Raw genomic sequence first — 230,686 nt, 5'->3', positions numbered from 1 at the left:
GTCCGCAGCCGCAACTATCTGGTGCCCGGTGTCGTGGCTGTCGTCATGACGCTCATCGGATCGCTGCTGACTGCACTGTTGATGGCCCGCGAATGGGAACGCGGGACCATGGAAGCATTGATGGTCACGCCGGTTTCGATGTTGGAAGTGCTACTGGGAAAGATTCTGCCCTATTTCATCCTGGGTATGGGCGGGCTTGCGCTGTCGGTCGTGATGGGCGTGTGGTTGTTCGAAGTGCCTCTGCGCGGCTCGATCTGGGTGTTGCTGCTTGGTTCGTCGCTGTTTCTGTTGACGGCGCTGGGCATGGGTCTGTTTATCTCGACGGTAACACGTGTGCAGTTCGTCGCGGCCCAGGTAGCCATTATCACGACGTTCCTGCCAGCGTTCATCCTGTCCGGTTTCATCTTCGACATTGGCAGCATGCCCCGGCCGATCCAGTGGATCACCCACGTCATCCCGGCCCGATACTACGTCGCAATTCTGAAGACCACATTCCTGGCGGGCGACGTCTGGTCGGTAATCTTGCCCAACTGCGCCGCCTTGGCCGTGATGGCAACGATCTTCCTGGGCCTCACGCGGCGACTTTCACGCAAGCGGCTGGACTAGGAGATCGCCGGTGTCACGACTACTCGCACTGATTCACAAGGAATTTCTGGCCCTGCTGAAGGACCCGAAGAGCCGGTTTGTGATTATTGGCCCGCCGATCATTCAATTGCTGGTGTTCGGTTATGCGGCGACGTTCGACGTGACGGATGTTCCGCTGGCGGTATACAACGAGAGTCCCAGCGAGGCCTCGCGCGACCTGGTAGCACGGTTCGACGGTTCGCGCAACTTCCGCCGCGTCGCCACGATTACTCACGACGGCGAAATTGCGCCGTTGGTTTACAGTCGCAAGGCGCTGGTCGTGCTGCACATAGGCCCCACCTTCACTCGCGATTTGCATCGCGACGGGCGAACTGACGTGCAAGTCATTTTGGACGGCCGCGATTCCAACACGGCACTGATCACGCTCGGCTACGCCCGTCGCATCGTCAATGACTTTAACGCCGAGTGGTCGTCTGATCGCGGGCTCGCTGCGGCACCCGCGCGCTTGGAAGTCCGCTCGTGGTTCAACCCGAACCAACAGAGCCGCTGGTTCATTGTGCCCGGCATCGTCGGCATTTTGACGCTGGTCGTGACGATGCTGGTCACTGCGCTGTCGGTGGCTCGCGAACGGGAACAGGGCACCTTCGATCAGTTGCTGGTGACGCCGTATCGTCCCTGGGAGATCCTGGTTGGTAAGGCAACTCCAGGTTTCATCATCGGCGTTGCCGAAGCGACGGTCATCATTGCAGCCGCCGTCTTCTGGTTCCGCGTCCCGTTTGTCGGGTCCCTGCTCACGCTGTATTTCGGAGTTGTGTTGTTCGTGCTCGCCGCCATTGGCGTGGGACTGATGATCTCGTCGCTAGCCGTGACGCAGCAGCAAGCGTTGCTCGGCGCCTTTCTCTTTCTAGTGCCGGCGATCATTCTCTCCGGATTCTCGACCCCCATCGCCAATATGCCTCCCGCGGTCCAGGCCATTACGTACGGTGATCCGCTGCGATACTTTCTGGTCGTGCTGCGCGGCGTGTTCCTCGAAGGTGCATCATTCAGCTTGCTGCTCGACCAATTCTGGCCGATGGCGGTTATCGCCGCGGTCACGCTCAGCTCGGCCGCATGGCTGTTCCGTCGGCGGATGTACTGAGGGCTAACGCAACATCTCCAAACAGGCTAGGCCGCGTTGCAGCGCATTGCGGCTTTCGTGCGATACCGCGGTCAGCATTTGACCGACCGCCGCCAACCGCTCCGCTTGCCGCGCTCGCTTTTCGGATTCTTGCAATTTCAACTGGGTTTGTTTCAGTTCCGCTGTGCGACGCACCCATGCGCGAAGAGCATCCGGTTCGATCGGTTTAGTCAAATAATCTTCAGCGCCTAACCGTACGCCCACGATCACGCTGTCTATATCGGCATGGCCGGTGATGACGACCAGCGAGGCGTGGGGGGCGAGTTGCTTGAGTTGTGGAAGCAGGTCTTCTTCCGAACCGTCGGGCAAGCGGCGATCGACCAGGATGGCAAAGTAGTCTGACCAGTTATGGCGGTCGAGGGCTTCGGTCGCCGTATTGGCGATGTCGACTCGGTGGCCGTCACGCTTCAGGAATCGGCGCACGCTGGCGCAAAAATCCTCATCGTCGTCCACGATCAGCACGGCGGTCAGTTGTTCGGCTATGATTCGTCCGCCTTCAGTGTTCATTTCTTCGGTTCGCGCATGGCTTGCTGCAACATGGCCAGCATCTGGTCGCCATCGAACGGCTTGGTCAGATAGCCGTAGGCATTCATTTCCAGGCCTTGGCGCATGTCCTCTTCCAGCTCGGAGTAACCGGACATCTGCACGACCACCGCCGCGGCGTTGAGCTGCTTTAGCTCGTGGAGCACTTCCAGGCCGGCAGCCCCGTTCAGCTTCATGTCCAGCAACACCAAAGCCCGCGGCTGCTTCTGAAAGAATCCGATCGCCTGCGCCGGCGTGTTGGCTATCTGCACGTCGTATCCCTTGCCGGCGAGGACTCGCTCCAGTGACGAGCAGAAGTCCGTATCGTCGTCCACGACCAGGATGGGGCGAGTCGCCGCGGTCTCTTCGATCAGTTCGCAGATGCCTTCGACGTCGAGCGGCTTGGGAAGTACGTTAGCTCCTTCATCGCGGGCTTCTTCGGCCGCTTCGGAGTACGCCGTCATAAAGATGACGAACGTGTCGGGCGAGGCTTCGCGAATTTTCCTGAATGCTTCCACGCCGCCGATGCCGGGCATACGGATGTCCATGAGGACACCGTCCGGTTCGTTGTCGCGGACGTAATCCACGGCCTGTTCACCGCTCTCAGCCACGGCCACTTGATGACCCTGCACGCGCAAGATGCGCCACAAGCTCGATCGCATATCTGGCTCGTCATCGACGACCAACAGATTCAAACCACTCGTTTCGACCATCGGTTGTCTCCCTTCACTCGGGCTCCAGCGGAAGGAACAGCCGCACGCCAGTTCGCTTTCGACGTCTAACTGACCTCGGTTCATTTCTGCGTATCGTTTTGAAACCGCGAGTCCCAGGCCGATGCCCTTGGTCTTGCGGGTATAAAGCGGTTCGAAAACTCTCTCCAAATCCGCGGCCGCGATACCCTCACCCGAGTCCGTCACTTCGACGATCGCTTGGCCATCGTCGCTGGTGCAGCGAACAGACAGCGAACCGCCGTCCGGCATCCGCTCCTCGAGTTTCTCGCGGTCATAATCGCTGGTGGACTTTTCAAGCTCATGCTGGATCTGCGCGATCCGGGCCTGAATGTCGGCTTTCTTTCCTCCACCCTGGATGACCTTGGTGTTGTCTTTGTCGACAATCACCTGTTTCGCTTGTCCGAGATCGGTCAGCGGCAGCGATTCAAGCTTGATCCCTAGGCTCTCGAAGATCGCTGTGCCGCCAGTCAGAATCGCAAGGTCTTCCATCATCGCTTTGCGGCGATCTCCGTAGGCGGGAGCCTTGACCGCACAGCACTGGAACGTCCCGCGCAGACGGTTCACCACCAGCGTGGCCAGCGCCTCGCGTTCCACGTCCTCGGCGACGATCAACAGCGACCTGCCGGCCTGAACCACCTTCTCCAACAGCGGCACGATGTCCTTGATGCTGGTGATCTTCTTTTCGTGGACCAGAATGTACGGCTCTTCCAGCACGCACTCCATCTTGGACGCGTCGGTGACGAAGTACGGCGACAGGTAACCTTTGTCGAACTGCATTCCTTCGACAACTTCGATCTCGGTTCGCATCGTCTTTCCTTCGTCCAGTGTTACGACCCCGTCCTTGCCGACTCTGTCGAGCGCGTCGGCCACGTGTTGGCCGATGGTGGGATCGTTGTTGGCGGCGATGGAAGCGACTTTGGTCAGGTCGTCTTTACCCTTGACAGGCACGGAGTTCGCTTTGAGCTTCGCGACGATGTCGTCGACCGCCTGCTCGATGCCCTGTTTCATGTGAACGGGCCGAATCCCACCAATAACGGCCCGCAAGCCTTCGTTGAAGATAGCCTCGGCCAGCACGGTGGCGGTCGTAGTTCCGTCGCCCGCCACATCGTTCGTTTTTGAAGCCACTTCGCGGACTATGCGAGCACCGATGTTCTCGAAGGGATCTTCCAAGTCGATCTCTTTGGCCACGGTGACGCCGTCCTTGGTAACCACCGGAGGACCGAAGCTCTTTTGCAGCAGAACATTTCGACCGCGCGGACCGAGGGTTTTGGTGACCGCGCGCGACAGCGTGCCCACACCGCGTTTGATGGCCTCCAGGGCGTCTTGGTCATAAGCAATCATTTTCGACATCGCTGTTCTCCTGCGCGCAGGTTCAATTGCCAAGCGTCATTCGTTCAACAGCACGATGGCGTGGTCGTTATTGGATGAATTCAGCACAGCCAGGCACTTGTCCTGATCGACGTTTACACTGGTTTCCAAGACAGGCATTACAAACGTCGATCACGGACGCACCGCAATTGTCGCCGGTGGCGTAGAAGCACGAAATCGGCAAATCCAGGAATCTTCAATGGCGGAAATCACCAGTGGCAGCGAGGCCCCACAGCGGTGCGAAATGCCAGTTTTGGCCGAGACGACAGCGCGGTCTCAGGCATAGTGGATTCCGCCATTCGAGATTACGTTTCCACGCGATTTAAGACCCATCCCACTGGCCGTCATAATAACGGCCCTTTGCCTTTGCGAGTGCCTGCTCCTCGTAGCAAGGATGCTGGACACAGCGAATCCGTTGAAGTTGAAACCAACGACCTGCGTCGGACGGAAACACGATGATCGAAATCCTCGTCGAGCGACCTGCGGATACCAATGGCTCTGCCAAAATCCAACGCCGGGCGGGAACGTCGCGCCGGAAACAAACGAAATCGATTGAACGGAACGGCACGCCGCAAACAACGGCTTCCGTGGCCGCGGTTCAGCGGGAACATGAGCAAGTTATTGAAGCCCAGGCGAGTGCTGAGCTGCGCACGTCGTCGTATCACGCCGTCCGTAACGTTTCCTGTGAAGTGTGCGAATGCGTGCTTATCCTGCGGGGCCGCGTACCAAGCTTCTACATGAAACAAATCGCCCAAACCGTCGTGCGGCACCTGCTGGACGGCAACTTGGTCATCGATAACCAATTGGAAATGGAAGTTGACCGGGCGTAATCGCCCATCTCATGGAAGGAGAAAACCATGCTCGTTCTCAGTCGCAAAGCCAAACAACGAATCGTGATTGGCGAGAACATTGAACTGGTCGTGATTGCCGTAAACGGCGACCGCGTAAGACTCGGCTTCAACGCGCCCAGCGATGTGCCGATCTACCGCGAAGAAGTCCATCGACGCATCCAGACTGAACAAGGTGGTCTCTTTGTTGCCGATCGGTGCAACCGCCAAACGATGGTACTGCAATCCCAAACAACCGAACCCGTGTAGCCTGTTTCACAAACCTAAGATCAATTTTTCAAGGAGTCGCAATGTCGCCAGCTTTTCCCTTACCGGCGGATGCCCAAGCACGAAGGGTCATGCTTTCTAAACTTTCTGCCGGCCGATCGAGGTCGCCACGGCATGGGATCAACGATAACCGACGGCAACTGCCACTGACGGAGGCAAACGGGATCGCTGGGGGCGACGATTGTGGAACGGCCAGCGATGATTATCAGCGGGATGCTTTGCCCACAGCCGCAGCGCTCGCCGAAGCTGAATTGCTGCTGGCAGAAATCAGACAAACGAAGGAGGATGTCGCATGAGCGCAACGACACAAGAAGCTGCGCCAGCCGCCCGTGTACGTAGAACGAGACTCGCCGACGACCGACGTACATTGGATGACGCCATCGCAGACGCGGTTCGGCAAAAGCTTTCATTCTTGCTCTTTTTCATCTTCGAACAGCTCGGACTGCCCAGGCCACTGATTCAATCTCTCATTTTCTTGAAGCTGGATGTGGCAGGCCATTCGACTCTGTACGTGGCGAGGACCGGCGAAAGACATTTCTGGCAACAACCCTGGCCATCGGCGGCGCTGATGTGGGCCACGATCGCGACCATGATTGTTGGAACCTTGGTCGCGGTCTACGGCGTCTTCATGGAACCCATTGGTTGGAAGTACGCGGGCATCATTTGGGCTTACGCACTGGCCTGGTTCGTTTTCAATGATTTTCTCAAGGTCGCCGTCTATCGGATTATGAATCGATCGCATTGGTTGTTGGGAGGCGCTCAATCGCATGAGCAAACAACCACGTAAAGGTCTACGCGGGTTCGCCGTGGGAGTGATCGAAGAAACTCTATTGCGAGCCATTGGTTTCGCGCTGCGGAACGACGTGCTGCGAACAGGATTAACAAACCAGGATAGGCTTGGTAGGAGAAAGACAGAATGGGTGAAATGAGAGACAAGCTGAAGGAAGTTGCCGAACTTACACATCGGCTCAAGGAGAAGTACCCGACCGAAATCAATGCCTTTATGTCTTTTGTGAGTAAGGCAGAGGCCGGCCCGGCGCTCAGTAGTCGGGAGAAGGAGTTGATCAACATCGGGATATCGGTGGCCGGACAGTGTGAATGGTGTATTGCCGTGCACGTGAAGCATGCGATCAAGGCCGGGGCAAGTCGCGATGAAATTGTCGAAGCCGGCTTCATGGCCGTGGTGATGCACGGCGGGCCCGCGTTGATGTATCTCGTTCCGTTGATGAAAGCTTTAGACGAGTTCCTGCCGGAAGAGGACGCCTGACATGGATCGCGACACCCTGCGAGCATTTCTGCGCGATATGCTGCTGGCCCGTGCCTTCGAGGAGGCAGCCGCGGAACAGTACACGAAGGGCAACATCGCGGGCTTTCTGCATTTGTACCCCGGCGAGGAAGCGGTGGCCGTGGGAGTGATCCATGCGACGGAACCAGCTGACTATGTCGTTAGCACTTATCGCGAACACGTTCATGCCCTCGTTCGCGGCACGCCGCCCCGACAAGTGATGGCCGAATTGTTTGGCCGTCGTGACGGGATTAGTCGGGGAATGGGCGGATCGATGCATTTGTTCGATCGCGAGCGTCGGTTCATGGGCGGCTATGCGATTGTGGGTGAAACCTACCCTGTGGCCATCGGCGTCGGCTACGCGATCGCGATGCGCGACCTGCCCGAGGTGGCGATCTGCTTCTTCGGCGATGGCGCGGTGAATCAAGGTACCTTCCACGAGTCGCTGAACATGGCCGCACTGTGGCGATTGCCTGTGCTATTTGTCTGTGAGAATAATCATTACCAGATCGGTACGGAAATACATCGTCATTCGGCAGTGACTGAAGTCTTTAGGCGCGCCGCGGCGTATAACATCCCCGCTGAGCGCGTAGACGGCATGGATGTGTTTAAGGTGCACGAAGTAACGAGCAGGATGCTGCGAGAGATTCGTAGTGGTGGTGGGCCGCGCTTCGTTGAATGCGAAACTTACCGTTTGCGCGGCCACTCGATGGCCGACCCCGGAAGCTATCGTCCCCAAATCGAGGTGAGGGCCTACGCCTCGACTGATCCCGTCTCAGCGGCGATCAGCGAAGCCGTGCCAGCGTATCCCAGTCGCGAGCAGCTGGCAGGTGTTGGACGAGACGCGATTGACCACGTTACCGAACACGGATTGGGTGCCGGACACCTAGATCCCGCGGAGGTGGACGGCATCAAGAGCGAGGTCCAGCAGTTGGTACAGGAGGCGGTCGAATTCGCAAAGCAGAGTCCAGATCCGGAAATGGCTGAGGCTTGGCGATGTTTGCACGTTAATCGACGAAATGAGTCTCTGATATAGAGCGAGGGGAGCGCATGGCGACGGAAGACATCACCTACTGGCAGGCCCTCAATCGGGCTTTGGACGCCGAGTTGGCGGAGGATGACTCCGTGTTCATATTGGGAGAAGACGTCGGTCTCTACGGCGGATCTTACCGGGTGACCGAAGGGTTATACGCCAAGTATGGATCGTGGAGAGTGCGCGATACGCCAATCTCCGAAGCCAGCTTTACAGGACTGGGCGTTGGCGCCGCGATGACGGGCATGCGGCCTGTTGTGGAGATCATGACCATCAACTTCGCTTTGCTCGCGCTGGATCCGTTGGTCAACATGGCCGCCAAGATCCCTTTCATGTCGGGCGGCCAATTCCCCATGCCGCTAGTGGTCCGGATGCCTGGTGGCGTTGCCAAACAACTTGGCGCCCAGCATTCGCAGCGATTGGAGCATACGTTGATGAACGTACCGGGCCTGCGCATCGCAGTTCCCGCAACTCCGCAGGACGCCTACTGGCAACTCCGGCAGGCGATTGCCAGTGACGATCCGATCATCTTACTTGAACACGATCTGTTGTACTTCAGCAAGGGACTACTGGACGTTGAAGCCGTTCCTCTGCCAATGCATCGCGCCGCGGTTCGCCGAGCCGGCCGAGACGTCACGCTGGTCGGTTACTCGCGCAGCGTCGAACTATGCTTGCGCGCCGCGCGGCAATTGGCGGATGTGGGAATTGAGGCGGAAGTCATCGATCTGCGTAGCCTGAGCCCCATCGACTGGGAGACCTGCATAACGTCGGTCGAAAAGACGCACCGGTTCATCGTGGTTGAAGAGGACTGCCGATTCGCTGGAGCCGGCGCCGAAGTCGCGGCGACGTTAAGCGAACGCTGTTTCTTCAGTCTCGACGCTCCCGCAAAGCGAGTGGCCGCGCTCGATATCCCGACGCCGTTCAACGGTTCGCTTGAGTCGGCCAGCATACCTACAGTGGAAGACGTCATCAGCCAGGCACAACAGTTATGTTCAGTGGCGGATCCAGGAGTCAAGCCATGAAGCAAACCGTCCCCATGCCGGCATTGTCGGACACAATGGCCACCGGCCGTCTGGTTCGGTGGCTCAAGCAACCAGGCGACCCCGTCAAGCGTGGTGACGTGCTGGCCGAAGTCGAAACGGACAAAGCCGTGCTTGAAGTCGAGTCATTTGCCGACGGGTTCCTTGCCGGTCCGCTGGCGCCCATCGATACGGACATCCCGGTGCGACAAACGATTGCCTACCTGGTCGATTCAGCCGAGGAGGTGGTTGCGCCATCCGCTTCCGAAGAGGAAACCGAGCCAAAGGCACCAGCGGTTGAGCCTGCTGTCGAAAGGGCGCGGCCTGCGAAGCATCCGGCAACCCCTTCAACAACTGCTCCCCGTGCAGCCACTTCCCCGAGCAACACGCCAAGAACACTTACCGATCCGAACCGCCGGCCCGCATCTCCATATGCCCGCACGCTCGCCGCTGATCTTGGCATCGATCTGGCGGATGTGGTCCCGGGTGCTGGTGGAATGATCCATGCAGCTGAGGTGTTAGCGACTGCACTCCAACCTCGGTCACCGGATCTGCATTTTGGCCCGCCCTATCAGATCGAGCCGCTTTCCCCGATGCACCGCGCCGTTGCGGACAACATGACCGCGACACAGGGCACACCGACTTTCAGGGTAACCGCCCGCATTCCGCTGGACGCGCTACAGGCCACTTCCAAAGAAACGAACACCTCACTCACGCTTCTATTGGCACGGGCCTGTGCCCTGACCGTGAAGCAATTTCCGCGGTTTAATGCCTGCCATACTCCCAGTGGTTTGGCGATTCGCGACAGGGTCGACGTGGGTATCGCAGTTGACTTCGAAGCTGGACTGCTCACCCCGGTGTTGCGAGACGCGGCCGACCGGCCGTTGGAGGAACTCGCCGAAGATTGGAGAATTCTGCGTGGCAAAGTGAGAAGCCGCCGCGTCGTGCCAGAGGACTACCAGGGTGCAACCTTTTACGTCTCCAATCTGGGCACCTTTTCTATCGTCCACAGTTTCGAGGCAATTGTACCTTTGGGCGCCGCGGCGATCCTCGCCATCGGCGCGGACGATCGAACAGCAACCACATTCACTTTGAGTTGTGATCACCGTGTCGTTTTCGGAGCCGATGCCGCGCGTTTTCTTGAGGCATTAGCTGGGCGACTGAGAAATCCAGGTAGTTGGTTGGGTTGAAATCGAGACGCAATGCCGGCGCAACCCACCGGCTAGAATACAAATGACCTCAGATAATGAGCGACAAACTCCAAAAGCTGATTGAGCGAACAACGCAGTTTCCGCCGTTGACGATGGCGGTGGTGGATGTGGGCGAGCGGCATGTCATGGAGGGGGTGGCTCAAGCGCTGGAGCGGGGATTGATCGATCCGGTGTTCGTTGGCGTTCGGCAACGGATCGAACAGACCGCCGAGCAGGCGGGTGTACGGCTGGATGGGCATCGCATCGTCGAAGCGATCCATGAAGAAGATGCGGCGCGGCAGGGAGCGGAACTGGCCGCTGCAGGCGAGGTCACCGGTCTGATGAAGGGCTGGCTGCACACGGACGTGCTAATGCACCCGGTACTGGCTCGGCTCCGCACCGAGCGTCGGCTGAGCCACGTGTTTGTCGTTGAATTGGCGTCGTATCACAAGCTGTTGTTCGTAACCGACGCGGCCATCAACATCGCGCCCGATTTGATCCAAAAGTTGGCGATCGTACAAAATGCCGTGGACCTGGCCCGTGTTTTAGGGATCGAGACACCGAAGGTCGCTGCCTTGTCCGCGGTCGAAGTGGTCAAGCCGGAAATCGGCTCAACCATCGACGCGGCATGTCTCAGCAAAATGGCCCAGCGGCAGCAGATCCGTCATGCGCTGGTCGATGGCCCGCTGGCATTCGACAATGCGATTTCGCTGGAGGCCGCCCAGACCAAGGAGATCGACAGCGACGTGGCAGGCGACGTCGACATTCTGCTCGCGCCCGACCTGAACTCCGGCAACATTCTGGCCAAGGATCTGGAGTACTTGACCGGTGGCGTGATGGCCGGTGTCGTGATAGGAGCCAAAGTGCCGATCGTCTTGCCATCCCGATCCGATCCGCCCGCCGCAAGGTTGGCGTCGGTGGCGATTGCGTCGATCATGCACCAGTGTTGGACGGAGGTCGGCGATGAATGATCAAACGATCGCGGCGCAGCGAACCGTGCTTTGCGTCAACGCGGGTTCCTCGTCGTTGAAGCTGGCACAGTACGCACTGGGAGACGGAGAGGAACGATCGCTGATTGACGGCACGGTCGAAGAAATCTCCGCCGCCCAAGGGCGATTGCGGTTACACGCTGCGGACCGGCCGGAACAAGTCGAGTTGGGGCAATTCCCGAACCATGAACTGGCTCTCGATGTTCTGTTAAAACGATTTGCCGAACACAATATGCCGCAACCCGATGCCGCCGGCCATCGCGTGGTTCACGGTGGCTCCGACTATCAAGGCCCGGTGCTGATCACCCCCACGGTGTTGGAGCGGATTCGCAAGCTGACTCACTTGGCGCCCTTGCACCTGCCCGCCAACCTCGCGGGCATCAACGCCCTGTCGGCTCGTCTGCCAAACTTGCCGCAGGTCGCCTGTTTCGATACGGCCTTCCACAGCCGGATGCCTGATGTTGCCAAGCAATTGCCGCTGCCCGATACATTTTGGGACCAGGGGCTGCGTCGCTACGGCTTTCACGGACTTTCCTACGAATATGTGCTTGGCGAGTTAACCGACGGGGAGATCGGGCGGACAATCATTGCACACCTCGGCAATGGCGCCAGTTTGGCCGCAATCCGCGATGGCATGCCGCTCGATACCACGATGGGCTTTACGCCGACCGGCGGAGTGATGATGGGTTCGCGCAGCGGCGACCTCGATCCCGGCGTGCTGGTTTATCTGATGCGCGAGTACGGGTACGACGCCGACGCCATCGAACGCCTGGTCAATCACGAAGCCGGATTGCAGGGTGTTTCGGGCGTGACTTCGAACATGGAAATTCTCCTCGACTCGGCACAAGACTTGCGGTGTAGGGAGGCCGTTGAATTATTTGTTTACCAGATTCACAAGGCCATTGGAGGATTGGCGGCTGTCTTGAGCGGGCTCGACACACTGGTCTTTACCGGCGGCATCGGCGAGCATGCTGCGCCCGTGCGAGCCATGATCTGTGAAGGATTGAAACATCTTGGCGTGCGTTTCGACCCGGCATGCAATCGACGACACGAGCATTGTATTTCGGTAGCCAATGCCGAGTGCCGTGTATTGGTGGTCCCGACAAACGAGCATCTGATGATCGCCCGTCACACCAAGTCCGTGCTGGAACAAGCGGCGCAAGAAAATCGGACTCAACCGAAAGCGGAAAAGATATGAGCAGTACCATCAGCACGTTACTCGCCCGCGAGATTCTCGACTCGCGCGGCAATCCGACGGTAGAAGTGGAATGCCAGCTCGCTGGTGGCGCGTGGGCCAGGGCGGCCGTCCCGTCAGGCGCATCGACCGGCAGTCGAGAAGCGATCGAGCTACGCGACGCCGACTCGCAGCGGTATCGTGGGAAAGGCGTTTTGCGCGCGGTCGCCGGTGTTAACGATTCGATTGCACCGGCCGTCATTGGGATGAACGCCGCCGATCAGGCAGCGATCGACCAACGGATGATCGAGTTGGACGGGACCGAGAATAAGTCTCGATTGGGAGCGAATGCGATCCTCGGCGTTTCTCTGGTGGTGGCCCGCGCTGCCGCCGTGGCGAAAAACGAGCCGCTCTATCGGTCCCTGGGTGGCGATTCGACCATGCGCTTGCCAGTCCCCCATATGAACATTCTGAACGGCGGCGTGCATGCTCATTGGCAAGGCGCGGACTTTCAGGAATTCATGATCGCTCCCTACGGCGCCGCAAGTTTTCGGCAGGCGCTCGAGTGGGGAAGCGAGGTCTACCATTGCCTGCTCGACTTGTTGGAAGAAAAGGGCATGTCGGTGGGAGTCGGTGATGAAGGCGGATTCGCGCCACACGTAACATCCAACGAAGAACCGTTCGAGCTGATTGTCGAGGCGATCTCGCGAGCTGGCCTGCAACCGGGCAAGGATATGGGAATCGCTTGTGATCCGGCGTCCAGCGAGTTCTTCGAGAACGGCTGTTATCACTTGCGTCGCGAAGAGCGCCACCTGGAACCGGAAGAGATGGTGGCCTATTACGAAAAACTGACCACGGCGTATCCACTTGTGTTGCTCGAAGACGGCATGGGACAGGACGACTGGCCGGGTTGGAAACAACTCAATGCCGCCCTGGGCGAGCGTATCGAACTGGTCGGCGACGATGTCTTCTGCACCAACCCGAAGCTGATTGCGCGCGGCATTGAAGAGCAAATCGCCAATGCCGTGCTGATCAAGCTCAATCAGATCGGCACCGTCACCGAGACGATCTCCGCGGTGCGCTTGGCCCAGGATCACGGCTGGGGGACATTCGTATCTCATCGCAGTGGCGAAACGGTGGACAGCTTTATCGCCGACTTGACCGTGGCGATGAATGCCGGCCACCTGAAATCCGGCGCGCCGGCGCGCGGTGAACGGGTGGAAAAATATAACCAGTTGTTACGCATCGAAGAGCAACTGGGCGATGCCGCCCACTACGCGGGTTGCGAAGCTTATGTGCGTCGGCCGACGTTCGACCAATAACAAACTACGAGACGGATTTAAGGAGACGGAAAGATGAGCGACAGCCAACAATACATTCGTTTTTTCAAGGACTTGACGATCGATGATGTGCCGTTGGTGGGCGGTAAGAACGCGTCACTGGGTGAGATGTATCGCGAATTGACGCCGCAGGGCGTGAAAGTGCCCAACGGGTTCGCCATTACGGCCGAAGCCTATCGCTACGTGTTGACCGAGGCCGGTGCGTGGGATGCACTGCACGACGCGCTGGATGATCTCGATCCGGACGACGTTACGGACCTGGCCCGCCGCGGAGCCCGCGCGCGTTCGATCATCTACGCCGCACAGCTGCCGGACGATCTGCGGGACGAGATGCTCGCTGCCTACCGCACGCTTCGTGGCGAATACGGCGAGGACATGAGCCTGGCCATTCGCAGCTCGGCGACCGCGGAAGATTTGCCCACTGCCAGCTTTGCCGGCCAACAGGACACGTATCTAAACATCAAAGGCGAAGCCGAATACCTGGACGCCTGCAAGCGCTGTTTCGCCAGCTTGTTCACCGACCGCGCGATCCACTACCGCATCGATCAGGGCTTCGACCATTTCAAAGTGGCCCTCTCGGTCGGCGTGATGAAGATGATCCGGTCGGACCTGTCCGCCTCGGGCGTCATGTTCTCGTTGGACACAGAAACCGGCTTTCGCGACGTCGCATTCATTACGGGCGCCTACGGATTGGGAGAAAACGTCGTACAAGGTGCCGTCGATCCGGACGAATTCTACGTACACAAGCCGACGTTCGAACAAGGCCATCGCACTGTGCTGCGACGCACGCTCGGCCGCAAAAAGATCAAAATGATCTACGCCAAAGGTCGTACTCGCGAACCGACGCGCAACGTGCCGACGTCGGCCGAGGAACGAGCACGGTTCTGCATCAGCGACGACGAGGTGCTGAAGTTGGCCGAGTACGCAATCAAGGTCGAGCAGCATTACAGCCAACAGGCGGGTTACCACAAGCCCATGGACATGGAATGGGCCAGGGACGGTCTGGACGGCCAACTGTACATGGTGCAGGCTCGGCCCGAAACGGTCGCTTCGCAAAAGAAAGGCACCGTACTCCAGGAGTATGAATTGACCGGCAAGCCCGACAGCACGCTGGCCGAAGGCCGGGCCGTCCGCGCCAAGATCGCCACCGGCCAGGCACGCGTGATTGCCGGCGTCGCACATCTGGCGGATTTCCAGGAAGGCGAAGTGCTGGTTGCGGACACGACGACGCCTGACTGGGAACCGGTGATGAAAACCGCGGCAGCCATCGTTACGAATCGCGGCGGTCGAACTTGCCACGCGGCGATCATCTCGCGCGAGTTGGGCATTGCCGCCGTGGTCGGTGCCGGCGACGCAACAGTCCAGATACATACCGGTGATACGGTCACGGTGTCCTGTGCCGAGGGCGATGTCGGCCGTGTCTATGCTGGCGAGGTGTCCTTTGAGGTGATTGAAACCGAGCTGGCCGGCATGCAGCGCCCGGCGACCGAAATCATGATCAACCTGGGCAACCCGGAGCTCGCCTTCAAAACCAGGTTCCTGCCCAACGACGGTGTGGGTCTTGCCCGGATGGAGTTCATTATCAACGAATTCATCAAGGCCCATCCCATGGCGCTGCTGCACCCCGAGCGTATCGAAGAGGCGGGTGAGCGAGCGGAGATCGAACACCTGACTCGCTACTACGACAGTCCAGCTGAATTCTTCATTCAAAGACTTTCTGAAGGAGTCGGCACCATTGCCGCGGCTTTCTATCCCAAGCCGGTCGTGGTGCGGATGTCTGACTTCAAAACGAATGAATACGCCTCGTTGCTCGGCGGCCGCTGGTTTGAAGCCGAAGAGGACAATCCGATGTTGGGCTTTCGCGGCGCGTCGCGCTATGCACATCCGGCCTACGCCGAGGGTTTTGCCCTGGAATGCGCCGCCATGCAGCGCGTGCGTGACGAGATGGGCCTGACCAACGTGAAGCTTATGATCCCCTTCTGTCGTCGTGTAAACGAAGGCGAAAAAGTGCTGGCCACAATGGCGGCGCACGGCTTAGTGCGCGGTGAGAATGGCCTGGAAATCTACGTGATGTGCGAAATTCCCAACAACGTTATTCAGATCGATGCCTTTGCCCAACTGTTCGACGGGTTCTCCATTGGCTCCAACGATCTGACCCAATTGACGTTGGGGGTCGACCGCGATTCGGAAATCGTTGCTTTCGATTTCGACGAGCGAGACGCGGGCGTCAAAGAAATGATCCGCCTGGCGGTGGAAGGCTGCCGCCGCAATGAACGCCACAGCGGCCTGTGTGGCCAGGCACCGTCCGATTACCCCGAGATGGCCGAGTTCCTGGTCGAGCTTGGCGTCGACTCGATGAGTCTCAACCCGGACACGGTGCTGAAGACGACACAGTACGTCCTGGAAGTTGAACGGCGTCTCGGCCGTGGGCCGCGTTCCGATTGAGTCAGCAAGTAAAGAAAAGAACCAGATGAAACACTTTCGCGTGAAGCCCGGCGAGCGAATGCGGCTGGACGATATCGATCCGCACTACAAGGCTGCCAGGGACAAGGAGGCGGCGGCTGATGAGATAAGCCACTACGCTGAGCGTCTGCGTGAATTGCAGTATCTCTTGTACGCCGAACACCGCCGGTCATTGCTGATTTGCCTGCAGGCGCTGGATGCCGGTGGCAAAGATGGCACGATTCGCCATGTATTGGGTTACATGAATCCGCAGAGTTGCCGCGTTCAGGCTTTCAAGGCACCGACGCCTGAAGAGGCAGAACACGATTTCCTCTGGAGAATCTACAAGGTCGTTCCCAGGGTTGGCGAGGTTGTGATCTTCAACCGTTCGCACTACGAGGATGTGTTGATTGCTCGCGTTCAGGAACTGGTGCCGAAGAGCGTTTGGTCGGAGCGGTATGACGTCATCAACGCTTTCGAGAAACACTTGTCCGATAGTGGCACCCATATTCTCAAGTTCTTCCTGCATATCAGTCCCGAGGAACAACTACGCAGGTTCAAGAAGCGATTGGACGATCCGACACGACAATGGAAGATCAGCGAGGCGGATTACGCAGAACGTCCTTACTGGGACGACTATACAAAAGCATTCGAGGACGCGCTAAGCCGATGCAGCACCGATCACGCGCCGTGGTTCGTTGTGCCGGCCAATCACAAATGGTCACGCAACCTGATTGTGTCTCGGATCGTGGTCAAATACCTCGAGTCCTTGGACATGCAGTTTCCCAAGCCCACGGTTGATTTGACCGACATCGCCGCGAAATATCACGCGGCAGTCACCTCCTCAAAGGAGAAAGACAATGACTGATCCAACAGGACTCCTCGAATGGGGAATTCAATTTCATGGTCACAAATGTCCCGCCATGCCACTTGGTATTCGCGCTGGCTTGGAAGCCTGCGCAAATTTGAACGTGCCGCGATCGCGAAACAAGAAACTGCATGTGATCGCTGAGACCGGCAAAGGTCATGCCGCTGGATGCTGTCTCGACGGCGTGATGATTGCGACTGGTTGCACCTACGGGAAATCGAACATTGAGAAGCTCTACTACAACAAGATGGCCTTCACGCTGATCGATGTTGCGTCGGGACACCGTGTGAGACTCGCATTGAAGCCGGATTTCTTCGAGAACGCTTTGCAATCTCGGTTCGTCCAACAACGCAAGGCCGGCGTGCCGCCACAAGACATTCCCGCTGAAGTGGTCGACCTGCTGATCGAGCGAATCATGGGACTGGATGCCTCGGAATTTCTGGCGGTCGAATCACTTCCAGACGAAGTGCCGCCCGTGCGCAAGGGGCTGTTCGACACCGCGCGATGCGCGCGGTGTGGCGAAGTCGTTTTCGTGGACAAGCTCCGTGTCCTGGCAGACAAGCGACTGGCTTGTGTGCCTTGCTCAGGCTACGACTCGTAGCCTGCTGTAATCGCGCTTACGAAAAGGCTTGGCTATGTTCGCCGTCCTGGCAATCTTGTTCTTTGCAGTGGCCGTTGTGTTTTCGATGCTGGGTCAAGGCGGCGGTGTGCTCTACACGCCTGTGCAGGTCTGGTCCGGAATCGACTTCCATACGGCAGCGGCGAACAGCCTCTTTCTAATCATGACGATGTCTTTGTCGTCGTCGATTGTGTTCCGCAAAGCAAAACGGATCGACTGGCCGTTGGCCATTGTCTTGGAAATCGCGACAACGCTCGGAGGATTCATCGGGGGATTCTCTTCGTCTTACTTCTCGGGTTCGCTGTTGTCCGTGCTGTTCAGTGGATTTGTGGCAGTGGCCGGCTTTTTCATGGTCAAGTCGTTTCGAGCGCTTGGCCCGGCTCGCACCGAAGCGTTCGGCGTTTGGCAGCGAACGGTGGGAGACCAATCCTATGCTGTCAACATGCCGGTCGCGTTACCAGTATCTTTCGCTGCGGGACTGGTCAGCGGTATGGTTGGAGTCGGTGGCGGAATACTGAAAGTTCCCATGATGGTGTTGCTGTTCGGCGTGCCCATGGAAATTGCGGTTGGCTCGAGCGCGTTCATGGTCGGCATGACCGCCACCGGAGGATTTGCCGGACACATGATCAACGGGCACTGGAATTGGAAGTTATCGCTCTTCCTCGCAATTGCTGTGTTTATCGGGGGCCAGATTGGGAGTCGGATTTCCGTCAAAACCGACAAAGAGAAACTGAAACGATACTTTGGGTGGTTCTTGCTCGCGATCGCCGTACTCATGTTGGTGAAGGCTTTCCTCAAATAGGAGGGAATTTTTGGCGCTGCTTCACGACATCGAGTCCGTTCAGCGAAAACACTGAGCGATAGTGGGTAAACCACTGGACTCGGGACACCCGAACAACACACGGAGCGGAGGCAAACGATGAAGGTTGGAATTGTTGGTAGCGGACTGGTTGGATCGACGGCGGCGTACGCGATGGTGCGTTCCGGCACGATACGGCGGAAAGTCTGAGACCATGGCACATGATCACATCCATGCAACCCCGGCCGACCTTGGCCCCGCCTTTCGCTGGGCTGTCGGACTTAATACCGCCTATGTGCTGGTCGAGGCGACGGCGGGGTTCCTGACCGGCTCACTGGCGCTGATCGCCGATGCGGCGCATAACCTGACCGATGTCGCCGGCCTGCTGACCGCTTGGGGCGCGGCCGTGCTTGCCAAGCGCGCAGGCACCGTCGCTTATACCTTCGGCTATGGCCGCGCCACGATCCTGGCCGCGATGCTGAACGCCGTCGCCATTCTGATCGGCGTCGTCCTGGTGATCTGGGAGGCCGCGCACCGCTTTCAGGCCGTGGTCGAGGTGCCGGGGCTGACGATCCTGCTGGTGGCGATGGTCGGTATCGGGGTGAATACCGGATCTGCCTTGTTGTTCATCAAGTCGCAAAAGGAGGATCTGAACGCCAAGGGCGCCTATCTGCACATGGCCGCCGATGCGGCGGTGTCGGGGGCGGTGGTGCTGGCCGCGGCGGGGATCATGCTGACCGGCTGGCAATGGCTCGACCCGGCCGTCGCCATCGCGGTCAGCGTCCTCATCGCCTGGACGGCGTGGGGGCTGCTCCGTGACTCGCTGCGGCTGGAACTGGACGGGGTGCCCGAAGCAATCGACCGACAAGCCGTGGCCGACTGGCTGGGCGGGCAAGAGGGCGTGAGCAACGTGCACGACCTGCATATCTGGGCGCTTTCCACCACCCGCACCGCGATGGCCGTGCATCTGGTCTGGGACGGGGCCGATCCTGACGGTTTCCTCGATCATGTTGCTGATGAGCTGGAGCACGGCTTCGGAATCGCACACGCCACCGTGCAATTGGAGCAGGTTGCCTGCGAGCGGGCCGGCAGCTGCCTTGTAACATAACACGGGAAAGGACCGTTTCCATGACCACTGTAGCGTCGACTAATGAAAACCATTTCGTCTCGCGCGTCGGCTGGCTGAGAGCTGCGGTGCTCGGCGCCAATGACGGCATCGTCTCGACTGCCAGCCTGATCGTCGGCGTTGCGGCAGCGGCGACTTCGGGGTCCGAGGTTCTGGTCGCGGGAGTCGCCGGGCTGGTCGCAGGGGCCATGTCGATGGCTGCGGGCGAATATGTTTCGGTCAGTTCGCAGGCCGATACGGAAAACGCCGACCTCGAACGCGAGCGTGCCGAGCAGGTCGACCAGCCGGACTTCGAGCTGGACGAGCTTGCGAAAATCTACGTCAATCGCGGAGTCGAACCCGACCTTGCCCGGCGGGTTGCCGGCCAGATGATGGCCAAGGACGCGCTCGGCACCCATCTGCGCGACGAGTTGGGGATTTCCGAGGTTACGACGGCGCGCCCCATCCAGGCCGCGCTGACCTCGGCGGCCACCTTTTCGGTCGGGGCGGCGATGCCGCTGGCGATGGTACTGGTCTCGCCCGCCGATCTGTTGCCTTGGACGGTCTCCATCGCCTCGCTGCTGTTTCTCGCACTGCTGGGCGCGGTCGGGGCCTATGCCGGCGGAGCCCCCATCTGGCGTGCAACGCTGCGCGTGACATTCTGGGGCACACTCGCCATGGCGCTAACTGCCGGGATCGGAGCACTGGTCGGCACGGCTGTCTGAGAGGATGGCCGTTGCTTCATCGAACTGCCCGGAGACCTGCTGGCGAAGGATCTCCGGTGAATCCCAAATCGCCGCCAGGCAATTGAAGGAAAGCTGCAATGGAAAATGCAACCTAACTGCCCCGCTTGAACGAACCGGCTCCCGATTTCGAGACAAAGACCACCCACGGGATGCGCAAGTTGTCAGATTACAAAGGAAATAGCTGATCCTGATTTCACATCCGGCGGATTTCATGCCGGTCTGCACTACCGAGTTCATGGCCTTCGCCAAGCTGAGCGATAGTGGGTAAACCACTTTCCTGGGACCCTAGTCAGCGACCGCGCTCAGCTTGAATGCAATCTCGTTTGTCTCTGGGGTCGTGGTGGCTTCACATTCTCTTCTGTTTGCGGCCTCTTGAGCGTGCCGAACCACGGCAATCCGACTTCGAGTAGTCCGGTGGGCACAGTTCTGGGTGGCCTTGGCAGCAGTCCTCCGTCAAATACGCCAGCAATGACCGCATGCCTTTGAAGTCCAGTGTGTAGATGAGCGAGCGACCCTCTCGCCTTTGTTCAATCAGGCCGGCGCGTGTCAGTTCCTTCAGGTGAAAGGACATCGTAGCCGGGGGCACATCAAGTTGTTCAGCAATCTGACCGGCCGCCAAACCTTCTTCCCCGCAACGAACCAGCAGTCGGAACACCTCCAGACGGGATTCCTGCGCTAATGCGGACAGAGCTTGCACTGCTTCTTTTGATTTCATATTATTAAAAATATCGAAACGTTTTGTGCTGACAACCCCAAATTTCGAAGTCCAACACTTTCGAGCGAGAACGACAAAAACCACCTACTTTGATGGAAGCAGAGATGGAAAACGCAGGACTCAAAAGACTATCGTTCGTTGATCGCTTTCTCACGCTATGGATCTTTCTGGCAATGGCGGTTGGCGTCGCGGCAGGCTACCTCATTCCGGGCGTTGAATCGTTCATCAACCGGTTTCAGGTTGGCACGACGAACATTCCGATCGCCATCGGATTGATCCTGATGATGTACCCGCCGTTGGCAAAGGTGAAGTACGAAGAATTGGGTGATGTGTTTCGTAACACGAAGATCCTTGGAATATCGCTGGTTCAAAACTGGGTGATTGGCCCCGCGCTGATGTTTTTGTTGGCGATCGTGTTTCTGCGTGGATATCCGGATTACATGGTCGGACTGATCATGATTGGACTCGCTCGCTGCATTGCGATGGTCATTGTCTGGAACGAACTTGCCAAGGGAGACAGTGAGTACGCGGCAGGCCTGGTGGCGTTGAATTCCATTTTTCAAGTGCTGTTCTATTCGGTCTATGCGTGGTTCTTCATCACGTACCTGCCGCCATTGATCGGCCTGCAAGGTGCGATTGTTGAAGTCTCCATGTTGGAAATCGCCAAAAGCGTGCTCATCTACTTGGGCATACCGTTCTTCGGCGGAATGATAACGCGACTGGTTCTGTTGCGGGCAAAGGGTCGGGATTGGTACGAGCAGAAGTTCATTCCCCGGATCTCGCCACTGACGTTGATCGCTTTGCTCTTCACGATTGTCGTCATGTTCTCCCTGAAGGGCGAGTACATCGTGCAGTTGCCGATGGATGTCGTCCGAATCGCTATTCCTTTGTGCATCTATTTCGTGGTCATGTTTCTGGTGTCGTTTTGGATGGGCAAGGTCGCGGGGGCGGATTATCCCAAAACGACTACGATCGCTTTTACGGCGGCCAGCAACAACTTCGAACTCGCCATCGCTGTCGCGGTAGCAGTATTCGGCATCAATTCAGGTGCAGCGTTTGCCGCAGTCGTGGGGCCACTGGTTGAAGTCCCCGTACTAATTGCTCTGGTCAATGTGGCCTTACGGTTTCAGCGGAAGTACTTTGCAAATACTGACCTGGAACATGCAGACCGTGGTATCGACGTGGACCACGGCCCACGAGTCAATCCAGTGGGGAAAGCAACACAGAACCAGGGGCACGAGCGCGACTGATGTAGATCGAAGCCCAATATCCCGGTGACTGCACGTTTGCCTGACCGACAGAATTAACGGCGGTCGCCAAGAACGGCGAGACATGGTTCAAAGACAAGTTTCTGCATTTCCTCACGCCGGTCACAATTAGGCACTTTTGCGACGCTTGTTCTGTTGTTTTCGTTCAAGGGTGAGACTATTATCCAGAATCCACTCACGATTCTCTGGATCGCCATTCCTTTGTTTATTCAGACAGTGATGATCTTTGCTCTGGGCTATGGACTGGCCGAAGCCACGCATCTTTTCCAGAACTCGGTGGACCTCAGGCATGACGTCCTGGCCATCCACGCGAATGGGTCGGTTGGACCGGTTGCGCAGGGCCACGTGCAATGCGGCTCGCTGCTCCGTTGTATTGATTTTCTCGCCGGCGAACATCGCTCTGATGCTCTCGGCCAGGCCCGCTTGATGGGCGAGATCGACGAGTAGAGCAAGGGATTTTTCCGTGATGCGATTCTTGGAAAAATCGAAAAGGATATCGCCAAGACGCAACGAAAATCGATCGAAACGGTCCGCGTCTTGAGCAAATAGGTCCCGCATGTGCAAGTCGCCGATCTCGCCATGATGCTGAGACAGCGCTTGCCAGACCGGCGATTCAGTGAGTTTAGACAAGATTCTCGTCTCCGTTCGTACGTGATACCGTTAAACTGCCGTCAGCCTGAAGATCGGTTATCCCAATTATCCAACGCGTCGAACGCAGGTAACTTGTTTCCCTCAAGAAACCGAAGAAAGGAGCCACCGCCAGTGGAAACAAAACTGAAGTCAGCGGCGAGATCTAGCATGTGGATCAAAGCGCCCGTCTCACCGCCACCAACAATCGTTACCGCATCGCTCAGACTCGCTACGCTTTTCGCAATTGACTGGGAGCCGTTCGCAAACGCCCGATTCTCGAACACGCCCAACGGCCCGTTCCACATGACGGTCCTTGCCGGCTTGAGAACCTGCTCGAACCGTGTCAAAGATTTGGGCCCAACATCGAGAACCATTAAGTCGTCTGGAATGTTCCCTGTGTTACATGTGCCCGCCGCTGTTTGGCAGTCGGGGCTTTCTCCCAGCACAAAATCAACAGGCAAGTGCAGCGCGACACCTTTTGAGTCGGCCTTTTCAAGAATGCTCCTGGCATCTTCTGCGAGGTCTTTTTCCACCCGGGATTTCCCAACCGCGAAACCCTGCGCAAACAGAAAAGTGTTTGCCATTGCACCTCCGATAATCAACGCGTCAGCCTTGTCCAGCAGATGGTTCAAGACACCCAATTTCGTTGACACCTTGGCTCCGCCGGAGATAGCGACATACGGTCGTTCTGGATTCTCCAGGGCGTCACCCAGGTACTGTCGTTCCTTCTTTACCAGGAACCCGGCACAACAAACGTTGGCGTAACTCGTCACCCCGACAACGGATGCGTGGGTTCGGTGCGCGACGGCAAAGGCGTCATTTACATAAACGTCGGCCAGTTCGGCTAGATGTTGACTAAACGCGGGGTCGTTCTGCTCCTCTTCTGCGTGAAAGCGGAGGTTTTCAAGCATTAACAATTGGCCCGGCTGGATCGCAGCGGCTTGAGCGGCCACTTCCGGGCCAATGCAATCAGAAGCCATTCGCACCTGTGTCTGCAGAATCTCTGACAAGCTCTTCGCGGCCGGTGCCAGCGAAAGTTCCGCCACTCGCGTACCTTTGGGTCTCCCCAGGTGCGAGCAAATGATGACGGCTGCCTCGTGCGCAATCGCATAGTGCAACGTTGGAACGCTTGCCCGGATTCGGTTGTCATCCTGGATCACGCTATCTTTGAGCGGCACATTGTAGTCCACGCGAATCAGGAGCTTCTTTCCTTTGAGATCGATCTGATCCAAAAACTTCATGCTCGGCTCCAGCAATGAATCGACATGCCTGTACGGCGAAACCACAGCACCTGCTTACAGCGACAATCGCTCGACAATATCGAGCAAGCGGCGCGAGTAACCGTATTCGTTGTCATACCAAACCTGTACCTTGACCATGCTGCCCTGTACGACGATGGTGGAAAGACCATGGACGATGCCGGAGCGAGGATCACCGATGATATCGGCGGAAACCAATTCCTCCTCGGTGTAACCCAGGATGCCACGTAACGGCTCTTCCGTGGCAGCTTTGGCGAAGGAGGCGTTTACTTCTTTCTCGGTGACGGACTGCTTGAGGTCTACGCAAATATCGGTCAGCGCGCCGTCCGGAATGGGGACACGCACGGCCAATGCACGAATCCGGCCGTCGAGTTCCGGCAGAACCAGCGCAGTTGCCACGTCGGACCCGGTCGTGGTGGGGATGAGCGAGGTCGCGGCGGTTCGTCCACGAATTTTCTTCTTGGCCGCTCGGTCAACCAGAGCCTGGGTGGCGGTATAAGCATGGATGGTCGTGACAAGGGCCCGCTCAATTCCAAAGTTATCGATGAGCACCTTGAGTGGCGGCACGAGGGAGTTGGTGGTACAAGAGCCAGCGGAGATGACTTGTTGTTGTGCCGGATCGAAACCCTGATCGTTGACCCCAAGAATTAACGTAAAATCGGCATCTTTGGCAGGCGCGCTGATCAGCACGCGCCGCGCTCCGGCAGAAATGTGTTTAACGGCCAGGTCCCGTTTGGTGAACAAGCCAGTACTCTCAATCACTACGTCCACCCCCAGCTCCTTCCAGGGAAGCTGCGCCGGGTCCCGTTCAGCGGAAACTTTGATCAGGTGCTCTCCCAACCGCAGAGAATCCGGTGTGGATTCCACTGGGTAGGGTGCGCGCCCATGCACGGAATCGTACTTGATCAGGTAAGCCAGATTGTCGGAAGGCACAAGGTCATTAGCCGCGACGAATTCCACGTCTTTGGGTTGCACCTCCATGAAATGTCGCAACACCATTCGCCCAATACGTCCTAATCCGTTGATGGCTACTCTTTTCATAACTGTGCTCCTATGTGCCGGTGCTGGGATGTTTGCCCAGTACACAATATTGCTGCCACTCACCCTGCGGGATCCGCCGGACGAGATACGTCAACCTTTGTTCTCACGATAAATCGCCAGCGCTTGTTCGATACTTTTGTTCTCGACGGAAACGGCATAGATGGCGTTGCAGAAACGGACAGCCTCGTCCAGGGGAAGTTGGTGGATGTTGCGTCCGGTTGCATTTCCGATGGCGCCTCTGATGTGGATTTGGTCGTGCAGGCGCGCCAGAAACTTTTTGGCTTTGGTCCCCTTGCCGCCGGCACAGATTACTTTGGTCCGTCCCGCCGCCAGGACCGCTTCTTTGAAACGCTCTGCCGGTTTACCATCCTCCACGTGTGGGTAATTTACTTTGACAAAATCCGTGCCCAAACTGCCAGCCAACCCAGTAATGCCGGCGATCAAATGCGGGTCCAACTCATTCTTGACCGCTTTCCCGCGAGGGTACGCCCACAGGATCGTGACGAGTCCCATTTGATGCGCCTCGAAGATCAGCCGCGTCGCCTCGGTCAGCATTTCGTGCTCGAATTGGCTGCCGGGATAGATCGTGAAGCCGACTCCAACAATCTTGAGACCTGACTCATTTCGAATGCGAGCCAGTTGTTCCAATGTGTGCCATTGGCGGCTGGCAGGATCGCGTTGATCGGTTTTCATGAGATTGGTCTTGCCGTTCAGCTTGACCAGATAAGGGATGCTGGAATAGTCGGCACCGTAGCGTGCGATCAGCCCCAGGTGCGTTGCAAACGCGCCGATGCGAGCTTTGGCGGCGACCTGGAACAGATGCTCCGGGTCGGCGTCTTCGGGCGAGATGTCCGGCCCAACGAAGTCGTCGTTCAGATGCTCGACCTTTTGATCGCCTGCCATCAGCATCACGCGTCCGACGTCGCTGGTCAATGTGCGGTAGTTATCTACGTAGGTCTCTCGCGCCGAGGGCGCGACATCCAGCGGTATATTCACTTCTAGTTCGTTTTTCATCAAATCTTCCTTACGACTTGGCCCATGATTAGGTGGCTAAGAATTTAGCGGTGTCAATTCTACCTCGGGCTCCAGTCGCTCGACGTCATCCCGAGTGAACAGGCTCGTGCCCGGGTGTTTCGCCGTGCCGCTGCCGCAGGCGATGCCTAAACGTAGCGCGGCGGCGGTGTCGTGCCCCTGCGCGAATGCGGCCACCAGCCCGACGACCAGCGAATCCCCGGCTCCGACCGTCGAGCGAATTTGGACTTGCGGCGCAGTCGCATGATATGCATTTTCCGGGCCCACTAGGACGGCCCCTTCGCCGCCCAACGAAACGCAGACATATGTCACACCCTTGCGCTGCAATTTGCGAGCTTCCTCAACCACGGCTTCGAGCTTCGGCAGTGGGCGGCCACAATGTCGTTCCAACTCATGCCGATTCGGTTTGATCAGGTAAGGACCATGTTCGATCGCACTGGCAAGCATCGGCCCCTTCGTGTCCACAATCGCTTGAGTACCCTGTTGGCGCAGCCTTTCGACGAGATCGCCGTACACGGTTTCCGGCACTCCGGCCGGGAGCGATCCAGTCAGAACGCCAAACCCTGCCTGGTTGGCGGCCAAGAACCTGTCGGTTACTTCGTCAAGGACCTCTGCCGATACGGTCGGGCCGATGCCATCGACCTCGTATTGAGCACGCGGATTAGTTTCCAGAATCGTGCAGTTGATTCGAGTTTCACCAGGCATCCGCGCTGCAACGAGGTTGTCCAGTTGGTCTCCGACGAGCTGTGCGACCAGCTCGCCAATCTCGCCAGCCAGAATACAGCAGTTGGTTGCCGGCGCGCCCAGTTGCTTCAGTGCCCTGCCGACGTTAATCCCGTTGCCACCAGGATCGAACCGGGTGTGGTCGGCCCGCACCTTCTCATCACGCACCAAACCGGGAAACTCGTAACTCACGTCCAAACATGGATTAAGCGTGAGCGTGGCAATCGATGCAACTGGTGGGAACATGACTACCTTTCGAGCAAGGTTTGATTCGCGACGCCTTGCGCGGCCTTTCGGGCTGCTTCCGGGTCGCCCAGGTAGAATTTTTCAATTGGCGTCAATTGGCTATCCAGCCGGTACACCAAAGGGATTCCCGTGGGGATATTCTGCGCCACAATTTCCTCTTCAGACAGGTCATCCAAGTATTTAACCAGGGCGCGGAGGCTGTTGCCGTGTGCCACGATCAAGATTCGCTTACTTTGCAGAACTTGCGGTGCGATCGTTTCGCGCCAATATGGCAGAAACCGGTCGAGCACATCTTGCAGGCATTCGGTCTGTGGAATCTCCGCCGGCGAGAGATGGGCGTAGCGGCGATCGTGCGCGGGAAAGCGCGGGTCGTCTTCGGCCAACGCCGGCGGCCGCACTTTATAAGAACGCCGCCAGAGGTGGACCTGTTCCGCCCCTTCCTTTTTCGCCGTGTCCGCCTTATTCAATCCCTGCAGTGCACCGTAGTGCCGTTCGTTCAATCGCCAATGCCGGACGACCGGCAACCACATCTGGTCGGTTTGGTCTAGCACGATCCACAGCGTGCGAATCGCACGCTTCAGGACCGACGTGAATACAGCGTCAAATTCGTAGCCTCCTTCATTTAGCAAACGGCCTGCTTGGCGTGCCTCATCGGCGCCCTGCTCGCTCAGATCCACGTCGGTCCAGCCGGTAAATCGATTCTCCAGATTCCACTGACTCTGTCCGTGGCGTAGCAACACGAGTTGGTGCATGATCTTTATTACCAGCCTGTATTTTTTGTATACGCGGAAAATTGTCCGCCGATCAAGTCAGAGTTCCAATGAGAAACTCAGTCGCTTACATTTCGACCCTCCTCGTTTCTCTTCGGTCTTTTGTCAGCATGTTGGCGATAGTTTGGGCCAGAGGTAACAATGTCAATTCATCAAGAGTTGCAGGCAGTGCCAATGACCAATTGGGACGTTGATCCGCTGTACCGGGCAGGTTGGGGCGTTGTTCGACGCTCAGTGCATCTTCCAGCGTTGCCAACAACAGGGCCGATGGCGCTTGGCCAAGCAAGCGATAAGCAGCTTCGATCGCCTCATCAATCGAAGCGTCGTCGCGAAGGCCCGCTAAATCTGCAAACCGTACACGGACCTCACCCAATTCAGCCGCAGCGGCATCCATTCCCAGCGAACCAAGTTCACTGGCGTCTTCGCCGCTCCATAATCCGGCAACCGTTGGCAGGTCGTGTGTGGTCGCCGCGGCCACCGAGCGGGTGGGATATTGCGCGGGCGGATTGGGGTCGAACCACAATAGCCGATACGTAAGGGCAGACCGCAACGCGAGTTGCTCGCGCATTCCCGTTGGCACGGTTCCCAAGTCTTCGCCCAACACCCATGTGCCGGCACGATGGCTTTCCAACGCCAAAATGGACATCAGGTCATCGGCTGGAAAACGGACATAGGCTCCGTGGGCCGGGTCGCACTCGCCAGGGATCCAGTACTGGCGAAACAAGCCCATGACATGATCGATTCGCAATCCTGCGGCGTGTCGTAGCGCTGCCCGGACGGTCTCGATGAAAGGCTGGTAATTGGCGGCTTGCAGCTTGTGCGGCACCAACGGCGGCAAACCCCAGTCCTGGCCGTCGGGATTGAAGTCGTCCGGCGGCGCTCCGATTGAAACACCGTCGGCCAGCAGGTCTTGCCAAGTCCAGGCATCAAATCCTCCGGGGCCGAATCCGACCGGCAAGTCGTGAATCAGAGGTAGCTCGGACGCTGCCACCTCTAACTGGCAGTCAAGCAGCCACTGAAGCCACTTGTGAAATTGAACTCGCGGCCGATGTTTTTCCGCAAAACGATCGACTGCCGCGCTGTCGGAGCGTCGAAATTCCGCTGGCCAGGAACGCCAATCCCCATGGAACACTTCGGCCAGCGCGCAATAAGCGCCGAATTGTTCGAACGACGAAGATTGTTCGTCGCAGTAAGCCCTAAATCGCGACTGGTCGAACCCCCGGGACCAGACGCATTGGAGAGCTGCCATCTTGTCGCGAAACACCGCATTGCGATCGATCCGCTGCTCGTTGTTTCTCAGCGTAGCTTTGGCAGCCAGTCGTTTCAGTGTGTCGCTAATCTCGGCCGCGCCGGGCACGAGTTCCACGCGAAGGTAGATCGGATTTCGAAAGCGCCGGCTGCTCGGATAGTATGGACTGGACTGTTGTGGTGTAACCGGTGCGACGGCATCTAACGGTCCGATCGACAACAATCCGGCTCCAGTGTCACGTGCCCAGCGCGCCAAGTGCCTCAAGTCTGCGAGGTCTCCGATTCCCCAGCTTTTTTGCGACCGCACAGAGTAGAGCTGAATCGCCCAGCCCCAGGTATGCAGCGATTCATCTACAAAACAGTTCCTGGGGCATATGATGGCAAGCCGTGGGGCAGCTCCACTTGTTGGTTCGAAGCGGTGGTAGCCCAACGGCAGATCAGGCGGCAGCGACTTGTCGACACGGACGGTCGCGACATCTTCCAAAATCAACCGCCCCGGTCCGTTCAATCCGGACACCGTCCCGCGGCGAATGACCAGCGGACCAGACAACCTCGTATTAGCTTCTTCGCAAGCCGACCCACCCATCGCCTCCAGCAAGGCCTCACGCGTGCCCTGTGATACGGAATGGTGGTGCCCCGTTCCATCGGTGAATTCGGCCAGGATTGGGCACGCCGCGTCTTCGTTTTGAGGCTGTCCTGTCGATGTCATGAATTTTGGCCTGTGGCGGACGGAGACCGTTTCGACATCGTGGCTGCAAATCCCGTACCCAAAATTGGTGCGTGTCACGTTTCTTTTTTTAGTCAGCGGCTTTTTCGACTTCGTCGCTGATACGGTCAATTCGTGAGAATAACATCTTGCGTTCTTTTTCCAGGCGATCTTGGCGGCTGGCGCCAAGGTTGATCCGCAACAGAGGCTCCGTGTGCGAACTGCGAACGTTAAACCACCAATCGGGATAGTCGACGGACAGTCCGTCGAGATGGTCGATCTGCCCGTCGTGATAAGCAACTTCAAGCCCGTCAAGGACTCGGTCGCGATCGGGAACCTGTTGATTGATCTCGCCACTCGTGTAATACGTCTGGAAGCGCGCCAGCATTTCGGACAATGGCGCGTCACTGGCCGACACTAGGCTGATCAGCTCAATCAGCGTGCGGAGACCGTTATCGGTAAAGTACAGGTCGGAATAGTAGTAATGACCTGAGAGTTCGGCCGCGAAGAGCGCCTGTTGCTTGCGCATAGCCAGCTTGATGAATGCGTGGCCCACGCGAGTACGGATCGGGTTTCCACCCGCCTGCCTGATCAGTTCCGGCAAGGCCCGTGAAGCGCGAAGATCATAAAGAATGGTCGCTCCAGGATGGTCTTCGAGGAGACGCACAGCGATCAGTCCACCCAGCAGATCCGGTGGAACTACCTCACCACGTTCGTCGACTGCCACAGCCCGGTCGGCGTCTCCGTCAAATGCAATACCGAAATCGAGGTTGCGTGCAGTTACGATGTTCGCTAGCCGATCCAACGCTCCTTCTTCGAACGGATTGGAAGAGCGGCTTGGGAACATTCCATCAGGGTCAGACCAAGTCGCCATAGTTGGATTGGCTGCAGCGGTGAAAAGACGCTCTGCGTGTCGACGCTACCAGCTCCGTTGCCCGCATCCACGGCCACCTTTAAGGGCCGCCCAGGCTTGAGCCATTGCTGGAGATTGGCAACATACAAGGCCAGTGGCGAGCGGTATTCGACGACGTGGCTGATGGGTCGCCTCGACACGCTGGGTGGATTCGCTATGGCGGCCGCGATTTCTGGCAGTCCATGGACACCACTCAAAGGTTTGGCATCTCGCTCGCAGAGCTTCAGACCGTTGTATTCCGGGTGTAAATGGCTGGCCGTCACCACGACAGAACCGTCAAACTCGCCGGCCGCCCCGTACCAATAAACCATGGGCGTCGGGGCCAGGCCGATCTCGACGACTTGGTGGCCTTCCTCTCGGAGACCGACGCTCACCGCCTCGGCCAGCGCCGGAGAACTCAAACGAGTATCGTGGCCGATCAGAAAACGTCCAGACTCTTCCGGGCACAAGTAGTTTCCGAACGAGCCGGCGATCGCCCGTACATTACGACTGTCCAGGTTCTGACCGACTACGCCGCGAATGTCGTAGGCCCCAAAGATCCGTTCCGCGTTCGTTATTGACGACAGTGACTGCATGTTCATTCTCCATCGTGACGGGGCTAACGCTCACTCGTTCAGGGTGAACCCAATCTTGACCGTCACCTGCCAGTGCAAAACGCTGCCATCTTCGATCGTGCCCCGCGTATCGACAACCTCGAACCACCTCATGTTCTGCACGGTCTTAGCGGCTCGCGCGATGGCGATCTGAACGGCTTCTTCGATGGACGAAGTTGATGTGCCCGTGATTTCGATTTTCTTGTAGACATGGTCTGTCATGGCATTGTCCCTTTCATGATATGGAGCGATCTTACCTGTTAGCATCCCGTTGTTTGGCTCGCGTCATCAGCCACTCGCCGATATTATCTGCGGTGATGACACCGACAAGTTGGCCTTCGTTTACGACGGGAAACATCGCACAGTCGCCTTGCTGCATGCGTTCGAGCGTCTTGTCCAACGGCTCATCGTCCTCGATCGTTTCGCATTGCTGCCGCATGATCTCGTCCACGTGTTTGTCGCGGCCGTGCAAGGCGACCGATTTCAACAGATCGTTGCGTGGCAGGATTCCTAGCAATTGGCCGTCCTCGGTGACCGGAAAGCCCTGCTGGGATCCCGCCAGGATGTGGTCGACGGCATGCCCCAGTGTGTCGTTGCCCGACAGCACCGTAAACTGCCGCAGCATGGCATCACGCACCGGCACGCCCCGGATCATCGAACGGACATGCACCATCTGGGCCTCAGCCTGCGCGCCCATATAGACGAAGAGGGCAATGAACAGCAAAAACCAGTTTGAGAAAAAGCCGATCATGGCGAACATGATCGCGGTCATTTGGCCGACTTGGGCGGCAATGTCTGTGGCCTGCTCGAAACTCATACGAAAGCCCAGCAGCGCCCGCAGCACACGTCCGCCATCCATCGGGAATCCTGGCAACAAGTTGAACAATCCCAAAACCAGGTTGATCCACATCAAGCGGTCCAAGAAGGGTGCATCCGTCGCCCACATCGCACTCAACGGCGCAATACTGCCGCGACTCATCGCCACGCCGTAAAGAACGCCTGCGATGACAAAGTTGACTGCGGGACCGGCCACGGCCACCAGCAACTCTTTACGAGGTTCCTTGGGCATGTGCTCCAGGCGCGCCACGCCGCCAATCGGCAACAGCGTGATGTCGCGCGTCTTGATGCGAAATCGTTGCGCTGTCAGAGCGTGCCCCAACTCGTGTAACACGATACAGCCGAAAATCGCCAGCACGAAGCCGACGCTTTCCGCGACTCCCAGCGGTCCGGTTGGATCATTGAGGTGAATCAAGGCAATCCAGCCCAGCAACAGGAAAAACGTCCAGTGGATATAAATCCCAATGCCGGCGATCTGCGCCACTTTCAAGGACCATTTCATCGCGTTCATCCTATTGCCAGATTTTGTATGAGCGAAGGACGGTCTTCATCCGCGGCCGCTCGTGGCCTTCAAACTCAATTGGTCGCATTATCCTGGATTGGGTTGCCGCCTGGCAATCCGGCGGATTCCAATTCCAGGAAACGGGCGTTGATGTCGGCAAGCAGTTGGTTAAAGGCCTCATCGCCGATCGATCCATGTCGTCGCGATTCGATCGCCTCTTTTTTCTCGATTAAGAGCATACGACGCCTCAACTGGGCAACGTCCTCGCGGAGACGATCTACTTCGTCGAACTCCGCCTGGTCGAGCTCGGCGTGTGCCTCATCCAATCGTTGGCGATATTCGGCTTCGATCGCATCAAGTGCTTGGGAATCAACCCGGCTGCTGTGCCGTAGTTGGCCGATCCTGGAAAGCACGTCATTGGCTAATTGAATGCGGGTGCGGGAGACTTCATATGCGACAATTTTTTCGCGTCCGCCAATCACGCCGAGCCAGCGGGCGAGCGGCGTCATTGTCAAGCCTTGCACGAGGATGGTGAGAAGTACCACGCCGAACACTGCATTCACGATTACGTCGCGCAACGGCAAGTCCACTGGCAGGCTCAGGGCCAGCACCATCGAGAGTGCGCCACGCAAGCCGCCCCAAGTGAGAATGACGCTCCACGATAGGGGTATTCGGGCGCGAGTCATTGTGAGCAGCCCCGTTGTTCCAAAGACAACCAGTCCGCGAGCGAGCGTGACGACAAGATAGGCGATCAGGATAATCGGCCAAGCCGCCAAAAGTGTATCGATGCGGATCTGGAATCCCATCAGCAGGAACACCAATGAATTCAGGGCAAAACCGGCGTATTCCCAAAAGGTTTCTACGGCGACCCGTGTGGAAGGAGTCATTCCCGTGCGCGCGCCATAGTTTCCGCAGATCAGACCCGCCGCGACGGCACTGATCACACCCGAAAATCCGAGTTTCTCCGCCGCCAGGAATGATCCGTAGGCCGCGACCGTGGTGAGCGTAATCTCGACCATCGCATCATCAATCCTCCTTGTCATGAGCGAAACAAGCAAGCCGATGACGCCGCCGACGGCGACGCCGCCACCCACGACGAGGCCGAAATCGACAACCATCCGGCTCGCCGACGTGGGCGCGCCGGTCGCCAGTGCAAGGACCAGAGTAAAGAACACGATCGACGTGCCGTCGTTCAGCAGGCTTTCTCCTTCAATCAGCAAACGCAGTCTGCGGGGAGCACCAACTTCTTTGAACAACGAAACGACCGAAATCGGATCGGTTGCCGCGACCGCCGCGCCGAACACCAGGGAAAGTGCCCAGCCGATCCCGTGCAGTTGAGGGACTTCCGCGCTGGCAAAAACCAGCAATGCAGCAGTGATGCCGATCGACGCCGCGACACCGGGGATTGCCAGACCCAGGACTGCCAGGTGATCGCGCCACAGTCGTTCGAAATCAATGTGGAAGGCGGCCTCGAAGATTAGGCCGGGCAGGAAAACCAGGAACAAGACATTCTGAGTAAGTTGTGGTGCATCGAGCAACTGTAATCCGCCCAACGCAAGGCCCACAAGAATCAGCGCCACGGTATACGGCAAACGAAACTTACGTGCACCGATCGCGACCAAAGATGCGACAACAAAGAGCAGGACCACGACGGTTTCAGTTTCAGCGGTCATGTTTCAACCTTCAAAGCACTCGGTTTTCAAACGCCGCCGCAATTCAGGTCGAATACTACACCGCAATCGACCTCAACGTTGATTGTCGTCTAACAGTGCTTGTGTACCTTTGTGTTCGTGGTGGGCTTTGTTGGATTGTGCCCCGGTTGCTTTTCAAAACGTTCGACAGCGTCACGAATATCGCCCAGGAACATGTCCGCCATGTCGCGGCTGAAACCTTCGCGAATGCAGACGCGCAACACGGCGATGTCCTCGGCATCGGGCGGCATGGTATAGGCGGGCACCTGCCAGCCGCGTTCGCGTAGTTTTTCCGATAGATCGAACACCGTGTAATGTGTGCGGCCTTTCATCTCGAATGCGAACACGGGAATCGCACTGCCATCGCTGGCCAATTCGAACGGTCCTAGTTTGCCAATCTCTTCGGAAAGATACATCGCCGTGTCTCGCATCGCTTGCATGATGCGCGTATAGCCGGCGTCCCAGTCGCAGAAAGTTATAGTATTGGGCCACAACCTGATTTCCTGGCCGCGAAAAATTGAGCGTGAACGTCGGCATGTCGCCGCCCAGGTAGTTGACGTGGAAGATCAGTTCCCGCGGCAGTTCCGCCTCGTCCCGCCACACTACCCAGCAGACGCCCGGGTAGACCAAGCCGTATTTATGCCCCGAGACGTTGGTCGATTTCACGAGTGGTAAGCGGAAGTCCCATTTTAGATCGGGATCAAGGAACGGAGCGACGAATCCACCACTGGCGGCATCCACGTGAAGCGGGATCTCCCACCCAGTTTCGGCATTTCGTTTCATCAACGCTTCGTGGATTTGTTCGACCGGTTCGAACTCACCGGTAAAGGTCGTCCCCAGGATCGCCACGACACCGATCGTGTTCTCGTCAATGAGGTCAACCACACCTTCTGGTGTGATGGTGTAATGCCCTCGCTGCATGGGCACATATCGCGGTTCGACTTCCCAGTAACGGCAAAACTTTTCCCAGACGACCTGCACGTTGGCACCCATCACCATGTTCGGCCGGTCGCTTGATTTCCCCTGACGCTCTCGGCGCTGACGCCACTTCCACTTCAACGCCATGCCGGCCAGCATGATCGCTTCGCTCGATCCGATTGCGGATGCCCCAATCGCCTGGCCTTCTTCCGGTGCGTGAAAGAGTCGAGCGACCATGTTGATGCATCGCTCCTCGATCATCGCGGTTTGCGGATACTCGTCCTTGTCGATCATGTTTTTGGAAAACGACTCGGCCATCAGTTGCTCGGCCTCCGGCTCCATCCACGTTGTGACGAAGGTCGCCAGATTCAACCGCGCATTGCCGTCCAACATCAATTCGTCGTGAATCAGCTCGTAGGCCGTGCGGACCGCCATTTCGTTTTCCGGCAACTTGTATTTCGGAATCGGTTCTGTTAACGCGCGGCGCCCGTAGAGCGGTTGCAATACCGCATCGTCGTCTTTCAAGTTAGTCAAGTTAGTCAAGTTCTTCGGGTGCTTGAGCATGCTGAATACCCTATCTCTGCATTGCGGAATCTGTGTCGGTCGCCCACTCGGACTTGCGCAGCCCATAGATAATAAACGGAGGAGTGCCCATCAAAATCAGGGCGCCCAGTGTAAGAGGCCCATCCAGACGATCGCTGAGACGCCCGCCTGCGGAGCGTAAAAGACGCAAATGGTAAAGACCGCTCCGGCGATCGCCGTGCCGGCAACGCACCACATTCCCGAGTTGCCTCCCGGGACGCGATAGGCGCGCGGCGTGTCCGGTTGTGAATATCGCAATCGAATCGCGGCGGCAAACATCATGATGTACATCAGCAGATAGATTTGAGCGGTCGCCGCCATGAGCAGCGTATACGCGGTCTCCACTGACGGAATCACCATAAATACCAGCGACAGCACGGTTACGATCGCAGCTTGCACCAACAAGATATGCGTTTGCATACCGCTGCGATTCGTCTGTTGAAAAAAGCGAGGCAAGAAGCCGTGGCGACCGACTGCCAGCAGTCCTTTGCTGGGGCCCGGAACCCAGGTCGTCACTTGTCCAAACAGACCGAAGGCGATCAGGACGGCGGCCAAGTGAACGAGGCCGGGAAGATCGTGTTGCTGCTGAACGATCTGCACCATCCGCATCACGCCCGTCTCGGCGTCAATTCCCGCGGGCGGTATCACGATGATCAGTGCCGTCGTTCCGACGATCGCCAGCCCCAAGATGACCACCGTCGCGATCAAAATCGCGCGCGGATAATCCCGTTGTGGATTGCGGACTTCCTGGGCGTGGCTGGCCGGCATTTCCATGCCGACAAAAGAAGTCAGCAGCATCGAAAGCGCCAAAACCATCCGCGAGGGGTGGCTAACGTCAGGCAACAGCGAATGGGCCGAGAGGACAAGCTGCGTCCCGTCGCTACGTGGCAAAGCCTTAAGCCACCAGACCGCTCCGAAACCGATCAAGACGATCGCCGGCAACAGCGTTCCGACAATGACGCCCAACGTACTGATGAGACTGGATGCCTTCAAACCGCGAAAGTTCACCAGCGTGCTGGTCCAATACGCCGCCAGCACCACCGCCACGATGTAGAGGCAGTTTTGTGCCAATTCGGGGTGCAGCGCGTAAGCCAACGTGGAGGCTGCAAACGAAAGTACGACCGGATACCAAACGACGTTTTGAATCCACTGCAGCCAGATTGCCACGAATCCCCATCTCGGTCCGAATGCCTGCCGCACCCAGTTATGGACTCCGCCTGCCTGGGGGAAACCGGTCGCCAACTCGGCCGAAACCAAGGAGATGGGAATCATGAAGACGGCCGCGACAAACAGGCAGTACGTAATCGAAGACAGGCCGTACTCGGCCATCGCCGGCAGATCGCGGAGCGTCGCGATGGCCGCGACATTGAGCATCGACAAGGCGAACACACCCAACTTGTGTGGCGTCCGAGGTGCTCGGCTTGGATCGGGCATGATCGCATCTTAGCTGCTGGACAGCGTCTCGTTAGAGCGGCCAATCGCGCAGCATGCGTTCGGTTTCTTCCAGGTGCCCGGACTCGTCGCGGATCATGTCTTCCAGTTGGACGGCCAGGCCCTTGTCGCCGAACGCCTCGGCGTCTTTTGCCCGCTGCGTGTAGTCGGCCGCGGCTTTGCCCTCGTCGGCAACAATGGCTTCGAGCATTTCGCGGTCGGACGCGGCTTTCTTCACGGGGCGCGGCGTGGTCGTCGGTTCGCCACCCAGGGCAACGATTTTGTTCGCCAGGAATTGAGCGTGCAATTGCTCGTCGGCCACCTCCGTCAGAAAAAACTGCGCCAACTGCGGGCGATAGGGACCGGTGGCTTTGGCCGCATAGGTAATGTACTGAATGATGGCGCTCAACTCGCCAGCCAAATCTTCATTCAATCGATCGATAAGTTCTTGCTTGTCCATGTCGGATCCTTTCAATTTGCAGGCCTTCCGGCGTGCGGGTTTGTGAGCGTAAGTTCGAGGGTACGATTCTTTCAGTGATTCAATCCTCGGTGATCCATTTGCGGGCCTCGTCGATCTTTGAAGCGTCGAAGTAGTGCATTTTCGCCATCGTGAAGGGACGGCAGAAAACGGCCATGCCGTGTTCCCACTTCGTCTCGCCGACGATTCCCAGACGTTCGATGTGGGTGAAGTGCTTTAGACCAAACTTGGTATCTTCCCACATGGCGCCTGCCGACCAGCCATGGAAATCGTGCATTACGAACAGGATTCGGATCTTGCCGTGCTCCTTGATCAGCTTGTCCGTCGCCGGCACCAACTGTCCGTAGTCTTCCTTGGTCAACTTGCCGGTCACATCGACTTCCATGACCTTGCCGACGATGGTGATGTCGATTTCTTTGTACATGATAAATTCCCTTTACGGTTTGCTTTGGTTATTCGGCCGGAGCTTCCACGTCTGACGGTTCGGGGCCGGTCGCGGGCCCCAGCGACTCGTCCATTGTCAACAAATAGACGGCCATGCCCAGTAGCATCAGCAGCACGACGGTCCACGTTCGCCAATCCTTGTGCAATCCTCTGGCTGCTTTCTGATGCTTCTTGTTGCGCTCATGGTGCGCATGGTCATGTTTATGATTCGAGTTCATCTGAAGAACACCTCGCTTTGAAAGCACGCATCCCGGTCACTGCGTGGCATCGGGACTCGCTTCGTCATTTTGGTAGGATGGTACGTCCACAACAATCTCGTCGATGACTTGCTCCACGCCGTCAATCTTCTTCACTTCCTCGATGACAATACGTCGCGCTTCGTGTTCTGAAACGGGTCCGCTGAGTGTCACGACGCCGTCTTCGACCGAAACCTCAATCTTGCCAGTATCTACATCGACAATCGCTCGGAGCGTCTCGACCACTTGCTCCCGGAGCTCGTCGTCGTCGGCCATTCGATCGGGGATGAAGAACAGACCGACTCCGATGAGCACCGCCACAGCGACAATCACCCCGTGGGTTGGCTTGATCCGCATCGGTCTTCCTTCCCTTTGACATTTTCAACGAGATTCATTGCGCGTGGACAGCGATAACTCCGATCCCGGCGTCGGTCAGCACATCCTTGGCCCGGATCACCTCGCCGGAGTTGCCATGCACAAGCACGAGCGACTTGCCGGCCTTCAACTCCTTCTCGTAAGTCGCCAGGTGCTCTTTGGAAAATGCCAGATGCAGCAGGCCAGCAAACACGGCTTCGATGCCGGCCAATCCGACGGAACCTTCGAGGCCGCCCACGATCATGCTCAACAACGGGCCTCCAAGCATCAGCGGCCCGATCCCCGGCACAAACAGGAAGCCGGCCCCAGCCAGCGCGCCCATAATCCCACCCCAAACGGCGCCTTGCCCGCCCCAGAACCCCATTTGCTCGCCAGTGGTCAAGTAGCCGTGAACGTGCCTGTCCTCCGGGTGGTCTTTGCCAATTACTGAGATGTGAGAGGCGTCAAACCCGGCATCGAGCAACGAATCCAGCACTGATTGAACCTGCCGGTGGTCCTCGACAATGGCGATGCAAACACTGCGGTCACGCATGACAGTCTCCGCGTCGTGGGAAGGGTTAGTTTGGTGTCACTTGGCGGCACTGATCTCCGGTGGATGATCGTCGCCTACCAGCGATTTAACAAGTGCCCGAGCATCGCTTTCTGCTTTCTCAATTTTGTTGCCGGCTTGTTCAGCCTTGGCTTCCACCGCTTTGGCTTCCACCGCTTTGGCTTCCACCGCTTTGGCTGCATCAACGAGTGAGCTGCGCGCTGCGTCAATTTGGGCGTCGAGGGCGGTGCCGTCAGCCATTTTCTCCTTCGCTCCCTTGATGTGGGAAATCGCTTCGTGGAACTGTTGCTCGGCCTTATCAAACTCCTGGCTGTCTGCATTCGCTTTTGCGCGGCTGATCTCGTGCCGGGCCTCAATGACATCGACTCGAGCCTCGAGCCGATGCACACGACTGGTCACCGCTTGTTCGGCTTCGCGGGCCTTGTCCACGACTGATTTCTCAATCGCCTTCGCACCGTCCGCCGTATCTCTTTCGAGTGTGTCCAAGTCCTTCTTCGCCTGCTCGACTTCGGCCTTGATACCTTCGGCTGCCGCGGTTTCCAACTCGCCCAACCGCTGGCGAGCGCGTTTCAATGCCGCCTGGCTGCGTTTGTAACCGGCTCGTATTGAATCCGCGGCGTGAGTTTCCAATGCCTGCTGCTTCTCTCGAAGAGTATCGATATCCTGCTTCACTTGCTCGTCGACCTGCGCCACGTCCTGCTTTCCGCCGGACCGCCAATACGCGACACCACCGAGCAGCAGCGCGAGAATCGCCAGGACTAACGTAACACTGTTCAACTTAGCCATCGTCCTTACTCCTTCTGCAAATTGGGAAATGCGCTACGCATTGCTCTTGCTAGCTACGCGGCGCGTGTTCGTCGACTTCCTCGGCCTGAGTCGAGCCGAGCAGTTCTTTGGCCTGGGCCACCTCGTTAGCCGTGCCGTGCGCGACCAGCATGAATTTGCCTGCTTTGAGCGCCGTTTCGTATTTGATAATGCTGTCTTTGGGGATGCCGATGCTGAACAACCCCGCGCCCAAGGCGGTCAGTCCGCCGGTGACCACGGCCCCTTCCAGTGCCCCGACGATCCAACTGGCCAACGGCCCCGCGACGGCGATGGGGCCGATACCGGGAACCCAAAAGAACGCTGCTCCGAACAAGAACCCCCAAAGCCCACCCCAAAACGCACCCAGCTTGCCCCAGTATTTCATCCGATCACCGGCATTGTAGTAGCCGACGACGTGCTCATCCGTGTGATACTCCTGGCCGACCACGGAAAGCTTTTTCATATCGAAGCCCGCTTGCTGAAGGTGCTTGACCGCTTCGTCCGCCTCAACATGACTCTTGAATACCGCGACACAACTGTTTGATGGATTCCCCATTTGGATCACTCCTTCGTTGGTTAGGGACACTGAAAGCTGCTGTGTCGAAATCGGATGCTAACCATCAAAATCTCCTATGGTATCCGCAGGTCGCTCGACGAGGATTTCGATCATCGTGTTTCCGTCCGACGCAGGTCGTTGGTTTCAACTTCAACGGATTCGCTGTGTCCAACATCCTTGCTACGAGGAAAAGGCACTCGCAAAGGCAAAGGGCCGTTATTATGACGGCCAGTGGGATGGGTCTTAAATCGCGTGGAAACGTAATCTAAAATGGCGGAATCCACTATGCCTGAGACCGCGCTGTCGTCTCGGCCAAAACTGGCATTTCGCACCGCTGTGGAGCCTCGCTGCCACTGGTGATTTTCGCCATCGCGTATTGGTCAGCCATTCGATTCACGCCGATGGCCGTCATCGCCGCAGTCACGCTCAACTCGGCGGCGTGGCTCTTCCGACTGAGGAGTTCTGAGGGCTACGTGCGCCATAATCGTTGTGATCGCTAAAGTTTGACACGAGTTTGACGGCTGAATCGAAGTTATTCAATCGGCTGTGACGGTCGTGTCGATTATTTCACAAAGGACGAATGTATAGCCATGCGCGCTTGTAGAGATAGATCTGATGTTCCTGTCACGCTTGATCCTCTTACTCCCTGTAGCCGCTGTTTCGCTCCTCGGACTGGCTGGTTGTCGAACATCGGCACCTTGTAAAACGCCACCACCCAGACGTTCTCGTGCAAATGCCTGGTGCCAGCGCCAAGGAAGTGGAAAAGCAGGTCTCGACGCGGCTGGAACGGCTTCTTTATCAAATCGATGGTGTGGAATACGTCTATTCAATGTCGCGTCCCGGCATGGCCATCGTAACGGTGCGGTTCTACGTCGGCCAGGATCGCGAAGACAGCTTGATCAAGCTGTACAACAAGATCGCGATGCACACGGATCTCGTCCCGCCCGGTGTCACCGGCTGGGTCGTCAAACCGATCGAGATCGACGACGTGCCGATCGTCAACGTGACGCTGTGGAGCGACAAATACGACGACCACGAACTAAGACGCATTAGCGAGCAAGTTGAGATCGCTTTGAAGTCCATCAAGAACACCGGCCGCACCGAGATCGTCGGCGGTCGGCGTCGGAAGATTTCTGTGTGGTTGGACGCCGAAGCGATGGCGGGCCACAACGTGACGCCGCTGGAGATCTCGAACGTGCTACGCGGCGCCAACGTGAACATGGCGTCCGGCAGCTTTGTCCGCGACAACCGTGAGCAGCTTGTTGAGAGCGGTCCGTATCTTGAGAACGCCACCGAGATTGGCAAGCTCGTCGTCGTAGCCCATCAGGGCCGCCCGGTTTACCTGAGTGACGTCGCCCGAATCGAAGACGATCCGGAAGAAGCGAAGACCTACACGAAGATCGGCTTCGGCCCAGGACATGATACGCACGACGGGGAGAAGCCGAGCCGCGACCGTGAATTCCCGGCCGTCACGGTGGCGGTTGCCAAGCAAAAAGGTGTGAATGCCGTCACCGTTGCCCGCAACCTGGAAGCCAAGATCGAAGAATTGAAACGCGACGTCTTGCCCGACGACGTGCACGTATTGATTACACGCAACTATGGCGAAACGGCAAATGACAAAGTGAACGAACTGGTCAGCGAGTTGGGTATGGCGATCGTGATTGTCGTCGGACTGATCGCTTTGACGCTGGGCTGGCGCGAAGCGATCATTGTTGTCCTTGCGGTGCCACTAACGTTCGGGCTGACGTTGCTGGTCAACCTACTGGCCGGTTACACGATCAACCGCGTGACGCTGTTCGCCCTAATTCTGTCACTAGGGTTAGTCGTCGATGATCCCATCGTCGACGTGGAGAACATCTTTCGGCATTTCCGCAAGCGACTGGAGCAGCCTCGACGAGCCGTCTTCACGGCGGTCAACGAAGTGCGTCCGCCGATCATCCTGGCGACGCTCGCCGTGATCGTTTCGTTCCTGCCGTTGTTCTTCATTACCGGAATGATGGGGCCGTACATGCGGCCGATGGCGCTGAACGTGCCGGTGGCCATGCTGGCGTCGATGGTCGTCGCGTTCACGGCGACACCCTGGCTGAGTTATCACATCCTCAAGTCGCAATACGCGCGGCGCGAGGAGCCGTTCGTGTTGGAAGACAGTTGGCTGTACCGCGGTTACCGCCGAGTGATCACGCCGTTCCTCGACCACCGCTGGACGGCGTGGCTGCTGATCGTGGGGATTTGCGCGCTGTTGGTGCTCGCTTCGCTGCTGGCAGTCACGGGGACCGTGCCGCTAAAGATGCTGCCATTCGACAACAAGAACGAATTTCAAATCGTCGTCGATATGCCCGAAGGAACGACGCTGGAGACGACCGAAGCCGCGTTGCCTGATTTGGCGGCCGATTTACGAACGGTGCCTGAAGTAACGCAGGTCTTGACGTTCGCCGGCACCGCGTCGCCGATCGATTTCAACGGCATGGTGCGGCACTACAACCTGCGGCAAGGCCCGAACATGGGCGACATTCGGGTCAATCTGTTGCCGAAGAAGGACCGCCGGCAACAGAGCCACGAGATTTTGCTGCGGCTGCGCGACCGGCTGAAGACGATCGCCGACCGACACAACGCGAACATCAAGCTGGTCGAAGTGCCGCCCGGCCCGCCAGTCTTCAGCACGCTGGTGGCCGAGATTTACGGGCGATCCGATCAAAGCTACGGCGAACTGATCGCCGGCGTCAAACACGTTCGCCGCCTGATGGAGTCCGAGCGCGGCGTGGTCGACGTGGACGACACGGTTGAAGACGACCAGACGAAGTTTGTGTTCGTGATCGACAAGGAAAAAGCGTCGCTGCACGGTGTGAGCACGCAGCAGATCGCCGCGACGCTCCGGCTGGCGCTGGCCTGTTCGTCGCCCGGCGAGGGCTCGATGTTGACCGCCGGCGCGGGCGTACTGCACTTGAAGCGCGAACTGAACCCGCTGCGGATCGAATTGCACCTGCCGCGGCAGGTGCGGTCGAGCCGAACTGACCTAGAACGGTTGAGCGTCAAAACAGCCGGCGGCGAGCTGATTCAAATCGCGGAACTCGGCCGCTTTCAGACGGTGGTCGAAGACAAAACGATCTATCACAAAAACCTCCAGCGCGTCTGTTACGTATTCGGCGAAATGGCAGGCCGGCCGCCGGCCGAGGCGGTGCTGAGTTTGCAAAGCCGTTTGAAACACGACGCCGTGCCGGCCGGCTTGTTGGTCGACTGGGCGGGCGAAGGCGAGTGGAAAATCACGCTCGACGTGTTCCGCGACCTGGGCATCGCGTTTGGCGCCGCGGTGTTCGGGATTTATATGCTGCTGGTCTGGGAGTCGTCCAGCTACGTGATGCCGCTGGTGCTGATGCCGGCCATCCCGCTGACCGTGATCGGTATCTTGCCGGGGTTCTGGCTGCTGAATCTGTTTTGGGATCAACCGGTCGGCGGATATGCGAACCCGGTGTTCTTCACGGCCACGGCGATGATCGGCATGATCGCGCTGTCAGGCATCGCGACGCGCAACGGCATATTACTGATCGAGTTCGTGCATGCCGAGCTGCGCCGCTGTGGTGACTTGCGGGAATCGCTCATCAAAAGCGGAGCGGTACGATTTCGTCCGATTTTCCTGACGGCGGGCGCGGCGATGCTGGGCGCCTGGCCGATCACACTCGATCCGGTCTTTTCAGGACTCGCCTGGGCACTGATTTTTGGCCTGCTCGTCTCGACCGCCTTTACGTTGGTGCTAGTGCCGGTCGTCTACTGGCTCCTCTACGAGAAACACCCCACGCACGGATTGGCTCGGGAAGTCGAGATGGAGTAAGCCCCTCTCTCTTCATAGCGATCGCGATGAATACAAACGCGGCCAACCAGCTTTGAATGTCGTTTACCGCGTGGAAGATAGACATAGTCGTCGCCACGCTCGCGTGCCTCTTTTTGTTGCTGCTTTGTGATGTGGTATTCTGCCTTATCCTCGGCCGTGTTTTTCTCGAAACCAGCACTGGAAGGACTGATCTGGTCCTCGTGAAAACGAAGCGGTACCTCGCGAATATCAAAGAACTCGTGCGGCCTGTCTGGCTCCGTGCTTTTGTGTTCATCGAAGAACGTACCCTCTCCTTTGGTCGCCCACAGTGTCCAGTCCTTTCCATACCTAGTGTAATGTAGCGACAGTTGCACTTGCCTTTCCTCCGACGTACATCCCGCTTGCCCCGCTTCGTCGTCCGCGCCGAAAACCTCGCGGCGACATTTGTGGACATTCTCGCTCAGTTGGTAAAAGTCCCATCCAAGCCGTCCAAAGGCAGACCGTCCCTCTCCGCCTGCAATTGTTCGCGAATCCAATCCGCACCGTTCACGTTCGCCACCCGCTCATCGGCTGCCAAGAATTGCAGACGCCGCGCCTCGTGACGCACGATGTCACCCGCTTCCGGGCGACGGCAATACCGCAGCGTTTCATGCCAGTGCTTGCCGGCTTCGTCATAGAAGACCACGGCCTTAAACTCCTTGAACGATTCATCGCATCCTTCGCGGCGCGGCGGCAAGCCCTCCAGCGGTCGCCCTTTGGCTGTCCGCTTTGCTTCCACTTTTTCGCGGCGGACGGACTTTTCGTGCTCGCCGACGACCTGCACCATCACGCCATCGAGGCCGTGATAGAACCGCGTCGAGCCCTCCGGTTGTGCGGGGTCGGCCGGGCAGTCGGCGGCAGTGAAGGCGGTGGGAATCGCTGCCGGCAATCAACTTGCCATCGGGAGCAAGATTGACGGCCTGGACCACCGACTTCAAATAAGCGTCGGTTTGGTCTTTCAACGATTCGACGAATTCCTGTGGCGACACTTGGGTGGAATTCTGCATGGCAACTTCCTTGCGTCAAAGATTGCAACATCCGTAAATACTCCTCACACGACGAGGATACCGAACGAAACAATCCTGTCTATCTCTCCCAGATTGCGCCAGTGGAAATTGCCGCACCCAAGAACGAACACGAGTTCGTTCGATCGTAAGATGACACAGCCGCTGAATTAGTGCCGGGCGATTTTCGACATATCACCGTCACCGTGGCTGGTCTGCAATTTTTGATTCATGTGCAGACATTGATCTACGTGTCCACAATCTGTACACCAATCCAAGTGAAAGCGCGTTTGGCTCACATCAGTTGTTCTCGGCATTCGCCAATCAGGGCACAAAGCCGCTGTTTCAGCACGGAAAACGAGTAGTATTTTCGGCCCAGGGCAAAGTTGTGCTCGACAATCCGCTCGGATTCGTCGGAGTTGTCCAGCACGTCGCACGTGCTCTGAACCGTGTGCCGATCGATGTAGCTGTCGAAACCAATCACCTCAAAGCCTTTGGGGCGAATATCGGTCTTAAAGATCTCGTAGCGGCTGATCACGAGCGGGCGGCGATAATAGATCGTCTCCAAGAACGCGTTGCCGAACCCTTCCACGCGGGATGGGTAGGTTACCAGGTCAGCATGATGGTAGGCGTCCGCTAGCGCGTAGATCTTTTGACCACCCGGTAACGAGCCTCGCTGTGTAGCAAAATGTTCGTCGGCAAACAGGACGCGCACTCCCAACACGTTGGCGTAGTCCTCAAGATACTCCTTGTAGTCACTGCCTTCGTCGCCGGATTCGTGCGAAATGACCAAGGAGCAGGGTCTGTCGAGCCAGCGGGCCAGCTCAATCGCCCGCTCGATCCGCTTGCGCGGCACGACGCGCGTCGGTTGAAGCAGCATTACTTCCTCACTACCTAGACCAAGCGTCGCACGTAGGTCATCGCAGAACTCATCTGGAACGCTTGGCGGCGAATCGAAGTCCATCACGTTCGGGATCAGCGTGGCGCGGATTCCGGTGCGCAGAGCCAACTGCGAAGCACCGAACGAGTTAATCACCACATGCCGGATCGTCGGCATGTCGGGCGGAAAGGATGCACGCAAATAATCTTCTGCTGTGTTCACGGCATACCGTTCTCGTTCCCACGCAAAGTCGTGATGATGGGCCACGGTGGCGATGTTGGTTTCTGCGATGATCTCGGTGAGCGCCACCGCCAATGGAACGTTCATCGGCAGCGACAGCGCGTTCTCGACGATGAGCAGTTGTATGCCGAAATCGTCGATGAATTCGCGCAACGCCCGAAGCAGGATGCGCCAAAGCTCATGAATCGCTTCCGAAGTTGTGGCCGAGCGACTGTAGTTTTCAAAGAGATCGGCATTGATCTCTCGGACTGCCGGAAATTCAAAGTGAGCTTCAGGCACAACGCGCGAGCGCTCGGCGGACCGATCGCTTTGGCCGGCGAAGAAGAAGCACTCGTGACCCAGATCCTGCAAAACGCGGGTCCATTTCTCCGACTCCAATGACACACCGTCTGTGCCGGTGAGCCGAGTGGAAACCATACCGATGCGCAACGAGGTATCGGCCATTTGATGTGTCCTCAACCGTAGAAGGCCTTGAGAGCATCGCAGTCACTCTTTCGACGCGACATCCTTGCCGCTCAACCAATGGTAGGCGTCCATCTTATTCACATAGGGAAAGTGACGAACCTCCGCAGCAACGAAATGATTGGCAATGTCGGGGAAGTGGGACATCACGTTGTCGTCGGTAACAATGGCGATTCGTTCAATTTTCTTGTGATGATTGCGGACAAACTTCAGGTGCGCAGCCATCGAAGCCAAGTCCGCCCAACCGGGAAACGACTCGGATTCGACCATGACGCCCCGCAGATGGTCGTGTTTCTCTATGAACGGATCGACTTCGGCGGCGACGGCCTCAAAGTCCTGGGCCTTGAGTGGGCCATCCGGTTCCAGAACCAAGATGGCTTCGTCATCGAGCAATTGGTGATTGAGCATGGTTGTTTCCTTGAAAACTCGGTGTTGCGCAGCGGCTTGCCAAGATTGTCAGCTCGAATACTCCGAAACTTTGAGCGTGTCTCGCTACTATTACGTGCACGACGTGTGCCAAAACTGTCAAACGACGGCGGCTTGGTTGGTGGTCGACGCGTAATCAGAGCCGCAATTCTACAGGATCCACAGCGCGCAGATGCCGGCAACGAGACAGGCAAACAAAGTTTCAAGGGAAGTAAGCCTTGAGGACATATTGTTGCATCATTCGTTGCGTATTGAAGAAGGAGCCGTTGAGAGCGATCGCGTGCCGCATGACCTCGGCGAAACCATCCCGGTCTCGACAGAACAGGGGAAGGACGACATCCTCCAGCTTTCCGTACAGCGAACAGGCGTCGTTTTCGGCACACTCGTGGGGACGCTCATCACGCTGCCGCTCGCCGATTCCCCAGCCGGTAACTCCCTCAATACACCCTTCGATCCACCAGCCATCCAAGACACTCAACGAAGGAACCCCGTTCAGCGCCGCCTTCATCCCGCTTGTGCCTGATGCTTCCAGCGGCGGCTGTGGTGTATTGAGCCACACATCGACACCCGATGTGATCAGGAGTCCGAGCCGCATATCGTAGTTCGGCAGGAATACCAGGTTCACGCTGGGGCGAAGCTGCTTCGCTTGCTGAAATACATGTTGGATCAGTTTCTTTCCTGTTTGATCGCGCGGGTGCGCCTTTCCGGCGAAGACCAGTTGCAGCGCATGCTTACGGCTTAGTTCAAGGAGCCGCTCAGCATCTTCCAGCAGCAGCCCAGGTCGTTTGTAGGTTGCGGCGCGACGCGCGAAACCAAGGGTCAAAACATCTTCGTTGAAACCCGCGTTCGTTTCGCGATTGACGTATTCGACCAGGGCCTTCTTGGCGCGGCCGTGCGTCTCGAGAATCTCGTTGTGCGGGATGCTGAGCGCGTAGCGCAAGTTGAAGTTGTCCTCGCGCCAACCAGGGATGTGCTGGTCAAAAAGCTGCTGGAATGGACGAGTGGTCCAGGTCGCGGCGTGCACGCCGTTGGTGATCGAGTCGATTTGGTACTTGGCAAACATGTGCCGTGACACCTCGCCGTGCTTCTTCGCCACGCCGTTGACGTAGTGGCTGAGATTGAGCGCCAGATACGTCATGTTCAGTCGGCCGTCGTGGCTATAGATGTCCTGGTCATGAGAATTCAAAGCGGATCCCAGGACTCTTTCGGCCATTTCCTGCGAAAAACGGTCATGCCCTGCGGGAACGGGCGTGTGGGTCGTGAACACGCATTTATCGTGCACGGCAATCACGTCATCCCGATTACTTTGTGTTCTTCCCGCGGCTGCGACATGTTCGTCCAGCAATTCCAGCGCCAGCAAGCTCGAGTGGCCTTCGTTCATGTGATAACGCTGCAGTTTCGCGTAGCCGAGTGCTTGTAACATCCGGACGCCGCCCATCCCCAGCACAACTTCCTGACAGAGACGATAGTGGTCGTCGCCACCGTACAACGTGTCGGTCAACTTCCGATCCCACTCGCCGTTCTCGGCAATGTCCGTGTCGAGCAGGTAGACCGGCACCACGAACTGGCCGACTCCGGCGACTTCGTAACGCCAAGCGCGCAGTTGCACGGTCCGCGCCTCTATTTCCACCGAGACTCGCGGTGGCTGCTCGACGAGGTGACGCTCAGGGCTCCATTCGGCCGGCTGCTCGCTCTGCCACCCGTCCGCATCCAGCCGCTGATCGAAATAGCCTTTTCGATGCAGCAAAGTGACCGCAACCATCGGCACACGCAGATCGGCCGCCGAGCGAATCGTATCGCCCGCCAGCACGCCGAGGCCGCCCGCATAGGTCGGCAGCTCCTCGCTCAGGGCAATCTCCATCGAGAAATAGGCAATTCTTCGCTCGGTCGTCATGACGGTGAACCTTTTTCTGAATGAAGCTGGGAATCAGGCCGCCGATCATGGGGACGGCAAAGCTTCATTGTATCAGTCGATGAAACAGGGCGCCCTTGACGGCTACCATCCTATCACCCTGGGCCGCGTCCGCTCGACGGCGCCGGTTTCCGAATCTTGCTGCGGTCGGGTGATTTCGGCTGTCGGGACATGATTTTCTGCACTGCGTCTTGATTACAACGCCGATGAACGCAGACGCAACGCGTTTGTCACTACCGAAAACGAACTGAAACTCATCGCTGCGGCGGCGAGGACGGGACTAAGCAAGATGCCGAACAGCGGGTAGAGCGCGCCGGCGGCGATGGGAACTCCGAGGGAGTTGTAAACGAAGGCGAAAAACAAGTTCTGCCGGATGTTGCGGACCACGGCGCGGCTCAGCAGCACTGCCTTGACGATGCCCCGCAAGTCGCCCTTGACCAGCGTGACGCCTGCGCTTTCGATAGCTACGTCGGCACCCGTGCCCATCGCAATGCCGACGTCGGCCGCGGCCAGTGCCGGGGCGTCGTTGATCCCGTCGCCCGCCATCGCGACCGCGTGGCCCTGTGCCTTGAGCGCCCGCACACGCTCATGTTTGTGCTCCGGTTTGACGCCCGCTTCCACTTCGTCGATCCCCAGGTTCTCCGCGACAGCTCGCGCGGTGCGCTCGTTGTCGCCGGTCAGCATGATGATCCGCAAGCCCAGCCGGTGCAGCGTTTGCACGGCTTCGGCGGTCGACGCTTTGATTGGATCGGACACGGCGAGAATACCGGCAAGCTGGCCATCGATGCCGGCAAACATGACCGTTTGCCCGGCTTGCTGAAGCTCGGCCGCTCGATCGGCCAGCGGTGCTACGTCGATGCCGCGCTGGTTCAGCAGTGCCGGCTTGCCGATGACGACTTCGTGCTCGTCGACTCGTCCGGCCACGCCCTCACCGGTGACCGAATTGAACTGCTCGCAATTGGGCAAGTCAAGCTGGCGCTGTGCGGCTTCGCGGACAATCGACCTCGCCAGCGGATGTTCACTTTGCTGTTCCACCGCCGCGGCCAGCCGCAGTAGTTGCTCTTCCATGATATCCCCTGCCGGAACGCAGGCCGTCAATCGTGGCTGGCCTTCGGTCAGCGTGCCGGTTTTGTCGACGACCAGCGTATCGACCCTTTTCATCATCTCCAGCACTTCGGCGTTCTTGATCAGCACGCCGGCTCTTGCACCGCGGCCGACGCCTACCATGATCGACATCGGCGTGGCCAACCCAAGCGCGCAGGGGCAAGCAATGATCAACACGGCTACGGCGTTGATCAGCGCGTGGGCCAGCCGCGGCTGCGGGCCAATCGTCGCCCAGACGATGAACGTTACAATCGCCGCCGCGACCACCACCGGAACAAAGTACGATGCCGCCACGTCCGCCAAGCGTTGAATCGGAGCGCGGCTGCGTTGCGCTTGCCCGACCATGTCGACGATTTGCGATAGCACGGTGTCGCCGCCGACCCGCTCGGCTCGCATCAAGAACGAACCGGTCTGATTCACCGTGCCGCCGATCACGCCGTCGTCCGGCTGCTTCGACACTGGCACCGGCTCGCCCGTGATCATCGCTTCGTCCACCGAGCTCTTGCCGTCAGTGACCGTTCCGTCGACCGGAATCTTGTCGCCGGGCCGTACTCGCAACACGTCGCCGGGATGCACGTCGGACAGCGGCACGTCACGCTCCTGGCCGTCGCGCACCAGATGCGCGACCGGCGGCGCGAGCGAGAGCAGCTCGCGAATCGCCCCGCTCGTGCGGCGCCGCGCCCGCAGTTCCAGTACTTGGCCGAGCAAGACCAGCACGGTAATCATCGCCGCCGCTTCAAAATAGACGACCGCTCGCCCGTTCTCCAGAAATGACTCCGGCAGCAAGCGCGGAAACAACAGGGCGAACAAACTGTAAAAATACGCCGCGCCAGTTCCCAACGCGGTCAGCGTGAACATGTTCAGGTTCCAAGTCCGCAGCGAATGCCAACCACGGACAAAGAACGGCCAGCCCGCCCAGGCAACAACCGGCGTGCAGAGCGCGAGTTGAATCCAGTGCGACACGCCAACCGACAGCCACGCGTCCAATGGAATGCCGACCATCGGAGCCATCGCGAGCAACAAGACTGGCAACCCGAGTGCGAATCCGACCCAGAATCGCCGCGACATGTCGCGCAGTTCGCTGTCGTCCTCCTCATCCTCAGCGGCGACGTACTTGGGCTCCAGTTCCATGCCGCACTTGGGGCAGATCCCCGGATGGTCCTGTTCGATTTCCGGATGCATTGGGCACGTGTAAACCGTGCGCGTCGCGGGCGCCGTCGGCGCGGCAAGTTCCAGTGCCATGCCGCACTTGGGACAACTCCCCGGCTCGTCGCTTTCGACGCCCGGACACATTGGGCAGAAGTATTTCTTGGTCGGCGCGGCTGAGGCCGCGTCGCTCGTCGTCGTCCCGAACTGCACCATCGGCGAGGAAGGAGGCGACGTCGAACAGCACACATGCTCGTGCTGAGGCGTTGCCGGTTCGTGATCGTGCTTCGAGCCGTGTTCTTCCGCACGCATTTCCAGAAACTTCGTGCGGCAGTGTTCGCTGCAAAAGTGAAATTTCTCGCCGTCGCGTTCGGCGGAGAGCGCGGTCGCCGGATCAACCTCCATCTTGCAAATCGGATCAATGGTCATGGTGATCAATTCTACACGTTTGCGCGTGTCTCATCAGCGCCCGGTTCTTCGCGCATCCGACGTCGTACTTCGAACGATTTGTAAAAGTAGAAAATGACGGGGTAAATCAATAGTTCCATGATGAAGCTGGTAACCAGGCCACCGATCATGGGGGCGGCCAAACGCTTCATCGTGTCGGCCCCTGTTTCCGCGCCAATCATGATCGGCACCAAGCCGAATAGGGCCGCCATGACGGTCATTGTCTTGGGGCGAATCCGCTTGACGGCGCCGTCGTGGATCGCCAGTTCTAGATCGCGCAGGTTGCGCATACGGTCTTGGTCGACGAACTTCTTGAACGAGATGTCCAGATACAACAGCATCACTGCGCCCGTTTCTGCGTCGAGGCCGGCCAAAGCGATCAGGCCGACCCACACCGCCAAACTCAACTGAAAGTCGAGCAGGTACAGAAACCAAATCGCACCGACCAGGCTGAACGGGACGGCCATGATGATCACCAGCGTGCGGAACACGCTCCGCGTGCTGACGTACAGCAGGAAGATAATGATCACCAGCGTGATGGGTACCACTACCATCAGCCGCTGGTTGGCCTCTTGCATGTATTCGTATTGGCCGCTCCAAGTTACGCTGTAGCCGGTTGGAAAATCCGGCTGACTGACAATCTTGTCGTCGATGAGCGCTCGCGCGTCGCGCACGTAGCCGCCGATGTCGCTGGTCGCCACATCGACGTAGATCCAGGCATTCAGCTTTGCCTGTTCGCTGCGTATCACCGGCGGTCCGGTATGGACTGAAAGCTCCGCAACTTGCTCGATCGGAATCTGGGCGCCGGTCGGCGTTGCAATCAAAGTCTGGCGCAGTGTGGTGAGGTTGTCGCGCAGCTCGCGCGGATAGCGGACGTTGACCGGATAGCGTTCGAGCCCTTCGACCGTGGTGGTGACGTTGGTTCCGCCCAGGGCCGCCAAAATGACCTGCTGCACGTCGTCGACCGTCATGCCGTAGCGGGCAACTTCTTCTCGCTTGATTTTGAAGTCGATGTATTTGCCACCCACCGTCTTTTCCGCGAACACGCTGACGGTGTCCGGCAGCGTGCGGAGTTGAGCCGAGATCTTCTCCGCCAGATCGGCCAGCGTGCCCAAGTCGTCGCCGATGACTTTGATGCCGATCGGCGTCTTGATGCCGGTCGATAGCATGTCGATCCGCGTTTTGATCGGCATGGTCCACGCATTGCTGACTCCGGGCAGTTTTACGACGTCGTCCAATCCGGGAACGTGTGTCCCGTCCGGCTTGTTCCAGCCGTAAACCAACTCGTCGTCTGTGATCGTCCGCTCTTCGGGCCAAAAATACGCGAGGGGTGCCTTTACCCAATTCGGAAAGCCGCCGAACCAGCGCTCGACACGCCGCGTCCGCCATTTCGACTTGTCGTGCTCCAGCGCGATCGTAGTCTCCAGCATGCTCAGCCCAGCCGGGTCGGTCGGCGTATCGGCGCGGCCGGCTTTGCCAAAGACATGGTGCACTTCCGGGAAGGTCATGATCAGCTTGTCGGTCTGCTGCAGAAGCTCGCGGGCTTTGGTGATCGAGATGGAAGGGTCCGTCGTCGGCATGTACAGCAGGTCGCCTTCTTCCAGCGGCGGCATGAACTCGCTGCCAAGCTGAGAGAACGGCCAAACCGTGACAGCTACTAGCGCGATGGCGACCAGAATCGTGAACGCGCGGCCGCGCATGCCGAGCCAGAACAGCGGTTCATATATTCGCATCAGCAGTTTGCTAAGCGGGTTGCGCTCTTCGCTGGGGACGCGGCCTCGGACAAAGAATTCCATCAGCACGGGCACCATGACGACCGCGAGAACCGCGGCCGAACCGATGGCGAACATGTTGGTGAAGGCCAGTGGGCGAAACAAGCGGCCCGACTGACCGGTCAGGCTGAAGATCGGCACAAAGCTGACCGTGATCACAAGCAGTGAAAAGAACAACTGCGGCCCAACTTCGCTGCAAGCGTCGATGATGATTTGCGCATGCGATCGATCGCCGGGCGCTTCGAGATGCTTGTGCGTGTTCTCGATCATGATGATGGCCGAATCGACCATCACGCCAATTGCCAGAGCGATGCCGCCCAGCGACATGATGTTGGCGGTCAAGCCGATACCGTGCATCAACAGCATAGCGGCCATCACACCGGTCGGCAGCACAAAAATGGCCACCAGCGAGCTGCGGAAGTGCAAGAGGAAGATCGTAATCACAAGTGCCACTACGATCATTTCTTCGAGCAGTTTTTGCTTCAGCGTATCAACCGCGCGTTCGATCAGCGCCGAGCGGTCGTACTCCGTCTTAATATCGACGCCCGGCGGCAGGCCCACCTTGAGCTCGTCGAGCTTCTCCTTGACATTCTCGATGATTTCGTAGGCGTTCTCGCCAAACCGCATGATAACCACGCCGCCGGCGACTTCGCCTTTCCCGTCCGATTCGGCCAGCCCGCGGCGCAGCTCCGGACCGAGATGAATCTGGGCCACTTCGCGGAGGAAGATAGGGGTGCCTTCCGCCGTCGTGCCGAGCGAAACGTGGGCCAGATCGTCGATGGCTCGCTGGCTCGTTTCCGGATCGCTCGTGCCGCCGCCCAGATAGCCGAGTCCGCGGACCATGTATTCGTTCTCGGAAATCTCAATCACGCGGCCGCCGACATCGTTGTTGGAACGCTGGATCGCGCGGCGCACGTCCTGGATCGAAAGATGAAACGCCAGCAGCCGATCGGGATCGACTTCGACTTGATACTGCTTAACGTAACCGCCCACACTGGCAACTTCCGAGACGCCTTCCACAGCGGTCAACTCGTAGCGCAAGTACCAGTCCTGCAGGCTTCGCAAAGTGGACAGGTCTTGGTTCGCGCGGACTAGCGGCTTGCCGCTCAGTGGGCACTTGCCCGGCTGGTCGAAGACGCGGACTCGCAACAAGCGGTCGCGGACTGTGGCCGGCGCGTCTTGAACCGACGCGTACCATTGTTCGGGCTGTTCGGGATCTTGAAACAATCCGGCCGGATGGTCGGGCGAGTACCAGCCGCTGTAGAGCGAGTATTCGTAGACCCAACCCACACCAGTTGCATCAGGGCCTAGCCGCGGCGTAACGCCCGGCGGCAGCCTGTTCGCGACAAAGCTGAGATACTCCAACACGCGGCTGCGGGCCCAATAGATGTCCGTGCCGTCCTCGAAGATGATGTAGACGAACGAGAAGCCGAAGAACGAATACCCGCGCACGGTCTTCGCGTTGGGCACGGCCAGCATCGTGGTCGTGAGCGGATAGGTGACCTGGTCCTCGACCACTTGCGGGGCCTGACCAGGAAACTCGGTGAAGACGATCACCTGAACGTCGCTGAGGTCCGGAATGGCGTCGAGCGGAATCGTGTAGATCGCGTACGCTCCGCCCAGCACCAACACCCCCGTCAACAGGAGCATCAGGAATTTGTTCTTCACCGAGAATTCGATCAGTTTGGCAATCATAAGTTCCTCGCTTGCCGTCAGAAACGGTTACTCTTCTTCCTTTCCGCGGCTCTGCATCAGCATGGCCAGGTTGGCTTCCTTCACGCGCCGCTCGCTGTCGAGTTGAAACTGGCCCGAGACGACGACCTCCTCTCCTGGTTTCAATCCGGAACGGATCTGCAATCGACCGCCTTCCAATTCCTCCCCCAGCTCGACCTCACGCGGTTCAAACGTTCCCTCGCCGACCTTGACGTAGGTGTAGCCCACGTGCCGCTGTTCGCCGCCGATATTCCTTCGTCGACCGATGTCGATCACGGCGTCTTGCGGCACCAGAATCTGCTTTCCCTCAATCGGCGCTTGCAGTTCCACGTCGGCATACATGGCCGGTTTCAGTTTCAGCTCGGGGTTGGGAAACTCCAGCCGCACTCGGATTTGCCGACTCTTGGGATCGACGTAGGGGTAGCGGTAGATCACCTTCCCCTCGAAGATCTCACCGGGCCGGTAGGGCAAGGACAGTTGGGCGGTTTGCCCAACATGGACATCGGGCAATTGGTACTCGAAGATGGTGACTTAAACCCAGATCTTGGAAAGGTCCGCGATGCGAAAGTAGCGTGTGCCCGGGTTCATGTGCATGCCGCGGAAGGCGTGCTTTTCAATGACCCAGCCGTCAAAGGGCGATTCGAATTTGACTGTTTTCGTCGGCTGACCTTGTTGCTTAATTCTCGCAATTTCCGATTCCGGCACGTCCCAATAACGGAGTTTTTCATACGCCGGAAAGACTTCGCTTGCGCCGATCGTCAGCCGGCGCGGAGTGTCTGGCGACGGCGTGTTTTGCAGGCTGAGCAGATATTCCTCCGCCGCGCTGTACAATTCGGGCGAGTAGACGGTGAACAGGGGCTGTCCCTTCTTGACCCGTTGGCCGACGTAATCGACGAATAATTCTTCGACCCAGCCGCCGACTTTCAGCGTGACGTCGCCCAGCAGCGGCTCGGCATAATCGACTTCGCCGATCGTCCGCACCACGCGCGACGCTGTTCCGTGTTCGACCGGAAAGGTGCGCAATCCCATGTTGCGGACCACTTCGGGGCTAAGTGTAATCAGGCTTTCATCGCTCAGTTCGTCCAAGTAGACGGGAATCAGATCCATATTCATCGGATCGACGCCCGGCTTGGGCGAGACGAAGTTGGGTATCATCGACGACTTCCAAAAGGCCACCTCGCGCCCTTCTTGAGCAACCCCTTGCCCTCCTGTTTCGGTCGATTTGACTTCCCCAAAAATGCGAGCGACCGAGGGCGGCAGATGCGGCACGCCCCACGCCCGCAGCGCCATGCCACCGAGCGTCCCGAGCAGCGCAATGAGCGCGATCCGCAGGCAAGCGACGGTTGTCCGTATAAGTGTTTTCCAACGTTGAGACACGATGACCTGGCTCCTCATCTATTGCTTGCTAGAGTCCTGACGCATGTCGCGCATCGATTCGCTTTCCTTCGTCTTCATCGAATGCCCCGGCATGTCCATTCCCGGCATCTTGTGCTGATGGGCTTCGCCCGGCGTGGGCATTGGGGGCGCGGCAAACTTCCGGTTCATCAAGCGAATGCGGCTTTCGCTGTCCATGAGAAAATTGGGAGAGGCGACGATCCGTTCGCCCGCCTTCAAGCCGCCCAGTACTTCCAGCAGGTCGCCGTCCAATTCCATGCCGGTGCGGACTTCACGGTCCTCGAAGCGGTTTTCTGGCAGTGCCACGTAGACAAGGTTCCGCATGCCCGTCTGCATCACCGCCGTTTGCGGAATGCGTAGCCCCTGCCCCATGCGGTGTGGCTCCAGTTTCACGCGGCCGAACATGTCCGGCATCAGCAGCAAGTTGGGGTTGTCGAACTCCAGGCGAACTTTGACGGTGCGGCTTTTGGGATCCAGGTACGGATAGACGTAGACCACCTTACCGGAGAATGTCCGTCCGGGCAGTTCGGACAGCGTCAGCGTCGCTCCCTGACCTTTATAAACGCAATGGATTTGGTTTTCGTAGATCGAGACGTTCACCCAGACCTTGGACAAATCGGCGATGCGATAAAGCAGTTGTCCGGCGGGAATAGACTTGCCCTCAAACGCTTTTTTCTCAATCACGATTCCGCTGATCGGCGAGTAGAAAGTGAGCGTCTTCTGGACAACGCCTTTGCGGGCCAGCTCATCGATCTGCTTGTCGGTCATATCCAAGTAACGCAGCTTCTGGCGAGCCGACTTGACGTTTTCCTCCGCGAATCGCGTTCGCGACGTGGCGGGATTTTTCAAATACGCCAGGCTGGTCAGGAATTCTTCCTCTGCAGCGAACAACGCGGGCGCGTAGACATCGAACAAAGCGTCACCCTTCTTGACGGTTTGTCCCTCGTAATCGACGTGCAGCTCTTCCAGCCATCCTTCCATCTTCAGCGTCACGTCGCCAATCAACGGCTCGGCAAAGGTCACCGTGCTCACACTTTCTAGCGATCGAACCAACGGCCCCCGCTCGACGGTTACGATGGCATGTTCGCTCTCTTCAATCTCCGGCCGTATCATGACCGGCCCGTTCGATGGCTCCACATCCGCGTAGACGGGCACAAGATCCATCCCCATCGCCGTCTTTCCCGGTTTGTCGCTGCGGATGCTAGGATCCATCGGTGACTGCCAGTAGAGGATTTCGCGGTTCGCATTGGGGTCCGGCAGAATTCGCTTGACGGCGCCCACAATTATTGCTTCAAACAACAAACCGACGAACAGCGCGATACCGAAGACCAGGTACATGGCGGTTCGATGGGTAGAACTGCGGGCCGGTGCGTCCGGCGGAACGGCTTCAGCCGCTTCGTTGCCAGAGTTCGAAGTTTCATTCATGGGGAGTCCTCTCGATCGAGCGACTGCGTGCAAACGCCGCGCCGCCGCCCAAAAAGCAGTAACAAGCTCGCTGCTCTCGCGCTGCACTGCAAAAAACTGCACGCCGTTCTGCAAAAGATTGCAGGCGCGAATAATTGATTAGGTCGCGGTCAACAAAGTCTATCAGGCGACAATCCTCACGCCACCCCACTCCGACAGATCGCGTATGTTCTCAGCAGTCTCGGACGTGATGAACAGATAGTTGTTCGGCACGCCTAACTGCTGAGACAGGGACGACAATAGTGGCGGACCAAGTGTTCCCTTGACGAGTAACAGGTCGACGTGAATATCGGGAAACTCATGATCTACCTGTTCCCGGACTGCGGCGAGGTCTGTGGGGACATCCGTGTCGCGTTCGTAACACCACACGATCTTCAGCTGCCGAATCTGCTCGTTTCGGCGGACATATTCAACCGCCCGCCGCATTTCCTCTTCCGTCCCCTCGGCCGCGATGAACAAGATGGCACGACACTGTATCGCATGCAGCAAAGATTCAACATAATGCCGCGGTTTCCAACGATTCAGCAGAGGAAGCGAGAGCAAGAATCGTGCTGCAAACAGCCACGCCACCAAGAGACGCGTACGAAAGAACACGAATCCAACGACCGCCACGGCCCCGCCAAAGTACATTAGGAACACCCGAACGTAGTGAGGATCGAGCAGTACGTTGCCTACTAGCGCAGCCACGACCGCGATCAAGGCGGCAACGACCGCCAGCACTGGAGCTTTGCTGGATCGCGGCAAGAGCGGATGCTTCTTCTTCAAAAGTAGATTGCCCACCGCGAACAAACTCATTACCCCCAGGAAAGAGAGCGTGTAAACACCGGCCAGCGTTTCGATTTGCCCGCGAGTGATCAACAGGATCGAGCAGCACAGCGCGAAGAAACTTCCGATGATCCAGTGGTTGGTTCCTTTCCACCGGTTCGCGCGTAGAAAGAATTGCGGCAAGCACATGTCCATGCTCATGCGGCGCATGAGCCCCGTCACACCGACGTAGCTGGTCAAGACGGCACCTGACAACACGATCACGGCATCGAAACTGATCCATTGGGCGGCCAACGTGGCAACTGTGGAGGAGTCAGTCACGCCGCCGATCCGGACGATGCTGTGGTGAGCCATTTCGGATAGCAGAGCTTCTTTGTGGTTGGCGATTTCGTCCATCGACAACACGCCGAACGAGAGCAGACTGATGAGCGGATTGAAGATGGCCACCGCAATCCACATGTTACGAAGCGTCTTGGGAAATACGCCGGGCTTTTGCTCTTCAATGTAGTTGGCGGAACTCTCAAATCCGCTAATGCCCAACATGGCCGCGGAGAATCCGAAGAACAGAGCAGCGGTCAACCCACCCGAACGCGGCGTCGGCCATTGGTCAAACGGTGTGCGCCAGTTATCCAGCAATGTCTGCGGGTCGAACATCGTTGCCGCCAGCGCGACGCCGACAAGAGCTGTTAGCGTCAGCAGATGAAAGGCGAAGATCGCCACGGCGACGTTGGCCGAGTCGGAGATACCCAATAGGTTCAGGACCGCAAACGCACCCAACAGGATGACCGTCGCCCAGAAAACATCGAGCTGCGGCAGCAATTCGGCTGCGTAGTGCATCGCTCCGCTGCTGCTGATGACTGCGGTTGCAATATAGGACAACAACGTCAGGCATGCGGCCAGTGCAGCGCGTGCTTTCGTGGTCGTGTTCAGCAGAACGTTATAAGCGCCCCCGTTCAGCGGTAGCGCGCTGCCGACTTCGGCATAGATCTTTCGGAACAGGTAGAGGACGGCTGCAACAAGCGCTAACGCCACGGGAGCCAGTGGCCCCGCATACAATGCCGCGAGGGCGGAAACATAGAGACAACTTGACGTGATGTCGTTTCCGCAAATCGCCGTGGCCCGCCAGACACCCAAGCGCTCGTTCTCAACCGTCTGGTCGTGAACGGCCGGCGTTATGTCGACGAGGTTGTCGACCTTGCCCCAGCCAGGAAACTCCCAGCACGTACATTCGGCAGGGGGCTTGCCGCAACAACCGCATTCTGTTGTCTCCATCGAGAGAATCCACGCTATTCATCCAGCTTGTGCCAAATCGATCCCATCCTCAGCCGGGACTGCGCTGTGGCTGGACAGTACACAACGCAGCGCACTACTGACGACGGACATCGATCACCAAGCGTCTGCTGGACACCGACGCCAGCATTTACCTTTTGAGCCAGGTGGTGTGGCATCGACGGCTCGAAATACAGTTAGTCGGTTGCATCGGTCCTGTGATTTTCAACTGGTGCTGTGTCAACCGTCAAGTACTGCGAAACAGCGGACGAATGACACACACAGCCTTCATAGTGAGTATATGGCAGTGGCGGCGGGGCGCAGTATTTGCAATCGACGCGGCAGCCGGAATAACTGTGATATGCTGGCGCACAACCAACCGCCAACGTTAAGGCCAGCGGCACGATCGACCGTAGCAAGGTTTTTGTGATTGCCATCAATTGCTTCTCCCTTGATTGCAGCCAATCGCTGCCGAGTCTTCCAGTCCGAGTTTTCCGAACGCAGTCGAGTACTAAGGTGGCGGCGGTAAAGCTTGTGGTTCCTCGCGAGGTGTTGGAATCGTTTCGGCGCTTGGGCCAGTAAAGCCACCAACCACGCGTTCCAGTTCCGCCAACGTCTGCCGCAAGGAAGCTTCCAGCCGTCGGTAGCTGATCTCATAGCGGAGCAACTGTCGCCAGTTGTCGATCAACTGCAGGAAGTCAACCTCACCTGTGTTGTAAGCTCGGCTCGATACTTCGAGTGTTTGTCGAGCTTTCGGAAGAATGTCTTCGCGGAACAACGTCAACAGATCTTGCTGGCTCTGGGCCTGCGCGAACAGATCCATGACCTCTTCGAGCGTCGCATCGCGCAACGAATCATACGGGCGGGCCGTGGAGACGGCCTTGGCTTCGGCAGAGCGCACGGACGAGTCCAACCGCTTGCGGTAAATCGGCAGGTTGATGCCCGCGGTAAGCAGGAAGGAATCCCGTCCGTTGGCCACGGGGCTGATCCCGGCGCTGGCAACGTCGATCCATGTCGCTCCCAACGTCACGTCCGGCATGTAGTCGAGACGCGCCAACTCGACGGCCCGTTGGTCTCGTTCGAGCGCCGCCAGTTGTGCGTGCAATTCTGGCCGAGCGGCCACCGCTTGACGCTGCAGCCATTCGAGGTCGCGCGGCACTTGCTCCGGCGGAACACGATCGAGTGCGCGTACTTTAGTTTGTGGGGCAATGTGCATTACGCGGGCGAGACGCGCCTGTGCGCTTTTCAGTCGTTGCCGCAAGCGGATGAGTTCATTCTCGACGTTGGAGATTTCCAACTCCGCTCGCAGCAAGTCTTGCTGGCTGGCTTTTCCCGCTTTGTATCGCGCGTTGGCGACGTCCCGAATCTCGCCAAGCAGCTTCCGGTCTGCTTCGGTGACCGCAATGGCTTGCTGGATGAAATAGAGTTCGTAGTAACTACGCTTGACTTTTGCGATCGTCGCCAGTTCAACGGCGGCAAGTTGAGCGCGAGCCATGTTGGTTTGTGATTCGACCAACTGAGCACGAGCGTCGAGCTTGCCGTGCCAGGGAAACTTCTGGTTTGCGGTCAGGGCGAACTCTTGCTGTCCGGCGGCGGTCTGGACTTGTTCGGGATAGAAAGTCATCCCCAATTTGGGGTCTTCCAGACTCGCGGCTACAGGAACCTGGTGAGCAATGGCTTCCATCTGTTTGCGCGCGGCTTGAATGTCGGGATTCTGATTCAGCGCAAACTGGAGGTACTCCTCGACCGGGTGTGGCCCTTCTAGGTGTGAGAACACCGGATCGACCGCATCAGCAACTGGAGTAGACGCATGCCACGCCTGATGCACGGAATGGGCAACGTGGGCGTACTCGGGATCTCTCACCTGATGCGCGGTCTTACAGCCGGCCAATAGAGCGATCGCGCCCAACAAAAATAATGTGGATCTTACGGCCATCCGTGGCCCCCTCTTGGAAACGAAAACTACAGAGTATCACCATCGTTATCGGGAAAACCAACCCAGCCGAACCAGTCGAAGCAAATAGAATTTCCGGCGAAACCGGCAGTCGGATTTCCGGTTGCTCGGGTTAGGCGAGGTATGCCGGTTTTCGGGCAGCTAATCGCCTGAGCAACGGCGGGCCACCGTAGCACTTGGTGGCCCAGGCATTACCCCTCAGGCGGCCACGCACACGTTCGAGTACCGGCTCGCCGGCCTCGAACTTGATGTGGATCGATGTGTCGACGCCGGGCGACAATGTGTCGATCCGCACTGAGTTAAGCATTACAGGCAGCATCGATCATCCGAACCATCGCGTCTTCTACTTCCCGGGCGACGGGTTCCAGATCGGGGCGTTGAAAAAGTGCCAAAACGTCCGTGGGCTTGAGCGTGGCGACTTTGACTGTCCCGTACTCTTCATAGACCGAAATGCGACATGGCAGCGCGGTCGATACCGACATGTCGGACTCCAACACGGTCTTAGCCTTGCCTGGGTTGCAGACGTCGAAGACGCGACATTCGTGGTCGAAAGCGACACCCTTACTCTGCATTTTGTCTTTCAAGTCGTGGACGCCCAGCACTCCGAATTTGTTTTCCGCCGCGGCTTCGTGCAGTTTCTTACACACCTGACCGAACGAGTTGGAACTTTCGCGAACGTACAACATCGCAGAGTTTCCTATAACTCCCTGAAAAAAGTTGGATCCGATTAACTGTCCCCTCCCTTCGACTCAATATCATCTGTGCGCGAGAGCGATCTGGCAATCACAGCCGGCAAGTTTGCCGTTTCAATATCTTCGAGCATCTGGGGCAGCGCGAATGACCAGTTGCGACGTTGCTCCACCGTGCCGGGCAGATTCGGACGGCGTTCCACACCGATCCCGTCTTCCAAAGTAGCGAGCAGCAGGACTGACGGCGCGTGACCGAGCAGACGATACGCGGTTTCGACGGCTTGTTCCACCGTCGCATCCGCGGAAAGAGCGCCCAATTCGGCAAGGTGGCGGCGCATATGATCGAGGCCTGAGATTGCACGTCCCATCTAGGAGGCAGGGATTGCTCGATGGCGAGCGACGTGCCATCTTCGAGAATGAGTTCCGCGGGGCCGGACAGTTCCAAGCCGTCGCCTTCGTAAACGATCAACACACGACCATCGTCCTGCGCTAGGTCATTGTCCGACTCAACACCCATGGCCGCCAGCAGGGCCGCGCGCGTCGCGGGCGACACGCCCCGGCGCTGTCCCGCGTCATCGGTGATCGAACTGATATTACTCATGACGCACAATTCACGGGCCACCGCCTCCTCGTGTAGACAGGAAATCTGATGCCAAACGTAGCACTGACGGCTGTTGCACGTTGGCCCGCTCAGGAAGCTCAATCGCCCCACTCGATCTTGGCATTCCGGAAGGCATCGCGCAGCTTCTCCATGGCTTTGGTCTCCAGTTGTCGTACGCGTTCCTTCGTGATGCCCAAGTCTTCGCCAACTTCGCGGAGTGTCTTCGGCTCGCGCTCATATTCCAGCCCGAAGCGATCAACAATAATCTTCTTCTTCCGTTCGTCGAGCCGCGACAGGATCTTTCGGATCTGCTGGCGGCGGAGCTTCTGAGCGCGGAGTTGTCCGCCGACGTCGGATCGCCGGTCGAGCTGATTGTCGAGCAACTCGTCTTTTCCGGTCGTAAACCGGCTGCGCTGGCGATACTCACGTGGCACGCTTTGAGCATAGTTCTTGACGATCGCCCATGTGGCGTACGTGCTGAACTTGTTGCCCATCGAGCAATCGAATCTCTCGACCGCTCGCATCGGCGACATGTTGCCGTCGCTGATGAGCTGATCGAATGAGTGCGTTGCGTCCACACTTCGCTTAGCGAGCGACACAACAAGGCGCAGGTTGGCTTGGATAATCGCCTGCTTCGTCTTCGTCGCTTCCGCGTAGTAAGATTCGACGCGGTCCACGAGTTTTCGATTGGGATGAGTTTCGTCCAGTTGTTCCCGCAGCCTGCTTGCCCGCTGTTTAAGGTAGTTGAACTTGCGGAACAAGTGATGTTCCTGCTCACGCGACAGCAGCGGCACTTCGTACAAGGTAGCCACATACGCCGACGATCGACGATCCGCTCGGCGGTCGCACTTTGTTCTGCGACGGGGCGTCAGGCAGCGGAGCAAGGATCTTCTCCTCGACCTTCGGATCGTCAAACATCCAGTCAACGGCAAGCTCTACAACGTCGTCAGCGACGAACACGCGATGGGCGTTCTCTGGGGCCATCCCGCTGATCGTGATCGACACCTACGAGCACGCCTATTACATCGACTACCAAAACCGCAAGGCGGAATACGTCGAGAAGTTCATTGATCACATTGATTGGGCAGAGGCTAATCGGCGATTTGCGGTGCATGCGTAATCAGAATTGAAACGTTCCTGCTTCCACTCGTGTCGCCACCCACGGAGTTCGATGATTCTTACGATACCACTCAGGCGTGCGGCCGTTCTCACCCATCTCGTAGCCAATGTTCTGAATGCGGCTGAGGATCGGAAAGACCTCGCGGCGGGTATGCGAAGCACTTCAGGTTGCGGAAGCACCAATTGACGATCAGCCAGGTCAAGTGAGATCGGTCGACCGCCCAGCCCCACGGCGTCCAGATCGGACGGGTTTCGCAATCGTAAGAACGATCGGGCGGCGGTTCGCGCCTCGGCTTGTTGTAGCCGGACGCAAGAAGAATCTGACAGCCATCCGGCGACTTGACGTGCGGGATCAGCAACTCGCGCACAACCCAGTCGAAGTACCGCAGCGCATCGGTGCTCACTGCTAATGCGAAGTGAGGTGGGTAGAGTAGAATGGTGGCACTGCCAGCCGATTTTCGGTAACCTGATCATCCTCCCTCAGTCACCGCGATTCTGTAAAGTCCTCGAAAGACGCGACTTAGAGAACAAGTTAGCGTTAGTGCAAAAGTTGCGTTGAGCGTCGGTCGGGGGTGCTTTCTTTTCTTTCGGTGATGGTGCGGGTTCTGCGCGGACGTACTTTCTTATCGCCTGCTTTCGATTGAATGATTTCAGCGGCCTTGGCGGGCGTTACAGCCTGCGCGTTTTCCGCGGTCAGAAACTTGTTAAAATTGCAGATCGACTATGCCCGATTGCCCTGCATCATTCACTCCCAAATTTTCCCCTGACCATGACTTGCGACACTTCACTTCCCCCGAGCAAGCGACTGCTTCAGTGGTTTCACGACCTCGACTCGTGCCTGGTTGCCTTTTCAGGAGGTGTCGACAGCAGCGTCGTGGCCAAGGCCGCGGTGCTCGCACTGGGAGAGAAGTCGTTCGCCGTAACAGCCAAAAGCCCTAGCGTGGCCGAGCGTGATCTGCGGATCGCTCAAGAGACCGCCGAGGTCATTGGCATTCGGCACGAGGTGATCGAGACGGCCGAATTGAATCGCCCTGGCTACGTCGCCAATGCCCCGGATCGCTGTTTCCACTGCAAGTCGGAACTGTACGACCACCTGTCCGCGATTCGTGCCCGCTATGAATCGGCCGTCATCGTCAACGGCGCCAACCTGGACGACCGGGGAGACCATCGCCCCGGGATGATCGCCGCAACCAACGCCGGGGTACGCTCGCCTCTTTTGGAGTGCGAGATCGATAAAAGTACCCTCCGCGAGATCGCCAAAGCGTGGGACCTCCCGGTGTGGGACCGCCCTGCTTCCCCCTGCCTGGCAAGTCGTATTGCCTACGGCGTGGAAGTCACGCCGGAGCGTCTGAAGATGGTGGAACTGGCGGAAGAAACGCTGCGATCGCTGGGCCTGCGTGATCTCCGCGTTCGTTACCACGATGGCGACCTGGCTCGCTTGGAAGTCCCTCTGGAGTCGATCGCGTGGCTTGCCCAACCGGAGACGCGCGAGACGCTTGCGAAACGTCTCACCGAAATCGGCTTCAAGTTCGTCACGCTCGATCTGGGTGGTCTGAAGTCTGGCAGTTTGAATCAGTTGATTCAGGTATCGTTGGACAAGAAATAAAAGAGGCCCGCTCGCGGAAAACAGCAGCAGGCTCGAAGCTTGTTTCCTACGCACTAACTGGCAAAGATACGATCCATTCGATCGGCGATTTCCGTCAGTCGCTCGCGACCACCGCCAGAGATCTCGGCGGTTGCCCAGCCTTGGTAATCGATCTCGCGTAATTGGGCCATGACTTTCGGCCAGTCGACGTCCCCCTCCATCAGTTTGGCCCCGAAGCCTTTTCCCTTGCCGTAGTCTTTGATGTCGAGCTTCTTGATACGTGGACCGAGGATGGGCACCCACTCGTGCGGCGGCGAGTACTTCACCGTGTTACCCACGTCGAAATAGGCACCCACCATGTCGCTATCGAGTTCGTCGATGAAGCGAGCGGTTTCTTTCGGATCGGTGAGGAAGTTATTCCAGACGTTTTCCATCAGGATCTGGATGTTTTGCTCTTTGGCCATTGGCAGGGCCTTCTTGATTTGCTCGATGGAACGCTCCCAGCACTGGTCGTAGGTGACGTCCTTGTTCACGACGCCTGGGACCAGCAGAACGCTTGTTCCGCCGTAGGATTTACTGGCGTTGATGGCCGTGAGCAAACCTTCCAGCCCCTTCTGGCGAACTTCTTCGTCCGGGTCGGAAAGTCGCGTATTCCAGTGAATGGAATCGACCACGCCATGCACGGGAATCCCGGAGACCTCAACCGCTTTGCGAACTTCCTCGGCTTCGGGACCGCCAGGCGAGTTGAGTTCGAGACCATCAAAGCCGAGTTCCTTCAACACGGTCATCTTTTCGGCCAGCGTGCCAGGCACGCCAACCATGCCAATCTTGACAGCCTTCTTGATTCGCTTCTCGCCAGAGGCCGTTGTATTGTCGGCAGCCAACAACGATGCCGGAGTTGCCAGCGTAAGACCAGCAGCGGCGGCGGCTGAACAATTGGCCAGGAATTCTCGGCGGGAAGTGGACATCGGCAGGACCTCGAACAAGAAATAAAGAAGGGTTGGTACGCTCTTCATCGTACCAACCCTTGCGCGAATTTGAATGCTTGATGGCGGAATAATTAAGAAGGAATTCCTGTCAAATTCCTTCTTTCGCCTCGGGTAGGCGTGGCTCGACTAGCTGCCGTTGGACTCACGCGGATCGTGCGAAATGGGATCCATGGCCTTAGTATTTCGTTCCACGGCCAGGGCAATGGTGCGCTGTTCCAGGCCATCCTTCGAGCGAGCCACGATCGGGAAGATCTGCCGCTTGTCGGGGAAATCCATCTTCACCATGAACGTACCATCCTCACGCACCTTGACCGGCTCGCCGGAAAGGGTGACGTAGGAACCTGCTTTGGTCGAGCCAACCACGATCATCTCGACTTCAATGTTGAGATCGAAGTCTTGATTCGGCTTACCATTGGAGAACTGATCCCCCACCAAACCGAGCCGGGCAGCCATCGGCATCCCGACGGGGCGACGGAAACGCTGCTCGAGCATTTCTCGCAGTTCGCCATCGGAATGCTCTTCGTCGGCACCGCCACTGAGGGCATAGATCTTTTCGACGTTGTCGGCGACGTCGTCCCAGTTGCCGTCGATCTCTTCGCAGGAACCAGGGCGGGGCGTGGTCACGACGTTGCTGCGAGCGATTGCGTGGAATCGTCCGTTAGCGGCCAGGTAACCGAGGTGGCAGCGATAGCTCTTGGGAGGATCGACGACGTCGATGTACCAATTCTTGACGCCGCCATGAATCTCGATCTGCTTGACCAGACGCTCGGAACCACTGGTCATGACCTCTCCATCGACTTCCGTAACGCGAAGAACCGGAGTTGAGGTATGCCAGTCCTGAGCCAAAGCAGCCTTGGCGCGGTCGATTGCTTTTCGAGAGACTTCCCAGCAGGCATGCATCCAGTAAGAGTCGCGAACCATCAAGACCAGGCGGTCGGCACCCTTCTGATCAGCCGAATGGGTACCCAGGTCTTTGGCGGCTTGACGCTGTTCGTACATGGTACGAATCGACTCGACGACCTTAGGATCCGACTTCTTGACGGGCTTTGACTTCGCCGCTCGCCGCTTGGCGGTCGCAGCCGGCTTGGCTTTGGCAACCGAGGCCTTCTTCGCCGCCGTTGATGTTGATTTGGCAGATGCAGACTTGGCCTTCTTGGCCTTGCCGTTGGTGGCTTTGCTCTTGGCCGAGGCCCCACTCGACTTGGCGGCTTTGATCAACGCCTTGACGAGTTCGTCCTTTCGCATCGCGTGCCAACCGGTCACACCGCGACGCTTCGCCATTTGAGCTAAATCCTTTGCTGTATATTCCTTGAGTGAAGCGGCGGTGATCAAGATTAGTCCTCCTGGCTCAAAGGATGTGTGGCCTAGTTCGACTGGGGGAGAACATATGTCACCCCGAGGCTAAACGAATTTTGGGGGTCGCCGTCCATGACAAGGGGTCACTCGACATGCCCCGCTCGGTCCCTGAGCAGAAGCTTCACCTGGAACGCAAGTGAAAAGGGAATTGATATGAACTTGCGAAAAGGCCAATCGCGAGGATGCAATTGACTTGTGGTTGCTGGGTAGGTTGCTCTTGTTTGCTGGCAAACAGCGGACGGCCCCAGTTCGATAGCCGCAATTCGCACCACAAAATTGCAGATAACGCTTTTTATGGAGGAATGCTTATCACTGCTTCCGAGTGAATCGGGCACAGCCCTACAGGGTGGCTTTCTAACGACGCCGACTGCGTTTGATTGTAGCTAAACTGAGGCAGAAATGCAACGTACCACTGCCAGGTGATACGCCCCCAAAGCAGTTCTGGTTTTGCATTTTTCCAGAAGATATGCGTTCTACGAAGGATTTTTTGCCAGATACCACGCCCTCGCCTTCCAGCTCAGGCGTCGATTGTCTGTGGCAGCACCTAATAGCCATTCGATCTACCCTCCTTGGAACTACACTGCCGATCATTCGGGAAGGCCTGGGACAGACTTTGTGAAAAATTCCACGAATTCCCTCGCTGCGGCGGTTTGACCTGATTGACCCTGCCGGTGGGATGAAATAGATTGACCGCCATGAGTTCACGGCAAGCTCCCATAACCCTAGAGCAAAGCGAGCCGGAAGTCCTCCATTAGCAAAGGCAATCGCCTTGGCATCGCGACTCCAAGCGGACATGTCTCCGATTGCGAGAGCCTACCTCTGGGTAGGACGCATTTTTTCAATCTGCGGCGAGATGCTAGTGCCAGGCCTCTTGGGTTACTGGCTCGACCAGACCCTGGGCTTCGAGTTTTCGATCTTTGCTTTGATTGGATTTTTTGTCGGACTCGTATTCGGCATGACGCACCTAGTGCTGATGGCCACCACGGAGCAAAAAAGCGGAAGCGAGAAGGACGCCCACGGCAAGGCGAATCAAGACGATTCGCCGTAATCCTTCGCAAACCCAAATGCTCGCAAGACGAAGTGATGAATACCCCCCAAGCCAACACTTCTGAAACGCACAATGCCCAATTGGGATGGCGAGACTTTCTGCCATGCCTGTGGATGCTGCTAGGAGTGCTTGGAGTATTCCCATTCTTTGCGGCCTATGGCTATACCCGCTTCGAGCTTCATGGCGTCTTCGCTGCGATCACCGCCGCATCGGTGGTACTGTTTGCCATGGAAGCCGCCATCCTCACGGCCATATTCTTAAAGAACACCGAACTCCGAGTTCAGTCGGTCCTGCTGGGCATGTTTTTCCGAGCCGGAATTCCACTAGTTTTTGGAATGTTGATGCACAAGGCTGGTGGCCCGCTTGCTGAGGCCGGATTGTTTGGCATGATATTGGTCTATTACCTTTTGACCCTCGTGGTCGAAACCATATTGGCTGTCCAACTCGTATCGCAGACATCCACTATTAAGAAAGCCGTTTAGCCGATGGCCGCTGACGAGATCCTGCTCCACATCAAAGACAGTTACTACTTCGAAGTTCCGAAGTGGTTGTGGAAGCATGATCACGAGTCCCATTCCGACTTCCCCGACGTCTGGGTCAAACTCGATCCAGGCTTCCAAACGTGGCAAGCCCACGAGGTGTATCACCGCCTGGAAGCAGATGGGGCCAAGGGGCTGCCAAGCGAGGACGCCTTTATCCTCGAATACGAACACTGGCTGCACGAGCCTGGCAATCACGGTAAGCCGATCAAGCGTTTCCTGAACTCCAAGGCCGAAGAGAGCCTGACCGAAGGTGGAGATGTCTTGGAATGGGCCATCATGGGCGAAGAAGTCGCCGATGAATACACCGTTGCCGAGTACAAGAAGCTGCCGGCCGATCACGAGCACGTGAACTGGGCACCTTCGAAGATCGATGGCTACAACCATGCGTTGAGCGGCAAGATTCTGATTCCGCAGCCCCTGGGTGGCGAGCTTCGCAACCTTTATCAAAAGGAAGCAGGCTTCGCGATCTCGAAGTTCATGGTGATCGAGTTCTTCGTTGCCGTGATCATCTCGGTCGTCTTCATCGCGTACGCCAGGCGCGTCTCGCAGGGACAACTCCCCAAGGGTTGGTTCTGGAATCTGATCGACGTCTTCATCACGTTCCTGCGTAAGGACGTTGCCAAAGCAAATATTCACCATGGTGCCGACAAGTTCGTTCCGATCTTGTGGACCTTGTTCTTCTTCATCCTGGGTTGCAACCTGTTTGGTCTGATTCCCTGGATGGGTTCGCCGACCGGTTCGATCAGCGTCACCGTCACGCTTGCCTTGGCAGTGCTGTTCATAGGCATGGGCGCCGGTGCGAAAGAGTTTGGTGCGCTCGGCGTGTGGCTGAACCTAGTTCCCGGCATGGAACTTCCCACGGTGATTGCCATCATCATCAAACCGATGATGTTCGTGATCGAGCTATTAGGCTTGTTGATCAAACACGCGGTGCTTGGCATTCGTCTTTTAGCGAACATGGTTGCCGGGCACGTGGTGCTTCTGGCCATCATGGGATTAGCAGTACAAATTCAGACAGCGGTTGGGGTGCCCAGCGCGGTGGCTTGGCCAGTTGTCCTTGTGATTTTGGTAGGCAGTGTGCTTCTGAGTTGCCTCGAACTGTTCGTGGCCTTCCTGCAAGCATACGTCTTCGCGTTGCTCACGGCGTTGTTCATCAACTCAGAGACTCACAGCCACTAAGTTAGATGAGATTGGCCATCCTGGCCGACGCCTGCATCGCTTTCGTTTTGAATGTTTTTGTTTCACTGAGATACGCGTAAACGTTTTTTGTTACGGTTGAGGAGACCTGTTCCGTGATCAACTTTGTCAAATTGAGCATCGTGAGTGTTTTTGCTTTGCTGGCACTTACTGCTCCCGCCATGGCCCAAAGCAACGTGGGTGACCTGAAACTGAACTACATCGGTATCGGCCTGGTGGTTATCGGTGCCGGCTACGGTATCGGCAAGCTGGCTGCCAGTGCTCTGGAAAGCATGGCTCGTCAACCGGAAGTTTCCGGCAACATCCAGACGGCCATGATTATTGCCGCCGCTCTTATCGAAGGTTTTACCTTCTTCGCGCTGGTTATTTGCTGGTTCGGCCCGTAACTTTTTGCGTCGCCGACGCCGTTTGCTTTCGTTCCCCCAGCATTTCCGGAATTGATTAGATATGCGCAGCACTCATTTGAAACGCACGCACTGGAGTGGTCTCACGGTCCTCCTGCTATTGGGCATCTTCCTGGCTCCAGCTTGGTCCCAGGATGATGAACCCAAGCCTGCGGAGTCAGATCCTGCGCCCATGGCCGAAGCAGACGCTCCGGCCAAGGAAGCGGAACACGCAGACGAGGCAGATCATCCCAAAAAGGATGACCACGATGCCGACGTCAACCATCCGCACGTCAGTGACGATGCACCGGATGAATTCCACCACGATCCTCACGATTTGTCGCACAACGACGCAACCGCCATGCTAGAGGCGCCGCACGAGCCTAGCCTCGACCTGGCGTTGTTTACGTTGCTTGTGTTCATTTTGCTGGTGGTCGTGCTGGGCAAGTTTGCCTGGGCACCGATTCTCAACGGCCTCAAGGCCCGCGAGAACTCGATGGAAGGCAAGATGAAGAAGGCCGAAGAGATGTACGAGCAAGCCAACGCCAAGTTGGCCGAGTACACTCGTCAGCTTTCCGAAGCCCAACAGGAAATCAAGCAGATGCGGGACGATGCGATCAAAACGGCCGACGAAAAGGCCAAGCAGATCGTGGAAGCCGCCCAGCAGTCGGCCTCGGCGGAGCGTGATCGTGCGATCCGCGAAATCGACGCCGCCAAGGGTGCCGCGATCAGCGAACTAGCTCAAGCTTCGGTCAACATGGCAGTCGACCTGGCGGGACAAATCACCCGCAAGGAACTGACCCCTGAAGACCATGCTAATTTGATTCAGGATTCGATCTCGAAGCTGCCTAGCAACAACTAAGCAGACCGGCGTTATCGAAACCACGTAACGACTTCACCTCCGTCAGGATATCCTTCAGCACCATGGCTGGAACATCTTCCGACAAACAGACGTTCGATCTCAGCCGGCAACGCATTGGCTCGGTCTATGCCAAGGCGTTGCTGGGGGCGGCAGATGATGCCGGCCAGACCGACGTCGTCCTGGACGAATTCGGCTCATTGATTCACGACGTGATCGACCAACGCGAAGATCTGCGTCATGTAATCGCTGGCAGTATTATGTCGGAAGAACAGCGCATCGACGTGCTGAACAAGGCCTTCGGCGACAAGATGAACCCCGTCTTGCTCACCTTCCTGAAGGTGGTCACCCAGCACGGACGGCAAGACTGCCTGCGGGAGATTTACGACGCCGCCGTGAAGCTCAACAACGAGCGTCTCGGCCTGGTCGAAGTCACCGCTACCACGGCGACCGAACTTTCTCAGGAATTGTCGGACAGCCTGACGGCCAGCTTGAAAGCGAAACTGGGGCGCGAAGTCGTTCTCAAGTCAGAAGTCGATCCGAGTGTCATCGGTGGACTGGTCCTGCATGTTGGGGACACGGTCTTTGATGGCAGCGTCGCCAACCGCCTGAAGCAACTTCGGCAAAAGGCCCTCGAAACCACGGCTCAGCAGGCGAAGGCGTCGCTCGAGCGATTCACCAATTCAACGCAGAGTTAAAGCAGTAGACGGTAAGTTCCATGAAATTCAACGCGGACGAAATCGCTTCTGTCATCAAGCAGGAAATCCAACAGTTCGACACGCAAGTCGACGTGCGAGAGGTTGGACGCGTCCTGGAAGTGGGTGACGGTATCGCTCGGGTCTATGGCCTTTCCGGCATCATGGCCGGTGAAATGGTCGAGTTCCCCAACGGCACAATCGGGCTGGCCTTCAACCTTGAAGAAAACAGCGTCGGTGTGATCATTCTGGGCAACTACCTCACCATTAAAGAAGGTGACGAAGTCAAAGCCCTCGGCACGCTGCTTTCCGTTCCGGTCGGTGACGCAGTTCTCGGCCGCGTGGTCGACCCGCTGGGTAACCCACTGGACGGCATGGGCCCGATTCAATCGAGCGAAACTCGCCCGGTCGAATTCCTCGCCCCTGGCGTGTCCGAGCGCAAGCCGGTTACCGAGCCCATGCAGACCGGCATCAAAGCCATCGACGCGATGACCCCGGTTGGACGTGGTCAGCGTGAGTTGATCATTGGCGACCGTAAGACCGGCAAGACCGCCATCGCGATCGATGCGATCCTGAATCAAAAGAACACCGGCGTAAAATGCTTCTACGTCGCCGTCGGTCAGAAAGACTCGTCGGTTGCCGGGGTGGTGGAAATCCTTCGCCGCAACGGAGCCATGGATTACACCACGGTCATCGTCGCCGGTGCGAGTGCCCCTGCCCCGCTGCAGTACGTGGCTCCTTACGCCGGTACCGCCATGGCCGAGTACTTCATGTTCAACAGCCAGCACGCGTTGATCGTGTACGACGACTTGTCGAAGCAAGCCGCCGCTTACCGCGAACTGTCGCTGCTGATGCGTCGCCCTCCGGGCCGTGAAGCTTACCCTGGTGACGTGTTCTACTGCCACAGCCGTCTGCTGGAACGTTCGGCCAAGCTGAGCGATGAACTAGGTGCCGGGTCGCTGACCTCGCTGCCGATCATCGAAACGCTCGAAGGCGAAGTTTCCGCATACATTCCGACCAACGTGATTTCGATTACCGACGGCCAGATTTATCTGCAGCCTGACTTGTTCTTCGCCGGTATTCGTCCTGCGATGAACGTTGGTATTTCGGTTTCTCGCGTGGGGGGTAACGCTCAGATCAAAGCGATGAAGAAGGTTGCCGGTGGTCTGCGTTTGGACTTGGCTGCTTTCCGCGAATTGGAAGCGTTTGCTCAGCTGGGAACCGAACTGGACGAAGCCACTCAGCGCCGTCTCGACCGCGGTTACCGCATGGTGGAACTGCTAAAGCAGGGCCAGTACAAGCCGCTGGACGTCTACGATCAAGTTCTCAGCATTTACGCGGGTACCCGCGGCCACTTGGACGAAGTGCCGACGGTGGACGTGCTACGCTGGGAAGCGGAGTACCTTGAGTTCGTCAAAGCGAAGTACTCCCAGATTCGCGAGAAGCTGGAAGAGACCAAGGACCTGACCGACGAAGTCCGCGACATGATGGAAACGGCGATCGCCGAATTCCAGAAGACCTTCGTCCCGTCGGAAACCGCCGAAGTTTAATCGCCCCCGCCGCGATCCTTTTAGCCACCAAAGAACATGGCCAATCCAAGAACCCTCGACAAACGCCGCAAGTCGGTTCGCAACATCAAGAAGATTACGCGAACGATGGAGCTTATTGCCACGGCCCGCTTCAAGCAGGCCATGGATCGAGCCTCCGCGGCTACGGCGTTCACGCAGCGGATCACGCAGTTGGTGAAGGACCTGACCGCGGCCGAACTCGAATTCCAACATCCTCTTTTAGAGAAGCGGGAATCGAAGAAGAAGGCCGTGCTGCTGGTGCTGACCTCGAACCGTGGTCTGTGCGGTGGCTACAACGGCAACATCTGCCGTGCTTCGTTCCCACGGCTGAAAGAGCTGCGGGAAGAATACGGCGAAGTCGAACTGTGGATCTCCGGCAAGAAGGGGATCTCGATCTTCCGCATCCAAAAGAAGATGACGCCCGATAAGTCTTTCTTCAACTTCGAGGACAAGCCTCGTTACGAAGAAGTGGAGGCGATCGCCGTCGACCTGCTCGATGCATTTCAGGCCCACGAAATCGATCGCCTGGACGTGGCTTACATGAAGTTCGTCTCGACTTCGCGGCAGGAACCTTCCGTCGAAACCTTGCTCCCCTTGAGCGGTTTGGAAGGTGCTTCGGAGTCGAGTGCCGCGGAAGCGAAGCCGGCGGCAGGCTCGATGTACGAATTCATTCCTTCGGCCGAAAGCATCCTGGAAGAGGTCGTCCCGACCAGCTTCAAGGTGAAACTGTTCAAGTGCTTCCTCGACGCCGCGGTGTGCGAGCAAATTGCCCGACGCGTCGCGATGAAGGCAGCAACCGAGAATGCAAACGATTTGATCAAGTTCCTGTCTCGCGAATACAACCGCGCACGTCAGAGCCGGATCACCAACGAAATCATGGAAATCATCGGCGGCGTGGAAGCTCTCGCGAGTTCGTAACATACCGCCGTTCCCACACAAACCGCAGCTGAAATGCGAACCAGGCAAGCCTGCCTTCGCGTTCAATGCGATCAGAAACCGATTCCTATCGAGAATAGAAACATGGCGACTGCGACCGAACAGAAAATCGGAAAGATCACCCAGGTCATCGGTTCGACCTTCGACGCTGAGTTCAGCGACGGCGGTCTTCCTGAGATCTACAACGCCGTGAAGGTGAACGGCGAATACAAGGGTATCACGATCAACCTGACCGGAGAGGTCCAGCAGCACCTGGGGGGCAACCGTGTTCGTTGCGTGGCCCTGGGTAGCACCGATGGTCTGATCCGCGGGCTGGATTGCGTCGACACCGGCAAGCCGATTTCGGTTCCTGTCGGCAAAGCGACGCTCGGCCGCGTGTTCAACGTCACCGGCGACGCGATCGATGGTCGTGGTCCGGTGGATGCCGAGACCTACCTCCCGATTCACCGCCCTGCCCCGGCCGTCGACGAGTTGTCGACCAGCACGGAAGTGTTTGAAACGGGTATCAAGGTGATCGACCTGCTGACCCCGTTCGTTCGTGGTGGTAAAGCGGGTCTGTTTGGTGGTGCCGGTCTGGGTAAGACGGTTATTCTCACCGAACTCATCGCTCGTATTGCTTCGGCTCACGGTGGTTTCTCCGTGTTCGCCGGCGTGGGGGAACGGACTCGTGAAGGGACCGACCTCTGGCTGGAAATGCAGGAAACAGAAATCGGTACCACGGGCCGTTACGTGATCGAACAAACCTGCATGGTGTTCGGTCAGATGAACGAGCCGCCAGGTGCCCGTCTTCGCGTGGCCATGAGTGCGTTGACGATGGCCGAGCATTTCCGCGATGCCACCGGTACCGACACGCTGCTGTTCGTCGACAACATCTTCCGCTTCTCGCAAGCGGGTTCCGAGGTGTCCGCCCTCCTGGGTCGTATGCCATCGGCCGTGGGTTACCAGCCAACGCTGGCAACCGAAATGGGTGCCTTGCAGGAACGTATCGCTTCGACCAAGAAGGGTGCTATTACCTCGGTGCAAGCCGTTTACGTTCCGGCGGACGACCCGACCGACCCTGCCCCGGCCACGGCGTTCGGTCAGCTTGACGCGTTCATCTACCTGGAACGTTCGATTTCGGAAAAGGGGATTTACCCGGCGGTCGACCCGCTGGCATCGTCCAGCCGTATTCTCGATCCGCAGTACGTCGGCGAACGCCACTATGCGATTGCCCGCCGCGTGCAGACCACGCTGCAGCGTTACCGAGAACTGCAAGACATCATCGCGATTCTCGGTATCGACGAACTTTCCGAATCGGACAAGATCATCGTCCACCGTGCTCGCCGTATCGAACGCTTCCTGTCGCAGCCGTTCCTCGTGGCTGAAAAGTTTATCGGCAAGCCGGGTGAAATCACACCCTTGGCCGATACCATCCGCAGCTTTGAAGAAATCTGTGACGGTAAGTGGGATCACCTCCCCGAATCGGCCTTCATGTACGTTGGTTCGATCGAACAGGCCGAAGAACAAGCCAAGAAGATGGCTACGGAGAAGCGTTAATCGTGCCTTCCATCCAATGCATCGTGGTCACTCCCGAGAAGACCGCACTCGAAACGACGGCTGACTTCATCGCCCTGCCGCTGGCAGACGGCGAAATGGGTATTGGCGAAAACCATGCCCCGGTCATCGGTCGTCTCGGCTACGGCGAGATGCGGATCGTCTCCGGCGGTCAAACCGAGCGTCTGTACGTTGACGGGGGTTTCGTTCAAATTGCGGACAACGTCGTTAGCATTCTGACCGGCAAGGCGATTCCGCCCGGCGACATCGACGTCGATCAGGCAGAAAAGCAGCTCGAAGAAGCATCCAAAGCGGTTGCTCCGACCGACGAACTTGCCGCCATCAAGACGCGAAACATCGAGCAGGCCCGCAACCAGATCCGCACGGCAAAGCGATTCGCCAATTAGAGCCTGTACACTCTCAATCTCTATCTGATAGCATCCATCAACGATCGCGGTGCTATCGAAAAACCTGCGATTTGGCCGCAATCGGATGCGTGGCCAGATTGTCTATCTTACCGAAACGCCACCGCTGGTAATCTGCGCGGGAAAAGGCATCTTCTTACCGAAGATTCCGTGCGACATTGATTCCCTTTCTGGTCGATCATTTCAAAGAAGTACCGGCAATGCCGCTACGTGAATGCATTGAGGGTGAAGGTAGAGTCAGAATGCGTCAAGATTCACAGCTGGGAAACTCGGAAACAAATCCGCCGGGGGAAGGCCGCCGGTCAGGTGCCTCGCTGCGGATTGCCCGCGGTCAGGTCAGTCAGCGCGAGCGTGAAATCGAAGTCCCCGTATTTACCCTGGGATCGGCCAGCGACTGTGATCTGATCCTCGGTGACCAGCAGTTCCCTGAACTTTACGCCTACATCCTCCGTACTCACGATGGATACCGCCTGCGTTGTCTAACGGCCGAACCCATCCTGACGGTCAATGCCGAGGATACGGTCGTTGCACAGCTGGAAAATGGAGACCGGATTCGCTGCGGTCCTTACGAATTCCATTTTCAGAAATCGGCCAACTCTCCGATTCAATCGTCAGAGTTGCCCCAATCGAAAACGCCAGCGATTGACATGCCGTGGGTTGCCACCGATGGCCAGGCCCAGGACGGCATCGAGACGGTCCAGCGTTTGCTTCGCGACATTCGCACGCGAGTTCATGGTGGACCATACACTGAAGCACTACGCCGGTCAGCCTGACTCGGCATAACCCCGTGAATCGGAAGAGTAGGTTTGATGCAACCGATTGCTCCTATCCTTGGAAATGAGTCGATATCGCTCATGCCCTACGAGGACGACGTGCTCGAGTCGCTGCGCCAAAGCCGAACGGCCATCGCCACGAGCGACGACCCAACCGTAGTCATCTCGGCTCGCTGCGACCTTTTGAAGGATGAACTGCGAGAGTTGTACGAGCACTTGCTGGCAACCAGCTGAGTTCTTTGCAGAACAAGTTGCCAGCGAGATGCACGCCTATTAGCATCGTAGGCGTGAACAAAGACAACGCACCACCGCCGGTCCGCTCCCCTGCTCTGCAACGCTTGAAAACGTGCCTGGGTATCGCCCTGCCGTTTCTGATTCTGGGTGGCTTCTTCTTCGGACAAGCCTTCGTTGACCAAGAGCATTTCGTCTTTCGCGACGCGGCTCACTTTTATTACCCGCTGTTTCACGAAGTGACACGCCAATGGAAGGCCGGCGAGGTCCCTCTGTGGTCTCCCTACGACGGAATTGGCATGCCCCTGGCGGCCGATGGAACCAGCAGCGTTTTTTACCCGTTCAAGGCAATATTGCTGGGTCCGTTCGATTACGACACCGGGCTGCGCATCTACTATGTTTTCCACTTTTTGCTGGCCTATGCCGGCACTTTTGTGGCCGCTCGTACCTGGAAGTGCTCGCTCTTCGGAGCATGCCTGGCGGCCAGCGCTTACACGTTTTGCGGTCCGACCCTGAGTTATACGTGCAACCTTGTCTTTCTGGTCGGCGCCGCGTGGCTGCCGTGGGTGCTTGTGGCCGGTTGGCATGTCTTTAATAAGCCGTGTCCGCGTTCGATGTCGCTGCTTGCCGTGTGCCTGGGCATGATGGTTCTCGGAGGGGATCCCCAAGCGGCATTTCATTGCATGCTATTGCTTTGCCTGGGGGCGTTGTTTTTTGCCGTACCCTCGGCAGGCCTCTCCGATTGGAAGGCTTGGGCTCGACAGAGATCCGTTCGACTGGCGGCCTTGCTTCTGGCGGCCTCGTTCGCGGGATTACTATCGGCGATACAAGTTTTGCCAACGGCGCAGTGGTCGCAGCGCAGCGATCGTCTGGCCGCGCAGACGTCGACCAATGCCTATCAATTTACGGCGCGGTGGGCCACCGGGGAGCTTACCCAGCGACACTGGGACGATATCCGGGGGATCTACCCAAAAACGGGGCATGGACGACAAAGCTTCGATTTCAGCATCAGTCCCTGGCTGCTGCCCGAAGTCTTTTGCTCGAACTTCTCCGGCAAGTTTTATCCCCAGCGACAACGCTGGGCGCAGATCCTGCCAGGAGAAGGACGCATTTGGTTCCCGGCGCTGTTCGTGGGAACCCTAACCGTCCTCTGCGCGGTCGTCGGATTCCGATGTCGCTCTCGCGGCGGAATCGATCAGTTCATGTTGGCGATGACCCTCTTTGGACTGTTGGCATGTTTCGGCTGGTACGGGCTCGGCTGGATCGTGGGGGAGGTGTCGTATTTTTTCAATGGTCCCACAACGGACGATCTCCCGGTTGGTTCTCCGTTCGGAGGACTGTACTGGTTTCTGGTCGTATTCGTTCCGAAGTATGCGGCTTTTCGGTATCCGGCGAAGTGGTACATCGTTTTCTGTTTTGGCATCTCGATTTTGGCCGGTCGGGGACTTCCTCGAGCGATTCGACTCAGCGCGACGTCGAAGCGGCGGCTCTTGATGCTTGCGATTTCGAGCTTGCTACTGGGCGCCGCGATCTACCTTAATGCAGCATGGATCAGCACGACTCTGCCAACAGAACCGCCCGATGATTTGTTCGGTCCGCTCGATGCTTTGGCTGGAATACGAGACATGGCCCAAGGCATTTTTCAAATGGCCGCCGTCATCTTGCTGACCCTCTTGATCGTTGGTTATGCTCCGAAGCAATGGAGACCGGGGCTCCTGGTGGGACTTCTCATCGTTGACATGGCCCTGGCAAACGCCTGGGTTGCTCCTACCGCACCTCAAGAGGTGTGGAAGCAAAACACGGCGGCCAACGTGTTGCCGAAATCCACTTCGGACGACCCGCTACCAGGCGTTTATCGCACTCGAAACCTTCACTTTTATCCTACCTCGTTCGACCTGAAAGGTTCTGACGACCGGCAACGGGAAGGATTAGCGATCGATCGCGAGAATCTTTATCCTCGCTACCAACTCATTCAGAATGTACGTCTGGCACCGTCCATCACGAGTATTTTCCCCACCGACTACCAACTGGTGATCAGCGAAGCGTACAGCCCGCAGAACCGACCCCTCGTTTTAAATCTGCTGGGTACTCGGAAGATCTGGGATTACGGCCCCGACAAGGTTCGCGTCAGCACCAACAACCCAGATGCCTGGCCGGCCGCATGGTGGCGGCCCAATGCGACATGGATCGAAGCCCCCGACAATACCATACCGTCGCAAGCCAGCGCGACGGAGCAGATCCTGGAAGAGCTCCGGCGGAACTCATCAAGTCCCGGCGGCGTCCTCGAAGGAAACCCCGGCGAGCATGCCAACGATGCGCAGACTGCGGAAGATATACGCTCGGTTGAGGTCCTATGCCAACGCCCAAGAGCAGGCAGCATCCAGATCGAGTTGAAAGACGCCCAGCCCGGCTGGCTCTTTATCCGAGAGTACTTCGACGACGGCTGGACGTGCCAAGTCACTCAAGCGGATGGGATAGTCAGACCTGCGATTCCCATCTACCGGGCCAACCGCATCATGATGGCCGTCCCGGTGGAAGCAGGCGACACGAAGGTCACGCTAACCTATTGGCCTCGGTCGTTTGTGATCGGCGCGGTCGTGTCCGGCCTAAGCTGGCTGGCACTGATCGTCTTGTTCGCAGCCAAAGGCGTTTGGGCTGCGTTCGGGCGTCGCTAGATCTGGAAGTTGAGTTCCGGTTGCAGTTCTTCGACTGCTTCGGAACGAAGTCGCAACCGCGGCTTTTCCAAAAGGACCGTCGTGTTCGGGTCGACGCTCCGTGTGAGCCATACGCTCGAACCCACCACGCTGTGGTTCCCCACGACTGTTCGACCGCCCAGAACGGTCGCGTTGGCGTAGATCACCACGTGATCTTCAATCGTGGGGTGGCGTTTCATGCCGCGGACGATGTTTCCTTCGTTATCGGTATCAAACGAAAGAGCACCCAGCGTAACACCTTGGTAAAGCTTGACGTGCTTGCCAATCTCGCAAGTCTGGCCAATCACCACGCCGGTGCCATGATCGATGAAGAAGTAACTTCCGATTGTTGCTCCGGGGTGGATATCGATGCCGGTCTGCTTGTGAGCCCACTCGGTCATCATGCGCGGGATGAACGGCACACCCAACTTGTATAGCGTGTTGGCGACGCGGTAAACGGTGATCGCTTCCAGACCTGGGTAGCAGAAGATCACTTCGTCCAGGTTGGTGCAGGCCGGGTCGCCGTCGTAGGCCGCTTGCACGTCAGTCGCCAGGATGTCCCGCAAGTCGGGAATCCGATTGAGAAACTCGATGGCCATTGCCTGACCTTTGGCTTCGTAGTCGGTCTCTTCCATTGGATTGCAGGTATCCGGCTTGCCATTGACGCGTTCGTCGTGCCGCAGAGCCCGGGCAATCTGATTGGTTAATTTATCGTGCAGGCCATCGATCAGGTCGCCCACGTGATAGGTGATGTTCCCCATGTGCAGCCCTTCGCGGCGCTGGTAGCCGGGGTATAGGATCTCCTTCATGTCTTCCATGATCGAGATCACCACTTCGTAATTCGGCAGTGGGCAGTGACCGAGATGGTTGATTTTGCCAATCTGCTTGTAGGTGCTGACGATGCGATCGGTCAGCGTCGGAAGATCTTCTTTCAGGCGTGCATCGGAGGCCATGGCGAATATCCTTCTATATTGAACCGAGGGAGAGAGATGTTACGGACATGAACAGGTCTGTTGCGGCAGCAGGTGTTGGGGTTAGCAACAACAGAGGCAGGTTCGGCAGTAACAGGTTGCCAGCAGATGCATGGTTCGGTTCAAGTTTGCCGGTTGCATGGACTTTTCCACAGGGTTAATGGCTTTTGGATGCCCGGCCTGACAATAAGGTCACCAATGTTTTCGACGTGATCGGCAGTTAAATTGACCCTTATGGGAACAATCAACAAAAACGCCCTCGCTTTCGTATTTTCGCAAACTTGAAAGCGAGGGCAAGCACACGGACGGATCTGCCGCGGGAAATTCCGGGTCAGCTTTCGTCGTCCTCGACGATATGCTGGTGATGCTTCTCCTGCAGATGGGACGGCATCGGAGCATAGTGCGAGAAGCTCATGCTGTAGCTCCCCTGCCCTCCAGTCAGACTGGAGAGGGACCGTGCGTACGACGAAGTCTCGGCCAAGGGGACGACACAGACTACCGTTTGCATGTTCGCTCCGGCTTCCTGGGTTCCCGAGATCTGCCCTCGCCGCGTCGCCATGTCGCTATACACGTCCCCGACACAATCGATCGGAACGGTGATATGCATATCGACCATCGGTTCCAGCAGCTGCGGTCCGGCCTGCTTGCAAACTTCGCGTAGGGCCGCCGAAGCGGCGATCCGGAATGCGGTTTCCGAGCTATCGACCGGGTGATGCTTTCCGTAGTGCACCTCGACGCACAGGTCTTGCAGCGGATAGCCTGCCAGAACCCCTTTGTGCACGCGATCCAAGAGACCTTTCTCGACCGCCGGCATGAAGTTGCCTGGAATCGAGGCCCCCACGATCGAATCGACCCACAGGAAGTTCATCCCTTCGAAGTAATGGACATGCTTCATGCTGGGGAAGTTGTCCTTCGTGGCGAACTCGGTGATATCGGTTCCTTGAGGAAGGGGCTGAACGCGAATGTGCACCTCGCCGAACTGCCCACGCCCGCCTGACTGTTTCTTGTGGCGGTAGGAACCATGGGCCGGATAGGTGATCGATTCGCGGAAGGGAATCCGCGGTTCGTACGTTTCAATCTCCAAGTGATCGCGACGAGCCAGCTTCTCTTGGATCAACGACAGGTGAAGTTCGCTCATGCCGCGCAGCACCAACTCGTGCGTTTCCTGATCGTGCTCGATTTGGATCGTGGGATCCTCTTCGACCAGCTTATGCAGGGCCGCACTCAGCTTCGCTTCGTCGTTGCGACTCTTGGGACGAATCGCCACGCCCACCATCGGCTGCGGGAACTCAATGTTGGGAAGCTCCAACTCACCTTCGTTGGTGCCGGTATGCAGCTGATCCATCTTCGCCACGGCAACGATGTCGCCGGGGCCGGCCTGGTCGATCGGTTCCAGATGGTTGGCCTGCACGTCCAATAGTTGTCCAATCCGCAGCCCCTTGCGGCCATTGCTGCCTGGTAGGGTCATATCTTTGCGAAGCGTTCCGTTGTACACGCGGATGTAGCTTAGCTTCTGGACGAAAGGATCGATCCGCGTCTGGAATACCTGGGCCGCCAGTGGGCCATTGGGATCGCCTGAGAGTTCGATCTCGGATCCATCGCCACTTTTCGCTTTCCGATGCACCATCGAAGGAGGAAGGGAGCACAGCGCCATCGCGTCCATCAGTTCCGAAATGCCAACGGCCTTCTTGATGCTGCAGCAAACGACGGGAATCAGCGTTCCGTTGGCAACCGCTTTCGGAATGAGGGCTTTCAAATCTTCGTTGGTGGGCACGTCCCCTTCGAAGTAACGTTCCATCCACGTTTCATCCACCTCGATCGCCGCTTCGACGAGCGACTCTTTGTAGATGGCCGGATCGATCGGGGCGTTGGAGGTGTCAGCCTTCTCATCGAGAATATCGATGACGCCGACGATGGCGCCGTTTTCCAGCCGAGGAAAACTGATCGGCACGCACGCCTGGCCGAACGTTTCGCGGATCGACTGCATCAGGGCCGGAAAATCAAGGTGCTCGGTATCGATCTTGTTGACGACGATCATCCGGCCGATGCCGGCCTTTTCCGCTTCTTGAAAGACGCGCCGCGTGTTGACCGCGATGCCCGCGTGCGCGTCGATCACGATCATCGCGGTGTCGGCTCCGCGCATGGCCGAGATCGTATGACCAATGAAATCGGGGTAGCCGGGAGCATCGATTACGTTGAAGCGAAGTCCCTGATGTTGAAAGTGGGCGAGAGTCGCCTCAATGGAAAGATGGTGAGCCTTTTCCTCCGGCTCGAAATCGCAGACACTCGTTCCGTCGTCCACACTGTGCGTTCCGTCCACCGCGTGCGTTATCTCGAGGAGGCGGTCGATCAGGCTCGTCTTCCCAGTCGAACCATGACCGCATAAGACAATATCGCGGACGGTCTCTGTTGCACAACTTGCCATAACTAAACTCCTTTCGTGCTTTTGGGAATAGACACGAGAAAAGGGCTTTCCCACATGGGGAGTACCACGGGGAACCTCTTCTCCGTGGGGTGATTTGTTGATGGCGACTTAGGTGTTACTCGTCGTTGTGTGCTGCTTCCGGTTGTGGATCGTGTTGCTCAGTTGTTGAATCGGGTTGGTTCTCCAATGAATCGATAGGCCCCGGTCGATGAACGAACGGTTCCTTGGCACTCACTTCTTCGGTTTGAATCAGGAAAAGGTGAACCTGACCGTTACCCATCGGAGCGGCGAATATTAGCTTGGATGTCGGGAACTTGCCTTCGTAAGCAAGGGTTCCGCTGACCTCATCGAAACGTCCATTGCTAACGTCTTCGACGTTGGCTACACGTGGCTGGCGATGCGAGGTCTGAGCTTCGACTCGAAACATCAACCGCCCCCCTGCCTTTCGGACGCCCCAGAATCCAGCGAACTCGCCGCTCTTGTAGTCTGGGAAGGGACTGGTAGCAGAGTTGATCGTCGTAGGACGAATGTACGTGTAGCTATCGGCAAGACGAGGCCAATAGGCGACCGTCAGTTGCTTCTCGTAGAGAGGTGGCTCAATCTGACGTCGCTGCCGCGTGAGTTCGGCAATCGCATCCTCTTGATCAAATGCCCAGCGATACGGAGAACCGTCGATGGCATGGAAGTCAAGCTTCAGTCCATCCACATCCTCGGCCGAAAGCGTGGTGACCTGATAGCTCAACAGGCACCTGGCCGAGCGGAAATAAGAGAGATAACCAAACACGCCGGCAAACAGGGCGACGATCACCATCATCGCCCCCAAGCTGAAACGAAGTCCCCATGATTTGCCCGAGTTGGGGACGACCGATTCAGAAGTCAAATCACGCTCGGGCATGGAACTTACTGGTTACCTCACACCGCCAGCGGCCTCGACCGCCGCGCGAACAGTTATACGGCCTTCGTATAAGGAACGACCCACGATCGCGCCATCAAGTCCGGCTGCGGTCAGGTTCTTCACGTCTTCGACCGAGGTGACGCCTCCGGACGCGACGACCGGCAGCTTGACGGCTTGTTTCATGGCCTGCATCGCCTGGACGTTGGGACCGGCCAGCATGCCGTCGGTGGCGATGTCGGTGTAGATGATGGCCGCGACCGGCAGATGTTCGTACGTTTTGGCCAGATCGATCGCCGAGGTGGTGCTCACCTCCAGCCAGCCGTCGGTGGCGACCATGCCTTCTTTGGCATCGATTCCGACAACCAGCTTTTCCGGGAATTTCTCGCACATGGCGGCAAACCAATCGGGCTCACGCAGGGCCTTGGTGCCGATCACCAGGCGGGTCAGTCCGAGATCGAGAAGTTCCTGGATGGTCTTCTCATCGCGAATTCCGCCCCCCACTTCACATGGGATATCGACGGCAGCAACGATCGCAGAGATCGCGTCGCGGTTTTTCAGACTTCCGTCCTTGGCCCCATCCAAGTCGACCAGATGGAGGCAATCGGCTCCTTCATCGACCCATCGTTTCGCCATTTCAGCCGGGTCGTCCCCGTAGACCGTTTCGCGGTTATAGTCTCCTTGTTGGAGTCGCACGCATTTGCCACCGAGAAGATCAATGGCCGGCCAAATTTGCATCGTGGGTCCCTTTCTCCGCCGAACGGCCGAACCCTTCGGCGTCCTGGCAATATCTCACAACGGTTAAGAATCAGCAAGGAAAATCTTGCCACTAGATCAAGTTAATGCGGGGGATATCTACGCCAACTGGGCAAAGTTGTGCAGTACGGAAAGGCCTGCCTGCTGGCTCTTTTCCGGATGGAACTGCGTGGCGTAGAGGTTGTCTTTCCAGACGGCAGCGCAAAAAGGGCCGCCATAATCGGCCGTAATCGCCACCAGATCGTCCTTTTCTGGAACGACATAGTAAGAGTGAACGAAGTAGAAATTCGTCCCCTCGTCGATCCCTTCAAAAATGGGCGGTCGGTGCACGAAGTGAGCCTGATTCCAGCCCATATGGGGGACTTTATAGCCATGGGGCAGTTCGAACTTCACGACCTTGCCCGGCAGAATCCCCAGGCCCTCGTGTTCGCCCCCTTCGTAGCTGACGTCGAACAGCATCTGCAGGCCCAGGCAAATCCCGAGAAACGGGGTGCCGGCGGCTATCTGATCGCGGATCGGCCCTTCCAGATCGCGGCGGCGGATCTCGTCGACCGCGTCGCCACACGCCCCCACGCCAGGCAGAACAAGCTTGGTCGCCGCAGCGATCTCCTGCGGATCGCTGGTGATATGCGCGGCATGCCCTGTCTTTTCAAAGGCTTTTTGGACACTCCGCAGGTTACCCATCTGGTAGTCGACGATCGTGATCATCAGGCGAGCAAGTTCACTATTCGAGGCAAATCAACGACACATACGCAGCGGGAAAAGCATCCCCACGGCGGACACAACCTAAGGACAAAAGTTCGCCCAGGGGCCCTATTGTAGTTCGTTTTTGCCTGACTGGTTAGGCGGCAGAAGAGGTTCCCCAGAGGAAACCTAGTTGTCTGACTGGGGATAGATCACCAGGTCGACGCGACGATTCTTATGTTGGCCTGCCGGAGTCGCGTTGGAGACGACTGGATGGTTCGCTCCGTGCCCCACGACGACCAGTCGCGAGGGATCCATGCGGTAGCGCGAGGTCAGCTGATCGAAGACCGTTTGGGCCATGCTGGCCGAAAGCTGATGATTGGACGTGTACGGGGCCATCACCGGCTGATTGTCGGTATGCCCTTCGATGCCAATCTTGTTCTGAGGGAAGTCCCGCTGCAGCGTGCTGGTCAGCTGCGAGAGGATGTTGTCCGAGTTGGGAATGAGCGAGTTGGTCCCTGGCTGGAACAACGCATCGGCTGGGATTTCAATGCGAATCACGTCCCCATCTTGCCGGGCAGTGACCCCCGGGATTTGAATCTTATTGAGTTCCGAAGTGAGGCTGTTGTTCGGCCGAATCACCGCACCGCCGCGATACTGGGTCGAGGCCATCATGGTCTGAACTTTTTGCTGCTGCTCTTTGGCCAGTTCCTGCGACTGCGCCAGTTGGCTGGTCGTGTCATTCAATTGGCGGCGAACGAGCGAGAGTTCATCCTGCAAGATCTTTTGCTGCTGCTGAGCTTGAGCCAGCTGCGAGTGCAGGTCCTGGTTGGAAGCATCCAGGCCGGAAGCACGGCGTTCGAACTCGGCGATCTGAGCCTGGGTTTGCTGCTGCGCAAGGACTTGCTGCTGCCGCCAGGCTGCATTTTGATTGCAGCCCAAGCCAGCAAGTGCTAGCGAGACCATGGTGAAACAGCAAAAACGAAACATGGCAGGCCGTGTCGACTAAGGGCCGGGAAAACTTGAGGCAAAATCAGGAATTGCGGCGGATATTAACAACCCACCTTATCGTCGACAAGGTCGATTTCAGGCTCGGCATCCGCGAAACCCGTGGCCAGATCAAGAGATTCGATCGCGCGGCGGAAGTTGTCCAGCGGCTTGTCCGGCTGCGGCAGCCATGCATGCTGGGGATACTCGCCATAGAAGCGTTTGATGAAGTGCCGGCCTGAAAGGTGCTCGCAGTGGGGTTCCCACCCCAGGCGGTGCATCAACCGCGCGCTGATCTTCTCGTTGGAAAGCTCGCACACGCTGGCATTCGCCCCGCGTACTTCCGCCACCCAGTCCAGAACTTCCACGCTCCGGCGCAGCGTCTTCCAGGTCGTCTGCCGGGTCGACTCAATATAAGCCAGCGCGAGAAAGCCCGGCGAACTGATCGGGAAGTTGTAATACAACCGAACGTGATCCCCACCTCGGCAATGCTTCCAGCGGCCGAGCGTTTCGATCTCCAAACGGGAAATCAGCTTCGGCCACGGACGTAGCGTTAGCGAGTGGAACGTGCCCGACTCCACTCGGATAACGCCATAGCGCCGCCGACGTACAAGGTCGGCGGCATCGTTCAGGTTGCGGGTCGTTTCTGGCCAAAGCATGGGTGAGGTCCTCGAAGCAAGGATAGCTCACCGTTTAGGGTCCGCTTGTAGCGATTATGCCGCAAGAGCGTTTCCAAGTTAGCTGTAGCGGCCTGGGCGTCGGCGAGGCAAGCTGGACAAGGCGACCGAAGCAGGCGAATCCTCTAGATTCGTCGATGCAGGTCAACGAAGTCCCGCGCAGCCGCAGCCAGCCAAGGACGCTACAGATGAATTGGAACCGCTCTTAAGCTTCGTCCGGATAGATGAACGTGAACTTGATCCAGACCCAAGCCATCAGCATGCCACCCAGCACCACCGGCAGTGCCAAAAACAGCGCCGGCAGCCATGGCCCCAGTTGCAAGAGGGGTCCGTACTGCTGCCACAGCCGGCCCCAGAAGATCATCGCGATCAACGTTCCGATGCACAGATACGGTCCGTAGGCCAGGTACGCGTCGCCGGTCAACAGGTAATTCACCACCGCAAACACGCACGCAATGAACGGTGCCAGAAAGAAGATCACCATCACCGGTTGCCAGCCGATGTAGGCCCCGATCATGCACATGAGCGTGACGTCGCCGAAACCCATCGCTTCCTGTCCCATCGCCAGGCTCGCAAAGAAGCGGACCAGCCAGATCAACAGCCCAGCGAAGGCCATTCCCAGCAGCGCCGAGAAGACCGCCTGCCAGACGGCCTCGCCGCCCCAGAGCCATGCGGCGGAGACGAAAGCGATCAACAGCACCAGCATCCCCAGGTAAAACCAGTTCAGTGAGTAGCGGATGAAGCTGGCGACCAGGTAACGAAAGAACTTGGTGATTCCTCCACGAAACCAGATCAGCTTCGGGCAAAGAGCAAACCACCAGCCGACCGCCAGCACCAAACCAACCGCCAAGGCGGAACTTCCATTCCAGGCATCGGGCCACTTGCTTAGCGCGGCCGCATGCAGCGGGATCGCATCCAACTGCGAGCCCGGCTGCGAAAGTCCAAAAAACGGAGGACCATCCGGCATCGGCAGTCCCACGAAAGGAAGCAGCCAACAGAAGACCATTGCCACCAGAAAGCCCGGCAGGGTGACGTAGTCGGGGATCGTGCGCGAATCGAAGTCGACGAACGTGGCGATCACCATGAACGAGATCAACACGATGTGCTGCAGATATATCGCGTGCAGTGCCGCGTCACTCAATGGAACATTGACCGTGACCGGCACCAGTTCGCCGGAGGTCACCCAGTGGTAATACCAGGCAAAGAAAAACCCACAGCCCAGTTCAATCAATAGCGGCTGCACCCAGTGCGCGGTTTTGTGGACCTTGCTTTCCCGCGCCAGGCCAAGCCAACCGAAGATCGGAACTTTATCGAACAGGATGCGCGGCGGAGCGTCGGGATGAGGTTTGCTCCACGGATCGTAATTCTTGGGGACCCATGTCCAGCGATAGATGGCCCGGTTCAGTTGCCCGGCCACGATCGCCCCGATGACGAACAGCCCCACGAGTCGCACGTTCAGCGGTAGTCCAACCCACAGGGCGACGAGATTCTCCCACCAAGCCACGTTACTGTTCTTTCTTCACTAAAGACGACGGGAGTTGATCCAGGATCGTTTGCGTCACCTCTTGCGGCGACTTGCCTTCGGTATCGACTGTTAGGTTGGCGCTTTGCCGGTAGAGAGGTATCCGCCTGGCCAGTACTTCTTCGATTTCTTCCAAAGTCGATTTGCCGGTCAAGCTGGGACGGCGGGCCTGGGTCGATGCGTCTCCCGATAGTCGCCGGGCGATCTCTTCCGGCGAAGCCGTCAGCCAAACGGTAAAGCAGCAATCGGCAATCCGCTGGCGGTTCTCTTCCCGCAAGATCACGCCGCCCCCCAGGGACAAGACATAGTGCGACCCCTGAGTCAGTTCGATCAACGCTTGCGACTCAAGATCGCGAAAGCCTGGCTCGCCGACTTCGGCGAAGATGTCGGCGATCGATTTGCCGGCTTGCTTTTCCACATGAATATCGGCATCGACCAGCGGCCACTTCAGCTGCCCGGCGAGCAGCCTGGCAACGTGCGACTTGCCGGTTCCACGATATCCGATGAGTGCCAGATTCATGTCGCTGCGACCAGTTAACCTGTTCGGACCGCACCGGTCAGCCGCTTGAGCGTGCTTCGCATCAGCTCGCGCGAAGTCTCGACGCCGGTAAAGTGCTTGAACTGAAGCGCTGCCTGGCGAACGAACATTTCGACCCCGGTCACCACCCGGGCACCCACGGCCCTGGCTTCTTTGATCAGCAGCGTTTGCTCCGGATTGTAGACCGTGTCGAAGACGATCATGCTCGGCTTGATCCAACGCTTCTCGAAAGGCGTTTCATTGACGTTGGGGTGCATGCCGACCGGCGTGCCGTTGATGAGCACGTCAGGCTGAACCGATCCGCGGTCTTCCCAGTGAATGTGACGACACTTGAAATGCGCGGCCAGTTCTTCGGCGTTCTCGAGCGTGCGGCTGGAAATGACCACCGTGGCTTTCCGCTGAATCAACGACCAGACAATCGCGCGAGACACGCCGCCACTGCCCAGCACCAGCACCTTGACCCCTTCGAGCGAACCGCCTTGCTGCTCGGGCAAAAGCATCGTGTCCAGGCTTTCCATCGCCGAGTCGCAATCGGTGTTGAAGCCTGAGGGACCACCCTCCTCGAAAACGATCGTGTTGGTCGCCCCGACGCCCTTGACCGCTTCATCAGGCCGCCGGACAAAGTTGACCGCGGCTTCCTTGTGAGGAATCGTGATGCTCAAGCCTTTGACGCCCAGTTGGGGGCAAACCTCGGTGAAGAAGACACCCAGGTGTTCGCGCGGCACGCGGAAGGGAAGATAGCGGCGATTCATTCCCTGCTCGCTGAAGGCCGCATTGTGCAGGTGAGGGCTCAGACTGTGTCCGATCGGATCGGCCACCACGCCATAAAGTTCGGTGTCGTCGGTGATCTCTTCGTATCGGTAGAGATCGACCATCTGCCGGAAACCGATCTGCCCGGGTGCCAGCGTTCGCTCGTTGGAACTGGTCGCATAGGTAAACGGACAACCGAAACGTCCCCCGAGAATGCGCGACGGCATTCCCATGTCTCCCATGCAGAGACCAATCGTGGGGATCTCGCTTCGGCGGGCCAACTCCAGGATGCGGACGTTGTCTTGCGGCGAGTTCGCCATGGTGGCGATCTTGATGATGTCGGGATCGAGCTGCTGCATTCGCCGGTGCAGGCCTTCCAGGTCGGCTGGCGTTTCGCGGAAGTTGTGGTAACTGATGATCCGCTTCGTCTTGCCGTAACGAGGAATCGAGGCCGCAATGTCCTCTTCCAGGTCCACGTAGTCGACCTGCTCGGCGATCGCCGTGCGGAGGACCATTTGGCGTTCTTGTTCGTCGCCGGCATAGCGACCGCCGTCACGCTCGCGGCGATAGGTGATCACCACCGGGCTGGGGCGATTGTCGAGCAGGCGTTTGAGTTTGATCGTCCCGTTGATGTAATCGAGACGCAACTCGCACAACTGAGCCCCCTGTTCGACCAGGTGCTTGTGCTCGGCAACGATATGTTTATGTCGGCCGCGGCCGATACTGACGCAGATCATGAAATCATCTCGAAGCCGGAAGACCTCGAAGGGGGACGACGGGGATAGGCATGACGGGGGCACGATGCCCTAGCCAGGGTAAACTCACTATTTTACGTGCGTTGGAATCTCCGGTCGAGTTCCTCTTTTGTAAAGACTAATGCCGTGGGGCGGCCATGCGGGCAGTGGTGGGCGTCCTGGCAAAGATGCCGCAATTCGAGCAAAGCGTCGATTTCCTCGCTGGAGAGTCGATCTCCGGCCTTGATGGCCGCCTTGCACGACATCATGTGCAGCAGTTCGTCCAAAAGATCTCTTTTTTCGAGATTCTTCCCTTCGGTCAGCAGTTGATCGACCACTTCCCGCACGATTTCCGCCGGCTTACGACGTCCGAGGATGGCCGGATAGCTGCGAATCAGGATCGTGTCGCCGCCGAACGCCTCGACTTCGATCCCCACCTGATGCAGCGTTTCGGTGGCGGCGTCGACCGCGGCAAATTCCTGGGCCGAGAGATTCAACGTCTCCGGCACTAACAGCCGCTGCACCTCCAGCCGCCGCGCAAGAGCCTTTTCGCGAAGCTCTTCGTAGAGAATGCGTTCGTGCAGGGCATGCTGATCGATCACCGCCATTCCTTCATCGGTCTCGGCAATCAGATAGCGATTGTGCAATTGAATGGCCCGTTGTTGTGAACCGACGCCACCTCCTTGCGTGGGCATGGGAGTAGGCTCGATTGGTTCTTCTGCGATATCTTCCCGGTCGCGAAGATGAGCCGGCGTGACCCCGCTGGGAATCGGCGGCAACGGCAAGCTGCCTGCCCCGACGGTCGACCGATCGATCGGATTGAGCTGTAGCGGCGTGCGATTGGGGGAACGGAAGTCGAGATCGAAGTCGGTCTGGCGACGATCGCCGGAGCCGTGGGAAGGAGCATCCGTGTCGACGGCTCCCTTAGCCCAGGCGACCAGTTCTTCGCGCAGGGCTTCGGCGGATTGCGTATCGCCGTGAACCGTGCTCGACTCTTCGCCTGGGGGACGATAAGTCGCGTCCAGATCCGAGCTGAGAAACTTCGTCCGCAATGTTCCCAGCAGTTGGCTGTAGATTCGCCCGCTGTCTTGAAAACGCACCTCCAGCTTGGTCGGATGGACGTTCACGTCCACCATCTCCGGCGGCATCGACATCCGCAGGAACGAAATCGGATAACGACCATGCAGCAGCAGTCCCCGGTACGCTTCCCCCAGCGCATGCTGCAGGGCACGGTCCTTGATGAAGCGTCCGTTCAAAAACAGATACTGCATCCGGTTGTTGCTGCGGCTGAAGCGAGGGTTGCCAACATAGCCGCTCAGCGTGACCTGATCGTTTTCGCTTTCGACTTCGATCAACTGGTCGGCGATCTCCGCGCCAAAGAAGATGCGAATCCGCTCGCGAAGGTCATGGCACGGCGGCAAGTCGTGCACCAGCCGCGTGCCATGCTTGAGCGTGAAGTGAACCTGCGGGTAGGCTAGCGCCATCCGGGTGAACGCTTCGCTGATGTGGCCGAATTCGGTCTGGGTCGTCTTCAGGAACTTCTTGCGAACCGGCGTGTTGTAGAACAGGTTGCGGATCTCGATGATCGTCCCCGGCGGGCAGCCGCACGGCTGGGCTTCCTGGACGTTGCCCCCATGCACGAGCATTTCGCTGCCGCAATCGGCATCGCGAGTACGGCTACGCAGCAGGAATTGACTCACCTCCGAGATCGACGCGAGCGCCTCCCCGCGAAAGCCGAGCGTACGGACGTGAAACAGATCTTCGGCGCTTCCGATCTTGCTGGTTGCGTGCGAAGCGATGGTGAGCGGCATGTCTTCGGGTGCGATGCCGCAGCCATCGTCGGCAATGCGAATCAGTTCGGCTCCGCCGTGCTCGATGGTAACGTCAATCCGCGTGGCCCCGGCGTCGAGCGAGTTCTCCATCAACTCTTTGACGGCGCTCGCTGGGCGCTCGATCACTTCGCCGGCCGCGATCTTGTTGACGACACTTGCAGAAAGTTGTTGAATCTTCGGCATCCGCTGCCAACTCCCTTCGATTCGGCCAGACGAGATCAGTCGCCGCGTAATCCGTATTCTTTGATTTTGCGATAGAGGGTCCGCTCACCAATTCCCAGCATCTTGGCCGCTTCTTCGCGATTGCCGCTGGTCGCTTTCAGCGTTTCGCCAATCAACCACTTCTCGACGTCGCTGATCGACTGGCCAACCATGTTGGGCATTTCGCCATTGGTGGAAACGGCCGGCTTGGGATCGATCGGTGGAACCAGGTCGTCCCCTTCCTGAATCAACTCCGGCGGCAAGTCATCCAGGCCGATCGTTCCATCCAGATCGAGCACGACCATGCTCTCGGCGAAATTCCGCAGCTGCCGAACGTTGCCAGGCCAGTCGTAATCCAAACAGCGCTGAAACACCGTTCGGTCGATCCCCCGCACCTTCTTGTCGTGCTTCTTGGAAAAGACTTTCAGGAAGTGATCGAACAGCGGCAGGATGTCGTCGGGGCGATCCCGTAGCGGCGGAAGCTGAACCGTCACGATCCGCAGGCGATGGTACAGGTCCGAGCGGAACGTCCCGGCCGCGATGGCCGTTTCCAGGTCGGCGTTGGTCGCCGAGAGCAGCCGCACGTTGATGCGGATCGGCTTGTTCTCGCCGACGCGGGTAATCTCGCCTGATTCCAGTACCCGCAATAGCTTCACCTGGGTGGCCATCGGCATGTCGCCGATTTCGTCCAGAAACAACGTGCCGCCATTGGCATACTCCAGGCGGCCGATACGTTCGCTGGCCGCGTCGGTGTACGCCCCTTTGGCGTGACCGAACAGTTCGCTTTCCAGCAGGTGCTCGCTCAGCTCGGCGCAGTTCAGCGGCACGAACGGCTTCTTCTTGCGGGGGCTGTTCTGATGGATGGCCTGGGCGACGACTTCCTTCCCGGTGCCGGTCTCGCCGAGGATCAACACGCTGGCGTCGGTCGGGGCGATGCGCTGCAATCGCTGCACGACCTGCCGCATTTTGTTGCTGGAATAGATGAGCCCTTCGAAGCCGAACTTCTCGTCCAGCCGCCGCATCAATTCCGAGTTCTGCCGTTTAAGCTGAATCGTCTGAGCCGCCTTGAGCGCGGCGGCACGAAGCTTATCCGGCGTGAGGGGCTTCTCCAGGAAGTTGAGCGCCTCGTTCTGCATCGCTTCGACGGCGGTCGAAACGGTCGCGTGCCCGGTGACGACGATCACCTCGCAGTTGGGGCGGTTCTCTTTGGTGAGTTGCAAGATGCCCATACCGTCGATGTCGTTCATGACCAGGTCGGTCACGACGATCTCGAAAGGCTCGGCCAGGATCTTCTCGGCCCCCTCCGGCCCGCTGGTGGCCACGGTGCAGACAAACCCGATCCGTTCCAGGCTCTCGGCCATGGTCATGGCGTGGGCCTTGTCATTGTCGACGACTAGTACCCGGAACTGGTCCGGCTGGACATCGAGCGTATCGGATTGTGGCTGGGTTTGGGCGTCTTGCGTCATGCCATCATCGTACCGAAGAAGTGCCAATTCCTCTAGAACCGTTCTCTGGTTGAGGGTCTTGGAAAAGAGGGTTAGCCACAGAGCACACCGAGATCACCGAGGGGAGGAAAGAATTTTTAACCACGGATGACACGGACAAACACGGATACGAAGAGGAAAGAGGTGCTACTTCTGCCTCGTCCAAGAGTGGCACGCTTTCAACTGGTGCTTCCCATCCGTGGTTGCTCTTTCTTTTCCTCGGTGACCTCTGTGTCCTCTGTGGCTTATTTCTTCTGCCACGTCATCAGCCGTCCGATTCAGCTGACTCCTCTTCAGACGAATTTGACTTCTTGCTGCCAATTCGCTTAGGCAGGGGAAATTCGAGCGTAAACTGCGTTCCGCGACCCAGTTCGCTTTGCACGTCTATGATCGCATGGTGGGCTTCGATAATCTTCTTGGCCAGCGGCAATCCGAGACCCGAGCCCCCCTCCTTGGTCGAATAGAACGGATCGAACATCCGCAAGGCCGTCGTATCGCTCATCCCGCAGCCGGTATCGACCAGCCGCAACAGCACCCCACTGCGAAACTCACGGGTTTGCACCATCAGCGAACCTCCGTCCGGCATGGCCTGAATCGCGTTGACCACCAGGTTCAAGAGGGCCGAATAGAGAAGCTCGGAATCGAGGTCGATGCTGGGAAGCTCAGAATCGAGGTAGCGAATGATCTCGACCCCTTGCCGCTGGGCCTGGGGTTCGACGAAGTTGAGTACCCGCTCGATCTGCTCGTTCAGGCTGCCCGGCAGTAAGTTCAAATCCCGGATCCGGGCAAACCGCAGAAAGTCATTCAGCAGCCCTTGCAGCCGCTCGCATTGCTCCTGCACCGTCTCGATCTTCTGCTTGGCCCGCCGCTGCTGAGGCGTCTGCGGATCGTCGAGATCCTCGGCCAGCAGTTCCATATTCATCCGAATGACCGACAACGGCGTCTTGATCTCGTGCGCCAGCGACCCGGCCAGGCGGGCGATCTCGTTGTACTGGTCGACCAGGTACTGATCGCGCGATTTTTCGCGCGAGTCATGCGATGAGGAATGATGATCCATGGTTGTTCTCACGAAAACGCCCGGAGCACTTCCGTACTCCGGGCGATCAATTATCCGTTGAACTTAGAACTGTCGCTCGAAGCTCTTAGTCTTCACGACGAGGACGTCGGCGTCCGCGATCACCACCGCGGTCGCCGCCGCGGCCTCCGCGATCACCGCCACGGTCGCCACGGTCACGGCGATCGCCGCCGCGGCCGCCACGGTCACCGCCGCGCGAACCGGCCGTTTCCAGCTCTTCGTCACCTTCGCCGGCCGGGGCATCGCCGCCGGGCAAGGTGGCCTTGTGGCTCAGCTTGACGCGGTCGTGTTCGTCGACCAGCAGGACCTTCACGGCCAGGATGTCGCCGACCTTGACCACCGAGTTGACGTCCGAAACGTATTCGGTCGACAGTTCGCTGATGTGGCACAAGCCGTCGCGGCCTGGCAGGATTTCGACGAACGCACCGAAGTCCTTCACGCTCGTGACGCGGCCTTCGTAGATCTTGCCGACTTCGACTTCGCCGGTGATGGCCTGGACGCGAACCATGGCGGCTTCGGCCCATTCCAGGTTGCCGCTGGCAACAATCACGGTGCCGTCGTCTTCGACGTCGATCGTCGCGCCGGTTTCTTCCTGGATGGCGCGAATCGTCTTGCCGCCAGGACCGATCAACAAGCCGATCTTTTCTGGGTTGATCTTGGTACGCATCATGCGCGGAGCCCACTTCGACGTATCGTCCTTCGGCTGGCTGATGGTGGTCAGCATCTTGCGAAGGATCTCGATACGGGCTTCGCGAGCCTGAACGAGCGTCTTGCGGATGATGTCTTCGTTGATCCCCTTGATCTTGAGGTCCAACTGGATGCCGGTAATCCCGTTCTGGGTACCAGCGACCTTGAAGTCCATGTCGCCATGGTGATCCTCTTCACCCAGGATGTCAGTCAAGAGGACGTAGTCGTCCCCTTCCTTCACCAGGCCGATCGAGATACCGGCCACCGGGTTGGTGATCGGCACGCCAGCGGCCATCAAACCGAGGGTCGCACCACAGACCGAAGCCATCGAGCTGGAGCCGTTGGATTCCAGAATGTCGGAGATCACACGGATCGTGTAGGGGAAGTCTTCGGCAGCCGGCAGAACGGGGTTCACGCTACGTTCGGCCAAAGCACCGTGACCGATTTCACGTCGGCCAGGGCCACGAATCGGACGGCATTCACCCACCGAGAAGCTCGGGAAGTTGTAGTCGAGCATGAACTTCTTCGAGTACTCGTCGATCAAGCCGTCGACGCGCTGTTCGTCACGCGGGGTACCCAGGGTGACGGTGATCAGCGATTGGGTTTCCCCACGTTGAAAGACGGCCGAACCGTGAACGCGCGGCAGAATGTCGACCTTGCATTCGATCGGACGCAGGGTCTTCGTGTCGCGGCCATCGGTACGGGTACCGCTGAGGATCAGGTCACGCACGACGCGTTCTTCCAGATCGTGCCAGGCGGTGCCGAACGCACCTTCGTCGATCGCACCTTCGGCGGCCGGATCAGGAATCAGCTCTTCCTTGACCTTGGTCTTCAGTTCGCGAACCTTGTCGGCGCGGTCTTGCTTACCGGTCGTTTGCTTGGCCGATTTCAGGTCGGCGTAGTACGAATCCATCAGCTTCTGATAGAGGCCACCGTCGTCTGGATCGGCGTACTCCATCTTCTCTTTGCCGGCCTTTTCGGTCAGTTCGACCTGCAGGTCACAGATTTCCTTGACCACTTCATGGGCTTTCATGATCGCGTCGGCCATCTCGTCTTCGGGAATTTCCCGCGAGAAACCTTCGATCATCAAGACCGAGTCTTTGTTGCCGGAGATGATCAGGTCGAGGTCGCTTTGTTCCAGCTGTTCAAACGAGGGGAACACCACCAGTTCGCCATCGATCCGCCCCATGCGAACGGCCGCCAAAGGCCCCTGGAACGGCAGGTGCGAAATGCACAAAGCGGCCGAGGCACCATTCATGGCGAGCACGTCGCCATCGTGCATCCGATCGCTGGCCACGACGCTGGCCTGAATCTGAACTTCGTCGTAGTAACCCTTGGGGAACATCGGACGGATCGGGCGATCCATTAGACGCGACGAGAGAATTTCTTTGGTGGTCGGGCGACCTTCTCGCTTGATGAAACCACCGGGGAACTTACCAGCAGCGGCGGTACGTTCGCGGTAATCGCAGGTCAGGGGAAAGAAGTCGGTCCCTGGCCGAGATGGGCCGGAGACGGCGGCGACGAAGACCACCGTTTCGCCGTATTGAACAAGCACCGACCCGTGGGCTTGTTTGGCTAGAAAGCCAGTTGTGAATGATAAGGTTTCATTGCCGATCTGCTTCTCTACACGAATTTCTTCCACGTTTTCCGTCCTACACAGCGCACCAGAAGCGGTTCCGAGAGGGCTTGCGCCAAAGGGGGTAAGGGCCTGGAGGAGAGAGGGCCCGGCCAATTGGAACTTCCAGTGCTTGGTTCAATATAAGTTGAGGCCCACCGCACATTTTCTACCGAGCGGAACCTCGTAAGGGTGCCCCGCCAGCCAATCTGTATTCCACCACCGGCCGGGGCGTGGTAAAGACGCGCGAAAGCCCCAGGGGCGCGCGTCTTCAGGCTAATTCCATTGCCAGTAACTTGAGAGGCTCGTCCATCGTAGGTACGAGCCTCCTTCGACCAGACCGAAGCAGCAGTACGCTACTTACGAATACCAAGCCGTGCCAGCATATCCAGATATTTCTGGGGATCGTGCCGCTTCAGATAATCGAGCAAGCGGCGACGACGGCTCACCATAGCAAGCAACCCGCGACGAGTCGCGTAGTCTTTCTTGTGCTTCTTCATGTGCTCCGTCAGGTTGTTGATGCGACTTGTCAAAATCGCAATCTGAACTTCCGGGGAACCCGTGTCCTCGCCACCACGTTGAAAATCCTGGATGGCATCGTTCTTCTTTTCTTTGGTAATCGACATGGGCGACTTTACTTACGTCCGCAAGTAGGGTGACTTCTTCTTAACCACAATAAAAATAAGGACTTGTGAAACCACAAGGCCGCCCGCGACTACCAAAACCGCGGACACCAGCGCATCAAACTCATCCTCAATCTCTTGATAAGACCGTTAATTTAGCAGTGAAAGCTGAATTTGCAACGCCTAATAGGCCTTATGGGCCCAGAATGCTGTCTAGGTTTTCGTTAAAAGCGCCCACAGCCCCTACTCTACCCCTGCTTTTCGCCACGAAGCCACTTTCGGAGGCCGGCCACTGGCCGATAGCCGAACTTCGACTCTTCCGCTGGCGGCCGTATTGAGCCACACCGGCTCGCCTAGCCTGGCATCCTCCGGGCCGAGAATGTCTCGCGAGCCGCTACTGACCACGATCCACTCAGGCTGACACCACTGGTAAAATGACTCGGCATGGCTGTGCCGGCTACCGTGATGGGGGGCCATCACCACGTCGCAGTCGATTGGCCGCTCGACGATCACCGCTTCGGTCCCGGGCGATTCGAGGTCCCCCGGCAAAAGAATGCGGCGTCCCTGGTATTCAATCAACAGGACGATGCTGTTGGCGTTGTCGCGTCCGAGGACTCCCTTCCGGGTCGGATGGAGAATCGTCAGGTCGACGTCCGGGTGTGCCTGTAAGCTTCGTCCGGCGGATAAGGTTCGCAGGGGAATCTCGCGCTGGCGAATATCCATTAACAGCGTCGAGACCAGCTCGCTGGGGATCTTCTCCATCAAGTCGGAACAATACACGGCCCCAACCGAGAACCGTTCGAGCACTTCCGGCAAGCCGTTGTAGTGGTCGGCATCGTCGTGGGAAATGATGACCGCATCGAGATGCTGGATCCCTTTGCTCCACAGCACGGCCGAAAGAGACTCGCCCGCCCGCTTCGGCGATCCGAGCCGCCCGCAGTCATACAACAAGTTACGTCCCTCCGGCAGTTCCACCAGCACGCAGGTACCATGACCGACGCTGACGAACGTGCATACGAGATCGTCTCGGGCACTGGATTGAATGGCCTGAGCCGTTCCCCACCCAAACCCAACGGTCAGCCAAAGGGCAACCACGGCAATGCTCCAGCGAACAGGCAAGCGGCGCGTGATCATCAGCCAGCCGATCGTCGCCGTCACGACGTAGAACCCAACTACCCACCACGCCGGCGGCCCCGCAGACCAAATCGTGAGCCCAGCGTGCTGCTGCGTCCACGCAACCGTTTCCTGCATCCCCCACAAAGGCCACGACAAAAGCCACGCCACCCATGGCGTTGCCAGCGGCACGGCGATCGATGCGGCTAAGAGTAGTAACGTGAGAGCAAGCGCCAATCCCATCGGCAAAATGAGGATTGGCGAAAGGACGATCGTCCAAGGGGAAGCCGCGTGAAAGTGAAACAGGACTAGCGGCAACGTGACCAGCCACACGACCAACGACGCCACGAACATCCGGCCGAACCAGCGCACCGAGTGTCGCCAGCACTTCACCGGCCAGGGACGAGTCATCTCGATCAGATCCTGCAGCGGGTCGGCCTGCCTGGTCATCGCCTGGAAACCCGCAAGCCACGCCAACGAGGCGACCGCGACGAACGACAACTGCGTTCCGGCTTGAAAGATCTCGGTCGGGTTCCAGCAAATCACCAAGATCCAGGCCGCCGCCAGGCTGTTCCAGAACGTGGGGCGACGGTAAACAATCATCGCCACGCAAAACGCCCCCACCAAAATCGAGGCTCGCACAATCGGCGGCCGGGCATCGACTAGAATCACATAGGCCGACGTCATTAGCAGCAGACAAAAGGGCGGCAGCCAAAGGGGCCCCGGTAAGAAGCGTAACACTCCGTAGGCAAACAGCGCCAAGATTCCCAGATGCAATCCCGATAACGCCAACAGATGAACCGTCCCTGTTTGCCGAAACGCCTCGTCCGTTTCATCCGCCAATCGTTCGCGACGCCCCAGGAAGATCGTCTCGGCCAGGCCATCCAGACCCGGTGGAATCGCGGCCGCTAACTCGCCGCTGACGTAATGTCGGGCCTCGCGAATCGGATCCCATGGCGACCACTTCGTCGGTGCACCGGTCGCTTGCAGGCAATCGGGATAACCACTTCGGAGAAATGTCCGTCGACGGTTCGCCCGAGCCCAGTTGGCGAAGTCGAACTCACCGGGGTTCAATGCTCCTTCAGAGCAAGTCGCTTGAGCAAAGACCAGAATCGATTCCCCTGGGCGAACGTCGAGTTGATCTCCCGAAACATAGATCTCGGTATCACCTGACGCGGCAACCCAGGTCGCTCCACTACGAATCTGCTGAATACGAAAGGGGACCTTCCATTGATTGGGCAGTTCAAATTCAAACGCGGAGGTGGGTGGCTTGGCAGGTAAGAAGCGGGGATAATCGACAACCACTCCCTGCAGCGCAACCGGCTGCTTATCCGCCGACAGGCCGCGGCTTAGCTCGGTCGATCGATAAAGGTTCCAGTGACCGTGATGCAGCATGCCGCCAAACGCCGCGACGGCGAGTAGCAGCGTCACACTGGCATAGTTTTCCGCTCGCCGGAAGCACAGAAGACCCCACAGCAACATCAGGCCAGCGAACGAAATCAACCAAAGGGCCATCGAGAAATCGAAGGCCGCGTCACCGATTACCCCCAGCGTGATCGCCGGCGCAAGCAAGACCAGCGGACGATAGATCGTACGCTCGCGTATTGCCTGGGAACTTTGCTGGAAAGTCAACTTGAAACGAATCGGCCGAGGGACGATGCTAAAAGGAATAAGCCTGTTAGTATCGCACCGACCACCCTGTCGCTCAATTTTTTCGTGCCGACAGGACGAAAGTTTGGTAACTTAGTACGTTCACACTCCGCCTCATCCCTTCCTCCCTCAGAGCCTCCTGACCATGCGAAAACAACTGCTCCTGGGCGTCTTTGTCGCCGTTTTCTCCATCCTGAGCACCTGGCAAGGCGCGTCGGCGGCCGATCGGCCTAATTTGATCTTCCTGCTCACCGACGACCAGCGGTGGGACGCGTTGGGCTGCATGGGCAATCCGGTCATCAAGACACCTAACATCGACAAGTTGGCCCAGGAAGGGGTCGTTTTCGAGAACGCCTTCGCGACGACCGCCATCTGCGCGACCAGCCGGGCCTCGTTTATCACCGGGCAGTACGCGCGCCGACATGGGATCGTCGACTTCCGCGCCGTCCTCAGCCCGGAAGCGTTCGAGCAAACCTTCCCTGCCCTGCTTCGGGCCAATGGCTACCAGACGGCATTCATCGGCAAATGGGGTGTGGGCAACCAGCTTCCAGCAGACCAGTACGACTATTGGAAAGGGTTCCCCGGCCAAGGGAAGTACTTTGTCGATGGCCGTCCGCACATGACCAAGCACCTGGAAGACCAGACGCTGGAATTCCTCGATACGTGCTCGCCGGATAAACCGTTCTGCCTGCAAGTCAGCTTCAAAGCGGCCCACTGCCAGGATGGCCCAGGCTGGCAGTTCCAGCATGCCCCCAAGTACACCGACTATTACGCGGACGACACCATCGTGCCAGCCGTAACCGCCAACGACGAGCACTACCAGAAGCTTCCCAAGCAGCTGCAAGGTGGCGAGTCCCGCGTTCGCTGGGGACGTCGTTTCGATGGGGACGAAATGCTCCAGAAGAACATCAAGGACTATTATCGATTGCTGACCGGCGTCGATGACTTCGTCGGGGCGATGGTTGCCAAGCTTCAAGAGAAGAAGCTGGCCGACAACACGGTCATCCTGTTCACGTCCGACCATGGTTTCTTCCTGGGCGAGCACGGCCTGGCAGGCAAGTGGCTGATGTACGAAGAATCGATTCGCATTCCCATGATCGTCTTCGATCCGCGACTCCCCAAAGACAAGCGAGGGCAACGCCGGGAAGAAATGGTCCTGAACATCGACGTCGCACCCACTCTGCTCGACCTGGCCGGCATCGAGCCCCCTGCGGTGATGCAGGGACAAAGCCTGCAGGGACTGGTCGAAGACAATCAAGCCAGCGGCTGGCGAACCGAGTTCCTGTACGAACACCTCTTTCCGCACGCCACCATTCCGCAAAGCGAAGGGGTGCGGGGAGAGCGATGGAAGTACGTTTTCTATCCCAACAGCGAGCCTAAGCTGGAACAGTTGTTCGACTTGCAACAAGATCCGCACGAGGTCACCAACCTGGCCGATGACCCTCAACATGCCGACCAGCTTAAGGCGATGCGGGCGGAACTCGATCAAATGCGAACCTCGCTCCAGTAGCGCCCGAAACTCGGTTGTGCCAGCTTTCCGTTTGCCAGATACGATCCCTTCGGTACGATGAACCAAACGCAATCGTTGGACGCTGCGGATGGGAAGTCGTGTATGGCTCGTAACTCTGATTTCACGTTGGAATCGCCACCCAAGTTTTCGCTTTGGGCGCTGGCTTGGCTTCTGGCTTTGTGCGGCGTGGTCTTTGCGGTGCTTCGACTGGTCGGTCCCTTTGCGGCCTACATGACCGTTCTGTTTTTGATCATCGTGCTGGTGCACCTGGGAGCTTCGTATCTGAGTCATCGCCTGGGGCATCAGCGAAAGCAACGTCGCGCCCCACAAGAGCCGCCACCCAGCCAGCCCCCTGCATCTCGCGGCAGATGGAAGTCCCCCAACCTGGCCGAACGGTCCGGGCTTTCAAACTGGCAGATACGACTGGTCAGCCAGGCGACGCTCACCGGCGCGATTGTTGGTGCGGTAGGCAGCACGTGGGTGCCACCGCAGCAGTTCAACTACGCAGTGATGGGAGTTTGCCTGGTTAGCGGCGCGGCGCTGACCGGCATGGGATGCTTCGTGCTGAGCAACCTGATCGAGCATGCCTGGCGTTCGCTGGTATCAGCCCGGCAAGGGGAGTACTCGCAAGCGATCGACTAGACGATCGCTGATTATTTCTCGACGACCAAACGATCGGGCTCCAGCGATTCGATCTTAATCTCGCGGACTCCGACTCCCTCTTCGTTCAATCGAAGCGTCTGGTCCGATAGATTCCAAACGCCTTTCTTCTTCTCGATCCGATCAACCGGACCAGGAGCCGCCTCAAGTAAAGTACCGTCCGGGCGAAGCTCAAAACCGCTTCTTCCCCGCGAGGGAGGAAACGGGTAATTGGCAGGTCGGTAAACCTTGCAGGTTGGCGTGTCCTCCTCGTGAGAATGAACCCACGAATTCGTCAATTCCGAGAGACGTAGTGGATCAGCCATAACACCTCACTCACTTTAGGTGACAAGCGATTTTCGCGGTCCATCCAGCGTGGTATGCATACGTGCCACTTGGCCTGCGCTGAACATGAACATCGCCTTGTCGTCAACGTAGTCCATGTAATTCATGAACATATCACCAGACGGCCCATTACCGCAAGAAATGGAGGGAAATGTAGGTTCTCCGTAGTTCGGTCCTTCCGCGTTGGGAGTATCGTCCACGAAGTCCGAACCGGAACAATCAGGCGTGTCTCCCCAAATGTGCCGCAGATTCAAATAGTGCCCTACCTCGTGGGTGGCCGTGCGCCCCTTGTTGAACGGAGCCGACGCCGTTCCCTTGGTTCCAAATGCGGTATAGGTGATCACAACGCCATCGGTGGGAACCGGTCCACCGGGAAACTGAGCGTAGCCAAGCGTTCCCCCCTTGAGTTCGCAGACCCAGAGGTTGAGGAACTTCTTGGGATTCTTAGCGGGTGCGACGAACTTCATTTCGTCATCGGTGCCAAATGAAGTTTGATCCGTTTCGACGCGGATGACCTCATCCAAATTGAATTCGATCAGCGGGTCGGTTGCCAATCCTTTGAAAGGAGCGGGCGTCTTTGTCCAGTCAGAGTTCGTACGGCGGAAATCTTGATTCAGGACTTTGATCTGACTATCGATCTGAGCGTCCGAGATGTTTTGCGCGCTGGTATGGTGAACCACATGAACCACGGTGTTGATCTTGTAAGGAGTCGTACGTGCCTCGAGCGATTCGCGCAAGCTCATCTTGGTTTTGTGTTCCAACGAGATTTGCGCTTGGCGGAAGGAAGGAAACTGCTCTAACAAGCGATAATTGACTTCCATTGCCCCACACATTCGACGTGGGGTCTTTTTGGCGGTCTTCTTGGAGGTCTTTTTCTTCGTCGTGCTTGATTTCTTCTTGGCCATGGGGTTGTCGTCCTCGCGATCACAGTGAAGCCAGTCAAAGGAACGCCATACTACAGAGTGGCATAACGCAGCCATTAGAGCGATCCCCAACGCGGAACGTCAAGGAAAATCTGGTGATAAAGAATCTCGCGGTGGGAGCTTCGTCGTTTCACGAAGGATTACGTTGTCTAGGACGTCGCCTGATGAAACGACACGGATTAGCCGTCTTAAATAGACATACGGCAACGACCAGCCGATGCATAAACGGACCGATACGCACCTCAGGTCGACCATGACCAACCAAACGGCGGTTCGCTAAGACGCGGGAGGTACCCGCGGAAGGGCACCGCCGGACAACGTTACCTGCGCCTAGTCTTGCGGCTTTTCAACGCGGTGGACCACCACGATGTATTCGGCCGACTGCATGATGCCGCCGCCGGTGATGAAGACCACGCGGTCCCCTTCTTCCAGGTAACCGTTGGAAAGTCCCCACTGGTCGATGAAGCGACGCAGCTGAATGCCGTTATGCACCGGGGCATTCGCGATCGGCGTGACACCCCAGTACAAGCACATTCGGCGAAGTGCCGCGTCGGAGTCGCTCACGCTGATGGTCGGAATCGCGTCGCGGAGCTTGGCCTTGGTCAAGGCCGTACCACCGGTTCGCGTCGCGGTGACCAGCAACTTGGCATCCAGGTGTTCCGCGGTAATCGACGCACCAGACACAACGGCCTGGGTGACGGGGTGCACTTGAGCCACGCGGTTGTCTATCTTGCGGGCCGGGCCCCGTTCAGCCATCCACATCTTTTCAGTGGCCAGCATAATGCGGTTCATCATCTTCACGACCGCCACCGGATGCACGCCCACGGCCGTTTCACCGGAAAGCATACAGGCATCGGCACCGTCCAGAATGGCGTTGGCCACGTCGGTCGCTTCCGCACGAGTCGGACGATTCGAGGTGGTCATGCTGTCGAGCATCTGCGTCGCGACGATCACAGGGCGACCGATTCGCGAACAGGTCGACACGATCAGTTTCTGCGAAGCGGCCACTTCGGCCACGTCGATTTCGACGCCCAAGTCGCCGCGGGCAACCATCACCCCGTTCGACTCGCGAACGATCTCTTCCAGGTTATCGAGTGCTTCACGCTTTTCGATCTTGGCGATGATGAATGCACGCGACTCATGCTGCATCAATAGATCGCGCAGTTGGCGAAGGTCGTCCGCCGAACGCACGAAGCTCAGGCTCACGTAGTCGAGATCGTTCTCGGCGGCCCACTTGACGTGTTCGATGTCTTGCGGGGTCAGGGCTTCGACGCTGAGCTTGGTGCCGGGCAAGTTAATGCCTTGGCGGCTGCGGATCGGGCCTGCCTGAACCACTTTGCAGGTCGCCGTATCGGCGGTCTTCTCGATCACAGTCATCATGACCGTACCGTCGGCCAGCATCACGTCGTTGCCCACTTCCAACTCGTCGATCAGCGGCTCGTAGTTGCAAGTCAGGGTCTTCGGTTCGGTGCTGTCTTCACCACGGATGAACGTGTAAACATCGTCTTCGTGGCAATGCACGATATCTTCGGGCAGGGTTCCCAGACGAATCTTGGGGCCGGAAAGGTCCGCCAGGGCCGCGATGGGGCGACCGACCTTTTCGCTGATCTCGCGGATGTTGCGTACGACTTCGGAATGATCCTTCAAGTCGCCGTGGGCGAGGTTCACGCGGAATACGTCCACGCCGGCGAGGATCAGTTCTTCCAGCATTTCCGGAGTGCGGCAAGCCGGGCCAACGGTGGCGACGATTTTCGTGCGGGCACGGTTCGGAAAGATTCGAGCAGCAGACATAGCTTCGTTGCCAGTTTCGTTGATAATGCGGAAGTAACGAGAACAACACGCATAACTCTAGCCCATCGCTTAGCAGATGACGATGGGGTTTTGAGAATCCTTAACCATTGCGTATGCCCATACAGCGTGGATTTTTCTCACTTTGAGCCTCATTTCATTTGTGAAGCTTATGTCCTTTGCGCATAAGGGGCATCCTTTCCACGTAGAGGCGGTCTTATGGGGAAATGTTTTCCTGATGAATATCCCACAAAGTGAATAGGGAAACATGAAGTCACCCAATTTTTTGAATTTTATGGTACACGGACACCTGAAAGACTATTATAAAATGCCCTGCCCCATTACCTGAGCCTTAAGTCAGGCCCTCACTCCCTTGTGCCCCAATAAGGGAGTTGGGCCTTTTATCTCCGACGGATACGCGCAGTCCATTCGGCCACCATTTTTCACCCATTCACCTAGGGAGCTACCGCTTTGAGTCCACGCCCTTCCGATCGACGATCCTTTCTGAAAACCTCAGTCGCGACTGCCGCCGCGGTCTCCGTTCCTTATATCTTCACCAGCCAAGACGCGCGAGCGGACGAACAGAAGTCGAGTGAATCGAACGATCGACCGTTGGTTGGATGCATTGGTACCGGCAGCCGCTGGAACGCCGTCGGTCCCAACGCGATGCAACTTGGCGACGTCGTCGCCGTTTGCGACGTCGACGCCAACCACGCCAATGGGGCCAAGAAGAAGGTGACCGACATCCAATCGAAAAAGGGTGTCCAGCGTGACGTCGACGTCTACGAAGACTACCAGAAGATCCTCGATCGCAACGACATCGAAATCGTCACCATCGTGACCACCGATCACTGGCACTCGAAGATCGCCATCGAAGCGATGAAAGCCGGCAAAGACGTTTACTGCGAAAAGCCCCTCACGCTGACCATCGACGAAGGCAAGAAGATCTGCCAGGTCGCCAAAGAGACCGGTCGCGTCTTCCAGGTCGGTACCCAGCAGCGTAGCGAAATGGGCCTGAAGTTCCTCCAGGCGATCGCGTTGATCCAAGCCGGCCGCATCGGGGACGTCCAGCACGTTGCCGTCGCGATCGGTGGTTCCCCCACCAGCAACTCGATTCCCGTGGTCGACGTTCCGAGCGGCTTGAACTGGGAAAAATGGCTCGGCCAGGCACCGCTGGTTGACTATCGCTGGGCGAAAGAAGGCAAGCAGACCAAGACGCGTTGCCACTACGAGTTCCGCTGGTGGTACGAATACTCCGGCGGCAAACTGACCGACTGGGGTGCTCACCACGTTGACATCGCCCAGTGGGGCATCGGCCAGAATGGCGACGGCCAGGGAGCAAGCTCCATCGAGCCGATTTACGCCAAGCATCCCGTCGAGTTCAAAGACGGCATGCCGCTGCAAGATGATCGCTACAACTGCGCGACCAACTTCCACGTCAAGGCGACCTTCGACAACGGCGTGGTGATGGACATCAAAGATTCCCACCAGGATGAACTTGGCTTCAACAATGGGATCATGTTTACCGGGACCAAGGGCCGATTTCTGGTCAACCGCGGTAAGATCGTCGGTGCCCCGATCGACGAACTCAAAGACAACCCGCTGCCAGAGAACGCCATCGCCGAGGTTTACGGCGGAAAGGATCCTGCTCGAAGCAATGCTCACATGGCCAACTTCTTTGAGTGCGTGAAGACGCGGAAACTGCCGATTTCCGACGTGTTCACCCACCACCGAGCATTGACCACGTGCCACCTGTCGAACATCGCAATTCGCTTGAATCGTTCCCTCAAGTGGGACCCGAAGAGCGAGCAGATCCTGGGTGACGACCAGGCCAATGCGATGCAGTCGCGAGAAGCTCGCAAAGGTTACGAAGTGACCGTATAATCACAACTCCCATCATGCACTCCCCTGGCCCCTGGTTCGCCTTGATCGGATCAGGGGCTTTTGTTTGGCATGTCAAACCAAAGACTACGCAACTTAGCTACGACATAGAACGACAGCGGTGACATACTGGAAGGATAAAGTATCGGTGGTGACCGGCGCCTCGCAAGGCTTCGGAAAAGCCCTCGCTCAGCAGCTCATCACCCAGGGATGCCACGTCGTGCTGGCGGCCCGGGACGAGCAGAAGCTTAGCGCGGCCGCGGCCCAACTCGACCCGGACGGTACGCATTCCCTCTGCGTACCAACCGACGTGACCAACGACGACGACGTGGTACAACTGCTGGATCAGGTCCAGCAGAAGTACGGCAAACTCGATGCTTTGTTCAACGTCGCCGGCATTAGTTCCCGCGGACTCGTGTGCGAGACCTCCATCGACGAGTTTCTTTGCTCGTATGATTTGAATGTTCTGTCGACGGTTCGCTGCGTCCAAGCTGCCAGGCCGCTTCTGGAAGCCTCCCAGGGGCATATCGTCAACATGGGCTCGCTTGCCTGTAAGAGTGCTTCCAAGTTCATCGGTCCTTATGCCACCTCGAAGTTCGCGTTGGCAGGGCTCAATCATCAGCTGCGGCTCGAGATGGCCGATGCCGGCATCCATGTGATGCTGGTCTGCCCCGGCCCCATTGCCCGGGACGATGCCGGAACTCGCTACGCCCAGCAAACGACCGAGTTGCCTGATTCGGCCGCCCAGCCAGGAGCCGGCGTAAAGGTCAAGGCGATCGATCCCCAATCGCTTGCCGCAAGGGTGCTCAAAGGCTGTGAAAAACGTCAGACCGAAATCGTTGTTCCTGGCAAGGCAAGGCTTCTATTTGCCATCGCTCAGCTGTCTGGAGCCTGGGGTGATTGGGTTTTACGACGATTTACGTCCTCGTGACGCACGTCCTTACCCCTTGGAAAATCTCTCAGATCCGTGCGAGTTCGGTTGGTTGAATCACCCCCGGCCAGGGCTTATGATGCACAGCACCTCCCTTGCCCGAAACTCTATTCAACCTATCTGCCGAGTTGCCTCATGCTTTATCAACTTTCCCGCCTGTGTCTGCGCTTGCTGCTGCTGGCAATCGCTTCCACTTGCTACGCCGGTTTTGTAAACGCTCAAGAAGCTTCCCCGGCAAAGAAGCCGAACTTCGTCGTGATCTTCTGCGACGACCTGGGCTACGGCGACTTAGGTTGCTTTGGCAATCCCACGATTCGTACCAAGCATCTCGATCAGATGGCCAGCGAAGGGATGAAGTTCACCCAGTTCTACGTCGCGGCTTCGGTTTGCACGCCAAGTCGAGCCGGATTGATGACCGGCCGTCTGCCGTGCCGCAGCGGCATGTGCAGCAACAAGCGGCGTGTGTTGTTCCCGAACTCGAAGGGGGGACTTCCGGCCGAGGAAGTAACGATTGCCGAAGCTTTGAAAGAAGGGGGCTACGCCACGGCCTGCATCGGCAAGTGGCACCTGGGGCATCACAAGCAATATCTGCCTACCAATAACGGATTCGACTACTACTTCGGCATACCTTATTCCAACGATATGGACCGCATCGCTTCGGCCCCGAAAGGGCGCGAATCGTTCTGGCATCCCAAGAGCGAATACTTCAACGTGCCCTTGATGCGGAACGAAGAGATCATCGAGCGTCCCGCCGATCAAACGACGATCACTCGTCGTTACACGGAAGAGACCGTCCAGTTCATCGAACAAAATCAAGACAAACCGTTCTTTGTTTACCTGGCTCACTCGATGCCGCACGTCCCCCTGTTCCGCTCGCCGGAATTTGAAGGAGTGAGCCGCCGTGGATACTATGGCGACGTCATCGAAGAAATCGACTGGAGCGTCGGGCAGGTATTGCAGAAGCTGCGCGACACAGGCCTCGACGAGAACACCCTGGTCGTCTTCTGCAGTGACAATGGGCCCTGGCTCATCTACGGCGATCATGGCGGGTCGGCTGGTCCGCTCCGCGATGGCAAGGGAAGCACGTTCGACGGCGGCATGCGAGAACCGACGATCTTCTGGTGGCCCAAGACCATTCCCGCGGCTGAAGTCGCGGCCGACGTCGGCAGCACGATGGACCTGATGGCAACGTTCACGTCGCTGGCCGGTTTGCCTCTTCCTTCCGATCGTAAGCTGGACAGCTACGACCTGACCCCGGTCCTCAAGCAGACCGGCAAGAGTAACCGCGAGGCTCTATTCTATTATCGAGGTTACGACTTGATGGCCGTCCGCGTTGGTCCCTGGAAGATGCATCTCAAGACACAAACCGGGTATGGTCAACCGAAAGCGGAAGTCCATAATCCGCCGCTGCTTTACCAGTTGGAAGAAGACCCCGGCGAATCTCGAGATCTGGCCAAGGACAACCCCGAGGTCATCCAGAAGATTCAAAAACTAATCGAACAACACCAGAAGGAAATGGTGTTTGCCGATTCCCAGCTCGAACTGTAGCAGCCTGTTGATTTCCTCGAATCGGCTACGTTGTTGAAGCAGAAAATTCACAGACTGCTAAGAGTTAAAACTTGACACCCCTTATTTGGAAAGAACCATGACTGCTTTTCCTGAAGTTGGAAAGATCGAATACGAAGGCCCCGAATCTCGCAATCCCCTGGCCTTTCGTTGGTACAACCCGAACGAAGTGGTCGAAGGGAAGACCATGCAGGAGCACTTCCGCTTCAGCGTGGTTTACTGGCACACGTTCCGCGGAACCGGTTCCGATCCGTTCGGTCCCGGCACGGCGCTTCGTCCTTGGGATGATGGGTCCGACTTGGTCGAGAACGCCGTCAATCGCGTGAAGGTTGCCTTCGAGTTCATCGAAAAGCTGGGCGCCCCGTACTATGCGTTTCACGATCGCGACGTTGCCCCGGAAGGCGCCAACCTGAAGGAAACTTACAAGAACTTCGACACCGTCGTCGACGCGCTCGAAGCCGAACAGCAGCGCACCGGCATCAAGCTGTTGTGGGGCACGGCCAACATGTTCAGCCATCCCCGTTTCATGCATGGTGCCGCCACCAGTTGCAACGCCGACGCGTTCGCTTATGCTGCCTGCAGCGTCAAGAAAGCGCTGGAAGTCACCAAGCGGCTGGGTGGCGAGAACTACGTGTTCTGGGGCGGCCGCGAAGGTTACCAGAACCTGCTCAACACCGACCTGAAGCGTGAGCTGGATCACCTTGGCAAGTTCTTTCACATGGCCGTCGACTACGCCAAGGAAATTGGCTTCACGGGCCAGTTCCTGATCGAACCCAAGCCGAAAGAGCCCACCAAGCACCAGTACGACTTCGACTCGGCCAACTGCCTGGCGTTTCTTAAGTCGTACGACTTGGACAAGCATTTCAAGATGAACCTGGAAACCAACCACGCCACGCTCGCCGGGCATACCATGCAGCACGAGCTGGAATACTGTGGCGCAAACGGCATTTTGGGCTCGATCGACGCCAACACCGGCGACCTGCTGTTGGGTTGGGATACCGACCAGTTCCCCACCAACTACTACCTGACCACCGAATGCATGCTATCGATTCTGAAGTACGGCGGTCTGGGCAGCGGCGGTGTGAACTTCGACGCCAAAGTACGTCGCGAAAGCTTCGAACCGCTCGACCTGTTCTACGCCCACATCGGCGGCATGGACGCATTCGCCAAGGGGTTGAAGGTCGCCGCCGCGATTCGTGCCGACGGCAAGCTGGACGCGTTCGTCAAAGAGCGCTATTCGAGCTGGGATAGCGGCGTGGGTGCCGACATCGAAGCCGACAAGCACGACTTCAAGACGCTGGAAGCCTACATGCTTGAAAAGGGGGAAGTCAGTCCGAACGCCAGCGGCCGCCAGGAACTGTTGGAACATATCTTCAACATGTACCTGTAATCGCCGCAATCGGCGAAACATAGGCCTATTTGTGGCCGCTTGAACTACTAAAATGGATTGCTACCAACCGGGCGGCAATCCATTTTTCTTTAGCGGCTCACCAATCTGATCGGCGGAGGGTTCCCAGACGTGCAACCAGAGAAAGACAGCTGCTACCGTGGAGAGACGGCGGAAACCAGAGCCTGGAAGGCAGCCAACGTCGAACTGGAAAACAAGCAGCTCAGGAAACGCGTTGCGGAACTGGAAAACATTCTCTGCTCTGTTCCGGTTCATATCGTTACGATCAATCCCGATGGTGAATTGACCTACGTCAACTACTTTTCTCCTGAGCTATATGACAAGGTCGTGGGTCACAACATCCGTGATTTTGTTTCTGAGGAGGATGGCGAGATCCTGGCCAAGGCCCTCGAGCAAGCTCTGAAAGAAGGAAAACCCCAGAAGGCCAGGGTTCGCAGTTTGGCCTCGAATACTATTCAACAAGCTCGCTATGCCCCCCTGAAGATGAGCGACGGCAGTACGGCTATCGTCGGTGCCACCTTCGACGCAACGGACGAGCACGAGGAAGTTCATGCTCTTCAGGAAAGCAAAGAAAAGATCGAGGCCGAGCTAAGCGACAGCGACGAACGTTTCCGCACGATGGTCGAAATGACCCCGGTCCCCGTGGTGATCTCCGACATGGAAACCGGTCGTGTCCTGTCGGGAAACCATGCCCTGGCCGAAGCGTTCGCGACCCCCTATGAAACAATCAATCAGCAGATCACCGGCGAGTTCTACGCCGACCCTGCCCAGCGCCAGGCACTTCTCGAGCGTGTCGCCGGCAACGTCCCGATTCGGGGCATGACCATGAAACTTAAGACGGCGGAAGGCAAAACCTGGTGGGCAGCCGTCTACTTGGATCGGATCAATTTCGCCGGCCGCCCTGCCCTGCTGGCTTGCTTTCTGGACGTTAGCGTTCGCAAGCAGCGTGAAGAAGAGATCTTGCGCGATCGCCGAGCCTTGCGGCGACTACTCGACACGAACGAACGCGACCGGCGATTGATCGCCTACGAAATCCACGATGGCGTCGTGCAAGACATGACCGGCGCATTGATGTTCCTGCAAACGGGACTCAGCCTGGTATCTTCCGAAGCGGACGGACATCAGGAACTCACGCGCGGGACGCAGTTTCTATCCAACTCGATTGTTGAGATTCGCCGTCTGCTCAATGGCCTCAGACCGCTGAGCCTGGAACAGGGGGGAGTCATCGCGGCCCTCGACGACCTGGTGACGCGAATGACGGAAGGAGAATTCATGATTGGCTTTGAACATGAAGTCCAGTTCGACCGGCTTGCCCCGTCGTTGGAAATGGCCATTTATCGCACGGTTCAAGAGGGGGTGAACAATGCCCGTAAACACTCCGGCGCGCATCGCGTCGAGGTTTCCATCAAGCAAGATGACAAGAGGATCGTGCTGCAGATAGCGGACCAGGGACGCGGCTTTGAGCCTGGCAAAATCGATCCTCGGCGGTGTGGCATCTCGGGAATCCGCGAGCGGGCCAGCTTGCTGGGAGGAACGGCCCAGATCGACTCTTCCCCCGGTCAGGGAACGACCATTTCGGTCTCGCTCCCCCTGGATGACTTTCTCGATGGGAGCTAGACCACGCTGCTCGGCGTCATCGATTTGACGATTTCCGGAACGCTGATCACCAGCGACAAGTGTCCGCCCCCTAGCTGGGCAACGCCACTGATCCGGTTGCAGTTTTCCAGCACGTTTTGCAGGTCGTTGACCACCACTTTTCGCTTGCCGATCACGCGATCAACCAGTAAACATGCGGAACCTTGCTTGCTGGCCACCTGCACGGCCGCGTGCCGGGACTTTTCTTCCCAACGGCCGGACGAATCAAGTTCCATCTGCTCGGCCAAGGACACGACCGAAACGGTTTCACCACGGACGATGGTCATCGGCTGACCATGACACGTTTTGATCTCGTCGGAGCCGATTTCCATCACTTCGCGGATGTTCTCGAATGGGATGACGAACTGTTCCTCTTTGACGCCTACCAGCAAACCTTCGATCACCAGCACGGCTTGACGAATCGGTATTTCGATCGTGAACGTGGTTCCCTGATTGACGGCCGACTCGACATGCACCTCGCCATCGTGATCGCGAATCGTGGTCCGCACGACGTCCATGCCCACGCCACGGCCCGATACGTCGGTGATCTTTTCCGCGGTGGAAAAACCAGGGTGGAAAATCAAATCAATGACCTCGGCGTCGGGCATCGCCTGAAGCTGTTCGACCGGCAGGATCTTCTTGTCGATGGCCTTCTGGCGAATGCGACTGGCATCGATGCCGCGCCCATCGTCCCGGATGGTGATCACGACATGAGTACGCGTTGTTTCGGCCTTGATCCACAAGTTTCCGGCCTCGCCCACGCCGCGTTTGATCCGCTCCTCTGGCGTTTCGATGGCATGGTCCGCCACGTTGCGAATCATGTGCGTTAGCGGGGAATCGAGATCTTCGATCAGCGACTTGTCGACTTCGACTTCTTCCCCTTCAATGTGTACGTCGATCTGCTTGCCAAAGTCACTGGCCAACTTGCGAGCCATCGGAGGAAACTTGGCCAGCAGGCCTCGCACAGGCACCTTACGCAGCGAAACGACGCTCTTCTGCAGTTCGTTGGCCTGGGTCGAGAACGTCACGTTGATTTGGCGGAGTTCTTCCACGAGTTCGCCAATCGTCTCCGAAACGGCCATCCGGCACTGAACGTCTTTCAGCCGTTCACACGTGATGAACAATGCCGAGACGTCATCGAGGAAACGATCGAGATGGTTTTCGTTGACGCGAATCGAGCGAGCGCGTTTGGCTTGCTGGGCTGCCGGAGTTTCCGGCGCGGCGGCTTCGGGGCTCGGTTCTTTGGATGCAGAGGTGGTCTCGACCGGTTCTTCTTCGGGGTGGAACCGCTCAATAACCAGGGCCACGTTCGCCCACACGACCGACAACAACCCCTCGTCGATGCCAATCGGGCTTTCGTAAATGACCTTGAAGTCCTTGACGGCCGATTCAATCTTTTGCTGATCGCTGCTGTTACCACGCAGGCGACACACCATCGAGAAGTCTGCCAGTCGATCAAGCACCAGGCCAGAACGTTCGTCGCTCCACGAGCCATCCTCTGGCCAGATAAACGCCTCGGCCACGCTATGAACCAGCGGCGAGACGTCTTCTCCGGCAATCTCGAAACGTCCTTTCAGGACATCCTTGGGCTCGATGGCTGAACTTTCGTCGGAATTGGCTTCTTCTTCGTTAGCACCGATCAGCTGCGCCAGTTTCTCAGACCATCGTAGCGATTCCGGAAAGCCAGCGGCACTCATCTCTTCGGCCAGGCCCTGCAGTTCCCTCAGCAGCGCTTCTTCGCCGGAGCATCCACCTCCCGATTCGAGCGACAATTCCGTAATGCGTTCCAGAAGCGAAACATCTTCCGGCGCGAGCTCCTCGCGAATTTCGTTCTGCTCGACTTCCTGCAGAAGCCGATTGATTCGGTCGAACGAATCGATCAGGGCCCGGTTCAGATCTTCCGTCAGCGATAGCTTCTGATTGCGGATGTCATCCAGCGTGTTTTCGACCGAGTGGGCGAACTTCTTGACGACCGACAAACCAAAGAAGCCGGCATTTCCCTTGATCGAATGGACCGTTCGAAAGACGCCATTGATCGAATCGGCATTGGCCGGATCATGCAAATAAGCAGTGATCTGGTCGGCGAGCCCATGAATCGAGTGGAGCGATTCATCGATGAACGCCAAGAGTAGTTCGTCGTTCGGATTTACGGTCGTGGTCATGATAGTCTCGGTGTTTTGCTGATGAAGCGGCTACTTGGGAGGCTCAGATTCACTGAGTTGCCTGGGCAACGCTCAACTCGCTTGCTCGACGATTCTTCAGTTCATGCAGACATCGCCACCATCGCTCGGCTTTGACGAACGTCGCGTCCAATGCTTCTAACAGCGGAGTGAAATCAGGCATGGGCTTGAAGAAACATGCTTCCGCCCCGCCTCGCAACGACTCGAGTACGGTCATCTGCGAAACCAGGCCAGTCATCATGATGACTTGAATACCGCCATCGTAGGCCTTGATCTCTTGCAGCAACTCTAAACCGGTGACGCGGGGCATATCGATATCGAGAATGCAGACGCGGCAGTTCGTGTTCAAAAGATGCTTCAGCGCATGTTCCGGCCTGACCATGGACGTGACCTGGTAGCCTTCCTTGATCAAGCGATGATTCGCGATCTTCAGGAAGGACTCGTCGTCGTCGACATGAAGAACTTGTTTTTCAAAACCAGATGAAGTCGTTGTCATTACCTGCCCTACTTTTCTTGCAAAGCACAAAACTATTCCTGACAAGAGTAGGACGTGATTTGCGCACAGCAAGTCGACAACCGAGAGAAGTCCAAGACTTACGGGTGGTTTGTAACGGCCATCCGCTTAAAAACGAACACCTCGAGCGGTCAAAGCTTCGCTCAAATCCGCCGCGCCCGTGAATAAGACGGCGTCATAACCGGCACCAGCCGCACCGGCGACATTTTCCTCACGATCGTCCACAAAGAAGATCTTTTCGGGCGAAACGCCACACAACGCGGCCGCTTTGCGGTATATCTCCGGATCGGGCTTCATGGTCCCCAGCCGAAAGCTTAACGCGTGAATGGGAAAGAAATCGTTGAGAAAGGGAAACGGTCTGCCCAGGCAATATTCCCAGTGGGCATCGCACGTGTTGGAAAGGATCCCCAACTGGTGACCGGCGGCGTGCAAGCCTGCGGCAATCTCAATGGTGCCGGGAATCGGATGGAAGATGTGCGATGCGGCGTGGCAAACGTCTTCCAGCTTGGCCTCCACGTCGTACCGATCGCATAACCAGCGATGCAGCTGGAGCGTGGTGATCTCGCCCCGTTCGTACTTCCACTGCTCGCCAGAGTGAAAGACGTCGGTGCGAATCGTTTCCGCGGTCGTTCCTAGAACATCCGCCATCTGTCGACACGCGATCTCATGATCGAAGTCGAGCAGAACCTTACCGAGATCGAAGTAAAAGAACTCGAGGGGGGAACTCATTTCCGCCGCTGCTTATAACTTCTTCAAACGAATGTTGCGATACCACGCTTCGCACTTTGGCCCGGAATGAATCTGCAAACCGATGATGCCGGACTGGGGAATGTTGTCGTCCTGCTCATGATAATCGACCGTTTTGACGTCCCCCACCCAGATTTGAATGTGCTTGCCCTGGGCTCGAATCTTCAGCGGGACGTATTCCTTGCCGGCGATCGCCTGCTTGACCTTTTCCGGGTCTCCTTCCGCCAGGAACTTGCGACGACGTGACTCATCGTACAAAGCGCCCCAAATTGGCTTGTCTCCCTGCCAGCCCATGTCGCACTGATAGCCGATCACTTCATGGTGGTCCGGGATACGCTTGCTGCGGAACTGAACGCCGGCATTCTTGCCGTCCCCCACCAGCTTCGCCTCGAGGGTCAGCTCGAAGTCGGCGAACTCTTGCTCGGTGCAGAGGAACTCATTGCGTGGGATATCTTGATCCAAACGTCCGGCCACGACGGCGCCGTTCTCGATCCGGAACCAGTCGAGATTTCCCTCCCAACCGGCGAAGGAATCTTGATTGAACAGTAAATCTTCGTCAGTCTCGGCAGCGACGATCGAGGCACTGCCCAACGTCAACAGGCAGACAAGAAGCAGAAAGTTGATTTTCATACTCGCGGTGGGCTCCCGAGGTGGGTCGCACGGATGAGTTGTAAGGGGTTGGCCTAACCACTAATTTTACCTCAAGGACACGCCTCAAGTCAGAGCAGAATTGCCGGTATTTGCATGGTTAAGGCAGTTTTTCCGCAATTCCTAGCGATCCTGGCAGCATTTCGCTTGTCTGGCTAGAATAACGGATTCCTTATTGATGACTCTCGCCCCTCTAGTATGAAGCAGGAACTTTCGCGTGTCCCAGCCCCTGAACAAGTACAGCTCGCGCATCACTCAACCGAAAAGCCAAGGTGCATCCCAGGCCATGTTGTATGGAACAGGGATGACCGACGAAGACATGCAAAAGGCTCAAGTCGGCATCTGCAGCGTCTGGTACGAAGGCAATACCTGCAACATGCACCTCAACAAGCTGGGTGAAGAGGTCAAGAAAGGGGTCGTCGACGCCGACCTGGTTGGCATGCGTTTCAATACCATCGGCGTGAGCGATGGGATCTCGATGGGTACCGAAGGGATGAGCTTCTCGTTGCAGTCCCGCGACCTGATCGCCGACTCGATCGAAACGATCATGGGGGGCCAGTGGTACGACGCGTTGGTTGCCATCCCCGGCTGCGATAAGAACATGCCTGGCTGTTTGATCGCGATGGGTCGCCTGAACCGCCCTGCCCTGATGGTTTACGGCGGGACCATCAAGCCCGGTCATCGTAACGGCGATAAGCTGGACGTCGTTTCGGCGTTTCAGTGCTACGGCCAATTCCTCGCTGGCACGATCACCGAAGACGAACGCAAAGAGATCGTTCGCAAGTCGTGCCCAGGTGCCGGTGCTTGCGGCGGGATGTACACGGCCAACACCATGGCTTCGGCAATCGAAGCATTAGGCATGTCGCTTCCTTTCTCGGCCAGCATCCCGGCCGAAGACCCCGGCAAGATCGACGAGTGCCACCGAGCCGGTGCCGCCATTCGTAACCTGCTGGAAAAAGACATCAAGCCGCGCGACATCATGACGCGTGAAGCGTTTGAAAACGCCATGGTCATCGTGATGGCCTTGGGGGGTTCGACCAACGCCGTGCTCCACTTGATTGCCATGGCCCGCAGCGTCGACATCGACCTGGGGCTGGAAGACTGGCAAGCCGTCAGCGACCGCGTGCCGATGCTGGCCGACTTCAAGCCCAGCGGCAAGTACGTGCAAGAAGACCTGCACAAGATCGGCGGGACCCCCGGCGTGATGAAGTACCTCTTGAAGGAAGGCCTTTTGAACGGTGACTGTTTGACCGTCACCGGCAAGACGCTTGCCGAAAACTGCGCCGAAACGGCCGACCTGACCGAAGGCCAGGATATCGTCCACACCTTGTCGAACCCGATCAAGAAGACCGGCCACCTGCAGATGCTCTTTGGCACCCTGGCTCCTGAAGGGGCGGTCGCCAAGATCACCGGCAAGGAAGGGCTTCAGTTCAGAGGCCCGGCCAAGGTGTTCGACTCCGAAGAAGACATGCTGCATGCCTTGGAAGACAAGAAGATCGTCAAAGGAGACGTGGTCGTCATTCGCTACGAAGGTCCCAAGGGGGGGCCTGGCATGCCGGAAATGCTGACCCCCACCTCGGCCATCATGGGTGCCGGTCTGGGGGCCGACGTGGCTCTGCTCACCGACGGCCGCTTCTCTGGCGGTTCGCACGGCTTCATCGTGGGTCACATCACCCCCGAAGCCCAAGTGGGCGGCCCGATCGCCTTAGCCCAGGACGGCGACGTCATCACCATCGATGCCGACAAGCGCGTGATCGATCTGGAAGTCCCTGAGGAAGAACTAGCCAAACGCAAAGCCGCCTGGACCGCTCCCCCATACAAGGTCAAACGCGGCACGCTCTACAAGTACATCAAGAACGTGAAGAGCGCCTCGGAAGGTTGTGTGACTGACGAGTAAGATCACGTTCAACCGGGTGCGTATAAAACTTGTTGACTTTAGGCGTTATCGGTAGAATTCGTCCATCCAGCCAACGCTCATTTGGAGTTGCCGATGACGCCTTACGCGGCCGATACGCATCCCGAAGCTCTCGAGGTTCAATTGAACCTCTTCCGCAATATGACCGGCCAGCAGCGCGTCGCCAAGGCGATTTCTCTCAGCGGGCAGGTCATTGCGATGTCGAAAGCTGCCATCCGCCGCCAACATCCGGAATTCACGGAGCAGCAAGTCGTGCTGATGTTTATCGAACAGAATTATGGGCCGAACTTAGCTCGGGCCGTCGAGTCCTATTTGAAAACAAAGTGACCGCTTGAGCGTTTCAAATGACCTCATCGTAACGATCCGCTCAGTAACTGCGGCGTTGGATTCGTTACACATTCCGTACTTCATCGGAGGAAGCGTTGCGAGTTCTTTTCATGGGGTTCCACGTAGCACTATCGATGTTGATTTAGTTGTCGACATTAAAGAACAGCAGGTAACGCCTTTTTTCTCTCTCGTCTCGGCTGAATTCTACGCTGTCGAGGGCACGATCAGACAAGCCGTTTCGGGTCGCTCCTGCTTCAATTTGATTCACCTTGAAACGGGATTCAAAGTGGATGTTTTCGTCAATCAGAATCGCGAGTTTGACCGTTCCGCATTCGCCCGTGCCAAAACGGGCGAATTGGACGAAGAGCAACAGGTCTGCGTGCCAATCGCATCGCTGGAAGATATCATTCTCGCCAAGTTGCTCTGGTATCGTGAAGGAAACGAGGTTTCCGAACGACAGTGGAACGATGTCTCGATGTTAGCCAGGAACAATTGTGAACGGCTTGAGCAACACTATCTAAACGAAATTGCGTCTCAGCTCAAAGTCGCTGATCTCCTCCGCAGGCTATTCGAAGAAGTTAAAATCGACGAAGATCCGAACCAGTAACTACCTATCGTTCGTATCCACCTTCGCCCAGAACGGGTGCAAACGGTCGGCTCGGGTGCGTGCGTCTTCCAGCATCACCTCGGTCGAAGGCGTCACGCCGTTGCCGTAGTTCCTGCCGTCGTAGGTCACGGTCATTCGCTCGTCGAAGTTCACTATATCCGGCGTCAGATAGATGTTCGCCTTGCCGGTGCCGCTGTTGACCAGCACGCCGTTGGTAGCCAGCACTTTCGCGGTGATCTTGACCGGCGACTTCTTCGGCTCGGGATAGTTGGCCGGCAGCACCAGGCTGCGCTCGGGGAAGTCGTTCACTTCCAGCCAATAGAAGAAGTTGTCCCACGGCCGCATCGAAACGACCTCGAACTCCTTCGGGAAGAACACCCGTTTGTGGACGTCCATCCAGCGAAAAATGTCCTGAATCTCGTCCTGGAAATGCTCGTGCCCGCGTCCGCGGTACTCGACGATCGTTGTGTCGAAATTCGTTTTGGTCAGGTAGCGGTCGAAGTCGCGGGAATTGACCTCGCGTTTGTTCCCGTCGAGTTCCCCGCCGACGAAGTACAACGGAACGTTCCGGGCATTCTCCCAGTACCGGGCCACGTACTTATCCGCCTTGGCGACGATCGGAATGACGCCAGCCCACAGATCGGGATGGGCCAGGCCGATATCCCACGCCGCGTCCCCCCCCATCGAATGCCCGCTGAGGAATACCTTATCGGTATCGATCGAGAAGTGACGCAGGGCGTGCCGCAAGCTGAACAAGACCGCCGCATGCTCGTAGGCAGAGTAGTTGTATTCAAACTGGTGCTCTTCGGCCCACATCGGGGCGATCACGATATACCCGTTACGGGCAGCCTGGCCGGTACGGATCTTGGCCTTCTCGCTATGCGAGCCAGCCCACCAGTCGATCTGCTGTTCGGCGGTGGTACCGGCCCCGTGCAAAGTCACGACCGTGGGATACTTGCGGTAAGGATCGTACCCTTGCGGCAATTGAACGTAGTAGAAGAAATCGGATCGCCCCGGCACGCCAGGCACACGCATCAGGTAATAGCCGGGGATCTCGGAAGCGGTCTCCGGCTCGGCATTGCCCAGGGGCGGTTTCATGAACTGCAAGATCTTGGCGACATACAACGGCGTGCCACCTTCCATCCCCTTCAGCTTTTCGAGAATGGCCCTTCGATCGACGTCGTTTCGGTTACTGACGTATTCGCTGACCAGATCACGAGCCTGGAATACGCTCAACGCGACCACCAGATTTTCCTGAGAACTGTTTGGACCGAGAATCCAACCACTGATGGCTAGTGCCAGCTTTTCGTCGACCTTCAGCGATGGGTCGTCGGAAAGTCGCAGGTAGGGGCCCAGCCGATCCATATTGTTGATGTTCAACTCGGCTTCCATCTCGGCGATCGCCGCTTCGACGATCGGCTTCTGGGCAGGGTCGGCAAACGCTTCCAGATGTTCTTTCAGCAGCGTAAACATCTTGTCGCGGCGCTCGTAGGCGGTCTGGTACTCGGTGAGCATCGACTTCACCTTCAGCAGCGTCGAACTGGCAACTTTGTCGCCGGGAAACTTGTTCAACATGCCATAGGCCAAGTTGTGCTGCCCCGTCTCCTTGCGGAGTTCGACCTCGTCGATCAGCGTGGTGGCGCTCAGCTGAATCAGTTCGTCGTACTGCTTGCCGAACTGCTTTTTCAAGTCTTCGAAGTCATTCATCAACGCTGACAACTCCGCAGCCGCGTCGCGGTAGCGTTCGGCCTGGAGGTAAAGCCGCACGATCTGCAGACGCTGGGCGGAATCCTTGGCGTCGATCCGCCGCATGAGGATCTCGCTGAGCTTGTCGCGTGGAATGCTGCTGGTGCGAATTCGCATGTCCCACACATAGGGGCTGTCGGCCATCAGCCCTTCCACGCGCGTCCACTGGGGCGTGATCTCGGTGATGCCTTGGATGACGTCGACCGGGCCGCGGGCCGTTTGCATCGAATAGATTCGTCGTCCGTATTCATCCCACGGAGTCACGCGGATTCCTTCCCCGACCGCATGCACGCTACGCCCCGAGGTCGCCACGCGCTGATCGATCTTGATGCGTTCGACCGGCGTGGGGGCCGCCTCTTGGACGTCTTGAACCTGGTAGGTTGAGACGAACGTGCGTTTCAAATCGTTGTCGACCAGGACGATCAACTGATTGTCGACCGCACCGGCGGTGGGTGTTTTGAGCGGGTCGTCACTCATGCTGGCGATCTTGCCGACCGAGCCCTCCAGCCGCATTCCGTTTTTGAGTTCCACGATCGTACCCCAGGCCGCCGCCGGAACGCTCAGCCAGATGATACCCAATGCGATGAGAGAACTTGTTGGTCGGTTCATGCAATCACGGAAGAGAGAAAGACGCGAAATCGTTTCCAAACTATAGATTAGGTCAAATGCCGCACCGCCTGAAGGTTCGCGCGGCACCTCACCTCTTCCATTATCGAGGAACCTGCCAGAGGGGCAATAAAATCGTTACAGATCGACCTCTCCTTTCCCTCCATTGGGAAAAAAACTGGGGGCAACACCCGGTTCATGCCGGATGTGCCCCCACAGCCTCGATTAAGAAGAGAGTCGAGAAGAGCAGCCTCAGGTGGTTCTTTGAATCGTGTCGATCTTCGGTGTGAGGGCTAAAACTCGCCCAGCACCATGCCGTCGCGCGATGCCATCAGGTTTCGCAAGGTATCGACTTGGATCGTTTCGGCGACAAAGCGACTTGAACCGTCGCACAGGACGACTTGCACGCCGCCGGGATGCCTGCTGCGGGCAGCGAACACCGTCGGGGCACTCGTCGTCGAGACGTCGCAGGGAAGGTTCTTCTCCGGCAGGTTATTGCAGTAGCTGGCGCTGTAGATGCGATCAGGCTCCGACGAGTTCGGCATCAGGTACCCAGAGACCGAGCCCCCATCACCCCACCAGGAGTAGGCCCGCAGGTCTTCCCCTTCCCCTTGCAGTTTTTCGGCAAACAACACGGTGTTGGCCGTCCCGTCGGTGATATCACGGAAACCGAAATACCCCTCAGAGCCGACATTGTCCGCAACGTACTTGAACGGTGCTCCCTTGAACGCCACGCCGTTGATGGTCCCTTGCGCGTAGCCTGTGTTTCCGTAGTTTGCTCCATAGTTGTGCGAGGTGATCGTCCCGAAGGGTTCGTTGGGGGAGTCGCTCGGGCACGTGAGCGCATTGAGCCGGACCACCGTCACGTCCGTGTTCTGATTGCCGCTGTAGCGAGCCGTGTCGTCGTAGTACTTGTCAGTGATGTTGTAATTGTTGTAAAGGTTTTCCTGTTCGATGAATGGCAGAATCGAGACCTGCCAGGTTCCCCAGCAACACCCGTAGTTGCCGCCGGGAAAGGTAAGAAACGTGTCGTGATAGTTGTGGATTGCCAGGCCCAGCTGTTTCAAGTTGTTGGAGCACTGCATTCTCAGGGCAGCTTCCCGGGCCTGCTGCACGGCCGGCAGAAGCAGGGCAATCAACACGCCAATGATGGCAATCACAACCAGAAGTTCGACGAGGGTGAATCCTCGCGAAGCGCGCATACGACGGACCACGATGTAGCTCCATAATAGGAAAAGGAATCAATAGCTTGGGGGGAGCAGATGAGGTATGGGTGCGAAGTCGCCGTTTAGCAGTCTGTTGATTTTCTGCTTCGATAGCGAGTCGTTGAGACAGGACCGAGTGCAAGGCGTGAATTCGCAGGCATATCCACTAGATATGTCGAGGAATTCACAACGCCGCAATCGGTCCTGGCTCTATAACGTAGCCGATCCGAGGAAATCAACAGGCTGTTAGGGGATGGCGAATTGAAACGTATTCTCCTCTCCGTCGACGACGGTAATGGTTTGTTCGCTCTTGCTGTTCCACTGGGAAGGAATGCGTTCTTTGGCTAACCGGCGCGACTCGCCTGGCTCTCCGACGGCCTCGGTCTGGGCATCCGCGCTGTTCACACGAACGGTATACGTCCCCGGCGGCAAGCCGCGCTGCCGTTCCAAGGCAAACTTTCCATCGAGAATGGTCGCCCCGCCTGGCCGACCTTTTTCCCGATCTTGCGGGTCGAAAGAGATCGAACCGTTATCCAGCGGCTGACTGTCCAGGGTGACTTCACCACGGACCGCCTGACGATTCAGCGGATCGGCTGACGCCCCACAGCCGGCTAAAAACAACGTACTCGTGCTCACGCACAGCATGAGCACGACGGAATCAATTCGCTTGGTCCAGTCCTTCGACACAGGCATGCGGATACTCGATTTGAAACAGGAGAAAAGGTAACCGAGATTGTCTTACCGCCTGTCGCTTAAACCATCGACCAACCGACGACGCTCAAACGATGAGATTCATGCTATCCTGATGTCACGAAATATCAAGACCTAAAAATTATTTCCTTGGGAATGGGAACAGAGCGATCTATGGACGTGGCATCGCCATTTCAAGGATTCGAGGGAATCGTCCCATAAAGCTTAAGCTTACTGCGGACACATCGCCGTTGATCAAGTATGCGTTCTATCAGCAGGCGGCTAAGAAGGTGGGAAGGTGAACAAAGATTGTTCGCGGCAGCTACGAAGTGAAGTGGATCAACAGCGGCAACAACTCGTCCATGTGACCAAAGCAGCGGACGCTTGCCGAAGAGGCATAGCTGCCGGCCGGATCGTATCGCAAGACGCGCATCCCCGCGGCGACGGCGGCCGAGACTCCCACGTCACTGTCTTCAACCACGATACACCGCTGGGCCGTCACCCTCATCGACTCGGCGGCGCGCAGGAAGATCGCCGGGTCAGGCTTCCAGGCTCCAATCTCGTAGCAGCTGAAAACATCGCTGCCAAAGAAAGGGGCGAGCCCGCACACGCGGAGCGCGAGTTCGATCTTCGGCTTCGGCGCACTCGAGGCGACGCATCGCGCCAGGTGCAGCTTTTCGAGCATGGCCACCACGCCAGGCATCGGCTGAAGCTCGGCTTCGATCCTTGACGCGGCGTAAGCGCGGTAGTCGTTCTCGAAGCTATCCGGCAACTGCCGGCCGAGCCGCTGCTGGACGTCAGCCATGATGTTGGCCATGCGCTGGCCGCGGTATCGTTCGGAAATGACGGCCAGGGGTTCGTCGAGTTCCGGCAGCATATCCAAGAGAGCCTGCGAGCCGAGAGTCTCGCTATCGACCAGCGTGCCATCCAAATCAAATATCACGCACGGGTCGGACATGGCCGGAAGAGCATTTCCTCAAAAGATGCGCAAGCGAGAGGCTACCAAATGCGGCGAGGCGAGCAAGCGGCCAGGCGTTTCGAGGCAAGTCGCGGATGGGCGACATTCAGACGAAGATTGGGGCGGTCTGCCAACTGCGAGGAAGCAGCCAGGTCACCCAACAGGAAGCAGAGGTCGTCACCGGTCGTGGTCGTGACCACGTCCATCATGCCGGAAGGCGACCGAACCAAGCGTTGCTGTTCCACATTCAAGCTGAAGTAGGCCAGTAAATCCTGGCGATCGGACAGGTAGGTGATCTGGTAAGGGGCATCGGCCGAGCCGTTCCCGGTTTCCAACAGCCCCTGCAGGATCGACTCGGTGACGAAGCGTTCCAACTCGGCGTCGTCCTCGCAGCCCATCTGCTGGGCGGCAATCGATGCGTAAAGATGGGCCGATGGAGACGCGACCCAGGCAAACGGCATCATTTCGGTCTGCTCGAACATTTGTTCGTAGCAGCCGCGCTGGCACAAATCGGCCAGTTGGTTTACGAAGCTTCCCGCCGAACAAAAGTCGGTTTCCGATTTCACTTCCTCTTGAAGTTTCAGGAAACCTTCTCGGCTTGGTGCTTCGAGAAATGCCTGGTAGTAATCGATCATTCAAAGCCTTCAGAACGGGTTCGCTTGGAAGCAAACTTGCAAGTGACTTTTGTTTTGCAAGGTTTACCGTAGCGACTTGGGTGACGTGCAAGCATGTCACTCTTCTTTAGACTAACGACGACGTTTTAAAAACGCAATAACTTACGCGTTGTTTGTCGCATGATTTTGTCATGCTGCCTGTCGTGTTGCATCCAACAACAACCGCGCGCGGCATGCACTTCGAACCATAGCTCTTCCAAACGCGAAGGCAACTGACTTGTGCGCAAGGCTAACGCGAAGATCAAACTTTCATGTTCGGTGAGCAAGAAATAAAACACGCCGCGATCACTTAAAAGTGATGCGGCGTGATGTGTTTTGTTCTTTAAGCAGTGCTTAGCCGGTCGTGTTGATCAAGTTGCCGGTGCCTGGCGACTTGCTGATACGCGCGGCGGACTCAATCAGCTGAACGGCAGCATCCCCCTGCAGCTTTTGAGCATCCAAAGACTTCTTCGCCACGGCGATATCGATCTGGTTTTGCACCTGAGACTGTTGAATCGCGGTCGCTTGCGCTGCGATCCCATCGACACTTGCCATTTTCTGCTCCCTTGGGGTGTTCCGAGTCATCCGGCAAGCCCCTTTCTGTAATGAAAACGACCATGCAGTGTCTCTTTCATCGGCAGAAGTGGGCCCAAGACTTGGTCAAAACATGCCCAGGGGGAAGTTGTGCCCTTTTTTCCGGTTAGATGAGGAAAACCGCAAGCATTTGAGGGAGAAGCGAACCACGGAAGGACACAGATAAGATTCAAAAATGAGCATTGGTAGGATGGCTACGGCTTCTCAGCCGATAGCCATCTTTCCGTTGGGAGAGTCACTTGAGTTGGTCGAAGATGGCTATCCGCCGAAGACGTCGGTAGCCATCCTACGTCACTAATCCGTGTTCATCCGTGCAATCCGTGGTTGGTCCCTTTTACCCCAAGACTTCCCGTTTGCGGTGGATGTAGTCCCACACCACGTACCGGTCCAGGTCTTTTCCGGCGGTGAAGAAGACACGTCCCTTGGTCGATTCGGCCAGGCGGTAGGCGAAGCGGATGTCTTCTTCGCTTTGCGACCAGCTGGGCACCAGGAACATGTTGATCGTGATCCCCTGCTGCTGGCACAGCTTTCCTTCGCGCATCGTGGCCGCTTCGGTCCGTTGGTCGGGCGGGTAGAGCAGAAACAGCTCATGCCCTTCGAAGTGGGCCGTCGGCAGACCATCGGTGATCAAAATGATCTGCCGATTGGGCGTATCCTGGCTGCTGAGGAACAACCGCGCTTGCTGCAGGGCGTGCTGAATGTTGGTGAAGTGGGGCGGAATCCGATATTCGCTGACTTCCGGCTTGCTCATATCGGCCCGCAAGCGAACGACGGGGTCATGAATGGTGACCGGCTTGGGCAGCAGGCCGATTACTTCGCCTGGGGCAACCGGCTTGGCGAACGAATACATCTCGATCATCTGTAGAAAGTCGCCGGGGAATTCGCTGCGGATGAGCCCCTGCATCGCTAAGGCCATCCGTTTGACGTTCGCGTACTGGGCGTCGTACCGCATGCTCCCGCTCATATCCATGATTACGCAGGTCGCACACTTCGGATTGTTCTTCGTCCTGTGAATGACGATGTCTTCGCTTCGCATTCGCAGCGGACGCTCGTCCCCTTGCCGCAGCATCGCGTTGATCAGCGTTTGGGGGATGTCCATGTTCGTGAGGGAATCGCCGAACTCGTAGTCCTTGGTCGATTGCAGTTCGACCGCCCCTTCCCCCTCGATCGGTCCTTGATGCCGCCCCGAGCGCGACGCCTGGAGGTTGCTGAAGATCCGTTCGAGCAGCTTCCCTTGAAAGATCTTGTACGCTTGCGGGGTCAGATGCACGTGCCCTGACTGGTTGGTCAGCCCCTGCTGTTCGGCTTGCTCGCGGAGGTACTGTTCGACCTGACGCTGCAGCTGCATCAGCTGCTCCATCTCGCCGGGATCGGCATATTCGGAAAGCTGCTCCATGTCGATGATGCCGATCTGGGCGTTCTCGCGGGCCTGTTTCAGCTGTTCGAGCAGTTCGTCGATCTTCTCCAGCTCTTCCTTGACCTCAATCGCCTCGTCGACGGTCATCTTTTGGCGGCCGGTGAACGTATACTTGGCCACCAGTTGATCGACTTCGTACTTCCGGCTGAGATGCTCGATCAACATCACCAGGTCCCGGGCAAACGGCGAACGCTCGTCGTCCAGGCCGTACCAGACACGTTCCAGGTCGTACAACTGTTCCTGCTCGAAGCCTAACTGAAACCGTTCGCGCTGCCGCTTGGGTGGCTCCATCGACTCCCCTTGCCCGCGATACGCCTTCTTGGCGGCCTTTTGCGCGGCATCAGTCTCGTACGTCTGCAGGATCTTCCGCTTGCGTTCCTCAAGCATCTTGATCAGTGCGTCGATACTCGGCCCGAGACCGGCAATCTGGCTCGGATCGATCTTCACCGCATTGGCCAGTTGCTCCGGAGTCAGTTCCATCCGGTCGCCATACATCAACCAATGCTCCATCGCCGGCGAAACGAGATCCGGCGGCGGAGCTTTGGGGCTGGGGAACTTCGCCGGGTCGTACTTCTGGTAGGTATGAATAATCCCGCCGGGTTTATGTTGTCGCTTTGCCATTAGTTCTCAAGCCCTGAAAGAGCGGTCGAAACAAATCCTGTCCCCTCTCCACCGCGAGTCGGGGGAGAGGGTCAGGGTGAGGGGGCATGGTCTTGGTATGAAGTGCGTGGCCAACCTGGGTTCCACATCACTAACAATTGAACGGGTGGCCCGGAGAGTTATCTCTGGGTCGGCGTAGCCGACAAGCGGCTCGTGAAAGGAGTTTGTGCAAGATGGAAAGTTTCTATTCTGTTCATGCTTAATGCATAAGCCGCTTGTGACCTGTGGCCACCCAGAGAGGAATCTCTCTGGGCCGCCCTGATTCAGCCGGCGATGCGGTGCTATTCTCGCTCTAAAAAACCCTCACCCTAGCCCTCTCCCTGCGAGGGAGAGGGGACAAGAGGGTTGGATCGCCCTCTCCACTGATTCCAACGCTCTCCACTGATTCCAACGCTCTCCACTGATTCCAACGCCCTCCATTCATTCCACGTCGCTCATACCAACCTATTCAAACTCGTACGTTATCTTCCCGTGGTGCTGGGCGCGGCTGATGCGATCGAGCGCGTACAGACCTGCCAATACGAACTCGACGCATGAGGCCCGCATGGCGGGGTTTTCGGATGCGTTCACTTCAAACGCCCGATCCCACACCGGCGGTACCCGTTTGAGGCGTTCGCTGTAATGTTCCGACGGCAGCAGATCCCCCACTTCGATCTTGATCCCCTTCTGGAAGATCTCGGCGATCTGCTCAAGCCCGTGCTCTTGGATGTATTCCTGAAACACCGTCCCGACCGCTTCCGCGATGAGCGCGTCGAGCACCTGCCGCTCCGACATCTGATGGCTTCCCATCATGTCGAGTTCCAGCTTGCCCAGGCTCGACGTGTAGATGTGCCCGAAATCGCTCAGGCGGACGACCGCTGGCTTCTCGTTGAGCAAAATCCCACGATGCCGGGCCGAGGCGATCACCGTGCTGTAGTTGGCGATACTGAACCGGGCACTGACGCCTGACTGCTGATCGACGAACTTGCTTCGCCGAGCCGCTTCGGTAACCTGCTCGAGTACTTCCTTCATGAAGTACGGCATCACCACCGGGTAGTCGCCATCCAGACGAACGCCCGCTTCCTGTTCGATGATCTGAATCCCCAGATCGCGTTGCCGCGGGTAGTGCGTATGAATGACCGAACCAATCCGGTCCTTCAGCTGCGGGATGACCTTGCCGCTACGATTGAACGTGGAAGGGTTGGCCGAGAAGAGCAGCACCAGGTCGATGTCGAAGTTCACCGGGTAACCGCGGATCTGTACGTCCCGCTCTTCGAGCATGTTGAACAAACCGACCTGCACCAGTTCGTCCAGCTCCGGCAGTTCGTTCATCGCGAAGATCCCCCGGTGCATTCGCGGGATGAGACCGAAGTGCAACGCTTCCTCGGTGCTCATGCTCACGCCGCCGGCCAGCTTGGCCGGGTCGATCTCGCCGATCACGTCGGCAAACTTGGTGCCGGGTGCCAAGCGTTCGGCATAGCGCTCTTCGCGCGGCCACCAGGCAATGGGGATCTCTTCGTCGCCATGACTGGCCACGAAGTTTTTTGCCACCGAAGTGATCGGATGGTAGGGGTCTTCATGGACCGGGCAGCCAGGGATGTTCAGATACGGCACCGCCTCGTCCAGAAAGCGAACCATCATCCGCATCATGCGGCTTTTGCCCTGCCCTTTCTCTCCCATGAACAACATGTCGTGTCCGGCAATCAGGGCGAGGTGGATTTCCGGCAGGACGGTATCCTCGTAACCCACCATGCCGGGGAACGTTTCCTCCTCGGCGGCCAGCATGCGAATGAAGTTTTCTTGAATCTCTTGTTTCACGGAGCGCGACTGCCAACCGCTCTCCTTCAGTTCTTTCAGATTTACCGGGCGTGAAGGGACGTCGGTCGCGTCGTTCGAGCTTGTCACTATCTAAATTTCCCCGTGGATTGCCGTTTTTCTGGAAACTCCCGGAATTATAGCGCAGTAAGCCTAAACGCCAAGCTTTGCCGCTTCTGGGGAGTCAGATCCTCCGATAGGTCTTGAGCATAACCGCAAACGCTGGGCGATTTCATCTACCCTGGCCCCGAAAAAGGGCCAAGTGTCGACATAACCACCACGCCAACTGTTGGGGAAACGAAGTCATGGGGAAATCCGTTCTGGTTTTGCTGCTGTTGGCCTCGACGGCCTGGTCCGCCGATACGCAAGTAACGCGTAACCTGCCGTACGCCGGCACCGACAGCCGCCGTCAAGTGCTCGATATCTATGCCCCAAAAGGTGCCAAGGACCTACCGGTCATCGTCTGGATGCATGGGGGCGGCTGGCGAATAGGGGACAAGCTGTTGGTGCAGAATAAGCCCAAAGCGTTCACCGACCAAGGATACGTCTTCGTCTCGATCAACTACCGCTTCGTCCCACAGCATGAAATGAACGACCTGGCCACCGACGTGGCGACCGCCATCAAGTGGGTTCACACGAACATCGCCGAGTATGGCGGCCGGCCGGAAACGATCTTCGTCGGCGGGCACTCGGCCGGAGCGCACCTTTCGGCATTGGTCTGTTCCGACGAGTCGTACTTGAAGTCGCAGGGCCTCAGCTTCGATAACATCGCCGGCTGCTTTCCTGTCGACACTGCCACCTACGACGCCGCGAAGCTGATCAAGTTCCTCGATCGCGCCCAAAGCTCGCGCACGGAACTGTACACCAACGCATTCGGCGACACGGCCGAGAGCCAGAAGAAGTACTCGCCGATCACGTACATCAAACAGGGCACCAAGTATCCGCCCTTCCTACTGCTGCACGTCGCTGCCCGTCCGGACGCCACGCTGATGAGCAATGCGTTCGCCAAGGCCGTAAAGGACGCCGGCGGCGAGGCGGAAACGTTCGCGGCGAAGGGGAAGGATCATGGGAGCATCAACAAGGACCTGGGAACCGACGGGGACGAACCAACCAAGGCCGTGTTCGCGTTCTTGAAGAAGCATGCCGCGAAGCCGCAGCAGGAATCGCCGTCGAATTGATGGTCTTCGGCCACGCGGTAGGTTAGTCTATGCGCATTGATCGATGCCACCTCTCCGATAGACTTCCATGGCCAGCGAACCTGAACTCGAACTCCTCGACGAACGCCCGCAGCAGTTCGGACTGATTCATTTGATGGGACTGATGACCGTGCTGGCGTTGGCGTTTGCGCTGCTGGCCCCGCTCTTTCGCGCCATGTCAGGCCGTCAGGCGATCTATGTTCTGCTCATTCTTTTGATTGAAGCGGCAATCGTCGCTGGTTCGTACGTTTATACCTCGTCACGACGCCAGAAACTTCTGGCCGCCGCCGGTCGTCGCGTGGGTCAAAGCAACTTCGGCATGGCCAAATCGCGAGCCTTCGGCAGACTGGCGACCGTGTGCGGCTTACTCTTCGTCGCAATCGGCCAGGTTTGTTTCACGATCATGGCGATATGGATGTCTTACGACCACTTCCCCTGGATGTTGCTCGTCAGCCAGTTTCAACTAGGTGTCTTTGCCAGCAACGCCATGATGCAGTTGCGATGGGATCGTGACTTTGGGGCCATCGAGTTCTTCGAGAATGGAATTGCGGACGCGACGCATCAATTCACCCCGTGGGAACGAATCGTCGTGCGTCCTAGCAAACTGTACGAGCACGGCGTAAACCTGCACGTTCAATCGGCGATCAAGCACGGAGGGGCGACAATGATGACGATCTTCGTCTCGGATGAGTTGAAGCAGTACCTGCTGAAGCATCATGGAGAGGAAACTTCATGAGCAGCGACCCACTCGGCGAACCGGAGTTGGAAGTGCTGGACGAGAAGCCGCGGCAGTTCCAGTTGATTCATCTGATTGGAGTGATGACTGCCCTGGCGGTGCTCTCAGCGCTATTTGCCCCGGCACTGCGTGCATTGAAGTCCGATCAGGCAACCACTGCGTTGATGCTTCTAGGGACACAATTGACGGTGGTCACGGCAGCTTATTTTTTCGGTATGTATCGAAGACGCAAGGCCCTGCAAGGCTCTGGAGCTCGCCTAGGACAAAGCTTTACCGGTTCACCGATAACTCAAAAGTTGATCAGTATTTTTGTCATCGCTGGTATGCTGTTCCTTTCCTTATACATCTTGCTGATAGCGGTCGGAAACACGAGTGGGAGTTTCAAGAAATTCCCCATTGAAGCGATGTATCTGAACTTCCTTTTGGCTGCGATGTCCGTTCCGTTTCTGTTGCATATTTTCTGGAAGCGGCACCTCGGGGTCGTCGAGTTCTTCGAGCACGGCGTCGCACTAACGCCCATGAAACTCACGCCATGGGAACTGGTCGAAGTCCAGCCCCACCAGACGAAACAAAACGGCATTCAAATGACGGTAAGCAGAAAGGGGAAGTGGGCGCGTAAACTCACTATCCCTGCGTTGGTCTCGCCGGAGTTGCGGAGCTATTTGCTAAGGCACCATTCGAATCCTGACGCCCCGAGTGAAGAAACACCGCTCAAGAAGTTGACGCTGTTCGATCCGTGAATACCTTGACATCCAACGAAAAAAGCCCCGGCTAACCGACCGAGGCTTCTTTCCAATTTCAAACGTGTTTCAACGCTGAGAACTACTTCTTCAGCATCGCCCCACTCACGTACCAGCCGTCTTCTTCGGTGCGGGCGTACGATCCGGTCGGGCCGAGGTAGCCTTCGACTTGGGCGAACGGGGGCAGCTTACTGGCGTCGATCTGCTGCTCGCGTTTGGCCGTGTCGTCGTCCTGGCCCATGCTCCACACTTCGTTGATGAGCTTGCCCAGGGCCGATTCCGATTCCGGCATCTTGCCTTGCTGCATCAGTTCGTACGTGACGCGGGCCGCTTGATCGCTGCGGGCAAAGTGGCGGAAGCTATCGACTCCGCTACCCAGCACGGCCAGGGCCTTGTTCATCCGCTGATAGTCGGCGGCCTGGTCCAACAAGTTGGCGGCGGCACCGGCCTGCTTGGTCAGGATGACCTTCTTGATCAGCTCTTTGTTGTTGGCGAAGTACACCCAGTCGTCCACCACCGAAACGGCCGCGTTGGGAATCTTGGGCTTGTTGGCATCCCCTTGGGTGAACTGATTGTTCGCGGCGAACGAATCGGGGAAGCCAGGACCACTGATCACCAGCGTCGGGATTTCTTCTTCCTCTTCGTGGATCTCCCAGATCTCCTGGTCACCCACCACGTGCTTTTCGGCGTTGGGGTCTTGCTGCATGATTTGCGTGATGGCCGCTTTGACCGGATCGGCATTCAACAGGTGCACGGCCACCAGGCGCTGTTCCGACTGGGGCGTGATCGGCGTCTTCACGTCGACCAGCATGCAAACCTTGTCGTCCAGATGCTTGACGATCTGGTTGACCACGTCGACCTTCGGGCCGGCCGGGTCTTTCTCCAGGCTTTCGATCAGTTCGTCGAAGATCTCGTCGTCGGCGTATTCGTTGACGATCGTTTCACTGAACTTGAACGCGTCCTGCACGTTCCAGCGGAAGTCGAGGAAGGTCGCAATGTCGGCCGGCACCCAGTTGTGCGGCTGGAAGTTTGGATCGTTGGGGAAGTTCAACACGCGGGCCCCCAGACGGAAGCGCTCGCCCGTTTCGGCCTGCGGATCTTGCGGAGCGTACACAAACGAGCTGTGCACCATCTCCAACTGATCGCTGTCATTGGCGACCATGAAGTTGACGTAACCCCCCAGCCCCTTCACGGCGTCGAAACCTTGATTCCGCAGCAGGTGCAGCATGTCGGTACCGCGTTTCTTACGGCCCCCTTGCTGCGAGCGGATTACTTCGGCATAGCCAAACGGCTCGACGAACCACTCGAAGTCGTACGTATCCGGTCCGCGACCCTTGGCTGCCCGAGCGAGCACCGCTTCGAATGCTTCCAGCGAGGCCAGGTTATCCTGCTTGGCGGCGGCGATCGCTTCCAGGATGTACTTCAGGGTCAACTGCGAGTCGGTCGCGATCAGCAGGTCTTGTTGAATTGCGTAGTAAGCTTCGTTCGGGCCTGGCTTTTCGGCGTTAGGCGGAAGATCGAACTTGGTGGCGGCCACGCCGGCGATGGTTACCTTCGACTCTTTCGCGCCGTTGGCCTTTTGGTTCTTCGAGATCTTCGCCAGCAAGGCATCGACCTGGGCTTTCTTCCCGGTCACGTCGACCGTCAGCACGACGCCGTCCGACTTCTCGCCGTTGGGCTGATCGTTGGCAAAGCAGATTTCCCCGGCGTAAACGTCTTTCAGGTCATCCAGGTTGATGCCCAGCTTCACGCCGCCGGCGATCAGCTTTTGCTTGATCTGCTCTTTCAGGTCGTCCGTAAACGGCTTCATGACCGGGTCGGCCATCATTTTGCCGATCTGCGTTTCGTCGAAATGGGCGGAGGCCTGATCGTAGTCAGGGATCGAAACGTAGCTCTTGATGGTTTGGGGAAGCACGGTGGCTGCCTTTGGGGCGGCGTGTGCTTGTTGCTGAGCGTATGAAAAAATACCTACGCAAAGTAGGGCGAACCGCGCCCAGCGATATGCCTGCATCACAATCAAAACTCCTCCGCCTGAGTGAAACGGATTTCCCCAAAGGGCTGCCTGTCGTACATTCGGGAAAATCTGAGGTGCTATTTCTATCGGCAAATGCGTTTAAAATTCCGTCTTGGAACTGCCTCGGTTCCACGCATCTGGTGCGAAAACGATCACCGTCACATATAAGATGTAGCGATTAAACCAATTAACCAATCTCCCTGATTCTGCGAAACTAGCGAATCTGGTGCAAGCTCTGCTAGCCCAGCCTGCCCAATTAAACCCAAAGGAGTAAGGGTGAATCTCGATAAATTTGCCGCCGAGTCCCTCTGCTACGATCCCATCCACGGATATGTTCCCTTCGTCTCGGAAGGAACTTCCCCCGGAGAAGTCACCGAACGCACCATCATCGATCACCCCTGGCTGCAGCGGATGCGGCAGATTCACCAGTTGCAAACGGCCTGGTGGGTCTATCCCACGGCCGAGCATACCCGCTTTCAGCACATCATGGGGGTGATGCATCTGGCCAGCCGGCTGACGGGTCAGCTGTACCCCAGCCTGAAGCAGGTCTGCCCCGACACTCCTTCCCGCGGCCACGTCGAATCTCTCCTGCGAATGGCGGGCCTATTGCACGACGTGGGGCATGGTCCCTTCGGACATTTTTTCGACAGCCACTTTCTCCAGCACTTCGGCCTGACGCACGAATCGCTCGGCGCCCATATCATTCAGCACGAACTGGGGGATCTGCTTTCGCAGCTGCGGCGAAACCCCTACTCCGAGATGGAAGAGCACGAACAGATCAACCCCGAGCACATTGCCTGGATGATCCAGCGCCCCAAGCTGGGGGACGAAGCCGACCGCCCGCAGTGGCTCAGCTTTCTGCGCAGCCTGCTCAGCGGCATCTACACGATCGACAACATGGACTTCGTCCTCCGCGATGCCTACATGACCGGCTACAGCCAGCAGTCGTACGACCTCGAGCGGCTGATCCGTTACAGCTTTTTCACCGAAAAGGGACTCACCATCCACGAACGGGGCATGGCCGCGCTGATCCGGTTCATGAACGTACGGGCAGAACTCTTTCAAACCGTTTACTTCCACCGCGAAGTGATGGCGATCGACAAGACGCTGGAAGACCTGTTCGCCGAAAGCCGCCCCTGGATGTTCCCCGGCAACCCGATCGAGAACCTCGCCGCCTACCAAGGCTTCACCGAGTTCAGCCTGCTGGTCGATGCGGCCCGCTGGCATCAATCGGACGACCCGCACCAGGCCGAAGTCGGCCGCCAGTGGAAAGACCTCCTCAGCCGCAACATCCCCTGGCGTTTCATCTGCGAACGCTCGCTCCGCTTCGACGAAGGGGAAAGCCAGGAGATGACCATCTTCCGCAACGAAAGCTTTGCCCTGGCCGCGCTGCGCGAGGTGCTGCCGGCCGAGTTGAAAGAGATCCCGCTGAAGATCGCGTTGAACCGAACCGTCTTCCGCCCCAACACCCGCGGCCCGAGCGACCACCAGAACTTCATGTACGACGCCGCTCAAAAGAAGATCAAAGAACTCACCACCGATAAGATCTTCCGCTCCCTCCCCGTCAGCCGCGTCATCTGCCGCATCTACGCCCAAGAGGCCACCCTGGCCCCCAAGCTTTCCGCGGCCCTCGACCGCCTGGTAGGCAACCACGCGGTAGACGACCTGACGAACATGTAACCCACCTCCGGTCCCCTCGCACAGAGAGGGCTAGGGTGAAGGGCGAAGCTGGTACCAGTTCTCGATCGTTCCAAAAGAAAACCAACCACGGATCACACGGATAGGAGAAATAAAAATTCGAGTGCCACTGCCGCCTTCGGCAGTGCGAACCGGGTACCAGCTATCCACGGCAAGACGAGCCAGCCATGGCACTCATTCTCAGGTTTTCTCATCCGTGAAATCCGTGTCATCCGCAGTCAAAAACTTTTTTCCGCGCGCACTATCTTCCCGGCATCGCAGGCTGGTATAAGTAAGTCATCGCTGGGGACGCTTTCCCCACAGCATTATTTTCTGCTTGGTCCGATGTGACTTCCGTCCCGTCCGAAGACCACGTTTCCTGGCCCAAATCTTTTGGGCCAAGCCATCCCCTCTCAGCCCCTTCGAGGCTCGGAATTCCTTTGGACTGCTGGCCATACCAACGGTCCACCATTTGTTTTTCACGGTCGTAACACCTTCAACCCACGACAAACATCATGTCCCATCACCACGCACCCCAACCGGAAACGCACGGAGCGGACGCATCAGCGCACGCTTCGCAGGTTGCCGTGCGCAATGGGAACCGGCTTCTCTGCCCTTGCTGCGGAGAAGTTCTCATGATCCTGTCGGATGACGAACCGATCGAAACAACCTCGAACGAACCAATCGCAGACGATCCGTGGCTGGCGATCTCGCCCGATGGCCAACGGATGCCAGCGAGCAGACCTTCCCCCTGGGATGAAATCGCGCGTCGACAAGATGCCGCGAAGGAAGCGGCCTGGGAAGCATTCACCCAGGCCGAGAAGGCGAAGCAAGACGAACGGCATGCGGCGTTTCTTCAATCCGATGATCCCAAATTCTGCGCCGATTATTTGACGGTGCCGATCGATCCGGAGGTCGCGGCGTATGCGTTCCCCGACGAAGATCCGCCTCCGCTGCCGACATCGAAGAGAACAAGGTCGCCTCGCGTGCGAGATTCAAAACCATCCCGCGCTCGTGAAAAAAATTGGCGCGAAGTTGTGCTCGCAGAGCCGTACAGCTACCAGGAAAAACGCTACCTGGCGTGGACCTACTATCGGCTGAAGCTGCAAGACTTGGAGCTGCAGGAAAAGATTCGCGTGAAGCAGGCAAAGATTGAACGTCTGCGATGCGAACTGGGTGGCGCGATTGAAACACAGCCTTACGAAAAGCACTTGCCAGGCGACGACGTGCCGACGGTACGTCCGCATGTTGAGGTCGTCGAGTTCGATTTAATGTACTGGCTCGACCAGGCACGTCATGCGAACAAAGAGCATGCCCACGCGGACGCGGGCATGGTACCCGGAATCAACTCAACCAACGAACGCGGCCCACCAAAAAATCCTGTCCCCTCTCCCTCGCAGGGAGAGGGCTAGGGTGAGCGACTGTGTTTAATTTCAAGCCGTTTGGGGCGTGGTCTGCCATGTTTTTTGTTCTCGAAGCATGGCGTTGAGGATGCACAGTAGCTTTCTCATGCACGCCACGATGGCAACTTTCGCACGCTTTCCGGCGTCTCGCAGTCGACGGTAATACGGTTTAATCTTGGGATTGTGGCGGATCGCTGAGAGCGTCGCCATGTAGAGCGCGGAGCGAACGGTCGTACGCCCTCCCCACGTGGTGCGCACTCCGCGGAACTTGCCGCTGTCGCGATTGATCGGGGCCACGCCTGCCAACGCCGCGATTTGATGCCGCGAGCAGCTGCCAAGTTCGGGAAGTTCCGCCAAGAGAGACAGTGAAGTATGGGGACCGATGCCAGGAACACTTTTGAGCAGATCGTCTTTGGTTCGCCAAACAGGCGTCTGCTGAATGGTTTGCTGGAGGTCGCCATCTAGTTGATCGAGCTGACTTTGGAGCGTTCGAATCACGGCCTTAATGCTGCGCTGGACAAGCTTGTCATCCGACTGTTGGAGGCGGTTCTTCTCCGCCGTCAGCATGCCAATCAATTGTCGTCGACGAGCGATTTGCTGCTGCAAACGCAGCTGTTCTTTACTGGGAATCGGCCGAAACGTGAGGCGAACGGCTTGGCCAAACTCGGCCAGGATGCACGCGTCAATCTCGTCGGTCTTGGCCAACTTGCCGGTCGCGCGAGCGTAGTTTCGTACTTGCCGTGGATTGACGACTGCCACCGGAAGTAATGCGGCGCCCAGTTCACCAACGATGGCTTTCTCGTATCCACCAGTGCCTTCCAGAACGACTCCGTCAATCGAGAGCGACTTCAGCTCTTGAACAATTTGTTGATGGCCTTCCGGCGTGTTGGGCCATTGCCGTACGGCGTCACCGATCGCAACATCAAGTTTGTCTTTCGAGACATCAATTCCAATAAACATCAAATTCGAGCTTCTCCCTTCCTTGCTAATGCGGGCTTGCCAGGCAGCGGCCCCAGCGACTGTTCGGGCTAAATCTCAAAAAAGCGGACCGGTATCTAGCTCACCCACGGCCTCTGACGACCCGAGGGTTATCGATCTCGCGATCCGCAAAGCTATCCCACTCCGTTCGCTACGCTCACTACGTGGGATAGCTTGATTCCAATGTAAATCTAAACAGATTTCAACATACAAGGGTTTGTTGTGCGGTTATTGCCTTACATCGCTGGTCGAAAGTTCCGAAGTGATCGTGAACTTCGATCGCGCATGCGCCTGCATGCCGGCGGGGATAACCCCTCACCCTAGCCCTCTCCCCTCAGGGGCGAGGGGACAAGAGCGCGCGTGCGCACTTAACGACTAATCTTCTAACTCAAACCGAAAGTGAATTCACCATGGCCAACAACGTCAACGACGCCAGCAAACATTCCACCCCATCGATCGCCGACCGCATGAAGCAAATCTACACGCAGCTTCAAGCCGAGCTTCGCGCGAAGCAGGCAGAGATCGACCGCCTGCAAAAGGAGCTGGCGGCCGCGAAGGAAATGGATTCGAGCGAAGAGAAACCCTGCGTTCTAGAAAGTGGCGCAGAGGATAACAGGAGCATTGCATCGGCTTGGGAACATCCATCACGCATGCGCTACAAGCAAGCGACACGCCCCCTCTCCCCCGTAGACGGGGGCGAGGGGACAGGAATGGGTGCGTGCTCGCTGGTGCTTCTCTGGCTGGCATACCCTGCCGAAACGGGCCGAACTTCGTTAAAATCAACCGGTTCAGACGCCCATTCGCATCCACACAAGGGACCTCCACGTGTCGCACGAACAATACGAAAACCCGTTGATCTCTCGGTATGCCTCGCGGGACATGAGCTTTTTGTGGAGTCCGCAGAAGAAGCATTCCACCTGGCGGCGGCTGTGGCTGGCCCTGGCCGAGTCAGAACAGGAACTCGGGCTGACGATCACCGACGAGCAGCTCGCCGCGATGCGGGCCAACCTGGACAACATCGATTTCGACTTAGCTGCCCAGCACGAAAAGCGTCGCCGGCACGACGTGATGGCCCATGTCGAAACGTTCGCCGAAGCGGCCCCGGTGGCCAAGCCGATCATTCACCTGGGCGCGACCAGCTGTTTCGTGACCGACAACACCGATTTGATCCTGCTGCGGGAATCACTTCAGCTGGTTCGCGATCGCCTGGTGCGTTGCATTTACCTGCTGGCCGACTTCGCCAAACAGTACCGCGACCTCCCCTGCCTCGGCTTCACGCACTTGCAATCGGCCCAGCCCACCACGATTGGCAAGCGGGCAACGCTGTGGTGTTACGACCTGGTGCTGGACCTGGAAGAGGTCGAACACCGGTTGGCCCTGCTTCGCTTCCGCAGCACCAAGGGAACCACCGGCACCCAGGCCAGCTTCCTGGAACTGTTCCACGGCGATCACGACAAGGTGAAGAAGCTCGAGAGGCGCGTCGCCGAGAAGATGGGCTTCGATCAGCTATACGCCGTCACCGGGCAGACCTATTCGCGGAAGGTCGATACCCAGGTGCTCGACTGTTTGAGCGGCATTGCCCAGTCGGCCCACAAGATTGCGACCGATATCCGCATTCTGGCCCATCGCCGTGAACTGGAAGAACCGATCGAGAAGGATCAGATCGGCTCGTCGGCGATGCCGTACAAGCGGAACCCGATGCGCAGTGAACGCATTTGCGGGCTCGCCCGGTACGTGATCAGCAACCAGGCCAACGGAGCCAACACGCTGGCCACGCAGTGGATGGAGCGCACGCTGGACGACAGTGCCAATCGCCGTTTGAGCCTGCCGCTGTCGTTTTTGGGAATCGATGCGATCCTGATCATCCTGGCCAACGTGTGCGACGGGCTGGTGGTGTACCCGGCGCTGATCGAGCGCAACCTGGCCTCGGAGCTGCCTTTCATGGCGACCGAAAACATCATGATGGCCGCCGTGAAAGCGGGCGGCGATCGCCAGGACCTGCACGAAAAGATTCGCGTTTACTCCCGCGAAGCAGGGGCACGCATCAAAAACGAAGGCCTCGACAACGACATGCTGGCCCGCATCCAAGCGGACCCGGCATTCCCCAAGTTCGACGCGGAAGAAATTCTGCAACCACTGAAGTACGTCGGCCGCGCCCCCGAGCAAGTCGACGACTTCCTGGCCGACGTCATTCAACCGATCCGCGATCGCTACGCCCACGTGACGCTGGAGAATGAAGAGCTGAAGGTTTAACGCTTCAGGCCCACGAAACCGGGTCCCTTCGCCCCTGCGGGGAGCGGGTCAGGGCAAGAGGCATCTCCGCAGGTAAGCAGCGTTTGAGCGATGCGTGTTGGGAGTTTTTGCCTGGCGATGCTAAGGTAAAGCTCGGTCAAAAATCCCTCACCCTAGCCCTCTCCCTTCAAGGGAGAGGGGACATGAGAGAGAGAGAGAGAGAGCCTAGATCAAATCGACGCGGCGTTTTTTGCGGCGGGACTTTTTCTGGCACTCGTCGCAGACGCCGTTGATGATGAAGCGGTGGCCGGTGGCACGGAACTGGTGCTGGCGAGCCACTTCGTCGCGGAGCTCTTTCAGTTCGGCACTTTGAAATTCGATCAGCTGCTGACACTGGGTGCAGTAAAGGTGATCGTGATCGGGATAGCCATAGTCGTGTTCGTAAACGGCTCGGCCGCCGATTTCCATCTTTCGCAGCAGACCGGCTTCGACCAGTTCGTTCAGGGTGCGGTAAACGGTCGGGCGACTGACTCGGTCAGAGCCTTTACTGTGGTGCGAGAGTTCGTCGATCAATTGATCGGCGTCGAAATGCTCGTGGTGGCTAAAAACGTGCTCGATGAGGATGCGACGAGGCTGCGTGATGCGCTTTCCCTTACTTTTAAGGTACTCCTCGAACCGCTCCATCGGGCTAAGAGCTACGTCGACGGCTTCCAAAGCAAACGGATCAGACATGGGAATCTCAATAAGGACAACAAAGGCTTCGGCTTTATTGAGACTGAGTTGCTTTATCTATCTAATTACAGGTTAAGAAGATACGCTACTTACGGGGTTATTCAGTCTCAATACGGAATTCTAGGCCAAAGTCGCCCTGCTACAAGCCCAGGCAGGCCGATTTCGGTCAGCAAATTCCGCGGAGACGAGCCATAAAAAAACGGGCCGCCCCCAATGAAGGATGCCGCCCGCGGTGATCGGTTTTCTAAGTTGTTTGATGCTGGCTAGTTTAGCCAATTTCATCCAAGAGACGTTCCAGGGCCAGATCGAGCTTGTCGTCGGTCATGTAGGTGCCATCAGCGATTTGAGCTTTGATCTGGGCGACTCGATCGGCGCGAATGTCCGGAATGTCCTTCACCTGGCTGGCGAAATCGGCTTCGTGCGAAATATCAAGTTCATCCACGGTATCGAATTGGGTGCGGCTGTCGACGGCCGGGGCCTGCGGTGCGTGATGCGGACCTCGGATGGACTGTGCCGGGTGAACTGCGGTTGGGCCATTAACATGCATGGTAAATCCTAACTCCCTTTGACGTCTTTGTGCTCGAGTTGTGGGTTGATTGGGCCACTCAAGCGAGACGTCCCTAAAATCATGACCGGAATAGGAGGTCTGGGTTTTCCCTAGTTGGTGTGCCCGGCTTCTTCGGACAACCCGAGGGAGGCAGTTTCCCTACCTCGCAAATATAGTTCATTGGCGTCTTCCATGGTGCCGTATTCCGTGTCAGTGATAGCCATCCGTGTGAAGCAAGTGACTAACGGCGAAGAGTTTGTCAGGAAGTACCCTTCTTATCGACTTGCTAGCACTGGAGATTCAGCCATCCTTGACTCGGTCTCGTTATGCAGTCCCTGGCAACGTCGCCGACCAGGCTACCTCTTACGGACCGGCAAATTAAACCGATTAATCGGCTTTTTCCGGCCCCTGGCACTGCCATCGGCGGCGAATACCTGCCTTGCGTATCGCACAATCGTTACGACTGGTCCACGCAAATGGTTTGCCAAAAATTACGGCGTTTGTCTGTCTGGCGACATTTTTTCGATGCCCTCAGGCAAACGAGCCCGAGAGTACGGCAATTGTCGAAATGGCTCAATCGCAATTGCGACCGTCGTGGACTGAATCTTGAGAAATTCCGGTCTACGACTGGGAATTTCCTGGAATTATTTCCACCTATCGGGAAACCGTTCCCTCGTTTCACACGTTAACCTTACAGAGGGGAACACGGTTCTTTCCAATGAAGGTCAGGCAATTCGCCTCAGATCCGCGCGAGACGAGCGAATAAGGCTCTAGAGAGGCCTCGGTTCACTTTTCGAGCGAAGTCTGGAAGCGGGAACGCATAACCCGAATTGGGTATCCCATACCCTTCCAGAAACTTTGATTGTGACTATGAACCCCATAGACAATCACCTAATGCCATGGGATCCCACATTATTCCTATTGCAAGGGTGAGCCTTTTTTACTAAATCTTAGAATCACGTGAACACGCGGAGCCGATTTCACGTCTAAGATTTGAGTAGATTACGCGTCCAGTGCAGCGCAGGACTTGCTGCAGTCAGCTACAGGGAACGTAGCGAACTTTCCCCAGGGAGTTCGCTAATGAACGACTCGCTTTTCGACACCATGCAAATCAAGCTGGAAGACGCCCGAGACCGGGAAGAAGCCTCCATCATGGTGGGCCTGGCGCCTTACATGGAGCTATCCGAGTGGATGGACCAGCAACTCATCAAACTGCGCCTCGAGTTTCACGACTTTGAGACCTCCAAGTCCCAACGCCTTAGCGATTGGGCCAAGGTAGCTCCTCATTCGTAAACTAGTTGTTAGCGCCGCTATCCATTCATCCTTCCTCCTTTCTGGCGTCCACAAAGCTTCAAAAATGACCTAAACTAAGAGTGTCCCAAAAATTTGGGACACTCTTTTTGTTTCTTGAATGTAAAGGCAACCATGTCGCAAGAACCACCTTCGCTCGACATCATCAAGCAACAACTTCGCCAAGGGCAGAAGATCGAAGCGATCAAAACGCTGCGAGAAGAATCGGGCATCGGCCTAAAAGAAGCGAAAGAACAAGTCGATGCGATCCAAGCCAAGATGATCGCCGATGGTGAGGTTCTGCCCAAAGCCAGCGGATGTGCCGGAGCGCTAATCCTGTTTGCCGCCGGCCTGGGTAGCTTCAGTGCCTGGATGCTGACCTGATTCAAATTTCAACCGGCAATCTCTGGCACCACTTGGTTTCGGCAGGGCAACTCTTGTGGTCGTAACGTTCGAATCATCGACTCAACGGTTTTAGGTGCCGATCGACTTTTCTTATCGACCGTCGCATTGTCTCAGCCTGCCGTTCTCATGTGAAGGCAAAATCTTGCGGCGTTTTCTTTCGTTATCGAAACAGCGTGCGCAAATTGTCAACTTGATGTTCGCAAAAGTGCCTTGTTCGCCGATTGCATCCAGGTTTTATTGGCTAGTACCCTTTGAAAACCGTGGATGAAATCGTGGAACTTGCAATGCGTTGGAAATATTCACTCTCCTGGCTCCCCCTCGTACTTTGCTTGCTGGTTGCCCCAGCACAAGCTTCGGCAGACGATGCCCCATCCCTGCGCGTGATGACATGGAACATCTGGCACGGCGGTAAAGAGGACGGAGCCGAAGTCGGGGTGCAGCGCGTGATCGAGGTCATCCAGCAAAGCCAGGCCGATGTGATCGCGATGCAGGAAACGTACGGCTCGGGCGAAAAGATTGCCGACGCGCTCGGTTATCACTTTCATCCGCGCGGTACGAACGTCTCGCTGCTGAGCCGTTACCCGATCGTCGAAGACATTTCGGTCTTCCAGCCGTTCAAGTGCGTCGGAGCGATTGTCGAGTTGCCCTCGAAGCAGCGCGTCGCTTGCTATTCGATCTGGCTTCCCTACGGGGCTGAGATCTGGGCACCTGGCACGCGAGACGTAACGGACCAGCAAAGCATGCTTGCTGCCTGTCAGCCTTCGCATGAAGATCTTCAGGCGATGTGGAAATTGATCGAACAGCGGCTCTCCGACCCGCAGTACGATGGCATTCCGATCGTCATCGCCGGCGACTTCAACAGCATGTCGCATCGCGACTACATCGCTGCGTCTCAAAACGACTATCAAGCGGTCGTCGACTGGCCAACGAGTCACGTTCTGCCGGAGGCTGGCTTCCGCGATGCGTGGCGCGAGCTGCGTCCTGAAGTCGATCGAACACTGGACAGTACCTGGACGCCCCGCTTCCCCGAGCAGGAACAAGATCGCATCGACTTCATCTACTATCGCGGCGGCGGACTGCAAGCGACGGACGTGCAGCGGATCAACACGCACGCCCAAAAGTTCCCCTCGGATCATGCGGCAGTCGTCGCCCGGTTCTTGCTTTTGAAGGACGACAAGTCGACCCAGCGGCTGCGAACGGTCAGCTACAACATTCGTCACGGGGCCGGCAACGACTGGAAGGTGGATCTCGAAAAAACGGCCGCCTTGCTGCGGAACCTCTCGCCTGACGTCGTCGGCCTGCAAGAGGTCGACAACGGCGTCAAGCGAAGTGGCAACATCCCTCAGGCCGAAGCACTCGGCAAACAACTCGGCATGCATGCGGCGTTCGGCAAGTTCATGGATCTGCAAGGAGGCCAATACGGCATGGGGCTTCTTTCGCGCCATCCGATCGAGTCGGTAACCGAAGTCCAACTGCCCAAGGGAAACGAACCCCGCGTGGCACTCGCGGCACGCATCGCACTCCCTTCAGGTCAGTCGATCGTGGCGGTGAACGTTCACTTCGACTGGGTTGATGACGACACGTACCGCTTCGCTCAAGCCGAAGCCCTGTCGAAGTACCTCAAGCAGTTGGACGTGCCGTACATTCTTCTGGGCGACTTCAACGACGTACGCGGCTCACGAACGCTGAAGCTATTGAGCGAGAACACCATCGAAGCGAAGAAGCCTGAAGATCGCCGCCTGACCTGGCCCTCGGACAAACCGGAAATGGAAATCGACTTCATCTTCGGATCGCCTGCGAAGCGATGGTCGGCACCCGTCTGCCGCGTGCTGGAAGCGCCCGAAACGTCGGACCACTGCCCGGTGTTTAGCGTGTTGGAACTACGCCATCGCTAGTACGGTTTGTGCGGCAGATACTTCGGCAAAAATGTCTCGTTTTTCCTTTAACAGCCAGTAGTCTTAAATCTCGAAGAAAACATTCTCCATCGCCGCGCCGAGTGCGTAGACTGAAGCTTGACTGGCTTCCTTTTTTCCAAACACGCTCTCTTCTTCATGGACATCCGACGATATGCGGTTAACCTGTTCACACCTGCATTTTGTATTTCTGCTGAGCCTGCTGGTACTAAGCCATGCGGCGACTTCGTACGGACAAGCGGTCAAGCAGCTTACCGCCCAGCAACTGGCCGATGAGTGGGAGCGGTTGGGACAACGCCAGCCACCGCTTCAAATCAACAAAGCCAACGAGTTTGATCTGACCGGGCCAGCGGCGGTGAAGATGGTTGTCTCTGACGACGCAAGCACCCTGTTAGTACTTGATGAAGAAGGAGGACTCGTTTTCTGGGATTTGACAAGCGGTGTCCAACTGAAGCGGGTTATGCCGGAACAGGCTTCTCCGGAAGCGGCGATCGATATTAGTGGCAATGGCAAAGAGGCCGTGGTCGGTTTTCCTTCGGGCTTGATTCAGATCTACATGACCGACCGCACCAAGCCACGGGTCCAATTTGATGCTTACAAAACGCCACTGACCATGGTTCAGTTCTCTGCCGACCAAGGCAGCCTGATCGCCGTCGATAAGTTCGGCAAGTCCTGGGAAGTAGACATGAAGGGCCAGTCCAAGGGCTTTCGGCCAGGGCCCAGCGAAGACACACCGGTCGAAACCCTGGTTGCCGCAGGCGGACCGAAAAATACCTGGTGGAAGGTCTATATCGACCAGGATAAGCAAGTCAGCGATATCTACTTCAACGGAGAAGAACAGACCGAAAACAACTTAGAGTTCGAGCCACCCACCCAGATAGACGCTTCCGGAGACCGCATCTTGCTGCTGAGCGATAAGCAACTGGCCTGGGTTAATCTTCGCAACATGGGAGAACAAAAGTTCGAGGCGAAATTTTCTAAACTCGAATTTGAGACACCGATCTACGATGCCAAACTGGTTCACCTCCAACCACTGATGTGGACGTTGTTTGAGGACAAGGTGGAACTTCGAGAGGTCTTCTTCGGCCGAGTCACGAAGACAATGAAACTTCCGGCAGACCTTGATCCAGAGCATACGCAAGTTTGTCCCAACGGTAATGCCCTTGTCACGATCACGCCCAAGGGGCACGTTACGCGATGGATGGCGTATGTTCAAAGCGACGGCTCGATGAATGCCCTCTTTTCGTCTCTTTCGTTCGCTTATCGCAATCAGCGATTCGATGCGTTTGAAGCACTCGCCAAGAAATGGAACGGAAAGACCGATCTGTTCGAAGATAGCTCGCATGAAACGCCGTATACGTATCTCATGCGAATCGTCCAGCGTCTAGCGTTAAGTGGCCCTCCAGAGGAGGTGAAAACGTACGCCAACATTCAAAGCTGGATCCGCAATCACCCAGACAACTGTCAGTTCATGCGGATCGCGCTATTCCGGCTTTACTTGGCCGATGGCTACCAGGCCCGCGGGCAAGGCTTTGCCAACACCGTGACCGAAGATGGCTGGAAAACGTTTTACGCCAACATGGAGAAGTCGTGGGAGGTCCTCGAGCCGATCTTCGATCAGGAAGACGTTCCGGCCGAAGCCTACACCAGCGCGATCATTGCCGGCAAGAACTTGCAGTGGGAACGCGAAGAGATTAACGCTTATCTCCGCGAAGCGTTCGCCAAGTATCCGACGTACCATCGGACGTTCACCGAAGAAGCGATCGCTCGCCTGCCGCGCTGGGGCGGCAAACCCGGTGAAACGGAGTACCTGGCCCGCTTCACGGCCGACAAGCTGGGAGGCGTCGCGGGGGACATTCTTTATGCCCAGATTGCTCAACACGTGTCGCGGTTCGTCGGCTGGGACAACATCGATATCGAAACACGTTTCTCCCGCGAGCGGATCATGAAGGGGTTGCTCGCCATGACGAAGACGACCGAGAACCAGCGAACGATCAACCTGGCGCTTTATCTTGCCGCGAAGTGGGACGACGAAGAAGCCGGCCTGGCTGCCGCGGGGCGGTTGGTTGATTTGATGGAAATCGCTCGCAATGAGAAGGTGCCAGGAAAGCAGGAAATGATCAAACAGCTTTATCAGCGTGCGAAGGAGAAATAGTTTCACGCGGAAGCCGTTTGCTTTACTTCCACTCCGGCTCACGCTTCTCGACGAACGCCGCGAGCCCTTCCTTGGCGGCTTCGGTGGTGCGGCTGGTGGCGCTGGCCGCGGCGCCGAGCGAGATCAGCATCTCCAACTGTTCCCCCACCGTTTCGTTCAGATGCTTCTTGGTCAGTTGAATGGCCTGCGGTGCCGACTGGGCGATCTGCTTGGTCAGTTCGGCGGCATACGCCCAGAGATTCTTCGTCGGAATGATCTCGTCGTAAGCTCCGATTTGCACGGCTCTCTCGGCGGTGATGGTTTCGCCTGTCAGCAGCAGCCGTGCCGCGTGGCGTCCACCGGTGCGAAAGTGGAGTAGCGGCGTGCAGAGACCGCTGACGATGCCCCGTTTGGGTTCCGGAAAGCCGAGCGTCGCTTCGGGGCCGGCGATGACGATATCGGAGGCCAGGACCAGGCCGGCCCCGAAACCCATGGCCGGTCCATTCACCGCCGAAATGATCGGCTTGGGGAACTGCAGCATCAGTTGCAGCAGCTCGGCCAGGCTGCTGGTGTCTTGATGCCAGCGATCGAAGTTGTCGTCTTCTTTCACGATCGCGTTCATCTCTTCCAGGCACAAGCCCGAGCAAAACGCCGAACCGCCCCCGGTCAGCACGACTGCTCGTACCTTCCGCTCGCCATGCAAATCGCGAAACGCCTGGATCAAATCGAAGACCATCGCGCGAGTAAGCGCGTTGCGTTTCTCTTCTCGGTGAATCGAGATCGTGCCGAGGTTTTGATGAACTTTGACCAGTATCGGGGGCTGAGACATCTTAATCACGAGACCGCACAGGAAAGGAGTCGAGAAGTGGACGAGTCCTCCATCGTAGCAACTCCGCACCCAATCGGGGACACGGACGTTTCCGGTCCCCTCTCCCCGCGGGGGCGAGGGGACAAGAATGATGTTGCGAAAATGCCACAAACCCCGGAAACGCGGTGCTCGAATCGAGCATTCAGGCCTTCGAAGGGAACGAACTACGGGTTTTGCCCGTCTAAAGCACCAGCCAGATTCTTGGTTGGAGGCAGCGAACCCAGGTGAGTTGATGGGTTTTCACCACAGATTTTGAGACCCATTTGTTGCATATCGACAACATCGGCATCCTCACCTGCGCAAACCAAGAACGACATAAACAACTACCAATTATAAACTTAGGGCAATGCCTTGGCGCGGGATTCTGCTTTCGGCATAGGTGCTGCGAATAACGGTGGCGTCGCCCGATCGTGCTTGTCACGGTCGCAAAAAAAACCACCGATGGAGAACGCACCCATGACTCGCTCGCACGAAGCTTTCCAAGAAGACGATGATTTCGATTCGGTCTCGATCAACAACCTCTCGATCGTGAACGACAGCTCGGACGACGACGATTCGTCGGAAGAAGTCAGCCAGGTCGACGACCCCGTTCGCATGTACCTGATGCAGATGGGCGAGATTCCGATGCTGACCCGTCCTGAAGAAATCGACGCCGCCACTCAAATCGACAAGTGGCGAGGACGCTTCCGTCATGCGGTCATCGCCAACGACCTGATCTTGCGTCATGCGTTCGACCTTCTCTCCAAAGTTCGTGATGGCCAGCTCCGCTTGGATCGCACCGTGGAAGTCTCGGTGACCAACGCCAAGGAAAAGAAGCTGATCATGAAGCGGATCGTGCCGAACCTGATCACCCTGCAAGGCATGCTCGAAGCCAACAGTGCCGACTACCGCGTCGCCATCTCGAAGAAGGCCAAGCCGGCCGATCGCCAGGCTGCCTGGAAGCGTTTGACCCGTCGCCGCGCCAAGGCCGTTCAGCTGGTCGAAGAGTTGAACCTGCGAACCAATAAGGTCACGCCGCAGCTGTCGAAGCTTCGTGAGATCTCGCAGCGAATGGACACCTTACTGGAAAACATCGAACTGGCTCGCGAGTACGGCGGCCACCTCAATGGCCAGTCGTTGGAAGACATGCAGCGAGAACTGCACGGCCTGATGCGAGTCACCCTGGAAAGCCCAGCCACGCTGCGTCGCCGTGTGAAGAGGATTGCCGAGTTCCAGGAAGAATACGATGCCGCCAAGCGTCGCCTTTCGGCCGGCAACCTGCGTCTGGTGGTTTCGATTGCCAAGAAGTATCGCAACCGCGGGCTGAGCTTTCTGGACCTGATCCAAGAGGGCAACACGGGCCTGATGCGAGCGGTCGACAAGTTCGAGCACGAACGCGGCTACAAGTTCAGCACTTACGCCACGTGGTGGATTCGCCAGGCCATCACCCGTGCCATCGCCGATCAAAGCCGCACCATTCGCGTTCCGGTTCACATGATCGACACCATGGGTAAAGTTCGTGCGGTCACTCGCGAACTGGTTCAGGAACTGGGCCGCGAGCCATCGCCGGAAGAAGTCGCTTCGCGCATGGACATCTCGATCGACGACGCCAAGGTCATCTGCAAGATGAACCGCAATCCCCTGTCGCTCGATCAACCGGTTGGCGACCACGACGACAGCTTCTTCGGCGAGTTTCTGGAAGATCACCGCGACGACGACCCGCTGTACGAAACGCACCAGCAAGCTCTCAAGGAACGCCTGGGCGAAGTGATGCAGCACCTCAACCACCGTGAACGTGAGATCATTCGCCTGCGTTACGGCCTGACCGATGGTTACGCCTACACGCTGGAAGAAGTCGGCAAGATCTTCAGCGTCACTCGCGAACGCGTTCGTCAAATCGAATCGAAGGCCGTCCGCAAGCTGCAACAGCCATACCGTTCGCGTGGGCTGGCCAGCTTCCTGGAAGGAGCCGAAGACCTACTCGCTGCCGATGCGGCCGAAACCGCATAGGCAGGTAACCGCTCTCCAATTTGGGTGTGTGAAAGGACGGACGGCTTGGCGACACTTAGCCTCCGTCCTTTCGCCTTTTCTTGGCAACGCCATCCGTGTTCATTCGCGTAATCCGTGATTGGAAACCCTCTTCCCTCACCCTGTTCCCTCTCCCTTCGAGGGAGAGGGAACAGGCGCGAATTCGATCTTCAGGTTGGGGTTTTCCTCCGCGGCGTCCATCAGAACGCCCAGCAGTTTCATCGCGCTTAAGTACAGGTATGGGTTGCCGCACTCCCAACTGCGTGGCCAGACCAGCAAAATAGGCTGGCAGATATCGCTGGTCGCGCAGTCGTACAGGGCATCGAGATTGAAGCCGAAGTAACCGGGAAACGAAAGACGCTCGGCGAGAAACGCATAGATCTCTTCGATCGACTCGAGACTCGCTGGCACGACCACTCGAAACGGTTCCGGCGCACTCATGGCTTCGTTTGAACCTCTTGGAAGGTGCGGTAATGGTCGCGGGTAACGAAGATCAATCCATCGCTGGAGTAGACTAGCCGCTCGGCACCGCGCGAGCCTCCCTTGTAATTCAAGTCGGCCTCGAAGTACTGCCGGCCTGGGGCGTCTGGCAGTTCCTTCTCGCGGTTCATGAACCGATCGCCACCGATGCTCTTGCCGGGGGCTACGTCATGCAGGTTCCCTTCGGAAGCCACCCAACCCAGATCGCGGGCCTCGTTCTTGGTCACAAACGTCTCGGGAAGCGTACCATGCTCGATGAGATGCTCGACGATCGCGACCTCTTCGGCCCCTTTGAGAATGCCGCGATTCCACGTCGCGATGTCCGAAGTTGTTTCCGATGATCTCGCCGAGGGCGCGGCGCTCGGCGTGATGTCGACGACTTCCCCCTGCGGATCGGCAACAGGCGCGTCCTCTCTCGGGTTCTTGTCGCCGCCGAACCGGTCCCTCAGCGCGTTGACGCCAAAAATCAACAAAATGATCCCGAATACGATCAGCCGAAGTTTCATACGGGACATCCCGGATTCCTTCATGGGTTGGGCAAGCTTCATGGTTAGGGTTTCCGTTCACATCAAACCATCCGAGGCCGCTCGGCTCAAGTCCATCAGGCGTTAATCGTCGCCAGCGGAGGGTTCGACTTTGCCTTCCAGCACGTCCTCCGACTCGCGCTGCTTGCGGCTCTCTCGGATCGACTTCCCCTTCCCATCCATGAATGGCAACGTGATTCCCAGTTGCGCGAGCGAGGCGAAAAAGATGCCTGAGAAGAAGACTTCGTCGATGTTACCGATGCCGGGGATGTTGTCCGGGATTTCAATGAATCCACCGGAAAGGTTCGCCAGGTAGGCGGTCGAGATCAACAGGCCAAAGATGGCCAGGCAGCCACGTTTCTTACTGGGAGATTCACTCATGGAGAAAGCATTCAAGAAGGGCGATGGGTGCGTTTCTGGCTGACCAATCAAACTGCAATCAGCGTACCATATTTCGGGAAAGGCACTCGAAAAACATTTTCAATCTTCTGAGGTGGAATTCTGGCAACCATCGAATCGGAGAGCGAAAAATATAGGGTACCGAATCGCGCGTTAAAGTGACGCGGTGACAAGACCAAAAGATGCGTCCCTGGAATCCCTGGCGGTCACTTAGATTACTTGGGATTTTTTGGCTAAGCTCGGATGGCTTCGACTGGAGAAAACTTTCCCGGCATGAGTGCTCTCCACAAAGCGCTCGAACCGATCGTGGCGATGTCAGGTTATCTCGATCCCGTTCTCTTTCAGCCAGGCGAATGCCTCGTCGTGAGTGTCGACAATCTTGGTGAGCAGGACTGGATCTTCGGCGCTGGTATCTTGAGCCCACACTTCCCACACGATGCTGTTGGCTCGCCCGTGCGTTGGTGCGACGACGACAATCAGTTGACGCCCATTCGCTTGAGAGAACTCGCGATCTTTCTCACCCAGGTAGCGCATCGTCTTGTGCGAGGCCTGGAAGTCGCGGACATCGGACAAGTCGACCAGCTGAAACTGCAACCCTTCCGGATAGGTGTGCCTGTACAGGCCTTCATCCGACTCAAGTAGCTGTTCATCGGTCACGACGTCGGCGAAGACGAGAAAGACGCCGTTGTCGTGAAACTCCAAAGCAAATGACATTTTGGCTGGCCTTCTGTGCCTACCACGGGCTGGGGTAAAGCCGTGTCCGACAAATTCACTACCAAAGAACCTCTATCGCCATTAGACCGGATCACCCCAGGCAACTCAATCCAGGGCCAGCAACTCTTCCCTAACGGCAGGCTAATGTCCATGTAAGAATTGCAATTGCTAGACGGTTGCTTCTCCCAAAGGTATATTCCGGATCTCGGTCGCAAATAGCCTGGCCTGCCATGGCCAGAAGCTCTTTGAACAGAACCGGCGTCTACCACTTCTTATCTGCCGCTACCCATCCGCAGCCGAATGCGTACGCGACGAATCTTTCAAGTGAGGGAGATTGAACGATGAGCGGAATGCTTGCGAAGTCTCAAGTTCCGGTGGCCAATCGCAGCCAACTACCGGCCGACGTGCAGGCCGGTATCGTGGTCCTGAAGAACATGATCCGCAGCGGTCGCGGAGAAACCTTCAACAACCGCAAAGACGTGAAGAACTCGACCGGCCAACCGCTACCCAAACTCGACCAAGGCTGCGTCTACATCGAAGGAGACGTCGGCCGAGGCCGAGTCGACCGAGGCAAACGCCGCCTGGTCGCCGAGATCGTCGAATCGACGCGGCAGATCCGGGAGATTTACTTTTCGGACGAGCATTATTTGAAGGGGAGCTTCGTGAGGGTTGTTTGAAATGAATGATTCGCTGGTTGCTTGTCGTTAGATTCGCTCGTATGGTATGAGCTACCTACACTAGCATCCAACTAATAACCATTGATCACATCCGAAGAATTATGGCTTGGTATATTTCCTTAACGTTACGCTGGGAAGAACAGCAGGGCAAATCGCTGAAATCATTCTTGAAGTATTGTTCTACCGCTCAAATTCCTAACGACCGCATTCGTATTCCCAAAGCGAGTATGCACGCAACGCTTTATGCGTTTGCGAAGATCGACGGAGTGTTTTTCCCGCATGGAACGATGCAGGATTCCACCCGTTTCGTCCTTGATGAACTGCGAAACAGAGGTATCGAGAAGAAACTGGCGAATCTTCCAGAATTCCGTTTCCGCCCCACAGAACTCAAACATTTCACGGATGGTTCCACGATCCAGTTTGCGGTTGAGGACGATCGGCTTGCAGGACTGCGAAGTTCAATATCCAAGGCAATCGAAGATATTACTCTTCCTTTAGCACTTAATGGAGTGACGTTTCCATTCGATGGGGGCCCCAAAAACAGGGGCAATAACCTCTGGGGGTCCATTGCTCGAGTCCCTGGGGCAGAACAATCCCAGCCCCTGCAGCAGCTTATTCCAATCCAGAAGGAATTCCCTGGCTGGTTCACTGCCACGACTGCGATCTTAACCATTTCCGATGAATCACTCGGCAATACGTTGATCAAAGAAAAAGATAAAGATGATTACTTAGACATCTCATTGACTAAGAAATGACAATCGGTGCTCCAGCCAGAACAAAAAGCACGTCTCGCAATGGTAGGTCGAGACGTGCTTTATTCAATCCAGAGCAGCCTTCACCGTACTAGCGGGCCGGGATTGGTGCGACGTTTCGTAGCTGCTGGTCGAACTCTAACAGCGACGGGAACGGGGTTCGTGTCGGCGGCTGGTAAAGGTCTTGGCGCGGTCCAAGCTCGGGCAGAGACATCTCGTTGAGTTCCTGGATCGTGGAATCGTTGGTCCCCATCCGCACTCGCTGGGCCTTTATATCCTCGACGCGTTCGGCTCGCAGTGCCAGAATATCGTTCTGCGTTTGATTGAGCGCCCGGACGTCATCGTTGACTCCGACTTGCGCCATGACTTTATAGATTGCATCGTCTTTCTTGGTCGGGTTTCCTCGCCCATCCAGGTAGTATTCAACGACCTTGGTCGGGGGTCGACTTAGCTTGGCGGCGTCGTAGAACGCATAGTCCAGAATGGTGATCGTCAGTTTCGTCAGTTGGTCGACACCGGACTCAGGCACCCAAACGTACGTCCCGCAATATTCCCCCACGTGGGCACAACACTTGGGGATGTCCTTTTTGCATCCGACGTAGAACCAGCAAGGCGAGTAAAGACACTCGGAAGTAATCTTGCCGGTCTTCTCGGTGTGAGTTGCCAAGTTGTTTTTGATGATCGATGGGACCAGATTCGTTGGATCTTTGACTACCTGGCCCGATTCCTTATCGTAGTAGACGATGTCATCCCGGTTGGGTTCGTCCACCGACGGAGGAGGGATGACCGCGAACACTTTCTTTTTGCCGTCTCCGTACGTAAAGACATTCCAGCCAAGGAAGGTCTCTTGCGTGGGCGTCGGACTGGCCGTTCCCAGGTAGAACTGATTGAATCGCTTATCGCAGTTCGGACAATGGTTCGAATCCCCTCCCCCACAGCAAGCGGCGATCGCCCGTTGATAGGCGCATCGCATCAGTTCCAACTTGCGCGGATCGTTGATCGGCGTCATCGTGTAGTTCTCGCGCATCCCCCGATTGCCGTTGGCTCCGATGTTCCAGTTCTGCAGACTGCTCGGCAGAAAATTAAAACCGACCGTACCACCCATGCTGCCGTTCACCTCGGAGCTTCCCTGCGTGGGATAAGAAAAGTGAGGCAGCGCGTTTGGGTTGTGCACGAACTTAGCCAGGTTGTCCAACACTTGCTGGGTATGCACATCCGCCACGGTGTGGGCCTGATGTACGGTCTGATACCCCAATTGCGTATGAGCGCATCCTATACATGCCAGAAGAAACGTCATTACGATAATAGTGCGATACATGATAGCCCTCCTGGCCAAGCAGAATCCCCGTGATGAATGCCCCCTCAAACATGGGGAAACCCAACCCTTAACGAGAATCGGCGGCCTAATGCCACGGCATGAGGTTCAAAAGAACCCGCCTGACAACCGGTTCATCTTCCCCAAATTTAGGGCATGCACTGCTATCACTTGTTTAAGATGCACTTTGATATCGTGATAGATTTACTAAGAGATGTCATGGGGTGATGTATGGAGGTCCGTGTATTGCCTGATGCAGCTTTTGGGTGGCAGGTCACATCGGTCTTCCCCAATGGCATGTCCCAAGTTCATCAAGAGCGACGTGCGGCCACTCGTGCCAGTTGCGCCAGCGAAGTCCAAAGCATTTGCTTGACCAATGCCTGCATCTGACGGGTTCAAGAAACAACATCACCCGCGAACCCATGTGGAACGCGGGTGATTGAGGTTTTCAGTAGAAGCTCTCTCGGCAAGGCTTAAAGCTACTTCGATTCCAGCGCGAAGTCAGCCGTGTTTTTTCCTTCGGTAACGTCAGACGTCAGCGTCGTTTTGGCGTTGTACTTCGCCGGAATCGTTTCTTTCGTCGGTTGAAGTCCCGTGACGTCCGCTGGGCCATCGGGCACCTTCACACTGATGGAAACTTTCTTGGTTCCAGGAGCGGCTTTCACTTCGTATTTGCCATTCTCGATTTTGCCGATAGCTGGAGGAATCCCAGCTGCCGCGTCCTCCGCGGATTCGAAGATGATCTCACCTTCCGTAAGCGGCTGACCATCCAAGGTCACCGTTCCGGTCACGGCGTATCTAGGATTGGGCTCGCGGGCAGGACCTTGATCGCACCCCGCAAAGAGGCATGCCGCAAGACAGAAAATCGCTACAAAGTTGCGCAGATGCATGGTGTGTGCCTGTTTTCGATAATGCGATTGAAATCGGGCCAGTTAGCATGGCCCGATTGGTTCCAATGTTTAGACGACTAAGGTGCTGCGACGGTCTGAGCATCGTTTCGTGACGCGTAGGCAGCAAGCACCGAAGCAGCTGTCGTTTCGGCAAGGAAGTGGACCGAACCGTCCCCGAACAGTACGTTCACGCCGCCTGGGTGCTCCGATAGAAGCGGGTGGTTATTGCCCATGTTTTGGCAAACACCATCGGCACAGGAGGTATCTCCCAACGAGCAGCTACCGTTGCGGCAATTTTCATTGATCACGTAGCGGATCGTCGTTGTATTGAACACGCGCGAGTTGGAATCGTTGGGCAGCGACAAATCCGTTGAATTGTTGCGGCCATTGCAGCCCATCGCAAATCCGTGCTGAACGCCAGGGCGGAAATCCCGCTTCGTGGTACTGTTTTCCCATATCCAGCCCCCCACTTCGCCAACGACCATCGTGCTGCTCGTTCCATCGGTAAGATCCGCAAAGGTATTTTGCGTGTTGTACCCCAGCGTTCCGTTTCTACCAACCGGACCATTGTTCGAGCCTGCGGTTTCACCAGGGCTTCCGGTCAATCCCCCAAAGCCGTTCACATGACCGGCGATGCCCGCGTAGTCGGCTACCATGGATCCTGGCGAGGTAGTGCTCAAGCACACGTCATTTTCGAGCGCCGCGGAAGGGCACTTGAATTGGTCAAAGATGGGAGTGCCAGCCGTATCGCCGATGCCCGCCCTGATATTGGTACTGTTGTACTGCTGATTTTTTCCAAGCTGGGCAACCTCGAAAGCGTTATTCAATTCCAGAAACGGCATGATGTAAGCCATCCAGGAAGCGCCCCATTGCTGCCCAGTGCTGGTGCCAAATGGCGAAATGTTGTTCGCGGCTCCCGGCGGGAAGCGATTGAAGGTGTCGTGGTGGTTGTGCAGCCCCAGTCCCATCTGCTTCAGATTGTTCGTGCACTGCATGCGGCGAGCGGCTTCTCGCGCCTGCTGCACGGCCGGCAAAAGCAGGGCGATGAGGACACCAATAATTGCAATCACCACTAACAATTCCACGAGCGTGAACGCACGTGCTGAATGGATCCGCTTCATATAAATTTTCCTTACGTAGAGAAATAAAAGATGAGTACTGAACATGAAAAGACCCCAAAAAGATCGGAGATCAGTTCCATGACTTTCGAATCGACGAACCGTCGCAAGTTTGAAAAGATGATGGGAAGAGTGAATTCACGCCCAAAACGCAAATGGCTCGAAATGCATATCTGCGTGGGGCATAGGCACCTCTTGGAAGCTATCGTAGCGTTATTCCCCCAATTTGTCTGCTAAAAATATCAGCGCTTTTTGATCTTTTTTTTGATCAAATCGTAATTTTTTTCTATACAAAACAGCTCGGCCTCTACCGAGCCAGGCTGTTGGTCTGGGCCAACTCGACCCCCATGCCGGAAATCCCGCAAAGGGAATCTCCAACGCCCAGATCCCTGGCCATAACCAGGCCGCCGCCCAAGTCATGCAGAAGCATGGCATCCCGATCGACGCCCCCTACCGGGCAATCGAGCCCCAACTGGATCAACTGCAGCGTCCCAGCGACGTCCATTTCCACGACGAACGCTGTGATCTTCTCCGGACGAAAATGGCGGAGTGTATTTGGGAGCAGATTGAACTTCAACGAGAGTCGGTGAACGAGGGAGAGAGGGCTGATCCTTAACCAGACATTAAGACGTTTCCGGGGTGAAGATGACACCCGAAATCATTGAGTAGGTAAATTGCAATTTTGAATCTACGGGTCAGTTCCATTCACCATCAATCACTCTTCAGTGAGTTGTGTTTGGCTCTCGTTCACAAGTACAAGTGGCTCTACAGCACTGCCACGGCGATTGCACCATAACTCACCGTCCCAGCAGGACTTCCATGCGGTAGTCATCGCCCCAGCCGCATTTTAATCGTTTGTTCTTCACGCCGACCTTGGCTGTCTTGTTGTTCTTCAGCAGGCTCAGGCTCGTCCTTCGTAGCAGGCTAAAGTTGGCGTCGGCGTGCCCTTTGCGGATGCGAGATTGATCTTCACCGAACGTCACGTCCAGTTGCCAGTGCAGGCTGTTTTCAATGCCCCAATGACCGCGAACGGCCTCGGCGAAACGCTTGCCGGAAAGGTACTTGCTCAGGATATAGTATCGCACCTCGCTCGTCTCGTTCCCGCCTTGCTTCACGATATTGATCGTCATCCCGATCGCCCTCAAGTTCGACCAACGATCTCGTGTGATGATCTCGTCGTTCACAGGGCAGATATAATAGGAACGCGACTCCTCGCGACCATGCCCTTTCTCGTGCGTTTCGTGACGGTGTACTTTGGCTCGCTTGAAATTGCTTTCCTGCTGCGCGACAAAAAAATCTTCGATCGAATCGTGGAGGGTCGGCTGATTGCGCTTCACGGCCAGGCAATAATCGGCTCCCTGGTCGACGATCTTCTGAGCGATGTCCTGTTGGCAACCTTGAGCGTCAATCGTCACTAAACTGCCGGAAACCTCGACGATTTCAAGCAGTTTGGGAATGGCGGTGATCTCGTTGCTCTTCGCGTCGGTTACTACCTGGCCGAGACTCACATGATTGGCAGTCGCCCAGGCACTGACCATGTGAATGGCCGCCTTGCTGCTGGCCTTGTCGAAACTCCGCCGCAGCGTCTTGCCGTCAATCGCGATGATCTGCCCGTCGGTGATTTCGTGTAAGGCGGTGATCCAAGTTGACCTGCCCCCACGAATGAAACCAGTCTTTAAGTTGTAGTCTTCAAGGATTCTTCCAGGGGAAGGTGCTGGAGCGTAGCGGAAGCAGCTTCCCCTGGAAGAATTGCCTCCGGTGCCGGTGGACGGTACCCCAGCGAACTGTGCGGGCGTACCGTGTTGTACTCGACTCGCCACCGTTCGATCAACACTTTTGCCTCCAGCAGCGTGTCGAAGATCTCTCGATCGAGTAGTTCATCTCGCAGCTTCCCGTTGAAGGATTCGATGTAGCCATTCTCCCACGGGCTGCCAGGTTCGATGTACAGGGTGTTCACCTCGACTCGCTCCAGCCAGTCACGGACCTTAGTGGCGGTGAACTCTGAGCCGTTGTCGCTGCGAATGAAGTCTGGCACGCCACGGCGAACGAACAGGTCGCTAAGACGCTCCAAGACATCCTCGCTGGTCAGTTGACGAGCCACATCGATCGCCAAGCACTCGCGAGTATACTCGTTGATCAGCGTCAGCATACGGAAGGCTCGACCATCGTGCGTTCGGTGATGCACGAAGTCATAGCTCCAGACCTCATCACGATGACTCGGCCGCAGGCGAACGCACGAACCATCATTAAGCCACAGGCGACGTCGTTTCGGCTGCCTTTTTGGTACTTTCAAGCCCTCGCGACGCCATAAGCGTTCGATGCGTTTATGGTTCACCTGCCAACCTTTCCGGCGTAACATCTCAGTGATTCGCCGATAGCCATAACGGCCATACTGTTCAGCAAGTTCAATCATCTCCCGGACCAGGCGAGGCTCGTCGTCGGGGACCCAGCGAACACGGCGCTGAGTGGAACGAGGCTGTCCCAGCACCCGGCAGGCCCTCCGTTCTGATACTCGCTCGCGTCCCAAAGTATCTCGCACGTGCTCGACGATTCGCCGTCGCTTGTCCGGGCTCAGAAGTTTCCCGAAGCGGCTTCCTTCAGGATCGCCTTGTCGAGTTCGGCATCAGCCAGCAGTCGCTTCAGGCGAGCATTCTCCTTCTCGAGCTCTTTCAAACGCTTGGCCTGATCGGTACGAACACCGCCGTACTCCTTCCGCCAGCGATAGTAAGTCTGCTCCGTGACGCCGATCGCCTTGCAGGCCTGGGCAATCGTCTTGTCCTGAGAGAGAAGCACCTCCGCTTCGCGGAGATGCTGGATGATCTGCTCAGGCGTGAATCTTCTTCTAGGCATAAGAAATCTCCCTTCAAATGGGCATGCATTCAGCAAAAACTAATTTACCGAATGGATGCGGTTGAAGGGGGCAGGTCAGCAATCGCCTCACAAAAAAACCTGCTAGGCAGCAGATCGATACGCCTTGGGCTGGGGAGAATCCCCGGGCACGCGCGGCGATTCATCCTGGCCCGGTCCATCCATTTCACCGCGGCGGATGGGCACGTCTTTCGGGGCTTCAATCCCCAGTCGCACCTGGCCGTGGATCTTGAGAACGTGAACTTCGGTGTTGCCGATCAGAATCGTTTGACCGACTTTGCGAGAAAGCACCAACATGAGAATTCTCCTCCTGAAAATCTTTGGTGAGTAAGGCCCGGCAGAGGCCTCGCTTGGCGAGGCGTACCGGCGTTGAGCCCCTTCTCGGGGCGAGTGCGAGTGACCGGCTCGAACGATCGACCCTGAGCAAGGGGCAGTTTACCCAGGGCTGCCCTACACAACTCGCATAAATGCCGGTCTCTCCCGGCTGTCACGGTTCGTGCACGCTTCTCGTTAGCGACCAAAATCCCGCACGATTCGGCCAGTCCCGTCGCTCCTGTTCGGCCGGGTGCTGGTCTCGACTGTCATCGCCTCCGAAGAAGCCCAGGAGAGCCGATTTGTTTTCTTAGCACTGAGAGGGGCTTGTCGTTAATCCGTCAGAAAATCCCATCAGGTATGCCCGAACCCGCTCAATGTCGCGGTCCTCGAACAAGCGAGAACCTTTCTGCGTGTGAACGGAAAACTGACCGTCGCGATGCTTGCGAACCTCCAAGTCATTCTCTGTCGCTTCCATAAGCGTATAGTCCTCGTATGTGTCCATCTGATCTCTCCTCGTAGTCAAGCTAAACATTAAAATTCACCCGGCTGCCGCGTCGCCGCGAAACACTCGCAGCTGCGGACCGCCAGGTGCCGGCGGCGTGGGTGGACGCGTGCCGGAGAACTCGGGAAACACTTGCTTGATGTCGACCGTTCCCTCAATCTGGTCAAAGTCGATGTAAGCCATCGTGACCGAGAGGGACGAATGCTTGACGAACTGCCGCGCGGCCTCAATGCCGTACTTGGCCGCGATCCGGGTGAGCGTGTACGCGCGGAGGCAGTGAAACAAAAACTTACGGCTGGCCGGTAACTCCGCCTGAGCGAGCAGCTTTTTGTAGTGATCGCGGAGCGTATCCCAGTTGCGGTCGGCATGCTCGTCGTACGGCCAGCAGGCAAACAGGCGATCGCTGCGTTTCGCCGGCCGACACGCCAGCAGTTGCCGGATCGCTTCAGCCGTGACCGGCAATAGCGGAGGCCGATGGTCGGCGTTGTCTTTGGTGTGGTCGTGGTCGATCGAGATCTTTTCACGTTCGAAATCGACGTCGGAAACCTTCAGCTGCATGATGGCGTTGATGCGGCTGGCCGTGTTGGTGACGACCATGATGATCGCTCGCCAGAAGACGGCAGCCGGCACGCCGCCAAAATCACCTGGCAACTGGCTGGCCGCAGTCAACAGCCGGTCAAATTCGGCGGGCGTCCAGGTTTTGCGGGCGTGCTTGGGCGTCGGCAGGCGATCGACATCGGGCAGGTAATCGATTGCTCCCTTGCGTTTCGCGTATCGCCATATCGCCTTAATGTTGCGAGCGTATTTGTTCGGCGTCTCCGGCGCTCGATCGAGGTCGTCGACATACCAGGCTTGGAAGTCGGACAGGTAGTCGTCCGTCAGGTGCGACAATTTTGGTTCGATCGACTGGCCGGCGGCTTCGAAGTAGGCACGGTACCGCCGAATGGCAACGCGATAGTCGGTGACCGTATTGGGCGACTTGCCGGCATGCTTTTGACGGCGGTAGCACAGCTCATAAAAATCGGTGAGGGTTGTGTCAGGGGTCCATTTCATGGATACGCATCTCCCGACCCACCTGCAGGTCCGTCGCTTTCCAACACGCGCAGGGGTGTCGTGATTCGTCCGTGACGCGCCGGTGAACTCCCTAGGCGCACGGATAGACAGGGTGCATTGCAAGGATGAATGGAGGAACCGAGAGGCGGTTCTCTGGCGAAAGAGAAACACCGATTGAGCGATTCCAGAGGGGCTCAATCAGGCGGCGTGGCCGCGAGGTCGAGCTGTGCTTTAACGTTTGGTAAGGGCGAATTTAGAACGAGACCGAGAGGCGGTCAAGTCAGTTTGCCGAAGAAGTTGCGGACGGACCGCACAAGAGAGCGAGACGCGAGAGGCACCCCGCTAAAGAAAAATAGTTGCACCCCCGGCAGGGCAAGCTACATATTACTTAACGGGTTATTAACGAGTTATCGCAAAGGTAATTAGAGACTTGTCATGACTGACAAGGACTTCGTGCGAGATATTTCGAAGCAGACAGAAGCCAATGGGATCGCCAGCCACCGCATTACCAAACATCAGCACAGCTGAACATCGCAACAGCCGAAGCCGTCACTTCGGTGGCTGGCGATCCCATTGGCTTGCTTGTTTACAGGGTTCAGACGCATCCCACAAGCGCACCAAAATTTTTTCCAGAAAGCCCTGCCAAGGCTTTCTACGCACGCAAAACGGCAAGCCATCAGGGCCTGCCTTGAAGCGTGAACCGGTGACATTCAGGGTCTAAAAGTACCAGAGGGGGGAATCGAACCCCCACTCCCTTGCGGGAACTGGATTTTGAATCCAGCGCGTCTGCCAATTCCGCCACTCTGGCACAATCGGGATGTCCTCGGCAGCGATGCCAATCTTTGAGATCAGCCGGACATCCGGCGGCATGTTAAGGTTTGCCGCAGCTGTGGAAAGGTCGGATTTTAGCCGGAATTGGCGGCCTCGGCAATGACCGGGCAGGCGATTCGCGAGCAGATCTCGACCTTCTCACTGCTCTACGACACGCATTTTCCGCGCAAGTTCTCGCCTTGGCGGTGAGAATCGCCTGGAATTGACGGTCAGCCTGACACTGCGTTGACGTGATTGGGGTAATCACCTATACGTTCTCTACACATTTTCGGAATAAGAACGGGTCAGGGATGACACGACCAATCTGGGTTTTACTGCTGCTGATGCTCGCACTAACCGGGCGATCGCTTGGGCAGTCTCCCTATGCGCCCAGCCAGCATCCGTCGGCAGAGCCTTCGTACGCATACTCACCGCCAGGCGAGCCCGGGTTGCCGTGGGCTGAGCCTGAAGCAGTGGAATTGGCGCCAGAGGTCGTCTTGCCGGAAGAGCCTCCACCGAAAGAGCAGCGCCGCGGCCGGCAGGGGAAGGGAGGTCCTTTCGGCGGTTCGGCCGGGCCTGGCTATGGGGTCGAATGGTTTCCGGCTCAGCCAGTCCAGGGGCAGGACGTCGACTTCCAACTGTTCGAGCAAAATGCCTCGGCAGGGCTGCCGATCTATCGTGGCGACTACGGTACGGCCGTGTTGACCGTTGGCGTGCAGAACACCCATTACTTCACCGATGCCGTCCTGCCGGATACCGGCCGGGCATTTCCCGATGAACTGTGGAACGTCAAGTTTGGCCTGACCTACATCCGCCAGTTCGATAGCGGGTCGTCGCTGGGCATTATCAGCAGTGTCGGTTCGGCAAGCGATCAGCCGTTTCAAAGTGGGGACGAGATCAACTTGAACCTGATTTCGTTTCTGCGGAAGCCTGCGTGGAATGAGCGCGACGCGTGGATGTTTGGCGTGATGTATTCGCCGACCGGATCGCTCAACTTTCCGGTCCCGATTATCGCTTACGAATGGAACCGGTCGGAATCGTTCCAGATGAACCTGGGCATACCGTTCTCGATGACGTGGCGGCCGCGGGAAGACTGGACGTTGAATCTTGCTTACGTTCCGCTCACCAACGGAAGCGTCATGCTGACGCACGATCTTGCCGAAGACTGGCACATTTACGGCGGATATAAGTCGGTCGCCCAGTCGTACTTCTTGAGCGATCGCGTCGACAAGGATGACCGCTTTTTCTCGCTGCAGCAGCGGCTGGTGTCCGGCATTCGCTGGGACGTGGGGAAGTACGGAGCGTTGGACCTGAGCACCGGTTACGCGTTTGACCGGCGATACGGCGAAGGAGAGAACCAAGGGTCGACCCTGCACGATGAAGTGCAGGTCGAACCGGGGGCGTTTATCGGGCTGGACTTCCGGCTGCTCTTCTAAGCAGGCGAGCCGGACTTCTTCTTGGCCATGTGCTCTTTCAGAGCCGTCAGAATTTTACCGGTGGCTTCGGCTTGATTCAGCACGTAGAAGTGGAAGCCTGGGACGCCGTTGTCGGCCAGGTCGTTCACTTGCTGCGATGCGTAGGCCGTGCCGACACGCTTGTGCCACTCGGGGTCGTCCGGCTTCTGATTCAGCTTTTCGTACAGTTTCTTCGGAATGCCAGCGCCGCACATTTTGGCAATCTTCGAGATCTGAGCCAGGCTATTGATCGGGAAGATGCCCGGCACGATCGGCACGGTGATGCCGGCCTTCTCGCAGCGTTCGCGCCAGCTGTAGAAGTCGCTGTTGCGGAAGAACAGCTGCGAGACGATGACCTGGGCACCGGCGTCGACCTTGCGTTTGAGGTTCTCGAGATCGACTTCCGGGCTGGGAGCTTCCTGGTGGGTTTCGGGATAGCCGGCCACGAGGACGCCCAGTTCGTTGAATTCGTCGTTGATCAGTTCGACCAGTTCGTTGGCGTAGCGCAGTCCCTTGGGATTCGGCTTGAACTTGGTTTCCCCTTGGGGCGGGTCACCACGCAGGGCGACGATGTAATCGACACCGCGACGTTCGGCTTCGGCCAGAAAGCTACGCAGGTCGGCCACGCTGGAACCGACCACGGTCAGGTGCGCCGCGACCGGCACCTGAAACAAGGTTTTGACCTTCTCGACAATTTCGAGAGTCTTCCCGCGCGTCGAACCGCCGGCACCGTAGGTGCAGGTGATGTAGGCAGGCTTGTGCTTCATCAGCCGCTCGACCTGCAGCATGAGCGACCGTACTCCCTTGTCGGTCTTGGGAGGATAAAGCTCAAACGAGATCGGCAACTGGCCGGGCTTGTAAAAATCGGAAAGCATGGGGCAAGTTCTAAAAAACGAGGGGCTCACCCGTCAGTTGACGCTCTTCCTGAGTGAGCAGGTACATATCGTGTATGAGTTGGATGTCGCACGGCGTCTGGGTTACATTACGCCGCTGGAACATTCTTTGTTGGGTGGAAATCATGACCTCAGGCGGAAGTTCCGTGACTTGACCGAACAGTCGGGCGTAGTTCACGAAGCTTGGGACGTTGGTCGTGACGAAGCCGTATAACATGCTGCAGACGCCAATCGTCTTACCGGTAAATATACCCGTATTGATGGCCGTCTTTGAGTAGTCCCCAAAAATCGATCCCACGAACTGCATTTTCGTGGCGACGCGGCCAAACGGATAGTCCATGTTGACCGTTCCGTAGGTATTCTTCAGGTCGCTGTTGGATGTACCAGCACCCAGGTTTATCCAGCTTCCCAAATAACTATGTCCAAGGAAACCGTGGTGCTGCTTGTTCGAGAAAGGTTCTATGACCGTTGCTTCTACCTCGCCACCGATTTTGGTCGTATGTCCTAACGAAACGGCATCTTTAATGGCCGAATGTTCGATCACCTTCACGTTCGGGCCGAGGTAGGCTGGCCCCCGCAAAAAGCAGAAGGGACCGATACTTACGCCTTCTTCGACCACGATCGGACCGCTCGACGCATCGACCGAAACGTTCTCGGCCAGGCTGATCTCGCCGGCAGCGTAAAGCCCTTCCTGGACCTCGCGGTAGTTGCCGGTCTTCAGGCGGTATTCTAAGTTTTCGTGAATGATTTCTTCGTTAAATCGGACGACGTCATGGGCGTACTCGAATAACTCGAACGTTTCGTCGCGCGGCGAAAGCTCAGGCTTGGAAGCCAAGGCGTCGACAAACGAAAGGAACTCGTCGTAAGTGCTGCTGGTGTTGGGGATTCGATGCCCTGGCGGCAGCAAGGCGGCGATGACCCGGCCTTCGTGCAGAACGATGCCTGGCTGCTTTGATTGAACCCAACGAGTCAGCTTTTCCAGGGTCTGCACCCGTGGCACGACACTGGCACTTATAAGGAGTGTCGGCTGACCTTCCTCTGGGGGCGTTTCTTGAAGCTGCGGGTAATACTGTGCTTGAAGTGCGGCGATGTGATACCGCACGACACCGCGGCAAGCGTCGAACTTCTCGGCTAACAGTTCGGCCAGGCGAAAACCGCCGCATGTGATCCCATAGGCAGGTCGCGCAAGCACGATCGGATACAGTTTGGAAACCGAACGGTCTTCAAAGAGGATGCAATTCATGCCTGGGCGATGTCTTTCTCGGCTTTCTGCCGAACGACTCCGATGGTACTGGTAGTAACGAATTCAACGCCACAATGTGGCTAAATCGTCTTTCAGGCAACATGTCTGCTGCCCGAAGGGTGCCGTGAAACGATTTCGCACCCGATATTTTTGTAATCTTTGCTTACAATTCCCTGAATGACCGTTGTACCCGAACTTTTAATATTGCGATTCCCCGAGAAACACTGTTGCCCCGTCTCATCGGGCAACCTGTAACCTAAGATTTCCCAGCGGTTTTGGCATCCATCCGACGGGATCGCGCAAGGCGAACCTTTTTTTCTCGGTTCTCGGCGTTTCCCAGGCACCTGATTGTTTAACCGAACTATGGCTGAGCTTTTGACTTTCGTTCTGGGTGACGTTTTCGGCGTGGTAACTCTCGTCGTGGGGATCTTAATCGGTTTCTGGCTGGGAAGATTGTGGGCCAAGTACATTCAGCCCCATCAAATGCCCGCACCGCCCGAAGGGGAATCGACCGTCTATCGCGAGCAGTTGGCTGGCATGATTCAGTTCACCAGCCATTTCACCGGCGATCTGAGCAAGCATATCGAGCTACTGGAGAACCTGGAACAGAAGTTAGCTCACCCAGAGGGTGACCAGCCGGTCGCCGACGACGGCCCCTCAGCCAAAGCAGTCGAACTGATCGCCCAGATTACCGCCGCCAATCAAAAGCTGAAGCAGCGTCTGGAGTCGGCCGAAGCCACGCTCAAGACGCAATCGCAGGAATTGGAAGACACCTTGTCGGAAGCCCGGACCGACGCACTGACGCAGCTTTTGAACCGCCGTGCGTTCGACGAAGAACGTGAGCGCCGGTGGGCGCTCTGGCAGCGAAAGCAACAGCCGTTCAGCCTGTTGATCCTCGACATCGATCATTTCAAACGCGTCAACGATACCTACGGGCATGATGCCGGCGACCAGGTGCTGCGTGAAGTGGCAGCTCGCCTGAACAGCGTCATGCGAAAGACCGACTACCTGGCGCGGATCGGTGGTGAAGAGTTGGCGATCCTGGTTCCTGAAGCGGATGGGACCTCGGTTTCCACGGTCGCCATGAAGGTGCTCAACGTGGTGCGCTCTTTGCCGGTAGAATACGGCCAGATGTCGATCGAGGTCACCGTCAGTTGCGGCCTGATGCCGGTGATTCATGCCGATGGTCTCGAAACGCTGACCAAAGGGGCCGACGCAGCACTGTACGCCGCCAAAGCAGCCGGGCGGAATTGTGGCTTCCTGAACGACGGCGAGTCGCTGATTCCTATTGAAAGCCAAACTTCGCTACCTGCCCAGCATGGCGAGTCGCCGGCAACCAGCCAGCCGTCTTCGACCAAAGACGAGTCGGAACCAACCGCTCGAATTCAAGTCAGCGAACTTGATTCGGCGGCGAATGAACTCAAAAATCGACTGTTTCTGATTTCGCAAAACATTATGCCGTAACGTAAGAGAGGGATCTTACGACGTATGGACGCGCGACATCCTCATCAACCTGCTCATCAGCCAAGCCGTTCGTTTGTCATCGGTGGGCAGTACGTAGGCCCCGGCAATCGGCTCCGTCTGGAAATCCCCGTCGCCAGGCTTCCTACGGGGACCTATATCACGCTTCCGATCGAAGTGCTGCATGGACCGGTCGAAGGACCTACCGCCTGGGTTTCCGCCGCCGTGCACGGCGACGAGTTGAATGGCGTCGAAATCGCCCGGATGCTTCTGGAGAAGCTGAATCCCAGCAAATTGATCGGCACCCTGATTGTGGTGCCGATGGTCAACGGCTTCGGCGTGATCAATCAAAGCCGCTACTTGCCTGACCGACGCGACCTGAACCGCTCGTTCCCTGGCTCCAATAGCGGCTCGCTCGCTTCGCGTCTGGCCAAGTTGATGATGACTGAAGTTGTTTCGCGTTGTCAGTACGGCATCGATCTGCATACGGGTTCCAACTTGCGTACCAATCTTCCGCAGATCCGCGGCGACATGGACGACGAAGAGACGTACGAGTGTGCGCTTGCATTTGGGGCCCCGGCGGTTGTCCACTCGGACCTGCGCGACGGCTCACTGCGTGCGGCCGCCAACGCCAAGGGGATCAAGGTCCTTCTTTACGAAGCCGGTGAACCGAACCGATTCAATCATGACTCGATCAAAGTAGGCGTGAACGGCGTGATGCGGGTTCTTTCGTTTCTGAACATGCTCAAGTCACCGGTCAAGCTTCCCAAACGAGCACCCAAGATGATCCGCGAGTCGACCTGGGTACGAGCCAAACGTAGCGGCATTGTGCGTTTACTCGTCGAACTGGGCGACGAGGTTGAAATGGGCCAGCAGATCGGCATTATCGCCGATGTGTTTGGAACGGACCCCAAGTATTTAAAGGCTCCGTATGACGGCCTGATCATCGGACTATCCAATAACCCGATTGCGCATCAGGGGGATGGTTTGGTGCATGTTGGGCGTGTTGATTCTTAAGCCCCGACAGGAGCGGCCTGCTCATGCCCCCTCACCCTAACCCTAACCCTAACCCTCTCCCCCGCAGACGGTGGAGAGGGGACAATACCACGAGGCTTCGTCCTCGAACGTAAGTGCCACTAGCGCAAAAACAAACGACCCACTCAAAAGCGGGTCGTTTGCAATTAATCATTCTATCTCGCAGGAACCCTAAACCGTTCCGAACTCTGGCTTGCGACGGCCGAGTTGGCTTTGTAGTCGCGAGACGATGCTGCTGTGCATCTGGCTGACGCGGCTTTCGCTCAGGTCGAGCGTGGCGCCGATTTCCTTCATGGTCAGCTCTTCGTAGTAATAGAGAATGATGATCAGACGCTCGTTGCGATTGAGCCCCTTGGTCACCAGACGCATCAGGTCATTCTTTTGAATGCGACGCGTGGGGTCTTCCCCCTTCTTGTCTTCCAGAATATCGATCTCGCGGACGTCTTTGTAGCTGTCCGTTTCGTACCACTTTTTGTTGAGACTGATCAGCCCGACGGCGTTGGCGTCGGAGACCATCTTTTCGAGTTCCTTGAGCGGCATCTGCATATGGTCCGCCAGCTCTTGGTGAGTGGGTGCTCGTCCGAATTTGGCTTCCAATTGCTTGGTCGCTTCGTTCAGTTTGCTCGCTTTCGAGCGAACCAGACGCGGTACCCAGTCCATCGTCCGCAGTTCGTCCAGCATCGCACCGCGAATACGCGGAACGCAATACGTTTCAAACTTAACGCCTCGGCTCATGTCGAACGCGTCGATTGCGTCCATCAAGCCAAAGACGCCTGCCGAGATCAGGTCGTCCAGTTCGACCCCTTCGGGGAGCCGAGCCCAGATCCGCTCGCCGTTGTATTTCACCAGCGGCAGATAGCGTTCAACAAGTTGGTTTCGTAGTTCTTTCCGCGACGGGTCTTCTTTGTAGGCTTCCCACAAGTGAGACACGTCTTCCCTGGTCGCGGTCGTCGTTGCCATGCGTTCCTCCGTGAATCGCCCATCTTGAGCTAACACGCATTTTCTTATGAAATCGACGGGCCTGAATCCTTCAGGCCACTTCCCCGTTGTTGGCAAAATGCCACTTCGGAAAGGGAATCGATCAGGTGATCCAATCTCGCGTTAGGGACTCGGAGATTCCCGGGGAGGAATATCTTCGTCGGCCTATGCCGCGGGTTAAGCGGTTTTGGGAGCCTTGGAGTCGGCGAGTTCTTCGCCGCGTTCCATCGCTTCCAACTCCGCATTGATTCGCTGCCGCACCGATTCGTCCACAATGCGGGCTGCAGCATTTCCTATCAGCCATCCGATCGCCGCGAACAGAAACATAGCTCCGATCGCCGCGATAAGAATCGATTCGATCCCGCCAGACATTACCAGTCCCCGTATCGTCACGGTGACCAATGCCGTCGTAGCCAAGATTCCCGCGTAGTCGCGTCCCATCGATTCCAGATTGGTTGAGTTGTATCGATCCGCAAACCTCATTCGTCACATGCGCATGTGACGCTTTCTCGTTGAATCGACGCTCCAAAAACGAGAATTGAGATAATTTTACGGATATCATTTGTTTTGCTTGAAAAACTTGTTGCCAGTTCTGAAGTGATTGCAGCGATAGCAGCATCGTTAAGCGGCCCTCTTCGAAGAGGGCGATTGGGAAAGGCTTAACGACATGCGTACCAGACGATCGGCAATCCGCTGGATCGACTTGCTGGCAGTATGATCGGCGTAGCGTTGGATGAACGGCTGGGCAGCGCAGGAAGCGGCTCCGATCTCAGAGGCCATCTCCACGTGCCCGACTGACTCGATCGCCAGGTTCAAGAACTTGGCGGCAGTCGCATCCATTCCAGCGATTAAGTCGAGATGCCCCGAATCGCTCGAGGCGCGATTCATGACGACATGGGTGACTCTTCTGGGCGAGTAGCCGTGCAGCGATCTGATTCGCTCGTAGCCGGCCGTGATGGCATCGGCCGTGGGATTGAGCACGACAAGAAACAACTGGGCCATCCGCCACAGTTCGCCGGCCAGGGGACTCAATTCATTGCCCGCATCAATCAATACGATGTCGGCATGGCGTCCCAGGCCCATAAGTTGTTCGATTAGTCGGTCGACAGCCGCCACCGGCCACTGGCCTGCCCCGCTGCTTTCGTCGGTCGGCAGCAATAGCGACGCTGCCAGGCCTGGCACCAGGTATTCGTGCAGATCGAGCCGCCCGGTCAACAGTTCATCGATACCGACCGTCGGTGTGCGACCTGTTAACTGGGCCAGTCCTGCATTGCTGGGATTCAAATCAACCGTGGCAACGCGGTGCCCGGCAAGTCCCATCGCGCAGGCCAGATTATGACAAACGGTCGTCGTTCCTACCCCGCCGCTGCCGCCGAACAGCACGAAGGTCTTCGCTTTCGCGAATGCCGGCGTGCCGCCGATCATGGCGCGTTTGGCAAGCATTCGCAGGAGCGTAGCTTGATCGCGGGGAAAAGAAGGTTCAAACGACATGGTAGATCAGAAAGTATCTCTACTAAGGTTGGTTGGTTTCTACAGGATGCGAGCCACCAGGTCTTCCGCTTCGGCAGTCGCGATAGCCTGGGGGACGTCCTGACCGTTGGTCACGTATGCCAGCGGAAGCTGGGGATCTTGTAGAAAACTCAATGTGTTACCCAACGAACCAACCTCATCAATCTTGGTTAATACCCAGCTGGAAGGGCTCACCGTGGTGAACTTTGCCACCGCCTCGGCCAGGTTCTTCGAACTGCTGGGGGCGGACAGTACCAAATAGGTCTCATCAGGGGAAGCTGCTTTTATCAAAGATCTGAGCTGCTGTACTTGCACCTCGTCTCGCGGGCTGCGGCCGGCCGTATCAATGAAAATCTGCTCGCAGTCCGACAGCTCGTTGATAGCACTGCGGACTTCCATCGGAGTCGAAACGATCTTCATCGGAAGGTCCATGATCTCGGCATAGGTCTGCAGCTGATCGACGGCGGCAATCCGGTAGGTATCGACGGTCAGCATGCCGACGCGGCGCTTGTGATCAAACTTTGCCCTGGCAGCCAGTTTGGCAATCGTGGTTGTCTTCCCCACGCCCGTGGGTCCAATGACAGCAACGACACGGGGATAGACGCGTGGGTCATCGATGTCATGGCCGATGTGGATCGAAGCAGCCAATTCGGTTCGGATGGCTTGCAGTAGAACCGCCTCGTCTTGCTGCGACTCTTCGGTATGCGTTGACAGGACCTTCTCGCAGAGCGAGTCGGCCAGGAAGCCAGGCACTTCGGCTTCCACCAGTCGTTCGCGAATCCGCAATAGGGACGCTGGCCAGCCGGGACCACTACTAAAGAATGTCTGGCTGAACGACATCGCTTCCAGGTCGATACCTGCGTCGTCCTCCGGCGTTGCCTCTTGCGGCTGCGAAGCGACTTGCTCGATGGGTTCCGATGAGGCTGCTTCCGCTTCCCGCTCTTCTTCGGGAAGCTTGATTTCAAAACGACTCTTCAAGTTCGAGTCGGACGAAGCCGCCAATTCGATCTCTTTCCCGCCGAGCAGTCCCTTCAGGCCTCGTTGGGGAACTTCTCGCGTGTGAAGCAAAGCGGCGTCGGGACCTAGTTCTTTGCGAACCAGCTCTAACGCTTCGTGCATCGATTTGGCGCGGAATGAGCGAATGTTCATGGTGGTTATTCTTACTTCTGCGGCGGTTGCTGCGGGCCCTGTCCTGGTGGCGGAGTCTTGCCTGGCATCGCGTCACTGATGATGCCCATCGATTCGATCATCGTGTCGTTGGTGATCTCGTTGTGACTCAGCACGATCAGGTCGGGAATGAAGTTACTGGTCAGTTGTTTCACGGCGGGTCGAATCTGCGGATTGACCAGCACGATCGGCGGCTTGCCAATTTCACGAAGCTTCTCGATGCCCGTGGCGATCGACTTGCACGTCATCTCAATGGCCTGCGGAGACATGCGGGCAAACGCCCCCCGTTCCATTTCAATGCCCGAGGCAATCCGGTCCTGCATCGCCGGGTCAAGCGGCACCACGTAGATGCGGCCTTCCTTGTCGCGATACTTGGTGCAGATTGTGCGCGCCAGCTTGTGCCGGACGAACTCGGTCAGCCAGACAGGATCTTTCGTGCGGCCGATATGATCGCCCAGTGTTTCCAAAATACGTGCGAGTTGCCGGATCGAGACCTCTTCGCGAAGCAGCAGTTGCAGCACGGCCTGAACGTCGCCGATCTTCATCGCCCCGGGAATCAACTCGTCGACCACGGCCGGCGACGTTTCCTTGAGTTCATCCAAGAGGTGCTTCGTCGCGTCGCGGGTCAGCAGTTCGTCGGCGTGCTTCTTCGACACACGCTGTAGATGCGTTGCCAGAACGGAAGTGGGTTCGACGATCGTGTAACCCATCATCTCGGCTTGAGGCCGCATGCCGGGCTCGATCCAGACCGCTGGCTGATTGAACGCCGGGTCGCGTGTCTTTTCGCCCGGCAGGTCTCCCTTGGCGCCACTCATGGCAATCGCCAACAGACCATCGGGGTAGATCGTATTCTCGGCGACGACGTTGTTGCTGATCTTGATGCGGTACTGGTTCTCGTGCAAACGCATGTTGTCGCGAATGCGGACCTTCGGCAGAATCACGCCAATCTCGCTGGCCACGTTTTGACGAACGCCCGTGATGCGTGGCAACAAGTCGCCACCCCGGGCAGGTGCCGCCAGACGCACGAGACCGACGCCCAGTTCCATTTCCATTGGATCGACCGTGAGGTAGTCTTCGATCCGGTCGTCCTTCTTGGCGGCTTCCTGTTCTTCTTTCTGTTTCTTTTCGGTCTCGGCCGCTTCGGTTTGCGTCTTCTTGGCTTGCCCCTTTTTGGTCATCACGGCGATGCCAACACAACCGGCACCAATCACCAGCAAAGGAAGCGTTGGCAAACCTGAGAAGATCAACAGCCCCAGGAAGCAGCCAGCCACGCCCAGTGCTTCGGGGCGCGAGAACAACTGCCTGATGAATTCGACCGGCAGGTTTGACTCTTCGGTACTGCGGGTAACGAGCAAACCAGCGGCAAGCGAAATCAAAAACGCTGGCACCTGGCTCACCAAGCCGTCACCAATGGTCAGCTTCGTATAGATCTGAGCCGCTTCGAGCACATCCAACCCGGACGAAACCCCAATGATCAGGCCGCCGACGATGTTGATCAGGGTAATGACGATACCCGCGATCGCGTCACCGCGGACGAACTTACTAGCACCGTCCATGGCCCCAAAGAAGTCCGCTTGCTGTGTAATCTCGGCGCGTCGCTGTTGGGCTTCGACTTCGTCGATGATGCCCGCATTCAGATCGGCGTCGATCGCCATCTGACGCCCTGGCATCCCATCCAACGCGAAACGGGCAGCCACTTCACTGATACGCGTGGCACCCTTGGTGATCACCAGAAACTGGATGAGCACGATGATGATAAAGATAATGATCCCGACTTCGACGCGGTCTCCGGCGACGAATTCGCCAAAGCTTTGAATCACCCCACCGGCCGCGTCCATCCCTTCCGTTGCCGCCCCGGTCAGAATCAACCGCGTGGTGGCGACGTTGAGAACGAGCCGAGCAAGCGTCGTCGCGAGTAGAAGCGACGGGAAAATATTGAACTCGAGCGGCGTCTTCACGTAGATAGTCGTCAGCAGAATGATGACCCCGGCCGTGATGTTAGCCGTCAGCAGCAAATTCATCAGCGGCGCAGGCAATGGCATCAAAATCACCAGCACGCTGGTGATGATACCGATCGGCAGGATCAGGTCCTTGAGTCTGCTGAGACTGAAATCCACGAGTTTCTGCGAACTTTTTTCAAGTTTGTCTAAAGGTTTCCTCTGCCCGATCCGACATCAGGCGGGTGGAAGATTACTGAAACCCGTTTGGGGTGTCCAGAGCGATCAATCGAGTGGAAGTTGTTGTCTGCAGACGAGTTAACTGGAGTACAGAGTGCTAGCTAGATCGACGAACTTGCACGACTCTTCGGCATTCCTGTCCCCTCGCCCCTCGGAGGAGAGGGGTAGGGCGAGGGGCAACCAGGTACCCGCTTCCCATCCCTCACCCTAGTCCTCTCCCTTGGGAAGGGAGAGGGGACCAGAGGGTCTACCTTCGCTAGTCGATTTGGCATTTTTGGCGTAAACTTCGGTACCAAACACCCCGCAAACGCAGACGTTTTAGGAACCTGAGCGACTTGAATGCCTCATCCCCCGCCACCGATTCGCAGTCGAAACCGGCGGAAGCCCCAAAACCGAAGAAACCCAAGGCCAACAATTACCCCTGGTACACGCCGCGCGTCTGGCATGGGATGAAGGTCAGTACGTGGGCCAGTCTGCTAGCGAAGAATGGCTTCAAGGTGCATCCCCTGAAGTTGGGTCTGGCCACGACCGTATCCTGCTTTGCGATCAACAACAGCGTCTGCGATCAGTTACAGAAACTGTTTTTCGGCAAAAAGATCGCGGAAGCCAAGATCGAGAACCCGATCTTCATCCTCGGTCACTGGCGCAGTGGCACGACCCTTCTGCACGAGTTGATGGCAGCGGACGATCGTTACGCCACGCCGAACACGATTCAATGCTTCGCACCGAACATGTTCCTTATTTACGGCCGCTTGATCGAAAAATACTGCAACTTCTTCATGCCCAAGAGCCGCCCGATGGACAACATGGGTATGGGGTGGTCGAAGCCGCAGGAAGACGAATTCGGCGTGTTGAGCCTGGGAGAAATGTCCCCGTACATCCGCATGGCCTTCCCCAACAACGCCAAGCCAGACCCCGATTACCTGGACCTGGCAGTCGTTCCGCCGGAGCGCAAAGAGGAGTGGCTCGATACACTCGACCTGTTCATGCGGATGGTCACCGTCCAGGAACAGAAGCCGCTGATCCTCAAATCACCTACGCACACCGGCCGAATCGGAGAACTGGCCGAGCGTTACCCCGACGCAAAGTTCATCCACATTGCTCGAGACCCGTACGACGTGTATGCCTCGACGGTCCGGCTGTGGAACACCATGGACGAAGTGCAGGCATTCCAAGTCTCGAAGGACGATTATCGCGAGTACGTTTTCGACTGCTTCGAGCGAATGTACGCCGCCTACGACCGCGGCCTGGCCTCGGTCCCACGGGAGAAGGTCTGCCAGACGCGCTACGAAGACCTGATCGCCGACCCGGTGGGGGAAGTTCGCCGCATCTACGAAGCGATCAACCTGGACGGGTACGACCGCATCGAACAAGGCGTACGCGACTACGCCGAGCGGACCAAGGACTACCGCCGCAATAGCCACACCATGGACGATGCTACCCGCCAGGAGATTCAACGCCGCTGGCGAGGCTATTTCGAGGCCAACGGATACCCGCTGGACGAGGCGTAAGCATCAAATCCGACTTGGGGAAAAGGGGCTATTTTCGCTAGAATTCTTCTAGCTGGTCGCCATCACTCACCCCGCATGCGGAACTGAAGGAACTCGGGAAAGGAATCCCCGATGCATTTGCTGTTCGACATCCTGTACGCCGCCCATGCCAACGGCACGCACCACAAGCTGGCGATGGATGCGCTGAACCATCTGCCGGCCGAGAACAGCGAGCGTCGACGCAACATCTTCCTGAAGCACTACGAGCCCTACCTGCGCGGGTCGAAAGATCCTGACAAGAAGTTCAAAGACTTTCGCAATCACGTCTTGCACCCTTCGCAAGATTACTGGGGCGGTGCCGAGAAAGCGGCCAGAAAGTGGTACGACCTGCTGGTCGAGGCGATCCGAGCGGAAAAGTGGCAGGAGGTCGCCTACAACGCAGGCGTGCTGAGTCACTACTACAGCGACCCGATCATGCCCTTTCACACCGGCAGTTCCCAGGCCGAAAACAACATCCACCGGGCATGTGAATGGAGCATTAGTTGCTCGTACGATCGTTTGCGATCGGCGGCCGAGCTTCGCGGACTGCCGCCGGTACGAATGCCCAGCGGTAAGAACTGGCTCGAACAAATGGTGCGCGACGGAGCGACGAAATCGCACGCCCACTACCAGACACTGATCGACCACTACAACTTCAAGCTGGGACGCCGCAATCCGCCTCGAGGGCTCGACGTCAATTGCCGTGACGTCGCTTCCGAAATGATCGGCTACGCGATCGCTGGCCTGGCCAAGATCTTGAACCGTGCCTTCGAGGAAGCGGCCCACGAACCTCCGTACGTGCTACTGGTCGTCGAAACCGTTTTCGCCACGCTCGAGATGCCGGTGCAGTGGGTGACCAATCGGATGGAAAACGCCGAGCAGGCGGAACTCGTGCGGCAGATGTTTCGCGAGTACCAGAAGACCGGCAAAGTCGAACGCAACCTCCCCGAAGACGTGCGTGTCGTTCGCGACGAGTTGGAAGCGGACATGAACCCGGACAAACCCCAGGAAGGGGAACGCCCGCTGTACGAAATGCCTGATCTTCCGGAAGTGAGTCTTTCCAGCCTCAAGCTGACCGGCACCCGCAAGACGACGATCAAACCGGCACCCCCCAAGCCAAGCCGCGAGATCGAAGAGGAAAAGCCGAAGCCGCGTGTTTCGATTCCGATCCCCTCCTACGACGAGGAAGACGATCCGGCACCGAAGCCTGTCGCTGAGAAACCGAAACCGCCGGAGCCATTCCAACCGGTCAAAGGCCTGACCATTCGACCCAAGACGCCAGAACCGGAGTCCGAGGTCGAAGAAGATGAAATACCGGTCAAGCGCGTTCAACTGACGCGGCCCCAGCCCAAGATCGATCCACCCAAGGTAGAATCGCCAAGGACAGAACCGGCCAAGGTTGAGTCCCCCAAGGTGGACTTCCCACCATCGGTTTCCATCGCTTCGCGAGAAGACGAACAACCGCCGGTAGTAGAACCGCCACGCGAGCGAGCGATCCAAGAGAAGAAGCCGATTGAAGACAAGCCGCTGAAGTTCTATTTGAACTGGGAAGACCCAGTCGTCGATGCGCCTTCGATCGGCAACAAGACCGCCAAGCGGCTTGGTGGCGTCGGCATCAAGACGGTTGCCCAGTTGATAAATGCCGACCCAAAAACTGTCGCTCCCAAGCTGAAGGCCAAGCATATTACGCCCAAGCTGTTCGCCGAGTGGCAAGCCCAGGCCGTGTTGGCCTATCGCATTCCTATGCTGCGTGGGCACGACGCCCAGTTGCTAACCGCATGCGGACTGAAGACGCCGGAAGATGTCGCGAAAGCATCGGCGAAAGATCTTCTCGCCGAAGTTACTGAGTTCGCCGAGACAACCAACGGCCAGCGAATCATCCGCAGCAGTGACCCTCCAGATTTGGCCGAGGTGACCAACTGGATTGCCTGGGCTCGCCAAGCGCGACGATCGCAAGCTGCTTAAGTGCTACCAGGCAGCAACTACGCCGCCCTGCCCCGCTCGCGGTCGGCCTTTTCCAGATCGGCCATCGTCGGCATCTGCTTGCCCTGCAGTTCGTAGACGTAACGCAGCACTTCGGCGACGGCCGCATAACGTTCAGCCGGCACCGGGTGACCGATCTCGGCTTCCTTGTACAGAGCACGCGCCAGCTCTTTGCGCTCGACGACGGGAATGTGGTTTTCCAAGGCCAGTCGGCGAATACGCTGGGCAACAGTGCCGGCTCCCTTCGCCACGACCACCGGAGCCGACATCTCGAAGGGATCGTATTTCAGGGCAATCGCTAGTTCGGTCGGATTGGTCACCACGACGTCCGCCGTGGGGATATCATTCGCCATGCGGCTCATCGCCAGTTGCCGTGCGACCTGGCGCCGTTTGGCGACGATCTGCGGATCCCCCTGCATCGTTTTGATTTCTTCGCGGACCTCTTCCTTGGTCATCATCATGTCTTGTTCGGCTTTCCATACCTGATAGCCGTAGTCAAGGATGGCCAGGATCACCAGCGCGGCGGCGATTTTCATGGAAGTCCACAACGAAGTGTCCAGCAGGTACCGGGCCACCTCCATCGTGCTCATCGCGGATAGTCCGAGGATGGTGTCCATCTCGAACCACAACGTCACGCCGGCGACGATCGAGATGATGAGAACCTTGCCGATGCCGAAAATCAGCTTCATCAGATTCGTCAGCGAGAACATCCGCTGAATGCCGGAAGCCGGGTTCACGCGGTTCCAATCGAAGCCCAGCTTATCAGGCAGGAACATCACGCCAGACTGCATCATGTTGATCGCAACCGCGGCGAAAAACAGGATCGCCAGAATCGGTAGCATGACCATGGCCAATCGCCAGAACGCGGTGGCCGTGTGGTTGGTGGCCCACATGTCGGTCGGATTCAGTGGCGGCACCGTACCGAGTTCGTCACGGGTCAATTGTCCCAGGAAGTCGACCAGGTCGCGGCCCAGAAACATGAGCGAACCAAGTGCAACGGCCAGCATGACGGCCGACACCAGATCCTGGCTCTTGGGTATCTGCCCCTTCTCGCGCGCTTGCTCGCGGCGATGCTGGGTTGCTTCTTCTGTTTTTTCTTGATCTGCCATCGCCTAATTATGGGCCGTTTCGATGGAGCGATGAAACATGGATCGAATGCTGTCGACGGTCGGTTCGACCGAACCTTGGAAGATCCACACGACGCTGCCGATGGTCAGCATGACGAAGGCCATCAACAACATCGTGTTCATGCTGAAACCAATGGCCATCAAGTTCAGTTGCGGCAGCGTACGGCTGATCACCCCCATCACCAGCACGCCCACCAACAAGGCAACCGTCCCCGGGGCAGCCGCTTGTATTCCGAGAATCAGCGAGTTAGCCAGGGTCTCGCGAATCACATGTACCAATTGCACGTCGATGGCGGCCACGCCTGGGGGAATTTCGGCGAAGGTATGCAGCAAGGCCGACATTAGAAAACGATGGCCACCAATGACCAGGAACACCGCCAACACGACCAGATCAAAGATGACCGCCAGCATGGGGACATTGTCGTCGAAAGCCGGGTTGAAGACGTCGGCAATCGAGAGGCCGCCAATCTGCCCCAACAGTTGCCCCGTCATCTGCACGCCGGCAAACAAGATTTTGATGCCCAGCCCCAGCGAGAGACCGATGATCAATTCGGCACCGAGCACAATGATCAGGTTCGCCGCGTTGCCGGGTTCAGGAAAGTCGTAGTCCCAGAACACCGGGGTCAGCATCAAGGAAATGGCAACGGCCAGGAACGATTTGACCTGAACCGGGGCATAGTTCGCTCCCAGCACCGGAGCCGTAGCCACGAGCCCGCCGATTCGCGTCACGATCGCCGCGAAGATCAGCAGTTGCTCGAGGTTCGGCTGCAAGTACTGAAGCAGTTCCATAAAGTGTGCCCCCTTAGCTCGCGGTTAACCACCAGCGATTCGATCGGGGATGTTGCTGAACAATTCGACCGTATAGCCGGCTAGTTTCTGAAAGATCCACGGCAGCGTGAACGCCAACGCAACGGCCATCGCCAAGATCTTCGGCACGAACGAGACCGTTTGATCCTGGACCTGCGTCAATGCTTGCAGGAAACCGATCAGCAGCCCGACCACCATGCCCACCACCAGCACCGGGGCACCAATCATCAGGCACATCATCATGGCCTGGCGTGTGAGATCAATCGTCGTCTGAGCATTCATGCACGGTGCCTACGGCTAAAGACTGGGGGCGAAACTTTGCATCAACATGCCGATGATCAACGTCCAACCATCGACCAAAACGAAGAGCAGAATCTTAAACGGCAACGAAATCATCACCGGCGGCAACATCATCATGCCCATCGAGATGGTCACGCTGGCAATCACGATGTCGAGAATCAAAAACGGAAGGTAAATCTGGAAGCCAATCAAGAAGGCTGTTTTCAATTCACTGAGCATGAAGGCCGGTACCAGTGCCTGCAGCGGCACGTCATCGTACGACTGCGGTTCGCCGATTTCGTCGCGGGTTTTCTTCGGCAGGAACTCGTAGAACATCCACACGTCGTCGCTATTGCCAGCAATGTCGATCTGTTTGGCCATGAACTGCCGGATCGGCTTAACGCCCCGCTCCCAGGCTTCGTCCGGGCCGGTAACGCCGGTGATCGGATCTTCTTCGGCAAACAGCTTGTACGGTTGCCCCGTTTCGGGATTCACTTCCTGACGCGTATATGGGCCGATGCTTTCCTGGTACACCTCTTGCCAGTAAGGATGCATCACCATGAACGTCATGAACATGGCCAGTGCCGTGATTACCTGGCTGGGTGGAAGCTGCTGCGTGCCGATCGCTTGTCGTAAGAGACCCAGCACGATCGTGATGCGAATGAAGCTGGTCGTCATGATCAACAGTGCCGGGGCCAGGCTGATGACCGTCAGCAACACCATGATCTGGATCGTGCTGGAAAGCCCCTGAGGACTGGTCCAATGCTCGGGGCCCGCTTTGACGAAGTCGCTCAGGTCTTCCACTTCTTGCTGAATCGGCCGATCGAGCGATGACTCGATCAACGATTCCGGTATGGAAGTGGCCTGCTGCGCGAATGCCACCTGCGGCTGAAACGCGACTGCCAGGGCAATCAAAATCCAAGCGATGTTCTGTAGTCGATGCATGAACTAGGCCTCCAGGAATCCGCGTGCCGGCTGGTGCCCCATTTGACTCAGCACGTCTTGAAAGGTAGCCGTCATGCTGCCGGGCGAATCTTGACGAACGATGGTCAGCAAACGTTCCACTTCGGTGGGCTCGGTGATTTCGGTCAACGTTTCGACGCCATTGGGCGTGACGCAGAGCAGAAGCAGCTTCTGTCCGACACGAACCAGTTCCAACTGTTGCTTGCCGCTAAGCTGACTCTTGCCAAGCACCTGGATGATCTCTTTCGAGAGTCGACCGCTGCCTGACTTCATGTTCTTCTTGCCGACCCAGGCAAAGATCAGAAACAACCCAACCACCACAAACAAGCTCGCGGCGATGCTGGCCGTTTGATTGCTTTGAAAGTTGAACGTCGGCATGGCAACGCCTTCTTCCTGGGCCTTGCTCGGAGGAGGAAGACGCAGCGGCTCGACCGCGGCGGCAGGCTGAGCGACCGCCGGATTGGCTTGGTTGTCGCCAGCGTCCGGAATGGCTTCGACATGCAGCGCTTGAGCCAGCGGAGGAAAGGCCGGCGGGGCTTCGTTTTGGATTTGCAGCGGCTGATTGGGTGGCACTTGCGAAGTGGCGTAGTCGTTGGCCTTCGCACTCTGCAGGCAAGTGTTTAACGTCAGTGCCAACACGCACGCAGCTAGGATTCCGTTCCGCATGAAAGTCTTCCTGATTTTCACTCAAGTCGCGAAGGCGACCAGGCCGAAAAAGATAGTGGGGAGTTAGCTTCCTGCCGCATCCCATCGCCCACGCAATAATTGCGGGTGAGGCATCTTAGAAACTGGGCCGTCTCGGCTCAAGACGAATCAGGCGAAACGCCGGGCAATTGCGTGCTAGCAAATGCCCTCAGTTAGACGACCGAATCACCGACAATCAGTTCGGTGATACGCACGCAGAAGTTGTCGTTGAGAATCAACACTTCCCCGCGGGCAATCAAACGTCCGTTGACGAAGATATCGACCGGGTCGCCTGCCAGCTTATCCAGCGGCACGACCGAGCCCTTCTGCATCTGCAGGACTTCCTCCAGATGCATATCCGCGTGTCCCAGTTCGATCTTGACTTCCAATTCGACGTCGCGAACCAGGTCGATGGTTGTTTTATCGGTGCTGGCTGGGGAACCGCCAAAGTCGCGAAGCGTGAACGGAGCGATACCGGCCGGCATGTTATCGTTCGGCGAATTCAACGAAGCGATCGCGGCTTCGGCTTGATTGAGCAGATACTCGATATCGGAAGCACCTTCGCCGGATCCCGTGTGAGATGCTTGCGGCGCTGGCTGCGTAGCGGTGGCCGCGGCAGGCTGTTGCTGCTTGGGCTGTGAACTCGCCGGTGGTCCAGAATTCTGAAACAAAGCTTCAATATCGCTCTGGTCGAGGGCCTCGATATCTTCCTGTTGTTTGGGGGCAGGACCGCTAGCACTCACGTCGCCCGACTGGGCTTTACGGAGTAGCTCTTCAATCTCGTCCTGTCCCATTTGATCGTCAGTCATCGGATTCCATTCCAGATGAGAGGTCGTCGTCGGTTATTGTTCGACGAAGGAAAACTCGCTAAACACGATGGAATGCACCATCGGCTTGCCCAAGATGTTGTTGGTTTTCTCTAAAATCTTACGCTTGAGCAACCCCAAACTAGGATCAGTAAGCTCTCCTTCATCGCTACTGCGGACCGTCACAATGACCTGTTCGCGAAAGCGCTTCTCATACTTTTCCATCAAGGCGGTAAAGTCCGCCTCGTCGCTGGCCCGAATCGTCGCGTAGAGATGAAAGTCGATTCGCATCGTCGATTCGCTCAGCGGGCGATAGGCAGTGATGCCAAACGGTGTGCCCAGATCGACTTCGACGGTTTCTTCGTCGGCTGACAGCGGCTCAAGTTCTTGATTGATGGGTGTGCCGTCGGTCTGCCCATCTTGTGCCTGCATTTCCGCGGCCCGAATCACATCCTGAGGGCTGGGAATGATCATGTATGCCACCACACATTCCAAAAGAACCAAGACCAGAATGCCTCCCAAGATTTGCATTTTCGCTTTCATAGGAGGTCCCTTTACTACGTCGGGCGATGCGCTGCTGGTTGCTGAATCGGCCATGGAATACTACTTCTTACGAGATTCACTCGAACATACTACTGCACAAACGTAGCATGTAATGGCGCACACGGGCGCTCTAGTTTCCAGATGCCTCGATCGGCGGGGCCCGCCGGTTGGCCTGTTCCTGGGCCGTACCGACCAAATCGTCAATAACTTCATCAAGCAGAAAGACTTCCACACGCGGATTCTGCTTGAGTAGCAGCGGATCGGTCCCAATGTGAAACGGCTCGTTTTTCCCGGCGACCGAGACGCGAATGCGTCGTTCGTCGATGCCAAGCGACACAAGGTACTCCTTAACGGCCATGCAACGGGCATAGGCGAGATCCCAATGCGTTTTGTAGGGACTATCCGGAGGAAGCGGCCGGAGTGAAGTATGGCCACGAATTTCGATTTTCTGGGGCTTGCCACCGAATTCCAGGCTTTGCGCCTGAAGCGCTTCGATGGCGGTCTCGTCCAGCTTCGCGCTGTCTTCTGGGAAATACACAACCGTTCCGACTGCGGTTTTCGATCCAGGCCGGATAATCCGCACTTGCGGACTATCCCCAACCGGAGCTTTAACTTTATCGCCGCCAGCATGGGTCGAGAAGCGCTTGGCACGCCCCATCGTCGCCAGCTTGGCCAGGTTCGAATTACGCGGTTTGGCGTTCCCGGCGATCACGCTTTCCATCGAGCTATCGTGCCCGAACTGACGGCGAAACGACTCGACGAGGGCCTGGTATTGCTCTTCCTTTTTAATCTCGCTCATCGAAACGAGCATGATGAAGAAGGTCAGAAGAAGCGACATCATATCGCCGAAGGTCACGACCCACTCAGGGATGCCAGCTGCATCGTCTTCTTCGTCCATGGCAGGTCTTCCTTACTTATCGGCGTCGAGCTTGGCACGAACCGAAGGCGGCAGAAACGTGCGTAGTTTTTGTTCGATGACTCGCGGATTCTCGCCGGACTGAATCGCCATGATGCCGCGAATGACGATCTCCATCCCGAGTAGTTCTTGCTTGTTCAAAAAGCCTAACTTCTCGGAAAACGGGAGGAAAAAGACGTTCGAGACGATGGCCCCATAAAGCGTCGTTAGCAGTGCCACGGCCATACCGGAACCAATCGAACTGGGGTCGCTCATATTGCCGAGCATGATGATCAGCCCGAGCAGCGTACCGATCATCCCGTAGGCCGGAGCAAATCGTCCCATCTGGTCGGAAACGGCCTTGGCATCGCGGTGCCGTGTTGCGACGGCATCCATTTCGGTCCGCATGATATCTTCGATGGCGTCCGGACGAGTGCCGTCCACGGCCATTTGAATCCCCGTGATGATAAACGGGTTATCGATTTCGCTGATGCGATTTTCCAGGGCCAACAGGCCATCACGACGAGCCGTTTCAGCCAGGCTGACGATCTGCTTGATCAGTGCACCGTAGTCGGTTGCCTTGTTCAGAAAGACCACCTTCAGCGACATGGGCATGCCGAGCATCGACTTCAACGGGAACGCGATCATGCACGCCGCCAAGGCCCCGCCGCAAACCACAAGAAGCGACGGTACGTCGACGAACGCCATCAGGGATGAACCTGGTGCGATCAAGATGGCTACGAGAATCAGTCCGATCGCAGCCAAAAGTCCGACGACGGATGCGATATCCATGGCGTTTTATTCTATTTTTCCCCGGTGTCTGGCCGGGCAAATCCTGGGGGTAACAAATTTTTGCGTTGGTGGTACTCGATTACGCGATCTACGACAACGTCAGTTCCCTCTTGAACGACAATCCGATCCCCGTTGGTCAGGGTAATGAACGTGTCGGGATTGGCTTCCACATACCGAATTAGCTCGGCATTCAATACGAACGGCTCGCCACCGAGTCGGGTCAACTTGATCATCCTGGCCGTCCTATTCGAAGCACGGAATGCCTAGTACGCTTAATTAGCGCACTAGGCTTTCAACCGTAGGTCAATATTTAGAACGTGCTAGCGTTTTATCGCCGCAGGTTCAAAAGTTCGTCAAATAGCTGCTGGGCAGTCGTGATCACCCGAGAACTACCTCGATATTGGGTCGAAGCCAGAATCAGGTCGATCAGGTTGCCACCGATGTCCGTATTGCTCAGCTCCACGGCACCGGCGATGACGTCACCCAAGCCGTCTGCTCCCGGGTCGCCAGTTACCGGCAGACCGGAGTTCACGCCGGTGGCGTACAAGTTTTCGCCACGCTGCTCCAAACCCGTTGGATTGCCAAAACGGGCCAATTGCAGCATGCCCAGGTCGCGGTCGACACCGTTGGAGAACACGCCACGAATCACGCCGTCTTCACCAATGATGAAGCTGTTGAGCGTACCCGTACCGGAACCGTCCTGCCGCGAGGCGTTGAGCGTGGGCTCGTCGGCGGCCAGGCCAGACAACTGCGTGAAGTCCAAATCGAACTCCAACGGCGACTGCGATGGGATGTCTCGGCGCTGGATTGTGACGGTGTTGTTGTCGGTACCGACGAAGTTACCATCACCATCGAAGTAGATGAGCCCCGTACCCACCGCGATTTCCGCTTCGCCGATGTCACCGGTGTCCATGGCGGCATCGTTGTCCGGCGAGTCGGCGTACCAGCGGTAAACCGTGTTGGTTCCGTCCCGACTTTCAAGCGTGGCGGTCACGCGAACATTCACCGGAATACCCAGCGTATCGTAGACCACGAAGTCCGATACGGCACTTTGACCAACCGCTTCCTGAACCGTACCGAAGTTAAGATTCGGGTTCTGCAGCACACCGCTGTTGTTATCCAGAGTGAACGACGAAAGTTTGATATCGACCGCGTTGTCTTCGCCGTTATTCGCGACGACGCGAATACGCCCATCGGAAATCGAAATTCCTTGCGACAACGTTCCCGATTCGCCGGGAATCGAGTTGGTCGAACCGGGGATCGGGTTGGCGTTGCCGTTCACTGATGGCTGAATACCGGTTGACGACTGGATGAACTCAAGCAGTTCCTGCACGATGGTCGTATCGGTAATCGTGAAGGTCTTTTCGGAGAGTCTGCGATCACCCTTGTATCCAGTAAAGCTGAGTTCGCCGACTTCAAAGACGTTTTCAAAATTCAGCCCGTCACGCTTCACGACGTCGACCAGCAGGGTATTCGAGTCGATTTTAGGACCGTCCAGGTCAATGGCCTTGTTGCCGGGAATGGACAAGTCTGAGATAGCCGAGTCGGGCGTCATATCAATAAAGTCTTCACCCGGATCAAGCTCTTCCACCAGGTAGAAGTTTGCCGAATCGGTCGAGAGGTTTCGATAGATTCGGACCTTATCGTAGGCCGGGAAACCACCTTCCGGCGGAGGAGTTGGCGGAAGCGGCAAGTTGGATAGTTCGATTCGACCGTTAACCACGTTTTGCGGACCGATGGCCAACGACGGACGTGACTCTTCTTCACCCGATCGAGCAAACGTGACCAGGTAGGTATAGTTGCCGTTGATTGTCTGGGCGTCGAGTAGATTAGTCGTCAGCGGAGTGCTGCCGTCGTCGACGTACGGCGCGGCCGCGGCGGCCATCGTCAGTGTATCCAACTCGTAGAAATCCGAGCCACCAGCGGCGGTTCGGTAAATCCGCACCGAATCGTAGTCGACGCTGGTCGGAAGGTTATCGAGAACAACCGAGTAGCCATTTCCATCGGCCGGGCTTCCGGACACGGTCACAGTATGCGAATTGGACGGAGCCGTCTCGTTACCGGAACCATCGATGAACGTGTAACGATATTGATAAACGTCGCCACCACTGAGCGTACCGTCGACCCCGGTACCACCAATCATCGACGCACTCAACTGCGTGGCCGTTGGTGCGGCGGCCGTATCGGCCACCGGCGAACCCATCGCGGTCGAACTTACCAGGAAGTAAGTCGCACCGCCGTCATTGCTGCGGTACATGTTCAACTGCGAGAACGAACTCGATTGAGGCGGGTTAGTGAACGTGACCGTGTTGTCATCTGCCGAGGCATTACCGTCGGCCAAGGTCACGGCATAGTCCGCCGACGCGAGCGTTTCGCCCGACAGGCCGGCATTCGAGAACGTGAAACGATAGTTGAAGTTGCCATCCGGCACCAAACCACCGGCGCCTTCCGTCTGGGCATCGGTCGTGGATGCCACGCCCGGAGTGACGGCCGAAGCGGTCGTCGTTGAGGTTATGTTTGGCTGAGTCGTGACGCCCACGTTGGTACTCGAAGTATCGGGGCGAGGCACGTTCGAGTTACCAAGGATCGCACTTTCGATCACCTGACCCTGCGTTGCCAGGTCGCCGGTCGCGGTCAGCGTACCTTCCAGATAGACGTTTTCGGTCGCTTTGGCAACGCTTTTGGCACCCAGTGGAATCGTGAGCGGCACCAGTTGGGTTCGTTGAATCTGGAAGCCTTCGTCGATACCAAATCCAAGCACGCGCTGGCCGGTGATCGTGACGAGTTCGTTTTGCGAATTCGTTTTGAAGATGCCGTTGCGGGTATACAACGTTTCGCCGTTGCCGCCTTCCACGATAAAGAACCCGTCCCCTTGGATGGCCAAGTCGGAAGGGCTGTTACTGACTTCGATGGTCCCCTGGGTGAAGTTCGGCGTGATTTCCGCGACCTTCGTACCAAGACCCGTTTGACGCGGGTTGGTACCACCATTGGAAGCCGTCGGCTTCGAACCGAGACTTTGGGTCTGCAGAAACTGAGTCGCAAAGGTTGCCTGCGATGCCTTGAAACCGACCGTTTGGGAGTTCGCCAGATTATTACCCGTGACGTCGATTTGCGTTTCAGCCGCCGTCATCCCGGTCAAAGCGGTCGACAGTGCAGATGCTAGACCCATGATTATGCTCCTTGCAATTTAAAAAACGTCTCCAAGTCCTTGGAGAGCGTGGTTGTTCTAGGTAGTCGTTTCTTCTGTCTCGTCACCGGAATCATCGCCGCCGTCGGTCGTGTCATCCGAGTCATCCCCCGAGTCCGTTCCATCCGTGCCGTCTGTCCCATCGGTAGGAGGATTCTGAACATTTGCCGGCAGAATCGTGAAGATGTCATCCATATTCACGTCAACCGTCTGGTCGCCCGTATTGACCTTCAACGTCAATTCTCGAGTCCCGTCATCGTTGGGAGCCAACTGTACGCTCTGCACCACGCCAAATAGAACGTACCCATCGTCGGTCAATGCCTGGACCTGCTTCCCGATCAAGCCACTCGCGGTCGAGATGCCCTGACTCTGCTGCATCGATTCCAGCGACTCGCGAAGTTGATCGGTCGCACCGATCTCGCGAATCTGGCTGATCTGCTGCAGCATCTCCGAGTTTTCCATCGGATCGAGTGGATCTTGATTCTGCAATTCAGTGATCATCAATTGCAGAAAGTGATCCATGTTCAACTCACGCAAGTCCGTAGGCTGCTTGGTGGATGAACTGGAACTATTAGTCGACGAACTAGAATCTACTCTTGACATGATTCGCTCACGAGTAAGTGAACTGCGGTTAATTTATTTTGTTATTGATCAAGTATGCCTTACGCATGCTTTTAAATTGTCACATTCAAATTACGACTATCACGTTCGGCGTCCTTGTTGACTATCTCACGGTTGTCGGAGGCAGACTCTTCCTCGCGACTTGCTTCCATCCCTTGGCGAGTTGAGTTCCGCGAACTGCCCTGTTGGTCGGATTGATCCGCGAAAGTCGACGCCGAACCATCCTGGGGCGTTTGCTGCCCCATCAGTTCGACTTCAAACTGCTGGACATTGATATTCGATTCGGCCAGTCGTTCGCGAAGTTGCGGGAGGTTCTCCAGCAAGACCTGCCGGGTGGCAGCATTCTCGGCTTCGATCTTGGCGGTCATATTGCCGTTTTCAACCTTGATCTCGACCTTCAATTGTCCGAGTTCCGAGGGATTCAAACGAATCTTGATCGACTGTCCTGGCGGCGTTGACTCGACGGCCCTGGCAACGCGGTTGATCAAGCGAATCTGCTGCTTGGGATCGAGTTGCGGTGTCTGGCCTGCCTCGGTCTTCTGGAGCGTTCCCCGCTGAAACCCCCGCTGTAGGAGCGAAGCCAGGTTGTTAACACCGGTGTTATTATTCGAGGTGCTGCTGCTAGTCGAAGACGTTGCCGATGGAGCGGTGCCCGATGCGGCCGCGGACAGTGCTTCGCTGGCTTTTGTCACGGCAGCCATGGTTGAGGTGTCGGCCGAACCGGTCGTGGCTGGCTCGACCACATCCACCGAGTTGGCCTTTTTGTTTTCGGCTCGCTGCGTCGACGTATTTTTTGGCTTCCGATCGGAAGAGTCGTCTTGCGCCGCGTCACCAGTCTCCAAGCTCACCTCGGATTCAACCGTTTCCTCGGAGACCTGTTCGACCGTATCGAGTTTCAGCTTCCCTTTCTCCTCAGAACGAACTTCGCTTGTCTCTTCGCCTGGTTTCCCTTCGACTCTTTCGGCAATCGCTTCCTCCTCGGCGACCGCGAATGTTTGCTCTTCCGAACCGTTTGATTTCTTTCGCACCGATTCGGGCGTTAACTGGGTGGTGAAATCATGCTCTTGGTTCGAGGCATCATCCGACTCTTCTGCCGTATCGAGCGGTTGATCCGCCGGCAGTTCGCCGGATTGTGGAGCTTCTTTTTGGTTGCCGGTGGCACGTACGACATCCGCTTGGGTTTGCTCTTCGACTTCGACTTGCTCCCCTTCCGTCAACGTATCGGGGGCACCCAGCAGTTGTTCTTGCTGCGTCGCCGCGGCAGCCGTTTCCAGGGCCGTTTGATCAGGTTTGCCTTCTTCGTCTTCCTTGGCAGCAGGTTGCTCGGAGAACTCAGCAGCGGCTACGACTTTTTCTTGTTCACCCGATGAATCCGCAGGCCGATCGGTATCCGCCGATTCCTTCGCACGAACTTCACTTCCATAGGAAGCCGACGAATCGTCGTATCCATCGTGAAGGTTAGGATCGTCGGTGGGTGCCGTGTAGGGATCGCTTGATGGCGCTGCGGTACCTGTCGATGCAACGGGGTCCAGCGACTTGCTGCCTTGGGTCGCCATGGCCTGGGACGACTTCATGATCAAGTCGAAGAACGCCATGGGATCAGCCGCAGAAGCGGAATTGCTTCGCGTCCCGCCTGACCAACCAGGCGTTGGATTCACTGAGTTTGATGATGACGATTCCATGAGATCCCTCGTTATTTGGACGGCGGCGCGAACTGCTGAAGTTGATCCCGGGCATCCCCCAGAATCTCCGTGTCCGGCACACCGCGTCTAATTTCGTCCAATATGTCCGCCAGTTTTTGTTGTTCTTCTTCCGAGCGAAATTCGCCCATGATCTTCTTTCGCTTATCCGTTGACATAGCCTTGACGATCTTTACCACGTCGATCATCGCTTCGTCATCCCGCTGCAGCATCATCAGGATCTGCTCTTTGGCTTGCCTTGGATCCAATGCCTCCAGTGTCCTCTGCACTTCGACGATTGCCTCGTCCAGCACGCCCTCTTCCAGCCCCTTCAAACGCTGATCGAAACCCTGCTTGAGTTGGTCATAGCGACGGCGTTCTTCCATCAAGCTCGACTGCATGTTGCGGAGGTTTTCAATCCCCGTATCCAAGGCCTGCAAGCGAAAGTCGAGTGCCAGGTGACGTTGGGCACGTTCGTCGATGATCTGCTGCATATCGGGTTCTTCGTTATCTTCTTCCGGCACATCCTTGTTCTGAACTTCTTCCCGGATGGCATCCTCGTCGATCCCATACACAATGGCCATCAACGAGTAAAAGCGGTCCTTGGTGAACGTCCCCGAGTTGGTGAACACGGCGACACAAATCACCTGTGCCAGCACGGTTGCCACACACAGGTAGGCGAAAAACGCTCCCGCCATTCGTACCAAAGCCACGGCTATTCTCCTTTACGCATGAAACCGCTCAGGGCGATCTCGTCCATTTGTTTTGATTCTTGGGCAGTTTCCAACTGCAGGTGCTGCTCGTGTTTTTGCTCTTTGAGTTTTTCTAGCGTTCTGACTTCATGGTCCGCATCAATCAGGGCCTGACGCCGCTGCTGAATGTGCGGTTGAAGCTTGACCATTAGTTGCTGTTTCTCGGCCTGCAAAGCTTTCAAAAACACCACTTCACGCTGCGAGGCGGTGATCAGGTCAACATTGAGCGAACCCGCCTGAGTCAGGCCGCGAATGTAGGTGTGCTGATCTTGGATGTCACTTTCGATTGCCTCTTGATGTTCCTTGAGTTGCTGTTCGGCCCGCAACACTTCAGCAAGTTCCGCGCGACACTGATCCCGTGCGGCGATCTTGAGCCGCAGGTAAGTCTCGAGTCGGAAACGGAACTTGGACATGATGATTTACTTCCTACCTATTTGGAGGCGATTCTAGGGTTACCGGCGGCCTGAAGGTTCGGCTGAGCAATACTGCATTTGCGAACCAGGGCCATCAACTGTTCTTGGGCAGACTGAACGCTTGCTTGTTCATCCACACGTTGGCGTAGGAATCGGTCGATCTCGTCCTTCAGGCGAATGGCCATATCAATGCGTGGATTGGAACCTTGGCGATACGCCCCGATGTTGATCAGGTCTTCGTTCTCGGCATAGGTGGCCATCAGATCACGAATCACGATCGCCCCGGTGCGAACTTCCTCACTTACCAGGTCGTTCATCAGACGGCTGATGCTTTGCATGACGTCGATTGCCGGGTAATGACCTTTCCCGGCGAGCTTCCGCGACAGGACAATGTGCCCGTCAAGCAAACCACGCACCGTGTCGGCAACCGGTTCGTTCGTGTCGTCCCCTTCGACCAGCACGGTGTAAAACGCCGTGATGCTTCCCTGCTTCGTGCGGCCAGTGCGTTCCACCAGGCGTGGAAGCATGGCGAACATCGACGGGGGATAGCCTTTGGTCGTGGGAGGCTCGCCGGCGGCCAGGCCGATCTCGCGCTGGGCCATGGCGAAACGTGTCACGCTATCCATCAGGAAGAGCACATTCTTGCCACTTGCCCGAAACGATTCGGCAATGCTGGTCGCGGCCATTGCCGCTTGCACCCGCTGAATGGCCGGTTGATCGCTCGTCGCCACGACCACCACGCTGCGAGCCATTCCTTCGGGGCCCAGGTCTCGCTCGATGAAATCGTTCACTTCGCGGCCCCGTTCTCCGATCAGGGCAATCACATTCACATCGGCCGACGTGTAGCGGGCCATCATCCCCAGCGTGACGCTCTTGCCGACGCCACTACCGGCGAAGATGCCCACACGTTGGCCAAGCCCGCAGGTCAACATGCCGTCGATGGCACGGACGCCGGTCGAGATGGTTTGATCGATCCGCGGCCGGTTGATCGCATTGGGTGGATCCTGGTCTAAACGGACTCGATCTGCCGCGATCGGAGGGGGAAGATTATCGACGCAGTTCCCATGGGCATCCAGCACGCGGCCCAGCAGTTGTTCTCCGACGCCCACCGTGCGGAATGAATGGGTCAAACGTACGCGATTACCGCGACGAATGCCCTGCACGCCAGTCAGCGGATAGATGAGCGTGTGCTCGCCCTTGAAGCCAATCACTTCGGCGGGGATAGGCGGACCGACTTGCCGTTCGATCTCCACGACGGCACCAATTGGCACGGGAAACCCGGCAACGGCGGTGGTGGTGCCGAAGGTTTCGACAACACTTCCGATCACTGCCGTCGGCATCACTTGATTGAGTCGACTCTTGAGGGATGCGATCATGAGGCACCTCCCAGTTCGTCGGCGATCCGCGACAACTGAGTCTCGATGCGGTTGTCGATCGAACCAAACTTGGTTTCGACCACGCAGCCGCCGCGGCTGATGGAAGGATCGGCAATGATCTGCGTCGCGGCAAGCTTCTTCAGCTCGTCGCACAGCATCGCTTCGCCGCTTTGCATGCTGCTTAAGTCTTGTGGATTGAGCCGAACGTGAATCTCGCCGCAGCCAGATGCCAATTGCAACGACTCGCGAACGAGCGTGGCCGAAATCTGAGGATCGCTGGCGATCTCGCGGCGGATCACCTTCTCGGCAATGGCGACGGCAACCTGCAGACCGGCCTTTTCCCACTGATTGAGCCAGTGCTGACGCTCGGTTGTCAGGTCTTGCACCAACGTTCGCAGCGCCGGCAGTAGCGTCGCGGCGTGCTGATCGACTTCGATCTTAAGCGATTCACGGGCCTTTTGTTCGGCGGCCTGGCGTCCCTCGGCTTCGGCCTTGGCACGGATCTGCTTGGCTTGCTCTTGGGCCTGCTTGATGATGTCGGCGGCCTTGAGCTTCACGTTGTTCAGGTCGCTTTGTGCCTTGTCCGAAACGTCGTGCAGATTGAATGCGACGGTCGAAAGCGTGTGGGCTTCGTGCTCGAGTTTGCCTGATTTGATGACTGCCATGCTGCGTTCTCCTTATGCGGCTGCCTGAAGGTGGCTCGTGGGGTGAGCCTGGGAAGCCACAAGCAACGAATCCGCTGCCAGGCACATCTGTCGTTTCGCGTGGTCGATATCGGCCAACAGCACCGGTTGCATTTCACGAATCTTCCGTTCAAGCAGTTTCACGTCCCCTGCCCCAAGCCCGCGTGAGATCCGCTTCATCACCGCCGGCGAGGCACCACACAACGCCAACAGCACGACCTTGGGACCGGCTTGATGCAGCACCTTGGCGAGCGAAGCATCATCCAGCACGGCAAAGCGTTCGAAGGGAAACTTGGGCTGCGGCCATTCTTGCGGGGTTGTTTCTTTCTTGGGAGCAAGTTTAGGCGCTTCCTCGATCGGTTCAATCTTGGGCTCCATTTTCGGCTCTGGTTTAGCCGGGACAGGTGAGAACGGAATCGCTGTCGGCTGGGGCATTGGCTTTTTAGAGACTAGCCGTTCGACTTCGATCTCCTTCATTGCCTCCAATTCACCCGGAAGCTGCGAGCCTCGGCTGCGAAGCTCGGCGAGTAGTTGTTCGGCTTGATCGCCAGACGAGGCCTTCAGGATTGCCTGGGCTGCAGCCATTCCAAGTCGGCGGCGTTCGAATGCCAACACCTGACGTGAAACGATCTGCTTGATGCGCGATTCGATGTCGGCCACAATCTCTTGCGAAGGCTCGTCGAGCTGCGTGATGCGATGGACGACGTCGGCTTGGAGTCGAGCAGGCAGCTGTCGCAGGATCTCCGAGGCCCGCTCGGGACGAAGATAGCTCATCACGACGGCCGTAACCTGCGGATGCTCTTGTTCGAAAAAGGGTGCCAGCATCTCGCTCGGGGCGTCGTTCAAGAAGGCAAATGGCGGCGGAGTGGGTGCGGACGTTTCGACGGTAGCCATATGCAATGGTTCTTCGTATGTGAACTCCAACTCGACGCCAGGATCATCGGCAGGCAACGGTCGCCCCGAATTACGCAGAAACTCATCGAGAACGGTCCGCCGCTCTTCGTCCGTTACGTTATCCAACTCGATCGACATCCAACGAATCTGGGAAGCGACCTCTTCCGGTATGCTATCGAGAAGCTTATCGGCCGAGGCTTCATCCAAGCTGGCAATGACGATGGCTGCTTTGCGGATTGTTTCAGGGGAAGTGCTCATGATGTTTCTCTAAAAAGTGCGACAACCTTGGGGGCACTTAGTTGGGACTTCCGATCCAGGTTTGCAAAATTCCCAAAGCCGTATCGGGATCTTCGCGAACCATGTCGGCCAGTTCGTTCTTTAAGTTCGGACCGCCGCCTTGGGCGAAGCGTTTCTTCAAAAGACCTTGCATCGATCCTTCTGGCTGCTCTTCTTTCTTCTCGACTTTGGCTTGAGCCGCGGCGGGATCTTCGAGCTTGAAGGCCTCGGCCTGATCCGGAGCACCGGCGCCGCTCTTAAGCATGCTACGGAGCATGAACAGGCCCACAACGGCGAAGCCAATCGTGGCCATGGTTTGCCAATTGGTCGCTACCCAAGCCATGGCCGTATCGGCAACGGCAGGCTCCGGGGTTGGGGTCTCTGGAAGCTGGGGAGCCGTCCAGACGTAAACCTGCGGATAGGGATCGTCCCCCTTGGCTTGCTCCGGCAGTAGCGTCACTACGGTCGTTTCCACCGTCTTTTTGGTTTCGTCTTCGATCTTCTTCAGTTCGCCTGGATCAGGCGTCTTGGGCTGCTGACCGGCGGGGGTTGGGTTACGCGAATTCCAGACGTCGACGTAATACTGACTGGGAATGCTGACCGAAACGGTAACTCGCTTCGGCGTAAGCGATGCCAGCTGCTTTTGGGTGTAGTCCTGATTGGTAACGGCAAGCGTCTCTTCACGATTCGATTCCGAGGTTTGCTCGGTCATTGGGGGGCTGCTGACGGAAGTGGGTTGGTTCGGGCCCTGACGTTCCAAGCCTGGTTGACCGGCGTTCGAGGGCGTTCGCTTGACTTCCGACGACTTCTCGGCGGTTGAAGCCAACGGCGTCGGCCGTGGATCGTACTTGATCCCCTTCTCGATGCGGTTCATCTCAGGGTCGAGTTCGACGTTCACCGTCACGTTGCTGCCGCTGATGAATCGCAGGGCGTTGTCGATCGTTTCGGTCCAGTGTTCCTCGAACCATTTCTTCCGGGCCGCGTAGGGATCGTCATGGACCGAAGCCAAATCGTTGTCCGCTCCGCTGAAAGTCTTCCGCGTATTCAAGTCGGTCACGGAAACATGTTCGGCATCGAGACCGGCAATCGAGTGAGCGACGTAGTTTTGAACGCTTTTGACCGTCTTGGGGTCGATCTCTTCCGAACCGCTGGGACGCACCACCACCGAAGCCGTGTATACCTTCTTGCGAGGAAAGCCCCCTTTGTCCTCGATGTCGTACTGCACCGAGGCGTACTCGATACCGCGCATGTTACGCAGCACAAGCGCCATCTCCTTTTCCCGGGCAACCTTCTGCCGGTCGGCACGATGGGCTTCCGATTCAAACGGACTGGCCTGTCCGATGGCATCTGTCATGCTGTCGTGGAAGTCAGGTGGAATGGCGTTGTTCTTGACCAATGCGGCGATGTAATCGACACGGCGGCTACGCGGCACATAGATCTGGCTGCCGATTACCTCGTAGTCGTCGAGTGCTTCAGAAGCGAACGCGGCAAGAATGGCCTTTTGATCGGCCGGAGCGATCGGAGCGCCCGACAAAATCGGGACGTCCTTCTGGAACATGTTGCTTTGAAACAGAAAAGCGACACTCGTAACAATGGCAATGACCAATAGGCCTGCGATGATCCGGGAACCGGGTGTCATCGAGACAAACAGGTCTTTGACTTGTTCAAACGCTTTGTTCAAAAAGTCCATCCGTGGACCCTTCAAGCTGCGGAATCGTGTGGATTAGTTTTACTAGGTAACCGCCAAATCCTTCGGCTGCTACGATATCTCTCTTAAACGCGAATATCTTTCACTTCGGCGTAGGCTTGCATCATCTTGTTGCGCACCTGCAGCATCATTTTGAAGGACATGTCGGCTTTCTGAACGGCGGTCAACACCTCGGCCGGGTTAACATCGCCGCCGGTGAACAGGGACTCGACCGCACGGTCGGCATCCTGTTGCATCTGGTTTACTTCCTGAATTCCTTCGAGCAGGAATTTGCCGAACGACTCTGGCCCATTCTCCGGCTTGCCTGGCAAGGGATTGGGGGTCTGAGGGATGTTCAGTTGCTGTTGAATTGCGTTAATGGATGCCATCGGGGGGAAGTTCCATCAATTACGCCAAAATACGGAGCGTTTGGCTCGTCATGTTCTTGGTCATTTCAATCACACCCACGTTCGATTCGTAGGCTCGGCTTGCCTCCAACGCATCGACAAATTGTTCCGTCATGTCGACGTTGGGATACTCGACATACCCTTTCCATTTGCCATCTTGGATGGCCAAGGGATGATCAGGCTGCCAGCGTCGCTTCGGCTCGACATCGTCTTCACGAACCTCGGCAACTTTCACCCCAGCAGCGCCGCTGGAAGTTGCCAACTCGTGGTCGGTTTCCAGGATGACGTGCTTGGCCTTGTAAGGACCAATGCGGCCGTTGGCGTCACGTAGTGAGGACATATTCGCAATATTCTGCGAAATCGTGGTCAGGCGTTCGCGTTGTGCGATGAGCCCACTGGTGCTGATATCCAATGCGGAGATCATGAGGACGTCCTTTCCTGACTAAGTAAAATCCGTTGGGGGGTTAAACGCGTTCACTAATGGCGACGCCCAACAAACGAAACTGGCTTTCCATGATCGCCAAGGCCGTGTTGTGCATCGTCTGGTTCTTGGACAGCTCGGCGACCTGCTTTTCGATGTCGAGGTTGCTCTCGTCGTGAAACAAAATGCCGTTGAGCGAATCCTTCACCTCCCGCATTGGGTCGCCGTCCTTGGTGTGGACGAGCCCCTGCGAGATGGGTTCGTTGGGGTTGTTTTTTCGCTCGATCGCCTCGGAAAGCACTTCGTGAAAGCGATCGACGTTCAGGTCGCGTCCCTTGTAACCGGGTACGCGCTGGTTGGCGATGTTGGTCGCTAAAATGGAGTGACGCTTCTGCGCGAAGTTGACGACCTGTTCGAGAACAGGAACGGTATTCGCGTTGAAGATCGAGTTTTCCATCATGGGCTTCCTTACGCTTGTCGCCTGGTGTATTGCAAAGGGTGTGCCGATCTAAGCCTGCTGACGTTGGTCACGGCCTGCGTGCCCGCAAAGTTTGCCTGCTTCGGCAAATCTTGCGGCAAGCCACTTCCAGGGCCAAGTTTCGGAAGTGAAAACCGGCAATTGTTGCCGATCCATTTCCGGAATGTTTTGCTGATAGCACACCCAACACACGTTCCTTAAACATGAGCGAAAGTACGGGCCCGGGGTGCCAGGCCGTAGCTTCGCAGTTTGTTACTCAACGTCCGCACACTAATCCCCAGAGCCGTCGCGGTCTTTTCGCGATGCCCTTCATAGTGCTCGAGCGTTTGTTCGATCAGTTGTCGTTCCATGTCTTCCAGACGCATGCCGACGACGGAAACGTTGCCGGTCGACTGGAGCGAAATCGATTCCTGGTTGTTCTCGCTAAGCCAAGGTCGAATCTGTTCGGGGGTCAGATCGTGGCCGATCGTCAGTAGAGCGGCTCGCGTGATGATGTTCTCCAACTCGCGAACATTGCCGGGCCAGGGATGACTTTGCAGCAACTCCATCGCCGAATCCGCAACCGTTAGCATCTCACGCCCCACACGAACCACCGCCGCGTTGAGGAAGTAATCGACCAACACCGGGATGTCTTCGGTGCGACTACGAAGTGGCGGAAGCTCAATCGGGACGACGTTTAACCGGTAATAAAGGTCTTGGCGAAAACGACCGGCCGCGACTTCGGCCAGCAGATCGCGGTTGGAAGTTGCCAGCACCCGTACGTCGGCTTCCACTGTCGCACTGCTGCCTACCTTCTCGAATCGTTTTTCCTGCAGCACGCGAAGCAGCTTGGCCTGCAGCGGCAGATCGATCTCGGTGATTTCGTCGAGCAAAATCGTTCCCTTGTCGGCCAGCTCAAAACGACCGATCCGGGCGTGATCGGCACTGGTAAACGCACCTCGTTCGTGGCCGAACAATTCGCTTTCCATCAGGTGAGCCGAAAGAACTGGGCAATTCAGGCTGATCATCGCCTGGGCGCGACGACGGCTGGCTTGATGAATCGACCGGGCAACCAGTTCCTTGCCGGTGCCACTTTCACCGGTGATCAGAATCGTTTCGTCCGTCGGTGCCACTAGTGCGATCCGCTGACGCAAGGTCTGCATGGCCGAGCTATCGCCGATCATCACGACCGAATCGCTATCGCCACCCGGTGGAATCGCGGTCGCACGATCGCCGCGGCTGGTCGACTCGATGGCTCGCTGAATCGCCGATTCGAGCGATTCGACCTGGACCGGCTTTTCCAGGTAATCGAGCGCACCGAACCGCATCGCATCGACCGCCGTATGAATGCTTCCGTGGGCGGTGACCATCACCAGTTGTGTCTTCTCATGCTTGGCGCGGACTTCCCGCACCAGTTGCAGCCCATCCATGCCAGGCATCTGCAGGTCGGTCACCACGACGTCGAACGACTGTTTGGCGAGCCGCTCGAGCGCCTCGCGCCCGCTGCCGCAGCTAGCCGTTTGATAGCCGATCATCGAAACGGCATCACACAGGCTCTCGCGTGAGTGCGGGTTGTCGTCGACGATTAACACGGAATGACTGGGAGAGGTCTTTTTCATGGCGTCGATCATGCAGCTGCCTTCAGGGATTTCATCGGGAACATGAGCGTAAATGCGGCTCCAAAGTCGGGGCAGTTCATCGCAGTGACTTGCCCCTGGTGGACTTCCACGACTCGCTGGACGATTGCCAGGCCGAGACCGGTTCCGGTGCTCTTGGTGCTATAAAACGGATCGAAGATGCGTCGGACATCGGTGTGGGTAATTCCACAACCGGTATCCGCAAACTCGATTTCCAGGTGACCAAAGTTGACCTGAGAGGTGACGGTCAGGATGCCGCCGCTAGGCATCACATCCAGGGCATTGAGAATCAAATTCAGGAATGCTCGCTTGAGCATGTCTTTGTCGGCCAGCAGCATCTCTTGCTCGGTCAGGTCGAGACGCACTTGCACGTTCTGAGCTTGAAATTGTGGCGTCAGGTCTTCACAGATCTCTCGGATCATTCTTGAAGTCGGCACGTAGGCTTGGTTCGGTTGGCGATCGGCCGTGAAGTGCAGCAAGTCATCGACGGTCGTATTGAGAACGGTCAGTCCCGACTCGATCTTATCGACAATCCGCTTGGTATCCGGATCGCCATCGACTTTCCGCCTGAGTAGCCCTGTGTAAAGCGTTAGCGGCATCAGGCCGTTGCGGACTTCATGGGCAATGTGCGATGCGACCAGGCCAAGATCGGCCAGACGATTCTTACGTGCCAGCTCGCGATTCTTGACTTCCAACTCGTCGGTCAACCGCGTCACTTCTTTGCGAAGCGACTCGTGCGTCTCCTGCAGCCGGGCCGTCGCTTTGTCCCAACACGAAAGCAGTTCGCGCAGATCGATCGACTCGTCACTGCCAGAGAGATTCCAGAGGCGGTTGTTTTCAGACATCTTCGGTTCTTTGTTGGGAGAGGTCATGTTTTTAAGCGGACCTTTCTTACTCGGCGGTTAAATCGAAGCCGCGACTTGTGGGCATGTTCATGTCGTTGTACGCCGAAGCGGAATCAGCGGAGGTGTGCGTCTCTTGCAACAGTTTGGCGATTTCATCGCGGTGCGTGGTGACGATCTCGGTGCTCTTCTGTTCCAACTGCTTTAATTCGGTCAGCAGCACTTCGCACTGCTGAGCCTTTTGCGAACATTGGGTGCGTTCACTGGCACTTCGCCAAACACGCGCATCCGGGTTTTGCTGGCGAAACGGATCCATGGTGCGATCGATACGGGTTAAACGTTCAATCAATGTTTGCTTGGCAGCCAGCACGCGCATCAGGTCGTCGATGTAGTCGCTGTGTCCGGCCAATCTCAGTTGGTATTGCGAAAGGGTCAGCAATTGCGTCAGCACTTCGTGCTTCTGATCAATGAGCTGAACCAGTTGATCGGTTTCCTCAACGCAAGGCATACAAATCAGCTTTCCAGTTAAAGGGTGGCCCCTAACCAATCGAGGTAGTTTCGCCAGTCATCTCGCGAACCGTGGGTCGTCTCCGAGAAATCGATTCCTTCGGCTAGGCGAGACAGCACAATCTTGGCTTGTTCGACCGTCCCCCGGGCTTCGGCAGACAGGTTCATATACCGGTAACAGTGAGCAATCTGAACGAATGCTTCCAGCGAGACGGCTTCCGTTTGATAGCGATTGGAAGCCGTCGAATAGGCTTCAATCGCATCCTTGTAGCGCGCTAACTCGAACATGGCCGCACCCTGGGCGAAGTAGCAATTCCGCAAAATCTTCGCCTCGACCGGATGGAGGTCGGCCTGCATTTCGAGCTTGGTCGTCAGTTCATATTCCAGGTCGTTGTAGATATCAATCGCGCTTTCGAGGTGATCTTTCACTTCCTTATCGAACTTGATCCGCTGCGTTTCGATGTTCACCAAACGGAACTTCTTTTTGGGAAGCATCGACGAGCGTCGATGGCACTCGGCAATCAGGTAGCGAGCACTGATGGAACGAGGGTCATCCGGATAACGACGCACGGCCGCATGCAGGTACTTGATCGCACCCTTGTAGCTTTCGTTGCTCTGTTCCAGGAACTGAAACGCCTCGCGAGGAATGCTTTCCGGGGCTTCCAGGGCACCTTTGACGCGGGCCTGGGCCTCGAACATCTCGCCTTCCAAGTGCAGCACCTGCCCGAGGGCAAACAGCGAGTCTTGCCATTCACGGCTGCGGGGTTCAAGGCGACCATCATCCAGGTTCGCCGTGAGTACGCTTTTTGCCTCGGCCAGCTTGCCTAGTTCCATGTAGGCTTCGCCGCCAAGCACGCGTGCCTCGTAAGTCGATGGATCTTTCGGATAGAACTCCAGGCACTCGTTGATCGGATCCAAGGCATCTTCAGCGCGATCAAGTGCGATCAATGCCCGAGCTGTGGCAACCAGCGCACGAGGCTGATGTTCGCGCGTTTCGTAGCGTTGGTATTCAGCAAGAATCTCGACGGCTTTGCTGAAGTCCTGCCCACGCAGGTAGGCAGAAGCGCTGTTCCAGAGGTCATTCGTATATTCGGCCGTTGCGAAACGATGCTCGGCCAGGTCGAGGTAAACCTTGCCGGCACTGCGAAAGCGAAAGCGTGACTTCTTACGCATGTCGAGCGATTCATTGAAAGGGACCTTGTCGGCCTGATGCTCGAGGTATTCCCCCCAAGCATGCTGCACGTCGGCTTCTATCTGGAGGGCCTGATCGGCAGGAAATAAGGGACGTAGTGCCTGAGCGACCTCGACCGCCGGAGCGAACTTCTCGGCTGACTTCCAGGCATCAATCGCTCGGGTCACTCGTTGACGAAACTCGACCTCGTCCACCCATGGGTTTTCGTACTGGCCGCTGAGCGTTGCTTCGCGTAGTGCTCGCCGATAGATCTCGACTGCTTCTTCATCCTTGTTATCGGCACGAAGCAGTTCGGCTTCTTCCAGCCCGGCGGCAACGCTTTCTGGTGTTCGATAGTAAATCTTTCGCGTCCGCGAAGCCTGCTCCTTGGCTTCATCCAACTGCTCGTTGGCCCGCAGCATGACTGCTAACAGATACGAAGCCTTGCGGGTCGAGTCCGCGGCAACTAACTGATTTCCAGCCGCGTTGCGGAACATGCGAATAGCCGTGTTGAGCGAGTCTTGGGCCTGTTCCTTTTCCCCGGCTGCCAGATGCTCTTCATACCGACGACGAGCAACCAATCCTTGCACAATCACGCCATCGACATAGCTTGGCGAAGTAGGAGGAATTTCGAGAATCGTCTCCAACGTTTCGTCTAGTTGTCCCAGTTCGTATTGGATATGCGCCAAGCGAATGAGGGATTCTGACTTTTGATCTGGGGTGAGCACCGGATGGTCATCGTACAGTCGGCTCCACTTCAAAGCTTGCTCAAGATTCTTGGGGGTAGTGGGCCGGATCGCCAAGTAGCAGTCCGCCAAAGCGTTTTCGATTTCAAGCTGATGCAAAGGGTAATCAGCGTAAATTTTCGTTAGGGACTTAATGGCCTTTTCGTACTGCTTCGATTCCATCTGGCTGATGCCAAGCAAGTACTCGCCGCGGATCTCGTACTCAGGCGGAAATCCTCGCTCGCGGGCCGTTTCCAAATGCTGAACGGCGACGCGATAGACCGTCTCGCGGTCTTTAGGATTCAGAAAACCCTTGGCTTCGTCATGCAGAATCATGCCCAGCAGAAACGACGCGGCGCCTTGATAGGGAGGTTCGACGCGGAGGTCGTCGACATGGGTGCGAGCAATGTCGCGGGCCTTGGTGACTTCTCCCTTTTCGTAAGCATCGATCGCCGCGGCCAAGGATTGGTCTTCGCCGTCGCCGCCATGCAAGATCACCCAAGAGATCCCGGAAACAAGTCCAGCCACAACGACCGCGCCAACAATCAGAAAGATCCGATTGCCCAGCATGTCCGTGAAACTACCGCGAGGTGTCGTCCCCTCGGTCGATTCAGGAGCGTCGTTTTGGCCAGTTGCGGTCGACATCGAAAATTGTTCTCAAGTTCCTCTGTGGCTCAAGCCGATATCGAAACCGGGAAGCTTCGCAATCAACTTTCCACGCGATGATTCAAATCAAGTCGCGATTCAACGCGAGCGCACGCAGGCGCACGGATTTTCGCGGGACGATATGTACAGAAATGCCGCGAAACAGGTCAAGACAGGATCGCTAAGAAGTCCTGGCACGGGCGATTGAATCCCCGGCCGGCGTCCCAAATCCAATAAAGTGCCAGCATTGCCGGCATGTGAAATTAGCAATGAGGTCGATAATCTTTTACGCAGAAAAAGCTTGCTAGAAGAATAGAACGACAAAGAAAAACCCTCGCCGAGGCGAGGGTTTTCCAGTGCTATCAAGGAAGGACTAACGCCAACTCCGGGAGCGTTACTTCAAGACCTGGCCCATGACCCAACCGTTCATGTCTTCTAGCATGTCGGTCATGATGCCATCGCCGCAGAGATATTCACGGACATCCATCTTCAGCCCGGCACTGTGGCCAAGACGAATGTCTCCGCAAAGCTGCTGTTCGGTGTAGTAGGTGCTTTCGTGGCAGTGCATCAACAAAATGGGAAGTTGCTCGCACAGGCCCAAGTTTCGCAGTGGGGCGTACCCACTGGGAAAAGGACCATTGATCGAGATCACCCCAGCGTAGTCACCAGGATTTTGCAGAGCCAAACGCAAAGCCATCGTCGCACCATCCTGGTAGCCAGCCAGAAAAACACGGCGACGATGAATGTTGAATTGATCCGATGCCGACTCGATCGCCATTTCTACGCGACGCGAGGCAGCATCGATGTTGACCTCATCTTGTGACCAGTAGTAGCTGGCAAGCTCGCTGCCGGTATCACGCGTGTGACGACGTGTACCACGAGGACCAACCGCAACAAAATTGCGAGTACTGGTCAGGGGCATGATTCGCCGCAACTGGGACTCGTTATCAAACGCCCCGTGCAACCAGACGATCAGCGGATACGCGTAGCCTGGTTCGTAATGCAGCGGGGTGAACAACTCCAGCGGGCAACTCTGGTTGGAATCTCGCCGGATGCGAAATTCGTAAACCTTGCTCTGCTGGACGCTCAGATTGGACGAATGGTTCGTTGGAAGCGCTGGCGTGTCTAAACGTTTCATGAAGACGTTCTGCGGACTCTCGGTGTTGGTTGTTCGGAGAGTGAAGCCCAAATGTGGCGATGTTCGCCAAATGGGTCAAGATCAGCCTCACCATCTTTTTGACTGAGCTACTTCACTTGAGTAATGCCAACGCTGAGAAATCGTTTTCTAGCGTCCTGCGCGACTTCCTTGTCGCCCCGTTGGAACAAGCATTGAAACACGAATGACTGAGGGAAACAATCTTGCTAGCGAGACCGACGATTCCTAAATTTTCTTTGCGAAAATCATGGTCCAGGATATGCATGGACCATGATTCGTCCGTCACCGACGCGTTTCCCTGGTCGAACAAACTTTCGCCTACGAAGCTAAAAGTTTGTCCATGGCTTCGACCAATCCCTTGACCGCGTCGACGCTCTTTTGGAAGTCCGACTTTTCCTGTTCGGTCAGATCGAGTTCGACGACTTTCTCAACTCCGTCGGAACCGAGGATGACAGGCACGCCAACGTAGTAGCCACCCACGCCGTATTCCTTATCGCAGTAAGCGGCACAAGGAATCAAACGCTTCTTATCGCGCACGATTGCTTCGACCATTTGAGCCGTGGCAGCCGCTGGTGCGTAGTAGGCACTACCCGTCTTAAGCAAGCCCACGATCTCGGCACCACCCTTACGAGCGCGATCGACGATTTCTTCCAGACGCTTTTCGTCCATCAAGCGAGTCACGGGAATGCCACCCACCGAAGTACACGACGGCATCGGCACCATCGTATCGCCGTGACCACCCATCAGCATGGCGGAAACGTCTTCGACACTCACGCCAAGTTCCATGGCGATGAACGTGCGGTAGCGGGCCGTATCCAAGACGCCGGCTTGTCCCATCACGCGATTGGCAGGGAAACCGCTGACCTTCTGGGCCTGTTGAACCATGGCATCCAGTGGGTTGCTGACCACGATGATCGCACAGTTGGGACTGGTCGTTTTGATTTGTTCGGTCACGGCGGTAACGATCTTGGCGTTGGTCGCCAACAGGTCGTCACGGCTCATGCCTGGCTTACGAGGAATACCGGCGGTGATGACGACAACATCGCTGTCCTTGGTGTCCGCGTAGTCGGTGGTACCGACGATGTTGCTGTCGAAGCCGACGATCGGCGAGGCCTGCATCAGGTCGAGAGCCTTGCCCTTGGGCATGTCCTCGGTTTGCGGAATGTCCAGCAGCACAACGTCACCCAGTTCGGCAGCCGCACACCAGTGAGCACAAGTGGCCCCCACGTTACCGGCACCGACAATCGTGATCTTGGCTCGTTTCATGAGAAAGTTCTCCTCAAAAGCCCAGCTACGGCTGGGGTTAATGGTTGAAGACATGTCCGCAAAGTGAATTGCCTGAAGCTGTTAAGCGATGCAAGGCGAGTCTGAAGCTGAATATGGGCGCGCCGCCAGTGATTATCAAGAGGGCTTGACGGCCGAACGCCGATCTTCCAGAAGGTTCGTCACGATTTAACGTCGGCGAGAAGCCGGTTTACGAGAGAACACAACGCCAAACGCAATCCCCACCCCAGCCACGACGCCCAAAACTACCAACATGGCAAGTACGAATTGGTTCGTCTCGGGGTTACTGGGAGCCGCATATTTTTCAACGTTTGCCGCAATAAACAGCGGGCTGATCTGCCGTCGGGTGAAGTCTTCCTGAGACATAAACGGTGAACGATAGGCCCAAAGCTTGAAGAAAGGCCCAGTCACGGCAACCGACTGATGCAGGTCCTTTCCCACGGATAGCCCAGGGGGAAGCTCAGGCACACAAACGAGCACGGGATAATCGCCTGTGAACTGCTTTCGCGTCGACTCGTCTCCGGCGCGCTGCGATACGATCGGATTGGCGATGGGTACGAAGACCGCTAGTTCGTAGTAATGGTCGATGCCCAGCCGCTGCTGGATATCTTCGTCATCGACTTCAATCTTGGTGATGCGACGGCAAAGCCCGGTAAGCCGCATGAATCGGGCGCGGTATTTCTGTGGGGCAACCATCAAGCCCTCTTGAGGCTCGGTCAGGTACTGCGAAACGATTTGATCCGACATGGCCGTTTGCTGATCAAGCGGAATACGCTTGACGGCGGCCATCATCTGATAGAACGGCTCGCGTTCGAGCCCTTCGAACTTGACGCGATCTTTGATGTGGGAAAGCTCTCCGATGTCCATCCCCTGCTCCGCCAATCGAACCTGATCGGCCGTCACGCCCAGATCATGATTGGGCTCCTTGGGATGCCACGAAATCTTGGGAGTCGCGAAGACGAAGCCTTGGCGATTGTCATCGGTCTTAAATGGCTTGAGAAAAATACCAGGACAACTGATCGGTGCTCCCACGATATTCTTTTCGGGATTGAGCGTGACCTTCCAGGGATGCGGAATGTCTTGCACGACGATGGTGCCGAGCGTCGTTCCGCTGGGCGTATCGAGCATGGCATCCACTTCGTAGTAGCTCGACAATCCCACACTTTCGACCGCTTCTTTCGGCACCGTCACCTCGCGTATGGCTTCGACATTGCCAGTGAGCAAAAAGACCTCTAGCCGATGCTTCTCGGGATTCTTCTCAAGATCCTCCCAAGGTGTTTCCAACTTCAGCCAGCGTGTTATCCGATGTGGCTGAAGACGCCGCGTCCGTGTGAGCGCACGAATGATCGCCTCTTGCTCGCTATCCTCCAGCGGCTGGCCGTCGAGAAACATCTGCAGGTAACTGTCGCCGAAGTCGATCAGTTCAAAGAATTCTCGGGCTGACATTTTGTCGAAATCAGGGACGCGATCCTCGGCCGGGTTATCTTCGATTTCGGAAGGTTCCCCCTCGGCCATCGGCGATTGGTTGCCCGCATCCTGGGCACTCAGCAAACCACTCCCGCATAGGAGCAGCAAAATCACAGCGAGATATTGCAAGTTGAAATTATCCAGTAGATGGGTCATCAGATTCTTCGGACGACGAATGGTTCTTCATTTGTGCCGACAAAGCACCGAGTTGGTCGCGGACTGAAACCCCTACCGAGATATCAGCCGCTTTTTCCTCAAACTGCTTTCGATTGCGATTGCGTACCAGCTTTTCAACCTCGGAGTCACGGTTGCGGTTATTCCACCAGATGAAACCAACCACGCCGACGGCACCCAGTAGCGTGCAACCAGTTCCGATGGCAATCTCGAGCCCCGTGATCTCATGCTGGATCGTGGCCGGTGCCTGCCAGTTCACATCTTTTGCCAAAAGAAGGGGGGCCGTCATCGTACCACCTTTGGCGGCATACACCCACTTCTTAAAGTAAACGGCTTGTAGCGAGGCCGTTTCGTGAATCTCGTTGCCCACGGGAAACCCCTCGGGCAGATTCATACTGTAAACAACAATCGGTGAATTATCTCCTCCCGAAAAGACCCATAGCTGCCACAGGTTGCCAGCCCGTTCATCGAGCGGATTTGGCGGAAGCTTGACACACCTCCGGACGGTACCCTGGATGGTCACCAACTTGCCGCGGTAGAGCTTCGACTGTTGAAACAATTGCCCGAACTGAACCAGCGGAGCATGCTGGGCCGACAAATCCTGGGCCGTTGCCTCGCGCATGTTGTCGAAAACCTGAGACCAGGCCTCAAAGTCCGCGGCACGAAATGGACTGCTATCCTCGACCAAGGCCAGTGCTTCGGGTTTTGCCCAAACCTTGTCATGGGCCTCTTCATTACTGGTCTTCCCTTTGTCTCCCAGGGTATACGGCGTGGCGGGGGGGCGATTCTCGACGACCCGAAATTCCCCCTCGGTACCGTTATCGCCGGCAACCGCCCTGCGGGGGACCTCGATTTGATCTCGGGTAACGCGTACGGGATCATTGGATACGATTTCTTCCGACGCTTCATCCGGGGCGATCCAACGCCAGGTCTCAGGGTCAGCCGCTCGAATCATGAGAACGATCACCAATCCCAACGAGCCGACAAGCATCATCAGGCGCAGCTGCTCACCTCGCGCAAAGTAATTTCGCGGAGGTTTTCGATCCGATTTTGGTGACTCAGGAGTAACGTGTGACATGTCTCAAATTATACGCGCTACGGGAAGTGACTCACGCAACTACGGTGAAACTCGTTTAGCCGAGCGATCGTGAGCAACTTGCCAGCCGCGAATCAGCGAGTAAGCGGCCACTCCCTTAAATCTAGATTCAGAAAAGAGATACGGCAACACGGCAAAAACCGAGCCGCCATCCAGGCCTTGCCTCGCGCCTTCGCTGAACTCTATGGTATCATGGGTTTTATCTCGAAATACGCTCCCCTTTCTGGGAATAATCCAATTCGTTGCCTACGAATCCTTAGTTAGGAGGAGTTGATTGACAGCCTCTTGCTTGGCTCCCACCTGGCAGGAATCGTTCATTCAGTTCTTCTCTGGAGTTTGCGTTGGCTCTTTCCGCCGAGCAGTTTCACCGATTGGTCGACCAGCATGGCCCGACGCTTTATCGCGTTGCCTATCGTTTGATGGGTAATCGCCATGATGCCGAGGACGTGGTGCAGGACGCTTTCCGATCGGTTTGGGACAGCCGCGATCGATTTGACGCAGAAAAGGGAGAGCGAGCCTGGCTGATTGCTATTCTCCGTCGTCGTGTTGTCGACCGATGGCGTCGCAAAAAGCAGCCAATGCCCCTTTCCGACCACGATGAGACCACCCCTGAATTGGTCGCACCCGTTGAACCGGAACAAGGATTCAGCGACGAGATGCAGGCTGCTTTACAGTGTCTCTCGGAAGAGCTTCGTGAGGCAATTCTGTTGGTGGTCGTTGGCGAACTGACCCACCAGGAGGCCGCGGACCTGCTGAAAGTTCCCCTGGGAACGGTCCTTTCCCGCGTGAGTCGTGCTCGCAAGAAACTTCATCTAGAATTATCCACACGATTGTCATCCTGATCATTCAGCACGACAGTACCTATCAATAACACCAATACCAGCATTACAACCAACCGATTTCACCGTGAACCCTTCCGACCACGATCACGAACTTGACCGTCAACTGCGAGAGGTCGCCGTGCCGACTGATCTCGTTGCCCGGCTCAAGTGCATCCCCGAGGCTGCCGAGATCGACGCAGCCCTCGATCGTGAGTTGTCTGCCGTTGAGGTTCCCGCCGGTCTTACCGATCAACTTCACGAGATTGCCGCCTCGCAGGCGCTGGTTACTCGAAACGTTCGCGAGCGTAGTGCCGCAAGTCGCCGTTCTCCCATTGCCTGGGCTGCTGCCCTGTGGACGATTGCAGCTACCTTACTCGTCGCATTTGGCATGGGTTGGGTGTGGCAGCTTAACTGGAAGACGGATATCGCAAAGAACGACCCGGTATCGGTCATCCCGGTTCCAGATAGTCGCCCGGAGCGATCTCTGGCACTCGAATGGCTTGGCCCGACCGGGGCCGAAATCGACGCTCATACGGAGACCCCGGAACTGAGCCCTCTGACCGACATGCAACCCTTCTGGCCGGTGATCACCGAAGTACCCCCGCCAGAAACGCAGGTCTCACAAGTGGACGTTCCGAGAATCAAATCTCTTTCAGAAGAATTGCCGGACGATCTTCTCGCCAACACATTCTTGATGCGTTGGCAGCCGCTGGGTGCGAACCCCATGATTGATTCGATGCACGGTCGCCCTCAGTTGTTACTGCCGGCGGCCGGCGCCGTTTCCTATTTCCCTGAGTCGCAAGCGTACGATCGAGAATTCCTCTTGCGGGAAGCTGCCCACCCGTTTGCTTCGCCACAGCATCCTTCGATACGATCGACGAGCGTGCCGGTAACCGGGTCTCAGAAGAGCTTTGAAAATAGCCTCTTTTCCGAGAACCCCCTTTCACCTGAGGTACTGGAAAACGCCCGCACGGAAGAGTGGCTCGCCGCGACCGGCAAGTTTTACGTGCCGGCTCAGCCGAACCAGATCGAACTTCGCACGGCAGCCGGTCCAGCGGTGTTTGCCGGAGCAGGCACGCAACTCCTGGAAATCGGAATCGTAGCTGGTTCGACCGATCCCAAGAATCGCGCTCCGGTTCACCTCACTGTGGCGATTACGCCTCCTGATTCCCGGCAACACGCCCGGCAAACTTGGCTGCCCGTCAAGATCGCCCTGCGCGAGATGATCGAGCACCTCCGGCCGCACGACACCGCCACCTTGGTCGTCATGTCCGATGTTCCCTACGTCTTGATCGATGATGCTAACAGTCAGCATCGTGACGAATGGTTTGCCGCACTCGACCAGATCGACGCAGGCAGCCCCTCGAATCTTGCCGAAGGGATTCGTTTCGCTTCGGCAACCTCGCTGACCAAGGCCGGATTCGGCGATATTCGCCGCTCGCTGGTCGTGCTTTCCGATCGATTCCCCGCACTTGACGCCGCAACCAATCAGCAACTTCGCCCCCTGATTGAGAATGCTTCGCAGCAGGGCATTGCCTTCAGTTGGATTCAACTCGAAGACGAGAACTACGCGTCCCTCGTCCCTGTCCCGACTGCCCTGAAGGGCGTGGGCAACTGGCAGGTAACCAACTCACTGCAACGACTTGGCCGCATTTTGAATCAGCAGATTCACGGGGCATCGACCCTGATCGGCACCAATCCGAGCGTTCGGGTCAACTGGAACGAAAAGTCGGTCGCCCAGTATCGACTGATTGGATATCAGCCGGAAGGTGGTCATTTTGTATCCACCTCCGACACACGCGAGTTTCACGCACTTGAAAGTGGCACGCTGTTGTTGGAATTGGTTCTCCCTGAGGACGGTCCCAACGACATCGCGACGATTGAGCTGACCTGGCACGATACCCAAGGCAAGAAGCAAAAGTCGGTGCAGAAAGTGAGTCGCCTCCAATTTGCTTCGTCTTGGCAGGCATCTCCGTTATCGTTGCAAGCAGCACAGCTTACCCAGCAATGCCTGGCCTTATATCAGAATTCGTACTTTTCAAGACGACGTGGTAACACGATCGATGAATTAGATAATTGGACTTCCACCCTGAATCCTGCAATCCGGCAACATGCGAGCTACCCACGACTGGAAGTCCTGTTGCCGAGCCTGCATGATTAGGTCAGGATGGAAGTTCACCCGAATACGGCCAGCCGTGAATCGTTACGGTTGGGCCGATCATTTGACAAAAGGAACAGCACCTCCTCCCCCATCTCTTCTTGAGAGCATCTGTACGATCGCAACCATCAGGGGCTTGCGCTCGTATTGGATGTGGACAATCAGCCTTTTCGCCTTCACAATCGAGCTTGCCTGTCGGCACCGGTTACCACCGAGAAGTCTTCGTCCGGGTAGAGGTTTCGCCTTGTCTTTGAGGATAGAATCAATGCGGATTACCAAGCAGATTTTGCTCGCTACCGGCCTTCTTTTGGCGTTTTCGTCGATTACGACGGCCAAAGAACCGTTCGACGAATTCTTTAATGGCCTTTTGCAACGCGGGTACCACGAGCAAGCGATCTGGTACATCGAGTCGATGGCCAACAATCCAGGGCTGTCGGACGACGTCAAGAAGACGCTCGACTACCGCAAGGCACTGGCTCAGATCGAATCGGCTCGCCGAAGTGCGAATCTTGACTCGCGTGAGGAACTGCTAGTTGCTGCCGGTGAGAACCTGGCCAAGTTCCTCAAAGCCAACCCGCAAAGCGATCGTGTGATCGATGCGACGATTCAACGCGGCAATGTCCTGTCTGACCAGGCTCGTCTGGCGGAAGCCCGAGCACGTCGCGAGGAAAAGCCGGCTGACAAGAAGCCCCTCCTGGACACGGCTCACAAACGCTACGAAGAAGCGCGGAAAGTCTTTGAAGACGCCAACAAACAGATTCGTGAAGCACTGACCGCATTACCCAAGGTGCTCGATCCGTCGAAGGATGCCGCCAAGATCGCGTTTCGCGATGAAATGCGGGCCTCTTACATCCAAACGCAGTTGCTCGCTTCGAACTGTCTCTTCGAGATGGCCAAGACCCTTCCCGAAGATAATCCAGATCGCAAGAAGCAACTGGAACAGGCAGCCAAGGAGTTCGGCGAAACGTACAGCAAGTATAAGTCGCGTCTGGCTGGTCTGTATGCCCGTTTGTACGAAGCTCAAGCTCAGCAGGCCCTGGGCAAATCGAAGGAAGCAATCGCCATCTACGTCGACGACCTGATGCTGTTGGGCGATCAGCCGGAACAATTCCGGCAGGTCAAACTGAAAGCCGCGATCGGCCTGGCCGAAATCTGGGTGAAGCAGGACGAACAAGCCAAGGTCCTAAAGGACATCGCCCCGTGGCTGGCAAGCCAGCAACTACGAGCCAACCAGGAACGGGACGAAGATTGGCTGAACATCAAGTTGATTGTCGCCAAAGCCTACAAGAAGGATGCCGACGGCCGCGACAACAAGGATAAGCAGCGAGGTGAAAGCCGCCGCGAAGCATTGAAGCTGGCTGTCGACGTCGCCAAGTATCCGAGCGAGTTCCAAAAAGAGGCGTTGCAAATCCGCACCGACCTGCAAGGGGAGGATGCCGTTGCTCAAGACGAGTCCGAAGCGAAGACCTTTGAAGAAGCCGTCACCGCTGGGCGCGATCTTATCACCGAAGCCAACACCCAAAGCTTCGCGGTGAAGAAGATGCAAGCCGACATGAAGGCCACCAAGGACAAGGCCACCAAAGACCAATTGGCCAGCCAGATCGAAGCCGACCAGAAAATCGTTGATGAAACGTTTCGCAAAGCGGAAGGCAAGTTCCAGCAGGCCCTGCAACTGGCCGACCGCGACACGCCTTCGGACGAAGTGAACGGCGTACAGTACTTCCTGTCGTTCCTGGGCTTTCAAGATGGGGACTACTGGCAGACCTATGCTCGTGCTTCCTTCGTCGCTCAGCGTTATCCCAACAGCCCTAGTGCCAGGCCATGTGCGAAAATGGCCCTGGCGTGTGCCCTGCGACTGTTCGAGGACGCCCCGGCCGACAATCGCTCGTTCGAGTTGGGCCTGGTTCAAGACACGACCGACTTCATGGTCAAGACATGGCCAGATTCCGAAGAAGCCGGTCAGGCACTACTGGCGTTGATCGGCTTCCAACTTCAACAAGCAAGCTCGAAAGAGCTATCCTGGGATCAACAAAAAGCCATGCTGGAAGCTGCCGAAAAGTCGGTTGCCAAAATTTCTGACGGGACCGCGGCGAAAGCGGATGCCCAGTTGAAGGTCGGTCAGACGTATTGGAACCTCTTCCTTCGTGGAAATGCCCTGCGTCGTGAAGCCAAGGACAATCCTGACGCCAAGGGAGTTCCCACCGAAGAGCAACTTGCCGCCATCAAGGACAAGACGCAAAGCATCCTCTCGGCTGGGGTCGACTCGTACCAGGGGGATGACCCCGATTACAGCTATGTGCTTGGTGCGCTGTCCCTGATCCAGGTCTACACCGACATCGGCGAGCCTGAAAAGGCGGTACAGCTACTAGAAAAGAAGAACGTCGGCCTGATGAATCTGGTCGAAAACAAAAACCCAGCCGCCACACGACCAGGCGTCGACCAGTTGATCTACAAGGCTGCCGTCCGAGCCTACATTTCGGCACTCCCCAACACGACCGATGCCTCGAAGACCGAGGCGCTTATGGCCAATGCCGAGAAGGCCATGGCGCAGCTCAAGAGCCTGGTAGGTAACGATGCCGATAGTCAGAAGCAATTGGTGGCGATTTACATCTCGCTTGCCAACGACCTGAAAACGCAGTTGGATAACGCCAACCCAGCATCGAAGGTGGCTTTGGCAGGGGCGTTCGAGAAGTTCCTCAACCGCGTCGCCGAGTCCAGCACCGAGCCTAATGTTCTGAACTGGGTGGGTGAAACGTTCTATAACCTGGGGCAAAGCTTCTCGGAAGATCCAAGTTTCAACGGAGACACCAAGAGCTTCTACAACAAGGCGATCGCCGCTTATCAGCAGATCATCGACAAGTCTGGCAGTGGTTCCTTGAACCCAGCACTCGTTCAGCAAGTTCGTGTGCGTATCGCCATGGCCCAGCGTGAAATCGGCGACTACCAGCAGGCCATCACCACCTTCACCGATGTGCTGAAGGAAAAGAACATGATGGTCAACGTGCAAGTGGAAGCCGCAAAGACCTACTACATGTGGGGACTCAACGGTGGCGACTCGAAGACCTTCTACGAATCCCTGATGGGTGCTCAACCCAATCCGGAAAACAAACAGAACGTGATCTGGGGCTGGGGCCGTTTGCAGGCCATTTTGGCACGCTACGCCCAAGCCGGTGCTGACCCCTCGCCCTTCAAAGAAACGTTCTTTGAGTGTCGCTATTACCTCGCGGCCTGCCGTTACCAATTTGCTTTGTCTCAATCGAGCAAAGACAAGAAAGATCAATACCTGGCCGCTGCCGCCAAGGACATTACCTCCACGCAGTCGTTTGACCCGAGCCTGGGAGGTGCCGAGTGGTTCCAGAAATTCGATACGCTGATGCGAAAGATTCAAAAGGACCTGACCGGTGAGGCCAAAGGCCTGGACAAGCCAAGTTCCTAAGCTGTCCGAAAGTCAGGACCTCTTTTCCCAAACGATTCCCGTAAATGATCGATCTATTCGAGGAGTGATAAACAATGCGTCAGATTCTCTTACAAGCCGTCACCATGGCGCTGGTCGCCGGTGGACCGCTCTTGGCTGATTCGGTTCGCACCGACAGCGGCGCTCAAACGGGCACCATCGTTGGCGCAACCAAAGATGCCGTCCAACTGAGCAAAGGGGGCTCGAACGTCGAGATTCCCACCAACGAGATCGTTGAAATCGCACTCGACGCAGAACCGTTCGACGTCAAGACGGCCCGCCGAATGGTCCAGAACGGTCAGTTCGCTGACGCAATCGACAAGCTGCAAGGGGTCGAAGGGGGCAATAACGAACTCGTCAAGCAAGAGATCGATTTCCTGCGTGCCTACTCGATGGGTAAGCTGGCCTTGGCTGGTTCCGGCGATCGTCAAAAGGCCGCACAGGCACTGTTGGGTTTTGCGACCAGTTCTTCCAACAGCTTCCACTTCTACGACGTTGCCCGTATGCTGGGGGATCTCGCTGTTAGTGGTGGTGACTACGCTTCGGCCGCCAAGTACTACGGTGGTTTGAAGTCCGCTCCTTGGCCCGATTATCGCATGTCTGCCCAGGTCCTGGCTGGTCGAGCCTTGCTGGCCCAGGACAAAACAGCCGAAGCGATCGCGAACTTCGATGAAGTGATGGCGGCCAACGCGACCGTTTCGGGTGCTGCCCGTCAAAAGAGCTTTGCCGCCGTCGGAAAAGCCAAAGCCTTGGCTGCCAGCGGCAAGCCTGCCGAGGGAATCACGCTCGCTCAGAAAGTGGTCGACAATGCCGACCCGGATGACAAAGAACTGTTCGGCCGTGCCTACAACGCCTTGGGGCTCTGCCATCTGAAGCAAAGCAACCCGAAAGAAGCGCTTCTGGCTTACCTGCACACCGACATCCTCTTTTACACCGATCCGGAAATTCACGCCGAGGCGTTGTATTACCTTTCCAACATCTGGAAGGACCTGAACGATCCCGATCAGGCCACCGATGCACGAAACTTGCTCAATGACCGCTACCCCGGCAGCATTTGGGCTAATCGGCAATAATTCACCCAGGCTGGTGCGATTAAAAGGGAGAGTTTGCCCGAAAACGTCGGCAAACTATCGGTGCAGATGCTTTTCGAGGGGAAATTACCCAACTAAAATACGAGTCCATCTCGTCGACCATTCCCTTCAAAACAAGACCTTTCCTTCGCTCGTTTTTGAGTACAAGTGCAGGTCAAACCCGTTTCTTATTGCTTAACCAAACCACCAAGACATAGCTCAGATATTCGCCAAAGTCTGGAGAACCCAATGTTGCGTCGATCTCAAGCGTTTTCCCTGTCCCTCTGCGTGGCTTCTGTGGCCTTGATGTTGGGTATTTTTCTGACCACTCAGGCAGTCACTGCCCAAGATGCCGCAGCCGACGCCGAGCCAGCAGCAGCGGAACCAGCCGATGCTGAACCCGTAGGCAACGGTGATACGACCGCTCCAGCCGAAGCCCCCAAAACGGTCTTCGAGTGGGTTTACACCGCTTTGAGCTACTACTTCTGGATCTTCATGGTGATCTCGATCGTGTTCGTGGCCCTGCTGGTAATGAACATCATGAATGCCCGCCGCGAGAACGTCGTTCCGCTGGCCCTGGTTGAAAGCTTCGAGGCCTGTCTGGAAGAGAACCAGGTTCAAGAGGCCTACGACATGGCCAAGGAAGACGAGTCGTTCCTCGGTAAGGTTCTTTCGGCCGGTCTGGAAAAGGTCTCCCAAGGCTACGACAAAGCCATCGAAGCGATGCAGGAAGTGGGCGAAGAAGAGAACATGAAGCTCGACCACCGTCTAAGCTACCTGGCTCTGATCGGTACGCTCAGCCCGATGATCGGCTTGTTCGGTACGGTCGACGGGATGATCCAGTCGTTTAGCGTGATCGCCCGTAGTGGTGGTACGCCAGACGCTTCAGCACTGGCCAACGGTATTTCGACCGCTCTGTTCACCACGCTGGTTGGTTTGGCATTGGCCATTCCTGCGATTGCCGCCTACAACATCCTTCGCAACCGCGTCGATCGCTTGGCGTTGGAAGTTGGTATCACCAGCGAAGGTCTGATGAGCCGTTTCCAGAACGTCGGCAAGTAGTCTCCCTTTAATCCGTGTGATCTCTTTCGCGAAAAGACGTAGCTAATGAAGATCAAAAAGAATAAACGGGAGATGCTCGAAGGGGACCTAACCCCGATGATCGACATGACGTTTCAGTTGATCGCATTCTTCATGGTGCTGATCAACTTTACCCAGGCCGATCAAAACAAGAAGATTCAGCTCCCGCAGAGTGAACTGGCGAAGCCGCCCGAAGTTCCCTTTGAAAACGCCATCACCTTGCAAATGTACCAGGATGGTCTGGCGTATTTCGATGGCAACGACTACACGATGGATGCGCTGCGGCAACGTTTGGTCGTCGAGAAGCAAATTGCTGACGACTTCAAAGCGGAAACCGGCGGTGCCAAAAGCGTAACTGTCATCATTCGTGGCGATGGCCGTGTCGCCACCGGCAAAGTGCAAGAGATGATCAAGCTTTGCCAGGACGTCGGTTTTGAAAAGTTCGCCCTCAGGGCTAAAGAAGAAGCTCCCAATTAAGGGTTACGGTTAGGTTCATGAAACTTCGCAAGAACGAAGTCCACGGACGCGAAAAGATCGAAGTGCCGATGACGCCGATGATTGACATCGTGTTTCAGCTCCTCGTCTTTTTTATCATGACGTTCAAAATCGTCGCGATGGAAGGGGACTTCAACATCAACATGCCCCAGGCAGCGGCAGGGGCGCCCAGCACAAGCCTTCAGGTTCCCATGAAGCTGAAGCTGCGTGCCGGCCCAAATGGCGCCCTGCAGTCGGTGGCTCTCAACAACACCTCCTTCAGCGGAAGCGCACGAGAAAAGTTCGCTCAGTTGCAGGATGCGATCGTCGAGCAAATTGGGGTGGCCGACGGTCCGAGTTCGGCCCAGGAAGAATCGGAAATCGAAATCGATGCCGATTATCAGCTTCAATACACCTACGTCATTGAAGCCATCACGGCGGTGACTGGCCGTATTGATCCGAAGACAGGCGAAGTGCAAAAACTGATCGAGAAGATCAAGTTCGCTCCTGGGGCCGGTGGTTAACTCCCCCTGCCCTTCAACTCGACTTACGCAAAGTTCACGCTCGCGGATGAAACGCGGCGTGAACTTTTTTTAGGCGCGTCTGATCGACATGCGTGTAGATTTGAGTCGTCGCGATGCTCGCGTGTCCGAGCAACTCTTGCACCTGGCGAAGATCGGCACCGCCAGCCAACAGGTGCGTGGCAAAGCTATGCCGTAGCGTGTGAGGGCTTACCGCCGGGTCGATCCCGGCACGGCGGGCATACTTCTTGACTAGTTCCCAGATCGCCTCACGTCGCAGTGGTCGACCGGTTCGCGTGAGAAAGAACGCCGGCGAATCGAAGCCGCGTGCAGCCAGCTTGGGACGTTCCTTTTCCAGGTATTGCAGACACGCCGCGATCGCTTTTTTGCCAAGCGGGACGATCCGCTGCTTGTTCCCCTTACCGTGAAGGCGGCAATGTCCTTCATTCAAGTGAACGTTTTTTGTATCGAGTCCGGCGATCTCCGAGGCTCGGCAGCCACAAGCGTACAAGACTTCCAAAATGGCACGATCTCGCCGCCAGTAAAGGTCTTCGCTCCACGGAGCCGTTAAGAAGTCGTCGATCTGATAGGGGGGGATCACTGAAGGGATCTTTTGCCATAGCTTCTGACAACCAAGCAGTTCTGCCAGGTTGTCCTGCATGATCCCTTCCAACTGCAAGTAACGGAAGAAGACCTTCAGCGAGATGATATGCCGGGCCACCGACGCAGGGGCCAGGTTCTGCGAGTGGAGCCATGCCACGTAGTCGGAAAGCTGGGCGATGGTCAGCGTCGTGGGATTGTTGGTCCCCAGCCATGTCCTAAATCGCTGTAAATCCCGCGAATAAGCTTGGATGGTATTGGGCGAAAGATGGCATTCGTTGGTCAAATACATCACCATCGATGCGATCAGCCGCTCGGTTCGCTCCCCTTCCGGTTGGGGCAGCGGCCGTTTGAGTTTTAGTTTTAATTTTCGGGGCATCGAGATCCCAAGCTAATTTTAGGAGAGACTATCCACCGTATAGGTGTTTTCGGCACACGGCCGGGGCCGTTGTACGTTGCTGACGAAGATTCAGGTCGTATTGATCATAGGGACGCAATGCGACAGAATCGTGGCAAATGCGTTCCCAGCTTTTTTTGGCTAAGGCATTCGAGGAAAAGAAGATGCGCGTTCTTGTCACCGGCGGAGCAGGCTATATCGGTTCTCACACCGCCCGAAAACTGGCGGCCGAAGGACATGACGTCGTCGTTTACGACAACCTATCTGCTGGTCATCGCGGCGCGGTCGGCAAGTTTCCGTTGGTGGTTGGCGACCTTCACGACGGCGAGAAGTTGACCGCCACCTTGAAAGAATACAACATAGAATCGGTAATCCACTTCGCGGCGTTCGCCCTGGTTGGCGAGTCGGTCACCAACCCGGCCAAGTACTATCAGAACAATGTGATCGGTACGCTGAGCCTGCTCGATGCCATGCGGGCTGCCGATGTGTCGCGGATTGTTTTTTCCAGCACATGCGCCACCTATGGCATTCCGGCGTCTTCGCCCATCGACGAGAGCTTTCCTCAGGCCCCCGTAAATCCTTACGGGTTCACTAAGCTGGCGATCGAACGTGCCCTCGAGGACTACGCTCACGCATACGGGATGGCATTCGCAGCGCTTCGCTACTTTAATGCCGCCGGGGCATCGCCAGATGGAGACATCGGCGAAGACCACTCGCCTGAGTCGCACTTGATTCCTTTGGTTTTGCAGGTCGCTTTGGGACAACGCGAGTCGATCAGTGTCTTCGGTGACGATTACCCCACCGATGATGGAACCTGCATTCGCGATTACATCCATGTCGACGACCTGGCCGATGCGCATTTGGCGGCCATGCAGCAGATTACAGCTGACAATTGCCTGAAACTCAACCTGGGAACGGGGCGCGGCGTCAGCGTGCAAGAGATCATCCAGGCGTGCCGAGAAGTCACTGGTATGGATATTCCTGCAGAAATTGGCCCCCGACGCGAGGGAGACCCCCCTGCCCTGGTAGCCAACGCGGATAAGGCTCATAGAATTCTTAACTGGCAGCCAAAGTACATGGACGTCCGCGAAACGATTGAAACTGCCTGGCGATGGCATCAATCGCATCCTCACGGGTTTGCCCAATAGCAGAAAATGCGGCGAGTCCGAAAAGATTTCCGCGAACCTATGCAGAATATCATCATTGAAAAGCCATACCGATTTGTTCCGCCGCATCGCGGAACCGGTTGGCCTGCGTTCATTCAACGATTCAATCTCTACGGCAAGTATCTCCAATACTTTGAAGGCGTTCAGTCTTACGAGGTTCGCGGCGCAGATCGCCTGAAGAAGTCGCTTGATGCCAAGCACGGCATCCTTTTGGCTCCCAATCATTCCCGTATGTCCGACCCACTGGTGTTGGGCTTTCTGGCGAAAGAAGTCGATTGCAATCTCTATTCGATGGCCAGTTGGCATCTCTTCAACCAAGGGTGGTTCAAAGCGTGGGCCATTCGCGTCATGGGGGGCTTCAGCGTTTATCGCGAAGGGGTCGATCGCAAGTCCCTGGCCACGGCAGTCGATGCGATGGTCGAGGCCGATCGGCCGCTGGTCGTGTTTCCCGAAGGTTCAACGACACGTACCAATGATTACGTCCACCCGCTCTTGGATGGAGTCGCTTTCGTCGCTCGTTCCGCAGCCAAGCGGCGAATTAAGGAAGGTCGCGGCGACACGGTAATCCACCCGATTGGCATCAAATACGTCTTTCAGGGAGATATCGACGCGACCGTCCGCCCGGTGCTGCACGAAATCGAACAACGTCTCGGCTGGCGAACGTCCGAGGAACTGCGTCTGCTCGAACGCGTCGAACGCATGGGCGAAGGGCTGTTCTGTCTTGAGGAAATTCGTTATTCGGGGCGTGCCCATTCCGGCGACGACATGGCGACCCGCACTTCGCGCTTGATTGACTGCATACTGCATCCGCTGGAAAAGGAATGGCTGCGGGTCGAATCGACCGGTAACATCATGCCACGGATCAAAGCACTTCGCTCACGCATGCTACCCGACATGATCGAGGGGAAACTCTCGCCCGAAGAGAGATCGCGGCGATGGATGCAACTGGAAGACATCTATGTCGCGCAGCAGATCTCGTGTTACATTCCGAACTATCTGCAAGACTACCCGAGCATCGACCGCCTGCTGGAAACGGTCGAGAGATACGAAGAAGACCTGAAGGACAAGACAACCGTCCACGGCGCGTTGAAAGTCATTATCGACGTCGACGAGCCAATACTGGTCACCGACGAGCGGCGCCCGAAGGGAGACGAAGATCCGCTGATGTCGCAGTTGCGATACCAACTCCAGGCCAAAATGACTGAACTCTCCACCGAGTCGAAAATCTACGGCTGCGAGTAATTCGCTTGGAATCCGCCTCGCCCCCTCATAAGATGGGTTCTACTATCCACCATCAGGATACTGTTTGAGGGACGTTCAGTGATTCAAGTCGACCGCTTAGCAGAGCTGCAGCACGGCCAAGATGCCGATTTCTTCGCTCAACTTTTCCAGAAGGACCGCCGGCTGACGCGGCAAGGACGTCCGTTTTACTTACTTGAGTTTCGTGATCGCACTCGCAATATCGCCGCGACGATCTGGGAAGGATCACCTCACGAGGTAGCTTGCCGTGACCAATGGACGGTTGGCCACTTCTATAAGATCCGAGGCACTTTCCAAGAGACGATTCATGGAGGCAAGGTCGAGATAAAACGTCTCCGCCCCGTAGAACAGAGCGATCACGAAAGCGGCTTTGATCCCGCGACCTGCCAGCCGTCTTCCGAGGCGGACACGCAAGAGCTGTTCGATTACCTGCTGGACTTGGTCGATCAAGAGATCGCTACCCCAGAGCTTCACTCCCTGGTCACGGCAATCTTTGAGAATCATCGGCAGCGTATCGAAGCGTTACCTGGCGCACTACATCACCACCATGCGTACGCCGGCGGTTTCCTGGAGCATGTCTACAGCGTGACCCAGAATGTTCTCTACCTGCTGAACACCTATCGCGGCCAGCATCCTTCCTTGCGCGATCCGATCACGCGGCAGTTGACCATCGCCGGAGCCATGCTGCACGACATCGGCAAGCTCTTGGAGTTGGACGAAGAAGTCGCGAATACAGCCTACACTTCCCCCGGTGAACTGATAGGGCACCTCATACTGGGACGCGATCTGGTACGAGACACCGCTCGCGAACTTGGAATTGATCTGAACGCGGATTGGTTGCTTCGCCTGGAACATCTCGTTGTGAGTCACCAAGGAACGGCTGCCAACGGAAGCCCCAAGCCTCCGATGACCTGGGAGGCTAACTTGATCTACTGGGCGGATGAACTCGACGGAAACATCTTTCGACTGGCCAAGGCATGCCAGCAGCAGGATGATGGGGATCCCTTCGTGCCAAAAAGCAACCCGTTTGGGCGACGCGTCTACCGGGGGGATTTGCCATCGCAATCGGAAAACCCGTCATAATCGTCAAATTTTTTCGACTGCGCTTTTCGACATTCATTTAGCGTAGCCTACGTTTACGTGACCCATCCAACGGTTGGTTGGTAACGGGTAGTTCGAACACGCTGGGGCTGACTGGATGTTTTTGTTTCTTCTGTTGATGATCGGAGCGAATCTATTGATCGGATTCTGCGCTGCGGTGCGCGTTCGTCAATTGATTCAAAGTCAGCCTTCCATCGTCTCGGTTGAGACCGCTGAGGTCTTTCTCAACGAATTCGAGAACCAAACTGTCTCCGACCAGAACAGCAACACGCCCAAGTCTGAAAAGTCACGGCCCGAACCGGAAGAAGTCATTCCGTACGAATATCTTTCGGCCCTGGAAGAAGAGGCCATCGTCGCCAACAGCCTGGTGGAAGCCTCCGCTCAAGTTCTTCGTCTGGAAATCGGCAAGTACCGAGCCCGCCTGGTCGAAATCGAAAACCAGCTGCGCGAGACATGGTACCAACCGACGGAGGATGCACTGCATGGAATTGCCGAGCAATTGGATACCGTCAATATCGACTGGCTAGACAAGCAAGCGGAAGCCTCTCAACACTTAGACAGCAGCAAGGAAGGCCTTGGCGCTTACGCCGACATCGGGAGTCGCCTCTGCGATACGTTGTTCGAGCAAACGGCCCAAATCGAAACGACCCTCAGCAATCTGCAGCAAATCGACTTCCAAGACAACCTGAACGATGTCTGCCGAAAGCTGGTATTGGAAATCGCCCGCCTGATCGATCTCTGCCATGACCTACGCGACAAGATGACCGAAACGATCGTCACCGTATTGCGAGCAGAAAAGCGTCTGGGGACGGTCGACAAGGGCATGAAGTTAGACTCGTTAACGGGTTTGAAGAATCGAACTGGTCTCGAATGCCAACTGTTTGAGTGGTGGCGAGACGATATTCGTCGCGAACGCGCGCTGAGCATTGCCGCGCTCGATATCGACGAGTTTCGCAAGTTCAACGAACGCCTCGGCACCGAAGCGGGGGACAAGATCATCGGGGCGGTAGGCAAATACCTGGCGGACTGTGTCCGCTCGGAACGCGGCTTTGAGTATGCGATGCGTCTGGAAGGCCAGCGATTCGTACTCTTCTTCGGCGACGTAGGCCCTCGCGGAGCGACCAGTGCCGTCGAACGCATCCGCCAGACGATTGACGGCACCGTCTTCGAGTACGATGGTGAAGAACTCGAACTGCACATCAGCGCCGGCGTCACTGAAGCCAAGCCAGACGACACGGTTCCCAAGCTGTTTACCCGAGCGATGACTTCGCTGCGGACGGCAAAGAAGAATGGACGGAATCGCACGTTCATCGACGAAGGACAGGGCCCGCAGCCAATCGATCCACCAACGTATCCGATCCGTGACAAGGTCATTACCATCCAGTAATAACCCGCCAGGCTAGGCCGCCTTCTTCGCAATCAAATACCGATCAAGCTTGGCGAGATCTTTGCCAATCGATATTCGCTCGTAGAAACCGGTTTCCTCGGCAATCTTGGCGACACGCTTGGCAACCATCGGACTGAATTCCAGCAGCAGCCATCCGCCAGGCTTCAGAAAGCTGGCGGCTTCCTCCAAAATTCTTCGCAAGACGGAAGTACCTTCTTCGTCGGCGAACAAAGCGCCGTGGGGTTCGTGCTCGATGACATGAGCATCCATCAACGGACGTTCCGATTGGGCGATGTACGGCGGATTGCTGACGATGACGTCGAACGATGATCCACTTGGCACCGCTTGAAACAGGTCGCCGGCGGCAAACTCGACCCGCTCGCTCACGCCGTGCTTCTCGGCATTTTGTTTGGCGACGACGATCGCCTTCTCACTGACGTCCGTCGCCAGCACATTCGCTTGGGGGGCCTGCTTGGCGATGGTGACGGCGATAATCCCGCTGCCGGTCCCCATGTCGAGAATGCGAACCGATTCGTCTTTGGAACGCCCTTTGAGAAGATCTAGCGTTTCGATCACCAGGTGTTCCGTCTCTGGGCGTGGAATGAGTACGTCCGGGGTAACGACGAATTCCATCGAATAGAATTCGCTGGTTCCCAGCACGTAGGCGACCGGTTTGCCGGCAGCCCGCTGTTTGACCAGTTCGCGAAACTTGGCTCGCTTCTCGTCGTCGACGACCTCCTCGAACCGGGTATAAAGCTGAATTCTGGGACATGCCAACGCATGACCCAGCATCAGTTGCGCTTCGAGCCGTGCCTCTTCACTCCCCTTCGATTCCAGGTACTCCGTCGTCCAATTCAAGAGACGGCCAATCGTCCATGTTTCGGCAGTCGACATGAGGGCAAATTCGCCTTGAAGTAAAAGTTGGGATCGACGGCAGGTTCGCGGCTTAGTCGAGATCTCCCATCTCGCCGCGAAGCTGTTCGCGATCGTGATCGATCAACGCATCGATGACCGGCTGGAGATGCCCGGCCATGACCTGATCGAGCTTGTACAACGTCAGATTGATGCGATGGTCGGTGATGCGGTTTTCTGGAAAGTTGTAGGTTCGGATACGCTGACTGCGGTCGCCAGATCCGACGAGGCTCTTTCGCGTATCGGCTCGCTCTTTCGCTTCTTTTTCACGCTGGCTATCGTACAACTTCGTCTTGAGCAGACGCAAAGCGCGATCCAGGTTCTTGTGCTGACTTCGTTCTTCACAACACTGAACGATGACGCCCGTTTCCTGGTGAATCAAACGAACGGCCGACGCCGTTTTGTTGACGTGCTGCCCACCGGGACCGCTACTGGCCGCGTAACGCTCGACGGTGTAGCTATCGGGGCTGAGGTCGAATTCCACTTCTTCCGGTTCGGCCATCACCGCGACAGTCGCCGCCGAAGTGTGGACACGCCCCTTGGTTTCCGTCTCCGGAACGCGCTGCACGCGGTGGCCGCCGCTTTCGTATTGCATCTCTCGGTAGACGCCATCGCCGTGGACCGAAATGATCACTTCCTTGAATCCACCGAGTTCCGTCGGATTGGATTCCATGATCTCGTACTTCCACTTCTTGGTTTCCGCGAAGCGTTTGTACATTTCATACAAGTCGCGAGCGAAGAGTGCCGCTTCGTCGCCACCGGTTCCACCGCGTATTTCGAGCACAATTTTATCGCGATCGGCATCCTCGCCGCCGATGGTCATGTCCAGCAGGTCGCGCCAGATCTTCTCGCGTTTGGCTTTGAGGTCGACGAGATCGGCTTCGGCCAATTCGGCCATCTCGGCGTCATCCCCTTCCATCAGTTCCCGCGCGTCCTCGATCTCGCTGACGACGTCCTTGAACTGCCGGTAGCGCGTGGCAACGCGAGCTAACGAACCGTGTTCGCGTGCGACGTTGGCCATCTGGGACGAGTTCGACAACACGTCCGGATCGCTCATTTGCTTTTCGAGAAACTCGAAGCGAGCAAGCTTTTCTTCCAAAATCTCGCGCATGAGAGGCTTCGTCCTGAGTGATACCTGACTGGGGAAATGAGGTCAGGCCGATTGCGGGATTCTACGAAAACACGCGAGTCCCCAATACCAGGAAACTCGCGTGATGATGACGTTCAAACTGGAAGAAGCTACTTCTTCTTTTTCTTCGACAGGCTTGCGTAGTTGCCGGCGAACTTGTTCTTGAACTTCTCGATACGGCCGCCCGAGTCGACGAAGCGTTCCTTGCCGGAGTAGAAAGGATGGCACACGTTACAAACGTCGACCACGATTTCCTTCCGGGTGCTTCGCGTGGTAAACGAGTTGCCACAACCGCATTTCACGACGGTTTCGTTGTATTTGGGGTGGATGTTTTCTTTCATTGACCTTCACTCCGTGGCAAGTTCGCGGACGAGCCCTGCGCCGGTCCGTTCCCTTGATGTGCTGGAAAACCTACGATTATAGAGTTCCCATGCCAAATCGGCAATCGCAGATACCCCCTAACCTTTGGCATACCCAAGGAATGCGATTCATCGGGCATGGGATGTTACCAGATAGTAACAATTCCGGTAAATTAAATAGTTTCACCCCTTAGGTTTAAGTCAATTCAGGTCCAACCACGCATGGCGATCGATAAATCGGGGACACGCGTTCGGCAGATGTTCTCGGAAATTGCGGGCAACTACGACCGCATGAATCATCTCTTGTCGATGAATATCGATAAGTACTGGCGTTGGCGAACCGTCAAGATCGTCCCCCCGACTGGCGACAGTCCCATCCTGGACGTCTGCACCGGCACCGGCGATCTGGCCCTGGCCTACTACAAAGCAGCCGAGGGTAAGGTTCAAGTGGAAGCGACCGACTTCTGCCCCGAAATGCTCGAGGTGGGCGAGGTCAAGAAGCAAAAGCTCGGCATCAACGGCCAGGTTCGCTTCCAAGAGGCCGACACGCAGCACCTCCCGTTCGATGACGACACGTTCCAGATCGTCTCCGTCGCGTTCGGTCTGCGGAATGTTGCCGATACCGACCTAGGCTTGAAAGAAATGGCCCGCGTTTGTCGCCCTGGCGGTAAGATTGCGGTGCTCGAATTCTCGCAGCCCCGCTATCAGCCGTTTCGGGGTGTTTACCAGTTCTACTTCAAGAACATTCTTCCCCGCATCGGTCAGGCCTTGGCCAAGAACAAGCAAGATGCCTACAAATACCTGCCGGACAGCGTCGGTGAATTCCCCCATGGAGAAGCACTGGCCGAG

At 57.1% G+C, this 230,686-nt stretch carries 205 protein-coding genes, 1 tRNA gene and 4 pseudogenes (2 of these 210 running past the window's edge); 76 read left to right on the top strand and 134 right to left on the bottom strand.

What is annotated here, in order from left to right; translation table 11 throughout:
• Together Pan97_RS07800 and Pan97_RS07795 are read left to right on the top strand one after the other, a co-directional pair.
• Positions 1 to 606: the 3' portion of an ABC transporter permease gene (locus Pan97_RS07800; RefSeq protein WP_144971546.1), read on the top strand. 528 nt of this gene lie to the left of the window's left edge; 606 of the gene's 1,134 nt are visible here — the last part of the coding sequence; the start codon falls outside the window, past its left edge; its stop codon occupies positions 604 to 606.
• A gap of 10 nt (positions 607 to 616) precedes the next feature.
• A complete protein-coding gene (locus Pan97_RS07795; RefSeq protein ID WP_144971545.1) occupies positions 617 to 1,723 on the top strand; it encodes an ABC transporter permease in 1,107 nt (368 codons plus the stop codon).
• Positions 1,724 to 1,726: 3 nt separating this feature from the next.
• Here Pan97_RS07795 and Pan97_RS07790 read toward each other — a convergent pair whose 3' ends face one another.
• Positions 1,727 to 2,269 (bottom strand): response regulator, encoded by a 543-nt coding sequence (locus Pan97_RS07790; protein WP_144971544.1) that lies wholly within the window; start codon positions 2,267 to 2,269, stop codon positions 1,727 to 1,729.
• Positions 2,266 to 4,365: a chaperonin GroEL gene (gene groEL, locus Pan97_RS07785; RefSeq protein WP_144971543.1), complete on the bottom strand. Its 2,100-nt coding sequence runs from the start codon at positions 4,363 to 4,365 to the stop codon at positions 2,266 to 2,268. The genes Pan97_RS07790 and groEL overlap by 4 nt, the downstream gene beginning before the upstream one ends.
• A gap of 473 nt (positions 4,366 to 4,838) precedes the next feature.
• Between groEL and Pan97_RS07780 the strand changes: the two genes are divergently transcribed.
• The 16 genes from Pan97_RS07780 to Pan97_RS07705 all read left to right on the top strand — a co-directional run bounded on the left by Pan97_RS07780 (position 4,839) and on the right by Pan97_RS07705 (position 20,086).
• Complete coding sequence (locus Pan97_RS07780) at positions 4,839 to 5,213, top strand: hypothetical protein (RefSeq protein ID WP_144971542.1); 375 nt, start codon at positions 4,839 to 4,841, stop codon at positions 5,211 to 5,213.
• A 27-nt stretch (positions 5,214 to 5,240) separates the two neighbouring features.
• Positions 5,241 to 5,480, top strand: a complete 240-nt coding sequence (csrA, locus tag Pan97_RS07775; protein WP_174819542.1) for a carbon storage regulator CsrA — start codon at positions 5,241 to 5,243, stop codon at positions 5,478 to 5,480.
• 310 nt (positions 5,481 to 5,790) lie between these two features.
• Complete coding sequence (locus tag Pan97_RS07770) at positions 5,791 to 6,285, top strand: hypothetical protein (protein WP_144971541.1); 495 nt, start codon at positions 5,791 to 5,793, stop codon at positions 6,283 to 6,285.
• Between the two features lie 138 nt (positions 6,286 to 6,423).
• Positions 6,424 to 6,765 (top strand): carboxymuconolactone decarboxylase family protein, encoded by a 342-nt coding sequence (locus tag Pan97_RS07765; protein ID WP_196782314.1) that lies wholly within the window; start codon positions 6,424 to 6,426, stop codon positions 6,763 to 6,765.
• A 1-nt stretch (position 6,766) separates the two neighbouring features.
• Positions 6,767 to 7,819, top strand: a complete 1,053-nt coding sequence (locus tag Pan97_RS07760) for a thiamine pyrophosphate-dependent enzyme (protein ID WP_144971539.1) — start codon at positions 6,767 to 6,769, stop codon at positions 7,817 to 7,819.
• A 14-nt stretch (positions 7,820 to 7,833) separates the two neighbouring features.
• A complete protein-coding gene (locus Pan97_RS07755; protein WP_144971538.1) occupies positions 7,834 to 8,838 on the top strand; it encodes an alpha-ketoacid dehydrogenase subunit beta in 1,005 nt (334 codons plus the stop codon).
• A complete protein-coding gene (locus Pan97_RS07750) occupies positions 8,835 to 10,025 on the top strand; it encodes a dihydrolipoamide acetyltransferase family protein (RefSeq protein ID WP_144971537.1) in 1,191 nt (396 codons plus the stop codon). The genes Pan97_RS07755 and Pan97_RS07750 overlap by 4 nt, the downstream gene beginning before the upstream one ends.
• A gap of 56 nt (positions 10,026 to 10,081) precedes the next feature.
• Positions 10,082 to 10,996 carry a bifunctional enoyl-CoA hydratase/phosphate acetyltransferase gene (locus tag Pan97_RS07745; RefSeq protein WP_144971536.1) on the top strand — a complete coding sequence of 305 codons (915 nt, stop codon included), beginning with the start codon at positions 10,082 to 10,084 and terminating at the stop codon, positions 10,994 to 10,996.
• Positions 10,989 to 12,212 (top strand): acetate/propionate family kinase, encoded by a 1,224-nt coding sequence (locus tag Pan97_RS07740; RefSeq protein ID WP_144971535.1) that lies wholly within the window; start codon positions 10,989 to 10,991, stop codon positions 12,210 to 12,212. Before Pan97_RS07745 ends, Pan97_RS07740 begins: the two co-directional genes overlap by 8 nt.
• Entirely contained in the window at positions 12,209 to 13,510 is a 1,302-nt protein-coding gene (eno, locus tag Pan97_RS07735) for a phosphopyruvate hydratase (protein WP_144971534.1), read from the top strand. The genes Pan97_RS07740 and eno overlap by 4 nt, the downstream gene beginning before the upstream one ends.
• 33 nt (positions 13,511 to 13,543) lie before the next feature.
• Entirely contained in the window at positions 13,544 to 15,973 is a 2,430-nt protein-coding gene (gene ppsA / locus Pan97_RS07730; RefSeq protein WP_144971533.1) for a phosphoenolpyruvate synthase, read from the top strand.
• A 25-nt stretch (positions 15,974 to 15,998) separates the two neighbouring features.
• Entirely contained in the window at positions 15,999 to 16,838 is an 840-nt protein-coding gene (locus Pan97_RS07725; protein WP_144971532.1) for a polyphosphate kinase 2 family protein, read from the top strand.
• Positions 16,831 to 17,439, top strand: a complete 609-nt coding sequence (locus tag Pan97_RS07720; protein ID WP_144971531.1) for an FmdE family protein — start codon at positions 16,831 to 16,833, stop codon at positions 17,437 to 17,439. The genes Pan97_RS07725 and Pan97_RS07720 overlap by 8 nt, the downstream gene beginning before the upstream one ends.
• A 34-nt stretch (positions 17,440 to 17,473) precedes the next feature.
• Positions 17,474 to 18,259: a sulfite exporter TauE/SafE family protein gene (locus Pan97_RS07715; protein WP_144971530.1), complete on the top strand. Its 786-nt coding sequence runs from the start codon at positions 17,474 to 17,476 to the stop codon at positions 18,257 to 18,259.
• 211 nt (positions 18,260 to 18,470) lie between these two features.
• Positions 18,471 to 19,364 (top strand): cation diffusion facilitator family transporter, encoded by an 894-nt coding sequence (locus Pan97_RS07710; protein WP_144971529.1) that lies wholly within the window; start codon positions 18,471 to 18,473, stop codon positions 19,362 to 19,364.
• Between the two features lie 20 nt (positions 19,365 to 19,384).
• Positions 19,385 to 20,086 carry a VIT1/CCC1 transporter family protein gene (locus tag Pan97_RS07705; RefSeq protein ID WP_144971528.1) on the top strand — a complete coding sequence of 234 codons (702 nt, stop codon included), beginning with the start codon at positions 19,385 to 19,387 and terminating at the stop codon, positions 20,084 to 20,086.
• Positions 20,087 to 20,453: 367 nt separating this feature from the next.
• On the opposite strand, the gene Pan97_RS07695 is transcribed toward Pan97_RS07705, so the two are convergent.
• A complete protein-coding gene (locus tag Pan97_RS07695) occupies positions 20,454 to 20,822 on the bottom strand; it encodes an ArsR/SmtB family transcription factor (protein ID WP_144971527.1) in 369 nt (122 codons plus the stop codon).
• Positions 20,823 to 20,926: 104 nt separating this feature from the next.
• On the opposite strand from Pan97_RS07695, the gene arsB reads away from it, so the two are divergent.
• Together arsB and Pan97_RS26780 are read left to right on the top strand one after the other, a co-directional pair.
• Positions 20,927 to 22,072: an ACR3 family arsenite efflux transporter gene (gene arsB, locus Pan97_RS07690; protein WP_144971526.1), complete on the top strand. Its 1,146-nt coding sequence runs from the start codon at positions 20,927 to 20,929 to the stop codon at positions 22,070 to 22,072.
• 62 nt (positions 22,073 to 22,134) lie between these two features.
• Positions 22,135 to 22,345, top strand: a pseudogene (locus Pan97_RS26780) (arsenic resistance protein); the annotation flags it as partial.
• A 39-nt stretch (positions 22,346 to 22,384) separates the two neighbouring features.
• Here the strand turns inward: Pan97_RS26780 and pgi are convergent.
• The 21 genes and pseudogenes from pgi to Pan97_RS07585 form a co-directional block, all read right to left on the bottom strand.
• Positions 22,385 to 22,648, bottom strand: a pseudogene (gene pgi, locus Pan97_RS26775) (glucose-6-phosphate isomerase); the annotation flags it as partial.
• A 113-nt stretch (positions 22,649 to 22,761) separates the two neighbouring features.
• A complete protein-coding gene (locus tag Pan97_RS07680) occupies positions 22,762 to 23,961 on the bottom strand; it encodes a phosphoglycerate kinase (protein WP_144971524.1) in 1,200 nt (399 codons plus the stop codon).
• Positions 23,962 to 24,015: 54 nt separating this feature from the next.
• Complete coding sequence (gene gap, locus Pan97_RS07675; RefSeq protein WP_144971523.1) at positions 24,016 to 25,020, bottom strand: type I glyceraldehyde-3-phosphate dehydrogenase; 1,005 nt, start codon at positions 25,018 to 25,020, stop codon at positions 24,016 to 24,018.
• Between the two features lie 90 nt (positions 25,021 to 25,110).
• Positions 25,111 to 26,034: a beta/alpha barrel domain-containing protein gene (locus Pan97_RS07670; RefSeq protein WP_144971522.1), complete on the bottom strand. Its 924-nt coding sequence runs from the start codon at positions 26,032 to 26,034 to the stop codon at positions 25,111 to 25,113.
• Between the two features lie 36 nt (positions 26,035 to 26,070).
• A complete protein-coding gene (locus tag Pan97_RS07665) occupies positions 26,071 to 27,021 on the bottom strand; it encodes a 1-phosphofructokinase family hexose kinase (RefSeq protein WP_144971521.1) in 951 nt (316 codons plus the stop codon).
• Positions 27,022 to 27,023: 2 nt separating this feature from the next.
• Entirely contained in the window at positions 27,024 to 27,773 is a 750-nt protein-coding gene (gpmA, locus tag Pan97_RS07660) for a 2,3-diphosphoglycerate-dependent phosphoglycerate mutase (protein ID WP_144971520.1), read from the bottom strand.
• Positions 27,774 to 27,858: 85 nt separating this feature from the next.
• Positions 27,859 to 29,748 carry a 4-alpha-glucanotransferase gene (malQ, locus tag Pan97_RS07655; RefSeq protein ID WP_144971519.1) on the bottom strand — a complete coding sequence of 630 codons (1,890 nt, stop codon included), beginning with the start codon at positions 29,746 to 29,748 and terminating at the stop codon, positions 27,859 to 27,861.
• A gap of 88 nt (positions 29,749 to 29,836) precedes the next feature.
• Positions 29,837 to 30,550, bottom strand: coding sequence for a phosphohexomutase domain-containing protein (locus Pan97_RS07650; RefSeq protein ID WP_241676368.1), 714 nt, complete (start codon positions 30,548 to 30,550; stop codon positions 29,837 to 29,839).
• Positions 30,538 to 31,233 (bottom strand): phosphohexomutase domain-containing protein, encoded by a 696-nt coding sequence (locus Pan97_RS07645; RefSeq protein WP_165698654.1) that lies wholly within the window; start codon positions 31,231 to 31,233, stop codon positions 30,538 to 30,540. The genes Pan97_RS07650 and Pan97_RS07645 overlap by 13 nt, the downstream gene beginning before the upstream one ends.
• Positions 31,234 to 31,263: 30 nt before the next feature.
• Positions 31,264 to 31,473, bottom strand: coding sequence for a dodecin (locus Pan97_RS07640; RefSeq protein WP_144971516.1), 210 nt, complete (start codon positions 31,471 to 31,473; stop codon positions 31,264 to 31,266).
• Positions 31,474 to 31,504: 31 nt separating this feature from the next.
• Positions 31,505 to 32,590 carry a site-2 protease family protein gene (locus tag Pan97_RS07635; protein WP_144971515.1) on the bottom strand — a complete coding sequence of 362 codons (1,086 nt, stop codon included), beginning with the start codon at positions 32,588 to 32,590 and terminating at the stop codon, positions 31,505 to 31,507.
• Positions 32,591 to 32,664: 74 nt separating this feature from the next.
• Positions 32,665 to 34,263: a cation:proton antiporter gene (locus Pan97_RS07630; protein ID WP_144971514.1), complete on the bottom strand. Its 1,599-nt coding sequence runs from the start codon at positions 34,261 to 34,263 to the stop codon at positions 32,665 to 32,667.
• Positions 34,264 to 34,434: 171 nt separating this feature from the next.
• Positions 34,435 to 35,763: a glutamate decarboxylase gene (locus Pan97_RS07625; RefSeq protein ID WP_196782313.1), complete on the bottom strand. Its 1,329-nt coding sequence runs from the start codon at positions 35,761 to 35,763 to the stop codon at positions 34,435 to 34,437.
• A gap of 96 nt (positions 35,764 to 35,859) precedes the next feature.
• Entirely contained in the window at positions 35,860 to 37,215 is a 1,356-nt protein-coding gene (locus Pan97_RS07620; RefSeq protein ID WP_144971513.1) for an amino acid permease, read from the bottom strand.
• Between the two features lie 31 nt (positions 37,216 to 37,246).
• Entirely contained in the window at positions 37,247 to 37,672 is a 426-nt protein-coding gene (locus tag Pan97_RS07615; protein WP_144971512.1) for a ferritin-like domain-containing protein, read from the bottom strand.
• A 79-nt stretch (positions 37,673 to 37,751) separates the two neighbouring features.
• A complete protein-coding gene (locus tag Pan97_RS07610; RefSeq protein ID WP_144971511.1) occupies positions 37,752 to 38,114 on the bottom strand; it encodes a SpoIIAA family protein in 363 nt (120 codons plus the stop codon).
• Positions 38,115 to 38,142: 28 nt separating this feature from the next.
• Positions 38,143 to 38,352, bottom strand: coding sequence for a hypothetical protein (locus Pan97_RS07605; RefSeq protein WP_144971510.1), 210 nt, complete (start codon positions 38,350 to 38,352; stop codon positions 38,143 to 38,145).
• A gap of 36 nt (positions 38,353 to 38,388) precedes the next feature.
• Positions 38,389 to 38,727 (bottom strand): BON domain-containing protein, encoded by a 339-nt coding sequence (locus Pan97_RS07600; protein ID WP_144971509.1) that lies wholly within the window; start codon positions 38,725 to 38,727, stop codon positions 38,389 to 38,391.
• 34 nt (positions 38,728 to 38,761) lie between these two features.
• Positions 38,762 to 39,277, bottom strand: coding sequence for a general stress protein (locus Pan97_RS07595; protein WP_144971508.1), 516 nt, complete (start codon positions 39,275 to 39,277; stop codon positions 38,762 to 38,764).
• 36 nt (positions 39,278 to 39,313) lie between these two features.
• Positions 39,314 to 40,081 (bottom strand): hypothetical protein, encoded by a 768-nt coding sequence (locus tag Pan97_RS07590; protein ID WP_144971507.1) that lies wholly within the window; start codon positions 40,079 to 40,081, stop codon positions 39,314 to 39,316.
• Between the two features lie 49 nt (positions 40,082 to 40,130).
• Positions 40,131 to 40,655 (bottom strand): general stress protein, encoded by a 525-nt coding sequence (locus Pan97_RS07585; protein ID WP_144971506.1) that lies wholly within the window; start codon positions 40,653 to 40,655, stop codon positions 40,131 to 40,133.
• 733 nt (positions 40,656 to 41,388) lie between these two features.
• Here Pan97_RS07585 and Pan97_RS07580 point away from each other — a divergent pair.
• Positions 41,389 to 44,481 (top strand): efflux RND transporter permease subunit, encoded by a 3,093-nt coding sequence (locus Pan97_RS07580; RefSeq protein ID WP_196782312.1) that lies wholly within the window; start codon positions 41,389 to 41,391, stop codon positions 44,479 to 44,481.
• Here the strand turns inward: Pan97_RS07580 and Pan97_RS07575 are convergent.
• The 16 genes and pseudogenes from Pan97_RS07575 to Pan97_RS26765 all read right to left on the bottom strand — a co-directional run bounded on the left by Pan97_RS07575 (position 44,430) and on the right by Pan97_RS26765 (position 64,747).
• On the bottom strand, positions 44,430 to 44,834 hold the full coding sequence (locus Pan97_RS07575) for a hypothetical protein (protein ID WP_144971505.1): 405 nt from the start codon (positions 44,832 to 44,834) through the stop codon (positions 44,430 to 44,432). The genes Pan97_RS07580 and Pan97_RS07575 overlap by 52 nt on opposite strands.
• Before the next feature lie 86 nt (positions 44,835 to 44,920).
• Positions 44,921 to 45,388, bottom strand: coding sequence for a hypothetical protein (locus Pan97_RS07570; protein ID WP_144971504.1), 468 nt, complete (start codon positions 45,386 to 45,388; stop codon positions 44,921 to 44,923).
• A gap of 410 nt (positions 45,389 to 45,798) precedes the next feature.
• Entirely contained in the window at positions 45,799 to 47,067 is a 1,269-nt protein-coding gene (locus tag Pan97_RS07565; RefSeq protein WP_144971503.1) for a glycosyltransferase family 4 protein, read from the bottom strand.
• 42 nt (positions 47,068 to 47,109) lie between these two features.
• Complete coding sequence (locus Pan97_RS07560; RefSeq protein WP_144971502.1) at positions 47,110 to 47,493, bottom strand: SpoIIAA family protein; 384 nt, start codon at positions 47,491 to 47,493, stop codon at positions 47,110 to 47,112.
• Between the two features lie 220 nt (positions 47,494 to 47,713).
• On the bottom strand, positions 47,714 to 49,405 hold the full coding sequence (glgP, locus tag Pan97_RS07555) for an alpha-glucan family phosphorylase (protein ID WP_144971501.1): 1,692 nt from the start codon (positions 49,403 to 49,405) through the stop codon (positions 47,714 to 47,716).
• 213 nt (positions 49,406 to 49,618) lie between these two features.
• Positions 49,619 to 52,102, bottom strand: a complete 2,484-nt coding sequence (locus tag Pan97_RS07550; RefSeq protein ID WP_144978209.1) for a heavy metal translocating P-type ATPase — start codon at positions 52,100 to 52,102, stop codon at positions 49,619 to 49,621.
• An 11-nt stretch (positions 52,103 to 52,113) separates the two neighbouring features.
• A complete protein-coding gene (locus Pan97_RS07545; protein WP_144971500.1) occupies positions 52,114 to 55,587 on the bottom strand; it encodes an efflux RND transporter permease subunit in 3,474 nt (1,157 codons plus the stop codon).
• Between the two features lie 27 nt (positions 55,588 to 55,614).
• A pseudogene (locus tag Pan97_RS26770) lies at positions 55,615 to 56,712 on the bottom strand (efflux RND transporter periplasmic adaptor subunit).
• Positions 56,713 to 57,000: 288 nt separating this feature from the next.
• Positions 57,001 to 58,425, bottom strand: coding sequence for an efflux RND transporter periplasmic adaptor subunit (locus Pan97_RS07530; protein ID WP_144971497.1), 1,425 nt, complete (start codon positions 58,423 to 58,425; stop codon positions 57,001 to 57,003).
• 162 nt (positions 58,426 to 58,587) lie between these two features.
• Complete coding sequence (locus tag Pan97_RS07525) at positions 58,588 to 60,501, bottom strand: APC family permease (protein WP_144971496.1); 1,914 nt, start codon at positions 60,499 to 60,501, stop codon at positions 58,588 to 58,590.
• 508 nt (positions 60,502 to 61,009) lie between these two features.
• On the bottom strand, positions 61,010 to 62,434 hold the full coding sequence (locus tag Pan97_RS07520; protein ID WP_144971495.1) for a TolC family protein: 1,425 nt from the start codon (positions 62,432 to 62,434) through the stop codon (positions 61,010 to 61,012).
• A gap of 130 nt (positions 62,435 to 62,564) precedes the next feature.
• On the bottom strand, positions 62,565 to 62,759 hold the full coding sequence (locus tag Pan97_RS07515; RefSeq protein WP_144971494.1) for a hypothetical protein: 195 nt from the start codon (positions 62,757 to 62,759) through the stop codon (positions 62,565 to 62,567).
• On the bottom strand, positions 62,752 to 63,138 hold the full coding sequence (locus Pan97_RS07510; RefSeq protein WP_144971493.1) for a DUF302 domain-containing protein: 387 nt from the start codon (positions 63,136 to 63,138) through the stop codon (positions 62,752 to 62,754). Before Pan97_RS07510 ends, Pan97_RS07515 begins: the two co-directional genes overlap by 8 nt.
• 41 nt (positions 63,139 to 63,179) lie before the next feature.
• Positions 63,180 to 63,479, bottom strand: coding sequence for a hypothetical protein (locus Pan97_RS07505; RefSeq protein WP_144971492.1), 300 nt, complete (start codon positions 63,477 to 63,479; stop codon positions 63,180 to 63,182).
• 361 nt (positions 63,480 to 63,840) lie between these two features.
• Positions 63,841 to 64,554 (bottom strand): sigma-70 family RNA polymerase sigma factor, encoded by a 714-nt coding sequence (locus tag Pan97_RS07500; RefSeq protein ID WP_165698652.1) that lies wholly within the window; start codon positions 64,552 to 64,554, stop codon positions 63,841 to 63,843.
• Complete coding sequence (locus Pan97_RS26765; protein WP_241676367.1) at positions 64,517 to 64,747, bottom strand: hypothetical protein; 231 nt, start codon at positions 64,745 to 64,747, stop codon at positions 64,517 to 64,519. The genes Pan97_RS07500 and Pan97_RS26765 overlap by 38 nt, the downstream gene beginning before the upstream one ends.
• Between Pan97_RS26765 and Pan97_RS27135 the strand changes: the two genes are divergently transcribed.
• Positions 64,659 to 64,862 (top strand): Fe-Mn family superoxide dismutase, encoded by a 204-nt coding sequence (locus tag Pan97_RS27135; RefSeq protein WP_391529987.1) that lies wholly within the window; start codon positions 64,659 to 64,661, stop codon positions 64,860 to 64,862. The two genes, Pan97_RS26765 and Pan97_RS27135, sit on opposite strands and share 89 nt — an antisense overlap.
• An 88-nt stretch (positions 64,863 to 64,950) precedes the next feature.
• Here Pan97_RS27135 and Pan97_RS07490 read toward each other — a convergent pair whose 3' ends face one another.
• Entirely contained in the window at positions 64,951 to 65,265 is a 315-nt protein-coding gene (locus Pan97_RS07490) for a hypothetical protein (RefSeq protein ID WP_144971489.1), read from the bottom strand.
• A 365-nt stretch (positions 65,266 to 65,630) separates the two neighbouring features.
• On the opposite strand from Pan97_RS07490, the gene larE reads away from it, so the two are divergent.
• Positions 65,631 to 66,467, top strand: coding sequence for an ATP-dependent sacrificial sulfur transferase LarE (larE, locus tag Pan97_RS07485; RefSeq protein WP_144971488.1), 837 nt, complete (start codon positions 65,631 to 65,633; stop codon positions 66,465 to 66,467).
• Positions 66,468 to 66,520: 53 nt separating this feature from the next.
• On the opposite strand, the gene Pan97_RS07480 is transcribed toward larE, so the two are convergent.
• Both Pan97_RS07480 and Pan97_RS07475 read right to left on the bottom strand, forming a co-directional pair.
• Entirely contained in the window at positions 66,521 to 67,462 is a 942-nt protein-coding gene (locus Pan97_RS07480) for a sugar phosphate isomerase/epimerase family protein (protein WP_144971487.1), read from the bottom strand.
• A gap of 99 nt (positions 67,463 to 67,561) precedes the next feature.
• Positions 67,562 to 68,767 (bottom strand): DUF4912 domain-containing protein, encoded by a 1,206-nt coding sequence (locus tag Pan97_RS07475; RefSeq protein ID WP_144971486.1) that lies wholly within the window; start codon positions 68,765 to 68,767, stop codon positions 67,562 to 67,564.
• Between the two features lie 793 nt (positions 68,768 to 69,560).
• On the opposite strand from Pan97_RS07475, the gene Pan97_RS07470 reads away from it, so the two are divergent.
• The 13 genes from Pan97_RS07470 to Pan97_RS07410 all read left to right on the top strand — a co-directional run bounded on the left by Pan97_RS07470 (position 69,561) and on the right by Pan97_RS07410 (position 81,656).
• Entirely contained in the window at positions 69,561 to 69,839 is a 279-nt protein-coding gene (locus Pan97_RS07470; protein ID WP_144971485.1) for an AtpZ/AtpI family protein, read from the top strand.
• Between the two features lie 35 nt (positions 69,840 to 69,874).
• A complete protein-coding gene (locus Pan97_RS07465) occupies positions 69,875 to 70,321 on the top strand; it encodes a hypothetical protein (RefSeq protein WP_144971484.1) in 447 nt (148 codons plus the stop codon).
• Between the two features lie 3 nt (positions 70,322 to 70,324).
• On the top strand, positions 70,325 to 71,560 hold the full coding sequence (atpB, locus tag Pan97_RS07460) for a F0F1 ATP synthase subunit A (RefSeq protein ID WP_144971483.1): 1,236 nt from the start codon (positions 70,325 to 70,327) through the stop codon (positions 71,558 to 71,560).
• Positions 71,561 to 71,739: 179 nt separating this feature from the next.
• Complete coding sequence (atpE, locus tag Pan97_RS07455) at positions 71,740 to 71,964, top strand: ATP synthase F0 subunit C (RefSeq protein WP_105355332.1); 225 nt, start codon at positions 71,740 to 71,742, stop codon at positions 71,962 to 71,964.
• A gap of 61 nt (positions 71,965 to 72,025) precedes the next feature.
• Entirely contained in the window at positions 72,026 to 72,823 is a 798-nt protein-coding gene (gene atpF / locus Pan97_RS07450; RefSeq protein WP_144971482.1) for a F0F1 ATP synthase subunit B, read from the top strand.
• A 62-nt stretch (positions 72,824 to 72,885) separates the two neighbouring features.
• On the top strand, positions 72,886 to 73,518 hold the full coding sequence (gene atpH, locus Pan97_RS07445) for an ATP synthase F1 subunit delta (RefSeq protein WP_144971481.1): 633 nt from the start codon (positions 72,886 to 72,888) through the stop codon (positions 73,516 to 73,518).
• A gap of 20 nt (positions 73,519 to 73,538) precedes the next feature.
• Positions 73,539 to 75,065 (top strand): F0F1 ATP synthase subunit alpha, encoded by a 1,527-nt coding sequence (atpA, locus tag Pan97_RS07440; protein ID WP_144971480.1) that lies wholly within the window; start codon positions 73,539 to 73,541, stop codon positions 75,063 to 75,065.
• Positions 75,066 to 75,101: 36 nt separating this feature from the next.
• Positions 75,102 to 76,001 (top strand): ATP synthase F1 subunit gamma, encoded by a 900-nt coding sequence (gene atpG, locus Pan97_RS07435; protein WP_144971479.1) that lies wholly within the window; start codon positions 75,102 to 75,104, stop codon positions 75,999 to 76,001.
• Positions 76,002 to 76,103: 102 nt separating this feature from the next.
• Positions 76,104 to 77,555, top strand: coding sequence for a F0F1 ATP synthase subunit beta (gene atpD / locus Pan97_RS07430; protein WP_144971478.1), 1,452 nt, complete (start codon positions 76,104 to 76,106; stop codon positions 77,553 to 77,555).
• Between the two features lie 2 nt (positions 77,556 to 77,557).
• Positions 77,558 to 77,959, top strand: coding sequence for an ATP synthase F1 subunit epsilon (gene atpC / locus Pan97_RS07425; protein WP_144971477.1), 402 nt, complete (start codon positions 77,558 to 77,560; stop codon positions 77,957 to 77,959).
• A 260-nt stretch (positions 77,960 to 78,219) separates the two neighbouring features.
• On the top strand, positions 78,220 to 78,750 hold the full coding sequence (locus Pan97_RS07420; RefSeq protein WP_165698650.1) for an FHA domain-containing protein: 531 nt from the start codon (positions 78,220 to 78,222) through the stop codon (positions 78,748 to 78,750).
• 36 nt (positions 78,751 to 78,786) lie between these two features.
• Positions 78,787 to 78,984, top strand: a complete 198-nt coding sequence (locus tag Pan97_RS07415; protein ID WP_144971475.1) for a hypothetical protein — start codon at positions 78,787 to 78,789, stop codon at positions 78,982 to 78,984.
• 53 nt (positions 78,985 to 79,037) lie between these two features.
• Positions 79,038 to 81,656, top strand: coding sequence for a YfhO family protein (locus Pan97_RS07410; RefSeq protein ID WP_144971474.1), 2,619 nt, complete (start codon positions 79,038 to 79,040; stop codon positions 81,654 to 81,656).
• Here Pan97_RS07410 and Pan97_RS07405 read toward each other — a convergent pair.
• From Pan97_RS07405 to Pan97_RS07330, 16 genes are all read right to left on the bottom strand, one after another.
• Positions 81,653 to 82,627, bottom strand: a complete 975-nt coding sequence (locus Pan97_RS07405; protein WP_144971473.1) for a serine O-acetyltransferase — start codon at positions 82,625 to 82,627, stop codon at positions 81,653 to 81,655. The genes Pan97_RS07410 and Pan97_RS07405 overlap by 4 nt on opposite strands.
• 349 nt (positions 82,628 to 82,976) lie before the next feature.
• A complete protein-coding gene (locus tag Pan97_RS07400; RefSeq protein ID WP_144971472.1) occupies positions 82,977 to 85,070 on the bottom strand; it encodes an elongation factor G in 2,094 nt (697 codons plus the stop codon).
• A gap of 115 nt (positions 85,071 to 85,185) precedes the next feature.
• Positions 85,186 to 85,965, bottom strand: a complete 780-nt coding sequence (locus tag Pan97_RS07395; RefSeq protein WP_144971471.1) for a hypothetical protein — start codon at positions 85,963 to 85,965, stop codon at positions 85,186 to 85,188.
• Positions 85,966 to 85,977: 12 nt separating this feature from the next.
• A complete protein-coding gene (gene hisA, locus Pan97_RS07390) occupies positions 85,978 to 86,700 on the bottom strand; it encodes a 1-(5-phosphoribosyl)-5-[(5-phosphoribosylamino)methylideneamino]imidazole-4-carboxamide isomerase (RefSeq protein WP_144971470.1) in 723 nt (240 codons plus the stop codon).
• A 117-nt stretch (positions 86,701 to 86,817) separates the two neighbouring features.
• Complete coding sequence (gene hisH / locus Pan97_RS07385; protein ID WP_144971469.1) at positions 86,818 to 87,426, bottom strand: imidazole glycerol phosphate synthase subunit HisH; 609 nt, start codon at positions 87,424 to 87,426, stop codon at positions 86,818 to 86,820.
• Positions 87,427 to 87,591: 165 nt separating this feature from the next.
• On the bottom strand, positions 87,592 to 88,392 hold the full coding sequence (locus tag Pan97_RS07380) for an OmpA/MotB family protein (protein ID WP_144971468.1): 801 nt from the start codon (positions 88,390 to 88,392) through the stop codon (positions 87,592 to 87,594).
• A gap of 62 nt (positions 88,393 to 88,454) precedes the next feature.
• On the bottom strand, positions 88,455 to 89,048 hold the full coding sequence (locus Pan97_RS07375) for a hypothetical protein (protein ID WP_144971467.1): 594 nt from the start codon (positions 89,046 to 89,048) through the stop codon (positions 88,455 to 88,457).
• A gap of 223 nt (positions 89,049 to 89,271) precedes the next feature.
• Positions 89,272 to 90,570 (bottom strand): prepilin peptidase, encoded by a 1,299-nt coding sequence (locus Pan97_RS07370; RefSeq protein ID WP_144971466.1) that lies wholly within the window; start codon positions 90,568 to 90,570, stop codon positions 89,272 to 89,274.
• A 1-nt stretch (position 90,571) separates the two neighbouring features.
• Positions 90,572 to 91,108 carry a shikimate kinase gene (locus Pan97_RS07365; RefSeq protein WP_144971465.1) on the bottom strand — a complete coding sequence of 179 codons (537 nt, stop codon included), beginning with the start codon at positions 91,106 to 91,108 and terminating at the stop codon, positions 90,572 to 90,574.
• A 14-nt stretch (positions 91,109 to 91,122) separates the two neighbouring features.
• Complete coding sequence (aroE, locus tag Pan97_RS07360; RefSeq protein ID WP_144971464.1) at positions 91,123 to 92,613, bottom strand: shikimate dehydrogenase; 1,491 nt, start codon at positions 92,611 to 92,613, stop codon at positions 91,123 to 91,125.
• A 92-nt stretch (positions 92,614 to 92,705) separates the two neighbouring features.
• Positions 92,706 to 94,625 (bottom strand): DNA mismatch repair endonuclease MutL, encoded by a 1,920-nt coding sequence (mutL, locus tag Pan97_RS07355; protein ID WP_144971463.1) that lies wholly within the window; start codon positions 94,623 to 94,625, stop codon positions 92,706 to 92,708.
• 35 nt (positions 94,626 to 94,660) lie between these two features.
• Positions 94,661 to 96,109, bottom strand: coding sequence for a sigma-54-dependent transcriptional regulator (locus Pan97_RS07350; RefSeq protein WP_144971462.1), 1,449 nt, complete (start codon positions 96,107 to 96,109; stop codon positions 94,661 to 94,663).
• 283 nt (positions 96,110 to 96,392) lie between these two features.
• Positions 96,393 to 97,184 (bottom strand): two-component system sensor histidine kinase NtrB, encoded by a 792-nt coding sequence (locus tag Pan97_RS07345; RefSeq protein WP_144971461.1) that lies wholly within the window; start codon positions 97,182 to 97,184, stop codon positions 96,393 to 96,395.
• An 85-nt stretch (positions 97,185 to 97,269) separates the two neighbouring features.
• Positions 97,270 to 99,531 (bottom strand): polyribonucleotide nucleotidyltransferase, encoded by a 2,262-nt coding sequence (locus tag Pan97_RS07340; RefSeq protein WP_144971460.1) that lies wholly within the window; start codon positions 99,529 to 99,531, stop codon positions 97,270 to 97,272.
• Between the two features lie 329 nt (positions 99,532 to 99,860).
• The gene (gene rpsO / locus Pan97_RS07335; RefSeq protein ID WP_105330407.1) at positions 99,861 to 100,130 is read right to left on the bottom strand and encodes a 30S ribosomal protein S15; all 270 of its coding nucleotides are present in this window, start codon (positions 100,128 to 100,130) and stop codon (positions 99,861 to 99,863) included.
• A gap of 240 nt (positions 100,131 to 100,370) precedes the next feature.
• Positions 100,371 to 102,872, bottom strand: coding sequence for a DNA internalization-related competence protein ComEC/Rec2 (locus Pan97_RS07330; protein ID WP_144971459.1), 2,502 nt, complete (start codon positions 102,870 to 102,872; stop codon positions 100,371 to 100,373).
• A 163-nt stretch (positions 102,873 to 103,035) separates the two neighbouring features.
• Between Pan97_RS07330 and Pan97_RS07325 the strand changes: the two genes are divergently transcribed.
• Positions 103,036 to 104,400, top strand: a complete 1,365-nt coding sequence (locus Pan97_RS07325) for a sulfatase family protein (RefSeq protein WP_144971458.1) — start codon at positions 103,036 to 103,038, stop codon at positions 104,398 to 104,400.
• 102 nt (positions 104,401 to 104,502) lie between these two features.
• On the top strand, positions 104,503 to 105,042 hold the full coding sequence (locus Pan97_RS07320) for a hypothetical protein (RefSeq protein WP_144971457.1): 540 nt from the start codon (positions 104,503 to 104,505) through the stop codon (positions 105,040 to 105,042).
• An 11-nt stretch (positions 105,043 to 105,053) separates the two neighbouring features.
• Here the strand turns inward: Pan97_RS07320 and Pan97_RS26225 are convergent, their stop codons facing one another.
• From Pan97_RS26225 to pyk, 3 genes are all read right to left on the bottom strand, one after another.
• Positions 105,054 to 105,365, bottom strand: coding sequence for a hypothetical protein (locus Pan97_RS26225; protein ID WP_165698649.1), 312 nt, complete (start codon positions 105,363 to 105,365; stop codon positions 105,054 to 105,056).
• Positions 105,366 to 105,380: 15 nt separating this feature from the next.
• On the bottom strand, positions 105,381 to 106,289 hold the full coding sequence (locus Pan97_RS07315; RefSeq protein ID WP_196782310.1) for a zinc metalloprotease: 909 nt from the start codon (positions 106,287 to 106,289) through the stop codon (positions 105,381 to 105,383).
• A 348-nt stretch (positions 106,290 to 106,637) separates the two neighbouring features.
• Complete coding sequence (pyk, locus tag Pan97_RS07310; protein WP_144971456.1) at positions 106,638 to 108,098, bottom strand: pyruvate kinase; 1,461 nt, start codon at positions 108,096 to 108,098, stop codon at positions 106,638 to 106,640.
• Positions 108,099 to 108,566: 468 nt separating this feature from the next.
• Here pyk and Pan97_RS07305 point away from each other — a divergent pair, with 468 nt between their 5' ends.
• From Pan97_RS07305 to Pan97_RS07285, 5 genes are all read left to right on the top strand, one after another.
• The gene (locus Pan97_RS07305; RefSeq protein ID WP_144971455.1) at positions 108,567 to 109,979 is read left to right on the top strand and encodes a Gfo/Idh/MocA family oxidoreductase; all 1,413 of its coding nucleotides are present in this window, start codon (positions 108,567 to 108,569) and stop codon (positions 109,977 to 109,979) included.
• Between the two features lie 118 nt (positions 109,980 to 110,097).
• Complete coding sequence (locus Pan97_RS07300; RefSeq protein ID WP_144971454.1) at positions 110,098 to 110,907, top strand: SDR family NAD(P)-dependent oxidoreductase; 810 nt, start codon at positions 110,098 to 110,100, stop codon at positions 110,905 to 110,907.
• A gap of 135 nt (positions 110,908 to 111,042) precedes the next feature.
• Complete coding sequence (locus tag Pan97_RS07295) at positions 111,043 to 112,455, top strand: sulfatase family protein (protein WP_144971453.1); 1,413 nt, start codon at positions 111,043 to 111,045, stop codon at positions 112,453 to 112,455.
• 97 nt (positions 112,456 to 112,552) lie between these two features.
• Positions 112,553 to 113,863, top strand: a complete 1,311-nt coding sequence (gene xylA / locus Pan97_RS07290; protein WP_144971452.1) for a xylose isomerase — start codon at positions 112,553 to 112,555, stop codon at positions 113,861 to 113,863.
• A gap of 129 nt (positions 113,864 to 113,992) precedes the next feature.
• Positions 113,993 to 115,498 (top strand): PAS domain-containing sensor histidine kinase, encoded by a 1,506-nt coding sequence (locus tag Pan97_RS07285; protein ID WP_144971451.1) that lies wholly within the window; start codon positions 113,993 to 113,995, stop codon positions 115,496 to 115,498.
• Here the strand turns inward: Pan97_RS07285 and Pan97_RS07280 are convergent.
• From Pan97_RS07280 to Pan97_RS07265, 4 genes are all read right to left on the bottom strand, one after another.
• A complete protein-coding gene (locus Pan97_RS07280) occupies positions 115,495 to 117,678 on the bottom strand; it encodes a chemotaxis protein CheA (protein WP_144971450.1) in 2,184 nt (727 codons plus the stop codon). The two genes, Pan97_RS07285 and Pan97_RS07280, sit on opposite strands and share 4 nt — an antisense overlap.
• Before the next feature lie 49 nt (positions 117,679 to 117,727).
• On the bottom strand, positions 117,728 to 118,192 hold the full coding sequence (locus Pan97_RS07275) for a response regulator (protein WP_144971449.1): 465 nt from the start codon (positions 118,190 to 118,192) through the stop codon (positions 117,728 to 117,730).
• Positions 118,193 to 118,318: 126 nt separating this feature from the next.
• Positions 118,319 to 118,939 carry an HAD family hydrolase gene (locus Pan97_RS07270; RefSeq protein ID WP_144971448.1) on the bottom strand — a complete coding sequence of 207 codons (621 nt, stop codon included), beginning with the start codon at positions 118,937 to 118,939 and terminating at the stop codon, positions 118,319 to 118,321.
• 12 nt (positions 118,940 to 118,951) lie between these two features.
• Positions 118,952 to 119,587 carry a 3-keto-disaccharide hydrolase gene (locus tag Pan97_RS07265; RefSeq protein ID WP_144971447.1) on the bottom strand — a complete coding sequence of 212 codons (636 nt, stop codon included), beginning with the start codon at positions 119,585 to 119,587 and terminating at the stop codon, positions 118,952 to 118,954.
• Between the two features lie 235 nt (positions 119,588 to 119,822).
• Here Pan97_RS07265 and ilvD point away from each other — a divergent pair, with 235 nt between their 5' ends.
• The 3 genes from ilvD to Pan97_RS07250 all read left to right on the top strand — a co-directional run bounded on the left by ilvD (position 119,823) and on the right by Pan97_RS07250 (position 122,454).
• Complete coding sequence (gene ilvD / locus Pan97_RS07260) at positions 119,823 to 121,502, top strand: dihydroxy-acid dehydratase (RefSeq protein WP_144971446.1); 1,680 nt, start codon at positions 119,823 to 119,825, stop codon at positions 121,500 to 121,502.
• A 93-nt stretch (positions 121,503 to 121,595) separates the two neighbouring features.
• A complete protein-coding gene (locus Pan97_RS07255) occupies positions 121,596 to 121,847 on the top strand; it encodes a hypothetical protein (RefSeq protein ID WP_144971445.1) in 252 nt (83 codons plus the stop codon).
• A gap of 4 nt (positions 121,848 to 121,851) precedes the next feature.
• Entirely contained in the window at positions 121,852 to 122,454 is a 603-nt protein-coding gene (locus Pan97_RS07250) for a hypothetical protein (RefSeq protein WP_144971444.1), read from the top strand.
• Here Pan97_RS07250 and Pan97_RS07245 read toward each other — a convergent pair whose 3' ends face one another.
• The 8 genes from Pan97_RS07245 to Pan97_RS07210 form a co-directional block, all read right to left on the bottom strand.
• A complete protein-coding gene (locus Pan97_RS07245; protein WP_196782309.1) occupies positions 122,455 to 124,896 on the bottom strand; it encodes a carboxylesterase family protein in 2,442 nt (813 codons plus the stop codon). It lies immediately after the preceding gene.
• 203 nt (positions 124,897 to 125,099) lie between these two features.
• Complete coding sequence (locus Pan97_RS07240; protein WP_261342370.1) at positions 125,100 to 126,020, bottom strand: DUF1559 domain-containing protein; 921 nt, start codon at positions 126,018 to 126,020, stop codon at positions 125,100 to 125,102.
• A 237-nt stretch (positions 126,021 to 126,257) separates the two neighbouring features.
• The gene (locus Pan97_RS07235; RefSeq protein WP_144971443.1) at positions 126,258 to 126,704 is read right to left on the bottom strand and encodes a hypothetical protein; all 447 of its coding nucleotides are present in this window, start codon (positions 126,702 to 126,704) and stop codon (positions 126,258 to 126,260) included.
• Between the two features lie 319 nt (positions 126,705 to 127,023).
• On the bottom strand, positions 127,024 to 127,659 hold the full coding sequence (locus tag Pan97_RS07230; RefSeq protein ID WP_144971442.1) for an HAD-IA family hydrolase: 636 nt from the start codon (positions 127,657 to 127,659) through the stop codon (positions 127,024 to 127,026).
• 41 nt (positions 127,660 to 127,700) lie between these two features.
• On the bottom strand, positions 127,701 to 128,294 hold the full coding sequence (locus Pan97_RS07225; RefSeq protein WP_144971441.1) for a hypothetical protein: 594 nt from the start codon (positions 128,292 to 128,294) through the stop codon (positions 127,701 to 127,703).
• Positions 128,295 to 128,666: 372 nt separating this feature from the next.
• Positions 128,667 to 128,867, bottom strand: a complete 201-nt coding sequence (locus tag Pan97_RS07220) for a YjfB family protein (RefSeq protein WP_165698648.1) — start codon at positions 128,865 to 128,867, stop codon at positions 128,667 to 128,669.
• Positions 128,868 to 129,240: 373 nt separating this feature from the next.
• Positions 129,241 to 130,944 (bottom strand): VWA domain-containing protein, encoded by a 1,704-nt coding sequence (locus Pan97_RS07215; protein ID WP_144971439.1) that lies wholly within the window; start codon positions 130,942 to 130,944, stop codon positions 129,241 to 129,243.
• 483 nt (positions 130,945 to 131,427) lie between these two features.
• Positions 131,428 to 132,867 carry a magnesium chelatase gene (locus tag Pan97_RS07210; RefSeq protein ID WP_144971438.1) on the bottom strand — a complete coding sequence of 480 codons (1,440 nt, stop codon included), beginning with the start codon at positions 132,865 to 132,867 and terminating at the stop codon, positions 131,428 to 131,430.
• 215 nt (positions 132,868 to 133,082) lie between these two features.
• Here Pan97_RS07210 and Pan97_RS07205 point away from each other — a divergent pair, with 215 nt between their 5' ends.
• The 3 genes from Pan97_RS07205 to Pan97_RS07195 all read left to right on the top strand — a co-directional run bounded on the left by Pan97_RS07205 (position 133,083) and on the right by Pan97_RS07195 (position 135,449).
• Entirely contained in the window at positions 133,083 to 133,955 is an 873-nt protein-coding gene (locus tag Pan97_RS07205; protein ID WP_144971437.1) for an alpha/beta hydrolase, read from the top strand.
• Positions 133,956 to 134,022: 67 nt separating this feature from the next.
• Positions 134,023 to 134,709, top strand: a complete 687-nt coding sequence (locus tag Pan97_RS07200; RefSeq protein ID WP_144971436.1) for a hypothetical protein — start codon at positions 134,023 to 134,025, stop codon at positions 134,707 to 134,709.
• Positions 134,706 to 135,449, top strand: coding sequence for an MATE family efflux transporter (locus tag Pan97_RS07195; RefSeq protein WP_144971435.1), 744 nt, complete (start codon positions 134,706 to 134,708; stop codon positions 135,447 to 135,449). Before Pan97_RS07200 ends, Pan97_RS07195 begins: the two co-directional genes overlap by 4 nt.
• A gap of 82 nt (positions 135,450 to 135,531) precedes the next feature.
• Here the strand turns inward: Pan97_RS07195 and Pan97_RS07190 are convergent, their stop codons facing one another.
• Complete coding sequence (locus Pan97_RS07190; RefSeq protein WP_144971434.1) at positions 135,532 to 137,364, bottom strand: hypothetical protein; 1,833 nt, start codon at positions 137,362 to 137,364, stop codon at positions 135,532 to 135,534.
• A 375-nt stretch (positions 137,365 to 137,739) separates the two neighbouring features.
• On the opposite strand from Pan97_RS07190, the gene Pan97_RS07185 reads away from it, so the two are divergent.
• Both Pan97_RS07185 and Pan97_RS07180 read left to right on the top strand, forming a co-directional pair.
• Positions 137,740 to 139,143: an HD domain-containing protein gene (locus tag Pan97_RS07185; RefSeq protein ID WP_165698647.1), complete on the top strand. Its 1,404-nt coding sequence runs from the start codon at positions 137,740 to 137,742 to the stop codon at positions 139,141 to 139,143.
• A 512-nt stretch (positions 139,144 to 139,655) separates the two neighbouring features.
• A complete protein-coding gene (locus Pan97_RS07180; protein ID WP_144971433.1) occupies positions 139,656 to 140,552 on the top strand; it encodes a hypothetical protein in 897 nt (298 codons plus the stop codon).
• A 21-nt stretch (positions 140,553 to 140,573) separates the two neighbouring features.
• On the opposite strand, the gene Pan97_RS07175 is transcribed toward Pan97_RS07180, so the two are convergent.
• The gene (locus Pan97_RS07175; RefSeq protein ID WP_144971316.1) at positions 140,574 to 141,503 is read right to left on the bottom strand and encodes an IS110 family RNA-guided transposase; all 930 of its coding nucleotides are present in this window, start codon (positions 141,501 to 141,503) and stop codon (positions 140,574 to 140,576) included.
• Between the two features lie 843 nt (positions 141,504 to 142,346).
• Between Pan97_RS07175 and purB the strand changes: the two genes are divergently transcribed.
• Positions 142,347 to 143,774, top strand: a complete 1,428-nt coding sequence (purB, locus tag Pan97_RS07170; protein ID WP_144971432.1) for an adenylosuccinate lyase — start codon at positions 142,347 to 142,349, stop codon at positions 143,772 to 143,774.
• Between the two features lie 204 nt (positions 143,775 to 143,978).
• Here the strand turns inward: purB and Pan97_RS07165 are convergent, their stop codons facing one another.
• Together Pan97_RS07165 and Pan97_RS07160 are read right to left on the bottom strand one after the other, a co-directional pair.
• Positions 143,979 to 144,485, bottom strand: a complete 507-nt coding sequence (locus tag Pan97_RS07165; protein WP_144971431.1) for a Fur family transcriptional regulator — start codon at positions 144,483 to 144,485, stop codon at positions 143,979 to 143,981.
• A 268-nt stretch (positions 144,486 to 144,753) separates the two neighbouring features.
• Complete coding sequence (locus Pan97_RS07160) at positions 144,754 to 145,032, bottom strand: flagellar biosynthesis anti-sigma factor FlgM (protein ID WP_144971430.1); 279 nt, start codon at positions 145,030 to 145,032, stop codon at positions 144,754 to 144,756.
• 1,080 nt (positions 145,033 to 146,112) lie between these two features.
• On the opposite strand from Pan97_RS07160, the gene Pan97_RS07155 reads away from it, so the two are divergent.
• The 4 genes from Pan97_RS07155 (at position 146,113) to Pan97_RS07140 (ending at position 150,795) form a co-directional block, all read left to right on the top strand.
• The gene (locus Pan97_RS07155) at positions 146,113 to 146,325 is read left to right on the top strand and encodes a hypothetical protein (protein ID WP_144971429.1); all 213 of its coding nucleotides are present in this window, start codon (positions 146,113 to 146,115) and stop codon (positions 146,323 to 146,325) included.
• A 132-nt stretch (positions 146,326 to 146,457) separates the two neighbouring features.
• On the top strand, positions 146,458 to 146,706 hold the full coding sequence (locus Pan97_RS07150) for a ribosomal protein L7/L12 (RefSeq protein WP_144971428.1): 249 nt from the start codon (positions 146,458 to 146,460) through the stop codon (positions 146,704 to 146,706).
• A gap of 305 nt (positions 146,707 to 147,011) precedes the next feature.
• Positions 147,012 to 148,622 (top strand): endonuclease/exonuclease/phosphatase family protein, encoded by a 1,611-nt coding sequence (locus Pan97_RS07145; RefSeq protein ID WP_144971427.1) that lies wholly within the window; start codon positions 147,012 to 147,014, stop codon positions 148,620 to 148,622.
• Positions 148,623 to 148,794: 172 nt separating this feature from the next.
• Positions 148,795 to 150,795: a WD40 repeat domain-containing protein gene (locus tag Pan97_RS07140; RefSeq protein ID WP_144971426.1), complete on the top strand. Its 2,001-nt coding sequence runs from the start codon at positions 148,795 to 148,797 to the stop codon at positions 150,793 to 150,795.
• A 22-nt stretch (positions 150,796 to 150,817) separates the two neighbouring features.
• Here the strand turns inward: Pan97_RS07140 and Pan97_RS07135 are convergent, their stop codons facing one another.
• On the bottom strand, positions 150,818 to 151,603 hold the full coding sequence (locus Pan97_RS07135) for an enoyl-CoA hydratase/isomerase family protein (protein ID WP_196782308.1): 786 nt from the start codon (positions 151,601 to 151,603) through the stop codon (positions 150,818 to 150,820).
• Positions 151,604 to 152,098: 495 nt separating this feature from the next.
• Between Pan97_RS07135 and Pan97_RS07130 the strand changes: the two genes are divergently transcribed.
• Positions 152,099 to 153,631, top strand: coding sequence for an RNA polymerase sigma factor RpoD/SigA (locus Pan97_RS07130; protein ID WP_196782307.1), 1,533 nt, complete (start codon positions 152,099 to 152,101; stop codon positions 153,629 to 153,631).
• A gap of 135 nt (positions 153,632 to 153,766) precedes the next feature.
• On the opposite strand, the gene Pan97_RS07125 is transcribed toward Pan97_RS07130, so the two are convergent.
• The 4 genes from Pan97_RS07125 to Pan97_RS07110 form a co-directional block, all read right to left on the bottom strand.
• A complete protein-coding gene (locus Pan97_RS07125) occupies positions 153,767 to 154,090 on the bottom strand; it encodes a barstar family protein (RefSeq protein WP_144971423.1) in 324 nt (107 codons plus the stop codon).
• Positions 154,087 to 154,644, bottom strand: a complete 558-nt coding sequence (locus Pan97_RS07120; RefSeq protein ID WP_196782306.1) for a ribonuclease domain-containing protein — start codon at positions 154,642 to 154,644, stop codon at positions 154,087 to 154,089. Before Pan97_RS07120 ends, Pan97_RS07125 begins: the two co-directional genes overlap by 4 nt.
• 93 nt (positions 154,645 to 154,737) lie before the next feature.
• Positions 154,738 to 155,034 carry a hypothetical protein gene (locus tag Pan97_RS07115; RefSeq protein WP_144971422.1) on the bottom strand — a complete coding sequence of 99 codons (297 nt, stop codon included), beginning with the start codon at positions 155,032 to 155,034 and terminating at the stop codon, positions 154,738 to 154,740.
• Positions 155,035 to 155,367: 333 nt separating this feature from the next.
• Positions 155,368 to 155,766, bottom strand: coding sequence for a hypothetical protein (locus Pan97_RS07110; RefSeq protein ID WP_144971421.1), 399 nt, complete (start codon positions 155,764 to 155,766; stop codon positions 155,368 to 155,370).
• Between the two features lie 341 nt (positions 155,767 to 156,107).
• Here Pan97_RS07110 and Pan97_RS07105 point away from each other — a divergent pair, with 341 nt between their 5' ends.
• Both Pan97_RS07105 and Pan97_RS07100 read left to right on the top strand, forming a co-directional pair.
• Positions 156,108 to 156,443: a hypothetical protein gene (locus Pan97_RS07105; RefSeq protein ID WP_144971420.1), complete on the top strand. Its 336-nt coding sequence runs from the start codon at positions 156,108 to 156,110 to the stop codon at positions 156,441 to 156,443.
• A 101-nt stretch (positions 156,444 to 156,544) separates the two neighbouring features.
• A complete protein-coding gene (locus Pan97_RS07100; protein ID WP_144971419.1) occupies positions 156,545 to 157,198 on the top strand; it encodes a hypothetical protein in 654 nt (217 codons plus the stop codon).
• Positions 157,199 to 157,286: 88 nt separating this feature from the next.
• Here Pan97_RS07100 and Pan97_RS07095 read toward each other — a convergent pair whose 3' ends face one another.
• From Pan97_RS07095 to Pan97_RS07050, 10 genes and pseudogenes are all read right to left on the bottom strand, one after another.
• Positions 157,287 to 158,513: a hypothetical protein gene (locus Pan97_RS07095; protein WP_144971418.1), complete on the bottom strand. Its 1,227-nt coding sequence runs from the start codon at positions 158,511 to 158,513 to the stop codon at positions 157,287 to 157,289.
• Positions 158,514 to 158,989: 476 nt separating this feature from the next.
• Entirely contained in the window at positions 158,990 to 159,400 is a 411-nt protein-coding gene (locus tag Pan97_RS07090) for a hypothetical protein (protein WP_144971417.1), read from the bottom strand.
• 77 nt (positions 159,401 to 159,477) lie between these two features.
• Positions 159,478 to 160,521: a DUF1559 family PulG-like putative transporter gene (locus Pan97_RS07085; protein WP_165698646.1), complete on the bottom strand. Its 1,044-nt coding sequence runs from the start codon at positions 160,519 to 160,521 to the stop codon at positions 159,478 to 159,480.
• Between the two features lie 304 nt (positions 160,522 to 160,825).
• Complete coding sequence (locus tag Pan97_RS07080) at positions 160,826 to 161,095, bottom strand: hypothetical protein (RefSeq protein ID WP_144971415.1); 270 nt, start codon at positions 161,093 to 161,095, stop codon at positions 160,826 to 160,828.
• Between the two features lie 220 nt (positions 161,096 to 161,315).
• A pseudogene (locus tag Pan97_RS07075) lies at positions 161,316 to 162,164 on the bottom strand (ISAs1 family transposase); the annotation flags it as partial.
• A gap of 29 nt (positions 162,165 to 162,193) precedes the next feature.
• A protein-coding gene (locus Pan97_RS07070) for an IS3 family transposase (RefSeq protein WP_144970036.1) occupies positions 162,194 to 163,368 on the bottom strand; the annotation gives its coding sequence in 2 pieces (ribosomal slippage) (positions 162,194 to 163,104 and positions 163,104 to 163,368; 1,176 coding nt in all).
• Between the two features lie 102 nt (positions 163,369 to 163,470).
• The gene (locus tag Pan97_RS07065) at positions 163,471 to 163,683 is read right to left on the bottom strand and encodes a carbon storage regulator (protein ID WP_144971414.1); all 213 of its coding nucleotides are present in this window, start codon (positions 163,681 to 163,683) and stop codon (positions 163,471 to 163,473) included.
• 325 nt (positions 163,684 to 164,008) lie between these two features.
• On the bottom strand, positions 164,009 to 164,203 hold the full coding sequence (locus Pan97_RS07060) for a hypothetical protein (protein ID WP_144971413.1): 195 nt from the start codon (positions 164,201 to 164,203) through the stop codon (positions 164,009 to 164,011).
• A 36-nt stretch (positions 164,204 to 164,239) separates the two neighbouring features.
• Positions 164,240 to 165,256: a tyrosine-type recombinase/integrase gene (locus tag Pan97_RS07055; protein WP_144971412.1), complete on the bottom strand. Its 1,017-nt coding sequence runs from the start codon at positions 165,254 to 165,256 to the stop codon at positions 164,240 to 164,242.
• 724 nt (positions 165,257 to 165,980) lie between these two features.
• Positions 165,981 to 166,064, bottom strand: a tRNA-Leu gene (locus tag Pan97_RS07050).
• A 313-nt stretch (positions 166,065 to 166,377) separates the two neighbouring features.
• On the opposite strand from Pan97_RS07050, the gene Pan97_RS07045 reads away from it, so the two are divergent.
• Positions 166,378 to 167,502, top strand: a complete 1,125-nt coding sequence (locus Pan97_RS07045; RefSeq protein WP_144971411.1) for a DUF6268 family outer membrane beta-barrel protein — start codon at positions 166,378 to 166,380, stop codon at positions 167,500 to 167,502.
• Here the strand turns inward: Pan97_RS07045 and metF are convergent.
• Together metF and Pan97_RS07035 are read right to left on the bottom strand one after the other, a co-directional pair.
• Positions 167,499 to 168,395: a methylenetetrahydrofolate reductase [NAD(P)H] gene (gene metF, locus Pan97_RS07040; protein ID WP_144971410.1), complete on the bottom strand. Its 897-nt coding sequence runs from the start codon at positions 168,393 to 168,395 to the stop codon at positions 167,499 to 167,501. The genes Pan97_RS07045 and metF overlap by 4 nt on opposite strands.
• A gap of 10 nt (positions 168,396 to 168,405) precedes the next feature.
• A complete protein-coding gene (locus Pan97_RS07035) occupies positions 168,406 to 169,656 on the bottom strand; it encodes a putative sugar nucleotidyl transferase (protein ID WP_144971409.1) in 1,251 nt (416 codons plus the stop codon).
• 348 nt (positions 169,657 to 170,004) lie between these two features.
• Here Pan97_RS07035 and Pan97_RS07030 point away from each other — a divergent pair, with 348 nt between their 5' ends.
• Both Pan97_RS07030 and Pan97_RS07025 read left to right on the top strand, forming a co-directional pair.
• Positions 170,005 to 171,120, top strand: coding sequence for a GGDEF domain-containing protein (locus Pan97_RS07030; RefSeq protein ID WP_144971408.1), 1,116 nt, complete (start codon positions 170,005 to 170,007; stop codon positions 171,118 to 171,120).
• Positions 171,121 to 171,144: 24 nt separating this feature from the next.
• A complete protein-coding gene (locus Pan97_RS07025) occupies positions 171,145 to 172,134 on the top strand; it encodes a succinylglutamate desuccinylase/aspartoacylase family protein (protein WP_144971407.1) in 990 nt (329 codons plus the stop codon).
• A gap of 189 nt (positions 172,135 to 172,323) precedes the next feature.
• Here the strand turns inward: Pan97_RS07025 and Pan97_RS07020 are convergent, their stop codons facing one another.
• From Pan97_RS07020 to flhA, 5 genes are all read right to left on the bottom strand, one after another.
• Entirely contained in the window at positions 172,324 to 173,112 is a 789-nt protein-coding gene (locus Pan97_RS07020; protein ID WP_144971406.1) for a FliA/WhiG family RNA polymerase sigma factor, read from the bottom strand.
• 195 nt (positions 173,113 to 173,307) lie between these two features.
• Entirely contained in the window at positions 173,308 to 173,613 is a 306-nt protein-coding gene (locus tag Pan97_RS07015) for a hypothetical protein (RefSeq protein ID WP_144971405.1), read from the bottom strand.
• Positions 173,614 to 173,751: 138 nt separating this feature from the next.
• Positions 173,752 to 174,573, bottom strand: coding sequence for a MinD/ParA family ATP-binding protein (locus Pan97_RS07010; RefSeq protein WP_165698645.1), 822 nt, complete (start codon positions 174,571 to 174,573; stop codon positions 173,752 to 173,754).
• Positions 174,574 to 174,660: 87 nt separating this feature from the next.
• A complete protein-coding gene (gene flhF, locus Pan97_RS07005) occupies positions 174,661 to 175,788 on the bottom strand; it encodes a flagellar biosynthesis protein FlhF (protein WP_144971403.1) in 1,128 nt (375 codons plus the stop codon).
• 11 nt (positions 175,789 to 175,799) lie between these two features.
• Positions 175,800 to 177,923, bottom strand: a complete 2,124-nt coding sequence (gene flhA, locus Pan97_RS07000; protein WP_144971402.1) for a flagellar biosynthesis protein FlhA — start codon at positions 177,921 to 177,923, stop codon at positions 175,800 to 175,802.
• A 395-nt stretch (positions 177,924 to 178,318) separates the two neighbouring features.
• Between flhA and Pan97_RS06995 the strand changes: the two genes are divergently transcribed.
• Both Pan97_RS06995 and Pan97_RS06990 read left to right on the top strand, forming a co-directional pair.
• Positions 178,319 to 179,494: a sulfotransferase family protein gene (locus Pan97_RS06995; protein ID WP_144971401.1), complete on the top strand. Its 1,176-nt coding sequence runs from the start codon at positions 178,319 to 178,321 to the stop codon at positions 179,492 to 179,494.
• A 111-nt stretch (positions 179,495 to 179,605) separates the two neighbouring features.
• Complete coding sequence (locus tag Pan97_RS06990) at positions 179,606 to 181,477, top strand: DUF4332 domain-containing protein (RefSeq protein ID WP_144971400.1); 1,872 nt, start codon at positions 179,606 to 179,608, stop codon at positions 181,475 to 181,477.
• Between the two features lie 17 nt (positions 181,478 to 181,494).
• Here the strand turns inward: Pan97_RS06990 and flhB are convergent, their stop codons facing one another.
• The 30 genes from flhB to Pan97_RS06840 all read right to left on the bottom strand — a co-directional run bounded on the left by flhB (position 181,495) and on the right by Pan97_RS06840 (position 211,846).
• Positions 181,495 to 182,604 carry a flagellar biosynthesis protein FlhB gene (gene flhB / locus Pan97_RS06985; protein ID WP_144971399.1) on the bottom strand — a complete coding sequence of 370 codons (1,110 nt, stop codon included), beginning with the start codon at positions 182,602 to 182,604 and terminating at the stop codon, positions 181,495 to 181,497.
• 3 nt (positions 182,605 to 182,607) lie between these two features.
• Positions 182,608 to 183,411 carry a flagellar biosynthetic protein FliR gene (locus tag Pan97_RS06980; RefSeq protein WP_144971398.1) on the bottom strand — a complete coding sequence of 268 codons (804 nt, stop codon included), beginning with the start codon at positions 183,409 to 183,411 and terminating at the stop codon, positions 182,608 to 182,610.
• Between the two features lie 24 nt (positions 183,412 to 183,435).
• Entirely contained in the window at positions 183,436 to 183,711 is a 276-nt protein-coding gene (gene fliQ, locus Pan97_RS06975; protein ID WP_144971397.1) for a flagellar biosynthesis protein FliQ, read from the bottom strand.
• Between the two features lie 15 nt (positions 183,712 to 183,726).
• Positions 183,727 to 184,653 carry a flagellar type III secretion system pore protein FliP gene (locus tag Pan97_RS06970; RefSeq protein ID WP_144971396.1) on the bottom strand — a complete coding sequence of 309 codons (927 nt, stop codon included), beginning with the start codon at positions 184,651 to 184,653 and terminating at the stop codon, positions 183,727 to 183,729.
• 3 nt (positions 184,654 to 184,656) lie between these two features.
• Positions 184,657 to 185,337 (bottom strand): FliO/MopB family protein, encoded by a 681-nt coding sequence (locus Pan97_RS06965; RefSeq protein WP_144971395.1) that lies wholly within the window; start codon positions 185,335 to 185,337, stop codon positions 184,657 to 184,659.
• A gap of 191 nt (positions 185,338 to 185,528) precedes the next feature.
• Positions 185,529 to 186,164 carry a flagellar motor switch protein FliN gene (fliN, locus tag Pan97_RS06960; protein ID WP_144971394.1) on the bottom strand — a complete coding sequence of 212 codons (636 nt, stop codon included), beginning with the start codon at positions 186,162 to 186,164 and terminating at the stop codon, positions 185,529 to 185,531.
• A gap of 33 nt (positions 186,165 to 186,197) precedes the next feature.
• Positions 186,198 to 186,704: a flagellar basal body-associated FliL family protein gene (locus tag Pan97_RS06955; RefSeq protein WP_144971393.1), complete on the bottom strand. Its 507-nt coding sequence runs from the start codon at positions 186,702 to 186,704 to the stop codon at positions 186,198 to 186,200.
• A 130-nt stretch (positions 186,705 to 186,834) separates the two neighbouring features.
• Complete coding sequence (locus tag Pan97_RS06950) at positions 186,835 to 187,602, bottom strand: OmpA/MotB family protein (protein WP_144971392.1); 768 nt, start codon at positions 187,600 to 187,602, stop codon at positions 186,835 to 186,837.
• Between the two features lie 12 nt (positions 187,603 to 187,614).
• Positions 187,615 to 188,391: a motility protein A gene (locus Pan97_RS06945; RefSeq protein WP_144971391.1), complete on the bottom strand. Its 777-nt coding sequence runs from the start codon at positions 188,389 to 188,391 to the stop codon at positions 187,615 to 187,617.
• An 11-nt stretch (positions 188,392 to 188,402) separates the two neighbouring features.
• The gene (locus Pan97_RS06940; RefSeq protein ID WP_144971390.1) at positions 188,403 to 188,624 is read right to left on the bottom strand and encodes a flagellar FlbD family protein; all 222 of its coding nucleotides are present in this window, start codon (positions 188,622 to 188,624) and stop codon (positions 188,403 to 188,405) included.
• Between the two features lie 95 nt (positions 188,625 to 188,719).
• Positions 188,720 to 191,560, bottom strand: coding sequence for a flagellar hook-basal body complex protein (locus tag Pan97_RS06935; protein ID WP_144971389.1), 2,841 nt, complete (start codon positions 191,558 to 191,560; stop codon positions 188,720 to 188,722).
• A 57-nt stretch (positions 191,561 to 191,617) separates the two neighbouring features.
• On the bottom strand, positions 191,618 to 192,181 hold the full coding sequence (locus Pan97_RS06930; RefSeq protein ID WP_144971388.1) for a flagellar hook assembly protein FlgD: 564 nt from the start codon (positions 192,179 to 192,181) through the stop codon (positions 191,618 to 191,620).
• A gap of 71 nt (positions 192,182 to 192,252) precedes the next feature.
• Entirely contained in the window at positions 192,253 to 193,881 is a 1,629-nt protein-coding gene (locus Pan97_RS06925; protein ID WP_144971387.1) for a flagellar hook-length control protein FliK, read from the bottom strand.
• An 11-nt stretch (positions 193,882 to 193,892) separates the two neighbouring features.
• The gene (locus Pan97_RS06920; protein WP_144971386.1) at positions 193,893 to 194,591 is read right to left on the bottom strand and encodes a hypothetical protein; all 699 of its coding nucleotides are present in this window, start codon (positions 194,589 to 194,591) and stop codon (positions 193,893 to 193,895) included.
• Between the two features lie 2 nt (positions 194,592 to 194,593).
• Positions 194,594 to 195,043 (bottom strand): flagellar export protein FliJ, encoded by a 450-nt coding sequence (locus tag Pan97_RS06915; RefSeq protein WP_144971385.1) that lies wholly within the window; start codon positions 195,041 to 195,043, stop codon positions 194,594 to 194,596.
• Between the two features lie 17 nt (positions 195,044 to 195,060).
• Positions 195,061 to 196,419, bottom strand: a complete 1,359-nt coding sequence (locus tag Pan97_RS06910; RefSeq protein WP_144971384.1) for a FliI/YscN family ATPase — start codon at positions 196,417 to 196,419, stop codon at positions 195,061 to 195,063.
• Positions 196,416 to 197,084, bottom strand: a complete 669-nt coding sequence (locus Pan97_RS06905; RefSeq protein WP_144971383.1) for a FliH/SctL family protein — start codon at positions 197,082 to 197,084, stop codon at positions 196,416 to 196,418. The genes Pan97_RS06910 and Pan97_RS06905 overlap by 4 nt, the downstream gene beginning before the upstream one ends.
• A gap of 12 nt (positions 197,085 to 197,096) precedes the next feature.
• Entirely contained in the window at positions 197,097 to 198,254 is a 1,158-nt protein-coding gene (locus Pan97_RS06900; protein WP_144971382.1) for a FliG C-terminal domain-containing protein, read from the bottom strand.
• A gap of 37 nt (positions 198,255 to 198,291) precedes the next feature.
• The gene (locus tag Pan97_RS06895; protein WP_144971381.1) at positions 198,292 to 199,962 is read right to left on the bottom strand and encodes a hypothetical protein; all 1,671 of its coding nucleotides are present in this window, start codon (positions 199,960 to 199,962) and stop codon (positions 198,292 to 198,294) included.
• 83 nt (positions 199,963 to 200,045) lie between these two features.
• The gene (gene fliE, locus Pan97_RS06890) at positions 200,046 to 200,348 is read right to left on the bottom strand and encodes a flagellar hook-basal body complex protein FliE (protein ID WP_144971380.1); all 303 of its coding nucleotides are present in this window, start codon (positions 200,346 to 200,348) and stop codon (positions 200,046 to 200,048) included.
• Between the two features lie 19 nt (positions 200,349 to 200,367).
• Complete coding sequence (gene flgC / locus Pan97_RS06885) at positions 200,368 to 200,790, bottom strand: flagellar basal body rod protein FlgC (protein ID WP_144971379.1); 423 nt, start codon at positions 200,788 to 200,790, stop codon at positions 200,368 to 200,370.
• A 40-nt stretch (positions 200,791 to 200,830) separates the two neighbouring features.
• A complete protein-coding gene (locus Pan97_RS06880; RefSeq protein WP_196782305.1) occupies positions 200,831 to 201,247 on the bottom strand; it encodes a flagellar basal body rod protein FlgB in 417 nt (138 codons plus the stop codon).
• Positions 201,248 to 201,462: 215 nt separating this feature from the next.
• Entirely contained in the window at positions 201,463 to 202,875 is a 1,413-nt protein-coding gene (locus tag Pan97_RS06875) for a sigma-54-dependent transcriptional regulator (RefSeq protein ID WP_196782304.1), read from the bottom strand.
• Complete coding sequence (locus tag Pan97_RS06870; protein ID WP_144971378.1) at positions 202,872 to 203,726, bottom strand: sensor histidine kinase; 855 nt, start codon at positions 203,724 to 203,726, stop codon at positions 202,872 to 202,874. Before Pan97_RS06870 ends, Pan97_RS06875 begins: the two co-directional genes overlap by 4 nt.
• 46 nt (positions 203,727 to 203,772) lie before the next feature.
• Positions 203,773 to 204,231 (bottom strand): flagellar export chaperone FlgN, encoded by a 459-nt coding sequence (locus Pan97_RS06865; protein ID WP_144971377.1) that lies wholly within the window; start codon positions 204,229 to 204,231, stop codon positions 203,773 to 203,775.
• Between the two features lie 17 nt (positions 204,232 to 204,248).
• Complete coding sequence (locus tag Pan97_RS06860) at positions 204,249 to 206,771, bottom strand: tetratricopeptide repeat protein (protein WP_144971376.1); 2,523 nt, start codon at positions 206,769 to 206,771, stop codon at positions 204,249 to 204,251.
• A gap of 394 nt (positions 206,772 to 207,165) precedes the next feature.
• Positions 207,166 to 207,909 (bottom strand): alpha/beta hydrolase, encoded by a 744-nt coding sequence (locus Pan97_RS06855; RefSeq protein ID WP_144971375.1) that lies wholly within the window; start codon positions 207,907 to 207,909, stop codon positions 207,166 to 207,168.
• Between the two features lie 336 nt (positions 207,910 to 208,245).
• On the bottom strand, positions 208,246 to 209,193 hold the full coding sequence (gene mdh, locus Pan97_RS06850) for a malate dehydrogenase (RefSeq protein WP_144971374.1): 948 nt from the start codon (positions 209,191 to 209,193) through the stop codon (positions 208,246 to 208,248).
• A gap of 186 nt (positions 209,194 to 209,379) precedes the next feature.
• A complete protein-coding gene (locus tag Pan97_RS06845; protein WP_144971373.1) occupies positions 209,380 to 210,834 on the bottom strand; it encodes a hypothetical protein in 1,455 nt (484 codons plus the stop codon).
• Positions 210,815 to 211,846 (bottom strand): hypothetical protein, encoded by a 1,032-nt coding sequence (locus Pan97_RS06840; RefSeq protein ID WP_165698643.1) that lies wholly within the window; start codon positions 211,844 to 211,846, stop codon positions 210,815 to 210,817. The genes Pan97_RS06845 and Pan97_RS06840 overlap by 20 nt, the downstream gene beginning before the upstream one ends.
• Before the next feature lie 443 nt (positions 211,847 to 212,289).
• Between Pan97_RS06840 and Pan97_RS06835 the strand changes: the two genes are divergently transcribed.
• The 7 genes from Pan97_RS06835 to Pan97_RS06805 all read left to right on the top strand — a co-directional run bounded on the left by Pan97_RS06835 (position 212,290) and on the right by Pan97_RS06805 (position 221,529).
• A complete protein-coding gene (locus Pan97_RS06835) occupies positions 212,290 to 212,790 on the top strand; it encodes an RNA polymerase sigma factor (protein WP_144971371.1) in 501 nt (166 codons plus the stop codon).
• 64 nt (positions 212,791 to 212,854) lie between these two features.
• The gene (locus tag Pan97_RS06830) at positions 212,855 to 214,930 is read left to right on the top strand and encodes a vWA domain-containing protein (RefSeq protein WP_144971370.1); all 2,076 of its coding nucleotides are present in this window, start codon (positions 212,855 to 212,857) and stop codon (positions 214,928 to 214,930) included.
• A 262-nt stretch (positions 214,931 to 215,192) separates the two neighbouring features.
• Positions 215,193 to 218,363 carry a tetratricopeptide repeat protein gene (locus tag Pan97_RS06825; RefSeq protein ID WP_144971369.1) on the top strand — a complete coding sequence of 1,057 codons (3,171 nt, stop codon included), beginning with the start codon at positions 215,193 to 215,195 and terminating at the stop codon, positions 218,361 to 218,363.
• A 74-nt stretch (positions 218,364 to 218,437) separates the two neighbouring features.
• Positions 218,438 to 219,454 (top strand): tetratricopeptide repeat protein, encoded by a 1,017-nt coding sequence (locus Pan97_RS06820; protein ID WP_144971368.1) that lies wholly within the window; start codon positions 218,438 to 218,440, stop codon positions 219,452 to 219,454.
• Between the two features lie 246 nt (positions 219,455 to 219,700).
• Positions 219,701 to 220,513 carry a MotA/TolQ/ExbB proton channel family protein gene (locus tag Pan97_RS06815; protein WP_144971367.1) on the top strand — a complete coding sequence of 271 codons (813 nt, stop codon included), beginning with the start codon at positions 219,701 to 219,703 and terminating at the stop codon, positions 220,511 to 220,513.
• A 45-nt stretch (positions 220,514 to 220,558) separates the two neighbouring features.
• Entirely contained in the window at positions 220,559 to 221,008 is a 450-nt protein-coding gene (locus Pan97_RS06810) for an ExbD/TolR family protein (protein ID WP_144971366.1), read from the top strand.
• Positions 221,009 to 221,025: 17 nt separating this feature from the next.
• The gene (locus Pan97_RS06805; protein WP_144971365.1) at positions 221,026 to 221,529 is read left to right on the top strand and encodes an ExbD/TolR family protein; all 504 of its coding nucleotides are present in this window, start codon (positions 221,026 to 221,028) and stop codon (positions 221,527 to 221,529) included.
• Between the two features lie 34 nt (positions 221,530 to 221,563).
• On the opposite strand, the gene xerD is transcribed toward Pan97_RS06805, so the two are convergent.
• Complete coding sequence (xerD, locus tag Pan97_RS06800) at positions 221,564 to 222,505, bottom strand: site-specific tyrosine recombinase XerD (protein WP_144971364.1); 942 nt, start codon at positions 222,503 to 222,505, stop codon at positions 221,564 to 221,566.
• A gap of 182 nt (positions 222,506 to 222,687) precedes the next feature.
• Here xerD and galE point away from each other — a divergent pair, with 182 nt between their 5' ends.
• The 4 genes from galE (at position 222,688) to Pan97_RS06780 (ending at position 227,437) form a co-directional block, all read left to right on the top strand.
• Entirely contained in the window at positions 222,688 to 223,671 is a 984-nt protein-coding gene (galE, locus tag Pan97_RS06795; protein ID WP_144971363.1) for a UDP-glucose 4-epimerase GalE, read from the top strand.
• A 39-nt stretch (positions 223,672 to 223,710) separates the two neighbouring features.
• Complete coding sequence (locus Pan97_RS06790; RefSeq protein WP_144971362.1) at positions 223,711 to 224,931, top strand: lysophospholipid acyltransferase family protein; 1,221 nt, start codon at positions 223,711 to 223,713, stop codon at positions 224,929 to 224,931.
• Positions 224,932 to 225,009: 78 nt separating this feature from the next.
• A complete protein-coding gene (locus Pan97_RS06785; protein WP_165698642.1) occupies positions 225,010 to 226,032 on the top strand; it encodes a 3'-5' exoribonuclease YhaM family protein in 1,023 nt (340 codons plus the stop codon).
• A 115-nt stretch (positions 226,033 to 226,147) separates the two neighbouring features.
• A complete protein-coding gene (locus tag Pan97_RS06780; RefSeq protein WP_144971360.1) occupies positions 226,148 to 227,437 on the top strand; it encodes a sensor domain-containing diguanylate cyclase in 1,290 nt (429 codons plus the stop codon).
• A gap of 12 nt (positions 227,438 to 227,449) precedes the next feature.
• Here the strand turns inward: Pan97_RS06780 and prmC are convergent, their stop codons facing one another.
• The 3 genes from prmC to rpmE all read right to left on the bottom strand — a co-directional run bounded on the left by prmC (position 227,450) and on the right by rpmE (position 229,819).
• On the bottom strand, positions 227,450 to 228,331 hold the full coding sequence (gene prmC / locus Pan97_RS06775; RefSeq protein WP_196782303.1) for a peptide chain release factor N(5)-glutamine methyltransferase: 882 nt from the start codon (positions 228,329 to 228,331) through the stop codon (positions 227,450 to 227,452).
• Between the two features lie 52 nt (positions 228,332 to 228,383).
• Complete coding sequence (gene prfA, locus Pan97_RS06770) at positions 228,384 to 229,460, bottom strand: peptide chain release factor 1 (RefSeq protein WP_144971359.1); 1,077 nt, start codon at positions 229,458 to 229,460, stop codon at positions 228,384 to 228,386.
• 128 nt (positions 229,461 to 229,588) lie between these two features.
• Positions 229,589 to 229,819 (bottom strand): 50S ribosomal protein L31, encoded by a 231-nt coding sequence (rpmE, locus tag Pan97_RS06765; RefSeq protein ID WP_144971358.1) that lies wholly within the window; start codon positions 229,817 to 229,819, stop codon positions 229,589 to 229,591.
• A 240-nt stretch (positions 229,820 to 230,059) separates the two neighbouring features.
• Between rpmE and ubiE the strand changes: the two genes are divergently transcribed.
• Positions 230,060 to 230,686 carry the 5' portion of a bifunctional demethylmenaquinone methyltransferase/2-methoxy-6-polyprenyl-1,4-benzoquinol methylase UbiE gene (gene ubiE / locus Pan97_RS06760; protein WP_144971357.1) on the top strand. Its footprint extends 84 nt past the window's final position, so only the first 627 of its 711 coding nucleotides appear in the window; the start codon lies at positions 230,060 to 230,062; its stop codon lies beyond the right edge, outside the window.

The organism is Bremerella volcania, from assembly GCF_007748115.1.
GTDB classification, from domain to species: Bacteria; Planctomycetota; Planctomycetia; order Pirellulales; family Pirellulaceae; genus Bremerella; species Bremerella volcania.
The sequence above is the reverse complement of the archived record's forward strand: the minus strand, read 5'-3'. Positions and strand labels throughout refer to the sequence as shown.

Bases quoted from the DNA above. Each gene is read 5' to 3' on its own strand.
- Pan97_RS07790 (WP_144971544.1), bottom strand. From the start codon at position 2,269: ATGAACACTGAAGGCGGACGAATCATAGCCGAACAACTGACCGCCGTG.
- groEL (WP_144971543.1), bottom strand. From the start codon at position 4,365: ATGTCGAAAATGATTGCTTATGACCAAGACGCCCTGGAGGCCATCAAA.
- Pan97_RS07780 (WP_144971542.1), top strand. From the start codon at position 4,839: ATGATCGAAATCCTCGTCGAGCGACCTGCGGATACCAATGGCTCTGCC.
- csrA (WP_174819542.1), top strand. From the start codon at position 5,241: ATGCTCGTTCTCAGTCGCAAAGCCAAACAACGAATCGTGATTGGCGAG.
- Pan97_RS07770 (WP_144971541.1), top strand. From the start codon at position 5,791: ATGAGCGCAACGACACAAGAAGCTGCGCCAGCCGCCCGTGTACGTAGA.
- Pan97_RS07765 (WP_196782314.1), top strand. From the start codon at position 6,424: ATGAGAGACAAGCTGAAGGAAGTTGCCGAACTTACACATCGGCTCAAG.
- Pan97_RS07760 (WP_144971539.1), top strand. From the start codon at position 6,767: ATGGATCGCGACACCCTGCGAGCATTTCTGCGCGATATGCTGCTGGCC.
- Pan97_RS07755 (WP_144971538.1), top strand. From the start codon at position 7,834: ATGGCGACGGAAGACATCACCTACTGGCAGGCCCTCAATCGGGCTTTG.
- Pan97_RS07750 (WP_144971537.1), top strand. From the start codon at position 8,835: ATGAAGCAAACCGTCCCCATGCCGGCATTGTCGGACACAATGGCCACC.
- Pan97_RS07745 (WP_144971536.1), top strand. From the start codon at position 10,082: ATGAGCGACAAACTCCAAAAGCTGATTGAGCGAACAACGCAGTTTCCG.
- Pan97_RS07740 (WP_144971535.1), top strand. From the start codon at position 10,989: ATGAATGATCAAACGATCGCGGCGCAGCGAACCGTGCTTTGCGTCAAC.
- eno (WP_144971534.1), top strand. From the start codon at position 12,209: ATGAGCAGTACCATCAGCACGTTACTCGCCCGCGAGATTCTCGACTCG.
- ppsA (WP_144971533.1), top strand. From the start codon at position 13,544: ATGAGCGACAGCCAACAATACATTCGTTTTTTCAAGGACTTGACGATC.
- Pan97_RS07725 (WP_144971532.1), top strand. From the start codon at position 15,999: ATGAAACACTTTCGCGTGAAGCCCGGCGAGCGAATGCGGCTGGACGAT.
- Pan97_RS07720 (WP_144971531.1), top strand. From the start codon at position 16,831: ATGACTGATCCAACAGGACTCCTCGAATGGGGAATTCAATTTCATGGT.
- Pan97_RS07715 (WP_144971530.1), top strand. From the start codon at position 17,474: ATGTTCGCCGTCCTGGCAATCTTGTTCTTTGCAGTGGCCGTTGTGTTT.
- Pan97_RS07710 (WP_144971529.1), top strand. From the start codon at position 18,471: ATGGCACATGATCACATCCATGCAACCCCGGCCGACCTTGGCCCCGCC.
- Pan97_RS07705 (WP_144971528.1), top strand. From the start codon at position 19,385: ATGACCACTGTAGCGTCGACTAATGAAAACCATTTCGTCTCGCGCGTC.
- Pan97_RS07695 (WP_144971527.1), bottom strand. From the start codon at position 20,822: ATGAAATCAAAAGAAGCAGTGCAAGCTCTGTCCGCATTAGCGCAGGAA.
- arsB (WP_144971526.1), top strand. From the start codon at position 20,927: ATGGAAAACGCAGGACTCAAAAGACTATCGTTCGTTGATCGCTTTCTC.
- Pan97_RS07680 (WP_144971524.1), bottom strand. From the start codon at position 23,961: ATGAAGTTTTTGGATCAGATCGATCTCAAAGGAAAGAAGCTCCTGATT.
- gap (WP_144971523.1), bottom strand. From the start codon at position 25,020: ATGAAAAGAGTAGCCATCAACGGATTAGGACGTATTGGGCGAATGGTG.
- Pan97_RS07670 (WP_144971522.1), bottom strand. From the start codon at position 26,034: ATGAAAAACGAACTAGAAGTGAATATACCGCTGGATGTCGCGCCCTCG.
- Pan97_RS07665 (WP_144971521.1), bottom strand. From the start codon at position 27,021: ATGTTCCCACCAGTTGCATCGATTGCCACGCTCACGCTTAATCCATGT.
- gpmA (WP_144971520.1), bottom strand. From the start codon at position 27,773: ATGCACCAACTCGTGTTGCTACGCCACGGACAGAGTCAGTGGAATCTG.
- malQ (WP_144971519.1), bottom strand. From the start codon at position 29,748: ATGACATCGACAGGACAGCCTCAAAACGAAGACGCGGCGTGCCCAATC.
- Pan97_RS07645 (WP_165698654.1), bottom strand. From the start codon at position 31,233: ATGCAGTCACTGTCGTCAATAACGAACGCGGAACGGATCTTTGGGGCC.
- Pan97_RS07640 (WP_144971516.1), bottom strand. From the start codon at position 31,473: ATGACAGACCATGTCTACAAGAAAATCGAAATCACGGGCACATCAACT.
- Pan97_RS07635 (WP_144971515.1), bottom strand. From the start codon at position 32,590: ATGAAATGGTCCTTGAAAGTGGCGCAGATCGCCGGCATTGGGATTTAT.
- Pan97_RS07630 (WP_144971514.1), bottom strand. From the start codon at position 34,263: ATGACCGCTGAAACTGAAACCGTCGTGGTCCTGCTCTTTGTTGTCGCA.
- Pan97_RS07625 (WP_196782313.1), bottom strand. From the start codon at position 35,763: ATGCTCAAGCACCCGAAGAACTTGACTAACTTGACTAACTTGAAAGAC.
- Pan97_RS07620 (WP_144971513.1), bottom strand. From the start codon at position 37,215: ATGCCCGATCCAAGCCGAGCACCTCGGACGCCACACAAGTTGGGTGTG.
- Pan97_RS07615 (WP_144971512.1), bottom strand. From the start codon at position 37,672: ATGGACAAGCAAGAACTTATCGATCGATTGAATGAAGATTTGGCTGGC.
- Pan97_RS07610 (WP_144971511.1), bottom strand. From the start codon at position 38,114: ATGTACAAAGAAATCGACATCACCATCGTCGGCAAGGTCATGGAAGTC.
- Pan97_RS07605 (WP_144971510.1), bottom strand. From the start codon at position 38,352: ATGAACTCGAATCATAAACATGACCATGCGCACCATGAGCGCAACAAG.
- Pan97_RS07600 (WP_144971509.1), bottom strand. From the start codon at position 38,727: ATGCGGATCAAGCCAACCCACGGGGTGATTGTCGCTGTGGCGGTGCTC.
- Pan97_RS07595 (WP_144971508.1), bottom strand. From the start codon at position 39,277: ATGCGTGACCGCAGTGTTTGCATCGCCATTGTCGAGGACCACCGGCAG.
- Pan97_RS07590 (WP_144971507.1), bottom strand. From the start codon at position 40,081: ATGGCTAAGTTGAACAGTGTTACGTTAGTCCTGGCGATTCTCGCGCTG.
- Pan97_RS07585 (WP_144971506.1), bottom strand. From the start codon at position 40,655: ATGGGGAATCCATCAAACAGTTGTGTCGCGGTATTCAAGAGTCATGTT.
- Pan97_RS07580 (WP_196782312.1), top strand. From the start codon at position 41,389: ATGCCTGGTGCCAGCGCCAAGGAAGTGGAAAAGCAGGTCTCGACGCGG.
- Pan97_RS07565 (WP_144971503.1), bottom strand. From the start codon at position 47,067: ATGGCCGATACCTCGTTGCGCATCGGTATGGTTTCCACTCGGCTCACC.
- Pan97_RS07560 (WP_144971502.1), bottom strand. From the start codon at position 47,493: ATGCTCAATCACCAATTGCTCGATGACGAAGCCATCTTGGTTCTGGAA.
- glgP (WP_144971501.1), bottom strand. From the start codon at position 49,405: ATGACGACCGAGCGAAGAATTGCCTATTTCTCGATGGAGATTGCCCTG.
- Pan97_RS07550 (WP_144978209.1), bottom strand. From the start codon at position 52,102: ATGACCATTGATCCGATTTGCAAGATGGAGGTTGATCCGGCGACCGCG.
- Pan97_RS07545 (WP_144971500.1), bottom strand. From the start codon at position 55,587: ATGATTGCCAAACTGATCGAATTCTCGGTGAAGAACAAATTCCTGATG.
- Pan97_RS07530 (WP_144971497.1), bottom strand. From the start codon at position 58,425: ATGAATGAAACTTCGAACTCTGGCAACGAAGCGGCTGAAGCCGTTCCG.
- Pan97_RS07525 (WP_144971496.1), bottom strand. From the start codon at position 60,501: ATGGAGACAACAGAATGCGGTTGTTGCGGCAAGCCCCCTGCCGAATGT.
- Pan97_RS07520 (WP_144971495.1), bottom strand. From the start codon at position 62,434: ATGGCCGTAAGATCCACATTATTTTTGTTGGGCGCGATCGCTCTATTG.
- Pan97_RS07515 (WP_144971494.1), bottom strand. From the start codon at position 62,759: ATGCTTAACTCAGTGCGGATCGACACATTGTCGCCCGGCGTCGACACA.
- Pan97_RS07510 (WP_144971493.1), bottom strand. From the start codon at position 63,138: ATGTTGTACGTTCGCGAAAGTTCCAACTCGTTCGGTCAGGTGTGTAAG.
- Pan97_RS07505 (WP_144971492.1), bottom strand. From the start codon at position 63,479: ATGCGCCGCCACCTTGCCGAATTGGGCGCTCTTTCCGCGGATGCGACG.
- larE (WP_144971488.1), top strand. From the start codon at position 65,631: ATGACTTGCGACACTTCACTTCCCCCGAGCAAGCGACTGCTTCAGTGG.
- Pan97_RS07480 (WP_144971487.1), bottom strand. From the start codon at position 67,462: ATGAAGAGCGTACCAACCCTTCTTTATTTCTTGTTCGAGGTCCTGCCG.
- Pan97_RS07465 (WP_144971484.1), top strand. From the start codon at position 69,875: ATGAATACCCCCCAAGCCAACACTTCTGAAACGCACAATGCCCAATTG.
- atpB (WP_144971483.1), top strand. From the start codon at position 70,325: ATGGCCGCTGACGAGATCCTGCTCCACATCAAAGACAGTTACTACTTC.
- atpE (WP_105355332.1), top strand. From the start codon at position 71,740: ATGGCCCAAAGCAACGTGGGTGACCTGAAACTGAACTACATCGGTATC.
- atpF (WP_144971482.1), top strand. From the start codon at position 72,026: ATGCGCAGCACTCATTTGAAACGCACGCACTGGAGTGGTCTCACGGTC.
- atpH (WP_144971481.1), top strand. From the start codon at position 72,886: ATGGCTGGAACATCTTCCGACAAACAGACGTTCGATCTCAGCCGGCAA.
- atpA (WP_144971480.1), top strand. From the start codon at position 73,539: ATGAAATTCAACGCGGACGAAATCGCTTCTGTCATCAAGCAGGAAATC.
- atpG (WP_144971479.1), top strand. From the start codon at position 75,102: ATGGCCAATCCAAGAACCCTCGACAAACGCCGCAAGTCGGTTCGCAAC.
- atpD (WP_144971478.1), top strand. From the start codon at position 76,104: ATGGCGACTGCGACCGAACAGAAAATCGGAAAGATCACCCAGGTCATC.
- Pan97_RS07420 (WP_165698650.1), top strand. From the start codon at position 78,220: ATGCGTCAAGATTCACAGCTGGGAAACTCGGAAACAAATCCGCCGGGG.
- Pan97_RS07415 (WP_144971475.1), top strand. From the start codon at position 78,787: ATGCAACCGATTGCTCCTATCCTTGGAAATGAGTCGATATCGCTCATG.
- Pan97_RS07405 (WP_144971473.1), bottom strand. From the start codon at position 82,627: ATGGCCTCCGATGCACGCCTGAAAGAAGATCTTCCGACGCTGACCGAT.
- Pan97_RS07400 (WP_144971472.1), bottom strand. From the start codon at position 85,070: ATGGCAAGTTGTGCAACAGAGACCGTCCGCGATATTGTCTTATGCGGT.
- Pan97_RS07395 (WP_144971471.1), bottom strand. From the start codon at position 85,965: ATGCCCGAGCGTGATTTGACTTCTGAATCGGTCGTCCCCAACTCGGGC.
- hisA (WP_144971470.1), bottom strand. From the start codon at position 86,700: ATGCAAATTTGGCCGGCCATTGATCTTCTCGGTGGCAAATGCGTGCGA.
- hisH (WP_144971469.1), bottom strand. From the start codon at position 87,426: ATGATCACGATCGTCGACTACCAGATGGGTAACCTGCGGAGTGTCCAA.
- Pan97_RS07380 (WP_144971468.1), bottom strand. From the start codon at position 88,392: ATGTTTCGTTTTTGCTGTTTCACCATGGTCTCGCTAGCACTTGCTGGC.
- Pan97_RS07375 (WP_144971467.1), bottom strand. From the start codon at position 89,048: ATGCTTTGGCCAGAAACGACCCGCAACCTGAACGATGCCGCCGACCTT.
- Pan97_RS07365 (WP_144971465.1), bottom strand. From the start codon at position 91,108: ATGAATCTGGCACTCATCGGATATCGTGGAACCGGCAAGTCGCACGTT.
- aroE (WP_144971464.1), bottom strand. From the start codon at position 92,613: ATGATCTGCGTCAGTATCGGCCGCGGCCGACATAAACATATCGTTGCC.
- mutL (WP_144971463.1), bottom strand. From the start codon at position 94,625: ATGCCGAAGATTCAACAACTTTCTGCAAGTGTCGTCAACAAGATCGCG.
- Pan97_RS07350 (WP_144971462.1), bottom strand. From the start codon at position 96,109: ATGACGCAAGACGCCCAAACCCAGCCACAATCCGATACGCTCGATGTC.
- Pan97_RS07345 (WP_144971461.1), bottom strand. From the start codon at position 97,184: ATGGATCATCATTCCTCATCGCATGACTCGCGCGAAAAATCGCGCGAT.
- rpsO (WP_105330407.1), bottom strand. From the start codon at position 100,130: ATGTCGATTACCAAAGAAAAGAAGAACGATGCCATCCAGGATTTTCAA.
- Pan97_RS07325 (WP_144971458.1), top strand. From the start codon at position 103,036: ATGCGAAAACAACTGCTCCTGGGCGTCTTTGTCGCCGTTTTCTCCATC.
- Pan97_RS07320 (WP_144971457.1), top strand. From the start codon at position 104,503: ATGGCTCGTAACTCTGATTTCACGTTGGAATCGCCACCCAAGTTTTCG.
- Pan97_RS26225 (WP_165698649.1), bottom strand. From the start codon at position 105,365: ATGGCTGATCCACTACGTCTCTCGGAATTGACGAATTCGTGGGTTCAT.
- Pan97_RS07315 (WP_196782310.1), bottom strand. From the start codon at position 106,289: ATGGCCAAGAAGAAATCAAGCACGACGAAGAAAAAGACCTCCAAGAAG.
- pyk (WP_144971456.1), bottom strand. From the start codon at position 108,098: ATGTCTGCTGCTCGAATCTTTCCGAACCGTGCCCGCACGAAAATCGTC.
- Pan97_RS07295 (WP_144971453.1), top strand. From the start codon at position 111,043: ATGCTTTATCAACTTTCCCGCCTGTGTCTGCGCTTGCTGCTGCTGGCA.
- xylA (WP_144971452.1), top strand. From the start codon at position 112,553: ATGACTGCTTTTCCTGAAGTTGGAAAGATCGAATACGAAGGCCCCGAA.
- Pan97_RS07280 (WP_144971450.1), bottom strand. From the start codon at position 117,678: ATGACCACGACCGTAAATCCGAACGACGAACTACTCTTGGCGTTCATC.
- Pan97_RS07275 (WP_144971449.1), bottom strand. From the start codon at position 118,192: ATGACAACGACTTCATCTGGTTTTGAAAAACAAGTTCTTCATGTCGAC.
- Pan97_RS07270 (WP_144971448.1), bottom strand. From the start codon at position 118,939: ATGAGTTCCCCCCTCGAGTTCTTTTACTTCGATCTCGGTAAGGTTCTG.
- Pan97_RS07265 (WP_144971447.1), bottom strand. From the start codon at position 119,587: ATGAAAATCAACTTTCTGCTTCTTGTCTGCCTGTTGACGTTGGGCAGT.
- Pan97_RS07255 (WP_144971445.1), top strand. From the start codon at position 121,596: ATGACGCCTTACGCGGCCGATACGCATCCCGAAGCTCTCGAGGTTCAA.
- Pan97_RS07235 (WP_144971443.1), bottom strand. From the start codon at position 126,704: ATGCCTGTGTCGAAGGACTGGACCAAGCGAATTGATTCCGTCGTGCTC.
- Pan97_RS07230 (WP_144971442.1), bottom strand. From the start codon at position 127,659: ATGTCCGACCCGTGCGTGATATTTGATTTGGATGGCACGCTGGTCGAT.
- Pan97_RS07225 (WP_144971441.1), bottom strand. From the start codon at position 128,294: ATGATCGATTACTACCAGGCATTTCTCGAAGCACCAAGCCGAGAAGGT.
- Pan97_RS07220 (WP_165698648.1), bottom strand. From the start codon at position 128,867: ATGGCAAGTGTCGATGGGATCGCAGCGCAAGCGACCGCGATTCAACAG.
- Pan97_RS07215 (WP_144971439.1), bottom strand. From the start codon at position 130,944: ATGGCAAAGCGACAACATAAACCCGGCGGGATTATTCATACCTACCAG.
- Pan97_RS07205 (WP_144971437.1), top strand. From the start codon at position 133,083: ATGGGGAAATCCGTTCTGGTTTTGCTGCTGTTGGCCTCGACGGCCTGG.
- Pan97_RS07200 (WP_144971436.1), top strand. From the start codon at position 134,023: ATGGCCAGCGAACCTGAACTCGAACTCCTCGACGAACGCCCGCAGCAG.
- Pan97_RS07195 (WP_144971435.1), top strand. From the start codon at position 134,706: ATGAGCAGCGACCCACTCGGCGAACCGGAGTTGGAAGTGCTGGACGAG.
- Pan97_RS07180 (WP_144971433.1), top strand. From the start codon at position 139,656: ATGTCCCATCACCACGCACCCCAACCGGAAACGCACGGAGCGGACGCA.
- Pan97_RS07175 (WP_144971316.1), bottom strand. From the start codon at position 141,503: ATGTTTATTGGAATTGATGTCTCGAAAGACAAACTTGATGTTGCGATC.
- Pan97_RS07165 (WP_144971431.1), bottom strand. From the start codon at position 144,485: ATGTCTGATCCGTTTGCTTTGGAAGCCGTCGACGTAGCTCTTAGCCCG.
- Pan97_RS07160 (WP_144971430.1), bottom strand. From the start codon at position 145,032: ATGCATGTTAATGGCCCAACCGCAGTTCACCCGGCACAGTCCATCCGA.
- Pan97_RS07155 (WP_144971429.1), top strand. From the start codon at position 146,113: ATGAACGACTCGCTTTTCGACACCATGCAAATCAAGCTGGAAGACGCC.
- Pan97_RS07150 (WP_144971428.1), top strand. From the start codon at position 146,458: ATGTCGCAAGAACCACCTTCGCTCGACATCATCAAGCAACAACTTCGC.
- Pan97_RS07145 (WP_144971427.1), top strand. From the start codon at position 147,012: ATGCGTTGGAAATATTCACTCTCCTGGCTCCCCCTCGTACTTTGCTTG.
- Pan97_RS07140 (WP_144971426.1), top strand. From the start codon at position 148,795: ATGCGGTTAACCTGTTCACACCTGCATTTTGTATTTCTGCTGAGCCTG.
- Pan97_RS07135 (WP_196782308.1), bottom strand. From the start codon at position 151,603: ATGTCTCAGCCCCCGATACTGGTCAAAGTTCATCAAAACCTCGGCACG.
- Pan97_RS07130 (WP_196782307.1), top strand. From the start codon at position 152,099: ATGACTCGCTCGCACGAAGCTTTCCAAGAAGACGATGATTTCGATTCG.
- Pan97_RS07125 (WP_144971423.1), bottom strand. From the start codon at position 154,090: ATGAGTGCGCCGGAACCGTTTCGAGTGGTCGTGCCAGCGAGTCTCGAG.
- Pan97_RS07120 (WP_196782306.1), bottom strand. From the start codon at position 154,644: ATGTCCCGTATGAAACTTCGGCTGATCGTATTCGGGATCATTTTGTTG.
- Pan97_RS07115 (WP_144971422.1), bottom strand. From the start codon at position 155,034: ATGAGTGAATCTCCCAGTAAGAAACGTGGCTGCCTGGCCATCTTTGGC.
- Pan97_RS07110 (WP_144971421.1), bottom strand. From the start codon at position 155,766: ATGTCATTTGCTTTGGAGTTTCACGACAACGGCGTCTTTCTCGTCTTC.
- Pan97_RS07105 (WP_144971420.1), top strand. From the start codon at position 156,108: ATGAGCGGAATGCTTGCGAAGTCTCAAGTTCCGGTGGCCAATCGCAGC.
- Pan97_RS07100 (WP_144971419.1), top strand. From the start codon at position 156,545: ATGGCTTGGTATATTTCCTTAACGTTACGCTGGGAAGAACAGCAGGGC.
- Pan97_RS07095 (WP_144971418.1), bottom strand. From the start codon at position 158,513: ATGTATCGCACTATTATCGTAATGACGTTTCTTCTGGCATGTATAGGA.
- Pan97_RS07090 (WP_144971417.1), bottom strand. From the start codon at position 159,400: ATGCATCTGCGCAACTTTGTAGCGATTTTCTGTCTTGCGGCATGCCTC.
- Pan97_RS07085 (WP_165698646.1), bottom strand. From the start codon at position 160,521: ATGAAGCGGATCCATTCAGCACGTGCGTTCACGCTCGTGGAATTGTTA.
- Pan97_RS07065 (WP_144971414.1), bottom strand. From the start codon at position 163,683: ATGTTGGTGCTTTCTCGCAAAGTCGGTCAAACGATTCTGATCGGCAAC.
- Pan97_RS07060 (WP_144971413.1), bottom strand. From the start codon at position 164,203: ATGGACACATACGAGGACTATACGCTTATGGAAGCGACAGAGAATGAC.
- Pan97_RS07055 (WP_144971412.1), bottom strand. From the start codon at position 165,256: ATGAAATGGACCCCTGACACAACCCTCACCGATTTTTATGAGCTGTGC.
- Pan97_RS07045 (WP_144971411.1), top strand. From the start codon at position 166,378: ATGACACGACCAATCTGGGTTTTACTGCTGCTGATGCTCGCACTAACC.
- metF (WP_144971410.1), bottom strand. From the start codon at position 168,395: ATGCTTTCCGATTTTTACAAGCCCGGCCAGTTGCCGATCTCGTTTGAG.
- Pan97_RS07035 (WP_144971409.1), bottom strand. From the start codon at position 169,656: ATGAATTGCATCCTCTTTGAAGACCGTTCGGTTTCCAAACTGTATCCG.
- Pan97_RS07025 (WP_144971407.1), top strand. From the start codon at position 171,145: ATGGACGCGCGACATCCTCATCAACCTGCTCATCAGCCAAGCCGTTCG.
- Pan97_RS07020 (WP_144971406.1), bottom strand. From the start codon at position 173,112: ATGGCAACGACGACCGCGACCAGGGAAGACGTGTCTCACTTGTGGGAA.
- Pan97_RS07015 (WP_144971405.1), bottom strand. From the start codon at position 173,613: ATGAGGTTTGCGGATCGATACAACTCAACCAATCTGGAATCGATGGGA.
- Pan97_RS07010 (WP_165698645.1), bottom strand. From the start codon at position 174,573: ATGCTTGCCAAACGCGCCATGATCGGCGGCACGCCGGCATTCGCGAAA.
- flhF (WP_144971403.1), bottom strand. From the start codon at position 175,788: ATGAACATTCGCTCATTCCGCGCCAAATCGATGCACGAAGCGTTAGAG.
- Pan97_RS06990 (WP_144971400.1), top strand. From the start codon at position 179,606: ATGCATTTGCTGTTCGACATCCTGTACGCCGCCCATGCCAACGGCACG.
- flhB (WP_144971399.1), bottom strand. From the start codon at position 182,604: ATGGCAGATCAAGAAAAAACAGAAGAAGCAACCCAGCATCGCCGCGAG.
- Pan97_RS06980 (WP_144971398.1), bottom strand. From the start codon at position 183,411: ATGGAACTGCTTCAGTACTTGCAGCCGAACCTCGAGCAACTGCTGATC.
- fliQ (WP_144971397.1), bottom strand. From the start codon at position 183,711: ATGAATGCTCAGACGACGATTGATCTCACACGCCAGGCCATGATGATG.
- Pan97_RS06970 (WP_144971396.1), bottom strand. From the start codon at position 184,653: ATGCATCGACTACAGAACATCGCTTGGATTTTGATTGCCCTGGCAGTC.
- Pan97_RS06965 (WP_144971395.1), bottom strand. From the start codon at position 185,337: ATGCGGAACGGAATCCTAGCTGCGTGCGTGTTGGCACTGACGTTAAAC.
- fliN (WP_144971394.1), bottom strand. From the start codon at position 186,164: ATGACTGACGATCAAATGGGACAGGACGAGATTGAAGAGCTACTCCGT.
- Pan97_RS06955 (WP_144971393.1), bottom strand. From the start codon at position 186,704: ATGAAAGCGAAAATGCAAATCTTGGGAGGCATTCTGGTCTTGGTTCTT.
- Pan97_RS06950 (WP_144971392.1), bottom strand. From the start codon at position 187,602: ATGGACGAAGAAGACGATGCAGCTGGCATCCCTGAGTGGGTCGTGACC.
- Pan97_RS06945 (WP_144971391.1), bottom strand. From the start codon at position 188,391: ATGGATATCGCATCCGTCGTCGGACTTTTGGCTGCGATCGGACTGATT.
- Pan97_RS06940 (WP_144971390.1), bottom strand. From the start codon at position 188,624: ATGATCAAGTTGACCCGACTCGGTGGCGAGCCGTTCGTATTGAATGCC.
- Pan97_RS06935 (WP_144971389.1), bottom strand. From the start codon at position 191,560: ATGGGTCTAGCATCTGCACTGTCGACCGCTTTGACCGGGATGACGGCG.
- Pan97_RS06930 (WP_144971388.1), bottom strand. From the start codon at position 192,181: ATGTCAAGAGTAGATTCTAGTTCGTCGACTAATAGTTCCAGTTCATCC.
- Pan97_RS06925 (WP_144971387.1), bottom strand. From the start codon at position 193,881: ATGGAATCGTCATCATCAAACTCAGTGAATCCAACGCCTGGTTGGTCA.
- Pan97_RS06915 (WP_144971385.1), bottom strand. From the start codon at position 195,043: ATGTCCAAGTTCCGTTTCCGACTCGAGACTTACCTGCGGCTCAAGATC.
- Pan97_RS06910 (WP_144971384.1), bottom strand. From the start codon at position 196,419: ATGATCGCATCCCTCAAGAGTCGACTCAATCAAGTGATGCCGACGGCA.
- Pan97_RS06905 (WP_144971383.1), bottom strand. From the start codon at position 197,084: ATGGCAGTCATCAAATCAGGCAAACTCGAGCACGAAGCCCACACGCTT.
- Pan97_RS06900 (WP_144971382.1), bottom strand. From the start codon at position 198,254: ATGAGCACTTCCCCTGAAACAATCCGCAAAGCAGCCATCGTCATTGCC.
- Pan97_RS06895 (WP_144971381.1), bottom strand. From the start codon at position 199,962: ATGGACTTTTTGAACAAAGCGTTTGAACAAGTCAAAGACCTGTTTGTC.
- fliE (WP_144971380.1), bottom strand. From the start codon at position 200,348: ATGGCATCCATTAACGCAATTCAACAGCAACTGAACATCCCTCAGACC.
- flgC (WP_144971379.1), bottom strand. From the start codon at position 200,790: ATGATCTCCGCATTGGATATCAGCACCAGTGGGCTCATCGCACAACGC.
- Pan97_RS06880 (WP_196782305.1), bottom strand. From the start codon at position 201,247: ATGATGGAAAACTCGATCTTCAACGCGAATACCGTTCCTGTTCTCGAA.
- Pan97_RS06875 (WP_196782304.1), bottom strand. From the start codon at position 202,875: ATGATCGACGCCATGAAAAAGACCTCTCCCAGTCATTCCGTGTTAATC.
- Pan97_RS06870 (WP_144971378.1), bottom strand. From the start codon at position 203,726: ATGTCTGAAAACAACCGCCTCTGGAATCTCTCTGGCAGTGACGAGTCG.
- Pan97_RS06865 (WP_144971377.1), bottom strand. From the start codon at position 204,231: ATGCCTTGCGTTGAGGAAACCGATCAACTGGTTCAGCTCATTGATCAG.
- Pan97_RS06860 (WP_144971376.1), bottom strand. From the start codon at position 206,771: ATGTCGACCGCAACTGGCCAAAACGACGCTCCTGAATCGACCGAGGGG.
- Pan97_RS06855 (WP_144971375.1), bottom strand. From the start codon at position 207,909: ATGAAACGTTTAGACACGCCAGCGCTTCCAACGAACCATTCGTCCAAT.
- mdh (WP_144971374.1), bottom strand. From the start codon at position 209,193: ATGAAACGAGCCAAGATCACGATTGTCGGTGCCGGTAACGTGGGGGCC.
- Pan97_RS06845 (WP_144971373.1), bottom strand. From the start codon at position 210,834: ATGACCCATCTACTGGATAATTTCAACTTGCAATATCTCGCTGTGATT.
- Pan97_RS06840 (WP_165698643.1), bottom strand. From the start codon at position 211,846: ATGATGCTTGTCGGCTCGTTGGGATTGGTGATCGTTCTCATGATTCGA.
- Pan97_RS06825 (WP_144971369.1), top strand. From the start codon at position 215,193: ATGCGGATTACCAAGCAGATTTTGCTCGCTACCGGCCTTCTTTTGGCG.
- Pan97_RS06820 (WP_144971368.1), top strand. From the start codon at position 218,438: ATGCGTCAGATTCTCTTACAAGCCGTCACCATGGCGCTGGTCGCCGGT.
- Pan97_RS06815 (WP_144971367.1), top strand. From the start codon at position 219,701: ATGTTGCGTCGATCTCAAGCGTTTTCCCTGTCCCTCTGCGTGGCTTCT.
- Pan97_RS06810 (WP_144971366.1), top strand. From the start codon at position 220,559: ATGAAGATCAAAAAGAATAAACGGGAGATGCTCGAAGGGGACCTAACC.
- Pan97_RS06805 (WP_144971365.1), top strand. From the start codon at position 221,026: ATGAAACTTCGCAAGAACGAAGTCCACGGACGCGAAAAGATCGAAGTG.
- xerD (WP_144971364.1), bottom strand. From the start codon at position 222,505: ATGCCCCGAAAATTAAAACTAAAACTCAAACGGCCGCTGCCCCAACCG.
- galE (WP_144971363.1), top strand. From the start codon at position 222,688: ATGCGCGTTCTTGTCACCGGCGGAGCAGGCTATATCGGTTCTCACACC.
- Pan97_RS06790 (WP_144971362.1), top strand. From the start codon at position 223,711: ATGCAGAATATCATCATTGAAAAGCCATACCGATTTGTTCCGCCGCAT.
- Pan97_RS06780 (WP_144971360.1), top strand. From the start codon at position 226,148: ATGTTTTTGTTTCTTCTGTTGATGATCGGAGCGAATCTATTGATCGGA.
- prmC (WP_196782303.1), bottom strand. From the start codon at position 228,331: ATGTCGACTGCCGAAACATGGACGATTGGCCGTCTCTTGAATTGGACG.
- prfA (WP_144971359.1), bottom strand. From the start codon at position 229,460: ATGCGCGAGATTTTGGAAGAAAAGCTTGCTCGCTTCGAGTTTCTCGAA.
- rpmE (WP_144971358.1), bottom strand. From the start codon at position 229,819: ATGAAAGAAAACATCCACCCCAAATACAACGAAACCGTCGTGAAATGC.